At 64.7% G+C, this 225,011-nt stretch carries 222 protein-coding genes and 2 pseudogenes (1 of these 224 cut by a window edge); 93 read left to right on the plus strand and 131 right to left on the minus strand.

The window, feature by feature from the left end; all coding sequences use genetic code 11:
* The 6 genes in view from EN874_RS12975 to EN874_RS13000 are tightly spaced (at most 55 nt apart) and all read right to left on the minus strand, a layout consistent with a single transcriptional unit that may run on beyond the window.
* Positions 1-427, minus strand: partial view of an isochorismatase family cysteine hydrolase gene (locus EN874_RS12975; protein WP_127425093.1) — the 5' portion only. The gene continues 242 nt to the left of window position 1, outside the view; 427 of the gene's 669 nt are visible here — the first part of the coding sequence; its start codon is at positions 425-427; the stop codon falls past the left edge of the window.
* The gene (locus tag EN874_RS12980; RefSeq protein ID WP_127425094.1) at positions 427-1,959 is read right to left on the minus strand and encodes an ABC transporter ATP-binding protein; all 1,533 of its coding nucleotides are present in this window, start codon (positions 1,957-1,959) and stop codon (positions 427-429) included. The genes EN874_RS12975 and EN874_RS12980 overlap by 1 nt, the downstream gene beginning before the upstream one ends.
* 10 nt (positions 1,960-1,969) lie before the next feature.
* Entirely contained in the window at positions 1,970-2,671 is a 702-nt protein-coding gene (locus EN874_RS12985; protein WP_127425095.1) for an isochorismatase family cysteine hydrolase, read from the minus strand.
* Positions 2,672-2,711: 40 nt separating this feature from the next.
* Positions 2,712-3,638 (minus strand): ABC transporter permease, encoded by a 927-nt coding sequence (locus tag EN874_RS12990; protein WP_127425096.1) that lies wholly within the window; start codon positions 3,636-3,638, stop codon positions 2,712-2,714.
* On the minus strand, positions 3,638-4,753 hold the full coding sequence (locus EN874_RS12995) for an ABC transporter permease (RefSeq protein WP_245513566.1): 1,116 nt from the start codon (positions 4,751-4,753) through the stop codon (positions 3,638-3,640). Before EN874_RS12995 ends, EN874_RS12990 begins: the two co-directional genes overlap by 1 nt.
* 55 nt (positions 4,754-4,808) lie before the next feature.
* A complete protein-coding gene (locus tag EN874_RS13000) occupies positions 4,809-5,936 on the minus strand; it encodes a BMP family ABC transporter substrate-binding protein (RefSeq protein ID WP_127425098.1) in 1,128 nt (375 codons plus the stop codon).
* A gap of 337 nt (positions 5,937-6,273) precedes the next feature.
* On the opposite strand from EN874_RS13000, the gene EN874_RS13005 reads away from it, so the two are divergent.
* Positions 6,274-6,927: a GntR family transcriptional regulator gene (locus tag EN874_RS13005; protein ID WP_168247487.1), complete on the plus strand. Its 654-nt coding sequence runs from the start codon at positions 6,274-6,276 to the stop codon at positions 6,925-6,927.
* Here EN874_RS13005 and EN874_RS13010 read toward each other — a convergent pair.
* Complete coding sequence (locus EN874_RS13010; protein ID WP_127425099.1) at positions 6,905-7,714, minus strand: LuxR C-terminal-related transcriptional regulator; 810 nt, start codon at positions 7,712-7,714, stop codon at positions 6,905-6,907. The two genes, EN874_RS13005 and EN874_RS13010, sit on opposite strands and share 23 nt — an antisense overlap.
* A gap of 118 nt (positions 7,715-7,832) precedes the next feature.
* On the opposite strand from EN874_RS13010, the gene EN874_RS13015 reads away from it, so the two are divergent.
* The 8 genes and pseudogenes from EN874_RS13015 to EN874_RS13050 all read left to right on the plus strand — a co-directional run bounded on the left by EN874_RS13015 (position 7,833) and on the right by EN874_RS13050 (position 16,602).
* The gene (locus EN874_RS13015; protein WP_127425100.1) at positions 7,833-8,969 is read left to right on the plus strand and encodes an ABC transporter ATP-binding protein; all 1,137 of its coding nucleotides are present in this window, start codon (positions 7,833-7,835) and stop codon (positions 8,967-8,969) included.
* Positions 8,950-10,113, plus strand: a complete 1,164-nt coding sequence (locus EN874_RS13020) for a spermidine/putrescine ABC transporter substrate-binding protein (RefSeq protein ID WP_127425101.1) — start codon at positions 8,950-8,952, stop codon at positions 10,111-10,113. Before EN874_RS13015 ends, EN874_RS13020 begins: the two co-directional genes overlap by 20 nt.
* A gap of 77 nt (positions 10,114-10,190) precedes the next feature.
* The gene (locus tag EN874_RS13025; RefSeq protein ID WP_126087503.1) at positions 10,191-11,054 is read left to right on the plus strand and encodes an ABC transporter permease; all 864 of its coding nucleotides are present in this window, start codon (positions 10,191-10,193) and stop codon (positions 11,052-11,054) included.
* Positions 11,054-11,866, plus strand: coding sequence for an ABC transporter permease (locus tag EN874_RS13030; RefSeq protein ID WP_126087504.1), 813 nt, complete (start codon positions 11,054-11,056; stop codon positions 11,864-11,866). The genes EN874_RS13025 and EN874_RS13030 overlap by 1 nt, the downstream gene beginning before the upstream one ends.
* Positions 11,867-11,877: 11 nt before the next feature.
* The gene (locus EN874_RS13035) at positions 11,878-12,639 is read left to right on the plus strand and encodes a glucose 1-dehydrogenase (protein WP_127425102.1); all 762 of its coding nucleotides are present in this window, start codon (positions 11,878-11,880) and stop codon (positions 12,637-12,639) included.
* A gap of 387 nt (positions 12,640-13,026) precedes the next feature.
* Positions 13,027-14,396, plus strand: a pseudogene (locus tag EN874_RS13040) (glutamine synthetase family protein).
* Between the two features lie 2 nt (positions 14,397-14,398).
* The gene (locus EN874_RS13045; RefSeq protein WP_168247479.1) at positions 14,399-15,691 is read left to right on the plus strand and encodes an FAD-binding oxidoreductase; all 1,293 of its coding nucleotides are present in this window, start codon (positions 14,399-14,401) and stop codon (positions 15,689-15,691) included.
* A gap of 122 nt (positions 15,692-15,813) precedes the next feature.
* Positions 15,814-16,602: a DeoR/GlpR family DNA-binding transcription regulator gene (locus EN874_RS13050; protein WP_245513553.1), complete on the plus strand. Its 789-nt coding sequence runs from the start codon at positions 15,814-15,816 to the stop codon at positions 16,600-16,602.
* Positions 16,603-16,626: 24 nt separating this feature from the next.
* Here EN874_RS13050 and EN874_RS13055 read toward each other — a convergent pair whose 3' ends face one another.
* The 8 genes from EN874_RS13055 to EN874_RS13090 form a co-directional block, all read right to left on the minus strand.
* Positions 16,627-17,706 (minus strand): ABC transporter ATP-binding protein, encoded by a 1,080-nt coding sequence (locus tag EN874_RS13055; RefSeq protein WP_127425104.1) that lies wholly within the window; start codon positions 17,704-17,706, stop codon positions 16,627-16,629.
* Complete coding sequence (locus EN874_RS13060; RefSeq protein WP_127425105.1) at positions 17,703-18,503, minus strand: ABC transporter permease; 801 nt, start codon at positions 18,501-18,503, stop codon at positions 17,703-17,705. The genes EN874_RS13055 and EN874_RS13060 overlap by 4 nt, the downstream gene beginning before the upstream one ends.
* Before the next feature lies 1 nt (position 18,504).
* The gene (locus tag EN874_RS13065) at positions 18,505-19,365 is read right to left on the minus strand and encodes an ABC transporter permease (protein ID WP_127425106.1); all 861 of its coding nucleotides are present in this window, start codon (positions 19,363-19,365) and stop codon (positions 18,505-18,507) included.
* 58 nt (positions 19,366-19,423) lie between these two features.
* Positions 19,424-20,428 carry an ABC transporter substrate-binding protein gene (locus EN874_RS13070; protein ID WP_127425107.1) on the minus strand — a complete coding sequence of 335 codons (1,005 nt, stop codon included), beginning with the start codon at positions 20,426-20,428 and terminating at the stop codon, positions 19,424-19,426.
* Positions 20,429-20,494: 66 nt separating this feature from the next.
* Positions 20,495-21,970, minus strand: a complete 1,476-nt coding sequence (locus tag EN874_RS13075) for an aldehyde dehydrogenase (protein WP_127425108.1) — start codon at positions 21,968-21,970, stop codon at positions 20,495-20,497.
* Between the two features lie 10 nt (positions 21,971-21,980).
* The gene (locus tag EN874_RS13080) at positions 21,981-23,018 is read right to left on the minus strand and encodes an LLM class flavin-dependent oxidoreductase (protein WP_127425109.1); all 1,038 of its coding nucleotides are present in this window, start codon (positions 23,016-23,018) and stop codon (positions 21,981-21,983) included.
* Positions 23,015-24,820 (minus strand): alpha/beta fold hydrolase, encoded by a 1,806-nt coding sequence (locus tag EN874_RS13085; RefSeq protein WP_127425110.1) that lies wholly within the window; start codon positions 24,818-24,820, stop codon positions 23,015-23,017. The genes EN874_RS13080 and EN874_RS13085 overlap by 4 nt, the downstream gene beginning before the upstream one ends.
* The gene (locus EN874_RS13090) at positions 24,813-25,400 is read right to left on the minus strand and encodes an amino acid synthesis family protein (RefSeq protein ID WP_127425111.1); all 588 of its coding nucleotides are present in this window, start codon (positions 25,398-25,400) and stop codon (positions 24,813-24,815) included. Before EN874_RS13090 ends, EN874_RS13085 begins: the two co-directional genes overlap by 8 nt.
* Before the next feature lie 137 nt (positions 25,401-25,537).
* Between EN874_RS13090 and EN874_RS13095 the strand changes: the two genes are divergently transcribed.
* Positions 25,538-26,212: a GntR family transcriptional regulator gene (locus EN874_RS13095; protein ID WP_127425112.1), complete on the plus strand. Its 675-nt coding sequence runs from the start codon at positions 25,538-25,540 to the stop codon at positions 26,210-26,212.
* On the opposite strand, the gene EN874_RS13100 is transcribed toward EN874_RS13095, so the two are convergent.
* The 6 genes from EN874_RS13100 to EN874_RS13130 form a co-directional block, all read right to left on the minus strand.
* Positions 26,209-26,715: an L-2-amino-thiazoline-4-carboxylic acid hydrolase gene (locus EN874_RS13100; RefSeq protein WP_126087517.1), complete on the minus strand. Its 507-nt coding sequence runs from the start codon at positions 26,713-26,715 to the stop codon at positions 26,209-26,211. The two genes, EN874_RS13095 and EN874_RS13100, sit on opposite strands and share 4 nt — an antisense overlap.
* Positions 26,712-27,491 (minus strand): ATP-binding cassette domain-containing protein, encoded by a 780-nt coding sequence (locus EN874_RS13105; protein WP_127425113.1) that lies wholly within the window; start codon positions 27,489-27,491, stop codon positions 26,712-26,714. The genes EN874_RS13100 and EN874_RS13105 overlap by 4 nt, the downstream gene beginning before the upstream one ends.
* The gene (locus tag EN874_RS13110; RefSeq protein ID WP_127425114.1) at positions 27,488-28,336 is read right to left on the minus strand and encodes an ABC transporter ATP-binding protein; all 849 of its coding nucleotides are present in this window, start codon (positions 28,334-28,336) and stop codon (positions 27,488-27,490) included. Before EN874_RS13110 ends, EN874_RS13105 begins: the two co-directional genes overlap by 4 nt.
* The gene (locus EN874_RS13115; protein ID WP_127425115.1) at positions 28,333-29,163 is read right to left on the minus strand and encodes an ABC transporter permease; all 831 of its coding nucleotides are present in this window, start codon (positions 29,161-29,163) and stop codon (positions 28,333-28,335) included. The genes EN874_RS13110 and EN874_RS13115 overlap by 4 nt, the downstream gene beginning before the upstream one ends.
* Positions 29,160-30,146 (minus strand): ABC transporter permease, encoded by a 987-nt coding sequence (locus tag EN874_RS13120; protein WP_127425116.1) that lies wholly within the window; start codon positions 30,144-30,146, stop codon positions 29,160-29,162. The genes EN874_RS13115 and EN874_RS13120 overlap by 4 nt, the downstream gene beginning before the upstream one ends.
* 261 nt (positions 30,147-30,407) lie before the next feature.
* On the minus strand, positions 30,408-32,018 hold the full coding sequence (locus EN874_RS13130) for an ABC transporter substrate-binding protein (RefSeq protein WP_127425117.1): 1,611 nt from the start codon (positions 32,016-32,018) through the stop codon (positions 30,408-30,410).
* Positions 32,019-32,361: 343 nt separating this feature from the next.
* Here EN874_RS13130 and EN874_RS13135 point away from each other — a divergent pair, with 343 nt between their 5' ends.
* Positions 32,362-33,549 (plus strand): Xaa-Pro peptidase family protein, encoded by a 1,188-nt coding sequence (locus EN874_RS13135; protein ID WP_127425118.1) that lies wholly within the window; start codon positions 32,362-32,364, stop codon positions 33,547-33,549.
* 147 nt (positions 33,550-33,696) lie between these two features.
* Here the strand turns inward: EN874_RS13135 and EN874_RS13140 are convergent, their stop codons facing one another.
* From EN874_RS13140 to EN874_RS13150, 3 genes are read right to left on the minus strand one after another with little or no spacing between them, the layout of a single operon-like run.
* Positions 33,697-34,113 carry a cupin domain-containing protein gene (locus tag EN874_RS13140; protein WP_127425119.1) on the minus strand — a complete coding sequence of 139 codons (417 nt, stop codon included), beginning with the start codon at positions 34,111-34,113 and terminating at the stop codon, positions 33,697-33,699.
* A 34-nt stretch (positions 34,114-34,147) separates the two neighbouring features.
* Positions 34,148-34,984: a phosphoenolpyruvate hydrolase family protein gene (locus EN874_RS13145; RefSeq protein WP_127425120.1), complete on the minus strand. Its 837-nt coding sequence runs from the start codon at positions 34,982-34,984 to the stop codon at positions 34,148-34,150.
* Between the two features lie 12 nt (positions 34,985-34,996).
* Positions 34,997-36,193 carry a Tm-1-like ATP-binding domain-containing protein gene (locus EN874_RS13150; protein ID WP_127425121.1) on the minus strand — a complete coding sequence of 399 codons (1,197 nt, stop codon included), beginning with the start codon at positions 36,191-36,193 and terminating at the stop codon, positions 34,997-34,999.
* A gap of 126 nt (positions 36,194-36,319) precedes the next feature.
* Here EN874_RS13150 and EN874_RS13155 point away from each other — a divergent pair, with 126 nt between their 5' ends.
* The 7 genes from EN874_RS13155 to EN874_RS13185 all read left to right on the plus strand — a co-directional run bounded on the left by EN874_RS13155 (position 36,320) and on the right by EN874_RS13185 (position 43,037).
* On the plus strand, positions 36,320-37,015 hold the full coding sequence (locus EN874_RS13155; RefSeq protein WP_127425122.1) for a TetR/AcrR family transcriptional regulator: 696 nt from the start codon (positions 36,320-36,322) through the stop codon (positions 37,013-37,015).
* 354 nt (positions 37,016-37,369) lie between these two features.
* Complete coding sequence (locus tag EN874_RS13160) at positions 37,370-38,686, plus strand: extracellular solute-binding protein (protein ID WP_126087527.1); 1,317 nt, start codon at positions 37,370-37,372, stop codon at positions 38,684-38,686.
* A 66-nt stretch (positions 38,687-38,752) separates the two neighbouring features.
* Positions 38,753-39,658 carry a sugar ABC transporter permease gene (locus EN874_RS13165; RefSeq protein WP_127425123.1) on the plus strand — a complete coding sequence of 302 codons (906 nt, stop codon included), beginning with the start codon at positions 38,753-38,755 and terminating at the stop codon, positions 39,656-39,658.
* A gap of 1 nt (position 39,659) precedes the next feature.
* A complete protein-coding gene (locus EN874_RS13170; RefSeq protein ID WP_127425124.1) occupies positions 39,660-40,616 on the plus strand; it encodes a carbohydrate ABC transporter permease in 957 nt (318 codons plus the stop codon).
* On the plus strand, positions 40,613-40,834 hold the full coding sequence (locus EN874_RS13175; protein ID WP_127425125.1) for a hypothetical protein: 222 nt from the start codon (positions 40,613-40,615) through the stop codon (positions 40,832-40,834). Before EN874_RS13170 ends, EN874_RS13175 begins: the two co-directional genes overlap by 4 nt.
* Complete coding sequence (locus tag EN874_RS13180) at positions 40,831-41,934, plus strand: ABC transporter ATP-binding protein (RefSeq protein WP_127425126.1); 1,104 nt, start codon at positions 40,831-40,833, stop codon at positions 41,932-41,934. Before EN874_RS13175 ends, EN874_RS13180 begins: the two co-directional genes overlap by 4 nt.
* On the plus strand, positions 41,934-43,037 hold the full coding sequence (locus EN874_RS13185; RefSeq protein WP_127425127.1) for an ABC transporter ATP-binding protein: 1,104 nt from the start codon (positions 41,934-41,936) through the stop codon (positions 43,035-43,037). The genes EN874_RS13180 and EN874_RS13185 overlap by 1 nt, the downstream gene beginning before the upstream one ends.
* Positions 43,038-43,079: 42 nt before the next feature.
* Here EN874_RS13185 and EN874_RS13190 read toward each other — a convergent pair whose 3' ends face one another.
* Positions 43,080-43,511, minus strand: a complete 432-nt coding sequence (locus tag EN874_RS13190) for a DUF4437 domain-containing protein (RefSeq protein WP_127425128.1) — start codon at positions 43,509-43,511, stop codon at positions 43,080-43,082.
* Positions 43,512-43,610: 99 nt separating this feature from the next.
* Positions 43,611-44,576 carry an AraC family transcriptional regulator gene (locus EN874_RS13195; RefSeq protein ID WP_127425129.1) on the minus strand — a complete coding sequence of 322 codons (966 nt, stop codon included), beginning with the start codon at positions 44,574-44,576 and terminating at the stop codon, positions 43,611-43,613.
* Between the two features lie 90 nt (positions 44,577-44,666).
* Here EN874_RS13195 and EN874_RS13200 point away from each other — a divergent pair, with 90 nt between their 5' ends.
* The gene (locus tag EN874_RS13200; RefSeq protein ID WP_126087535.1) at positions 44,667-45,881 is read left to right on the plus strand and encodes an MFS transporter; all 1,215 of its coding nucleotides are present in this window, start codon (positions 44,667-44,669) and stop codon (positions 45,879-45,881) included.
* Between the two features lie 61 nt (positions 45,882-45,942).
* Here EN874_RS13200 and EN874_RS13205 read toward each other — a convergent pair whose 3' ends face one another.
* Positions 45,943-46,290 carry a GFA family protein gene (locus EN874_RS13205; RefSeq protein ID WP_127425130.1) on the minus strand — a complete coding sequence of 116 codons (348 nt, stop codon included), beginning with the start codon at positions 46,288-46,290 and terminating at the stop codon, positions 45,943-45,945.
* A 213-nt stretch (positions 46,291-46,503) separates the two neighbouring features.
* Between EN874_RS13205 and EN874_RS13210 the strand changes: the two genes are divergently transcribed.
* Entirely contained in the window at positions 46,504-47,799 is a 1,296-nt protein-coding gene (locus EN874_RS13210; RefSeq protein ID WP_127425131.1) for an amidase, read from the plus strand.
* Between the two features lie 19 nt (positions 47,800-47,818).
* On the opposite strand, the gene EN874_RS13215 is transcribed toward EN874_RS13210, so the two are convergent.
* The 5 genes from EN874_RS13215 to EN874_RS13235 all read right to left on the minus strand — a co-directional run bounded on the left by EN874_RS13215 (position 47,819) and on the right by EN874_RS13235 (position 52,229).
* Positions 47,819-48,205 carry a hypothetical protein gene (locus tag EN874_RS13215; protein ID WP_245513554.1) on the minus strand — a complete coding sequence of 129 codons (387 nt, stop codon included), beginning with the start codon at positions 48,203-48,205 and terminating at the stop codon, positions 47,819-47,821.
* A 51-nt stretch (positions 48,206-48,256) separates the two neighbouring features.
* Positions 48,257-49,234: a hydroxyacid dehydrogenase gene (locus EN874_RS13220; RefSeq protein ID WP_127425132.1), complete on the minus strand. Its 978-nt coding sequence runs from the start codon at positions 49,232-49,234 to the stop codon at positions 48,257-48,259.
* 162 nt (positions 49,235-49,396) lie between these two features.
* On the minus strand, positions 49,397-50,113 hold the full coding sequence (locus tag EN874_RS13225) for a FadR/GntR family transcriptional regulator (RefSeq protein WP_127425133.1): 717 nt from the start codon (positions 50,111-50,113) through the stop codon (positions 49,397-49,399).
* Positions 50,114-50,115: 2 nt separating this feature from the next.
* The gene (locus EN874_RS13230; protein ID WP_127425134.1) at positions 50,116-51,285 is read right to left on the minus strand and encodes a mandelate racemase/muconate lactonizing enzyme family protein; all 1,170 of its coding nucleotides are present in this window, start codon (positions 51,283-51,285) and stop codon (positions 50,116-50,118) included.
* A gap of 56 nt (positions 51,286-51,341) precedes the next feature.
* On the minus strand, positions 51,342-52,229 hold the full coding sequence (locus EN874_RS13235) for a sugar phosphate isomerase/epimerase (RefSeq protein ID WP_127425135.1): 888 nt from the start codon (positions 52,227-52,229) through the stop codon (positions 51,342-51,344).
* Positions 52,230-52,628: 399 nt separating this feature from the next.
* Here EN874_RS13235 and EN874_RS13240 point away from each other — a divergent pair, with 399 nt between their 5' ends.
* From EN874_RS13240 to EN874_RS13250, 3 genes are all read left to right on the plus strand, one after another.
* Entirely contained in the window at positions 52,629-53,684 is a 1,056-nt protein-coding gene (locus tag EN874_RS13240; protein ID WP_127425136.1) for a sugar phosphate isomerase/epimerase, read from the plus strand.
* Between the two features lie 152 nt (positions 53,685-53,836).
* Positions 53,837-55,024, plus strand: a complete 1,188-nt coding sequence (locus tag EN874_RS13245; RefSeq protein ID WP_127425137.1) for a Gfo/Idh/MocA family oxidoreductase — start codon at positions 53,837-53,839, stop codon at positions 55,022-55,024.
* 165 nt (positions 55,025-55,189) lie between these two features.
* Positions 55,190-56,041 carry a sugar phosphate isomerase/epimerase gene (locus EN874_RS13250; RefSeq protein ID WP_127425138.1) on the plus strand — a complete coding sequence of 284 codons (852 nt, stop codon included), beginning with the start codon at positions 55,190-55,192 and terminating at the stop codon, positions 56,039-56,041.
* A gap of 201 nt (positions 56,042-56,242) precedes the next feature.
* Here the strand turns inward: EN874_RS13250 and phnE (EN874_RS13255) are convergent, their stop codons facing one another.
* The 13 genes from phnE (EN874_RS13255) to phnG all read right to left on the minus strand — a co-directional run bounded on the left by phnE (EN874_RS13255) (position 56,243) and on the right by phnG (position 67,220).
* On the minus strand, positions 56,243-57,610 hold the full coding sequence (phnE, locus tag EN874_RS13255) for a phosphonate ABC transporter, permease protein PhnE (RefSeq protein WP_127425139.1): 1,368 nt from the start codon (positions 57,608-57,610) through the stop codon (positions 56,243-56,245).
* 1 nt (position 57,611) lies between these two features.
* A complete protein-coding gene (phnE, locus tag EN874_RS13260) occupies positions 57,612-58,568 on the minus strand; it encodes a phosphonate ABC transporter, permease protein PhnE (RefSeq protein ID WP_127425140.1) in 957 nt (318 codons plus the stop codon).
* A gap of 59 nt (positions 58,569-58,627) precedes the next feature.
* Complete coding sequence (gene phnD, locus EN874_RS13265; RefSeq protein WP_127425141.1) at positions 58,628-59,536, minus strand: phosphonate ABC transporter substrate-binding protein; 909 nt, start codon at positions 59,534-59,536, stop codon at positions 58,628-58,630.
* A gap of 141 nt (positions 59,537-59,677) precedes the next feature.
* Positions 59,678-60,535, minus strand: coding sequence for a phosphonate ABC transporter ATP-binding protein (gene phnC / locus EN874_RS13270; protein ID WP_127425142.1), 858 nt, complete (start codon positions 60,533-60,535; stop codon positions 59,678-59,680).
* Positions 60,536-60,707: 172 nt separating this feature from the next.
* Entirely contained in the window at positions 60,708-61,418 is a 711-nt protein-coding gene (locus EN874_RS13275; RefSeq protein ID WP_127425143.1) for a DUF1868 domain-containing protein, read from the minus strand.
* Between the two features lie 73 nt (positions 61,419-61,491).
* Entirely contained in the window at positions 61,492-62,004 is a 513-nt protein-coding gene (locus tag EN874_RS13280) for a hypothetical protein (protein WP_127425144.1), read from the minus strand.
* Positions 62,005-62,028: 24 nt separating this feature from the next.
* The gene (locus EN874_RS13285; RefSeq protein WP_127425145.1) at positions 62,029-62,646 is read right to left on the minus strand and encodes a DapH/DapD/GlmU-related protein; all 618 of its coding nucleotides are present in this window, start codon (positions 62,644-62,646) and stop codon (positions 62,029-62,031) included.
* On the minus strand, positions 62,643-63,350 hold the full coding sequence (phnL, locus tag EN874_RS13290; protein WP_127425146.1) for a phosphonate C-P lyase system protein PhnL: 708 nt from the start codon (positions 63,348-63,350) through the stop codon (positions 62,643-62,645). The genes EN874_RS13285 and phnL overlap by 4 nt, the downstream gene beginning before the upstream one ends.
* A 2-nt stretch (positions 63,351-63,352) precedes the next feature.
* Positions 63,353-64,129 carry a phosphonate C-P lyase system protein PhnK gene (gene phnK / locus EN874_RS13295; protein WP_127425147.1) on the minus strand — a complete coding sequence of 259 codons (777 nt, stop codon included), beginning with the start codon at positions 64,127-64,129 and terminating at the stop codon, positions 63,353-63,355.
* A complete protein-coding gene (locus EN874_RS13300; RefSeq protein WP_127425148.1) occupies positions 64,126-65,037 on the minus strand; it encodes an alpha-D-ribose 1-methylphosphonate 5-phosphate C-P-lyase PhnJ in 912 nt (303 codons plus the stop codon). Before EN874_RS13300 ends, phnK begins: the two co-directional genes overlap by 4 nt.
* Complete coding sequence (locus EN874_RS13305; protein WP_127425149.1) at positions 65,034-66,146, minus strand: carbon-phosphorus lyase complex subunit PhnI; 1,113 nt, start codon at positions 66,144-66,146, stop codon at positions 65,034-65,036. The genes EN874_RS13300 and EN874_RS13305 overlap by 4 nt, the downstream gene beginning before the upstream one ends.
* Before the next feature lies 1 nt (position 66,147).
* A complete protein-coding gene (gene phnH / locus EN874_RS13310; protein ID WP_127425150.1) occupies positions 66,148-66,759 on the minus strand; it encodes a phosphonate C-P lyase system protein PhnH in 612 nt (203 codons plus the stop codon).
* On the minus strand, positions 66,759-67,220 hold the full coding sequence (phnG, locus tag EN874_RS13315; protein ID WP_127425151.1) for a phosphonate C-P lyase system protein PhnG: 462 nt from the start codon (positions 67,218-67,220) through the stop codon (positions 66,759-66,761). Before phnG ends, phnH begins: the two co-directional genes overlap by 1 nt.
* A gap of 139 nt (positions 67,221-67,359) precedes the next feature.
* On the opposite strand from phnG, the gene phnF reads away from it, so the two are divergent.
* Positions 67,360-68,106, plus strand: a complete 747-nt coding sequence (gene phnF, locus EN874_RS13320) for a phosphonate metabolism transcriptional regulator PhnF (protein WP_127425152.1) — start codon at positions 67,360-67,362, stop codon at positions 68,104-68,106.
* 5 nt (positions 68,107-68,111) lie between these two features.
* On the opposite strand, the gene EN874_RS13325 is transcribed toward phnF, so the two are convergent.
* From EN874_RS13325 to EN874_RS13350, 6 genes are all read right to left on the minus strand, one after another.
* Positions 68,112-69,128, minus strand: coding sequence for a zinc-binding alcohol dehydrogenase family protein (locus tag EN874_RS13325; RefSeq protein ID WP_127425153.1), 1,017 nt, complete (start codon positions 69,126-69,128; stop codon positions 68,112-68,114).
* Between the two features lie 69 nt (positions 69,129-69,197).
* Entirely contained in the window at positions 69,198-70,163 is a 966-nt protein-coding gene (locus tag EN874_RS13330; protein ID WP_126087560.1) for an ABC transporter permease, read from the minus strand.
* Positions 70,160-71,713 carry a sugar ABC transporter ATP-binding protein gene (locus EN874_RS13335; protein WP_127425154.1) on the minus strand — a complete coding sequence of 518 codons (1,554 nt, stop codon included), beginning with the start codon at positions 71,711-71,713 and terminating at the stop codon, positions 70,160-70,162. The genes EN874_RS13330 and EN874_RS13335 overlap by 4 nt, the downstream gene beginning before the upstream one ends.
* A gap of 159 nt (positions 71,714-71,872) precedes the next feature.
* The gene (locus EN874_RS13340) at positions 71,873-72,868 is read right to left on the minus strand and encodes an ABC transporter substrate-binding protein (RefSeq protein ID WP_126087562.1); all 996 of its coding nucleotides are present in this window, start codon (positions 72,866-72,868) and stop codon (positions 71,873-71,875) included.
* A gap of 181 nt (positions 72,869-73,049) precedes the next feature.
* On the minus strand, positions 73,050-74,048 hold the full coding sequence (locus EN874_RS13345; protein ID WP_127425155.1) for an aldo/keto reductase: 999 nt from the start codon (positions 74,046-74,048) through the stop codon (positions 73,050-73,052).
* Positions 74,049-74,106: 58 nt separating this feature from the next.
* A complete protein-coding gene (locus tag EN874_RS13350; protein ID WP_127425156.1) occupies positions 74,107-75,612 on the minus strand; it encodes an altronate dehydratase family protein in 1,506 nt (501 codons plus the stop codon).
* 250 nt (positions 75,613-75,862) lie between these two features.
* On the opposite strand from EN874_RS13350, the gene EN874_RS13355 reads away from it, so the two are divergent.
* From EN874_RS13355 to gndA, 6 genes are all read left to right on the plus strand, one after another.
* Entirely contained in the window at positions 75,863-76,765 is a 903-nt protein-coding gene (locus tag EN874_RS13355; protein WP_126087565.1) for a GntR family transcriptional regulator, read from the plus strand.
* Between the two features lie 127 nt (positions 76,766-76,892).
* A complete protein-coding gene (locus EN874_RS13360) occupies positions 76,893-77,240 on the plus strand; it encodes a hypothetical protein (RefSeq protein WP_127425157.1) in 348 nt (115 codons plus the stop codon).
* 92 nt (positions 77,241-77,332) lie between these two features.
* Complete coding sequence (locus EN874_RS13365) at positions 77,333-77,863, plus strand: copper chaperone PCu(A)C (protein WP_127425158.1); 531 nt, start codon at positions 77,333-77,335, stop codon at positions 77,861-77,863.
* 37 nt (positions 77,864-77,900) lie between these two features.
* Entirely contained in the window at positions 77,901-78,419 is a 519-nt protein-coding gene (locus tag EN874_RS13370) for a YcnI family protein (RefSeq protein WP_127425159.1), read from the plus strand.
* Between the two features lie 136 nt (positions 78,420-78,555).
* Positions 78,556-80,112, plus strand: a complete 1,557-nt coding sequence (locus EN874_RS13375) for a CopD family protein (RefSeq protein WP_245513567.1) — start codon at positions 78,556-78,558, stop codon at positions 80,110-80,112.
* A 158-nt stretch (positions 80,113-80,270) separates the two neighbouring features.
* Positions 80,271-81,698, plus strand: coding sequence for an NADP-dependent phosphogluconate dehydrogenase (gndA, locus tag EN874_RS13380; RefSeq protein WP_127425161.1), 1,428 nt, complete (start codon positions 80,271-80,273; stop codon positions 81,696-81,698).
* A 26-nt stretch (positions 81,699-81,724) separates the two neighbouring features.
* Here the strand turns inward: gndA and EN874_RS13385 are convergent, their stop codons facing one another.
* Positions 81,725-82,417 carry a TetR/AcrR family transcriptional regulator gene (locus EN874_RS13385; RefSeq protein ID WP_245513555.1) on the minus strand — a complete coding sequence of 231 codons (693 nt, stop codon included), beginning with the start codon at positions 82,415-82,417 and terminating at the stop codon, positions 81,725-81,727.
* Positions 82,418-82,436: 19 nt separating this feature from the next.
* Here EN874_RS13385 and EN874_RS13390 point away from each other — a divergent pair, with 19 nt between their 5' ends.
* Positions 82,437-82,892 carry a DUF2269 family protein gene (locus EN874_RS13390; RefSeq protein WP_127425162.1) on the plus strand — a complete coding sequence of 152 codons (456 nt, stop codon included), beginning with the start codon at positions 82,437-82,439 and terminating at the stop codon, positions 82,890-82,892.
* 27 nt (positions 82,893-82,919) lie between these two features.
* Here EN874_RS13390 and EN874_RS13395 read toward each other — a convergent pair whose 3' ends face one another.
* Positions 82,920-83,975, minus strand: coding sequence for a LacI family transcriptional regulator (locus EN874_RS13395; RefSeq protein ID WP_127425163.1), 1,056 nt, complete (start codon positions 83,973-83,975; stop codon positions 82,920-82,922).
* Between the two features lie 384 nt (positions 83,976-84,359).
* On the opposite strand from EN874_RS13395, the gene EN874_RS13400 reads away from it, so the two are divergent.
* The 8 genes from EN874_RS13400 to EN874_RS13435 all read left to right on the plus strand — a co-directional run bounded on the left by EN874_RS13400 (position 84,360) and on the right by EN874_RS13435 (position 92,237).
* Positions 84,360-85,598 (plus strand): ABC transporter substrate-binding protein, encoded by a 1,239-nt coding sequence (locus tag EN874_RS13400; protein ID WP_127425164.1) that lies wholly within the window; start codon positions 84,360-84,362, stop codon positions 85,596-85,598.
* A gap of 81 nt (positions 85,599-85,679) precedes the next feature.
* A complete protein-coding gene (locus EN874_RS13405; RefSeq protein WP_127425165.1) occupies positions 85,680-86,573 on the plus strand; it encodes a sugar ABC transporter permease in 894 nt (297 codons plus the stop codon).
* Complete coding sequence (locus EN874_RS13410) at positions 86,566-87,498, plus strand: carbohydrate ABC transporter permease (RefSeq protein WP_127425166.1); 933 nt, start codon at positions 86,566-86,568, stop codon at positions 87,496-87,498. Before EN874_RS13405 ends, EN874_RS13410 begins: the two co-directional genes overlap by 8 nt.
* Positions 87,498-88,607, plus strand: coding sequence for an ABC transporter ATP-binding protein (locus tag EN874_RS13415; RefSeq protein WP_168247488.1), 1,110 nt, complete (start codon positions 87,498-87,500; stop codon positions 88,605-88,607). Before EN874_RS13410 ends, EN874_RS13415 begins: the two co-directional genes overlap by 1 nt.
* Before the next feature lie 37 nt (positions 88,608-88,644).
* Positions 88,645-89,391: a sugar phosphate isomerase/epimerase gene (locus EN874_RS13420; protein ID WP_127425167.1), complete on the plus strand. Its 747-nt coding sequence runs from the start codon at positions 88,645-88,647 to the stop codon at positions 89,389-89,391.
* An 11-nt stretch (positions 89,392-89,402) separates the two neighbouring features.
* On the plus strand, positions 89,403-90,545 hold the full coding sequence (locus EN874_RS13425) for a Gfo/Idh/MocA family oxidoreductase (RefSeq protein ID WP_127425168.1): 1,143 nt from the start codon (positions 89,403-89,405) through the stop codon (positions 90,543-90,545).
* Between the two features lie 113 nt (positions 90,546-90,658).
* A complete protein-coding gene (gene mgrA, locus EN874_RS13430; RefSeq protein ID WP_127425169.1) occupies positions 90,659-91,705 on the plus strand; it encodes an L-glyceraldehyde 3-phosphate reductase in 1,047 nt (348 codons plus the stop codon).
* A gap of 127 nt (positions 91,706-91,832) precedes the next feature.
* Positions 91,833-92,237 (plus strand): Fur family transcriptional regulator, encoded by a 405-nt coding sequence (locus EN874_RS13435; RefSeq protein WP_059184736.1) that lies wholly within the window; start codon positions 91,833-91,835, stop codon positions 92,235-92,237.
* 167 nt (positions 92,238-92,404) lie between these two features.
* Here EN874_RS13435 and EN874_RS13440 read toward each other — a convergent pair whose 3' ends face one another.
* Together EN874_RS13440 and polA are read right to left on the minus strand one after the other, a co-directional pair.
* Complete coding sequence (locus EN874_RS13440; RefSeq protein WP_127425170.1) at positions 92,405-93,025, minus strand: LysE family translocator; 621 nt, start codon at positions 93,023-93,025, stop codon at positions 92,405-92,407.
* Between the two features lie 6 nt (positions 93,026-93,031).
* Positions 93,032-95,998: a DNA polymerase I gene (gene polA, locus EN874_RS13445; RefSeq protein WP_168247481.1), complete on the minus strand. Its 2,967-nt coding sequence runs from the start codon at positions 95,996-95,998 to the stop codon at positions 93,032-93,034.
* A 422-nt stretch (positions 95,999-96,420) separates the two neighbouring features.
* Here polA and EN874_RS13450 point away from each other — a divergent pair, with 422 nt between their 5' ends.
* The 5 genes from EN874_RS13450 to EN874_RS13470 all read left to right on the plus strand — a co-directional run bounded on the left by EN874_RS13450 (position 96,421) and on the right by EN874_RS13470 (position 99,365).
* Positions 96,421-97,806 carry a M20/M25/M40 family metallo-hydrolase gene (locus EN874_RS13450; RefSeq protein WP_127425172.1) on the plus strand — a complete coding sequence of 462 codons (1,386 nt, stop codon included), beginning with the start codon at positions 96,421-96,423 and terminating at the stop codon, positions 97,804-97,806.
* 130 nt (positions 97,807-97,936) lie between these two features.
* Positions 97,937-98,557, plus strand: a complete 621-nt coding sequence (locus EN874_RS13455; protein ID WP_127425173.1) for a ribonuclease D — start codon at positions 97,937-97,939, stop codon at positions 98,555-98,557.
* Positions 98,558-98,623: 66 nt separating this feature from the next.
* A complete protein-coding gene (locus EN874_RS13460) occupies positions 98,624-98,830 on the plus strand; it encodes a hypothetical protein (RefSeq protein WP_127425174.1) in 207 nt (68 codons plus the stop codon).
* Between the two features lie 108 nt (positions 98,831-98,938).
* Positions 98,939-99,193, plus strand: coding sequence for a GlsB/YeaQ/YmgE family stress response membrane protein (locus EN874_RS13465; RefSeq protein WP_112096624.1), 255 nt, complete (start codon positions 98,939-98,941; stop codon positions 99,191-99,193).
* A 25-nt stretch (positions 99,194-99,218) separates the two neighbouring features.
* The gene (locus EN874_RS13470; protein WP_126087586.1) at positions 99,219-99,365 is read left to right on the plus strand and encodes a hypothetical protein; all 147 of its coding nucleotides are present in this window, start codon (positions 99,219-99,221) and stop codon (positions 99,363-99,365) included.
* A 98-nt stretch (positions 99,366-99,463) separates the two neighbouring features.
* Here the strand turns inward: EN874_RS13470 and EN874_RS34055 are convergent, their stop codons facing one another.
* Entirely contained in the window at positions 99,464-99,685 is a 222-nt protein-coding gene (locus EN874_RS34055) for a dihydrofolate reductase family protein (protein ID WP_210235991.1), read from the minus strand.
* A 1,209-nt stretch (positions 99,686-100,894) separates the two neighbouring features.
* On the opposite strand from EN874_RS34055, the gene EN874_RS13485 reads away from it, so the two are divergent.
* Positions 100,895-102,940 carry a flotillin family protein gene (locus EN874_RS13485; RefSeq protein WP_127425176.1) on the plus strand — a complete coding sequence of 682 codons (2,046 nt, stop codon included), beginning with the start codon at positions 100,895-100,897 and terminating at the stop codon, positions 102,938-102,940.
* Between the two features lie 53 nt (positions 102,941-102,993).
* Positions 102,994-103,422 (plus strand): VOC family protein, encoded by a 429-nt coding sequence (locus EN874_RS13490; RefSeq protein WP_127425452.1) that lies wholly within the window; start codon positions 102,994-102,996, stop codon positions 103,420-103,422.
* A gap of 177 nt (positions 103,423-103,599) precedes the next feature.
* Here EN874_RS13490 and EN874_RS13495 read toward each other — a convergent pair whose 3' ends face one another.
* The gene (locus EN874_RS13495) at positions 103,600-104,274 is read right to left on the minus strand and encodes a protein-L-isoaspartate(D-aspartate) O-methyltransferase (RefSeq protein ID WP_127425177.1); all 675 of its coding nucleotides are present in this window, start codon (positions 104,272-104,274) and stop codon (positions 103,600-103,602) included.
* Positions 104,275-104,829: 555 nt separating this feature from the next.
* Here EN874_RS13495 and EN874_RS13500 point away from each other — a divergent pair.
* Positions 104,830-107,085, plus strand: coding sequence for a transglycosylase domain-containing protein (locus EN874_RS13500; protein ID WP_127425178.1), 2,256 nt, complete (start codon positions 104,830-104,832; stop codon positions 107,083-107,085).
* Positions 107,086-107,183: 98 nt separating this feature from the next.
* Positions 107,184-107,933 carry an SDR family oxidoreductase gene (locus EN874_RS13505; RefSeq protein WP_126087592.1) on the plus strand — a complete coding sequence of 250 codons (750 nt, stop codon included), beginning with the start codon at positions 107,184-107,186 and terminating at the stop codon, positions 107,931-107,933.
* Positions 107,934-107,951: 18 nt separating this feature from the next.
* On the opposite strand, the gene EN874_RS13510 is transcribed toward EN874_RS13505, so the two are convergent.
* Positions 107,952-108,872, minus strand: a complete 921-nt coding sequence (locus EN874_RS13510) for a zinc-binding dehydrogenase (protein WP_127425179.1) — start codon at positions 108,870-108,872, stop codon at positions 107,952-107,954.
* Positions 108,873-108,996: 124 nt separating this feature from the next.
* Here EN874_RS13510 and EN874_RS13515 point away from each other — a divergent pair, with 124 nt between their 5' ends.
* Positions 108,997-109,803, plus strand: coding sequence for a helix-turn-helix transcriptional regulator (locus EN874_RS13515; RefSeq protein ID WP_127425180.1), 807 nt, complete (start codon positions 108,997-108,999; stop codon positions 109,801-109,803).
* A 45-nt stretch (positions 109,804-109,848) separates the two neighbouring features.
* Here the strand turns inward: EN874_RS13515 and ybaL are convergent, their stop codons facing one another.
* Together ybaL and EN874_RS13525 are read right to left on the minus strand one after the other, a co-directional pair.
* Positions 109,849-111,645, minus strand: a complete 1,797-nt coding sequence (gene ybaL, locus EN874_RS13520) for a YbaL family putative K(+) efflux transporter (RefSeq protein WP_168247482.1) — start codon at positions 111,643-111,645, stop codon at positions 109,849-109,851.
* Between the two features lie 218 nt (positions 111,646-111,863).
* Complete coding sequence (locus tag EN874_RS13525) at positions 111,864-112,301, minus strand: host attachment family protein (protein ID WP_127425181.1); 438 nt, start codon at positions 112,299-112,301, stop codon at positions 111,864-111,866.
* Positions 112,302-112,727: 426 nt separating this feature from the next.
* On the opposite strand from EN874_RS13525, the gene cysG reads away from it, so the two are divergent.
* The 7 genes and pseudogenes from cysG to EN874_RS13560 all read left to right on the plus strand — a co-directional run bounded on the left by cysG (position 112,728) and on the right by EN874_RS13560 (position 120,162).
* On the plus strand, positions 112,728-114,176 hold the full coding sequence (cysG, locus tag EN874_RS13530; protein WP_127425182.1) for a siroheme synthase CysG: 1,449 nt from the start codon (positions 112,728-112,730) through the stop codon (positions 114,174-114,176).
* Positions 114,173-114,478, plus strand: coding sequence for a DUF2849 domain-containing protein (locus tag EN874_RS13535; RefSeq protein ID WP_127425183.1), 306 nt, complete (start codon positions 114,173-114,175; stop codon positions 114,476-114,478). Before cysG ends, EN874_RS13535 begins: the two co-directional genes overlap by 4 nt.
* 42 nt (positions 114,479-114,520) lie before the next feature.
* Entirely contained in the window at positions 114,521-116,191 is a 1,671-nt protein-coding gene (locus EN874_RS13540) for a nitrite/sulfite reductase (protein ID WP_127425184.1), read from the plus strand.
* Entirely contained in the window at positions 116,166-116,930 is a 765-nt protein-coding gene (locus EN874_RS13545) for a phosphoadenylyl-sulfate reductase (RefSeq protein ID WP_127425185.1), read from the plus strand. Before EN874_RS13540 ends, EN874_RS13545 begins: the two co-directional genes overlap by 26 nt.
* A gap of 94 nt (positions 116,931-117,024) precedes the next feature.
* The gene (locus EN874_RS13550) at positions 117,025-117,558 is read left to right on the plus strand and encodes a DUF934 domain-containing protein (protein ID WP_127425186.1); all 534 of its coding nucleotides are present in this window, start codon (positions 117,025-117,027) and stop codon (positions 117,556-117,558) included.
* Between the two features lie 77 nt (positions 117,559-117,635).
* Positions 117,636-119,245, plus strand: a pseudogene (locus tag EN874_RS34830) (GMC family oxidoreductase N-terminal domain-containing protein).
* Between the two features lie 296 nt (positions 119,246-119,541).
* Positions 119,542-120,162, plus strand: coding sequence for a DJ-1/PfpI family protein (locus EN874_RS13560; protein WP_127425187.1), 621 nt, complete (start codon positions 119,542-119,544; stop codon positions 120,160-120,162).
* 50 nt (positions 120,163-120,212) lie between these two features.
* On the opposite strand, the gene EN874_RS13565 is transcribed toward EN874_RS13560, so the two are convergent.
* A complete protein-coding gene (locus EN874_RS13565) occupies positions 120,213-120,413 on the minus strand; it encodes a hypothetical protein (protein ID WP_126087602.1) in 201 nt (66 codons plus the stop codon).
* Positions 120,414-120,630: 217 nt separating this feature from the next.
* Here EN874_RS13565 and grpE point away from each other — a divergent pair, with 217 nt between their 5' ends.
* A complete protein-coding gene (grpE, locus tag EN874_RS13570) occupies positions 120,631-121,281 on the plus strand; it encodes a nucleotide exchange factor GrpE (protein ID WP_127425188.1) in 651 nt (216 codons plus the stop codon).
* Between the two features lie 107 nt (positions 121,282-121,388).
* Complete coding sequence (locus EN874_RS13575; RefSeq protein ID WP_127425189.1) at positions 121,389-122,021, plus strand: trimeric intracellular cation channel family protein; 633 nt, start codon at positions 121,389-121,391, stop codon at positions 122,019-122,021.
* Positions 122,022-122,113: 92 nt separating this feature from the next.
* Here the strand turns inward: EN874_RS13575 and EN874_RS13580 are convergent, their stop codons facing one another.
* The 7 genes from EN874_RS13580 to EN874_RS13610 all read right to left on the minus strand — a co-directional run bounded on the left by EN874_RS13580 (position 122,114) and on the right by EN874_RS13610 (position 129,679).
* Complete coding sequence (locus EN874_RS13580) at positions 122,114-122,998, minus strand: GNAT family N-acetyltransferase (RefSeq protein WP_126087605.1); 885 nt, start codon at positions 122,996-122,998, stop codon at positions 122,114-122,116.
* A 186-nt stretch (positions 122,999-123,184) separates the two neighbouring features.
* A complete protein-coding gene (locus tag EN874_RS13585) occupies positions 123,185-125,464 on the minus strand; it encodes a PAS domain-containing sensor histidine kinase (protein WP_127425190.1) in 2,280 nt (759 codons plus the stop codon).
* Between the two features lie 142 nt (positions 125,465-125,606).
* Positions 125,607-126,596, minus strand: coding sequence for an MDR family oxidoreductase (locus EN874_RS13590; RefSeq protein ID WP_127425191.1), 990 nt, complete (start codon positions 126,594-126,596; stop codon positions 125,607-125,609).
* A gap of 71 nt (positions 126,597-126,667) precedes the next feature.
* Positions 126,668-127,156: a signal peptidase II gene (lspA, locus tag EN874_RS13595; protein WP_127425192.1), complete on the minus strand. Its 489-nt coding sequence runs from the start codon at positions 127,154-127,156 to the stop codon at positions 126,668-126,670.
* 9 nt (positions 127,157-127,165) lie between these two features.
* Positions 127,166-128,026 (minus strand): RNA methyltransferase, encoded by an 861-nt coding sequence (locus EN874_RS13600; protein WP_127425193.1) that lies wholly within the window; start codon positions 128,024-128,026, stop codon positions 127,166-127,168.
* 1 nt (position 128,027) lies between these two features.
* Entirely contained in the window at positions 128,028-129,104 is a 1,077-nt protein-coding gene (locus EN874_RS13605; protein WP_127425194.1) for a class I SAM-dependent rRNA methyltransferase, read from the minus strand.
* Between the two features lie 89 nt (positions 129,105-129,193).
* Entirely contained in the window at positions 129,194-129,679 is a 486-nt protein-coding gene (locus EN874_RS13610; protein ID WP_127425195.1) for a DUF1772 domain-containing protein, read from the minus strand.
* A 96-nt stretch (positions 129,680-129,775) separates the two neighbouring features.
* Between EN874_RS13610 and EN874_RS13615 the strand changes: the two genes are divergently transcribed.
* The 3 genes from EN874_RS13615 (at position 129,776) to EN874_RS13625 (ending at position 131,370) form a co-directional block, all read left to right on the plus strand.
* On the plus strand, positions 129,776-130,486 hold the full coding sequence (locus EN874_RS13615) for a YafY family protein (RefSeq protein ID WP_127425196.1): 711 nt from the start codon (positions 129,776-129,778) through the stop codon (positions 130,484-130,486).
* A 69-nt stretch (positions 130,487-130,555) separates the two neighbouring features.
* Positions 130,556-130,936 (plus strand): VOC family protein, encoded by a 381-nt coding sequence (locus EN874_RS13620; protein WP_127425197.1) that lies wholly within the window; start codon positions 130,556-130,558, stop codon positions 130,934-130,936.
* Positions 130,933-131,370, plus strand: a complete 438-nt coding sequence (locus EN874_RS13625) for an EVE domain-containing protein (RefSeq protein ID WP_127425198.1) — start codon at positions 130,933-130,935, stop codon at positions 131,368-131,370. The genes EN874_RS13620 and EN874_RS13625 overlap by 4 nt, the downstream gene beginning before the upstream one ends.
* Here the strand turns inward: EN874_RS13625 and EN874_RS13630 are convergent.
* The 4 genes from EN874_RS13630 to sppA form a co-directional block, all read right to left on the minus strand.
* Positions 131,363-132,325 carry an ornithine cyclodeaminase family protein gene (locus tag EN874_RS13630; protein ID WP_127425199.1) on the minus strand — a complete coding sequence of 321 codons (963 nt, stop codon included), beginning with the start codon at positions 132,323-132,325 and terminating at the stop codon, positions 131,363-131,365. The genes EN874_RS13625 and EN874_RS13630 overlap by 8 nt on opposite strands.
* A 25-nt stretch (positions 132,326-132,350) precedes the next feature.
* On the minus strand, positions 132,351-132,677 hold the full coding sequence (locus EN874_RS13635; RefSeq protein WP_127425200.1) for a LapA family protein: 327 nt from the start codon (positions 132,675-132,677) through the stop codon (positions 132,351-132,353).
* Between the two features lie 168 nt (positions 132,678-132,845).
* Positions 132,846-133,130: an integration host factor subunit beta gene (locus EN874_RS13640; protein ID WP_027165368.1), complete on the minus strand. Its 285-nt coding sequence runs from the start codon at positions 133,128-133,130 to the stop codon at positions 132,846-132,848.
* A 78-nt stretch (positions 133,131-133,208) separates the two neighbouring features.
* Positions 133,209-134,162 carry a signal peptide peptidase SppA gene (gene sppA / locus EN874_RS13645; RefSeq protein ID WP_127425201.1) on the minus strand — a complete coding sequence of 318 codons (954 nt, stop codon included), beginning with the start codon at positions 134,160-134,162 and terminating at the stop codon, positions 133,209-133,211.
* Between the two features lie 302 nt (positions 134,163-134,464).
* On the opposite strand from sppA, the gene lptC reads away from it, so the two are divergent.
* The 6 genes from lptC to ptsN all read left to right on the plus strand — a co-directional run bounded on the left by lptC (position 134,465) and on the right by ptsN (position 139,729).
* Positions 134,465-135,178: an LPS export ABC transporter periplasmic protein LptC gene (gene lptC, locus EN874_RS13650; RefSeq protein WP_127425202.1), complete on the plus strand. Its 714-nt coding sequence runs from the start codon at positions 134,465-134,467 to the stop codon at positions 135,176-135,178.
* A complete protein-coding gene (locus tag EN874_RS13655; RefSeq protein ID WP_127425203.1) occupies positions 135,165-135,764 on the plus strand; it encodes an LptA/OstA family protein in 600 nt (199 codons plus the stop codon). The genes lptC and EN874_RS13655 overlap by 14 nt, the downstream gene beginning before the upstream one ends.
* Positions 135,764-136,582 carry an LPS export ABC transporter ATP-binding protein gene (lptB, locus tag EN874_RS13660; RefSeq protein ID WP_126087619.1) on the plus strand — a complete coding sequence of 273 codons (819 nt, stop codon included), beginning with the start codon at positions 135,764-135,766 and terminating at the stop codon, positions 136,580-136,582. The genes EN874_RS13655 and lptB overlap by 1 nt, the downstream gene beginning before the upstream one ends.
* Positions 136,583-136,771: 189 nt before the next feature.
* Positions 136,772-138,301: an RNA polymerase factor sigma-54 gene (gene rpoN / locus EN874_RS13665; protein ID WP_127425204.1), complete on the plus strand. Its 1,530-nt coding sequence runs from the start codon at positions 136,772-136,774 to the stop codon at positions 138,299-138,301.
* A gap of 315 nt (positions 138,302-138,616) precedes the next feature.
* Positions 138,617-139,204, plus strand: a complete 588-nt coding sequence (gene raiA, locus EN874_RS13670) for a ribosome-associated translation inhibitor RaiA (RefSeq protein WP_126087621.1) — start codon at positions 138,617-138,619, stop codon at positions 139,202-139,204.
* Positions 139,205-139,264: 60 nt separating this feature from the next.
* Entirely contained in the window at positions 139,265-139,729 is a 465-nt protein-coding gene (gene ptsN / locus EN874_RS13675; protein WP_042641064.1) for a PTS IIA-like nitrogen regulatory protein PtsN, read from the plus strand.
* A 185-nt stretch (positions 139,730-139,914) separates the two neighbouring features.
* Here ptsN and EN874_RS13680 read toward each other — a convergent pair whose 3' ends face one another.
* Both EN874_RS13680 and EN874_RS13685 read right to left on the minus strand, forming a co-directional pair.
* Positions 139,915-140,172 (minus strand): DUF1150 family protein, encoded by a 258-nt coding sequence (locus EN874_RS13680; protein ID WP_126087622.1) that lies wholly within the window; start codon positions 140,170-140,172, stop codon positions 139,915-139,917.
* Positions 140,173-140,237: 65 nt separating this feature from the next.
* Positions 140,238-140,663 (minus strand): Hsp20 family protein, encoded by a 426-nt coding sequence (locus tag EN874_RS13685; protein ID WP_126087623.1) that lies wholly within the window; start codon positions 140,661-140,663, stop codon positions 140,238-140,240.
* A gap of 142 nt (positions 140,664-140,805) precedes the next feature.
* Here EN874_RS13685 and EN874_RS13690 point away from each other — a divergent pair, with 142 nt between their 5' ends.
* Entirely contained in the window at positions 140,806-141,747 is a 942-nt protein-coding gene (locus EN874_RS13690; RefSeq protein WP_127425205.1) for a nucleoside hydrolase, read from the plus strand.
* Between the two features lie 166 nt (positions 141,748-141,913).
* Here EN874_RS13690 and EN874_RS13700 read toward each other — a convergent pair whose 3' ends face one another.
* From EN874_RS13700 to EN874_RS13740, 9 genes are all read right to left on the minus strand, one after another.
* Positions 141,914-142,528 carry a LysE family translocator gene (locus tag EN874_RS13700; RefSeq protein WP_127425207.1) on the minus strand — a complete coding sequence of 205 codons (615 nt, stop codon included), beginning with the start codon at positions 142,526-142,528 and terminating at the stop codon, positions 141,914-141,916.
* A gap of 93 nt (positions 142,529-142,621) precedes the next feature.
* Entirely contained in the window at positions 142,622-144,073 is a 1,452-nt protein-coding gene (locus EN874_RS13705; protein WP_127425208.1) for an amidase, read from the minus strand.
* A 5-nt stretch (positions 144,074-144,078) separates the two neighbouring features.
* A complete protein-coding gene (locus EN874_RS13710) occupies positions 144,079-144,981 on the minus strand; it encodes a ribokinase (protein WP_127425209.1) in 903 nt (300 codons plus the stop codon).
* 90 nt (positions 144,982-145,071) lie between these two features.
* Positions 145,072-145,554: a hypothetical protein gene (locus tag EN874_RS13715; RefSeq protein ID WP_126087629.1), complete on the minus strand. Its 483-nt coding sequence runs from the start codon at positions 145,552-145,554 to the stop codon at positions 145,072-145,074.
* A complete protein-coding gene (locus tag EN874_RS13720; RefSeq protein WP_127425210.1) occupies positions 145,529-146,059 on the minus strand; it encodes a hypothetical protein in 531 nt (176 codons plus the stop codon). The genes EN874_RS13715 and EN874_RS13720 overlap by 26 nt, the downstream gene beginning before the upstream one ends.
* Positions 146,026-146,409, minus strand: coding sequence for a hypothetical protein (locus EN874_RS13725; RefSeq protein WP_245513570.1), 384 nt, complete (start codon positions 146,407-146,409; stop codon positions 146,026-146,028). Before EN874_RS13725 ends, EN874_RS13720 begins: the two co-directional genes overlap by 34 nt.
* Before the next feature lie 32 nt (positions 146,410-146,441).
* Positions 146,442-146,912 (minus strand): hypothetical protein, encoded by a 471-nt coding sequence (locus EN874_RS13730; RefSeq protein ID WP_127425212.1) that lies wholly within the window; start codon positions 146,910-146,912, stop codon positions 146,442-146,444.
* Between the two features lie 237 nt (positions 146,913-147,149).
* Positions 147,150-148,055, minus strand: a complete 906-nt coding sequence (locus EN874_RS13735; RefSeq protein ID WP_168247483.1) for a bifunctional helix-turn-helix domain-containing protein/methylated-DNA--[protein]-cysteine S-methyltransferase — start codon at positions 148,053-148,055, stop codon at positions 147,150-147,152.
* 127 nt (positions 148,056-148,182) lie between these two features.
* The gene (locus EN874_RS13740; protein ID WP_127425213.1) at positions 148,183-148,677 is read right to left on the minus strand and encodes a DUF2244 domain-containing protein; all 495 of its coding nucleotides are present in this window, start codon (positions 148,675-148,677) and stop codon (positions 148,183-148,185) included.
* Positions 148,678-148,699: 22 nt separating this feature from the next.
* Here EN874_RS13740 and nth point away from each other — a divergent pair, with 22 nt between their 5' ends.
* On the plus strand, positions 148,700-149,506 hold the full coding sequence (gene nth, locus EN874_RS13745) for an endonuclease III (RefSeq protein ID WP_127425214.1): 807 nt from the start codon (positions 148,700-148,702) through the stop codon (positions 149,504-149,506).
* On the opposite strand, the gene EN874_RS13750 is transcribed toward nth, so the two are convergent.
* On the minus strand, positions 149,500-149,955 hold the full coding sequence (locus EN874_RS13750) for a DUF2214 family protein (RefSeq protein WP_127425215.1): 456 nt from the start codon (positions 149,953-149,955) through the stop codon (positions 149,500-149,502). The genes nth and EN874_RS13750 overlap by 7 nt on opposite strands.
* A 142-nt stretch (positions 149,956-150,097) precedes the next feature.
* Between EN874_RS13750 and EN874_RS13755 the strand changes: the two genes are divergently transcribed.
* Both EN874_RS13755 and EN874_RS13760 read left to right on the plus strand, forming a co-directional pair.
* Positions 150,098-150,328: a YdeI/OmpD-associated family protein gene (locus tag EN874_RS13755; RefSeq protein WP_127425216.1), complete on the plus strand. Its 231-nt coding sequence runs from the start codon at positions 150,098-150,100 to the stop codon at positions 150,326-150,328.
* A gap of 115 nt (positions 150,329-150,443) precedes the next feature.
* Positions 150,444-151,007 carry a GNAT family N-acetyltransferase gene (locus EN874_RS13760; protein ID WP_168247484.1) on the plus strand — a complete coding sequence of 188 codons (564 nt, stop codon included), beginning with the start codon at positions 150,444-150,446 and terminating at the stop codon, positions 151,005-151,007.
* Positions 151,008-151,037: 30 nt separating this feature from the next.
* Here the strand turns inward: EN874_RS13760 and EN874_RS13765 are convergent, their stop codons facing one another.
* The 9 genes from EN874_RS13765 to EN874_RS13805 form a co-directional block, all read right to left on the minus strand.
* Positions 151,038-153,524, minus strand: a complete 2,487-nt coding sequence (locus EN874_RS13765) for an EAL domain-containing protein (protein WP_127425218.1) — start codon at positions 153,522-153,524, stop codon at positions 151,038-151,040.
* 342 nt (positions 153,525-153,866) lie between these two features.
* A complete protein-coding gene (locus EN874_RS13770; protein ID WP_127425219.1) occupies positions 153,867-154,265 on the minus strand; it encodes a DUF1801 domain-containing protein in 399 nt (132 codons plus the stop codon).
* 78 nt (positions 154,266-154,343) lie between these two features.
* Positions 154,344-154,793 carry a DUF1801 domain-containing protein gene (locus tag EN874_RS13775; RefSeq protein ID WP_245513556.1) on the minus strand — a complete coding sequence of 150 codons (450 nt, stop codon included), beginning with the start codon at positions 154,791-154,793 and terminating at the stop codon, positions 154,344-154,346.
* On the minus strand, positions 154,793-155,020 hold the full coding sequence (locus EN874_RS13780) for a hypothetical protein (RefSeq protein WP_126087639.1): 228 nt from the start codon (positions 155,018-155,020) through the stop codon (positions 154,793-154,795). The genes EN874_RS13775 and EN874_RS13780 overlap by 1 nt, the downstream gene beginning before the upstream one ends.
* A 37-nt stretch (positions 155,021-155,057) precedes the next feature.
* On the minus strand, positions 155,058-155,450 hold the full coding sequence (locus EN874_RS13785) for a VOC family protein (protein ID WP_127425221.1): 393 nt from the start codon (positions 155,448-155,450) through the stop codon (positions 155,058-155,060).
* Positions 155,451-155,526: 76 nt separating this feature from the next.
* On the minus strand, positions 155,527-155,937 hold the full coding sequence (locus EN874_RS13790; protein ID WP_127425222.1) for an SRPBCC domain-containing protein: 411 nt from the start codon (positions 155,935-155,937) through the stop codon (positions 155,527-155,529).
* The gene (locus EN874_RS13795) at positions 155,934-156,257 is read right to left on the minus strand and encodes a metalloregulator ArsR/SmtB family transcription factor (RefSeq protein WP_127425223.1); all 324 of its coding nucleotides are present in this window, start codon (positions 156,255-156,257) and stop codon (positions 155,934-155,936) included. The genes EN874_RS13790 and EN874_RS13795 overlap by 4 nt, the downstream gene beginning before the upstream one ends.
* 130 nt (positions 156,258-156,387) lie before the next feature.
* Positions 156,388-156,858 carry a nucleoside deaminase gene (locus EN874_RS13800; protein ID WP_127425224.1) on the minus strand — a complete coding sequence of 157 codons (471 nt, stop codon included), beginning with the start codon at positions 156,856-156,858 and terminating at the stop codon, positions 156,388-156,390.
* A 111-nt stretch (positions 156,859-156,969) separates the two neighbouring features.
* The gene (locus EN874_RS13805; protein ID WP_127425225.1) at positions 156,970-157,722 is read right to left on the minus strand and encodes an IclR family transcriptional regulator; all 753 of its coding nucleotides are present in this window, start codon (positions 157,720-157,722) and stop codon (positions 156,970-156,972) included.
* Positions 157,723-157,925: 203 nt separating this feature from the next.
* Here EN874_RS13805 and EN874_RS13810 point away from each other — a divergent pair, with 203 nt between their 5' ends.
* The 5 genes from EN874_RS13810 to EN874_RS13830 all read left to right on the plus strand — a co-directional run bounded on the left by EN874_RS13810 (position 157,926) and on the right by EN874_RS13830 (position 163,122).
* Complete coding sequence (locus tag EN874_RS13810) at positions 157,926-158,903, plus strand: tripartite tricarboxylate transporter substrate-binding protein (RefSeq protein ID WP_127425226.1); 978 nt, start codon at positions 157,926-157,928, stop codon at positions 158,901-158,903.
* 127 nt (positions 158,904-159,030) lie between these two features.
* Positions 159,031-159,567, plus strand: coding sequence for a tripartite tricarboxylate transporter TctB family protein (locus EN874_RS13815; RefSeq protein ID WP_127425227.1), 537 nt, complete (start codon positions 159,031-159,033; stop codon positions 159,565-159,567).
* Between the two features lie 4 nt (positions 159,568-159,571).
* Positions 159,572-161,095: a tripartite tricarboxylate transporter permease gene (locus tag EN874_RS13820; protein ID WP_127425228.1), complete on the plus strand. Its 1,524-nt coding sequence runs from the start codon at positions 159,572-159,574 to the stop codon at positions 161,093-161,095.
* A 15-nt stretch (positions 161,096-161,110) separates the two neighbouring features.
* Positions 161,111-162,295, plus strand: a complete 1,185-nt coding sequence (locus EN874_RS13825) for a CoA transferase (RefSeq protein ID WP_127425229.1) — start codon at positions 161,111-161,113, stop codon at positions 162,293-162,295.
* Positions 162,292-163,122 carry a citryl-CoA lyase gene (locus EN874_RS13830; protein WP_127425230.1) on the plus strand — a complete coding sequence of 277 codons (831 nt, stop codon included), beginning with the start codon at positions 162,292-162,294 and terminating at the stop codon, positions 163,120-163,122. Before EN874_RS13825 ends, EN874_RS13830 begins: the two co-directional genes overlap by 4 nt.
* Before the next feature lie 10 nt (positions 163,123-163,132).
* Here EN874_RS13830 and EN874_RS13835 read toward each other — a convergent pair whose 3' ends face one another.
* From EN874_RS13835 to kdpF, 9 genes are all read right to left on the minus strand, one after another.
* On the minus strand, positions 163,133-163,600 hold the full coding sequence (locus tag EN874_RS13835) for an NUDIX hydrolase (RefSeq protein WP_127425231.1): 468 nt from the start codon (positions 163,598-163,600) through the stop codon (positions 163,133-163,135).
* Between the two features lie 143 nt (positions 163,601-163,743).
* On the minus strand, positions 163,744-164,049 hold the full coding sequence (locus EN874_RS13840) for a hypothetical protein (protein ID WP_127425232.1): 306 nt from the start codon (positions 164,047-164,049) through the stop codon (positions 163,744-163,746).
* Between the two features lie 121 nt (positions 164,050-164,170).
* Positions 164,171-164,863 carry a response regulator transcription factor gene (locus tag EN874_RS13845; protein ID WP_126087651.1) on the minus strand — a complete coding sequence of 231 codons (693 nt, stop codon included), beginning with the start codon at positions 164,861-164,863 and terminating at the stop codon, positions 164,171-164,173.
* A complete protein-coding gene (locus tag EN874_RS13850) occupies positions 164,860-167,583 on the minus strand; it encodes a sensor histidine kinase KdpD (RefSeq protein ID WP_127425233.1) in 2,724 nt (907 codons plus the stop codon). Before EN874_RS13850 ends, EN874_RS13845 begins: the two co-directional genes overlap by 4 nt.
* Before the next feature lie 56 nt (positions 167,584-167,639).
* Positions 167,640-168,203 (minus strand): potassium-transporting ATPase subunit KdpC, encoded by a 564-nt coding sequence (gene kdpC, locus EN874_RS13855; RefSeq protein ID WP_127425234.1) that lies wholly within the window; start codon positions 168,201-168,203, stop codon positions 167,640-167,642.
* 12 nt (positions 168,204-168,215) lie between these two features.
* Positions 168,216-170,312: a potassium-transporting ATPase subunit KdpB gene (kdpB, locus tag EN874_RS13860; protein ID WP_127425235.1), complete on the minus strand. Its 2,097-nt coding sequence runs from the start codon at positions 170,310-170,312 to the stop codon at positions 168,216-168,218.
* Complete coding sequence (locus EN874_RS13865; RefSeq protein WP_245513557.1) at positions 170,309-170,545, minus strand: hypothetical protein; 237 nt, start codon at positions 170,543-170,545, stop codon at positions 170,309-170,311. The genes kdpB and EN874_RS13865 overlap by 4 nt, the downstream gene beginning before the upstream one ends.
* A 1-nt stretch (position 170,546) precedes the next feature.
* Positions 170,547-172,250, minus strand: coding sequence for a potassium-transporting ATPase subunit KdpA (gene kdpA, locus EN874_RS13870; RefSeq protein ID WP_127425236.1), 1,704 nt, complete (start codon positions 172,248-172,250; stop codon positions 170,547-170,549).
* 19 nt (positions 172,251-172,269) lie between these two features.
* Complete coding sequence (gene kdpF / locus EN874_RS13875; protein ID WP_126087656.1) at positions 172,270-172,359, minus strand: K(+)-transporting ATPase subunit F; 90 nt, start codon at positions 172,357-172,359, stop codon at positions 172,270-172,272.
* Between the two features lie 619 nt (positions 172,360-172,978).
* Between kdpF and EN874_RS13885 the strand changes: the two genes are divergently transcribed.
* Positions 172,979-174,769 (plus strand): NAD(P)/FAD-dependent oxidoreductase, encoded by a 1,791-nt coding sequence (locus tag EN874_RS13885; RefSeq protein WP_127425238.1) that lies wholly within the window; start codon positions 172,979-172,981, stop codon positions 174,767-174,769.
* 205 nt (positions 174,770-174,974) lie between these two features.
* Here EN874_RS13885 and EN874_RS13890 read toward each other — a convergent pair whose 3' ends face one another.
* Both EN874_RS13890 and EN874_RS13895 read right to left on the minus strand, forming a co-directional pair.
* The gene (locus tag EN874_RS13890) at positions 174,975-176,213 is read right to left on the minus strand and encodes an amidohydrolase/deacetylase family metallohydrolase (RefSeq protein WP_127425239.1); all 1,239 of its coding nucleotides are present in this window, start codon (positions 176,211-176,213) and stop codon (positions 174,975-174,977) included.
* A gap of 27 nt (positions 176,214-176,240) precedes the next feature.
* Positions 176,241-176,606 (minus strand): RidA family protein, encoded by a 366-nt coding sequence (locus tag EN874_RS13895; RefSeq protein ID WP_126087659.1) that lies wholly within the window; start codon positions 176,604-176,606, stop codon positions 176,241-176,243.
* 185 nt (positions 176,607-176,791) lie between these two features.
* Between EN874_RS13895 and EN874_RS13900 the strand changes: the two genes are divergently transcribed.
* Complete coding sequence (locus EN874_RS13900; RefSeq protein ID WP_127425240.1) at positions 176,792-177,277, plus strand: hypothetical protein; 486 nt, start codon at positions 176,792-176,794, stop codon at positions 177,275-177,277.
* A 125-nt stretch (positions 177,278-177,402) separates the two neighbouring features.
* On the opposite strand, the gene EN874_RS13905 is transcribed toward EN874_RS13900, so the two are convergent.
* On the minus strand, positions 177,403-177,657 hold the full coding sequence (locus EN874_RS13905; protein WP_126087661.1) for a hypothetical protein: 255 nt from the start codon (positions 177,655-177,657) through the stop codon (positions 177,403-177,405).
* Between the two features lie 217 nt (positions 177,658-177,874).
* Between EN874_RS13905 and EN874_RS13910 the strand changes: the two genes are divergently transcribed.
* Complete coding sequence (locus tag EN874_RS13910) at positions 177,875-179,368, plus strand: ATP-binding protein (protein WP_127425241.1); 1,494 nt, start codon at positions 177,875-177,877, stop codon at positions 179,366-179,368.
* Positions 179,369-179,425: 57 nt separating this feature from the next.
* On the opposite strand, the gene EN874_RS13915 is transcribed toward EN874_RS13910, so the two are convergent.
* The 9 genes from EN874_RS13915 to EN874_RS13955 form a co-directional block, all read right to left on the minus strand.
* The gene (locus EN874_RS13915; RefSeq protein ID WP_245513558.1) at positions 179,426-180,148 is read right to left on the minus strand and encodes a Crp/Fnr family transcriptional regulator; all 723 of its coding nucleotides are present in this window, start codon (positions 180,146-180,148) and stop codon (positions 179,426-179,428) included.
* Between the two features lie 88 nt (positions 180,149-180,236).
* Positions 180,237-181,223, minus strand: coding sequence for an ABC transporter permease (locus EN874_RS13920; RefSeq protein WP_127425243.1), 987 nt, complete (start codon positions 181,221-181,223; stop codon positions 180,237-180,239).
* Positions 181,220-182,206 carry an ABC transporter permease gene (locus EN874_RS13925; RefSeq protein WP_127425244.1) on the minus strand — a complete coding sequence of 329 codons (987 nt, stop codon included), beginning with the start codon at positions 182,204-182,206 and terminating at the stop codon, positions 181,220-181,222. Before EN874_RS13925 ends, EN874_RS13920 begins: the two co-directional genes overlap by 4 nt.
* On the minus strand, positions 182,203-183,750 hold the full coding sequence (locus tag EN874_RS13930; protein ID WP_127425245.1) for a sugar ABC transporter ATP-binding protein: 1,548 nt from the start codon (positions 183,748-183,750) through the stop codon (positions 182,203-182,205). Before EN874_RS13930 ends, EN874_RS13925 begins: the two co-directional genes overlap by 4 nt.
* A 102-nt stretch (positions 183,751-183,852) precedes the next feature.
* Positions 183,853-184,902, minus strand: coding sequence for an ABC transporter substrate-binding protein (locus tag EN874_RS13935; RefSeq protein ID WP_127425246.1), 1,050 nt, complete (start codon positions 184,900-184,902; stop codon positions 183,853-183,855).
* A 75-nt stretch (positions 184,903-184,977) separates the two neighbouring features.
* Entirely contained in the window at positions 184,978-185,892 is a 915-nt protein-coding gene (locus EN874_RS13940) for a sugar phosphate isomerase/epimerase (RefSeq protein WP_127425247.1), read from the minus strand.
* Positions 185,893-185,911: 19 nt separating this feature from the next.
* Positions 185,912-187,441: a mannitol dehydrogenase family protein gene (locus EN874_RS13945; RefSeq protein ID WP_245513559.1), complete on the minus strand. Its 1,530-nt coding sequence runs from the start codon at positions 187,439-187,441 to the stop codon at positions 185,912-185,914.
* Positions 187,438-188,220, minus strand: a complete 783-nt coding sequence (locus EN874_RS13950; protein WP_127425249.1) for an SDR family oxidoreductase — start codon at positions 188,218-188,220, stop codon at positions 187,438-187,440. The genes EN874_RS13945 and EN874_RS13950 overlap by 4 nt, the downstream gene beginning before the upstream one ends.
* 71 nt (positions 188,221-188,291) lie before the next feature.
* Positions 188,292-189,182 (minus strand): MurR/RpiR family transcriptional regulator, encoded by an 891-nt coding sequence (locus EN874_RS13955; protein ID WP_127425250.1) that lies wholly within the window; start codon positions 189,180-189,182, stop codon positions 188,292-188,294.
* Between the two features lie 270 nt (positions 189,183-189,452).
* Here EN874_RS13955 and EN874_RS13960 point away from each other — a divergent pair, with 270 nt between their 5' ends.
* Positions 189,453-190,637, plus strand: coding sequence for a Gfo/Idh/MocA family oxidoreductase (locus EN874_RS13960; RefSeq protein ID WP_127425251.1), 1,185 nt, complete (start codon positions 189,453-189,455; stop codon positions 190,635-190,637).
* A 37-nt stretch (positions 190,638-190,674) separates the two neighbouring features.
* Here the strand turns inward: EN874_RS13960 and EN874_RS13965 are convergent, their stop codons facing one another.
* Positions 190,675-191,289: a TetR/AcrR family transcriptional regulator gene (locus EN874_RS13965; protein ID WP_127425252.1), complete on the minus strand. Its 615-nt coding sequence runs from the start codon at positions 191,287-191,289 to the stop codon at positions 190,675-190,677.
* Between the two features lie 252 nt (positions 191,290-191,541).
* Here EN874_RS13965 and EN874_RS13970 point away from each other — a divergent pair, with 252 nt between their 5' ends.
* Entirely contained in the window at positions 191,542-192,192 is a 651-nt protein-coding gene (locus EN874_RS13970; protein ID WP_189394118.1) for a methyltransferase domain-containing protein, read from the plus strand.
* Between the two features lie 26 nt (positions 192,193-192,218).
* On the opposite strand, the gene EN874_RS13975 is transcribed toward EN874_RS13970, so the two are convergent.
* Entirely contained in the window at positions 192,219-192,407 is a 189-nt protein-coding gene (locus EN874_RS13975) for a hypothetical protein (RefSeq protein WP_126087674.1), read from the minus strand.
* 315 nt (positions 192,408-192,722) lie between these two features.
* On the opposite strand from EN874_RS13975, the gene EN874_RS13980 reads away from it, so the two are divergent.
* Positions 192,723-193,157 (plus strand): hypothetical protein, encoded by a 435-nt coding sequence (locus tag EN874_RS13980; RefSeq protein WP_126087675.1) that lies wholly within the window; start codon positions 192,723-192,725, stop codon positions 193,155-193,157.
* A gap of 174 nt (positions 193,158-193,331) precedes the next feature.
* Here the strand turns inward: EN874_RS13980 and EN874_RS13985 are convergent, their stop codons facing one another.
* The 4 genes from EN874_RS13985 to EN874_RS14000 form a co-directional block, all read right to left on the minus strand.
* Positions 193,332-194,522, minus strand: coding sequence for an NADH-quinone oxidoreductase subunit D (locus EN874_RS13985; RefSeq protein ID WP_127425254.1), 1,191 nt, complete (start codon positions 194,520-194,522; stop codon positions 193,332-193,334).
* A 77-nt stretch (positions 194,523-194,599) separates the two neighbouring features.
* Complete coding sequence (locus tag EN874_RS13990; protein ID WP_245513560.1) at positions 194,600-194,980, minus strand: hypothetical protein; 381 nt, start codon at positions 194,978-194,980, stop codon at positions 194,600-194,602.
* Positions 194,981-195,110: 130 nt separating this feature from the next.
* Positions 195,111-196,718 (minus strand): FGGY-family carbohydrate kinase, encoded by a 1,608-nt coding sequence (locus EN874_RS13995; protein ID WP_127425256.1) that lies wholly within the window; start codon positions 196,716-196,718, stop codon positions 195,111-195,113.
* A 60-nt stretch (positions 196,719-196,778) separates the two neighbouring features.
* Positions 196,779-197,663, minus strand: a complete 885-nt coding sequence (locus EN874_RS14000; RefSeq protein ID WP_127425257.1) for an AraC family transcriptional regulator — start codon at positions 197,661-197,663, stop codon at positions 196,779-196,781.
* Positions 197,664-197,836: 173 nt separating this feature from the next.
* Here EN874_RS14000 and EN874_RS14005 point away from each other — a divergent pair, with 173 nt between their 5' ends.
* A complete protein-coding gene (locus EN874_RS14005; protein WP_127425258.1) occupies positions 197,837-198,025 on the plus strand; it encodes a hypothetical protein in 189 nt (62 codons plus the stop codon).
* A 69-nt stretch (positions 198,026-198,094) separates the two neighbouring features.
* Here the strand turns inward: EN874_RS14005 and EN874_RS14010 are convergent, their stop codons facing one another.
* Entirely contained in the window at positions 198,095-199,054 is a 960-nt protein-coding gene (locus EN874_RS14010) for a dihydrodipicolinate synthase family protein (protein WP_127425259.1), read from the minus strand.
* Positions 199,055-199,149: 95 nt separating this feature from the next.
* Between EN874_RS14010 and EN874_RS14015 the strand changes: the two genes are divergently transcribed.
* A complete protein-coding gene (locus tag EN874_RS14015) occupies positions 199,150-200,190 on the plus strand; it encodes a proline racemase family protein (RefSeq protein ID WP_127425260.1) in 1,041 nt (346 codons plus the stop codon).
* A gap of 161 nt (positions 200,191-200,351) precedes the next feature.
* Here the strand turns inward: EN874_RS14015 and EN874_RS14020 are convergent, their stop codons facing one another.
* From EN874_RS14020 to EN874_RS14045, 6 genes are all read right to left on the minus strand, one after another.
* Positions 200,352-201,086 (minus strand): ribonuclease activity regulator RraA, encoded by a 735-nt coding sequence (locus EN874_RS14020; RefSeq protein ID WP_127425261.1) that lies wholly within the window; start codon positions 201,084-201,086, stop codon positions 200,352-200,354.
* A 21-nt stretch (positions 201,087-201,107) separates the two neighbouring features.
* Positions 201,108-202,271, minus strand: a complete 1,164-nt coding sequence (locus tag EN874_RS14025; RefSeq protein ID WP_126087682.1) for a mandelate racemase/muconate lactonizing enzyme family protein — start codon at positions 202,269-202,271, stop codon at positions 201,108-201,110.
* A 22-nt stretch (positions 202,272-202,293) separates the two neighbouring features.
* Positions 202,294-203,391 (minus strand): ABC transporter ATP-binding protein, encoded by a 1,098-nt coding sequence (locus tag EN874_RS14030; protein ID WP_127425262.1) that lies wholly within the window; start codon positions 203,389-203,391, stop codon positions 202,294-202,296.
* Between the two features lie 128 nt (positions 203,392-203,519).
* Positions 203,520-204,410 carry a carbohydrate ABC transporter permease gene (locus EN874_RS14035; RefSeq protein WP_127425263.1) on the minus strand — a complete coding sequence of 297 codons (891 nt, stop codon included), beginning with the start codon at positions 204,408-204,410 and terminating at the stop codon, positions 203,520-203,522.
* Positions 204,407-205,366 carry a sugar ABC transporter permease gene (locus tag EN874_RS14040; protein ID WP_127425264.1) on the minus strand — a complete coding sequence of 320 codons (960 nt, stop codon included), beginning with the start codon at positions 205,364-205,366 and terminating at the stop codon, positions 204,407-204,409. Before EN874_RS14040 ends, EN874_RS14035 begins: the two co-directional genes overlap by 4 nt.
* 179 nt (positions 205,367-205,545) lie before the next feature.
* Positions 205,546-207,027 carry a sugar ABC transporter substrate-binding protein gene (locus EN874_RS14045; RefSeq protein WP_127425265.1) on the minus strand — a complete coding sequence of 494 codons (1,482 nt, stop codon included), beginning with the start codon at positions 207,025-207,027 and terminating at the stop codon, positions 205,546-205,548.
* 212 nt (positions 207,028-207,239) lie between these two features.
* Between EN874_RS14045 and EN874_RS14050 the strand changes: the two genes are divergently transcribed.
* The 5 genes from EN874_RS14050 (at position 207,240) to EN874_RS14070 (ending at position 212,231) form a co-directional block, all read left to right on the plus strand.
* On the plus strand, positions 207,240-207,950 hold the full coding sequence (locus EN874_RS14050; protein ID WP_127425266.1) for a GntR family transcriptional regulator: 711 nt from the start codon (positions 207,240-207,242) through the stop codon (positions 207,948-207,950).
* A 34-nt stretch (positions 207,951-207,984) separates the two neighbouring features.
* On the plus strand, positions 207,985-209,172 hold the full coding sequence (locus EN874_RS14055; protein ID WP_281061445.1) for a mandelate racemase/muconate lactonizing enzyme family protein: 1,188 nt from the start codon (positions 207,985-207,987) through the stop codon (positions 209,170-209,172).
* Positions 209,173-209,234: 62 nt separating this feature from the next.
* Positions 209,235-210,593: a mandelate racemase/muconate lactonizing enzyme family protein gene (locus tag EN874_RS14060; protein WP_127425268.1), complete on the plus strand. Its 1,359-nt coding sequence runs from the start codon at positions 209,235-209,237 to the stop codon at positions 210,591-210,593.
* 102 nt (positions 210,594-210,695) lie between these two features.
* Complete coding sequence (locus tag EN874_RS14065; RefSeq protein ID WP_127425269.1) at positions 210,696-211,022, plus strand: NIPSNAP family protein; 327 nt, start codon at positions 210,696-210,698, stop codon at positions 211,020-211,022.
* 9 nt (positions 211,023-211,031) lie between these two features.
* Positions 211,032-212,231, plus strand: a complete 1,200-nt coding sequence (locus EN874_RS14070; RefSeq protein WP_127425270.1) for a mandelate racemase/muconate lactonizing enzyme family protein — start codon at positions 211,032-211,034, stop codon at positions 212,229-212,231.
* Between the two features lie 68 nt (positions 212,232-212,299).
* On the opposite strand, the gene EN874_RS14075 is transcribed toward EN874_RS14070, so the two are convergent.
* The gene (locus EN874_RS14075; protein WP_127425271.1) at positions 212,300-212,578 is read right to left on the minus strand and encodes a hypothetical protein; all 279 of its coding nucleotides are present in this window, start codon (positions 212,576-212,578) and stop codon (positions 212,300-212,302) included.
* A gap of 510 nt (positions 212,579-213,088) precedes the next feature.
* Between EN874_RS14075 and EN874_RS14085 the strand changes: the two genes are divergently transcribed.
* Genes EN874_RS14085 through EN874_RS14100 form a run of 4 tightly spaced genes read left to right on the plus strand, consistent with a single transcriptional unit; the run spans position 213,089 to position 218,391 of the window.
* Complete coding sequence (locus EN874_RS14085) at positions 213,089-213,754, plus strand: hypothetical protein (RefSeq protein ID WP_127425272.1); 666 nt, start codon at positions 213,089-213,091, stop codon at positions 213,752-213,754.
* Positions 213,755-213,761: 7 nt separating this feature from the next.
* Positions 213,762-216,809, plus strand: coding sequence for an OmpA family protein (locus EN874_RS14090; RefSeq protein ID WP_127425273.1), 3,048 nt, complete (start codon positions 213,762-213,764; stop codon positions 216,807-216,809).
* 13 nt (positions 216,810-216,822) lie between these two features.
* A complete protein-coding gene (locus EN874_RS14095; protein WP_127425274.1) occupies positions 216,823-217,317 on the plus strand; it encodes a Rab family GTPase in 495 nt (164 codons plus the stop codon).
* Positions 217,318-217,320: 3 nt separating this feature from the next.
* Positions 217,321-218,391, plus strand: coding sequence for an adenylate/guanylate cyclase domain-containing protein (locus EN874_RS14100; protein WP_127425275.1), 1,071 nt, complete (start codon positions 217,321-217,323; stop codon positions 218,389-218,391).
* 75 nt (positions 218,392-218,466) lie between these two features.
* Here the strand turns inward: EN874_RS14100 and EN874_RS14105 are convergent, their stop codons facing one another.
* From EN874_RS14105 to EN874_RS14115, 3 genes are all read right to left on the minus strand, one after another.
* Positions 218,467-221,670, minus strand: coding sequence for a multidrug efflux RND transporter permease subunit (locus EN874_RS14105; RefSeq protein ID WP_127425276.1), 3,204 nt, complete (start codon positions 221,668-221,670; stop codon positions 218,467-218,469).
* A complete protein-coding gene (locus EN874_RS14110; RefSeq protein WP_168247490.1) occupies positions 221,667-222,773 on the minus strand; it encodes an efflux RND transporter periplasmic adaptor subunit in 1,107 nt (368 codons plus the stop codon). Before EN874_RS14110 ends, EN874_RS14105 begins: the two co-directional genes overlap by 4 nt.
* A gap of 496 nt (positions 222,774-223,269) precedes the next feature.
* Positions 223,270-224,988: an adenylate/guanylate cyclase domain-containing protein gene (locus tag EN874_RS14115; protein WP_127425278.1), complete on the minus strand. Its 1,719-nt coding sequence runs from the start codon at positions 224,986-224,988 to the stop codon at positions 223,270-223,272.
* Between the last annotated feature and the right edge of the window lie 23 nt (positions 224,989-225,011).

Genomic DNA, 225,011 nt, shown 5'->3' on the forward strand with positions numbered 1-225,011 from the left:
CGTCGCCGAGGCCGGTCGCGTAGAAGGCGCCCTTGCCGGGCTTTTCGATGACGATCTCGCCAGGCAAGGGCGCAACGTCCTCGAGGATCGCGGTGCCGGGTTCGCCGGCGATCAGCACGCGTCCCATCGGGCCGACATCGCCGATGCGGATCGAGGGATTGCCGCGGTCGCGCTTGGCGAGCGGCAGGTCCGAAAGGTCGGGCCGGTGGCACTCCATGGTATGGATCACCGGCAGGCCTGCAGCGCGAAAACCTTCGATCAGCCGCCTCACCGTCGGCACGATCGCCGTGACCCGGCTGACATCGTTGCCGAGGCTGGCGCCGAAGCCGCCGGGCTCGGCGAAATCGCGTTGCATGTCGATAACGATGAGCGCCGTCGTCTCGGGCCGGAAGGCAAAGGCGAAGGGCCGCGCTTCGATTTCGGCCATCAGTGATGCCCCGCCATGTGCTCGCCGATGGTCTGCACGCTCGCCTGCGCGATCTGCGTCTCGTAAACCAGCGCGCCGTCGGACATGACGAGGATGCGGTCGGAGAGCTCCAGGAGCTCGTCGAGGTCTTCGGACATCAGGAGCACCGCGGTCCCGGCATTGCGCGCCTTCATGATGCGGGCGCGGATCTCGGCGACGGCGGAGAAGTCGAGGCCGAAGCAGGGGTTCGACACGATGAGCAGGTCGACCTCGCCGGTGAGCTCGCGGGCGAGCACGGCGCGCTGCACGTTGCCGCCCGACAGCGAAGCGATCGGCGAGGAGAGCGATGCGGTCTTGACCTTGAACTGCTCGACCAGCCGGGCGCTGAAGGCCTTGATGGCGGCGGCGCTGATCCAGCTCACCGGCCTGCCGTTGCCGTCGATGTCGAAGGTGCGGAAGGCGATGTTCTCTGCGACCGTCATTCTCGGCGCGCAGGCATTCTTCAGCGGCTCCTCCGGGATCAGGCGGACATTGAGCGCGCGCGCCTCGGTGCGCGTTGCCGCATAGGCGGTGCCGCGAACCATTATTTCACCCCGGTCACGGGCGCGCTGGCCGGCCAGCACCTCCAGGAATTCCTTCTGGCCGTTGCCGGAGATGCCGGCGATGCCGACGATCTCGCCGGAGCGCACGCCGAGATCGGCGATGTCGATCGATTTGAGGCCCGTGCGGTCCGGCGCCTTGAGCGCCTTCACCTTGAGCACGATCTCGGCGTCCGGATTCGGCTCGGAGCGGCTGTCGAGTGCCGCGATCGGCTGGTCGCCGATCATCATCGCGGCCATGGCTTTGTGAGAGAGGTCCGAGACCTTCCCGGTTCCGGTGAGCCTGCCCTTGCGCAGCACAGTGATGTCGTCGGCGAATGCGGTGACCTCGTGGAACTTGTGCGAGATCATCAGCACAGTGAGGTCGCCGGCCTTCGTCATGCCGCGCACCAGGCCGAGCACTTCCTGCGCCTCGCCAGGGGTGAGCACGGATGTCGGCTCGTCCAGCACCAGGAAATTGCGGCCAAGATAAAGCTGCTTGATGATCTCCAGCTTCTGCTTCTCGCCGGCGGCGAGCTCGGCAACCTTGACGTCGAGCGGCACGTTGAACGGCATGCCGCTCATGAAGGCGGCCAGCGCGCTGCGCTCCTTGCGCCAGTCGATGACGCCGGGCACCTTCTCGCGCGAAATCACCAGGTTCTCCGCGCCGGTGAGCGAAGGCACGAGCGTGAAATGCTGATAGACCATGCCGAGGCCGAGCGCCGAGGCATCCCTGGGGCTGGCGATCGCGACCTCGCGTCCGTCGACCAGCATGTCGCCGGAGGTCGGGTGGTAGAATCCCATCATGCATTTGACCAGCGTCGACTTGCCGGCGCCGTTCTCGCCGAGCAGGGCATGAAACGAGCCTGCCGGCACCTTGATGGAAACGTCATCAAGCGCCGTGAAGGCGCCGAAGCGCATGGTCATGCCGATGGTCTCGACGCCGATCGCCCTGCCGTGGGGAGTTCCGCTCATCGCCGGTTCCTCACGGCAGCTGGGCGACGAGCGCGGCGGAGTTCGACACCGCGCCGAAAACGCCGCCCTGCATCTTGATCATCTTGATCGCCGCCAGATGGTTGCCGTAGTCGGTCGCACCGCAGCAGTCCTCCAGCATCACGCATTCGAAGCCGCGATCGTTGGCCTCGCGCATGGTGGTGTGCACGCAGACGTCGGTGGTGATGCCGGTGAGCACGATGTTTTCGACGCCGCGCCGGTTGAGGATCAGCTCGAGATCGGTGGCGCAGAACGAACCCTTGCCGGGCTTGTCGATGATCGGTTCGCCCTCGACCGGGTAGAGGTCAGGGATGATGTCCCAGCCGGGTTCACCTCGCACCAGGATCCGTCCGCACGGGCCTGGATCGCCGATGCCGGCATTGATGCGGCGTGAGCGCCAGCGCTTGTTGGCCGGCAGGTCGGCGAGGTCGGGCCGGTGGCCCTCGCGCGTGTGGATGATGGTGTAGCCCTTGGCTCGCATGGCCGACAGCACCGCCTTGATAGGCTCGATCGGTGCGCGGACCAGCGACAGGTCGTAGCCCATATGGTCGACATAGCCGCCCGGCCCGCAGAAATCGGTCTGCATGTCGATGATGATCAGCGCCGTGTTGTCCGGCCTCAGATCGCCATTGTAGGGCCAGGGATAGGGATCGGCTTCGATATAGCGCTGGGTGATCTCGGCTCTGGCGTTCATGGCAAAAACTCCGGTCTCGCGAGCGGTTCGTGGTGCGCGGTCATTTGGTAATCGACAGTTCGCCGGGCGCGCCGGCGAGCGTGCGGCTCGGCGACGAGGTGGCGATCATGATGACGAGGGTGAGGATGTAGGGCGCGGCGTAGAAGAGGTAGTAGCCTTGGGTGACGCCGACCGACTGCAACGCCGGGCCCAGGGCGCCGGCGCCGCCGAACAAAAGCGCTGCGGCAAAGCAGCCGAGCGGGTTCCAGCGCGCGAAGATGACCAGCGCCACCGCCATCAGCCCCTGGCCCGACGAGATGCGCTCGGTCCAGCTGCCTGGATAGTAGAGCGACAGGTAGGCACCGCCGATGCCGGCGAGCGCGCCGCCGACTCCGGTGGCGAGAAGCCGCACCGTGTTGGGATTGAGGCCCATGGCACGCGCGGCATCGGCACTGTCGCCGACGACGCGCACGATCAGGCCGATGCGCGTGTTGCGGAAGGCCCACCAGAGGAAGACGGCGAGCGCCGCGCCGATCAGGAACAGCACGTTGACGTTGAGCGCCGCTTGCACCTGCGGGATGTCGGACCAGGCGCCGAAAGAGATCGCCGGCAGGTCCGGCGCCGAGGGCTGGATGAAGGGCTTGCCGAAGAAGAAGGCGAGGCCGGTGCCGAACAGCATCAGGGCGATGCCGATGGCGATGTCGTTGACCTTCGGGAATTTGCAGATCCAGCCGTGGAAGAGGCCGAAGCAGAGGCCGGCGACCGCTGCGGCCAAAAGGCCGAGCCAGGGCGACCCGGTCATCACCGCCACCGCGTAGGCGCTCATGGCGCCGAACACCAGCGTGCCTTCGAGGCCGAGATTGATGCGGCCGGAACGCTCGGTGATGGCTTCGCCGAGCGACACGAAGATGAAGGGGGTCGAGACGCGGATGGCGCCGCCAAGCATGGCGAGCGGAACACCCCAGAGGCCGATGTCGGTCGTCTCCATCAGACATTTCCCTTCAAGAAATCGGGCCTCTGCCAGAGATCGGGGTTGAAGAGCTTGAAGCGGCCGTAGAAGGTCTCGCTGAACAGGATGACGATGAAGAGCATGCCCTGCAGCACCAGAACGGTTGCGTCCGGCAGGTCCATGCGGCGCTGGATCAGGCCGCCGGACGCGTCGATGCCGCCAAGCAGAATGGCGACGGGGATGATGGCGAGCGGATTGTGGCGGGCGAGGAAGGCGACGAGGATGCCGGTGTAGCCATAGCCCGCGGCAAGCGAGCCGTTGGCGCTGCCCTGCACGGCCGCGACTTCCAGCATGCCGGCAAGGCCGGCGAACCCGCCAGCAAGCGCGGTGAAGCCGACGATCAGCGGCCCGACGGCCAACCCCTGCACCTGCGCGGCCCTGACATTGCCGCCGGCGATGCGGGCAGCAAAACCCCAGCGGGTCTTTTCGATCAGCAGCCAGGAGAGAACGCAGGCGAGGGCGCCGACGACGAGGCCCCAATGCACCTCCATGCCCGGGATGTTGCCGACGCGGTAGATGTCGGCCAGCGGCTGGGTCGAGGGCTTGTTGAGCGAGGCGGGATCGCGCAGCGGCCCTTCCACCAGATGGTTCATCAGGGCGATGGCGATGTAGGCCATCAGCAGGCTGGAGATGGTTTCGTTGACGGCGCGGTAATGGCGGAGCGCGCCGACGGCACCAATCCAGATGCCGCCGGCGGCCACGCCCCCCACGCCCATGAGAAGGATGACGAGAAAAGACGGCGCGCCGTTCAGCGCCACGCCGATGGCGGCCGCGGCGACGCCGCCCAGCACGATGGCGCCTTCGCCGCCGATGACCACCAGGCCAAGGCGTGCCGGCAGCGCCACGCAGAGCGCCGCAAGCAAGAGCGGCGCGCTGCGCGACAACGAATTCTGGATCGAGAACCAGGAGCCGAAACCGCCCCGCCAAATCGTCTCGTAGAGCTGGACCGGCGATTTGCCGACAGCCAGGATGAACAGGCTGAACAGCACCATGCCGACGACCAGCGCCGCGAGCGGAATGACGAAGGCTTCCGCCCGCCTGGCGATCCATTCGAGCGTCGCCCGATATCCCCCGGCATCGAGGATGGTCCGCATGTCCGGGCCGCTCACGGTGTCCGCCATGTCCCGTCTCCCTCGGCTTGCGACTGACTCAAGCGGTCGAGCCGACGACGCCCTCGACGAGATAGTCCATGCTTTCGAGCTCGATGGCGGTCTCGACGAAGGCCTGGCCTTCGGTCGCGACGACGGCGCCCTTGTTGCTCTTCAGCGGTCCCTTGATGACCGAAAAGCCACCCTTCATCATTTCGGCCAGCGTGGCGTCGAACTGCTTGCGCGCGGGTTCGCCGACGGCGGGGCCGAGCGGGCTCATCTTGACGAAGCCGTCGGCCAGTCCGCCACGCGTGAAATTGGGCAGCGGCTTGCCGGCGATAAGGTCGTCGACGAACATCTTGTAGACCTTGGCCCAGTTCCACTCCGCGCCGGTCAGGTATTTTTCCGGGGCCAGCGGGCTCTGGTTGGCGTGGTAGCCGCAGACGAAGGCGCCGCGTCCGGCGGCTGTTTCGACCACCACCTTGGGGCTGTCGACATGGCAGGTGACGACGTCGGCGCCCTGGTCGACCAGCGCGTTGGTGGCCTCGGCCTCCTTGACCGCCAGCGACCATTCGCCGGTGAAGATCACCTGGCAGGTGATCGCCGGATCGAACGATCGCGCACCGAGCAGGAAGGAATTGATGTTGAGCAAAACCTGCGGGATCGGCTTGGCGGCGACGAAGCCGAGCTTCTTCGACTTGGTGGTGTGGCCGGCGACGACGCCGTTCAGATACTGGCCCATGCCGATATAGCCGAAATAGGAGCCGGCGTTCATCGGGTGCTTGTCCTTGTTCCACATGCCGCCGCAGTGGCGGAACTGCACGTCAGGGAACTTGGCGCACATGGCGAGCATATGCGGGTCGAAATAGCCGAAGGAGGTCGGGAAGATCAGCGAGGCGCCGTCGAGATTGATCATCGATTCCATCGTCTTCTGGACGTCGACCGTCTCGGGGACGTTCTCTTCCTCGACGATGGAAATGCCCTCGACGCCCTTCAGCGACGCAGCGCCTTCGGCATGCGCCTGGTTGTAGCCATAGTCGTCCTTCGGGCCGACATAGATGAAGCCGACGGTTGCGGCGGCGGCGCGCGCCGCGCGGATCGGAAACGCCGCCGAAGCCAGACCGAGCGCCGCCCCGGCGGCGGAGGACTTGAGCAGGTCGCGGCGGCTAAGCATGAATTTGTCGGTCATATCGAATGCTCCCCTTTCTTGGACCCTGACGGGGTCTGTTGTCGTGCTGTCGAGAAAGTGCATGCAATCGCTGTGCCAGTTCCTTGGCGCGATTTTCTGTAATAAAATCAATCGGTGACTTTGGAGAACCTGCATAAACCAGAGGCAAGTGCATGCACTTTTTGCCTGAAAAGAGACCAGTTTGACAATGAGGTCAAAATCTAGGCATACAGGGATGCGGCCTTGAGTCGAAACAGCCCGTGGGCCGTCCACCTTGCGGGCCGGCCGCAATAACTGGACGGGAGGAGACGTGTCGGGAAAGCGCAGCTTGGTCAGGTCGGGAACGACCGTGGATCAGATGGTGAGGGCGATCGCGGACCGCATCGTCACCGGCTATCTGCGTCCCGGCGAAAGGCTCGACGAGGTCTCGCTCGCCGCCCGCTTCGACGTTTCGCGCACGCCGGTCCGGGAGGCGCTCGGCCAGTTGAGCGCCATCGGCCTGGTCGAGAGGCGGCCCAACCGGGGCGCGATCGTTGCCGTGGTCACGCAGGAGCATCTCGCCTCGATGTTCGAGAGCATGGCCGAGCTGGAAGCGATCTGTGCCCGCTTTTCCGCCGAGCGCATGACCGGCGCCGAGCGCCGCGCGCTGGAGATGGAGCATCAGGCATCGGCGCGCCTCGTGCAACTCGGCGCCGAGGAGGACTACGAGTATTTCAACACCGAGTTCCACAGCAGGCTCTATCGAGGCGCCCATAACACGCATATCCATGATTTGACCGTGGCGACCCGCAGCCGGCTGGCGCCGTTCCGGCGCGCGCAGTTCATGCTGCCGGGCCGGCTGGCCAAATCCTGGCAGGAACACGACCTGATCGTCACCGCCATCATGCGCGGTAACGCGGCTGCGGCGGGCAAGGCGGCCCGGGATCATGTTTCGATCGTCAGCGAGGCGAGCGCGGTGTTTGCGGCCGTCGACCCGGTGGAGCCGGAGCTCAGCCGGTCCGCGCGTCGATAATCTCGACGAAACGCGCGAAGAGGCCGGCCTGCGACTTGATCTTGAGCTTGCGATAGATGTTGCGGCGATGGACCTTCACGGTTCCGGGCACGATCCTGAGCGCCCTGGCGATCGATTCCGTCGAGTGCCCCTGGAGCACGAGGTCGACCACCTGTTTCTCGCGCGAGGTCAGCGACAGGCTCTTCCAGATATGCGCGCGATCCAATTCGTTGGCCGTTGCGACGGCCTCGCCCGGGGGCGGGACCGCTACCTCTTCGGCCGGCAGAGCCCGCCAGCGCAGCCGGCAGAAGCCGACCACCGCCGGCGCCATGTCGCGCAGCAGCCTGGCATCGGCGGTTCCGAACGGCCCTGAAGCGCGCAGCCGCATCAGCGACAGCACCAGCGCATCCTTGCCGGCCAGCGGGACGAAGAAGCCGACCTCCTCGGCGAGCCGGGTCTGGCTGTAATAGGAGCGGTAGTATTCGCTGGCATAGAAGCGGTCGGGCGCAAGCTCGCGCATCCGCCAGAAACCCTCCTTGCGTTCGACCGCGGCGTGATGAAAGGGGTCGAGCAGGTAGGGGCCTTCCTGATAGAGCGCGACGAAGATGTGGCTCTCCGCCGGCGAGAAGGTCTCGAACAAGAGCGGCGGCCGCGCAGCGCCCCGATAGCCGAAGATCACGCAGTGGTCGAAGCGGACATGTGCGCGCAGCCAGCCGACGATTGCCCTGCCGAAATGATCGCCGCCGGTCTCGCGTGTCGCGGCGATTACGGCGGCCAAGGCATTGTAGTCGTCACTGCGGGAGGCCAATTCATACCCCTCTAAACGATAAAATCAGCTAAATATACCACCCGCGAGGTATATACTAGCTGCTATTGGCTCTGCTAGCGTCACGACATTGCCTCACGCTGTCACTGGAGCCCGTGGCTTGACCGCAGTGCCCGATATCGAGTTTCGCGCGGTCACCAAGCGCTACGGCGCCGTCACGGCGGTCAGCGGCATCGACCTTGCCATCCCGTCCTCCGCCTTCGTCGCGCTGCTCGGACCGTCCGGCTGCGGCAAGACGACGTGCCTGCGCATGATCGGCGGCTTCGAGCAGCCGAGCGAAGGCCAGGTGCTGATCCGCGGCCGCGACATGGCCGGCACGCCGCCCTACCGGCGCCCGGTCAACATGGTCTTCCAGCAATATGCGCTCTTTCCGCATCTCGATGTCGAGGAGAACATCTCCTACGGGCTGCGCCAGGCGAGGCCGCGCCTGTCGTCGCGCGAGATCGCCTCACGGGCCGGCGAGGCGCTGGCGATGGTGCAGCTCGCCGGCTACGGACGCCGCAAGATCCACGAGCTTTCGGGCGGCCAGCAGCAGCGCGTGGCGCTCGCCCGCGCGCTGGTCAACAAGCCGGCGGTGCTGCTTCTCGACGAGCCGCTGGCGGCGCTGGACAAGAAGCTGCGCACCGACATGCAGATCGAGTTGCAGAACCTGCAACGCGAGATCGGCATCACCTTCGTGCTGGTCACCCACGACCAGGAGGAAGCGCTGTCGATGAGCGACTTCGTCTGCGTCATGAATGGCGGCCGTGTCATCCAGCTCGGACAGCCGAGCGAAATCTATGACGAGCCGGCGGACCTGTTCGTCGCCGACTTCGTCGGCAAGACCAATCTCTTGAGCGGCGAGGTGGCGGGCTTGTCAGGTGACCTCGTCGAGGTCGCGCTTGCCGACGGCACTGTCATCGCTGCACGCAAGCGGGTACCACTCAGCAGGGGCGAGGCGGTATCCGTCAGCCTGCGACCGGAATCGCTCAGTCTCTCGGCGCCCGATGGCGGCAGCCTCAAGGGCATCGTGCGCAACCGGATTTTCCTCGGCTCGACGGCGGAATACGCGATCGAGGTCCAGGGCATCGGATCACTGCTCGCCAAGGCCGACCACCTGATCGGCCAGGGCAATCTTTTCAAGCCGGGCGAACCCGTCGCCATCGGCTTTGCCGCCGGAGCGCCGCTGGCGTTCCCGCACCCCAAGAACAACGGGACCAACCAGAGGGAAGACCAACATGCCGAAATCCTATCGTGACGGACTGCCGATAAGCCCCGAAAAATTCGTCGACCAGCTGATGCGCCTCAAGCGTGGCTCGATCAGCCGGCGCGACTTCCTCGGCATCACCGGCCTTGGTGTCGCCACTGCGGTCATGGCGCGCGAGCTCGGCATCATGCCGACGCCGGCGTTCGCCGCCGCGAGCCTCGGCGACCGCATGTCGATCGCCACCTGGCCGAACTACCACGACCCGCAGACCTTCGAGAATTTCAAGGCCGAGACGGGTGTGGCCGTCGAGGTCAACGTCTTCGGATCGAACGAGGAGATGCTTGCCAAGCTGCAGGCCGGCGGCTCGGGCTGGAGCCTGTTCGTGCCGACCAACTACACCATCTCGACCTACAAGAAGCTCGGCATCATCGAGGCGCTCGACATGGCCAAGCTCGGCAATTTCGACGGCTCGCAGGAAGATGCCCGTTTCACGGCGGAAGGCACGATCGACGGGACGATCTATGCCGTGCCGAAAAACTGGGGCACGACCGGTATTGCGATCAACACCAAGAAGCTCGCCAAGCCGATGACGAGCTGGAAGGAGTTCTGGGACACGGCCATGGCGGAAGGCGACGGCCGAACCATGGTGCATGACTATCAGCTGACCACGATCGGCAATGCGCTGAAATATTACGGCTATTCCTTCAACTCGCTGAAGCAGGACGAGCTCGCCAAGGCCGAGGAGCTGCTGCTCAAGGTCAAGCCGCATCTGTTCGCGGTGTCGAGCGACTACCAGCCGGGAATGCGCGCCGGCGATGCGTGGATGACGATGTGCTGGACCAATGACGGCGCGCAGCTCCACCGCGACATCCCGGAGATCGCCTATGTGCTGGGCAAGGAGGGCGGCGAGATCTGGACCGACTTCTACGCCATCCCGAAGGATGCGCCGAACAAGCCGGCCGGCTACGCGCTGCTCAACTACCTGATGAACCCGAAGGTCGCGGTGAAGGAGCATCTTGCCAATGGCGCGCCCTCGACCGACGCGCGCGTCAACGCGCTGCTGCCGAAGGAGGTGCTGGACAATCCGATCCTCTATCCGGCCGCCGATCTTCTGAAGCCGCTCGAGTTCGGCGCCGCCGCGACGCTGACCGATCCGGGCCGCGCCGAATTGATGGCGCGCTTCAAGTCGGCTTGAACGGCGCCGGCCACAAACCCGATCCAGGCAATGCGGCCGGCGGACGATTGTCCGCCGGCACTGAAGCGGCTTTCTCGATGCGCGGCAGTCTCGTTCACAAAAATCTCCTGACCGCGCTGCTGCTTGCCCCGGCGACGCTGTGGCTGGTCGTCTTCCTGGTTTTGCCCTTTGTCGCGATCGCCATCTTCAGCGTTGGCGAGCGGGCGCCCGAGGGCGGCTATCAGGCCGCGCTCACCTTCGCGCAATATGCCAACCTGCCGGCGCGCGCGACCGCCTTCTGGAACACCATGGTGCTGGCGCCGATCGGGGCGCTCGCCTGCCTGCTCGTCGCCTATCCGGTTGCCTACTACCTTGCTTTGCGCGCCCCGCAGCGCTGGCGGCTGATCCTGCTCGCACTGATCGTCATCCCGTTCTGGACCAGCCTTTTGATGCGCACCTATGCGTGGATGTATATCCTCGGCGGGCGCGGCATTCCGGCGCTGCTCGCCTATGTCGGTATCGAGGATCTCAGGCTGATCAACACGCCGGGCGCGGTGCTTCTCGGCATCGTCTACGGCTACCTGCCGCTGATGATCCTGCCGATCTATGTCAGCCTCGAGCGGCTCGACCGCCGGCTGCTGGAGGCGTCCGCCGATCTGGGTGCTGCGCCGCTGTCGACGTTCATCGGCGTGACGCTCAGGCTGTCGCTGCCCGGCGTGATGACCGGCTTCTCGCTGGTGATGATCCTGTTGCTCGGCGAATATCTGATCCCGACGCTGCTCGGCGGCGGCAAGGTGTTCTTCATCGGCAACGCGCTGGTCGACCTCTTTCTGCAGTCGCGGAACTGGCCGTTCGGATCGGCCATCGCCATCACGCTGGTGCTGGTCTCGGTGGTGGTGCTGATCGCGGCCAATCGCATCTCGACCCGGCTTTCCGGCGCACGCCGGGTGGACCTGATCTGATGCGCGCCTTCGTCGTTGCCGTCTTTGCCTTCCTTTATCTGCCGATCGCGCTGGTCGTGCTGTTCTCCTTCAATGCCGGCCACCATGCCAGCGAGTTCACCGGCTTTTCCGTGCAGTGGTACGGCAAGGCGCTGTCGAACCCGTTCCTGGTCGAGGCGCTCAAGAACAGCCTGTTCATCGCCACCACCAGCGCGCTGCTCGCGGCCTTCTGCGGCACGGCCGCGGCGCTCGGGCTGCAGCGCGTCGGCGTACGCACGCGGGCGCTCTTCGATGCGCTGCTGGGCGCCGCGATCGTGGTGCCTGGCGTGGTCATCGGCATCTCGACGCTGGTGGCGCTGGTGCAGCTTTTCGCCGTCGTCAATCCGTTCCTCGCCTCGCTGTGGCCGACCGACCAGCCGCCGCGGCTTGCGCTCGGCTATGGCTCGATCATCGCCGCGCACGGCCTGTTCTCTATGGCATTGGTGACGATGATCGTCGGCACGCGGCTCAGCAGCCTCGACCGCAATCTGGTCGAGGCCTCGAGCGATCTCTACGCCACGCCGCTGACGACGTTCCGCTCGATCGTGCTGCCGCAGATCATGCCGGCGGTGATCGCCGGCTTCCTGCTCGCCTTCACCTTCTCCTTCGACGATTTCATCATCGCCTTCTTCGTCGCCGGCGCGCAGACGACGCTGCCGATCTATGTCTTTGCCTCGATCCGGCGCGGCGTGACGCCGGAGATCAACGCCATCGCGACGATCGTGCTCGCCGCCTCGGTCCTGCTCGTCCTGCTCGCGCAATGGCAGCTCGGCCGACGAAAACCATCGCCTTGAAAGACAGATCCATGATTTTGAAAGATCGCATCGCCGTGGTGACGGGCGCCGGATCGGGCATCGGGCGCGCCGGGGCCATGATCATGGCGCGGGAAGGGGCGGTCGTGGTGATCGCCGACCGCGACCCGACGGCAGGCGAGGCCACCGCGTCCGGCATCCGCGACGCCGGCGGCCGCGCCGAAGCGGTCGCCACCGATGTCGGCGACGACACGGCTGTCGAGGGCTTGATCGCGGGAACGCTCGGCAGGCATGGCCGGATCGACATCCTGCATAGCCATGCCGGCATCCAGGTCGGCGGCACGCTGACCGAAGTCAGCACCGACGGCATGGACGCCTCGTGGCGGATCAATGTGCGGGCCCAATTCCTCGCGGCGAAGACCGTCATGCCTACGATGATCGCGCAGGGCGGCGGCGTCATCCTCAACACCGCATCCAATTCCGGCGTCTTCTACGACCGCGAGATGATCGCCTATGCCACGTCCAAGCACGCCGTGGTGGCGATGACCAGGCAGATGTCGCTCGACTACGCAAAGCACAATGTGCGCATCAACGCGCTCTGCCCGGGCTGGGTGGACACGCCGTTCAACGAGCCGTTCATCGCCCAGATGGGCGGACGCGACGCGATCGAGAACTATGTCCGCACCAAGATCCCGATGGGGCGCTGGGCGAGTGCGCAGGAGATCGCCGAGGCGATTCTGTTCCTCGTCTCCGACCGCTCATCCTTCATGACCGGCCAGGCGCTGGTGGTTGACGGCGGCGAGAGCATCGGCTGAGCTGTCTCAACGGTGCGGGCTTGCGCCGGCAGCCAGGATCGGTCAAACCATAGGCTCCACCTTGATGAGACCCGTCATGCAGGCTGCAAAACAGCGATACCGCGCGAGGCATTCGTTTGTTGCCGGCGGTACTTCGTTCGCGCGGGCAGGGCGCCGCTGATCATGCGCTGCTGCCGCCACGAGAACCTGCAGCGCGCGGAGGAGACGAAGGTCGGCTCGCATGTCGTTCGCGACGGCTGGACCGAGGGGGTATGCGGCGCGCTCGATCCGGCCTCTGGGCCGGCCATCAGGCGGGCGTCCGTCATTCAGACAATTTAGCTTATTCAACGCTCAAACCGAAACGGACTTGCCCGCCGAAGCGATCTCTCCTTCGTACGGACATGACCGATGCCTGACAAACAAGACACTTCCCTCTCCGGCAACGCAGACACGCAAAGCTGGCTCAAAACGCATGGAATAAACGAGGTCGAGTGCCTCGTGCCCGACGTCAACGGTGTGCTGCGCGGCAAGGCCCTGCCGGCGGCGAAATTCCTCAAGTCGCTCGAAGACCGCGCGCTTTACCTGCCGAGCAGCGCCTTCCTGGTCGCCATCGACGGCCGCTATTCCGGCTCCATCGATGAGGGGTTCGCCTACCAGGACCCTGACATGCGCATGGTGCCCGACCTTTCGACGCTCAGTCTCGCGCCCGCCGCCGGCAGGGCCTATGTCTTCGCCGACGCCTTTCACATGGACGACCGGCCGTGGATGGCCTCGCCGCGCCATATGCTGAGGGCCGTGCTCGACCTCTATCGCCGGCGCGGCTGGCGCGCGGTGATGGCGCCGGAGATCGAATTCTATCTCACCGCGCCCAATCCCGACCCGGACCGGCCCGTGACCGCGCCTGTCGGGCGCAACGGCCGGCCGGAAAGCGTGCAGCATCCTTACGACATGCAGGCGCTGGAGGAGTTCGAAGAGGTGACGCGACGCCTCTACGACCACGCCGCGGCCGCCAGCCTGCCGCTCGACACGCTGATCCATGAATCCGGCACCGCGCAGCTCGAGATCAACTTCCTGCATGGCGATCCGCTGGCGCTGGCCGACAAGGTGCTTTTGTTCAAGCGCCTGGCGCGGCAAGTGGCACAGGCGAGCGGCATGCACGCCACCTTCATGGCCAAGCCGATCGCGGCCCAGGCCGGCAGCTCGATGCATCTGCACATGTCGATCGTCGACGAGAGGGGCGACCCCCTGTTTGCCGGAAGCGACGGCGACGATACGCAGATGTTCAGCCAGTTCATCGGCGGCTGCAGAAATATATTCCGCAGGTGATGCCGCTGTTCGCGCCCAACGTGAATTCATATCGCCGCATCCGGCCGGGCCACAGTGCGCCGGCCAATGTCGAGTGGTCGCACGACAACCGCTCCTGCGGTCTGCGCGTGCCGATGGGCGGGCGCGCGGCCCGGCGGGTGGAGAACCGGCTGCCCGGCGCAGACGCCAATCCGTATCTCGCCATGGCCGGCTCGCTGATCGCCGGCTATCTCGGCATCGAGGAGAAGCTTGCCCGCTCCGCCGAAGCCTTCGGCAACGCCTATCGCAGCAAGAGCACGCTGCCGAAAACCATGGAGGAAGCGCTCGACCGCTTCGCCGCCTGCGAACCGGTGCGGGCGCTGCTCGGCGAGGATTTCTTTCAGACCTATCTGCGGGTGAAGAGCGTCGAGCTCGACCTGTTCCAGACCGTGGTGACGTCGTGGGAACGCGACCATCTGCTGCTCAAGGTGTGACCATGGCTTCCACGGGTTTCAATTCCGGTCTCGATATCGCCAAGTCCTACTATGTCGCCACCGCCAATCCGGCGCCGGACCATCCGGCGCTCATCGGCGATGTCGAGGCCGACCTTGTCGTCGTCGGCGGCGGCTGCACCGGCCTGTCGGCGGCGCTTCATGCCGCCGAGCGCGGACTGAAGGTGGTGCTGCTCGAAGGCGGCAGGATCGGCTGGGGCGCATCCGGGCGCAATGGGGGCCAGATGATCCCCGGCCTGCGCAAGGGCGCCAAGGGACTGGTCAAGGCGTTCGGTCCGGAACGGGCCAAGGCGCTGTTCGACCTCGCCTTCGAGGCGCGCGGGCTGGTGCTCGACATCATAGAGCGCCATGGCATTGATTGCGATCTGCGGCTGACCGGCCATCTGGTCGGCGCAGTCAACGGCTCGGACATCCGCGACTTCGAGGAAGAAGCAGAATGCCTCGCCAAGGTGATGAACTTTACGGATATCGAGATCCTCTCGGCGGCGCAGGCGCGGCAGAAGGTGGACACCCCCTATCAGGGGGCGGTCTTCGAGAGGCTCGGCGGCCATATGCATCCGCTGAACTACACGCTGGGGCTCGCGCGCGCCGCGTCCGCCGCCGGCGTCACCATTCACGAGAACTCGGTTGCGGTGCGTCTCGAACGCGAGCCGTCCATCCGCGTCTTCACCGACAAGGGCTCGGTCCGCGCCCGGCATGTCGTGCTGGCCGGCGATGCGCTGCTCACAGGGCTCGAGCCGCGCGTCAACAGCCGCATCATGCCGATCGGCAACTACATCGTCGCCACCGAGCCTTTGGGCGAGCGCAACGTCATCCCGTCCAATGTCGCGGTTTCGGACACGCTTTTCGTGGTCAACTATTACCGCATGTCGGCGGACGGCCGCCTGCTGTTCGGCGGCGGCGAACGCTACACGCCTTCGCCGCCGGCCGACATCGCCGGCTTCGTGCGGCCGCATGTGGAAAAGACCTTTCCGCAGCTCAGGGGCTGCCGCATCGATCTCGCCTGGGGCGGGCTGGTGTCGGTGACGACGTCGCGCCTGCCGCATGTCGCGCACTACGGCGAGGTCTATTTCGCGCATGGCTATTCCGGCAAGGGCGTCATCCTGTCGACGCTGTCGGGCAAACTGCTGGCGGAAGCGATCACGGGCGATGCCTCGCGGCTCGACCTGTTCTCGACGCTGACGCCCCTGCCGTTCCCCGGCGGCACGGCGCTGCGCGGGCCGCTCTATGTGCTCGGCATGCTATGGTACGCGATGCGCGATCGCTTGAGGCATTAGGTCTGTCGATATTCAGGTGAGGCCGGCCTGACCTGATTCTCAACAGACCCTGGGCTGGCTTTCCCGGCCTCGGCGTGGCTAATGTCCTCACGCCGGGGCCGCGATCCCGGTAAGGAAGAGCGATGAACATCGAGCCTGGACGGCTGACGAAGAAGGAGCGACATGAGCTGATCCTGTCGGAGGTCCGGCGCTCGGCATCGATCCGCATTTCGAAGCTTGCCCGGCGCATCGGCGTCGCCGGCGAGACCATCCGCCGCGATCTCATCGAGCTTGGTGAGGCGGGGTTGATCAACCGCACCTATGGCGGCGCGACGATTGCGCTGATGACGTCGGAACCCGTGATCGCCGAACGCGGCCTGATGTTGACCGAGGAGCGCGCCCGCATCGGACGCGGCGCGGCCGGCCTGATCGAGAACGGCCGCATCGTGATGATCGACGGCGGCTCGACGACCTACGAGGTTGCGCGCAACATCGCCCAATTGAGGCGGGACCTGACTGTCATCACCAACTCGGTCGGCATCGCCTCGGTCGCCGGCGCCAATCCGAGCTTCCGCGTCATCCTTTGCCCCGGCACCTATGACGGCCGCGAGGCCAGCGTGCTCGGCGAGGACACGGTCGAATTCGTGCGCCGCTACAATGCCGACGTCGCCATCATCGGCGCCTCGGCCGTCAATGCCGAGGGGCCGAGCGACATGGTCTCGGGCGCGGCGGCGGTGAAGCGCGCGATGATGGCGCGGTCGCTGTCGACGATGCTTGTCGTCACCAACGACAAGTTTGGTCGCAACAGCCTCGAACGCGTCTGCGCGCTGAGCGATATTTCCGATGTCGTCACCGATAGCGAACCGGCGGTCGAAATGCGCGCCGCGATCGACGAGGCGGCCGCGGAATTGCACGTCTTCGCCGGCGACTGACGGAACTGCCGCAGGCAGGTGGTGTCAGCCCGGAAACAGGAATGCCGAAGCGGGATCGAAGAAGATTTGCCGGCTCGACGCGGCGTTGGCACCGTCTGACTCCGCACTGTCCGATGTCGGCCTGACATCGATCTCGTCCCCTGACGCGGTACGCGCCACGACACGCCGCCGGTCGCCAAAGAAGGCGGCATCGACGATCTCGACGGCAAGGGATGCGTTGCCCGGCACGGGCGTCAGGCGCAATGCTTCCGGCCGCACCATCAGCCTGGCCTTCTGGCCGCGATCGAGCTTGTGTGTCGCCTTGACGCCCTTGACGATCGAGCCGTCGGCCAGCCGCACGCTGGCCGTGCCATTCTCGGTTTCGAGATGCTCGGCGGGCAGGAAATTGGAGTTGCCGATGAAGCCGGCGACAAACTCGCTCGCGGGCCGCAAATACAGATCCTCGCCGGTGCCGATCTGCTCGATACGGCCGTCCTTGAACAGGGCGATGCGGTCGGAAAGATGCAGCGCCTCTTCCTGGTCGTGCGTGACATAGAGGATAGTGACGCCTGTCTCGCGGTGGATTCGTCGGATCTCGGCCTGGATTTCCTGGCGCAATTTCTTGTCGAGCGCCGACAGCGGCTCGTCCATCAACAGGATCGGCGGATCGTAGGCGAGCGCGCGGGCAAGCGCCACCCGCTGCTGCTGGCCGCCGGACAGCGCGCCCGGATGGCGGTCGGCGAATTTTTCCAGGCGCACCAGCGCCAGCATGTCGGCGACCTTGCGCTTCACTTCGGCATCCGGCCGGCGACGCACCCGCAGCGGAAAGGCTACGTTCTCGGCGACGCTGAGATGCGGGAACAGCGTGTAGCGCTGGAAGACCATGCCGATGTTGCGCTTGTGCGACGGCACCGAGAGCAGCGACTTGTCTTCCAGGAGCACATCGCCCGATGTCGGGTCCTGGAAGCCGGCGATCGCGTAGAGCGTCGTCGACTTGCCGGATCCGGACGGCCCGAGAAAGGTCAGGAATTCGCCCTTGGGCACGTCGATGGTGACGTCATGGACGGCGACGAAGGCGCCAAACGCCTTCCTTACCGCGCGGATGGACAGGAATGGCCGGGTCATCTCGATAGTTTTCTGCGAAGGAGTGCGGTCACGATCATCAGGGCGAGCGTCAGGCCGACGAGCAGGCTGGAGGCGGCGGCGACGACAGGGCTCAAATCAGCGCGCAGGCTGCCCCAGATCTTCACCGGCAAGGTCTGCAGGATCGGGCTCGCCATGAAGATCGCCACCACCACCTCGTCCCACGAGGCGAGAAAGGAAAAGATCGCCGCCGAGAAGATGCCGATGCGGATCGAGGGCAGGGTGATCCTGAGCCTTGCCTGCAGCGGGCTTGCCCCGCAAACGATCGCCGCATCCTCGATGGATTTGTCGAAGCCTTCGAGCGCGGTGGCGATCGGAATGATGGCGAAGGGCAGCGCCAGGATGGTGTGGGCGATGACGAAGCCGATCGTGGTGCCGGCGAGCCCGATGCGCAGGAAGAGGGCGTAGATGGCGATGGCGAAAACCACCACCGGCAGCACCATCGGTGTGAGCAGGAGGCCGCGCAGCAAATGCCGTCCGCGAAATTCACCCCTGACCAGGCTGAAGGAGGCGAGCAAGCCGATCAGCACCGACAGGATGGCGGCCATCGCCGCGATGCGGGCGCTCGTCAATGCCGCTTCGATCCAGGCCGGATCGGCAAGCAATTCCCGATACCATTTCAACGTCCAGCCGGGTGGCGGAAAGGCCAGCCAACGCGACGAGCCGAACGACAAAAGGATTATGAAGACCACCGGCAGCAGGAGGAAAGCGGCGACCAGCGCGGTGAAGCCGGCAAGCCCCGCACGCAGCCAACCGAGCCGGTCGTAATCGAGAAGCATCTCAGAGCCCTCCGGCCGGACGCCTGGCGCCGACAATGCGAAGCTGGATCGCATAGAGCGCCATGGTGACGACAAGCAGCACGAAGGCGGCCGCGCTTCCGAGTCCCCAGTTGAGCAGCGACTGCACCGTCTGTGCGATCATTTCGGCCAGCATCATGTTCGACGTGCCGCCGAGCAGGGCAGGCGTGACGAAATAGCCGAGCGACATGACGAAGACCATCAGCCCGCCGGCGCCTATGCCGGGAAGCGACAGCGGCAGGAGAATGCGGCGGAACGCTTGAAACGGGCTCGCGCCGCACAGGGCGGCGGCGCGCAGCGTCATCGGGTCGATGGCGCGCAGCGTGCCAACCAGCGGCAGGATCATGAAGGGCAGCATGATGTAGACCATGCCGATGGTGACGCCGGTCAGGTTGTTGATGAGCGGCAGCGGCTCATGGATGACGCCGAGCCCCATCAGCGCCCTGTTGATGACCCCGGTGCGCTGCAGCAGCACCATCCACGCATAGGTGCGGGTGAGAAGGTTGGTCCACATCGACAGGATGATGATGCCGAAGACGATCGAGCCGAGCGCCGGCGGCATGATCGCCAGCATCCATGCGACCGGAAACGCAACGACGATGGTCACGACAGTGACGACGGCGGCGACCAGGAAGGTGTTGAGGAACACCCGCACATAGGTGCCGCTGCCAAAAAGGGCGGCGTAGTTCTGCAGACCCGGCTCGGGATCGGTGACGCTGCGCAGCAGCAAGGCGACGACCGGCACGATGAAGAACAGGCCGACCAGGGTGAGCGCTGGCAGGGCGCCGGCGCTGCCGGCCGGCAAGCCGGCACGAGACCGGCGTCTGAAAGCAGTTCCCGTCATGGAACGTCCCGTCCTTCAAACGGGGCGCAGTTAGCGCGCCCCGCTCCTGTCGTGGCGGCTATTTGGTCTGCCAGGCGTACCAGCGCGTGGCGATCTCGTCGCGATGCTCGGCCCAGTAGCTCATGTCGAGGTTGATCTGGCCGTCGACATGCGCGTCCGGCAGGCCCTTGACCACGTCCGCTGGCATCTCGGCCTTGGCCTTGGTGTTGATCGGCGCGTAGCCGCTTGCCTCGGCGAATTTCGCCTGGCCTGTCGGGCTGGTCGCGGCAGCGAGGAACTTCATCGCGCCGTCCTTGTTCTTGGCGCCCTTCGGCACGACGAGAACGTCGGCGGCGGTGAGGTTCTGGTTCCACGAGACGCCGACATCGGCGCCGTCCTTCTCCAGCGCGAAGACGCGGCCGTTCCAGAGCTGGCCGAAGGCGGCTTCGCCAGAGGCGATCAGCTGCTGCGATTCCGCGCCGCCGCCCCACCAGACGATGTCCGACTTGATCGTGTCGAGCTTCTTGAAGGCGCGCTCGAGGTCGAGCGGGTAGAGCTTGTCGGCCGGCACGCCGTCAGCCAACAGGGCGATCTCGATCACGCCCGGCGCCGACCATTTGTAGAAGGTTCGTTTGCCGGGAAACTTCTTCGTGTCGAACATGTCGGCCCAGCTTGTCGGTTCGCCCGAAACGGCGCCTTTGTTCCAGGCAAGCACGAAGGAATAGTAAAAGCTGCCGACCGCATGTTCGTTGCTGAAGCGCGGGTCGAGGGCGTCCTTGGGCACGACGGCGAAGTCGATCGGCTCGAGCAGCCCGTCCTTGGCCGCCTTGATGGCGAAGTCCATCTCCACGTCGACGACATCCCAGGTGACGTTCTTGGCGTCGACCATGGCCTTCAGCTTGCCGTAATCGGTCGGGCCGTCCTGCAGCACCTTGATGCCGGAGCTCGCCGTGAATGGCTCCGCCCAGGACTTGGTCTGCGCTTCCTGCGTGGTGCCGCCCCAGCTGGTGAACACCATTTCATCGGCCTTGGCGGCGGTCGCCGCCAGCAGCCCGGCGAGGACGCCGGCTAAGATCAGTTTCATGTCATTCTCCTCTGATTTCGCTGTTCCGTTTCTTGTTCTTGTCAGTGCACCCTCGTCATGGCGTTCTCAGCGCATGACGAAGGGATCGGGGATCGGCTCGTCCGAGGTCTTGATCCAAACGGATTTCGAGCGCGTGTAGTCTCTGATGGCGTCGAGCCCGCCCTCGCGGCCGAGGCCCGACAGGCCGTAGCCGCCGAAGGGAACGAGCGGCGACACGGCACGGTAGGTGTTGACCCAGACGACGCCGGCATGGATGTCGCGCGCCATGCGGTGCGCCTTGCCGAGATTTGAGGTGAAGACGCCGGAGGCGAGGCCAAAGGGCGTGTCGTTGGCAAGCGCCAGCGCCTCGGCCTCGGTGTCGAAGGAAAGCACGCTCAGCACCGGGCCAAACAGTTCCTCGCGCACGCAGGGCAGGTCGGTATTGCCGGCATCGATGATGGTCGGCGCGTAATAGAAGCCGCCGCCGCCGATGCCCGGCCGCGTCCCGCCGGTGACCAGCGTGCCGCCTGCAGCAAGGCTCTCGGCCACCACCTTCTCGATCCAGTCGCGCTGGCGCGGCGTGGCTAAAGGCCCCATTTCGGTGGCCGGGTCCTGCGGGTCGCCGATGCGGATCGCTTCGGCCTTGCCCTTCAGGCGGCCAAGAAAATCATCCTTCACCGAACGCTCGATCAGCAGCCGCGAACCGGCGACGCAGCTCTGTCCCGTCGCAGCGAAGATGCCGGCGACGACGGCATTGGCGGCGCTGTCGAGATCGGCATCGGCGAAGACAACGACGGGGCTCTTTCCGCCCAGTTCAAGGGTTGTGCAGGCGAGGTTCTCCGCCGTGTTCCTGACGATCGCGCGGGCCGTCGACGGGCCGCCGGTGAAGGCGACGCGCGAGACAAGCGGGTGGCTGGTCAGGCGCCGCCCGCAGTCCTGGCCGAAGCCGGTGAGGATGTTGACAGCGCCGGCTGGAAAGCCGGCTTCGTGAACGAGCTCGGCGAAGGCGAGCAGCGGCGCCGGACCGTCCTCGGAGGCCTTGAGCACCACCGTGCAGCCCGCCGCAAGCGCCGGGCCGAGCTTGACGGCCGATAGGAAGAGCTGCGAGTTCCATGGCACCACCGCGGCGACGACGCCGATCGGCTCGCGGCGGATGGTGACGTCGAGGTCTGCCTTGTCGATCGGCACATGCGCGCCTTCGTGCTTGTCGGCAAGCCCGCCATAGTAGCGGTAGTAGTCGCCGACATAGGCGATCTGGGCGCGGGTCTCGCGGATGATCTTGCCGGTGTCGCGCGTCTCCAGCTCGGCCAGGCGCGCTGCATTGGCGGCGACGAGGTCGCCGAGTTTCACCAGCAGCTTTCCGCGCGCGGTTGCCGTCATCGTCCGCCACGGACCCGAGCGCAGCGCGCGGTGCGCCGCCTCAACGGCGCGGTCGACATCGGCTTCGGACGCCGCCGGCATCTTCGCCCATGGCGCGCCGGTCGACGGGTCGATGCTGTCGAAGGTCGCGGACGGCTCGTCGAAACGGCCGTCGATGAAGTTCCTGAAGAGAGCGTCGGTCATGGGCTCGCGATCAGAGGAAGGCCGGCTTCACCCGGTCGATGAACAGTTGCAGCGATTTCTTCTTACGTTCGTGCGAAAGGCCGCTGTCGATCCAGATCGAATACTGGTCGTAGCCGAGCGCCTCATAGGCTTTCAGCCGCGCGATCACTTCGTCCGCTTCGCCGATCACCAGGTTCTGGCGCATCTTGTCCGCCGCATATTGCGGCATGGCGGCAATCTCGTCGGCGGTGAGCGGCTCCAACACGCCCTGGTGCACCGGCTTCTTGTTCTGGAACCAGGCGCCGAACTGACAGTAGAAGCTCGACAGATCCTGGCTGAGGCGATCGGATTCGGCTGCGTCCGCGGCGACGAATGTGTGCATCAAGAGCATGATCTCCGGGCGCGCGATGTCGGGATGGGCGGCGCAGGCCGTGTTGAAGCGCTGCATCAGGCTCGCGACCTCGTCGTCACCGGACGCCAGCGGCGTCACCTGCACCTTGCACCTGTTGGCGACCGCGAAGTCGTGCGAGTTCGGGTCGCGTGCCGCCACCCAGATCGGCGGATAGGGTTTCTGCAGGGGCTTGGGCGAGGAGGTGGTCGGCGGGAACTGCCAAAATTCGCCGGAGTGCTCGTAGTCGCCATCCCAAAGGCCACGGATCGCCGGTATCATTTCGCGCATGCGCTGGCCGGCGCCCCAGGCGTCGAGCCCTGGAAAGACGCGCTGGTATTCGTAGCTGTAGGCGCCGCGCGCGATGCCGACATCCAACCGGCCGCCGGTGATGATGTCGGTCATCGCCGCCTCGCCCGCAAGCTTGATCGGGTGCCAGAAGGGCGCGATGATTGTTCCGGTGCCGAGGCGGATGCGGGTCGTCTTTGCCGCCAGATAGGCGATATTGATGAATGGATTGGGCGAGATGGTGAACTCCATCCCGTGATGCTCGCCGATCCACGCCGTCTCGAAGCCTGCCTCCTCGGCGAGTAGCACCAGCTCTCCCAACTCGTCCAGAAGCTGCGAATGCGGCTTGTCGAGATCCGAGCGTTCCATGTGCACGAAAAGCGAGAACTTCATCCCTGGTCACCTGTACTGAGCGAAGCGGCATCGGATCGAGCGAGCGGCCGCACCTCGCCTTCGACCTCGTTGCCGACATAGACGCCGAACGCGTCCTCGGTGCATTCGCGCACGTAACGGGCGAGCATCGAGCGGATGGCCGGATCGGCGATCTTCAAGCCGTCGATCGTGTCGATGTCGATCAACCGGATGCCGCGATCACTGGAGGCCGGCACGTCGAACGTGCCGCGATAGTAGACATGCGTGCGCGATTGATTTCCAGCATCGTCCCAGACGGCGTAAAGGAAGCCGAGTTGCGCTTCGATGGCCTTTGCGGCCAGAAGCCCGTTGAGGCTCTTGCCGTCGCTTGCCGAGCCCAATCCCCGGCCGCGCGGCAGTTCGAGGAAGCCGTCCGGCGTTTCCAGGAACAGGATGCGCCCGCCGTTTTCGAGGATGGCGCCGACATCGGTGCCGGGTTGGGCGGCGGCCAGCGCCTCCTGGCTCAGGCCGGGCGTGACGTAGGCGCCGCGGCAATAGCCAAGGGGTTGCGCGGAGTTTTGCTGGAAGGCGCGAACGCGGCCGATGAGGATCGAATGGTCGCCTGCCTCGACCAGCCGCTCCAAGTCGCAGTCGAAGAAGGCGACGGAGCCGTCGAGAACCGGACTGCCGGTCTGCCCCGGTTGCCACACGACGGAAGCGAACTTATCCGCCGCCTTCGATGCGAAGATGCCGGAGGCTGCCTTCTGGTCTTCGCTGAGCACATTGATGGCGAAGCTTTTCGATGTCGCGAACACCGGGTGGCCGAGCGCCTTGTGGGCGACGCAGACGAGCACCAGCGGCGGGTCGAGCGATACCGAGGTGAAGGAATTGGCGGTGAAGCCGCGCGGCTCGCCTTCCGGACCGATGGTGGTGACGATGGTGACGCCGGTCAGGAAGGAGCCCAGCGCGCGGCGGAACTCGCCGCTGTCGAAGCTGCCGTCTGCTGCCGGTTCATCGCTTTGGCCTATGCTTTCACCTTCGCTGAGGAAGTCGACGATGTGGCGCGTGGTCAGATCGGGTGCTGCCACCGCCATCATGTGCCTTTGGCTGGAGAGCACGGTGCAGCGCCCTTGCGGCGCGAGTCTGGCCATGGCGGCCGACATTGCCGGCGAGGAGTTCCTGTCCTGCGAACCGGTCATGAACAAGGCGGGCACGGCCAGCGTGCGCAGGAGGTCGGCGTGGTCGCTGTCGGCGCGGGCGAACAGCCGGTAGGTGCGGGCATAGCCTTCGGGGTCGACCTCGCTCAAGGCGGCCGCCGTCTTCCCGGCCGCCACCATGAGCTCAGCCGGAACCGGATCGCCGAACCAGCGCGCGATGGTCTGCGCGGCACCTGCCGCGTCGCCGCGACCGGTGAGCGCCGCAGCGCGCTCGCGAACGGCTTCGGCGAGCTCGGGCGGGCGGCGAAACACGGCGTTGAGCGAGACGATGCGGCCGACGCGCTGCGGCGCAAGCAGCGCAAGCTCCTGCGCGACAAGCGCGCCCATCGAGTGACCGACGACCGACACGCTTTCGAGACCGAGATGATCGAGCAGCCGGACCGCCTGCCAGGCATAGTCGGCCAACTCCGGAGCCTGCGGCGGCAGCGGCGACCCGCCGTGGCCAAGCATATCGATGGCGATAACGTCGAAGCGGCCAACCATGCGCTCGAACTGCGGCTGCCAGATCGCCGCGTTCATGCCGACACCGTGAATGAAAAGCACCGGCGCGCCCGATCCGGCACGAAGGAAGCTGGTGCCGTCGGGCGCGGTGGCCCGGGTCCATTCAGGGGCGACGGTGTCAGCCATGCAGGTCCCCGAGCTCCTTGAGGTCCTGGTAGCGGTCGCCGATGCGGTGATGCGGGCGGCCGCCGATGGACGCGCCAAGCGCCACGACCAGCTCGTCCGGCGCGGGCGCATCGCCTATCTGGAAATGCACGGTCAGGTAATGCGAGCGCCGCCCCGCGTCGTTCTTGTCCATCAGCGGGATCATGATCGGCGTGTTTGGCCCGCCGCGCAGATTGGTGAAGGCAAGATAGGTCTTGGCGCCGACGGCGCGACGGTAGTGGTTGCCGAAATGCAGCGTGTGGATGAGGGCCGAGGCGTGCTCGATCTCGCCCGAGGTGCCGCAGATGGCGGCTTTGCCGTAACCTTCGATCGCCTCGCCCGAGCCGGCGGCTGCGATGATCTCGCGCGTCAGGGTCTCTCCGAGCACCGGCGCACAAGCGCGGATCTCGGGCGAAAGATCCTCGGTGAAACCCCGTCCCGCCCAAGGGTTCGCCAGCACGGCGGCGACACCGATCAGGCGCAGCGGCCGTGGCGCTGCCTTGCCGCCCTCGATTAGCGTGTTCTCGGTGTAGGTGACGATCTTGCGAATGGCCGGCTGCATGAAAAACCTCTGTCGGGCGGCGCCTCGCGAGAAGCGCCTTTCCTGCGTCGTCTTATGGTATACCATACTATGGAGCACCAAATACCTTGTCAATCGGCTATCGAATCTGTTTTCGTGGCGGCGCAGGGAGCAATGACATGCAGGACGATACGCTTCGCATCGATCGCAGCGCCAAGACCTTGAGAACATTGGCTCTCGAACGCATGCGCGAAGCCATCATGGATTTTCATTTCCAGCCCGGCGAAAGGCTGGTCGAGCGGCCGCTGTGCGATCAGCTCGGCGTCAGCCGCTCGGTTGTACGTGAGGTTTTGCGGCAGCTGGAGGCCGAGGGGCTCGTTCAGATGATCCCCGGTCACGGGCCGGCGGTGGCACGGCCGGATCCTGGCCGCACCGACGAGATCTATGAACTGAGAGCGCTGCTCGAAGGGATCGCGGCCCGCGCTTGCGCGCTATCGGCAACCAATGGGCAGCTGGCGATACTGGAGCGTGCGCTCGGCGAGCTCTTCGAAGCCTGGGCCTCGGGCAAGCCGCCGGCGGTGATGCGCGCCACGACGAAGTTCTACGAAGCGCTGTTCGAGGCCGCCGACAAGCGTGTCGCTTGGGAGATCGTCAGCGGGCTCAACGTGCGCATCAACCAGTTGCGTTCGATGACAATCGCCTCGGCGAACCGGCGTGAGCCGGCGATCGCCGAGATGAACGCAATCATGGATGCAATCCGGGCGCGCAAGCCCGAAGAGGCGGAAGCGGCGGCGCGGCGGCATGTCGAATCCGCCTGGAAGATCGCCCGCACAGCCCTGCAGCCGCATGGTTAGGTCGCGTCTCTGTTAGTCAGCGCGATGTGGCAGCAGCCGGAGCCGTGGCCGGGCGTCCAGGTGACATTGGCGAAGCGCACGCCGGTCGCCTCGAACAGGCCGCGATCGAAGGCGCCGGCAATGCGGCAGAGCGTGGCGAGCTTTTCGTCACCGACGCCGGCCTCGATCCAGGCATCCTTCAACGGGCAACGTTTCACCTTGAAAGCGATGCGGTCCGGTCCGCGCTCGACATGGGTCGGGTACATGCGGCCGTCGTCCGGGCTGACGGCGAGGAAGGCCTCGCCGATCGCCGGCGCATCATTGGGGCCGAAATCGGTGAAAGCTGCCGCCGCGACCTCCCGGCCGCGTTTTTCGATGGTGCGGATCATAACCGCTTCGGCCTTTTCGGCGCCCATCTCGGCGGTCAGCTCGTCGAGCAAGAGACGGTAGAGATCGGCCCGGTTGCGGAAGGCGGAGTCGAGCTCGCGCGACAGTTTTTCGGCTCGGGCTGTCGGATCGGTCATGGCGTTGTGTTCCTGGTCAATCTGGGCGTCGCTGCCACCAGCGCATTGCCGATCGCCGATTGCGGGTTGGCGATGACGGCGCGGGCATCGCCGCTTTCGGCGATCCGGCCGGCGTCGAGAATGACGATGCGGTGCGCGACGGCGCGGATGACGCCGAGATCATGCGAAATGAAAAGATAGGCGATCCGTTCCTGTCTTTGCAGGTCGAGCAGCAATTCCAGGATCTGCCCGCGCACCGAGACGTCGAGCGCCGAGACGGCTTCGTCGAGCACGATCAGCGAGGGTTTCGTGGCGATGGCGCGGGCGATTGCCACGCGCTGGCGCTGACCGCCGGAAATCTCGTGGATGGCGCGCCCGGCAATGCCGGCATCGAGGCCGACGCGCTCCAGCAGCGCCGCGATACGCCGTGGTCGCTCGGTGCGCGAGGCAAGCCCATGGATGCGCAACGGATCGTCCAGGATGCGAGCCACGGTGGCGCGCGGATTGAAGGCGGCGAGCGGATCCTGGAACACCATCTGGAGGCGGGCGCGGCGCGCGCGCAGCGCGGCGCCCGACAGCGCGAGGAAATCCGCGCCTTCGAATTCGATGCGGCCGGCGTCGGGCGCGATCAGCCGCAGCACCAGCCGCGCGATCGTCGACTTGCCGCTGCCCGATGGGCCGGCCAACGCCAGCGTCTCGGCCGGCCCGATCTCGAATGAGACATCATCGACAGCGGGAAAAGGCTTGCCGCCGCGGCGGTAGCGCTTGGCCAGGCTGGAGACCGCGAGCAGGCTCATGCCGGGGCGCCTTGCTTGTCGAGCAGCGGTTCAGCATCGAGGCCGAGATGGGCATCGAGGAGGGCGCGCGTATAGGCGTGGCGCGGCTCGTTGATGGTTTCTTCTGTCTCGCCAAGTTCGACCAGCTCGCCATGGCGCAGCACGGCGATGCGCTCGGCAAGCGTGGCGGCGAGCGCGATGTCGTGGCTGATGAACAGCAGCGTCATGCCGTCCTCGGCAACCAACCGGCGGATCAGGGCGACGATCTCGGCCTGCACGATGGTGTCGAGCGCGCTGGTCGCTTCGTCGGCGATCAACAGCCTCGGCCCGGCGGCGATTGCCGCGGCGATCGCGACGCGTTGCTTCTGACCGCCGGAAAGCTGGTGCGGGTAGGCATGCAGGGCGGCCTCCGGCAGGCGGACGCGGTCGAGCAGGGTCTTGGTCCCGGCGTAGGCTTGCGGCCAGGTCAAGCCGAGATGCGTGCGGGCGACCTCGGCGATCTGCTTGCCGACCGGCATGACCGGGTCAAGGCTGGAGGAGGGGTCCTGGAAGACGAAGCCGATGTCGCGGCCAAGGAGGGGAGTATAGCTTGCTCTAATGGCAGATGGTCGGCGTTCTACGGCGAAGGAGCGAGACGTTTGTAGTTGGCTTGCTGACCACTCAATCGAACCGCCAATCCCGGCACCTCCCGCCAACAGCCCCGCCACCGCCAGCGCCAGCGTGCTCTTGCCGGAGCCGCTTTCGCCGATGATCGCGAGACGCTCGCCCGCCTCGACGTCCAGGCTGATGCCTTTCAGCGCCGCCACCTCCACGCCGTCGCGGCGATATCGCACCGAAAGATCGCGGATCGAGAGCAGCGTCGTCACGACAGGCTCCGGCGCACCGCCGTGCTTTCCACCAAGCCTTCGCCGGCGAGGTAGACGCCGAGCACGGTCAGCACCAGCGCGATGCCGGGAAAAATCGACAGATATGGCGCGGTGCGCAGCACGGCGCGGCCTTCGGCGATCATGCCGCCCCAGGTGACACGGTTGGGGTCGCCGAGGCCAAGGAAGGAAAGTGCCGCCTCGGTGAGGATCGCCGCCGCGATGATCACCGAGGACAGCGCCAGCACCGGCGGCAGAGCGTTTGGCAGCACCTCTCGGAAGGCAATTTCCAGCGGATGCATGCCGATGACGCGGGCGCCGGCGACATAATCGCGCTCGCGGATTGACAGCACTTCCGCGCGAGCAACGCGCCCAGGACCGGTCCATGCGCCCAGCGCTATTGCTCCGACGACGACGCCGAGCGAGGGGCCGACGATGCTGACGAAGGCCAGCGCCAGAAGGAAACTCGGCACGGTCTGGAAGGCATCGGTGATGCGCATCAGCACCTCGTCGATCAGGCCTCCCGCGAAGCCGGCCAGCGTGCCGACAACCGCGCCGATCAGAAGCGCCGCGGCCGCCACCGCCAGACCGACGGCCAGCGAGGTGCGGGCGCCATGGAAGAGCTCGGCCAGCACGTCGCGGCCGAGCCGGTCGGTGCCGAGCGGCAGCGACCATTCCTGGAATGGCGGCAGCAGCGCCGGGCCGGCAATCGACTGCGGATCGCCCGGAAAAAGCAACGGCGCCGCCAGCGCCATGGCGATGAGCAAGGCGAGGATGAGCGCGCCGGCGATCGCCTCCGGCGTGCGGAAGAAACGAAGCAGTCGGTTCATGCGCCTGCCTCGCCTGCGCCGAGGCGCGGATCGAGGAAGGCGTAGGTGAGGTCGACCACGAGATTGATGACGATGACCAGAACCGCGCTCACCAGGATGATGCCGAGCAGCAGCGGCGTGTCGCGTCCGGCGACGGCTTCCTGCGCCAAGCGGCCGAGGCCTGGCACGGCAAAGACGCTTTCGATGACGACGCTGCCGCCCAGCATCTGCGCAGATTGCAGGCCGAGCATGGTGACCAGAGGCAGGAGCGCGTTGCGGGCAACATGCGCAAGCACGATGCGGCGGCGCGGGAGACCCCTGGCGCGGGCGGCAAGGATAAAATCCTGTCGCCAGGCCTCGGCCATGCCGGCGCGCATCATGCGCAGATAGAGCGCGAGATAGATGAAGCCGAGCGCCGACACCGGCAGCACGAGATGGGTGGCGATGTCGGCGGCCCGCGCCAGCCCGGTTTTGCCGGAAGCGATGGTCTCGATGCCGCCGATCGGCAGCCAGCGCAGGTCGACGGCGAAGACGACGATGAGCACCAGGCCGAGCCAGAAGCCGGGCACCGCGTAGAGCGCCAGCGAACCGATCGACAGGAAGCGGTCGCGGAAGCTGCCGGGCGCAGCACCTGCATAGATGCCGAGCGCCGAGCCGAGACCGAAGGACAGCGCTGTGGCGCTCCCCATCAGGATGAGCGTGGTCGGCAGGCGCTCCAGGATGACGTCGCGGATCGGCCGCGAGAAGGTGACGGACCGGCCGAGATCGAGATGCAACAGCGCCCAAAGGTAGTTGGCGAGCCGCGTCAGTTCGGATTGGTCGAGGCCCCAGCGGTGGCGCAGCAGTTCGATCATGCCGGCATCGCCGCCGGTCGAGACGATGTAGGCGTCGACCGCGTCGCCGGGAGCGGCTTCAAGCAGCAGGAAGCTGCCGATGACGACGATGAGGAGGACGAAGACACTGCCGACGAGACGGCGGCGGAGGAGGGTGAGGGCACGGGTCATGGCGAAGCCATATGAGGGCCAAGCCTTGGACGTCGAGCTCTACGGCGCCCCCCTCTGGCCTGCCGGCCATCTCCCCCACTTGGGGGGAGATCAGCTGTCATCGCGGGTTTCGCTAATCTCCACCGTTGCGGGAAGAGCGTCGGGGGCGAAACTGCCAATCTCCCCCCTTGTGGGGGAGATGTCCGGCAGGACAGAGGGGGGCGCGAAGGAACTCTCATTCTCAAAGCTGAGCACCCGAACCGTCAATCGGCAAGCGCGAGATCAGCCCGCCAAAAAAGTGTCCGCCCAGTTGGACACAGCCCAGCGCGGATTGTTGGCGATGTTGCCGACGGTGTCGCGGGCGACGGAAATGAAGCTCCATTCGGCGACGTTGATCAGCGGCAGATCCGCCGCCACCTTCTTCTGGAATTCCTTGTAAAGCTCGGTGCGGGCTGATGTGTCGAGCGTCTCCGATGCCTTGACGATCAGCGCGTCGAGGTCGGCATTCTTGTAGCCGCCCTGGTTGGAGAAGGGCACGCCGTCGGGAATGCCGCTCTGCACCAGGATGGTGGTCGAGATCGCGGGGTCGCCGCGGAACACCGGCGGGCCGACGGCGAGGTCGAAGGCATGGTCGGTGTAGACGGCCTTGATATGGGCGGCGGAATCGTTGTTGACGATCTCGGCGTCGATGCCGATAGCGGCCAGCGCCTGGCGAAGATAATCGCCGAACTGTTTCGTCTCGTTGAAATAGGGCGCCGGCAACAGTTTCAGCGCAAACCGCTTGCCGTCGTCGGCCCGCCTGTAGCCGGCCTCGTCGAGCAGGTCGTTGGCCTTGGCGACGTCGAACGGATAGATCGGGACATCGGCGGTGTAGAATTGCGGATCGTTCTTCGGCACCGGGCCGGTCGCGGTCGCGGCGTAGCCGAGGAAGATCGTCTTGACGACGAAGTCCTTGTCGACGGCATGCGCGATCGCCTGGCGCACTTTCAGGTCGGCCAGTTCCTTGCGGCGGTGGTTGATCTCGACGACGAGCTGATAGGTCAGCCCCTCATAGCCCTTGGTGACGACCTTCAGGCCAGGCACCTTTGAGATGCGATCGAGGTCGGCGAGCGGCACGGCGGAGAGGGCGGCAAGCTGGATTTCTTCCGCTTCGAGCGCGGCCGCCGCCGAGGTGCGATCGGGGAGCACCTGGTAGACGATCTCGTCGAGATAGGGTTCGTCCTTGCCCCAATAGTCTGCGTTCTTCGCGAGCCGGTAGTACTGGCCGGCCTTGTATTCGGCGAATTTGAACGGACCGGTGCCGACCGGCGCATTGTTGGCCGGGTTGTCCTCGATCTTGCCGCTCTCATAAACATGTTTCGGCACGACGCTCGACAGCGCGGGCAGCGCGTTGCGGATCAGCTGGAACGGCGTCGGCTTGGCGAATTTGAAGACGGCGGTCAAATCGTCGGGCGTGTCGACGGCGGCAAGATCCTTGAACACGGTGCGACCGAGATTCTGCAGCGGCTTCCAGACCTCAAGCGCCGAAAAGGCGACGTCGGCGGAGGTGAAGGGCTTGCCGTCATGCCACTTCACGCCGTCGCGCAGCTTGAAGGTCACCGACAATCCGTCGGCGGCACCTTGCCAGGAAAGCGCGAGGCGCGGCTGAAGCCCATCCCTGCCGTCGAAGGAGGCTTCGGCCAGCGTCTCGACAACCTTGCTGGAAATGAAGAAGACGCCGTTGGAGGCGACGATTGCCGGGTTGAGATTGCGAGGTTCGGAGTCGGCGGCGACGATCAATCGCCCGCCCTTCTTCGGCGCCTGCGCCCGGCCGATGGTTGGCAACGCCGTCGATGCCAAGAGCAACGCCGAGCCGGCCAGCAGGCCGCGGCGTGAAATCGTCAGTTCGGACATCGCTCAAACTCCCCTCTTCACCTGTGCCGGGCGCGGGCGGCCTCGAATGGGCGGGATTATGGCCCTTGGCAAAGGTTTCGCCAGAGACGGTTTTGGCGCAGGATGGCTTGGCTTTGAAATTTTCGTCTGCTGGACCAGTTATGTTCGGGCTAACGTTACCACAATCTGGTAGGACCAGATAGGGAGCTTAAGGCCGCCAAGAGCCGCTATGTAGGCCGCCATCAGGCGGACGCTCCGGATACTGGCTGGACCAGAGCAGACAAAATGGTGCAGATTTGGCCGACAGCCAAAAAGTTCAAGAAGATCGGCCGCTCGAGCGGCCGGGAAAATCAGGGAGAGTTCGATGAACGTCGCTCCGGGCAAAACCGAGATCAGCAGCATTCCGTTCGACCAGACGCGGGTGGACCGGCTGATGGAGGAGGCCGGGATCGACGTGCTCTTCGCCACCTCCAAGCACAACACGCAATACCTGCTCGGCGGCTACAAGTTCATCTTCTTTTCCGCGATGGATGCGATCGGCCACAGCCGCTACCTGCCGATCGTGCTTTATGAGAAGGGCGGGCCGGAGCACGCGGCCTATATCGGCAACAAGATGGAAGGCGGCGAGCATCAGAACCATCCGTTCTGGACGCCGACCTTGCATGCCGCCTGCTGGGGCACGCTCGACGCCGCCAATCTTGCGGTCGAGCATCTGCAGAAGATCGGCAAGGGCGCGGCCCGTATCGGCATCGAGCCGAGCTTCCTGCCGTCGGATGCCTATACGCTGATCCGCAAGGCGCTGCCGGACGCCAAGCTGGTCGACGCGACCGGCATGCTGGAGACCATGCGCGCGATCAAGACCGAGGCCGAGCTCGAACAGTTGCGCATCGCCTCCGAGCTCATCACCGATTCCATGCTGGCGACGATCGCCTGGGCGCGCGAGGGCACGACCAAGGCGGACATCATCGAGCAGCTGCGGCGCGAGGAGACCAATCGCGGCGCGCATTTCGAATATTGCCTGCTGACGCTGGGATCGAGCCACAACCGCGCCGCTTCGAGCCAGGCGTGGAAGAAGGGCGAGGTGCTGTCGATCGATTCCGGCGGCAACTATCACGGCTATATCGGCGACCTCTGCCGCATGGGTGTGCTCGGCGAGCCGGATGCCGAGCTGGAGGATCTTTTGGCCGAAGTGGAAACGGTGCAGCAGGCGGCCTTTTCCAAAGTCAGGGCAGGCACGCTCGGCGGCGATGTGATCGCGCATGCCGGGAGCGTGCTGAAAGCCTCGAAGGTAGCGCCCTATACGGATTTCTTCGCCCACGGCATGGGGCTGATCACGCATGAGGCGCCGTTCCTGATGACCAACCATCCGGTCACCTATGAAGGCACCTATGCATCCAAGCCGCTGGAAAAGAACATGGTGCTTTCGGTCGAGACGACCATGCTCCACCCGACGCGCGGTTTCATCAAGCTGGAAGATACGATCGCGGTGACCGACACGGGCTACGTCATGTTCGGCGATCGCGGGCGGGGGTGGAACAGAGGCGGCGCGTAAGCCCCGATGTCTCGGCGCCTAGTGCGTTTCACCGTTTCACGGAAACGGCGAAACGCCCTATCTCCTTGTTTTTACGCAATTCCGGACGGAAAACCGCTCACACTTTTCCTGGAATTGCTTTAGCGCCGAGCCAGTACTTCGACAACCTCACTTGCCCGCCGGCAGCAGCCTGAAATCCGGCAGGTCGCGCAGCGCCAGTTCCGGTCCCGCCGGCGAATAGACGACGAAGAGCTGCATCGGCTGGTCGCCGGTGTTGAGCGTCGAATGGAAGCGGCTCTCGGGAACATAGATGGTGCAGCCGGGGCCGACCTTCGCGACGACTGGATTGCCCTTCTCGTCCTCGACCATCTGTTCGCCGTTGCCCGAGATGACGAAGATGATCTCCTCCGCGCCCGGGTGATTGTGGCGGGTGTGGCCCTTGCCGGGCGGCAGGTCGACGACGCCGCCGGAAAAGCGCTCCGCGCCGTTCACTTCGGGCGCGACGGTGAGGGCCAGCTTGCCCCAGTCGAAGCCGAATGCGCTGACGTCCTTCGGGTAGACGAACACTTTCTCTCTGTCGGCCATTGCCTCATCCCTCCCTGATGTTCGCGACGGCCACTCAGCCGCCAATCTTGACCGCCTTGAACTCCGCCGTCTGCCTCGCGATCGCCGCTTCCGCCGGCAGCCGCTCCATCGAGCTTGCGCCGTAGAAGCCGTGCAGACCCTCGCAGCGCTCCAGGATGTAGCGCGCATCGTCGGGCATCGATATCGGTCCGCCATGGCAGAGCAGGATGACGTCCTTGCGCACCGAGCGCGCGGCGTCGGCGATGGCGTCGATCTCGTTGACGCAGGCATCGAGCGACTTCGCCGACGTGGCGCCGATCGAGCCGCCGGTCGTCACGCCCATATGGGCGACAACGATGTCGGCGTCGGCTCGTGCCATGGCGCGCGCCTCGTCGGGGTTGAAGACGTAAGGCGTGGTCAGCAGGTCGAGCTTGTGCGCCTCCGCGATCATATCGACCTCGAGGCCGAAACCCATGCCGGTCTCTTCAAAACTCTGGCGCATGGTGCCGTCGAACAGGCCGACGGTCGGAAAATTCTGCACGCCGGAAAAACCCATCGTCTTCAGCTCGGCGAGCAGCAGCGGCATGATGACGAAGGGGTCGGTGCCGTTGACGCCGGCCAGCACAGGCGTCTTCTTCACCACCGGCAGCACCTCACTAGCCATTTCCTTGACGATCTCGTTGGCGTTGCCATAGGCGAGCAGGCCGGCGGCCGAGCCGCGCCCGGCCATGCGGTAGCGGCCGGAGTTGTAGATGATGATGAGGTCGATGCCGCCGGCTTCCTCTGCCTTGGCCGACAGGCCGGTGCCGGCGCCGCCGCCGACGATCGGCACGCCGTCGGCGATCATCTTGCGGAATTTTTCCAGTATCGTTTTGCGCGGGATGGCGGCCATGCTTGTCAGGTCTCACTTCTTGGCAATGTCGAGGAAAGCCTCGGCTGCGGCCTTGGCGAATGTGGGATCGTTGATGTGCAGCGGCAGGCGCGTCACGGCGCGGTGCTTCGTCGGCTTGATCGTGCGCTCGATGGCCTCGAACAGGACAGCACCGGCTTCCGAGTCGAAGAAAGCGCCGCCCTCGATGTCGAGCGCCGAGACGCCCTTTTCCGGGATGAGGAAGCGGATCGGGCCTTCGCACGCGGCGAGGCGTGTGCCGATCCATTCGCCGATCCTGCGGCATTCATCGGCCGTTGTGCGCATCAGCGTGACGTTCGGATTGTGCTCGTAGAACAGGCGTCCCCGGTATTTTTCGGGAATGGTCGGCGGCGCCCAGAAGTTGACCATGTCGAGCGCGCCGACCGAGCCGACATAGGGCAGCTTCGTGCGCGCAATGGCGCCGAAGCGATCCTCGGTCGCCGGCAGCACGCCGCCGAACAAAAGATCGCAGACTTCCGTTGTGGTGATGTCGAGGACGCCGGCGAGCAGGCCTGAATCGGCGAGCTTCTCCATCGATCGGCCGCCTGTGCCGGTGGCATGGAAGACCATGCAGTCATAGTCGGCGCGCAGCCGTTCGACGATGGCCGTGACGCATGGCGTGGTGACGCCGAACATGGTCAAGCCCAGCGCCGGCTTGCCTGCGGCGGAGGGCGCCGGCTTCGCCGCCATGCCGGCGACCGCCTGGGCGGCATTGTGCAGCACGACGCGCGACAGGCGGTTGAGTCCGGCCATGTCGGTCACCGACGGCATCATGATGATGTCGGAGACGTCGACATAGGGCGCGGTGTCGCCGGAAGCGAGCGTCGAGACCATGATCTTCGGCGGGCCGAGCGGCAGCGCACGCATGCCGGCGGTGACGATCGAGGTGCCGCCGCCGCCGCCGATGCCGATCACGCCGGCGACGTCGTCGCGAGCCTGGATGAAGCGGGCAAACGCGACGCCCATGCCGGCGACGGCCGTGCCGCGATCGTCGATGCCGAGCACCGCGCCGGCTCCGTCCGGATGATGCGCGGCGACCTCGCCTGCCTCGATGTCGACCGGAACGGTCGCGCCGCGCGTACCGATATCGACGCGGACGGCCATGCCGCCGGCGGCGGCCACGGCATCGGCCAGGAAGGCGAGCTCTTCGCCCTTGGTGTCGGCGGTGCCGACCACATAGATGCGCTTCATCAGCGTTTCCCCGTCGTCTCTATCGTTGTCTTGCGCGCCTGGCGTTGCCGCTTGTCGCTTCTTGCCTGGCCCGGTCGCCAAGGCGTGGGCCATTGCATTTTTTTGAGACGCGCGTATCGTATTGATATGGATGTCTCACGTCAACAAGCTGCCGCCAACGACGACGCCGAGCAGACGCCGGCAGTCGAGAAGGGGCCGCGCGCCCGCACGAGGCGGCTGATGCTGGAGACGGCGACGCGGCTGATGCAGTCCGGCGTGACGCCTTCGGTCAGCGAAGTCGCGGAGGCTGCGGAGGTGTCGCGCGCGACCGCCTATCGCTATTTCCCGAGCCAGGCGGCGCTGGTGCAGGCGGTCGTCGATGAGGGGCTTGGCCCGATCCTGACGTGGAAATCCGCCTCGAACGATCCGCAGCGACGGGTGGCCGACCTGTTCGCCAGCGCCATGCCGCGCATCGAGGCTTTCGAGGCGACGTTCAAGGCGGCGCTCAAGCTTTCGCTCGACCAATGGGCGCGGCGGCAGGCGGGCACGCTGGGGACAGAGCCGGCTTTCACGCGCGGCCACCGCGTCGATCTCCTGAAAGATGCGATCGCGCCGCTCAAGGGTCAGCTCAGGCCGCGTCAATTCAAGCGTCTTGCCCAGGCGCTGTCGCTGATGTTCGGCGTCGAAGTGCTGATCGTGCTGAAGGATATATGGGGCCTGGACAGCCGTGACATGATGTCGGTCGCCGAGTGGGCGGCGGCGGCGCTGGTGCGCGCGGCGATGGCGGAATCGGAGGCGAAAGCGAGTAGGGTTTCGGCATCGCCCGGAATAGGGATGTCCTAGAATCTGGTTCGACCAGATTGAGGGGCCAGCTACCAGTAATAATTGTGATACATCGCCGGAAACAAGGCCACCATGTATCAAGGAGTAGGAAAAATAAGGGAAAACAGACAGATACCATCCCAATCCGCTTGCGGGGTGGCTTTTGAGCGTCCAAGAAAGAGCTTGACGGCCCTCTTGAATTGGTAATACCAGATCAGTACGCATAAAGCGGATCGAACGTGAGGGCTGCGATCCATCTTTCCGGCAGGGCGAGGAGGCTCGAAACCGGAACGTGCCATCACCGGAGGAACTACCAGGGCCGACCAAGCTGGCGGCTCGCATGACAAGGTAGAATGCGCACAAGGGAGGAAAACTATGCGCAAGATAGTGACCAGCGTGGTCGCTGGTATCGGCTTGGCGCTTGCCTGCGGAACATCCGTCCGCGCGCAAGACAAGGAACTCACCATCTTCTGGGCGGAATGGGATCCGGCGAACTATCTGCAGGAACTCGTCAACGACTACACGGCCGAGACCGGCGTGAAGGTCACGGTGCAGACCACGCCGTGGCCTGACTTCCAGACCAAGGCCTTCACCGAGTTCAACGCGCATGGAGACGCCTACGACATGGTGGTCGGCGACTCGCAATGGCTGGGCGCCGGTTCGACGCAGGGCCACTATGTCGACCTGACCGACTTCTTCAACCAGCACAAGCTCGGCGACGTGATGGCGCCCGCGACCATCAAGTACTACGCCGAATACCCCGGCGGCTCCGGCAAATACTGGGCGATTCCGCTGGAAGGCGACGCGATCGGCTGGTCCTACCGCAAGGACTGGTTCGAGGACCCGAAGGAGAAGGAAGCCTTCAAGGCGAAGTACGGCTACGACCTCGCCGTACCGACGACCTATGCGCAGCTGCGCGACATCGCCGAATTCTTCCACCGTCCGGACCAGAAGCGCTACGGCGTCGCCATCTACACCGATAATTCCTATGACGCGATGGCGATGGGCGTCGAAAGCGCCATCTTCAGCTACGGCGGCGACCTCGGCGACTATGCGACCTACAAGGTCGACGGCATCACCAATTCGAAAGAGGCCGCAGCCGGCCTCGACATGTACAAGGAGCTCTACAAGTTCACGCCTCCCGGCTGGGGCAAGACCTTCTTCGTGGAGGACAACCAGGCGATCACCGGCGGCCTCGCCGCGATGAGCATGAACTTCTTCGCCTTCTTCCCGCCGCTGGTGAACAAGGCCACCAACCCCTATGCCGACGCCACCGGCTTCTTCGCCAATCCGGCCGGCCCGGACGGCAAGCGCTTCGCCGCTCTCGGCGGCCAGGGAATTTCGATTGTCTCGTATTCGAAGAACAAGGACGAGGCGATGAAGTTCCTGGAGTGGTTCATCAAGGACGAGACCCAGAAGAAGTGGGCCGACCTCGGCGGCTACACCTGCAGCCAGGCCGTGCTGAAGTCGGAAGCCTTCCAGAACGCCACGCCCTACAACAAGGCGTTCTACGACACGATGTTCATGGTCAAGGATTTCTGGGCGACGCCTGAATATGCCGAGGTGCTCGATCAGCTGAACCAGAACATCTATCCGTTCGTGGTCGGCGGCAAGGGCACCGCCCAGGAAGCGCTCGACAAGACCGCCGCCGACTGGAAGGCGACGTTCACCAAGTACAATCGCTACAAGTAAGCATCACAGTCAGAATGCCGGAGGAGGGTTTCCCCTCCGGCATTCCTGTTTTCAGGGAGACATTCGTTGGCTTCGGTAGCCCTTGCCCATCTCGATCCTGCCTCAAGGGCCGCCGCGCGCGGCTGGTCGGATCTGACCATCCGCAACATGTTCATCATCCCGACGCTGGTTTTCCTGATCGTCTTCAACATTTTCCCGCTGATCTATTCGCTGGGCTATTCCTTCACCAATTTCGCCGCGAACCGCAGCGAGCCCTGGCAGTTCGTCGGCTTGCAGAACTATCGCGAGCTGCTCAGCGACGACCACATCTGGTCGAATTTCATCATCACGGCGAAATACGTCATCGTATCGGTGGCCGGACAGATGATAGTCGGCTTCGGCCTCGCCCTGTTGCTCAACCGCAGCTTCCCGATGAAGGGCCTGATTACCACGCTGCTCCTGTTGCCGATGATGATGTCGGCGGCGGTGGTCGGCCTGTTCTGGCAGTTGCTCTACAGCCCGTCCTGGGGGCCGATCAACTACGTCTTCGGCCTGGGCGACTTCGCCTGGCTCTCCAATCCCGACAGCGCGCTCTACGCCGTCGCGATCACCGACGTCTGGATGTGGTCGCCATTCGTAATGCTGCTGTCGCTCGCCGGCCTGTCGGCCGTGCCGCAGCACCTCTACGAGGCCGCCGCGATCGACCGTGCCAGCTGGTGGTACACCTTCACCCGCATCACCCTGCCGCTGGTCTCGCCGATCCTTCTGATCGCGCTGATCTTCCGCACCATGGAAGCCTTCAAGACCTTCGACATCGCCTACACGATGACGACCCAGCCGACCGCCGAACTGATTGCGATCCGGCTCTACAAGCAGGCCTTCCAGCAGTGGGATACCGGCAAATCCTGCGCGCTGGCCTACATCGTGCTGATCATGGTGCTGGCCATCACCAACCTCTACGTGAAGTACCTCAACAAGGTGAAGGAGCGCTGAGATGGCCGCCGTCCGCACTTCTTCCGAGGTCGCCCTCAACCGCGTCGCAATCGCCGCGGTGCTGATCGCGACGCTGGTGTTCCTGGCGCCGATCTACTGGATCGCCTCCACCGCGTTCAAGCCGAAGGAGCTGGCGGTCAGCGTTCCCCCTACTGTTCTCTTCGAGCCGGAGGTTACGCCATTCGTCCGCCTCTTCACCAAACGCGTGCAGATGCAGAAGACCGTCGACCCGCAAGTCTACGAGGCCGCGCCCTGGTGGGAAAAGCGCATCTATGACGGCGGCGAGCGGGTGCTGAAGGTCGGCAAGGACGTGCAGCTGTCGCAATATCCCGACCGCTTCATGAACAGCCTTATCGTGGCGGTCATCAGCACGGTGCTTGCGGTGGGCATGGGGACCTTCACCGCCTACGGCTTCTCGCGCTTCAAGATCGCGGGCGAGGCGGACCTTCTCTTCTTCATCCTGTCGACGCGCATGCTGCCGCCGGTGGTGGTCGCGATCCCGATGTTCCTGATGTACCGGGCGGTCGGCCTCAACGATTCGCATATCGGGCTGATCATCCTCTACGTCGCCTTCAACCTGTCCTTCTCGGTCTGGCTGATGAAGGGCTTCATGGACGAGATACCGAAGGAATATGAGGAGGCGGCGCTGGTCGACGGCTACACGCGCATGCAGGCCTTCTTCAAGATCGTGCTGCCGGAAGCGGCGACCGGCATCGCCGCCACCGCGGTATTCTGCTTCATCACCGCCTGGAACGAGTACGCCTTCGCGCTGATCATGACGAACCGGCGCGCCCAGACGGCGCCGCCCTTCATTCCGTCGCAGATCGGTTCCGGCCTGCCGGACTGGACCACGATCGCGGCGGGCACCTTCCTGTTTCTGCTGCCGGTCGCGATCTTCACCTTCCTGCTGCGCAACCACCTGCTTCGCGGCGTGACCTTCGGAGCGATCCGCAAATGAGTTTCCGAGCCGTCAACGAGAAGTACCTTTTGCCGGCCTCGCAGATCCTGATGGTGCTCGGCATCGTCGCGCTCTGCCAGCCATGGAGCCTCAGCCTGCATTCCTATGGCGTGACGATCATCCTGGTCGGGCTGATCGGCTTCAACATCACCTCCAAGATTGCGCCGGAGCGCAGCGAGGAAACCGGCGTCGCGACGCATGAGGGGGCCCGGCAGTGACGCAGATCGAACTTCGCGGCATCGAAAAATTCTTCGGTGCCGTCCAGGTCATCCACAATCTCAACCTCGCCATCGCCGACAACGAGTTCATCGTGCTGCTTGGCCAGTCGGGCTGCGGCAAGACGACGACGCTGCGCGCGATTGCGGGGCTGGAGACGATCGATCAGGGCGACATCCTGATCGACGGCAAGGCCGTGCAGCACCTCAAGGCCGCCGACCGCGATATCGCCATGGTGTTCCAGTCCTTCTCGCTCTACCCGCACATGACGGTGTTCGAGAACATCGCCTTTCCGCTGCGCGCAACGCGCATGAGCAGCGGCGAGGTCGACAAGGCCGTGCGCGAGATCGCCCGGATCCTGCGCATAACCGACCTGCTCGACAAGAGGCCGTCGGCGCTCTCGGGCGGCGACATGCAGCGCGTGGCGATCGGCCGGGCGCTGGTGCGTCGCCCGAAGGCGATGCTGATGGACGAGCCGATCGGCGCGCTGGACGCCAAGCTGCGCGAGGAGATGCGGGCCGAGATCAAGCGCCTGCACGTCAAGCAGGGGTCGACCACGATCTACGTCACCCACGACCAGATCGAGGCGATGAGTCTCGCCGACCGCATCGTCATCATGCATGAGGGCTTCATCCAGCAGGTCGGCACGCCGGACGACGTCTATTCGCATCCGGCCAATCTTTTCGTTGCCCAGTTCGTCGGCAGCCCGGTGATGAACATCGCGGAGGCCGGCGTCTCCGAGGAGGCCAGCGCCGCGCGCGTCACGATTGGCGAGGCGCAGACCGGTTTCGAGTTCCCGCGCGAGCTGCTGTCCAAGCTCAACGGGCATTCCAACGGCGGCTTGACGCTCGGCATCCGTCCGGAGGGTGTGCTGGTCCGGCACGATGCCTCGCCCGGTTACATACCGGTGGAGGCGCAGATCATCGAGCCGCTCGGTTCCTTCGATATCGTCGATCTCAAGGTCGGCTCAAAGATGCTGCGCGCCCGCACCAAGGCCGGATATGTTTCGGGGCCGGGCGAGAAGGTCCATGCCCGCATCGATCCCGAGCAGGCGCATTTCTTCGACACGGCAAGCGGCAAGTCGCTAGGAGTAAGGCTGTAATGGCCCACATCGAACTCAAGAACATCACCAAGAAGTTCGGTGGCCACACCGCGCTGACGGGCCTCAACCTGGACATCGCCGACGGCGAATTCTTCGTGCTGCTCGGCGAGACCGGCGCCGGCAAGACGACGACACTGCGGCTGATCGCCGGGCTCGAGAAGCCGACCGAGGGCCAAGTCTTCATCGACGGCGTCGACGTTGCCCGATGGGGCGCCGCCGAGCGCGACGTGGCGCTGGTGCTGCAGCAATACTCGCTCTACCCGCGCTACACCGTGCGGCAGAATCTGGAGTTTCCGCTGAAGCCGAAAATCCGTCGCCTGCCCGATGCCGAGATCAAGGACCGCGTAGCGCGTGCCGCCCGCACGCTGCGCATTGAGCATCTGCTCGACCGCAAGACGGACCGGCTTTCGGGCGGCGAAATGCAGCGCGTCTCGATCGGCCGGGCGATCGTGCGCAAGCCGCGCGTGTTCCTGATGGACGAGCCGCTGTCGGCGCTCGACGCGAAGCTGCGCGAGGCGTTGCGGACGGAGCTGAAGAACCTGCAGATGCAGCTCGGCGCCACCTTCCTGTTCGTCACCCACGACCAGATCGAGGCGATGTCGATGGGCGACAAGGTCGGCGTGCTCAACCATGGTCGCATCGTCCAGACCGGCACGCCGCAGGATATCTACAACAATCCGCGCGACACCTATGTCGCAAGCTTCGTCGGTTCGCCGCCGATGAACCTCATCGACGGCAAATTGGTGGAAAACCGCGCAGTGATGGCGCCGATGAATTTCGAATTGCCGCTCTCAGGGGGAGCCAGGACTTTTCTGGGGGAGAAGGCGGGCGGTGCGGCCGACGGTCGCCCGCTCGTCTTCGGCATCCGTCCGGAGGATGTCTATCTGGAGAGCGGCGCGCCGGTCGAGGCACGCGTCCACGACGTCGAGAACCACGGCGTCGAGAAGATCGTGACGCTGAGGGTCGGCGACGCGATGCTGAGGGCCACAGTGCCGGCAAGGACCGCCGTCGAGATCGAGCAGCCCGTCCGCTTTGCCTGGAATCCGGACAAGGTGGTGATGTTCGACAAGGGCAGCGGGGTGAGCCTGCGGCACGCCGGCTGACGAGCCTGCCGTTCGCCCGGCGGGACTTTGGCCGGCGCTGTGCTATTGCGGCAGATAGGTCTCGTAGGGCGTGTCGTTGATCAGCAGGATCACGCATTCGGTGTCGGACAGGCAGGCATCGTCATGCATCTCGTCGGCCTTTTGGGTCCAGTAGGAGCCCGGCGGCAATTCGACCTTGGTCGCTTCGCCGCCTTGCATCTGCCAATGCGCCCACAGTCCCTTTATGACCACGGCGCGATAGTCGGCGGTGTGGGCATGGACCGGCGCGCGCCAGTTGCCGGGAACCTTGAGCAGCGTGCCGGCCGGACCCTTGGCCCTCGAGCCCCATAGCGGGCCGAGGCGCTGCGGCTGGTCCGGCGCTTCGACGACATAAGGGATCTTGTCGGCGGGCAGGTAGCTGTCTTCGAGCGCCGATGCCCGTCCCGGAAGGACGGCCAGCGCGGCAAGCGCAAGCGGTGCAAGGTGTTTGGCCATGGCGGTTTCCTCCTCCGGTCAGCTTACGCCGCCGCTATGGGAGAGGAATAGCGCTCCGTCCAAAAGACCTCGCAATTCCTCCAGCTTGACCGCCGGGTGTCAGGGTTGCTCGCCTGGGCCATTGCGCAGATGGCTCGGCGCGATGCCCATGACCCGCTTGAAGGCGCGGCTGAAGGACGCTTCCGAATCGTAGCCGAGCTTCGCGGCCGCCACCGACACCCGCATGCCGTCGCGGGCGAGCCATTGCCGTGCCTGGTGCATGCGCACGCGCAGCACATATTTGGCCGGCGTCTCGCCGACCACGGAGGCGAAGCGCTGCGCGAAGGCGGAGCGTGACGCTCCCATCATTCGCGCCAGGGATTCGACCGTCCAGTCGCGATCGGGCTGCAGATGAATGGCGGCGAGCACCTTGCCGACGTCCGGGTTGCGGACTGCGGCGATCCATCCGGTGGCGTCGCCGCAACCATTCTCCACCCAGGAGCGAATGATGGTGGCGGCGAGCACGTCAGCCAGACGCGCCAGAATGCCGCCGGAGCCGACCCGGTCCATCGTCACCTCGCCGGCCATGGCGTCGAGCAGATGCTGGATGCCCGGCGCGTTCGCCATCAGCTTATGCGCCTGCATCAGGTCGGGCATCATGTCGAGCAGCGGATGCGAGCCGTCGAGATTGAAATGCATGCTGCCGCAAAACAGCAGGGTCTTGCAGCCGTCGCAGCCGTTGGAGACGTCGAAGACGTTCTCGCAGACCGGCTCGATGGTGTAGCGGCCGATCGGCACCGGCGGCACGCCCGGCGCGCTCGCCAGCACATGCTCGTCGCCGCGCGGGATCAGAAGCGCGTCGCCCACCGACAGCTCGATCCATTCCCTGGCCGGCGAGAACAGCCAGCAGCCCTGCTGTCCGATGAAATGGAAGCGCGCCGCCTTCTGCGCGGGGAAGGAAACGGCCCACGGCTCGCCCAGCACGCAGCGGCCATAGTCGACGCCGTCGAGACGCAGGCCGCGCAGCATGTCGGTCAGCGGGTCGCCGGATGCCAGCAGTGTCGTTTTGGACGAATTGTAATTCATTTCGGCGTTTCTAGCATGGAAACTCCAGCCAGTCACTCCCTATGTTGCGCTGCAGCCAAATGTTGCGCCGCAACTTTCCGGAGATTTGCCATGACCGAACCCGCCACGGGCGTCATCGACGCCGCCGTTCTCGACAGGACCGAACCCGAGGAACGAACCGAGCCCGTATGGGGCGCGGTGGTGTCGCTAGCGCTCGGCGTGTTCGGCCTGGTGACCGCCGAATTCCTGCCCGCCAGCCTGCTGACGCGACTGGCGCAGGACCTCGGCGTCAGCGAAGGTTCCGCCGGCCAGGCGGTCACGGCGACAGCCGTCGTCGGCGCGATCGCAGCACCCACGATGGCCATCGTCACCAAGCGGCTCGACCGCAGGCTGGTGATGTGGATGCTCACCGTGCTTCTGATCGTCTCCAATCTGCTTGCCGCCTTCGCCTCCTCGCTCACGATGCTGCTTCTGGCTCGCGTTGTCCTTGGTGTCGCGCTCGGCGGCTTCTGGTCGATGTCGGCCGCCATGGCGATGCGTCTCGTGCCGATGCGATTGATGCCGCGCGCCATGTCGATCATCCTGACCGGCGTCTCGGTCGCCACTGTCACCGCGGCGCCCGTCGGCGCCTATGTCGGCGACATCTGGGGCTGGCGCACGGCCTTCATGATCGCAGCCGTCGTCGGTGCGCTGACCCTGCTGGTGCAGCTTGCCACCATTCCCAGCCTGCCGCCGACGGCCGTGGCAAGCTTCCGCACCCTGATCGAGGTGCTGAAAAGGCCGACGATCCGCGCGGCTCTCATGGTGGTGCTGCTCGTCGCCTCGGGACAGTTTGCCGGCTTCACTTATGTGCGGCCATTCCTGGAGACGGTGCCGGTGATGCCGATCGAGACCATCTCGCTGGTGCTGCTCGCCTATGGCGTCGGCGGCTTCTTCGGCAACTTCGCCGGCGCCTTCCTTGCCGAGCGCAACCTGAAGCTCGCGGTCGGGCTGGCGCCGCTGCTGATCGCGCTGTCGGCTCTGGCGCTGCTTACGCTTGGCGCCTCGCCAGTAACGGCAGCCGTCGCCGTCACGAGCTGGGGTTTTGCCTTCGGCGCCGTGCCGGTCGGGCTGCAGACCTGGCTGGTGCGTGCCGCGCCCGACCAGGCCGAGAGCGCCGGCGGGCTAATGGTCGCAACGTTCCAGGTGGCGATCGCGCTGGGCGCGGTCTTCGGCGGCCTGCTGGTCGACCATGCCGGCGTGGCGAGCGCCTTCGCCTACGGCGCCGTGGCGACGCTGCTCGCGGCGCTGGTGACTTTCGCCATCGGCCCCAAACAGGCCGAATAGTCCCGGATGCCGACAAGCCGGCCGACATGGCCGGCTTGTCGGCAGGGCGATGCGGTCCGGTCTAGGCAGAGCGGCCGTCGAATTCGAAGACCTGCACTGCGGTGAGGTCGACGTCCTCGAGGCAGTTGATGTTGATGTAGGCGCTGCGTTCGCTGCCTTGGCTGGCGTCCTCGGCGAAGGGATGGATGCCGCAGGTCCGGCAGAAGCGATGCGCAATGGCGCTCCTGCCAAAAGTGTATTTGCCGAGGTCGTCGCCCCAGGCGACCAGCCGCATGCTGCCATGCGGCACGGCCCAAAGCAGCGCGCCCTTGCGCGCGCAGATCGAGCAATTGCAGCGCACCGCGCCGCCGATCTCGCCTTCGACCTCGAAAGCCACCTTGCCGCAATGACAGCTGCCTTTGTACAGCATCAGTCTCTTCCTATCGCTGGCAGGGTGCAAAGGCACGCTTGCCGGGTTATCCCTTTCGCCGGCCTTCCCAGCCGGCATTATTGCGGTTCAGCTTTCACAGAATCGCTGATCCGCTCTAAGCATTTGTTTTTGCGCAATTCCGGACGGAAAACCGCGACGCACGTGCTGGAATTGCTTTAAAGTCGTTGCATCCTTGCGGAGTCCGACGCCGACATGCAATCCGTCCGCGACCGTCTCGAAATCATCCTGTCACGTCTTGCCAGTCGCGCCTCCGGGGAGAAGGTCTACACCAAGCTCTACGTCGAAGCGGCGCGGGCAGCCGCCGATGTATCCGACGCCCGCCGGAAGGCCGGCGTGAGCCTCGGGCCGCTCGACGGCGCGATCGTCTCGATCAAGGATCTGTTCGACGTCGCCGGCGAGCCGACCCGGGCGGGCTCGCTTATGCTCGCCAGCGCCCAGTCTGCCGCGCAGGACGCGGCGATCGTGCGCCGGCTGCGCCAGGCGGGCGCGCTTATCCTCGGCAAGACCAACATGACCGAATTCGCCTTCACCGCGATCGGCGACAATCCGCATTACGGCACGCCGGGCAATGCGGCCGATGCGAGCCTTATTCCGGGCGGCTCCTCATCCGGCGCCGGCGTCGCGGTGGGCGAGGGTACGAGCACGATCTCGATCGGCTCGGATACCGGCGGCTCGGTGCGCATCCCGGCCTCGCTCAACGGTGCCGTCGGTTTCAAACCGACGGCAAGGCGCGTGCCTCTGGCCGGCGCCTTTCCCTTGTCGGCGACGCTGGATTCGATCGGGCCGCTCGCCCGCAGCGTTGCCGACTGCGCGGCGACCGACGCGATCATGGCCGGCGAGGAGCCAGTTGCGCTTCAGCCCGTCTCGCTAGCCGGGTTGCGCATCGGCATCCCCCGCGGCGTGCTCTTTGGCGAGACGCAGCCTGAGGTTCTCGATGCTTTCGACCGAAGTCTTCAGCGGATGGAGCAGGCGGGCGCGCGCATTGCCGACTTTCCGATCGACGACCTCATTGCCGAGATGCGCGCAGCGACCAAGCGCGCCTCGATCGCATCGATGGAAGGTGCGGAAGTGCACGCCGACTGGCTGGCAGCCGGCGCGTCGGTGCCGGTCGATCCGCATGTCAGCGGGCCGTTGTCGCGCGCGCTGACGGTTCCCGCTTCCGTCTATATCAGGACGATCCGCCGCCGTGGGGAATTGGTCGCGGCCATGGAGGAGCGGCTGCAAGGGGTTGACGTGCTCGCGCTGCCGACCGTGCCGATAGTCGCGCCGTCGATCGCCGCCATGGCCGGCGATGAGGCGCTACGCGACCGGACGGAAGGCCTGCTGCTGCGCAACACCCAGGTCGCCAACCAGTTCGACCTCTGCGCGGTCTCGCTGCCGATGCCCGGCACGAGGCTGCCGGCCGGGCTGATGCTGGCGGGGAGACATGGGCATGACCGGCATCTGCTTGCCGTTGCGGCGGCAGTGGAGGTTTTGCTGAAAGATTGAAGGCCGGAATTTGGGCGGCTTAGCGGGATGAGCAGTGGCCGCGTTCGCTGTCCTTTGCCACGCGCTCGATTCCGGTGGCGACCAGCGTCGGCAGGCTGTAACGCTTGCCGTTGAAAATATGCGGCCGGTTCTCGATCGTGCCGGCGACGACGAGCTTGCCGGCATAGAGCTTGTCGGCGAGGTCGAGCGCCTTGTCCTGTTGCGGCAGGCCGTCGATGTCGACCAAGATGCCCTTGACGATCTTGCCGGAGGCAAGGTCGAGCGCGCTGTTCGAAGGGCAGGGCGCCATCACGCAGCGCAGGCCGTTGTCGCAGGGTACGTAGCTGCCCTGCCCGGCGGCGCGAACCTCGGCCGCGGACAGGCAGAAACCGGCGATCAGAAGGGCACGCGCGACACTTTTGGTCATCGCAGGAAGGTCGTCGTCAAATCCGGGAAAATTGAGGCGGGCGGGGAAGCGTCAGTCCGCCGGAAAGCGCCGCCGGTAATGCTCGATGACGTCCGCATTGCGCAGATTGACCGGCAGCTTGCCGGCGAGCACCAGCAGCGCCTCGCCGGCAGCGCCGGTGCCCATGCGCATCATCGATTCCTCGGTGATGCCGGCCATATGCGGGGTGACGATGACGTTGTCGAAGCCGAAATAGGGATGGTTCGGCGGCAGCGGCTGGGTCGCGAAGACGTCGAGCGCCGCACCCCCGATGCGGCCCTTTCGCAGGGCTTCGATCAGCGCCTCGTCGTCGACCACAGGCCCACGCGAGACATTGATCAAAAGCGCATGGGGCTTCATGCGGGCGACGCGCTCGCGGCTGATCAGGCCGCGCGTCTCCTCGGTCAGCGGGCAGCAGAGCACGATGATGTCGCTCTGCTCGACCAGCGCGTCGATCGACAGGAAGCCGACACGCTCGGGCGCCGGGCGCAGGCTGCGCGTGGTCGCAACGACGTTGAGATCAAAACCATGCGCCGCGATGTGGCCGACCGCCTGGCCGACCGCGCCGAGGCCGACGATGCCGATGGTCTTGCCGGCCAGCTCGCTGCTCGAATTGGCGTGCTCGCGCCCGGCAAGCCAGCCCTTGGCCCGCAAGTCCCGGTCGACCACGCGAAATCGCCGAAGCAGGGCGAGCGTCACGAACATCACATGCTCGGCGACCGAGCGGGCGTTGACCGCCGGCACATTCGCCACCAGCACGCCGGCGGCGGTCGCCGCTTCGAGCGGGATCATGTCCAGCCCCGCGCCGTGGCGGATCGCGGCGCGCAGACTCTTGGCGCCGGCAAAGAGCTCCGGCGGCAGCGGCGCGCGCACGATGACGATGTCGGCATCACTGGCTTCGGCGATCAGCGTCCCGGCGTCGAGGGCGGGGGCGATCGCAAGCCTGCCGGCGCCCGCCAGCATGGCCGTGGCGCGTGGGTGCAGCGGGTGCGTCGACAGGATCTTGCGCATCGGGGTCCTGGTTGTTTCAGCCGCATTTGCGCGAAGCCAAGCAATAACGCAGCAAAATGCTCCAAAGCGGGTCGCGCTGAAAAGGGCTCAAGCGGCCGGGTTTGGTTCTTTTTTGTGCATGTCGCTTTCCCAAGACCGCTGCGCGCTTTTGGGCGACTTGCGCTAGGCCTTTTCGAGCGCCGCGCTTTTCGGTTCCGCCCCTCGGCCTTCGATCAGGCCCTTCCAGTAGCTCTCGGCGCCCTGCAGGTGGGCGCTCATCAGCGCCTGCGCCAGATTGCCGTCGCGGCGCAGCAGCGCCTCGTAGATCTGGATGTGCTCGGCATGCGAACGCAGATTGCGCTCGGGATCGTTGAAATAGATGGGCAGGCGTTGCTCGCCCATCAGGTAGTAGACGCTGCAGATGTTGTGGAAGACGCCGTTCTTGGTCGCCCGCACGATCTCGAGGTGGAACTCGCGGTCCTCCTTGGCGAGGCCTTCGCCGGCGGCGATGCGTTCCTCGGAGGCTTTGAGGATCTCGCGCAGCCGCTCGAAATTCTCCTCGGTGGCGCGCGAGCAGGCAAGCTCGGCCGCCTTGATCTCATGGATCTTGCGCAGCTCGACCGTCTCGTAGATCTGCACCGGATCGAGCGGCAGGCCGGCGCGGGCGAAAAGCGCCAGCGCTTCCACGCTCGCCTGCTTGGTGTCGATATAGATGCCGGATTTGGCGCGGCGCTCGACGATGCGCATGGCTTCGAGGATCGCCAGCGCCTCGCGGATCTGGCCGCGGCTGACGCCGAAATGCTCCGCCAGCTCGCGCTCCGACGGCGTGCGGCCCGACTCCTTGTCCGAGTTGGAGAACAGATAGGCGGCGAGTTCCGCGAGAAGGTTCTTTTCTTTCATCGTCAAATGCGTTGCGCGTGCGCCTCCAGGAATCGCTCCGAAACGGTGAATCCCAACCCAGGCTTTTCAGGGATCGCTATCATACCGTCCTTTGCTTCGACAGTCTCCTCGACGAGGTCGTGGATCATCGGATTGGCGCCCAGCGAGTATTCGACGGTGAAGCTCGCGGGCGAGGCCGCGCAGACATGCAAGCCGGCGAAGAAGCAGGGCGCGCCGGCCCACAGATGCGGCGCGAAGCGCAGGTTGAAGGCGCTGGCGATGGTGCCGATCTTCATCGCCTCGCTGATGCCGCCGCAGAAGGCGGGATCGGGCTGGAAGATGTCGGCCGATTTCAACACCGCGAGATCGCGGAAGGCATAGCGCGTCGCCTCGCTCTCGCCGGTGGCGATCGGTGTTGAGCCCGAGGCGCGCACCTCGGCCATGCCTGGCTTGTCGTCGGCGATCACCGGTTCCTCGAACCAGGCGAGGTCGAGATCGGCAGTGAGGCCGATGAAGCGCTTGGCTTCGGCCACGGTGTAGGTGCCGTGCGCGTCGACCATCAGATCGATGCCGGGGCCGATCGCTTCCCTGGCGGCGCGCACGCGCGCGGCCGAGATATGCGGTGCGCCGTCCATCGCGCCGACGCGCATCTTCAGCGCCTTGAAGCCGCCTTTGTCGATGTAGGATTTGAGCTGCTCGCCGATGGCATCGGCCGAAGCCCAGCCGCCGGAGGCATAGGCCTGCATGCGCTCGACCTTGCGGCCGCCGAGCAGCCGCCAGACCGGCTGCCCCAGCGACTTGCCGAGGATGTCCCAGAGCGCGATGTCGACGGCGCTGATCGCCGCCACGCTCATGCCGCGCCGCGCCAGTTGCGGCATGGCATGCCCGGCATGGGCTGCCGTGTTGTGGCGCACGCCGTTGTAGAGCATCTCCCAGATGATGCCGATATCGGCCGGGTCGCGGCCGATGAGCTGCGGCGCAATCTCGTGATTCAGCATGTGGACAAGCGCGCCGTAGCTGCCGGCGCTGCCGGCGGCATTCTTGCCCTCGCCCCAGCCGACCAGGCCGTCATCGGTTTCGATGCGCAAAATCGCGGCGTCGAACGTCGTCACCTGACCGAAGTCGCTGCGATGCTGCTTCGCGACTTCGATCGGTATGCGGACCCACCAGGCCTGGACGCTTTTGATACGCATCTTCATCCCCGGCCCCGCCGCCCCGGCGAGGGCGGAAGGGCTAAGCTTCGATCGAACTACTTGATCAGCGGCAGCAGCGTTTCGGCGGTGATGCGCATCTGATCTGTATAGAACTTCTCGGTGAGCAGGCTGGAGCCGTGATCCTGGATGAATTTGAGCTGCTCGGGCGAGATGTCGACCGGGTTGCGCTCCACCATCTCCGGATAGGGCGCGGCCGGCGTGCGGTCGACGGGCGCGACGAACTCGTTGGTCAGCGCGCCGTCATAGCCGATCTCCTTCAGCGTGCCGACGATCTTCGGCCAGTCGATCTGGCCGAGGCCGGCGGCGAAGCGGTTGTTGTCGGCGACATGGAAGTCGAAAAGACGTTTTCCCACCTGACGGATGGCGTCGTAGACGTTAAATTCCTCCATGTGGATGTGGTAGGCGTCGAGGCAGACGCCGCATTCCGGGCTCACCGCATCGGCAAGCGCGAGCGCCTGGGCGCCGCGGTTGAACAGATAGGTCTCGAAGCGGTTGAGCGGCTCGACGGCTATCTTGACGCCGACCTTCTTGGCATGGGCGAAGCATTCGCGCGTGGCGTCCACCACCCAGCCCCACTCTTCCGCTTCGGTGCCGTCGGGCACCACCTTGCCGACGGTGGCCGGAACGAGCGTGATGATCTCTCCGTCGAGCTCGCTCACCATGGTGAGCACGTCCTTGACGTATTGCACCGAGCGCTCGCGCTGGCCCTGGTTCTTGGCGGCAAGGTTGCGTTCGCCCAGCATCAGCGTCACCGAGCCCCAGCAGCGGATGCCGTGTTCCTTCAAGAGCGCGCGCGTCTCCTTGGTCTTGTACTGCTCGGGCTCGCCGGAAATCTCGATCGACTCATAGCCAAGTTTCTTGATGCGCTTGAGCGTCACCTCCAGCGGCTCCGCCCGCATCCAGTTGTGCGTCGAAAGATGCATGGTCTATCCTTCCCAGAATTCGCCTGTCTTTTTTTGGCGGCGTTCTCCAACGAGCCCGCCGCATGTTCTCCTCCCCACGGCGTTCCAGCGGTTTTTCTCGAAACTGGTTCGACCAATTGGGCCTGACAAGACCTCTACAGCAAATTCACATGAACGGCAAGGAGACCGGGAGACGGGCTCGGAGTGTCAAGTAATTTATTGATTTTTATCGACTAAATTCTACAGGCGCGACCCTGCCCGGCGCTTTTGGCGCGTTTCCGACCGCTTGACCAAACGGCCATATTTGGTAATACCAGAATGGCGCCGCGCTCTGGCGTCGATATCAAATGACCGAACGGGCTGGCCCTCACTTCAATCGGCGCTATGCTTGGTCGCGAAAATCAGAGAGGGAGGATGCCGATGCCGACGACGATGAAGGGTCCCGGCCTGTTTCTGGCGCAGTTCGCGGGCGACGCCGCTCCATTCAATTCGCTGGCCTCGATCACCAAATGGGCGGCCGGACTCGGCTACATAGGCGTGCAGATCCCGACCTGGGACGGCCGCCTGTTCGACCTTAAGAAGGCGGCCTCGTCGAAAGCCTATTGCGACGAGGTGAAGGGGATATGCGCCGACGCGGGCGTCGAGATCACCGAGCTATCGACTCACCTGCAGGGTCAGCTGGTCGCAGTGCATCCGGCCTATGACGCGCAGTTCGACGGTTTCGCGCCGGCGGCGGTGCACAACAATCCGAAAGCCAGGCAGAAATGGGCCGTCGAGCAGATGGAGTTCGGCGCCAAGGCGTCGAAGAATCTCGGCCTCAAGGCGTCGGTTTCCTTCAGCGGCGCGCTCGCCTTCCCGTACCTGTATCCGTGGCCGCAGCGGCCGCCGGGGCTGATCGAGGAGGCATTCGCCGAGCTCGGCAAGCGGTGGAAGCCGATCCTCGACGTCTATGACGAGAACGGCGTCGATGTCGGCTACGAGATCCATCCGGGCGAGGACGTGTTCGACGGCGCGACGTTCGAGATGTTCCTCGACGCGGTCGGCGGGCACAAGCGCTGCAACATCAACTACGATCCGTCGCACTTCCTGTTGCAGCAGCTCGACTATCTCGACTTCATCGACATCTACCACGAGCGGATCAAGGCCTTCCACGTCAAGGATGCCGAGTTCAACCCGACGGGGCGTCAGGGCGTCTATTCGGGTTATCAGGGCTGGGTCAACCGCGCGGGACGCTTCCGCTCGCTCGGCGACGGCCAGGTGGATTTCAGCGGCATCTTCTCAAAGCTCACCCAGTACAATTACGATTCCTGGGCGGTGCTGGAATGGGAATGCTGCCTGAAGCATCCGGAAGACGGCGCTGCCGAAGGCGCCCCCTTCATCCAGCACCACATCATCCGGGTCACGGAGAGGGCTTTCGACGATTTCGCCGGCGGCACCAGCGACAAGAAGCTTTTGCGCGCGATGATGGGGATCTAGCACCGCTTTCCCTCCCCCTTCAGGGGAGGGTCGATCCGCAAAGTGGATCGGGTGGGGTCGCGGGGCGTGGAGCCCGGCATGAACCGACCCTTCCCGGCCTTTCGGGCCACCCTCTCCTCGATGGGAGGGTATTTCAGACAAGGGAGACAAAAATGGTCGGCGCATCGAAGTCGGAAACGGGAGGCGGCCCGATCCGCTACGGCATGGTCGGCGGCGGGCAGGGCGCCTTCATCGGCGCGGTGCACCGGATCGCGGCGCGCATGGACAACGACTTCGTGCTGGTGGCCGGAGCGCTGTCGTCTGACCCGGAACGGGCAAAGGCTTCGGCCGAAGAACTCGGGCTCGATCCGGCGCGCAGCTACGGCTCCTATGCCGAGATGGCCAAGGCCGAGGCGAAGCGTCCGGACGGCATCGAGGCGGTGGCGATCGTCACGCCCAACAATGTCCATGTGCCGGCGGCCAAGGCCTTTCTCGAGGCCGGCATCCATGTCATCTGCGACAAACCGCTGGCGACCACGCTGGCCGAGGCGAAGAAGCTTGCAGCCTTGGTCGAGAAGACCGGCAAGGTGTTCGTGCTCACGCACAACTACACCGCCTATCCGATGATCCGCCAGGCGCGCGAGATGGTGGCCAAGGGCATGCTCGGCGACATCCGCATCGTGCAGTCGGAATATCCGCAGGACTGGCTGACCGAGGACCTCGCCGCCACCGGGCAGAAGCAGGCGTCGTGGCGCTCCGATCCCAAGCAGGCCGGCGCCGGCGGCGCGCTCGGCGACATCGGCACGCATGCCTACAACCTTGCCCGCTTCGTCTCCGGGCTCGAGCTCGATACGCTCTCGGCCGATCTCGACGCCTTCGTGCCGGGCCGTCAGCTCGACGACAACGTCAACGTCATGCTGCGCTTCAAGCCGCTCGGCCAAGCGCATCCGGCCAAGGGTATGATCTGGGCGAGCCAGGTGGCGCCCGGCCACGAGAACGGGCTGAAGCTGCGCATCTACGGCTCGAAGGGCGGGCTCGAATGGGTGCAGGCCGACCCGAACTATCTCTGGTATACGCCGTTCGGCCAGCCGAAGCAGTTGCTCACCCGCGCCGGCGCGGGCGCGATGCCGGTGGCTGGGCGCGTGACACGCGTGCCGTCCGGCCATCCGGAAGGCTATCTCGAAGGTTTCGCCAACATCTACCAGGAGGCGGCCCGCGCCATCCGCGCGGCGCGCAAGAAGGGCGGCAAGCTTGCCAAGGATGTCGTCTTCCCCACGATCGCGGACGGCGTCGAGGGCATGGCCTTCATCGAGGCCTGCGTGAAGTCGTCGAAGAAGAATGGGGCGTGGACGAAGCTCTAGGGGTGTCGATATTCAGGTGAGGCTGGTCTGCGAACGGCGGCTTCCTGCGCTTCCGGTGCTCACGTACTTAAGTACGCTCCGCTCCGGTTCTCGTAAGCCACCGTTCTCGACTCGGCCTGACCTGAATCTCATCCCCCCTTGATCGAAGGTGATGGGGAGGGGTCGATGAAAATCGGCATGTGCATGTTCTTGTGGACGACGAGCGTCTCGAAGAAGCACGAGGCGCTGCTCAAAGACATCAAGGCGACAGGCTTCGACGGCGTCGAGATCCCGGTCTTCGCGGGGCAACCGGACGACTACAGGAAGCTCGGCGAGATGCTCGACCGTATCGGCCTGGAGCGCACGGCAGTCTCGGCCATGGGCGATCCGGCGATGAATCTGATCGCGCCGGATGCCGCGACGCGCAGGGCCGGCATCGACTACATGAAATGGGCGATCGACTGCAGCGCGGCGCTCGGCGCGAACAGGCTGAGCGGGCCGCTGCACTCGACGCTCGGCGCCTTCTCCGGCAGCGGACCGACGGCGGCGGAGAAGAAGCGTTCGGTCGCCTCGCAGCGCGCCATCGGCGACCATGCCGGCAAGAAGGGCGTCACCATCGGGCTCGAAGCGCTCAACCGCTTCGAATGCTATCTGCTGAACACAATGGACGATCTGTGCGAGCATATCGATGCGATCGACCGGCCGCACATCAAGGCGATGTATGACACCTTCCATGCCAATATCGAGGAGGCCGACCCGATCGGCGCCTATACGCGCAACCGCAAGAATGTCGTCCATATCCATATTTCGGAGAACGACCGCGGCGTGCCGGGGCGCGGCAACATCCCGTGGAGGGAGACGTTTTCCGCCATCCGCAAGAGCGGCTATGACGACTGGCTGACCATCGAGTCCTTCGGCCGCTCGCTCAAGGACCTGGCGGCGGCGACCAAGGTTTGGCGCGATTTTGCCGAGAGCCCGGAGGCGGTCTATCGCGAGGGGTATAGGCATATCAGGGATGGATGGAGGAAGGCGGCTTAGGTCCTCCCTTCGTCATCCTCGGGCGGAGCGGGAGCGAAGCGGACGCGGAGACCCGAGGATCCATTCCGTGACGTCGACGCGCCGCAGCGATGCAGAATTCTGCACCGCTGCATTCTACGGCTCAGGTAACGGAATGGATCCTCGGGTCTGCGCCGCGTCGCTTCGCTCCTTGCTCCGCCCGTGGATGACGAAGGCGCGAAATTACCCCCGCTCGCCCTGCAATCTGTTGTAATCATGCAGCGTGCGGCTCAGCCTTCGGCGCAGGAAGTTCGAGATGTTGTCGAAGACGAAGACGACGAACAGCGTCAAAAGCACCATGTAGAAGACGTTGGCCCAGTTCGAGTTGGTGCGCATGGCTTCCCATAGCTTCAGGCCGATGCCGCCGGCGCCGACAGCGCCGATGATGGTCGCGCCGCGGGTGTTCGATTCCCACTGGTAGAGCGTCTGGCTGATGAAGATCGGCACCACTTCCGGCAGCACGCCGTAGCGTTGCACAAGCAGGCCGTTGGCGCCGGTCGACAGCACGCCTTCGCGCGGCTTGTCGTCGATGTTTTCCAATGCCTCGGAATAGGTTTTGCCGAGCGTGCCGATCTCGGTGAAGAAGATCGCGGCACTTCCGGCCAGCGGGCCGGGGCCGAAGGCGCGCGTGAAGAACAGCGCCCAGATCAGCATGTCGACCGAGCGCATGAAGTCGAAGAAGCGCTTCAGCACCTGGCTGAGCAGACCGCTCGGCGTGATGTTGCGGGCGGCGAAGAAGGCCAGCGGGAAGGCGACGATGCCGCCGAGCAGCGTGCCCAGGAAGGCCATGACGATGGTCTGCAAGAGCTTCGTCCAGACGTCGCCATGCTGCCACTGCGCGTTGTTCCAGATGTTGTCGGCGGCCAAAGCAAGGTTCGACGTGCCCGGCTTGAGATCGGGTCCGGAAACGATCAGCGATAACACCTCGCCTGCCGATTTGCCGAAGAAGGGCGAGCGGGTGTCGAAGACAAAGTTCGCCCAGCCAAGAAAGCGCTTGCGCACCTTGACGCGGTCGACGGTTACGCGCACCTCGCCGACGAAGCCCATCTTGGCGACGACCTCGTCGTCATGCACTGTCACCCAGTCCGGCACCGGGCCTTCCACCAGCGGTTTGCCGCCGGTGAGCGACACCGGCACCGTCTGGCCGTTGGCGACGATCGTCGCCCTTGTCTTGTCGAAGGTGACGGACTTTGCCTCGCCGTCGATCCGCACGGTGAAGCTGCCGTCCGGATTCCTGATCACCCAGTCCGGATTGGGGTTTTCGCCGAGCGCGGAGAAGCGCGGATATTTCGGCGTGATCTGAGGCTGGTCGAGGCGGAATTCCGGCTGCAGGTCGTAGCTGATCCATTGCGACAGGAAGAGCGGCAGGCGCTCCCAATGCGACTCCTTAAGCACCTGCGGCAGGCTGAAGAACCACAGGGCATAGGCGAGATAGAGCAGCGTGCCCGCGATCAGGAAAAGCGGCCAGAAGCGCTTGTAGGCGGGCCGGTGGAATATCTGCGGGTGCCGTTCCTCGATCGCACTGATTTCGTTGACAGTAAGGGCTGCCATATCAAGCGCTCATCAGAAATGCCTGCTCGCCGACGAGCTTGCGGCGCAGCCAGGCGGAGAACTGGTCGACGAGGAAGATGGTGACGAAGAGAAGCAGCACCAGCGCCAGCGTCTTGGCGCCGAAACCGCGCGAAATTGCAAGCTTCAGCTCCTCGCCGATGCCGCCGCCGCCGACCGCGCCCATGATGGTCGAGATGCGCACGTTGATCTCGATTCTGAGCAGCGTGTAGGACATGAAGTTCGGCAGCACCTGCGGCAGGTCGGCGAAGCGCACGCGCTCGATCCAGTTGGCGCCGACCGCGCGCAGGCCCTCCTCGGGGCGCATGTCGATGTTTTCGTTGATCTCGTAGAACAGTTTGCCCAGCGCGCCGATCGAATGCAGGCCGATCGCAATGATGGCCGCGACCGGGCCGATCGAGACGATGGCGGCGAACAGACCGGCAATGACGATCTCGGGGAAGGCGCGCAGCAGTTCCATGAAACGCTTGACGATGAGCCGCAGGATCGGGCTAGGCGTCAGGTTGCGTGCGGCGATGAAGGAGAAAGGCACGGCAAAGACGAAGCCGATGAAGGTCGAGACCAGCGCCACGTTGACGGTGGTCAGCATCAGCTCGAAATATTCGGGGATGTAGAAGCCGTCCCAGACATGGACGCGGCCGAGCGGGAAATTGAATTCCTGCGTGCCCTTGTCGTGCGGCGAGGCGATGTCGAACAGCGCCCGCCAGACGTCGTTCCAGTCCTTCGGGATCAGCCAGCTCAGGAAATCGAGAATATGCGGCAGGCGGTCGAAGAAGTGGCCGGCATTGGCCTCGTCGGCGAACCACATGGTCGCAAGCATGGCAACCAGCAGCAGACCGACCCCGAACGCCGTGTAGAAGCGGCGCAGCGATGTCTGACGCCGCCAGGCGTCGGCCTGTTGCCTTGTCGCATCGGAATGGATTGTCGCTGAGGCTGTCATGATCGGAGCATGCAAAAAGGGCGGCGCTTTGGAGTCGCCGCCCCTTTTTCCTGATGCCGTCAGCCGCCGATCGCGGCTTTGCGGGCTTCGACGATGACGCTGTAGAAGTCCGGCTTCACCGGCACGTAGCCGGTGAAATCGCCGCCCTCGACGCCCTCGAAGCAGGCCTTGTCCTTGACCGGCAGGGCGGTGAAGAAATCGGTGAGCTTGGCGGTCATCTCAGCGCCGAGCGCGGTGCGCACGACCAGCGGACCGTTCGGGATCAGGCCCGAGCGCCACACTTCGACGAAGTCGTTCGGGTCGACGGCGTCCTTGGCGACTTCCTTATGGAAGGTGCCGGAGGTGTAGCCGTTCTTGAAGTCGCCGATGCCGGAGGAATCGTCCACCGCCACGTCGACCTTGCCGTCGCGGACGGCAAGCACGTTGTTCTCATGGCCGCCGTTGAACTGCGTCGAGGCGAAGTAGGTCTCGTTGGAGGCGCCGGTGTCCTTCGGAATCTGGGTCAGCGGGATCAGGTAGCCCGAGGTCGAATCCGGGTCGGCATAGCCGAGCTTCTTGCCCTTGGCCGACTTGATGTCGGTGATGCCGGAGGTCTTCAGCGCCAGGCCGATCGAATAGTAGCCGGTCGAGCCGTCGGTCTGCTTGGTGGTGAGGATCGGGGTGACGGCCTTCGGGTCCTTGAGGTAGACGCTGGCGTAGCCGGACGCGCCGAGCTCGGCGAAGTCGAGCGTGCCACCGAGCAGGCCCTGGATGACGCCGTCATAGTCGGCGGCCGGGAACAGCGACACCTTCTCGAAGCCGAATTCGGCCTTCAGTTGGTCGGCAAGGCACTGGTAGTTGCGCAGGCGGTCGGTTTCGTTCTCGCCGCCGAGGATGCCGACGCGGAACTCCTTGACGTCTGCGGCGTGGGCAGCGCTTGCCGCCATGGCCAGTATCGATACGGCACTGAAAACCATTTTCCTGAACATTTTGACCTCTCTCCTGTTTTGCCGGCTTCGCGCCGGCAGCGTCCGAATTCTTGAATTCAGCCTTTGACGCGGGCGGGCGATCCGGGTTGCTCTTGTCGAAATCCACGATTTGCCCGGAACCATTTCGGCCCCGGGGTGGACTCAGTAGCCAGGGAAGGCCGGTTCGAGCGGTCCGGCGGATGCGGTGATCTTCGGCTTGATGCTCACGCTGGTCGACGTGATGGCCTCGGAGATATCGAAGCCGTTGGCGTCGGCGCCATAGACCGTGCGTACGGCGTCGCGGTCGAGATCCTCGGGCGCGCCGTCGAACACGACCTTGCCGGCGGCCATGCCGATGATGCGGTTGCAATAGGCGCGGGCGGTGTCCAGCGTGTGCAGGTTGGTGACGACGGTGATGCCTTCGCGCAGATTGATGTCGCGCAGCGAGTCCATCACCACCTTGGCGTTGAGCGGGTCGAGCGAGGCGATCGGCTCGTCGGCCAGCAGTACCTTCGGCTGCTGCATCATGGCGCGCGCGATCGCCACGCGCTGCTGCTGGCCGCCGGACAGCGTGCCGGCCGGCTGCAGCGCGGTGCGGGCGATGTCGAGGCGCTCGAGCGCGGCCACCGCCTCGGCGCATTCGGCGCGCGAGAACATGCCGAGCAGATTGGAAAGCGTGGAGCGATGATTGAGGCGGCCAAGCAGGACGTTGGTCAGCACGTCGAGGCGCGGCACAAGGTTGAACTGTTGGAAGATCATGGCGCAGTCGCGCTGCCAGCGGCGCAGCGGCGAGCCTTGCAGTCTGGAAACCTCGGCGCCGTCAAAAAAAATCGACCCCTGGCTGGGATCGATAAGACGGTTGATCATACGCAGCAACGTCGACTTACCGGCGCCGGAGCGGCCGATGATGCCGACCATCTGCCCCTGCGGGATCGAGATGTTGATGTCGCTGACAGCGGTGTTCTTGCCAAATCGTCGGGTTACGCCGCGGATTTCCAGCGTGGCCGATAGTGCTGACATGGCAGGGCTCCGGTACGTCGCGGTTTTGAAGGTCCGTTAACCTTCGCTAGCGCAGCCCGATGAAGCTGGGGTGTCGGATTGATGTCAGTTTTGTTACGTCCCACAGGCCATTCTTGTTTATGCATGTCGTCGTCCCAAAACCGCTGCGCAGTTTTGGGCGAAGTCCATGGGGTCAGCCGAGGACCAGCAATTCCTCGAAATGCTTCATATCCTTGAAGCTGCAAAAGGCCGGCGGCCTGAACTCGATCACCGGAGCCTCGCGTTCGAGAAACGACAGGCAATCGTCGAACAGATCCTGCCAGGCGGACGCCCGCTCGTCGGCGAGGCGGCGGATCTGGTAGGCAAAAGTGATGTGGAAAACATAGGTGTCGTGGTCGGGGTGACGATAGCCGAACGGGACGGTCAGCGCGTCGCGCCACAGACGCAGGGTGCGTTCGTCCTCGTCGGAAGCACCGGCGACCGTGAGGCCGTTCGGCGTGACGCCGATGGTCTTGACGCGGAAAGGCGGGCAAGGCTGAAAGCCCTGCAGCCGCTCTAGATAGAGACGCGTCATATCGTCGATGCTGGTGTCGAGCGGTATGTCGGCCGGCCAGTAAGGAAGGCGGCGCCGGTATTCGATGATGCCCTGGAACAGGGTCATGTGCAGGCTGGAGACCGGCGTGAAGGCCAGGCGATCGGCGTCGGGCATGGCGCGCATGCGCTCGCGCACCTCGATGATTGCGGCTTCGGAAGGAGAGTCCTGGACGAGGTGGCTGACGACCGTGTTGCCGGGCTCGAGGAGGAAGTTGCCCGATGTGTCGTAGCGCGTGCCGAGATGCGCCGGCGCCGCCGGATTGCTGCCTTCGAAGAAGGCGGCGAGCGAAGGTCCGACTGTTGCGAGCATGGCAATCTCCTTGGGGAGATGGCCTCGTGTCCGAGTCCTGTGTCAGGGGTGTGAAAACTGTAGCGGACAGGCGTCAAAGGCAGGGGTTCGCCAAAGGTTCGCGATCGACTTCAAGGAGCTTATCCATCTCGGCAATGATCTGCCTGCGATCGAGCGACCTTATTGAATTGTAGAGCTGCATGCCGTCGCCCCCCGGCTGGCACGAGGCGCTGCGGCGCTTTGCGGCTATCTCGCGGACTTGACGCTGCTGGTCTTCCAGAGCCGACGGCGTGGTGTCCGAGTTCCGCACGATGAACGCTTTAATGCGGTCGATCTGGGACTGAACAAAGACAAGGAAGTCACGGTCCTGCTCGGGAGAGCAGGTCTCTCCGACGGCTTCGATCTCGGTATAAATCATCCAGGCGCAAAGGACAGCACCGCGAGGGTCGCTCTTTGGCTGCTCGGCAAGAGCGTGCCGAGGCAAAAAAGTCACCGACCCAAGCAGGCAAAGGCTAATCCATCGTTTCAGCATTCCGGCCTCCACAGCTTTCAAGGCGGCAAGAATAGTAGGCAAAATGCGGAGGCGGCGCCATTGCTGTTCGGCCACGCAGATGGGAGCCGGCGCCAATCATTAACCGCTGTGTTTCTCCAGGAAAGCCTCAGCCGAGAGTTCGCGAAAATCGTCGAGTGCTGCCCGCAGCCGGGCATGGTCCCAGTCCCACCAGGCGAGCGCCTGGTAGCGCTCGGCGGTGCGGCGGTCGAAGCGCTCGCGGATCGGTTTTGCCGGCACGCCGGCGACGATGGTGTAGGGCGCAACATCCTTGGATACTACTGCGCCCGCGCCGACCGCCGCGCCGTCGCCGACGGTCACGCCCGGCAGGATGGTCGAGCCATGGCCGAGCCAGGTGTCGTGGCCGATGGTGACGCGTTTGGCGCGACGCTGGGCGAAGAACTCGCTCTCATGCTCGGCGTCGTCCCAATAGTCGGAGGCGCGGTAGGTGAAGTGGTGCAGCGTCGGCCGCCAGGTCGGATGATTGGTGGCGTTGATGCGCACGCTTGCCGCGATGTTGGAGAATTTTCGAATGGTCGCGCACCAGACGGCGCAGTCCTGCATCATGTAGGAATAGTCGCCAAGCTCGCTTTCCGAGACGCGGCTGCGCTCGGCAATCTCGGTCCAGCGGCCGAGCTTGGAGTTTTCGACCTCGGCCGTTTCGTGCACCAGCGGCGCCTCGGAAAGCTTCCTCGTCATGCGGCGATCCTGCCTGCAGCGAAGGCGGTGACGTCGATGACGCGGTCGGCCACCCCGTCTCGCACATCCTGGTCGTGGAAGATGCCGAGGAGCGCAACGCCTGCCGCCTTCTTGGCGGCGATAAGCTCGACCACGACATCGCGGTTCCTGGCGTCGAGCGAAGCGGTGGGCTCGTCGAGCAAAAGGATCGGATGTTCGGTGATGAAGCCGCGGGCGATGTTGACGCGCTGCTGCTCGCCGCCGGAGAAGGTCGCGGGCGGCAGGGTCCAGAGCTTTTCCGGCAGGTTGAGCTTAGCCAATAGCGAACGCGCCTTCGCCCGCGCCGCCTCTCTGTCCTCGCCGCGCTCGACAAGTGGCTCGGCGACCACGTCGAGCGCGGAGACGCGCGGCACGGTGCGCAGGAACTGGCTAACATAACCGATGGTATGGCGGCGCACGGAGAGCACGGTGCGCGGGCTGGCGGAGGCGAGGTCGATCAACCCGCCACCATGCTGGACGATGATCTGCCCCGCGTCGACGGCGTAATTGCCGTAGAGCATTTTGAGGATCGAGCTTTTTCCCGCGCCGGACGGGCCGCCGAGCACCGCGCATTCGCCGGAGCGGATCGAGAAGGAGACGCCCGTCACCACCGGCAGCGTGACACCGTCGCGCAGATGCATGGTGAAGCTTTTCGCGACCTCGGAAACGACAAGCGGAGTAGCCATGATCACACCTGCAGGATGGAAGAAACAAGCAACTGAGTGTAAGGCGCCCGCGGGTCGTCGAGGACGCGGTCGGTGAGGCCGCTTTCGACGACGCGGCCGTCCTTCATCACCATCATGCGCTGCGAGAGCAGCCGCGCCACGGCCAGGTCATGGGTAACCACGATCGCGGCAAGGCCAAGATCGGTGACCAGGCCGCGCAGCAGGTCGAGCAGGCGCGCCTGCACGGAGACGTCGAGGCCGCCGGTCGGCTCGTCCATGAACACCAGGCGCGGCCCTGTCACCAGGTTGCGGGCGATCTGCAGGCGCTGGCGCATGCCGCCGGAAAAGGCGCGCGGCTCGTCGTCGATGCGGTCCTCGTCGATCTCGACGCGCGACAGCCAGTCGACCGCGGTGGCGCGGATCCTGCCGTAGTGGCGGTCGCCCACCGCCATCAGCCTCTCGCCGACATTGGCGCCGGCCGACACCGTCATGCGCAGCCCGTCGGCCGGGTTCTGATGGACAAAGCCCCAGTCGGTGCGCATCAGGAAGCGGCGCTCCGCCTCGCTCATCCGGTAGAGCTCGCGCCACTGGCCGTCGCGCATGCGGTAGCTCGCAGTGCCGGAGGAGGGCAGCAGCCGCGTCGACAGGCAGTTGAGCAGCGTCGTCTTGCCCGAGCCGGACTCACCGACCACCGCCAGGACCTCGCCCGGCCAGAGATCGAAGGAGATGCCCTCGCAGCCGACGCGCGAGCCGTAGAATTTGGAGAGCGCGGAGACGCGCAGCAGCGGTTCGTCGGTCATTCGGCCGGCTCCGTTTTTTCGAGAGCAAGTTGGGCGTCAGGCGCAAGGTGGCCGCGATGGCCATCGGCGCGGCGCTTCTCGCAGTGGTCGGTGTCCGAGCAGACGAACATGTGGCCGCCATGGTCGTCGAGGATGACCTCGTCGAGATAGACATTCTCGGCAGCGCAGAGCGCGCATGGCTGGTCGAAGGTCTGCACCTCGAAGGGATGGTCCTCGAAATCGAGGCTAACGACGTCGGTGAAGGGCGGCAGCGCATAGATGCGCTTCTCGCGTCCGGCGCCGAACAGCTGCAAGGCCGGCGAACGATGCATCTTCGGATTGTCGAATTTCGGCGTCGGCGAGGGATCCATCACATAGCGGCCCTCGACCTTGACCGGATAGGCATAGGTGGTGGCGATGCGGCCGTGCCTGGCGATGTCCTCATAGAGCTTCACATGCATGAGGCCGTATTCCTCCAGCGCATGCATCTTGCGCGTCTCGGTCTCGCGCGGCTCGAGGAAACGCAGCGGCTCGGGGATCGGCACCTGGAAGACCAGAATTTGGCCCGCGGTGAGCGGATGCTCGGGGATGCGGTGGCGGGTCTGGATGATCGTTGCCGCCGCCGTCTCGGTGGTGACGGCGACCTTGGCGACCTTCTTGAAGAAGGCGCGGATCGAGACGGCGTTGGTGGTGTCGTCGGCGCCTTGGTCGATGACCTTCAGCACGTCGTACGGGCCGATGATCGAGGCGGTAACCTGGACGCCGCCGGTACCCCAGCCATAGGGCATCGGCATCTCGCGCGAGGCGAAGGGCACCTGGTAGCCGGGGATGGCGATGCCCTTCAGGATGGCGCGGCGGATCATCCGCTTGGTCTGCTCGTCGAGATAGGCGAAGTTGTAGGTCGCGATGTCGGTCGATTGCGCGTTCATTCCGCGGCCTCCCTCTTCTCTTCGGCCTTGTCCTGGTTTTCCCGCGCCTCGTATTCGGCGCGCATGCGGCGGACCAGGTCGAGCTCGGCCTGGAAGTCGACATAATGCGGCAGCTTCAGATGCTCGACGAAGCCGGTCGCCTGGACGTTGTCGGAATGCGAGATGACGAACTCCTCGTCCTGCGCAGCGGCGACCACATCCTCGCCGAGCTCGCTCGCGCGCAGCGCCCGGTCGCATAGCGCCATGGCCATCGCCTTGCGCTCGCTCTGGCCGAAGACCAGGCCGTAGCCGCGGGTGAATTGCGGCGGCGCGTTGGCCGAACCCTTGAACTGGTTGACCATCTGGCATTCGGTGACGCGGATGGATCCCAAAGGCACGGCGAAGGGTAGCTCCGGCACATCCAGCTCCAGCTCGACCTCGCCGATGCGCACCTCGCCGACGAAAGGATGGTTGCGGGCATAGCCGCGCTGCGTCGAATAGCCGAGCGCCAGCAGAAAACCCTCGTCGCCGCGCGACAGCGCCTGCAAGCGGACGTCACGCGCCATCGGGAACTGCAGCGGCTCGCGGGTGATGTCGCCGGGAACATGCTCGCCGGGCATGTTGCCATCTGCCTCGATCAGGCCCTCGCGGGCGAGGATCGCCGAGACGCGCGGCATGGGCTCGGCCTCGGCCGGGCGCTGGGCCGGCGTTTCGACCTCGGCGTCGGCGGCGAGCTCGGGATCGAGCAAACGGTGTGTGTAGTCGAAGGTCGGGCCGAGCACCTGGCCGCCGGGCAGGTCCTTGTAGGTGGCCGACACCCGCCGCTCGACCTGCATGGCGCCGGTATCGAGCGGGTTGGTGTAGCCAAAGCGCGGCAGCGTGGTGCGGTAGGCGCGCACCAGGAAGATCGCCTCGATCATGTCTCCGCGCGCCTGGACGACGGCCAAAGCCGCGAGCTCGCGATCGTAGAGCGAGCCTTCGCTCATCACCCGGTCGACGCCGAGCGCCAGCTGCTCGACGATCTGGTCGAGGCGCAGCGCCGGAACCGACCGGTCGCCGCGCCGCCGGTCGGCCAGCAGGCGGTGCGCATTGGCGATTGCGGCCTCGCCGCCTTTCACCGCGACATACATGTCAGGCCTCCATCGTCTTGATGCGGGTGGTGCGCGGCAGGCAGGCGAGGCCGCTGGGCGCCGCCAGGATGATGTCGACGCCGCGCGGGAAACGCTGGTTGTTCTGCTTCCACTGCTCGACGAAATGGCGCGGCATGCCTGTCGGCGCGATCATCGCGGTCGTCTCGATGCCGGGGCCTTCGAGCAGCAGCGACTGACCGGAGGCGAGATCGTCGACCAAAAGGATCAGCGTCGTCGAGCGATCCGGGTATTCCTGCGTGCCTTGCGAAAAGCCGTCGAGCGCCGCCATCTCCGCAGGGTTGGCGATCAAAGCGAAATGCGCATCGGCCGGCGTGTTGGCCAAAGGCGCACCAGTGTGGAAGCCGAGCCACGCTTTTACGGCGGCTTCTGCCTGCAGCCGCAGGTCGAGCCAGATCGGCGTGTCGTTGTCGCAGAGGGCCAGCGCCACGGCGCCTGCGGTCGCCGACAGCGGCGCCGGCGGATGGGCGAGCGGCGACAGAGCCTGAACGCTGCCGGGGCGCGCCATCGCGTCCATGACGGCGCGGAACACGGTTTGCGCGTTGAAGACCGGATCGGCGAAGCCGCCTTCGACCGATTGCGTGGCGATACCCATCAGTCCTCTCCGCGCACCATGGTGAAGAAATCGACTTTCGTGGCCGCCGTTTCGACGCGGCGTTTGTCGCGCGATGCATCGAGCGCTGCGCGCAGCGGCGCGACGAGCTTGGTCTCGACCGCTTCGCGATGGGCCGGGTCCTGCCAGAGCGCGTCGGCGATCGCCGCGAGCTTTGCCTTGGCCTTGTCGCGGCCGAGCGCATAGGAATGGCCGACCTGTCCCGAGGGCAGCCGGACAGTGGCGCGGGTGACGGTCGCCTCGCCGACATTGAACGGCGCGCCGCCGCCGCCGATCCGTCCGCGCACCGTCACCAGTCCGGTTTCGGGGCCGCGCAGCAGTTCGGCTTCCGAGGGCAGGCCGGAGCCGTTCCAAAGGCGCGCGATCTCATGGGGCGCCGCGTGCGCGAGCGTCGCCATCACGGCCTTCCGCTCGGTCTGCTCGCGCGCTTCCTGTCCTCGCATCGCTTTCACTCCTCGTATGGGATAATTTGTCTATTGATATAGACAACTATACAAATTATATTCATCTCCTAGCGGGAGTCCATGACGGGTGGATGACAAGAGGCGCAAAAGTTAGGGCGAAGACGTTGGGGGCGGGAAAATGACGGGGCTGGCAAGCAGCATCGAAAGGCGCAGCGGCGTCTCGCTGTGGCGGCAGATCGCCGACAAGATATTGCAGGGCATCGCGAGCGGCGATTTCGTCGAGAATGCGGCGCTGCCGCCCGAGGTCGTCCTGGCCGAGCGCTACGGTGTCAACCGTCACACGGTGCGCAGCGCCATTGCCGCGCTGGTGCAGGAAGGTGTGCTGAGGGCCGAGCAGGGGCGCGGCACCTTCGTCCTGTCGCGCAAGCGGCTGTCCTATCCGATCGGCGCCCGCACGCGCTTCTCGACCGGGCTGCAGGGGCAGACGAGCGAGCGCCACATCGCGTTGCTGTCGTCATCGACCGAGCCGGCCGACCGGCGCATCGCCGAGGCGCTCGGCATCGCCAGGGGGGTAGCGGTTATCCGTTTGGAAACGCGCGGAGAGGCCGACGGGCATCCGGTGTCGCGGGCAACGACGTGGTTCGATGCACAACGTTTCGCCGGCATCGAGGCGGCGATGGCGGAGACGGGATCGATCACTGCTTCGCTCAAGCGCTTCGGCATCAATGATTACCTGCGGCAATCAACCGTGCTCTCGGCGCGCCACGCCGACGCCGACGACCTCGCCGATCTCGACCTGCAGCCGGGCGCCATCGTGCTGGTTACGGTCGCCGTCAACGTCACGCTGGACGGCCAGCCGATCCAGTTCGCCGAATCGCGGTTTCCGGCGGAGCGGGTGGAACTGAGGCTTTCGGCCAACGATTAGTTGGTCTACCCGACCTCGATGACGGCCTTGATCAGCCCTGATTTCTCATGCGCCCAGCGTGCGAGATCGCGCGGCGTGCCGGCAAGCGTCGTGCGGTGGGTGACGAGTTTGGCCAGCGGCACGGCGCCGTCGCGGATCGAGGCGGCGACATGGTCGAAATCGGCTTTGAGCGCATTGCGGCTGCCGACCAGCGTCATCTCGCGCTTGTGGAACTCGGGGTCGGAGAAGGTGATATCGTCCTTGACGACGCTGACCAGCACCAGCGTGCCGCCATGCGCGACATGGGCGAAGGCCGACTGCACCGACTGGGTGTTGCCGGTGGCGTCGAACACCAGGTCGAAGCCTTCGCCGCCGGTCGACTGCCGCACCAGTTCGGCCGCCGGGGCTTTCGAGGCGTCGAGCGCCGCAAAGCCGAGCGCGCTTTCGGCGAAGCCGAGCCGTTCGGTGCTCATGTCGAGCAGGCTGACGTCGAGCCCGGCGATGCGTGCAAACAGGGCCGTGCCGAGGCCGATCGGGCCGGCGCCGATGACCAGCGTGCGCTGGCCGGGCGCGCCAAGCGAGCGCCGCACCGCGTGCGCGCCGATCGCCAGGAATTCGACCGCGGCCGCATCGGCCAGCGACAGGCCGTTTGCCGGGTAAAGGTTTTGCGCCGGCACGAGGACCTCGTCGCACATGGCGCCGTCGCGATGCACGCCGAGCACCTCGATCCGGACGCAGCAGTTCGGCTTGCCGTGCCGGCAGGCGATGCACTTGCCGCATGCGAGATAGGGGTTGATGATCACCGGTTCGCCGATGGCAAGGTCGACGCCGTCACTCCTCTCCACGACCGTACCCGAGACCTCGTGGCCCATGATGCGCGGGTAGGCGAGGAACGGGTGCTTGCCTTCGAAGATATGATAGTCGGTGCCGCAGATGCCGACATGGCTGACCGCGACCCGCGCCCAACCGGGGGGCGGCGCGGCGGGCTCAGGGCGGTCTTCGAGGACAAGTTCGCCGGGCGAGCGGCAGACGACGGCTTTCATGCGCTGATCCAGTATTTGCGAGAACGCCGGCCTCGGTCGGTCGAGGTCGGCGTTCTGGTTCAGGAACGACTATTTGCCGCGACGGCGCAGGCCGTCGAAGTAGACGATGACGATGATAAGGACGCCGGTGATGACGCGCTGCCAGAAGGTGTTGACGTTGAGCAGGTTGGCGCCGTTGTTGATCGTCGAAAGGATGAAGGAGCCGATCAGCGGTCCATGCACCGAGCCGATGGCGCCGAACAGCGAGGTGCCGCCGATCACCGAGGAGGCGATAGCCTGCAGCTCGTAGGTGTCGCCCTGCGTCGGGTTGCCGATGCCGATGCGCGATGCCAGCAGCACGCCGACGAAAGCGGCGAGCAGGCCGGACAGGATATAGGCCATGAAGATGGTGCGCGGCACGTTCACGCCCGACAGGCGAGCGGCCTCCGCGTTGGAGCCGACCGAGAACAGATAGCGGCCCCAGCGCGTGTGATGCAGGAAGACATAGGACGGTATCGCGACCAGGATCACCATCCAGAACAGATAGGGGATGCCGAGCAAGGAGCCGCGCGAGAAAGCCTGGAACGGATCGCTGTTGATCGAGATCGAGTTGCCGTTGGTCATCAGCAAGCCGATGCCGCGCAGCGAGGTCATGGTGGCCAGCGTGATGATGAAGGGCGGCAGGCCCATCTTGACGATGCCGAAGCCATGGAACAGGCCGATGGCGACGCCGGTCAGCAAGGTGATCAGCACCGCCGCCCAGATCGGCCAGCCGGCATTGATCAGAAGCGCGACGATGACGGTGGTGAAGCCGACGACGGCGCCGACCGAAAGGTCGATGCCGCCGGTGATGATGACGAAGGTCTGGCCGACCGCCAGGATGGCGATCAGCGAGCCCTGGCGCAAAAGGTTGGTGATGTTGAGCGCCGTGGCGAAGGATGGCGTGGCGAGGGCCAGCACGATCCACATCAGGAGCAGCAGGCCAAGCAGCGTCAGCCCGAACAGGGCATTGAAATTGCGCTTGGATTTTTCGGCGGGGATCGCCTCGGTGCTCATTTTTGTCCTCCCGACTTTTCTTGTTTCTCGGCCAGTGCCTGACCCAAAATGTCCTCGTGGCTGGCGGTGCGGAAACCATGCGTGGCGACCAGCTTGCCGCGCCGGAACACGTGCAGCGTGTCGGCGAGCTCGTAGACTTCCGGCAGATAGGACGAGATCAGGATGATGCCGGCGCCCTTCGACAGCAGCGTCGAGAACAGGCGGTAGATCTCGGCCTTGGTGCCGACATCGACGCCGACCGTCGGCTCGTCGAAGATGAACAGCTTGGCGCCATGCGCCAGCCATTTGCCGATGACGATCTTCTGCTGGTTGCCGCCCGACAGGCTGGAGGCAAGCGCGTGGCGTGTCGGCGTCTTGATCCTGAGATCCGCGATTTGGCGGTCGGCCTCGGCCTTCTCGCGCGAGCCGGAGATCAGAAGGTTGTTCGAGATGCGCTTGTAGATCGGCAGGTTGAGGTTCATGCCGACCGGCAGGTTGAGGCAAAGGCCCTGGTCGCGGCGGCTTTCCGGCGCCAGCGCCATTCCGAGCCTTATCGCGTCATGCTCGGAATTGACCTGCACCTCCTTGCCTTGCCAAAACACCTGGCCGGCCGACTTCCTGTGACGACCGTAGAGCGTGGTGACGAACTCGCTGCGGCCGGCGCCGATCAGGCCGTAGAGGCCGACGATCTCGCCGGCGCGGACGGTCACCGAGACGTTCTCGAAACCCTTGCCGGAAAGGTTCCGGGTCTCGGCGATAGCAGCGCCCGGCGTGAAATGCTCCTTGTGGTAGATCTGCTCGATCGAGCGGTTGATCATCAGCTTGACCAACTCCGGCTCGCTGGTCTCGGCGATGTCGCGGGTGCCGACGAGGGTGCCGTCGCGCAGCACCGAGACGCGGTCGGCGAGCTCGAACACTTCCTCCATGCGATGGCTGATATAGATGATGGTGACGCCTTCGCCCTTCAGCCGGCGGATCAGCTTGAAAAGCTGGTCGGCTTCCTTGCGGGTGAGATAGGCGGTCGGCTCGTCGAAGATCAGGAATTTTGTGCCGCGCACGGTGGCGCGAGCGGCGGCGATCAGCTGCTGCTGGCCGATGGTGAGGTCGCCGAGAACGACATGCGCCGGCAGATCGAAGCCGAGGCCGTCGATGATCTTCTGCGCTTCCTTGACCATGGCGCGCTGCTGCAACAGGCCGAAGCGGGAATTCTCCTCGCCGAGGAACATGTTGGCGGCGACGGTCAGGTGGCGGCACAGCACCACCTCCTGGTGGACGGCATTGATGCCGAGCGCCATCGCCTCATGCGGCGTGGCGAGCGCCTCGGGCTTGCCTTCCCAGATGACCTCGCCGGAGGTGCGCGGCATGACGCCGGTGAGCAACTTGATGAGCGTCGATTTGCCGGCGCCGTTCTCGCCGACGATGGCGTGGATCTCGGCCGCCTTGAAGGCAAGGTTCACGGGCTTCAGCGCATGCGTGCCGGGGTAGCGCTTTTCGAGCCCCCGCAGTTCGAGGATCGTCCTGCCGGGCTCCAGCGTGGGTGCGGGGTGCAGTTCCTGCGCCGTCGACGTCATGACAATCCTCCCAGATTGATCCTAACTGTAGGATACGCAGCGATGCGTCTAGCGCGCATCCAGAATGCGCAGCGTAAACCAAGCGGGCAAATTGCCAAGCCGCCGCTAACGGATGTTTCCGGGGCGCCGAGGCCCCGGAAACGACTTGTCGCGAAGATCTCAGTTCAGCTTCGGGTTGAGCAGCGCGTCGATCTTCGGTTCCTTCATGTTGTCCTTGGTGACGAGGTTGGCGCCGGTGTCGACATTGGCCTCGACCTTCTCGCCCTTCGAGGCGGCTAAAGCGGTCTTGATGCCGTCGTAACCCATCCGGTATGGATCCTGGACGACGAGGCCGGAGATGACGCCGTCGTTCAAGAACTTGATCAGCTTCTCGTCGCTGTCGAAGCCGATCAGCGCCACCTTGCCGGCAAGGTTGTTCTCGGCGATCGCCTGGCCGACGCCCTGCGCCATGATCAGGTTCGAGGCGAAGATGCCCTTGAGGTCCGGATTGGCGGTGATCAGGTCGGTCGCGATGTTGAGGCCGGTCGTGGCCTGGCCGTCGGCGTACTTGTCGGCGACGAGCTCGAGGCCGGGATATTTCGCCTTGAGCTGCTCCTTGAAGCCTTGCGCGCGCTGCTCGAGGGAGCCAGCGCCGGGGAGAGCGGTGATCAGCGCCACCTTGCCTTCGACCTTGCCGCCATTGGCCGCGCCGATCGCTGCCGCCAGACCGTCAGCCGCGACGCGACCGCCCTGGACGTTGTCGGTGGTCAGGAAGGAGGTGAAGGCCTTGGATTCGGCGCTGGAGTCGATGCCGATGACCTTGACCTTGGAAGCTGCCTCATCGATCGGCTTGCCGAGCGCCTTGGCCTCGGTCGGCGCGATCACGACCGCGGCGGGATTGCCGGCGACGGCGTTCTCGAGGATCGAGATCTGGCCGTTGACGTCGGTCTCGGCCTGGGCGCCGAGCTCCGGCACGTTGACGCCGAGATCCTTGCCGGCCTTGCGGGCGCCGGCCAGCACGATCTGCCAGTAGAAGGAAGTGGTGTCCTTGACGATGATCGGAATGGTTACGTCTGCGGCCGAAGCCGGCGCTGAATGCAGCGCGCCTGCGAGCATCGAGGCGGCAGCAAGCGCCACGAAAGCGCGGCGGTTGAGAAGGCTGGTCACGAATTTCATTTAGGATCCTCCCTAGGTCGCCTGGTTAGGGTTGCAGATGTTCCGTCTGGATAGGCGCGGCCCAAACAGAACTTTATCAATAAAAAACATTTGCTATATTTTGATAGTGCAAAGGTCGGGCGGATGCAAGCGCTGTTTGGTGCCGTTTGCGTGATGGCGGGCGGGAGCGCGGCACCGGATCTCAGCCGAGCTGCTGCACGATCGTATAGGGATCGTATTTGGCGAACTCCGTCGGCGGCACCTCGACGTCAAGCAGTTCGAGGTTGCGCGTCAGATTGGCGGGCTTGGCCGTGCCGGTGAGCACCGAGGCGACGACCGGCTCGTGCAGCGGGAACTGGAACGCGGCGGCGGCCAGCGGGTATCCGCCTTCTCCCGCGATCCTTTCCATAGCGCCGACCCGGTCGAGTACATCCTTGCTCGCCGGCAGGTAATCGAAATGCGCGCCGTGCACCGGGCCCGTCGCCAATATGCCCGAGTTGAAGACACCGCCGATGATCAGCGAGGTCTTGCGCTCGCGGCAGAGCGGCAGCAGCTCGGCTTCGGCGCTGCGGTCGAGCAGCGAATAGCGGCTGGCAAGCAGGATGCAGTCGAGCGGCGCGCGCCGAAGCACGTCGAGGCAGATCCGGACCTCGTTGACGCCGAGGCCGTAGGCCGAGATCGTGCCGGACGATTTCAGCTCCTCCAGCGCCTTCAGCCCGCCTTCCATCAACTGGCGGAAATGGATTTTCGTCGCCTCGACGCCATGCGTGTAGGTGCCGATGTCGTGGACGAACAGGATGTCTATTCTGTTGAGGCCGAGCCGCGCGTAGGAAAAATCCACCGAGCGCATGATGCCGTCGTAGGAATAGTCGTAGTCGAGCGCGAACGGCAGCGGATCGACATAGGAGTGATCGGGAACCTGATCCTGCGGCACCGGCCGGAACAGGCGCCCGACCTTGGTCGAAAGCACGTAGGAGGAGCGCGGCTTCTCACGCAGGAAATCGCCGGTCCGGCGCTCCGACAGGCCGAAGCCGTAGAAGGGCGCGGTGTCGAAGTAGCGCAGGCCGCCATCCCAGGCCGTCTGCAGCGTTTCCATGGCGGGCTCGCGCGGACAGGCGCGATAGAGCCCGCCGATGGCAGCGCCGCCGAAGCTGATCTCGGTAACTTCGAGCGCGGTCTCGCCGATCCGGCGTTTGTTCATCAAAGCCTCCCATTTGCCGACTGCGTTCCTCAGCCAGCGATCTTTTGCTGCAGGCGATCTAGAGCGTCGCGCCGAGATGCCAGGGCACGAACTCGTTGTCGCCGTAGCCGAACGCTTCGCTCTTGGTCTTGCGGCCGGATGCCGTCTCGATGATCAGTTCGAAGATCTCGCGGCCCATGCCGGCGATGGTCTTCTCGCCCGAGGCGATGGCGCCGCAATTGACGTCCATGTCCTCTTCCATCTGGTGGTACATGGTCGAGTTGGTGGCGACCTTGATCGACGGCGTCGGCCGGCAGCCGAAGCAGGAGCCGCGGCCGGTGGTGAAGACGATGACGTTGGCGCCGCCGGCGACCTGACCGGTGGCCGAGACCGGGTCGTAGCCGGGCGTGTCCATGAACACCAGCCCGTTGCCGCTGACCTTCTCGGCATAGCCGAAGACGCCGTTGAGCGGCGTCTGGCCGCCCTTGGCGACGGCGCCCAGCGACTTCTCGAGGATGGTGGTCAGGCCGCCGCGCTTGTTGCCGGGCGAGGGGTTGTTGTCGATCGAAGCGCCGTGCTTGGCGGTATGGTCCTCCCACCACTTGACAAAGCTGTCGAGCTTGGCGGCGATCTCGGGCGAGGCGGCGCGATAGGCAAGCAGATGCTCGGCGCCGTAGATCTCGGTGGTCTCCGACAGGATGCCGATGCCGCCGCAGCCGGCGAGGATATCGACCGCCGCGCCCAGCGCCGGGTTGGCGGTGATGCCGGACATGCCGTCGGAGCCGCCGCATTGCAGGCCGACGACGATCTCCGAGACCGGGATCGGTTCGCGCCGCAGCTGGCCGACCTCCTCGGCGATCTCGGCCAGCACGCCCATCGCCCGCTCGACGGATTTGCGCGAGCCGCCGGCTTCCTGGATGTTGAAGTGGCGTTTTCCGGCCGCGACGCCCTTCTGGCCGTAGAGGGTGAGCTGATTGACCTCGCAGCCTAATCCCACCATCAGCACGCCGCCGAAATTCGGATGGCGCGCATAGCCGGCCAGCGTGCGGTGCAGGACCATCATGCCATCGCCGGTGGCGCTCATGCCGCAACCCTGGCCATGGACGATCGGCACGAAGCCGTCGATGCCGGGATATTTCGGCAAAAGCGTCCGGTTCGCCTCGTCGGCGATCGCATGGCAGACGGTGGACGAGCAGTTGACGCTGGCGATGATGCCGATGAAGTTGCGCGTTCCGGCGCGACCGTCGGCGCGTCGGTAACCCATGAAGGTGCGCTTGCGGTCGGCCTCGGTGGCATGCTCGGCCTCGCTTGGCGGCACCACCGGCAGGCGCCCGCTCTCGAAGACCAGATTGTGCGAGTGGACGTGCTCGCCCGGCGCGATGTCTTGAGTAGCGCGGCCGATGGCCTGCGCATATTTCACCACTGCCTCGCCAGCCGCGATCGGCTTGACGGCTACCTTGTGCCCGGGGTCGATCGCGGCAATCGCGACCGCGCCGCCGGGCAATGCAGCGCCGATCTCGATGCGGCCATTGGCGACCGCGACATTGTCGGCGGGGGAAAGCAGGATGGTGTTTGCGGCGTTCACGAGCAGCTGTCCTGGGTAAACCTGGGAGTGGGCGGATTGACATGCGCCCGTTTGGGGATAATGTCTTTTATCGTGAAAAAACATTTTTGCGTCAATTGTTTTTTCATCGTGCACGCCGCGCGCCCTGGGCGCAGGGCTGCCCGTTGGCGAGCCGGCGAAATTCGATTTACGCGTTTCGCAGCCTTGCGCTAGGAACACCGATCATATCGCGCTTCCGGCCGGCCGCCGCAAGCGTTGGGGGATACGGGGCATGTCGAAGAGCAACAACGTCTACAAGGACGCCTTCAACCGCGGACTGCGGCTGCTCGACGAGACCAAGAGCCTGCCGTCGGAGCCCGAGCTCGGCACGCTGCTCGGCGTCAGCCGCACCACGGTGCGCAGCATCCTTTCGCGCATGGAGGAGACCGGGCTGATCGCCTGGAACAAACGCAACAAGACGGTGCTGAGGTCGCCGCGGCCGGAAGATTTCTTCCCCGAGGAAGAGACCGATTCGCTGGCCGAGATCATCGAGCGCTCGTTCATGCGCCGGCTGCTTGCCGAGGGCGCCGAGGCGGGCATGCAGATCAACGAGCTCGAGCTGGCGCGCGAGATAGGCGTCGGCACCACCAGCGTGCGCGAATTCCTGATCCGCTTTTCGCGCTTCGGGCTGATCGAGAAGCGGCGCAACAGCCATTGGGTGCTGAAAGGCTTCACACGGGCCTTCGCGCTGGAGCTTACCGAAATCCGGGAGATGTTCGAGTTGCGATCGGCCGCCGCCTTCGTTGCGCTGCCGGAGGATAGCGCGGTCTGGGCCGATCTCGACCGGCTGGAGGTCGAACATCGTCGACTGGCCAGCGAGATCGCCACGCGCTTCAACGAATTCTCCGAGCTCGACGAGCGCTTCCACCGGCTGATCCACCGCGCGTCGCACAACCGCTTCATCGTCGATTTCTACGATGTGATCGCGATGATCTTCCACTATCACTATCAGTGGAACAAGGCGCAGGAGCGCGAGCGCAACGAGGTCGCGGTGCAGGAGCATCTGGCCTATATCGCGGCGTTGAAATCGCGCGATCCGGGCAAGGTGGATGCCGCGTGCCGAAAACATCTGAAGTCGGCGCGCCAGACGCTGCTCAGCTCGATTCCCGAAGGGCGGCAGCTGCAGCCCGCCTGACGAGGCGCATCGCGCCGCGTTGCCGCAGCCCGGTTTTGCCGATTTTCCGGCCGCCGGCCCCATGCTAGGGTCGGCCAAGTTGCTGGAGAGAGGCAGTCCGTTGAATATCCGGCTGAGACGATGGAGCATGCCGGCCGCGTTCGTCGCGGCGCTGCTGCTGTTGTTCCAGTCGGCGCTCGGCGCCTTCGCCTTCGGCGCGCCTTCACAGCTCGATGCCTTCGGCAACGTCATCTGCACGCATGACGGCGCGGCCAAGCTTCCGGGCGGCGGCCCGCACCAGCAGCACATGCCGGCCTGCTGCTCGCTTGGCTGCAGCATGGTTTGGACCGCGCATCTGCCGCCGCCGGACAGCGGCGCGCTTGCCAGAACCTCGGCGTTCGAAGCGGTTGCCTTCCCATCCCTGGCTTTCCGGCATCTCGATTTCGCCCGCGACCGCTCTCCCGCCAATCCGCGGGCGCCACCGGCAACGGTCTGACGAACACCCGCAAAACCTTCGCGGGCGCATTCATCCAAGATCAGACTGCTCGCGACCGGATGACGGCGCGATCTCATACCCATGGAGCAACCATGTCCAATCTTCTTCCTGCAGCGCGCGCGCAAGCTCGTCCGCGCGGTTTCGAACAGCTCAGCCTTGCCGTGTTCGTCCTCCTTCTCCTGTTGGCCTGCGTTTCCGGCGCCCCGGCGCATGAATTCAAGGCCGGTGACCTCGAAATCGGACACCCGTGGTCGCGCGCCACGCCGCCCGGCGCCAAGGTGGCCGGCGGCTATTTCACAGTCACCAACAAAGGCAGCTCGCCCGACCGGCTGCTGTCGATTTCCTCCGAGATCTCCGACAAGGCCGAACTGCATGAGATGGGCGTCAAGGACGGCGTCATGACTATGCGGCCGGTGAGCGGCGGGCTCGAAATTCCGGCCGGCGGCAAGGTCGAGCTGAAGCCCGGCGCCTATCACCTGATGTTCGTCGGCCTCAAGCGGCAGCCCAAGCAGGGCGAGAAATTCGCGGCCACGCTCACCTTCGAGAAGGCCGGCAGCGTCAGCGTCGAGTTCGCCGTCGAAGGCATGGGCGAGATGGGCGGCATTGACGATCACGCCGAGTGATCCGTCATCCGCCAATTCGAAATCAGAGGGACAATCCATGAAGACATATCTTTTGGCGGCGGGCGCGCTTTTCGTGCTCGGGACCAATGCCGCGCTTGCGCACATCACGCTCGAAACCCAGGAAGCGGCCGTCGGCTCGACCTACAAGGCTGTCCTGCGCATGCCGCATGGCTGCGAGGGCAAGGTGACGACCGCGCTTCGCGTGCAGATCCCGGAAGGCGTCATTTCGGTCAAGCCGATGCCGAAGCCCGGCTGGACGCTGCAGACCAAGAAAGGCCGATACGAGAAGTCGTATCAGCTCTATGGCGAGACGCTCACCACCGGCGTCAAGGAAATCGACTGGAGCGGCGGCAATTTGCCCGACGACTTCTATGACGAGTTCGTCTTCCGCGCTTCGCTGGCGGCCGATCTGCCGGCGGGGCAGATGCTCTATTTCCCGGTGGTGCAGGAATGCGGCGACGCCGCGGATCGCTGGATCGAGATTCCAGCGGCAGGACAGGACGAGGATGCGCTGGAAAATCCGGCGCCCGGCATCAAATTGCTGCCGAAGAAATGATCTCTTGATGGCGCGTCCGGTTCGGGCGCGCCGTCGCTTCTTGAAAGACCGCATGAACGCAGCAACTTTCCCAATCCGCCCGGGCGGCATCCGCATCGGGCCAGCCACCAGCCGCCTGGTTGCGGTTCTGGTGTTGATGGCGCTGCTGGCGGTGCTGCTGCCCGGCCGCGCCTTTGCGCATGCGGCGCTGGTCGCGGCCGATCCGGCCGACGGCACGGTGCTGGTGCAGAGTCCGGCGCATTTCTCGCTGACCTTCAGCGAGCCGGTCTCGCCGCTGGTCCTCACTTTGGTGCGGCCGGACGGCACGCGGCTTGCGCTGACGTCCTTTCGCCTGAACGACCGGACCATCGAGATCGACAATCCCGAGACGCTCAAATCCGGCACGCATGTGCTGAGCTGGCGGGTGATCTCGGAAGACGGCCATCCTGTCGGCGGCTCGGCGCTGTTTTCCGTCGGCGCGCCAAGTGCGGCGCCAGCGGCGGGCGAAGCCGTCGACCGGTCGGTGCGCGCGGCGATCTGGGCGGCCAAGCTCCTCCTCTATGCCGGCCTCTTTCTTGGTGTCGGCGGCGCCTTCTCGCTTGCCTGGCTCGCCGAACACCAACGGTGCGGCCGGCGTTTCGTCATCGGCGCGCTGCTCTGCGGAATGGCCGCCGCGCCGGTTTCGCTGGGCTTGCAGGGGCTGGACGCGCTTGCCGCGCCGCTCCCCCGGTTCGCGGCGCCGGCGGTCTGGCGGACAGCGCTCGAGACGAGTTTCGGCTGGACGGTGCTTGTCGCCCTGATCGCGCTTGGACTTGCGCTGCTCTCCCTCGCCGGACCGCGCGCTCCTCGCAAGCTGCTTGCGCTTGCCGGACTCATCGGCGTCGGCGCAGCGCTTGCGGCAAGCGGCCACGCCAGCGCCGCCGGGCCGCAATGGCTGACGCGGCCCCTGGTGTTCCTGCACGGTGCGGCCATCGCCTTTTGGACGGGCGCGCTGGCGCCGCTCGGCCTTGCCTTGAGGTTCCAGCCGGCGGAGGCGAAGGTTTTCCTGCGGCGGTTCTCGCGCGCCATCCTGCCCGTCGTTGCCGTGCTCGCCGCAAGCGGCATCGTGCTGGCGATCATCCAGGTGCAGACGCCAGCTGCATTGATCAACACCGCCTATGGCCGCCTGCTGCTGTTGAAACTGGCCTTCCTGCTGTTCCTGTTCACGCTCGCTTCGGTCAACCGCTGGACGCTGACCGCGCCGGCCGAGGCGGGCGACACGGAGGTGCAGCGGCGGCTGGTGCGCTCGATCGGCATCGAGACGCTGATCGTGCTCGCCATCTTCGGCGTCGCCGCCGGCTGGCGCTTCACGCCGCCGCCGCGCGCGCTGGCGATCGCCGCCGCGCAGCCGGTGTCGATCCACATCCACACGCTGCAGGCGATGGCCGACCTCAGCATCACGCCCGGTCATGCGGGGCAGGTGGCGGCTTCGATGGTCGTCATGACCGGCGATTTCGGTCCGCTCGACGCCAAGGCGGTGACGCTGGTGCTGTCCAAGCCCGATTCCGGCATCGAAGCGATCAAGCGTTCGGCGACAAAGCCCGGCGACGGCACCTGGCGGGTCGACAATCTCGTCATCCCGGTTCCAGGCCGCTGGACGGCGCGCCTCGACATCCTCGTCTCGGACTTCGAGATGGTGAAGATCGAGGCGCCGATCGACATCCGCGGTGAGTGATATTCAGGTGAGGCCGGCCTGACCCGGATCTCACCCACCGCGGTCCCGCGCAATTCGGCGAGGCGGTTGACGCGGCCGCCAAGGCCCGTCATTCATCTGGGAAAGGCGTTCTCCAGGACGCAGCCTCCAACAAGCATTCGGAAAGCAGGGAAGAAACGATGGAAAAAGCCGAAATCGGCCTCATCGGCCTTGGCACGATGGGCTCCAACCTGGCGCTCAACATTGCCGAGCATGGGCACCGCATCGCCGTCTTCAACCGCACGGCCGCGCGCACCGACGCCTTCGTCGAGAGCGCCGGGCCGCTGAAGGACAGGGTCGTGCCCTGCTACAGCCTGGAGGAGCTCGCCGCCGCGATCCGGCCGCCGCGGCCGATCATCATCATGGTGCTCGCCGGCAAGCCGGTGGACGAGCAGATCGCGGCGCTTCGCGGCGTGCTGTCCGACAACGACATCGTCATCGATGCCGGCAACGCCAATTTCCGCGACACGATGCGGCGCTTCTCCGAGCTCTCCGGCTCCGGTCTCACCTTCATCGGCATGGGCGTATCCGGCGGCGAGGAGGGCGCGCGCCATGGGCCGTCGATCATGGTCGGCGGCACGGAGGAGTCCTGGAAGCGCGTCGAAAAGGTGCTGACGGCGATTTCGGCCAAGTTCAAGGACGAGCCGTGCGCCGCCTGGCTCGGCACCGATGGCGCCGGCCATTTCGTCAAGACCATCCACAACGGCATCGAATATGCCGACATGCAGATGATCGCCGAGATCTACGGCATCCTGCGCGACGGCCTCGGCATGGAACCGAATGAGATCGGCCGGGTCTTCGCCGAGTGGAACAAGGGCCGGCTCAACTCCTATTTGATCGAGATCACCGCCAAGGTGCTGGCCGCGGACGATCCGAAGACCGGCAAGCCGGTGGTCGACGTCATCCTCGACCGCGCCGGCCAGAAGGGCACCGGCAAATGGTCGGTCATCGAGGCGCAGCAGCTCGGCATTCCGGCGACGGCCATCGAGGCGGCGGTCGCGGCGCGCGTGCTGTCCTCGATCAAGGACGAGCGACAGGCGGCGGAAAAGGCCTATGGCACTATCGGCGTCGAAAAGATTTCCGGCGACAAGGCAGCCCTTTTGAAGGATCTCGAACTGGCGCTGTTCGCCGGCAAGATCGCTGCCTATGCGCAAGGCTTTGCGGTGATGAGCGGCGCCTCGAAGGAATTCAACTGGAACCTGCCGATGCCGACCATCGCCAAGATCTGGCGCGCCGGCTGTATCATCCGCTCGCAGATGCTGGACACGATGGCCGAGGCCTTCGGCTCGGGCGGCGCGTCAACCAACCTGCTGATGGCGCCGGCCTTCATCGCCATGATGAAGGAGGCCCATCCTTCGCTCAGGCGCATCGTGGCCAAGGCCTCCGAGGCAGGCTCGCCGGTGCCGGCGCTGTCGTCGGCGCTCGCCTATTTCGACAGCTACCGCCAGGGCCGCGGCACCTCGAACCTGATCCAGGCGCAGCGCGATTTCTTCGGCGCGCATGGCTTCGAGCGCATCGGCGAGCAGGGGGCGTTTCACGGACCGTGGGGCAGCGGGGCGAGCGGGTAAGACGAGGCGCCGCTCTCGCGGAGCGTCTATTTCAGATACCCGACCACGAGCCGAGTGGCCTCGTCGATGAGCGTTTCGGCCGCTTCATTCGATAGCTTCTCGGAGCTGTGCAACACCGCGGTATGGGCGAGCGCTTCGATCGAAGTCACGCACACAAAGGCGGCAAGTCCAAGATCGGCCACGCGTAGCTCGTCGCTGTGGCTTTCGAGATAGCTCTTGAAGAGAGAGTGGGCTTCGCGATTGAAGGCTTCCACGTTTTCGAGGCGTCCCGTGCGCGGAATCTGCTCGGCAAGGACACGATGCAGCTTGGGGTCGATGCGATGCGCCTCGATCGCGACGGCAACAAGCCGGCGCGCTGCTCTCTCGACCGGCTGCGAGGCGACCTCCGCAAAAACCCTCCGCACGACCTGCATGATGTCCTGGTTGTGACGATCGATGACGGCGGCAACGAGCGCTTCCTTGCCCGGGTAATACTGGTAAAGCGAGCCGATGCTCACACCGGCCTCTTCGGCGATCCGGTTGGTGCTGGCCTTGTCGAAACCGTCCCTGACCAAAATGCGAGCGGTCGCCTCGATAAGCGCGTCCACCGTCGCGCGCGACCTGTCCTGGGAGGCGTTCTTCCTTGGATTCGTGAGCAGCTTAGGTGCCATATTCCTGCCGGTCCCAATGCGAGTAGACAATTGTGAGCTATCGCTCGCATTATGTCCACCGATGCTCAAGCGATGCGGATGGTGACAGATGCTCTATAAAATTGTTTTGGGAATCCATGCGTACGCCATGTGCGCCGCTTTGCTGTTGTTCGTGGCGAACGAACTTCTGCTAATTCCTGCCCGAAGAGGGCAGCCAGGGCCGGCCAGAATGGCCTTCTTCGCCAGCCGCTTTGCAGGGCTTCTGGTGGGCGCCGGTGTGCTTGCCGGCATCGCCCTTGTCTTTCTTGGCGGCTGGTCCCTGCTGGCGCCTTGGCTGATGGTGTCGCTAGCGCTTGTCGCCGCCTTGATGGCGGTCGAGAACAAGCTCGTGCGCCCGTGGGCAACGCAGGCTCAAGCAGCACTTCGCGGTGCCGTCTCAGCCGTCGAGGTCAAAGCCTTTGCTGGCAACAAACGCGCCCTGGTTGGACGCCTGACCATGATCACGCTCTTTGCACTCATTGTCGCGCTGATGGCCACGAAGCCCGAGCTGAACCCCTTTGCATGATGATCGCCGTCGCGAAAGGCGCAGAGGTCACTGATCTTGCGAATGCCGATAGGGCAGAACCTCGCCCGGCGTGCTGAGCGACTGCAGTGAGCCGGGTTCCTTGCCGCCGATCCAGCCGAGCACCGCGCGGGCGAGCTCGGAGCCGGCGAGCCGGAAATTCTCGTTGACCACCAGCAGTTCGCGCCGGAACAGATGCAGCAGTTCCGACGACTGTTTCGACACCACGTCGACATCGCGGCCGAGCTTCAGGCCGGCATCCTCGATGCCGGCGACGATGGCGAGCGTCGCCGCGGCGGCGCTGCTGACGAAGCCGTCCGGCCGATCCTCGCGCCGCATCAGCTGCGCGGTCCGCATCCTGATCTGCTCGATCGAATGGTCGATCGTGACGGTGTTGAACGGCACTTCGCTGGCGCCGACCTCGCTCAACGCATCGGTGAAACCGTCCACAGTGTGGCCGCGATAGGTCAGGCCGATGGGTGGCGTCAGCAAAGCGAGGCGGCGCCGGCCCATGCCGGCCAGATGCCGCACCGCCTCGCCGGCGAAGGCGTAGTTGTCGAAGTCGTGATAGGGATGCACCAGCCCCATGTCGGTGCGGCCATGCGTGGCGAAGGGAATGCCGCGCTCCAGCATGAAGCGGGCCCTGGGGTCGTTGGGCTGCGTGCGTGAAATGATGACGCCGTCGGCGGAGCCCGTCTCCACCAGATAGCGCACCGGGTCCAGTGGATCCTGCGAGCGTGAATAGGGCGTGACGATCAGGTGATAGGGCGTGTCGGCGATGACTTCCGAGACGCCGTAGATGATGTCCGAGACAAAGCTCATGATCTCGCGCTCGGTGTTGAGCACCAGGCTGATGACGTTGGTCTTGCCGGTCCTCAGCCTCACGCCGGCGCGGTTCGGCCGGTAGCCGATCTGCTTGGCGACGAGCTGGACGCGGCGCCTGGTCTCGGCGCCGATCTCGGGCGCGTCCTTCAGCGCGCGTGACACCGTCGTGACGCCGAGCCCGGTCATGAAGGCGAGCGTCTTCAGCGTCGGCCGTTCCTTGGCCGACGTCTCGTCGTCCTTCTCGGTAGCTCGTCTATCCATTCGTCCCGCCCATCAGGCGCATAGCAGCCGTGAAGCCGGCCGGCAACCGTGTGCATCGACATTTGCGCGGCTTTTGGCCCGTGACACGGGTCAATATACTGAAACGTTACAGATTGCCAACGCCTGAGACCTACGAGCGGGTCGCGATCGTTGCGGCCGGTTATGAGGGAGCGGGCTGAAAGCCACTGGAATCGCATAGAAATCTCAATTTCTCACGGCTTTCGGCATCAATTGGTTGGGCTGGGCGCTGTCGGGTTGCCTTTGGAGATGGATTTTGTTCGCGTCCCGAAAAAATCTCATGCCGTTTCGATTCGAGGGGTTGCCTATGCCAGTCATTTGCCGTATCGAAAATCTGTAACGTTTCAGATTCTGGGAGGAACCGAAATGCGATATAAATTCCTGACTGCCGCGTTCGCCGCGACGGTCGCGCTGAACTTCGCCGGAGCGGCGGGCGCGACCGACCTCGAAGTCACCCATTGGTGGACTTCGGGCGGCGAGGCGGCGGCGGTGGCTGAACTTGCCAAGGCCTTCGACGCGACAGGCAACCATTGGGTCGACGGCGCTATTGCCGGCTCCGGTCCCACGGCGCGGCCGATCATGATCAGCCGCATCACCGGTGGCGATCCGATGGGCGCCACCCAGTTCAACCACGGCCGCCAGGCGGAAGAGCTCGTCCAGGCCGGGCTGATGCGCGACCTGACCGACATCGCCACCAAAGGCAAGTGGACGGAAATCGTGCGGCCAAAGAGCCTGCTCGATAGTTGCACCATCGACGGCAAGATCTATTGCGTGCCGGTCAACATCCACTCCTGGCAGTGGCTGTGGCTGTCGAACGAAGCCTTCCAGAAGGCCGGCCTGCCGCTGCCGAAAGACTGGAATGAGTTCGTGGCGGACGCGCCGGCGCTGGAAAAGGCCGGCATCATCCCGCTCGCGGTCGGCGGGCAGGCCTGGCAGGCATCGGGCGCCTTCGACGTGCTGCTCGCCGCTGTCGGCGGCACTGACGCCTTCCTCAAGGTCTACAAGGAAAAGGATGCCAAGTTCGCCGGCGGCCCCGAGATCGCCAAGGTGTTCAAGGCGGCCGACGACGCCCGCAAGATGGCCAAGAACACCAATGTGCAGGACTGGAACCAGGCGACCAACCTGGTCATCACCGGCAAGGCCGGCGGCCAGATCATGGGCGACTGGGCGCAGGGCGAATTCCAGGTCGCCGGCAAGACCGCCGGCAAGGACTATGCCTGCCTGCCCGGCCTCGGCCTGAACGAGGTTATCGCCACCGGCGGCGACGCCTTCTACTTCCCGCTGCTGAAGGACGCCGACAAGGCCAAGGCGCAGGAGGTCCTGGCGGAAACGCTGCTCGACCCGAAGACCCAGGTCGCCTTCAACCTGAAGAAGGGCTCGCTGCCGGTGCGCGGCGACGTCGACCTTGAGACGGCGAACGACTGCATGAAGAAGGGTCTCGCCATCCTGGCCAAGGGCGCCGTCATGCCATGGACCGACCAGCTGCTCTCGCAGGACAGCCAGAAGCAGAAGGAAGACCTGTTCTCCGAGTTCTTCGCCAAGCCCGACATGAGCGTCGTAGAGGCGCAGAAGCGCTTCGCCGAGATTATCGGCTCGGCGGACTGACAACCGGCGCCCCCGCCGGCTCCCGGCCCCGACCTATCGGGGGTCGGGAGCATGACGCCCTCATTGTCCCCGGCTGCCGAGATGAGCAACAGCGAACGCCCTAACCAGCTTTTCCGCAATCTGAACGCCAAGGTCGCATCGATCCCGATGGTGCTCACCGCGCTGGTGGTGTTCGTCGGCGGCACGGCCTGGACGGTGCTCTATTCCTTCACCAATTCGAAGCTGTTGCCGCGGCTCACCTTCGTCGGGCTCGACCAGTATCACCGGCTCTGGTCGACATCGCGCTGGCTGGTGTCGATCGAGAACCTTCTGATCTACGGCGTGATCTCCCTGGTGTTCTCGCTTGTCATCGGTTTCCTGCTTGCCGCCCTTCTCGACCAGAAGATCCGCTTCGAGGACACCTTCCGCACCATCTTCCTCTATCCCTTCGCGCTGTCCTTCATCGTCACCGGCCTGGTCTGGCAGTGGCTGCTCAACCCGGATTTCGGCGTCCAGCGCGTGGTGCGCGACCTCGGCTGGACGAGCTTCAGCTTCGATCCGCTCTACAATTCCAGCATCGTCATCTACGGCATTTCGATCGCCGCGCTCTGGCAAGGCACGGGGCTGATCATGTGCCTGATGCTCGCCGGCCTGCGCGGCATCGACGAGGACATCTGGAAGGCCGCTAGGGTCGATGGCATACCGATGTGGAAGACCTATCTCTTCATCGTCATCCCGATGATGCGGCCGGTCTTCATCACCACGCTGGTCATCATCGCCGCCGGCATCGTCAAGGTCTACGACCTCGTCGTCGCCCAGACCAGCGGCGGCCCGGGCATCGCCTCCGAAGTGCCGGCAAAATATGTCTACGACTACATGTTCTTCGCCCAGAACCTCGGCCAAGGCTTTGCCGCCTCGACCATGATGCTGCTCTCGGTGGTGATCGTCATCGTGCCATGGGCCTATCTCGAATTCGGAGGCAAGAAGCATGGGTGAGATTGCTGCCTCCGTTCCCCATGCAGGTGCCCTTCAACGCGATGCAGCGGGTCCGAGCGGAACAAAGCCGCGGCATGTGCTCTCGCGCCGCAACATCTTTCTCTACGGCACGCTGATCGTCGTGGCGCTCTATTATCTGCTGCCGCTTTACGTGATGGTCGTCACGTCGCTGAAGGGCATGCCAGAAATCCGCCTCGGCAACATCTTCTCGCCGCCGCTGGAGATCACCTTCGAGCCTTGGGTGAAGGCGTGGGCGACCGCCTGCACCGGCCTCAATTGCGACGGGCTCTCGCGCGGCTTCTGGAATTCCGTGCGCATCACCGTGCCGTCGGTGCTCTTGTCGATCGCGATCGCTTCGGTGAACGGCTACGCCTTGGCCAACTGGCGCTTCAAGGGCGCCGACAGCTTCTTCATCATCCTGATCGTCGGCGCCTTCATCCCCTATCAGGTGATGATCTATCCGATCGTCATCATCCTGCGCGAGATCGGCATCTACGGCACGCTGACCGGCCTGGTGATCGTGCACTCGATCTTCGGCATGCCGATCCTGACGCTTCTGTTTCGCAACTATTTCACGTCGATGCCGGAGGAGCTGTTCAGGGCGGCGCGCGTCGACGGCGCCGGCTTCTGGGGCATCTATCTGCGCATCATGCTGCCGATGTCGCTGCCGATCTTCGTCGTCGCCGTCATCCTGCAGGTGACCGGCATCTGGAACGACTTCCTGTTCGGCGTCGTCTACACCCGCCCCGACACCTATCCGATGACGGTCCAGCTCAACAACATCGTCAACTCGGTGCAGGGCGTGAAGGAGTACAACGTCAACATGGCCGCAACCATCCTGACCGGCCTCGTGCCGCTCATCGTCTACTTCGTTTCCGGCAAGCTCTTCGTGCGCGGCATCGCGGCCGGCGCGGTGAAAGGATGATGATGGCAGCAGCGATCGCCAATCCCAGCGTCTCGATCCAGGACCTGTCGCTCAATTTCGGCGTCATGTCGGTGCTGAAGACCCTCAATCTCGACGTCGCCGAGGGCGAGTTCATCGTGCTGCTCGGACCCTCCGGCTGCGGCAAGTCGACCCTGCTCAACTGCATCGCCGGCCTGCTCGACATTTCCGAAGGCCGCATCTTCATCAAGGGCAAGAACGTCACCTGGGAGGAGCCGAAGGACCGCGGCATCGGCATGGTGTTCCAGTCCTACGCGCTCTACCCGCAGATGACCGTGGAGAAGAACCTGTCCTTCGGCCTGCGCGTCGCCGGCGTGCCGAAGGACGAGATCGCCAAACGCATCGCGCGCGCGGCCGAAATCCTGCAGATCGAGCCGCTGTTGCAGCGCAAGCCCTCGGCGCTTTCCGGCGGCCAGCGCCAGCGCGTGGCGATCGGGCGCGCGCTGGTGCGCGACGTCGACGTCTTCTTGTTCGACGAGCCGCTCTCCAACCTCGACGCCAAGCTGCGCTCGGAACTGCGCGTCGAGATCAAGCTCCTGCACCGCAGGCTGCAGAACACGATGATCTACGTCACCCACGACCAGATCGAGGCTATGACGCTGGCCGACCGCATCGCGGTGATGAAGGGCGGCGTGATCCAGCAGCTCGACGCGCCGCAGACGATCTACAACCGCCCGGTCAACCGCTTCGTCGCCGGCTTCCTCGGCTCGCCGGCGATGAATTTCCTCAAAGGGGAGTTGGAAGCGGGCGACGCTCCCGTGTTCAAGGCCGACGGTATCTCGGTGCCGCTTGGCCGTTACGCATTCGATGGCGACAACGGCCGCGCCGCGAGGCCTTGCATCTTCGGCATCAGGCCCGAGCACATTGCCTTGGGTGACGCCGCCAAGGCAATGCCCTTCACCGCCGAGTCGACCGTCGAGATCGTCGATCCGATGGGCTCCGACACGCTGGTGTGGACGAAGCTCGGGGGCCAGATCGTCTCCTTCCGCGTCGAGGCGGACAAGACGCTGAGCAACGGCGATGCGATCCGCATCGGCTTCGATCCGGCGCGCGCCTCGCTGTTCGACGCTCAAACCGACAGCCGCCTCTAATTCTGAAAAATCCCCCCAAGCAGAACGGACAGGACAGATGAACTGGTCATTCCAACTCTACAGCGCTCGAAATTTCCAACCGTGGGGCGGCGTGCTGAAAATGCTCGGCGAGCTGGGCTACAAGGAAGTTGAAGGCTTCGGCGGCGTCTATGACGACCCCAAGGCTTTTCGCGCCGAGCTCGACAAGAACGGGCTTGCCATGCCGACCGGCCATTTCTCGATCGATGCGCTGGAGAAAGATTTCGACGGCGTGCGCAAAATCGCCGATGCGCTCGGCGTCACGCTGCTGATCTGCCCCTACCTGATGCCCGATGCGCGGCCGGGCGATGCCGGCGGCTGGCGTAGCTTCGGCGAGCGGTTGGCCAAGGTTGGCGAGACAGCGAAGAAGGCCGGCTACGGCTTTGCCTGGCACAACCACGATTTCGAGTTCAAGGCGCTTGGCGACGGTTCGGTGCCGCAGGACCATATCCTGTCCTCAGCACCCGATATCGGCTGGGAGATGGACCTGGCCTGGGTGGTGCGCGGCGGCGCCGATCCGCTGCCCTGGATCGAAAAGCACGGCAAGCGCATCGTCGCCGTCCACGTCAAGGACATGGCGAAAGCGGGCGAGGGGCTCGATGAGGACGGTTGGTCGGATGTCGGCCACGGCACCATCGACTGGCCTGGTCTGATCAAGACGTTGCGGACCAAGAGCGCCGCCAAGTATTTCGTCATGGAACAGGACAATCCCAACGACATCGAGCGTTTCGCCCGGCGCTCGATCGCAGCAGCCAAGAGCTGGTAGGAGCATTCACAATGGCAAACAAACTTGGCGTAGGCGTCATCGGCTGCGGCAACATCTCGAAGGCGTATTTCTCGCTGGCGCCGCTGTTCCGCGGCATCAAGATGCGCGCCTGCGCGGACATCAACATGGATGCGGCGAAGATGCGGGCGAAGGAGTTCAAGCTCCGCGCCGAGACGGTCAACGACCTGCTGAAGGACGACGAGATCGACATCATCGTCAACCTCACCATCCCGGCCGTGCACTACGAAGTCTCGAAGGCGGTGCTCGACGCCGACAAGCACGTCTATTCGGAAAAACCCTTCGTGCTGTCGATCAAGGAAGGGCTCGACCTGAAAAGCCGGGCCGAAAAAAAGGGGCTGCGCATCGGCTCGGCGCCGGACACGTTCTTCGGCGGCGCGCATCAGCTGGCGCGCGAGCTGATCGACAGCGGCAAGCTCGGCAGGATCACCAGCGGCACCTGCCATGTCATGGGCCACGGCATGGAGCACTGGCACCCCAATCCCGACTTCTTCTTCCAACCGGGCGCCGGGCCGGTGCTCGACATCGGCCCATACTACGTCACCAACCTGATCCAGCTGATCGGGCCGGTGAAGCAGGTGGCGGCTTTCGCGGCGACGCCGGCCAAGGAGCGCACCATCAGCTCCAAGCCGCGCGCGGGCGAAAAGATCCCCGTCAACACGCCGACCACCATCCATGCGCTGCTCGAATTCGAGAACGGCGCCGTGGTGACGCTCAACACCTCGTGGGACGTCTGGAGCCACGGCCACGCGCCGATGGAGCTTTATGGCGAGGCGGGCACCGTCTTCGTGCCGGACCCGAATTTCTTCGGCGGCGAGCTGCGCTTCACCGACGCCACCAAGCCGGTGAAGAAGCTGCCGAAATGGGATCATCCGTTCGGCGTGCCCAACGAGATGCACAGCCAAGGCATGATGGCGAACTACCGCACCGCCGGCCTTGCCGACATGGCGATCGCGATCTCGGAAGGGCGGCCGCACCGCTGCTCGATGGAGCTGGCGCTGCACGCCGTCGACGTCATGACCGGCATCCTGCGTTCCGGCGATAGCGGCAAGTTCGTCGCCATGCAGACGACCTGCGAGCGGCCGGCAGCACTCGGCATCAAGGAAGCGAAGGCGCTGCTGGCGAAGAAAAAGTAGGTGGCAACTACCCTCTCCCCGTTTTGGCGGGGAGAGGGTATGGATGGGGGACAAGCATCGATTCAAATCCGTCGCGGCGCTCGCCGCGCCGCTTCGATCCCGAGGATTACCCCATGCCCTATATCGCCGCCGAGAACCGCTACGAGAAGATGATCTACAATCGCTGCGGACGCTCCGGCCTCAAGCTGCCAGCGATCTCGCTCGGCCTGTGGCACAATTTCGGCAACGACACGCCACACCGGACCAAGCAGGCGATCGTGCGCAAGGCCTTCGACCTCGGCATCACGCATTTCGACCTCGCCAACAATTACGGCCCGCCGCCCGGCTCGGCCGAGACCGCCTTCGGCGGGATCCTGCGCGCCGACTTCGCCGCCTATCGCGACGAGCTGATCATCTCGACCAAGGCAGGCTATGAGATGTGGGCCGGTCCCTATGGTGAATGGGGCAGCCGCAAATATGTGCTGGCGAGCCTCGACCAGAGCCTCAAGCGCATGGGGCTCGACTATGTCGACATCTTCTATTCGCATCGCTTCGATCCGGAGACGCCGCTGGAAGAAACCATGGGCGCGCTCGACCACGCGGTGCGCTCGGGCAAGGCGCTCTATGCCGGCATCTCCTCCTACAATTCGCAGCGCACGCGCGAGGCGGCCGACATATTGAAGCGGCTCGGCACGCCTTGCCTGATCCACCAGCCGAGCTATTCGATGCTCAATCGCTGGGTCGAGGAGGACGGGCTGCTGGACACGCTGGAGGGGCTCGGCATCGGCTCGATCGTGTTCTCGCCGCTGGCGCAAGGCATGCTGACCGACAAATATCTCGGCGGCATACCGGAAGGCAGCCGCGCATCCCAAGGCAAGTCGCTGCGCCCGGCCTTCATCAACGACAGGTCGATCGCCAACATCAAGGCGCTCAACGCCATCGCCGGCCGGCGCGGCCAAACGCTGGCGCAGATGGCGTTGGCCTGGGTGCTGCGCAAGGGGCGCGTGACCACGGCGCTGATCGGCGCCAGCCGGCCGGAACAGGTCGAGGATTGCGTCGGCGCGCTCAAGGTGCTCGAGTTCAGCGATGCCGAGCTGGCCGAGATCGATACCCACGCACGCGAGGCCGACATCAACCTTTGGGCGGCATCCGCCGAGCGCAAGGGACCGCCGCGCAAGTAGCGGCCGCCCCGGTCGGCCAACCGCGGAAACAGTGGCAAAACTACGCGTTCGTCGCTATCTCATGGACCAGAGATTGTTTGCGTGCACAATCGACACGCGAAACGACGCGACGAGCGGACGGAAAAAGATGACGGCAAGGGATGCGCTGACCAAGAACCAGCTGTGCGTGCTCGAGAAGCTCGAAGCCGCCAGCGGGCCGCTCAGCGCCTATATGCTGCTCGACCAGCTGCGCGAGCGCGGCTTCCGGGCGCCGCTGCAGGTCTATCGGGCTTTAGACACGCTGGTGAAATCGGGCTTCGTGCATAGGCTCGAAAGCCTCAATTCTTTCGTCGCCTGCGCCGAGCCGCACGACCACAGCCATTCGATGACCGCCTTCGCGATCTGTGACAGTTGCGGCCAGGTGACCGAGATGTCCGACCACGATGTCGACCACCGGCTGGACGAATGGGTGCGCTCGACCGGCTTCGCCGCGAAGAAGGCGGTGATCGAATTTCGGGGCGTGTGCGCCAAGTGCAGGGCCGAGGCCGCCTGACTATCTGCGGAACGCCACGGCGAAGTCGCCGAGCCTGACCGCTACGCCCACCGGAATTGCTTTGGCTAGAGCGGTTCAGCTCTTCACAGAATCGCCGATCCGCTCCAAGCGTTTGTTTTTGCGCAATTCCGGGCGGAAAACCGCTACGCACTTTTCCTGGAATTGCTCTAACGCGCCGTCGACCAGGCGAACCATATCGCCACCAGCGCCAGCATGGCGGAAAGCACCCTGCGAGCGACGCGCTCGCGTTGGGAATCGTTGAGGAACGGCTCCAGCGTTCCCGCCAGCACGACGATCGTTGCATGGATGGCCGTCGCGATGGCCACATAGACTGTGGTGAGCAGCACAGTCTGGGCCAGCGCCGGCCGATCGGCCTCGACGAAGGTGGGCAACACGGCGATGTAGAAGACCGCCGCCTTCGGATTGAGCAGGTTGGTGACGAGTCCGCGAGCGAAATACTTGCCATCCGGCGCCTTGGTCGCTGAAACCACGTCCGTGCCAGCCGTCCAGCCCTCCCAGGCCAGATAGAGGAGAAACAGCGTGCCCGCCCAGCGAAGCCCCTCGTAGAGCAGCGTGGACGCCTGGATCAATTCGGCGACGCCGAAGGCAGCGATGCCGCCGATGACGGCGAGGCCCAGCGCAATGCCGGCGACTGTGGCAATGCCGGCGCGACGGCCGTCATTGGCCGAGACCAGCGCCAGATAGGTCATGTTCGGCCCCGGCGTCAGCTCGATCAGCAGGGCAGCGAGCGCAAAGGAGAGCAGCGTGGCCGTCGAGAGCGGCAGCATTTCACCTCAATGCGCCTCGTCCCAGTTGTCGGCGGCGCGCGCGTCGACATGCAGCGGTACCGACATCGAGACCGCCGGCATCGGCGCGTTCTCCATGACGCGGCGCACGACCGGAATGGTCGCCTCGACTTCCGCTTCCACCGTCTCGAAGATCAGCTCGTCATGCACCTGTAAGAGCATGCGGGCCGAGAGCTTCGCCTTGTCCAGCGCCTCTTCCATATGCACCATGGCGCGGCGGATGATGTCGGCGGCGGTGCCCTGGAGCCTGGCGTTGATCGAGGCGCGCTCGTTGAAGGCGCGGACCGACGGGTTGGACGACCTTATCTCCGGATAATGGATGCGGCGGCCGAAGATGGTCTCGACGAAGCCGTTCTCCCGCGCGTAGGCCTTGGTTTCCTCGATATAGTCGCGGATGCCCGGGAAGCGCTCGAAGTAGCGCTTGATGTAGGCGCTCGCCTCCTCGCGCGGGATCGACAGCTGGTTGGCGAGGCCGAAGGCCGAGATGCCGTAGATGATGCCGAAATTGATCGCCTTGGCGCGACGGCGCACTTCCGAAGGCATGCCTTCGACCGGCACGTTGAACATTTCGGACGCCGTGATGGCATGGATGTCGGCGCCGTCGGCGAAGGCCTGCGTGAGCTGAGGGATCTCGGCGACATGGGCAAGCACGCGCAACTCGATCTGGCTGTAGTCAGCCGAAACCAGCTTGTGGCCTTTTTCGGCGATGAAGGCGGTCCTGATCTTGCGGCCTTCCGCGGTGCGCACCGGAATGTTCTGCAGGTTGGGATCGGAAGACGACAGGCGGCCAGTCGTGGTCGCGGCAAGCGCGTAGGAGGTGTGGACGCGATTGGTGCCGGGATTGATGAAGCCGGGCAGCGCGTCGGTGTAGGTCGATTTCAGCTTGGTGAGCTGGCGCCAGTCGACGATCTTGCGCGGCAGCTCGTGGCCTTCGGCGGCAAGGTCTTCCAGAAGCTGCGCCGAGGTCGACCACTGGCCGGTCTTGGTCTTGGAGCCGCCCGGCAGGCCCATCCGGCCGAACAAGATGTCGCCGAGCTGCTTCGGCGAGCCGATGTTGATGCGCTCGCCGACGATGCCGTAGATCTCTTCTTCGACACGGGCGGCGCCTTGCGCCAGCTCGCCCGACAGCCTGGACAGGATCTGGCGGTCGACCGAGATGCCGCGCTGCTCCATGCGGGCAAGCACAGGTACCAGCGGCCGCTCCAGCCGTTCGTAGACGGAAACCAGGCCCTTGGCGGCGAGCCTTGGCTTCAGCACCTGCCAGAGTGTCAGCGTCAGATCGGCCTGCTCGCTGGCATAGGCGGTCGCCCGCTCGATATCGACCTGATCGAAGCCCACGGCGTTCTTTCCGGATCCCGCAAGCTCCTTCTTCGAGGCCGGCGCGTGGCCGAGCCACTTCTCCGACAGCGAGGCGAGGTCGTGGCCGCCCGACGTGCCGGCGTCGAGCACGTAGGAGACCAGCATCGTGTCGTCGAAGGGCCCGACCTCGACGCCGTGCCGACTCATGACGACGATATCGTATTTCATGTCCTGGACGATCTTGAGAACCGACCTGTCCTCGAGGAGCGGCTTGAGCAGCGCCAGCGCCTCGCGGACCGGGATCTGGTCCGCCAGCTGGCCGCCGCCAAGCAGGTCACCGTTGCCGCTGGTATGGGCGAGCGGCACGTAGACGGCCCGGCCTGGCGCGATTGCCATGGAAAGGCCGATCAAGTCGGCCTGCATCGGGTCGGACGAGGTGGTCTCGGCGTCGAAGGCAAGGATGCCGGCTTCCTTGGCCTTGGCGATCCAGGCTTTCAGCGTGGCCGCGTCGCGAATGGCGGCATAGGCCGAAGGGTCGATCTTGCGCGCCGTCGCCTGTTCCAGCCGCAACGCTGAGAGCAGGGAAGGGGTATCGCCCTGCGGCGGAGCATCCTCGCCCCTGACGGCGGCGGCGGCCGGCTTCGCGGCGCCGTTCGGCGTAGCAGCCGGTCGTGCGGCCGGCGGCGCGCCGGCGCCGACATCGGGACCATGCGCTGTGTCGGCGCGCTCGATGGTAACGGCGGAAGCCTGGACGTCGCCGATCTCGGTCGCGGTCGCCTCGGCGACGCGGCGCGTCAGCGTTGTGAACTCCATCGTCTTCAGGAAGCCGATCAGCTTCGGCCCGTCCGGCGCATGCAGAACCAGGTCGTCCAGCCCCTCCTTCAGGGGCACGTCGTTCTTCAACGTCACCAGCTCACGCGAGATGCGCGCCTTGTCGGCATTGGCGATGATGGTTTCGCGTCGCTTGTCCTGTTTGATCTCCGTGGCGCGCGCGAGCAGGCCGTCGAGGTCGCCGAACTGCTCCAGAAGCTGCGCCGCGGTCTTCGGCCCGATGCCGGGCACGCCGGGCACGTTGTCGACGGAGTCGCCGGTCAGCGCCTGCAGGTCGATCATCTTTTCCGGCGGCACGCCCCATTTCTCGATCACTTCCGGGATGCCGATCTGGCGGTCCTTCATCGGGTCGTACATGCCGACCGTCGGGCCGACCAATTGCATCAGGTCCTTGTCGGAGGAGACGATGGTGGTATCGGCGCCGACCTCGCAGGCCAGCCGGCTATAGGTGGCGATGATGTCGTCGGCCTCAAAACCTTCCATCTCGATGCAGGGCAGGTTGAACGCCACCGTCGCCTGGCGGATCAGGCCGAATTGCGGGATCAGGTCTTCCGGCGGCGCCGAGCGGTTGGCTTTGTATTCGGGATAGAGATCGCTGCGAAAGGTCTTTGACGAATAGTCGAAGATGACGGCGAAATGCGTCGGCACGATGCCCACGCTGGTGTTGCGGGCGTCCTGCATCAGCTTCCAGACCATGTTGCAGAAGCCGAGCACGGCGCTGGTCGGCAGGCCGTCGGATTTGCGGTTGAGCGGCGGCAGCGCGTGGTAGGCGCGGAAAATGTAGCCGGAGCCGTCGACAAGAAAGAGATGATCGCCTTTTTTCATGCCGGCAGGGATAGCGCGGCCAGGCTTCGCGGTCCATGCCAAAGGCTGCGCAAACCAACGGTTCCGGCAACACCCCTGACAGACACTGTCTCGGCCGAATCGAACCGCTCACGGGCATGTTACAAAAGTGTAATCTTCGTGCCCTTGAATCGCCATGTTCACAGACCCAAATAGCTGTCATCGGCAATTTTCGCCGAAGTCCGGAGCAAGGCCCGTCCCCCGCCTATCCCGGGCAAACTGCGGCAGCCTATCCCCCCTCTCCGGGCTGCCGCAACGTTTCGAGTAAGACCGCCGTGGTTCCCCCTCCACCACGGCGGTTCTTTTTTGCCCTTCGACATGCCGCTCATCCGTGGTCCAACGGTCGCGGCTTTGCGTTTTCGGTCCGGCCCTTTAGGGTCTGCCGAAACTCGAAAGGCAAAAGCATGTCCAGAATTTCCCCCGTCCTCGACCGTCTCGACCAAAATCTCGACCAGAGCCTGGAGCGGCTTTTCGGCCTGCTCGGCATCAAGTCGATCTCTACCGATCCCGCCTACGCCGCCGACTGCCGCGAGAGCGCCGAATGGCTGGTAGCCGAGCTCAAGCTGATCGGCTTCGACGCCAGCCTGCGCGACACGCCCGGTCACCCGATGGTTGTGGCGCATCACGAAGGGCCGGCCGGCGCGCCGCATGTGCTGTTCTACGGCCATTACGACGTGCAGCCGGTCGATCCGATCGAGCTGTGGGAAACCGATCCTTTCGCGCCGTCGATCAAGGAGATCGAGCCCGGCCACAAGGTGATCACCGGGCGCGGCGCGGCCGACGACAAGGGTCAGCTGATGACCTTCGTCGAAGCCTGCCGCGCCTGGAAGCAGGTGCACGGCAATCTGCCGTGCCGCGTCACCATCCTGTTCGAGGGCGAGGAAGAATCCGGCTCGCCGTCGCTGAAGCCGTTCCTCGAGGCGAACGCCGCCGAGCTGAAGGCGGATTTCGCTTTGGTCTGCGACACCAGCATGTGGGACCGCGAGACGCCGTCGATCTGCGTGTCGCTGCGCGGCATGGTCGGCGAGGAAGTCACCGTCAAGGCGGCCAGCCGCGACCTGCATTCGGGCCTCTATGGCGGTCCGGCCGCCAATCCGATCCGCATCCTGGCCAGGATCCTCGCCGACGTCCATGACAAGGACGGCCATGTCACCATTCCGGGTTTCTATGACGGCGTCGAGGAGATGCCGTCGCAGGTGCTGAAGTCCTGGGAGGGGCTGGGCGAGACCGCCGAGACCTTCCTCGGCCCGGTCGGCCTCTCCATCCCCGCCGGCGAAAAGGGCCGTTCGGTGCTCGAACTCACCTGGGCGCGGCCGACGGCCGAATTCAACGGCATCACCGGCGGCTACACAGGCAAGGGCTTCAAGACGGTGATCGCGGCGGAAGCCTCGGCGAAAGTGTCGTTCCGGCTCGTCCACAAGCAGGACCCGAAGAAGATCCGCGCCGCCTTCCGGGCCTTCGTGCGCGAACGCATCCCCGCCGACTGCTCGGTCGAGTTCCACCCGCATGGCGGCTCGCCAGCGATCCAGCTTTCCTACGACTCGCCGTTCCTGGCCAAGGCCAAGGATGCGCTCTCCGACGAATGGGAGAAGCAGGCCGTCACCACCGGCGGCGGCGGCTCCATTCCCGTGGTCGGCGACTTCCAGACCTATCTCGGCATGGAATCGCTGCTCGTCGGCTTCGGCCTCGACGACGACCGCATCCATTCGCCCAACGAGAAATACGAGCTCACCTCCTTCCACAAGGGGCAGCGTTCGTGGGCTCGCATTCTCGACGCGCTGACGCGCTGAAATCGGTGAAAGTCAAGTTTCTATTGATTTTTCGGCGGATCGCGGCGAGGACGAATTATCCAGTGCAAAGGGCTGCAGCGTCCTTTGCGCAAAAGATGCGCGGCGCTGCAGGCCCGATCCGGAGAAGAGAATGACCGACATCCGTTTCCACAAGAACGATCTGCCGGACCTGTCCCGCTACAATGTCGCGGCGGTGGCCATCGACACGGAAACGCTGGGGCTCAATCCGCATCGCGACCGGCTCTGCGTGGTGCAGATTTCGCCGGGCGACGGCAGCGCCGACGTTATTCAGATTGCGCCTGGCCAGAAGGAGGCGCCCAACCTCGTCAGCCTGCTCAGGAACGACGCGGTGGTGAAGTTGTTTCACTACGGCCGTTTCGACATTGCCGTCCTTTATCACGCGTTCGGCGTGATGGCCGAGCCGGTCTTCTGCACCAAGATCGCCTCGCGGCTCGTCCGCACCTACACCGACCGCCACGGGCTGAAGGATCTCTGCAACGAGCTGCTCGGCATCGGTCTCTCCAAGGCGCAGCAGTCTTCCGACTGGGCGGCGGAAACGCTGTCGCCCGAGCAGATCGAATATGCAGCCTCCGACGTGCTCTACCTGCACCGGTTGCGCGAGGTTCTGGCCGCGCGGCTGGCGCGCGAGGATCGCACCAAGGAGGCTGAAGCCTGTTTCCGTTTCCTGCCGACCCGCGCCAAGCTCGACCTGATGGGCTGGGCGGAAGAGGATATCTTCGCGCACAGCTGACGGAACCCGGCGCGTCGAGCGGCGTTCCTGCCGGTCCATTGTCGGAATGTGATGGGGAGGGAGAAGATGGCAGAGCGCAAACCGATAGAAGGCGCGCCGAAGGACGGCTCCAAGGTCACCATCCTGTGGAAGGACAATGACGGCGTCGTCAACGAATCCGTCGGCCAATATCGCGATGGCGCCTGGTGGGTCTACACCGACAGCAACACCCAAAAGAAGGTCGACCCGACGAGCTGGCGGCCTGCATCGGGCGATGACGACGAGGACCGGTAGCGCCGGCGCTGGCGAAGCCAACGACTTTCGCATAGCCTGAAGCCGTTGATATCGAAGGCTGATTCGGGGCCTGGCTCCGCAATCGCCGCTTGCCTGGAGGAACCCTGCATGGGTATCGAAAGTCTTCTCGTCTTCATCATCATCGGCGCCATCGCCGGCTGGCTTGCCGGTCTTATCGTATCGGGCTTCGGCTTCGGCCTGATCGGCAACATCGTCGTCGGCATCATCGGCGCCTTCATCGCCGGCTGGCTCTTCCCGAGGCTGGGCTTCGCTATCGGCGGCGGCATCCTGGCGTCGATCATCCATGCCACGATCGGCGCGATCATCCTGCTGCTCGTGGTCAAGGTCTTGAAACGAGCGTGAGGCTCGATCGCTGGAAAGGGGGGCGATGAGGCAGAACCTGCTCTATCTCATCATCGGCGCGCTGGTCGTCGTGGTCATCGCGCTCGGCATCTACATCTATCGCGAGCAGACCAGGCCGAAAGGCGTGGAGCTCAAGATCGACGACAAGGGTATTTCGATCCAGCAGAATTGAGCTGCCACGATGCGACCGCGAAATCGGCCGCATCGTGCGATCGGCAAGCATTTGATTTTCAATTGCTTCGAACGCGACTTCGTTCGCGTCGACAGCCGCTAGTCACGGGCGAATTCGTAGGCGTAGAAGCCGAGCCCATCACCGACCTTTTGGGTTTCGATCAGGTGCATCGGCTTCGTGTCGCTGGTTCCGTCGAAGAACCGCAGGCCAGTGCCGAGAACAACCGGGAAGACAACCAGCCGCAGTTCGTCGGCCAGGTTCTGCTCTATCAATGTGCGGACGAGCCGATAGCTGCCGTGGACGAGAATTTCCCCGTCCACTTTTCGCTTGAGCTCCGAAATCTCCGTACCGCATCACCGTTGATGACCGTGGTGCCGCTCCACGGAAACGGCGAAACGCCCGGGTTTCCGGGGGTAGAACCACCGGCCCGCTTCGTCGCGCCGTGTGAAAGTTGAAGGCGCGACGCCACCGTCTCAATAATTCCCGCGGATTAGCCCCAGGGCAAAACGTCTACAGGTAGCTATCTCGATCTTTGGCCTTCTCGGCTTGGCAATCAAGCTTACTCAGAGCAGCCTTGCGGTAAGCGCCCTCGAACACGCGGATAGCTCTCTCGAATTTAGCCGGATTAGGCGCCAAGTGCCTATCCAGCCCGTGGTACAAAAGGATGGAGACAGCCATCATGGCTTTTCCACTTTCGCTTGGTCTCAGCCCCGGGCACTTTTTCAACACACCATAGATGTTACCTGAAATTGCCGCAGCCCGATGTAATTTGCCATCTGCCATCCGTGCCAAGTAACTGATGTTTTGCTGTTCTCCCTGCCCGGCTGAAGCCGTCGATATTGTAAGCAGATACCCGCGACGACCGTTGCTAAAATGCGGCTCAACATTTCCCCCTTTTTTGCAGTCAACTCGCCCCTACTATTCACCCGTTATCATAGCTTAGCTTGAATTTCAAAAAGTTCGCTAACCAGCGCTATAGGTCATCAGCAAAGATCAGCTTTGGCTCGTCCCCGGGCCGGCGGGGATTTTCCGGGCTCGCGTCTGCGCCTCCGGCATCATCGAACGGAAGGGAAGCTAAGCCGAAGAAGTGTTCCCGTTCCGAGCCCGCTCCCTTGCAACCCGGCCCAGCCGGTCGGATCGGGGGCCGACGGTTCTAACCCGTCAAGAGCGCCATTTCACGCTCCTGCCAATTTGCAAAAGCCAATCACCGTGCTTTCGAAACAGCGAAAGCGTTGGAAATACTTATTAGATTTCCGCGCGGAATATCTTTAAACCTGTAGGTGCGATTCCTACTTCATTTGTCGTTATGTCTATCAAGGCAACACCGATGTGAGATTTCTCACGGCCACGCCTCTCCTCACGGGGGACTCGGGAGGCGCGGTCATTTTCCCATACGATGAGCAGCCCAAACGTTCGACACGCCCTTAGTGCGTCGAACGAGTCGGTGCGCAATCTCCCCGCTTCATTAGTCAACACCAGCCGGGTGACGGTCGGGTGAACGAGCCCGCGCGCCCTATAGGAGAGAAGAGATGGAAGCCCTTCAATATCTCGGCCCGATGAAATGGATGGCGATCGAGGTAGCCGTGCTGGTCATCGTGCTGGCAATCCTGTTCTGGTGGAGCGGCGTGGTCCGCTACGTCCCAAACGACAGGCTCGGCATCTTAGAAAAACTATGGAGTTTTCGCGGCTCAGTCAGCAGTGGCTTCATTGCGCTCAACCGTGAGGCAGGCTACCAGCCGGAAGTCGTGCGCGGTGGCCTGCATTTCTTCATGCCGTTCCAATATTCGATGCACCGCGCCAATCTTGTCACCATCCCGCAAGGCCAGATCGGCTATGTCTTTGCCCGTGATGGCAAGCCGTTGCCTCCAACGCAGACACTTGCTTCCAACACCGACGCTGATGATTTCCAGGATGTGCGCGCCTTTCTCGAAAAAGGCGGACAGAAAGGACCGCAACGCAAGATCTTGCGTGAAGGCACCTATGCGATAAATCTCGCACAATTCATCGTGCTGACTGCCCAGTCGATCTATGCCGTTAATCTGGGTTCGTCGGAACAAAGCCTTTTTTCCAACATGTCCAGCATGATCTCGGAGCGGGGCGGATTTGAGCCAGTCGTCATCCATAATGCCGATGACATGATCGGTATCGTCACCATCCATGACGGTCCGGCCCTACCAGACGGCGAGATCATCGCGCCGACCGTCGCCAACGATCCGAACGACCCGAACTTCCACAACAATTTTCAGGCCCCGGAGAAGTTTCTCAACGCCGGCGGCTACCGTGGCCGGCAGCTTCAGGTGCTGGCCGACGGCAGCTACTTCCTCAATCGCATTTTCGCGACCGTCGAACTGGTCCAGAAGACCATTATCGACGTTGGCACGGTGGGTGTCGTCGTCTCCTATAACGGCCGTCATGGCACGGATCTGTCCGGGCAGGCATACCGTCACGGCGAGCTGGTCGAAATCGGCGCACGCGGTGTCTGGTCAACGCCGCTGCTGCCAGGCAAGTATGCGTTCAATACCTATGCCGGCAATATCGTCACCGTGCCGACCACCAACTTCGTGCTCAAATGGACAAAGGAGCAGTTTGGCGAACACAGGCTGGACGAGAACCTGTCTGAAGTCTCGTTGATCACCAAGGATGCGTTCGAGCCTGTGCTGCCGCTCTCCGTCGTCGTGCATATCGACTATATGAAGGCGCCGCTCGTGGTGCAGCGTTTCGGTGACATCAAGCGGCTGGTCGAGCAAACGCTCGATCCGATGGTTTCTGCTTACTTCAAGAATATCGCCCAGACAAAGACGCTGATCCAGCTTCTGCAGGAGCGCAGCGATATCCAGCGCAAATCGGGCGAGGAGATGCGCGAAAAATTCAATTCCTACAGTCTCGAGCTGCAGGAAGTGTTGATTGGCACGCCGCGCGCCGCCAATGGCCAAAACAGCATAGAGCAGATTCTGATCCAGCTGCGCGAGCGTCAGATCGCAGTCGAAAAGGTCGAGACTTATAAGTTGCAGGAGAGGGCGGCCATCCAGGAACGCACGTTGCGTGAGAAGCAAGCGCTCGCCGAACAGCAAGCCAAGATCACGACGTCGGCACTTACCATCGAGATCAGTGAGAACGAGGGAAAGGCGCAACTCGCCCGCACCCGCCAGGAGGCGGAAACCATTCAGGTCACTGCCAAGGCAGAGGCCGAGAAGGTGCGCCTCGGCGGCCAGGGCGAGGCCGACATGATCAAGGCTGTCGCGCTTGCCGATGCCGAACGCATCAAGGCGACCGGTTTTGCGGAGGCCGAGAAGGTGCGCGCCCTCGGTCTGGCGGAGGCCGAGGCCACCGAGAAGAAGGTCGCGGCCTTCGGCGGTCCGGACTATCAGCTCAACTCGCAGGTTCTCATGCGCTTCGCCGAGGCGATCGAGAATGGCAGGCTGCCCCTCGTGCCGCAGATTCAGATCGGCGCTGCCGGCGGCGAGAAGGGGGCCGCCAATGGCCTTGTCGAGATGATGCTTTCGATGCTCGTTGCCGACCGGGTTGGACGGCAAAACCTACCGGATGCTATCCCGGCACCCGTTGAGGAGGAATGATTGAAAATGGGCCGGTCGTACCGGCCCATTTTGCGCTTCAAGCCTGCTACTATATGCGGCGTCAGGCTTGTCCATGCTCATGTGGGGTTGGTCAGTTGCTTCTGGGAATCCATCATATTGCAATCATCTGCAGTGACTACGAGCTGTCGAAGCAGTTCTACGAGAATAAACTCGATTTCGTCATCGTCGACGAGAATTGGCGCGCCGAAAAGCAATCTTGGAAGTGCGACTTGCGCCATGGTCCTGTCCAGATCGAATTGTTCAGTTTTCCAATGGCACCCAGCCGGCCGACCAGGCCTGAGGCATGCGGACTACGACACGTAGCATTCTCGGTGGACTCAGTAGAGGCGACAGCCCGGTTGCTTCGGGCACGGGGCGTCGAAGTTGAGCCTATCCGCATAGACCCTCACACGGGGCGTTCGTTTACTTTCGTGGCTGACCCCGACGGTCTCCCCATTGAGTTCTACGAGGATCGAGTTTGACAGTCGAAGGATTGCCACGAGAAGGGTGTGAAGCTGCCGGCATCTAGAGCAATTCCAGGAAAGTGTGAGAATTGCGGAAAAACAAGGAGATAGGGCGTTTTCGCCGTTTCCGTGAAACAGTGAAACGCACTAGCTGACGGTGGGAAAAGCGAAGTCGCGCCGGTCGTTCGCACCCCGTTAGATGGTTTCAAGCCGACTGAACCGAACCGGGATGAGTTTCCGCGTCTCGAGTTGCCCAACAGCATCCTTGTCGATGATTGTCAGAAACTGTACTTCTTCAGACGCCAAAGGCAGAACAAGGCGTCCCCCCGGCTTGAGCTGATTCAGCAAAGCCGGCGGCGTCCGCTCAGCCGCCACGCTAACGAGGATCTTGTCGTATGGGGCGTGCTCGGGCCAGCCGCGAGACCCGTCTCCGACACGAATGGCGACATTCGAGAAGCCAAGGCCCTGCAGCAGAGCTTCGGCAAGGCTGGCAAATTCCTCGATGATTTCGACGCTCCAAACCTCTCCTGCGAGTTCCGCCAGGATTGCGGATTGATAGCCCAGGCCAGTCCCGATCTCGAGCACTGCCTCGTGCGGTTGGGGAGCAAGGAGATCGGTCATCAGAGCGACGATGAAGGGCTGCGAGACGGTCTTATCGAAGCCGATCGGCAGCGGCATGTCCTGATAGGCATAAGGCGCGAGCGCAGCTGGCACGAAGAGATGTCGCGGGATCCGCTGCATCGATGCCATCACCCGCTCATCGAGCGTTGCCTTACCGAGTTCTTCGCTTGCAAGGTCGGCATGGATCGCAATCATCTCGACCATTTGCCTGCGCAGAACCGCAAGGTGTTCTTCGTTCATCGGTTTCATGACGGCAAGCCTTCCTCGACCCGCTGCTGCCAGATGGCTTTATATCCTGTTCGTCTTGTCACAGTAACCGACAAGGCCGATGCTGGGCATTGCCCATTTTGATGCGTACAGACTGGTTTCGCCAGACCTACATCAAAGCTGCTACCCCACGCGATTTTCGCTGACGCACCGGCGCAACCTGAAGGCCAAGCATCCTCGATGCCAGCGCTGAAAGCTGCGAGGCCTGTCGGCGACCTTGCGGGCTCGCGATCTGCGTGCGTCTGGTATCACGGAAGGCACGGCGTCGGGGCGCCAGTCTGGACGATACCAGCACCGGGACCAAGACGACAGAGAACTATGATCGCGCCATATTGGAAGCCGCCGATCGCTTCGCCGAGGCTCGGCTCAAGCGCCGCGAACAGAGCGGCAGCGGCAGCGGTAACGCGCGGTAACGGATTAAGAAATTGGCAAGGAATTTCAAAAGGCTGGCCGGCCATCAATTTAACGCGCCTTTAAACCGCCGCATCTACTCTGCAACCCGAGCGCCATCGGCACCGGGACAGACAAGCACAGCGCATGGCGAACCGCAGAGACAGTCGCATCGAACCGAGCTTCGAGGGCTCGCCGCGGGCGAAATCCTCCGACGGCTTTTCGGTCAGCGAGGAGGATCGCGTCGTGCCGGCAAATCGCAAATCCGCAGCGAAACGGAAGTCCGCCAAGGCGAAATCGCGCAACCGCGGCCGCGATCACAACCGGCGCGGGCTGTTTTCGGTCTTCGGCCGCCTGCTCTACTGGTGCTTCGTGCTCTGCATCTGGGGCGGCATCGCGGCGGCCGGCATCGTCGTCTATTACGGCGCCAAGATGCCGGCGGCGACCACGTGGTCGATCCCCGACCGGGCGCCCAACATCAAGATCGTCTCTGTCGACGGACAGCTCATCGCCAACAGAGGCATGTCGGGCGGCGAGGCCGTCGGCCTCAATGAAATGTCGCCCTATATCCCCGAAGCCGTCGTCGCCATCGAGGACCGCCGCTTCTATTCGCATTTCGGCATCGACCCGATCGGGCTATCGCGCGCCATGGTCACCAACGTCCTCGGCGGCCATTTCTCGCAGGGCGGCTCGACGCTGACGCAGCAGCTGGCCAAGAACCTGTTCCTGACGCCGGACCGCACGCTCGAGCGCAAGGTGCAGGAGGTGCTCCTGGCGCTCTGGCTGGAGCACAAGCACAGCAAGGATCAGATCCTCGAAATGTACCTCAACCGGGTCTATTTCGGTTCCGGCGCCTACGGCGTGGAAGCCGCCTCGCGGCGTTATTTCGGCAAGAGCGCGCGCGATGTATCGCTGTCGGAGGCAGCCCTTCTCGCCGGCCTGTTGAAGGCGCCGTCCAGGCTCTCGCCGGCGCGCGATCCGAAAGCGGCGGAAGAGCGAGCGCAGCTCGTGCTCGCCGCCATGCGCGAGGAAGGCAAGATCGGCGACAAGCAATACAAGATGGCGCTGAGCGCGCCGGCGACGCGCGCGCCCTCCTACTGGACCGGCTCGGAGAACTATGTCGCCGACACCGTGATGGAAGAACTGCCCGACCTGATCGGCGACGTGCGCGGCGACATCGTCATCGACACCACAGTCGACCTCACGTTGCAGAAGCTCGCCGAGCAGTCGATCCGCCGGCTGGTCGACGAGAGCGGCAAGAAGCTCAACGTCACGCAAGGGGCGCTGGTGTCGATCGACGATTCCGGCGCCGTGCGCGCCATGGTCGGCGGCTACGACTATTCGACCAGCCAGTTCGACCGCGCCTCGGAAGCGCGGCGCCAGCCGGGCTCGGCCTTCAAGCCTTTCGTCTACATGGCGGCGCTGGAAGCCGGCCGCACGCCGGACAGCGTGCGCAACGACGCGCCGATCAAGATTGGCAAATGGACACCCGACAATTACGGCGGCAAATATTATGGCAAGGTGACGCTGGCGACCGCGCTGGCCAAGTCGCTCAATTCGGTGGCGGCGCAGCTCACCATGGAAGTCGGCCCCGACGCGGTGGTCGAAGCGGCGCACCGCATGGGCATCCAGTCCGACCTGCAGTCGAACACCTCGATCGCGCTCGGCACGTCGGAAGTGACGCCGCTGGAGCTGACCGCCGCCTATGTGCCTTTCGCCAATGGCGGCTATAAGCCCGACATCCATTTCATCCAGCGCATCACCACGGCCGGCGGCAAGGTGCTCTACGAGAACAATGGCGGCGGCGCGCCGCGCGTCCTCAAGGCCGACATCGTCGGCATGATGAATTCGATGATGACCGGCACGGTCGAGGTCGGCACCGCCAAGAAGGCGGCCTTCAACTGGCCATCGGCCGGCAAGACCGGCACCAGCCAGAATTCGCGCGACGCCTGGTTCGTCGGCTACACCGCCAACCTCACCACCGGCGTGTGGTTCGGCAATGACGACGGCAGCCCGATGAAGAGGGTCACCGGCGGCGCCTTGCCGGCGCAGGCCTGGCACGAATTCATGGTCGCGGCGCATGAAGGCGTGCCTGTGCGGCCGCTGCCCGGCACGTGGAAGTCGACGCCGTCCGATACGATCGTGCCGGACGAGATACCGTCTGCGGATAACGCGCAGCCGGCGCCGGTGCCGCCAGCAGCCGTTGGCCAGTCTTCCACGCCCGTCGCCCGGGCGCCCGCCCGCCAGGCGCGCCCCGCCCAGACGGTCGATGCCGACGGCTTCGACATGCCGAGCGACGGCGGCACCACCGCGTCGGTCGGGCATCCGGTGCCGCCCGGCGACGTCGGCGGCCCGAAGAAGCGGCGGCAGACCTCGATCCTCGACATCCTTGGCGGTGGCTGAAGCCTGATCCCGCTTTTTCGGGATCAGGGTCCAGCCGGCAACTCGCCTCTCGCAATGGCAAGCGCCTTCGGCTACATGTCCGGCCGGAGACCAAGCTCATGGCCGAGACCGACACCAGAAAAACCATTGTGCTGACCGGCGCCAGCCGCGGCATCGGCCATGCGACGGTGAAGCGCTTTTCACGCGAGGGCTGGCGCGTCATCACCTGCTCGCGACAGGCCTTCGCCGAGGATTGTCCGTGGCCGGCCGGGCCTGAGGACCACATCAAGGTCGATCTCGCCGACCAGGAGGATGTCGGCATCGCCGTCTCGGAAATCCGCCACCGGCTGGAGGCGCATGGCGGGCAGCTCAATGCGCTGGTCAACAATGCCGGCATCTCGCCGAAGCTCAAGGACGGCGGCCGGATGAACTCGATCGAGACGCCGATGCATGTCTGGCGCGACGTGTTCCAGGTCAATTTCTTCGCGCCGATCATGCTGGCGCGCGGCCTGTTCAAGGAGCTGGCCGCGGCCAAGGGCTCGATCGTCAACGTCACCTCGATCGCCGGCACCAGGGTGCATCCGTTCGCCGGCACGGCCTATGCGACATCGAAAGCGGCGCTGGGCTCGCTGACGCGCGAGATGGCGCATGACTTCGGCCCGCACGGCATCCGCGTCAACGCCATCGCGCCGGGCGAGATCGACACGGCGATCCTGTCGCCAGGCACCGACAAGATCGTCGAGACGATCCCGCTCAGGCGCCTCGGCGCCACCTCGGAAGTCGCCGACATCATCTTCTTCCTGTGCACGGGCCAGGCGTCCTACGTGACCGGCTCGGAAATCCACATCAACGGCGGCCAGCACGTCTAATTCCAAGCCGAGGACCGCTCATCCGGTCATGGTGAGAACGGCCTTGCCGCTGAGGCTGCGCTGTCGCAATGCGTCGAGTGCCTGGCCGATCTCTGTCCACGGTGTAGTCAAAGCCACGCGGGTTTCCAGCCGGCCGGCCGCGACTAACCCAAGCAGCCAAGCGATGTCGGCGCCGATGGCTGAGCCGGACGTATAGTAGGCAAAAGTCTGAAGCCGCGCCCCCTCGTGGCCCGGAACGAACTGGCGGAACCCGACCGGCGTCAGCTCGCCGCTGCTCGAACCGAACATGACGATGGTGCCGCCAGGCGCGACGCGTTCGATCGCGTCTGCGAGGCTTTGCCCGCCGACCGACTCGGTGATCAACGAAAACGGCCCCTCGGCCAGTTCGATCGACTCGACGACATGCTTGGCTCCCAGCGCATGGAGATCCTCGCCGTGCCGGGAGGCGGCGACCGCGGTCACCGACGCGCGCTGCTCGCGGGCGACCTGGATCTGGAAACGACCGACCGCGCCGCTTGCACCGGTGATCAGGAGCCGCTGGCCGGCCAGGTCGCCGCCATGGCGCAACGTCCTCAGCGCCGTCGTGCCCGCGACCGGAAGCGTGGCTGCGGGCGCGAAGCTGACCTCATCCGGCAGGATGGCGAGACGATCGGTCGGAACGGCGGCACGTTCGGCCCAGCCGGCCTGGTCGACCAAAGCCGCGACGCGCGTGCCCGCGGCCGGGCCTGAGCCGTCGGCGGCTGCCCGCTCGACAATCCCGACGATGTCCTGGCCGGGGATCCAGCCATCCGGGCGGATGCCGAGCAGGCGCAACTCGCCACGATTCAACGATGTTGCATGAACTGCCACCAATGCTTCATCCGGACAAAGCTGTGGCTCGTCAATCCGGGTGAGCTTCAGCCTGTTGGGACTGTCGGAGGAAATAGCGAGCGCGAGCATGGGCCACCTTTGAGATTGGCGGTTGGGGTCGCGATCGAATCGCGACGATGACGGCTCGAGCCTATCGACTTTCGTGGTTGAGTAATTTAGATATAAGGTCAAATAATCGCTAAAAGAAGTCAGTATGAGACAGCCTCTTCGTTGGCCCTGGCTGGATTTCGACGTCGACGATGTGCTCGCCCCCGCGATCGCCGTGCGCGTCGACGTGACCGAGACCAAGGCGGAGGTGCCCGACCACTGGCACCGCAAGGGACAGCTCGTCTTCGCGCTCGGCGGAGGCGTCACCTGCCGCGTTCCGGATGGCCTATGGATGGTGCCGCCGCATTGCGGCGTGTGGATTCCCGGCAGCATGGAGCACAGCAATATCGCGACCGCCAATGCGCGGATATTCTTCGTCTATATCGAGCCCGGCGCGGCCGAGCTGCCGGAACGGTGCTGCACGCTTTCGATCTCGCCGCTGCTGCGCGAGCTCATCATCGAATTGTCGGACTGCGCGCCGGACGATGCGAGATGCGGCTTCCTGGGAAAGTTCCTGCTCGCCGAGCTGCCGCGCATGCCTGTGCAGCAATTGCATCTGCCGGTCTCGGCCGAGCCGCGCCTGCGGCGGATCGCCGAAGCGTTGGCCGAGGATCCGGCCGATCGCAGCACGCTCTCGGAATGGGCGAACCGCGTGGCGCTCAGCGAGAGCAGCCTGGCGCGCCTTGTCGTGAAGGAGACCGGGCTGACTTTCGGGCGATGGCGCCAGCAGCTGCATCTGATCGTAGCACTTCGGGAACTATCCTCCGGCGCCAGCGTGCAGCGGGTCTCGGGCGATCTCGGCTATGAATCCGTCACGGCCTTCATCACCATGTTCAAGAAGGCTCTGGGCAAGCCGCCGGCAAAATATCTCAGCGATATCGCGCAACACGGCGGTTCCGCATTTATCGCTTGATCACGCATTTATCCCTTGATTACGCAGCGCGCGCAGGCGGGCATATCAGGCAGGCCGCGGCTTGATCTCGACAGCGGCCTCGCTCAACCGAGCGGGCGCCATGCCGGTAACCACCTCGACGATGCCGCGCGCTATTTCGCGCTCGCCCATGATCACCGTATCGGCGCCGAGCCCCTTGAGGTGCTCGACTTCGGCATCGGAATGGGCGCGCGCAATGACGCTGATGCCGGGATTGGCTGCGCGGGCCCTGAGCACGACCTGCCCGGCTTCGAAGGCGCTGGGGATGGCGAGAATCAGGCGTTTGGCGCCTTCTGGATTGGCGGCTGAAAAGACGTCCGCATTGGCGGCATTGCCGGCCACCGTTTCGACGCCATCCTCCTTGAGCTTGGCCAGCGTCTTGTCGGCGTCCTCGATGACCAGGAAGGGCAGGGCGGCCTCCTTCAGCGCTGCCCCGACGAGGCTGCCGACACGGCCGTAGCCGATCAGGATAGAATGGCCGGTCTGCGACGTGCGCGGCGGCGGATCGTCCTCTTTCGCCGGCGCCGCCGCCACCGAAGCCGCCTGGCCAGGCTCGGTCGCCGGACCGATCGGCTTTGCCTCTTCGGGGGCCCTGCCTGCGCGCCTTTCCAGCCATGGTTTCATCCGGTCCACGGCGAGGAACATCAGCGGGTTGAGCAGGATCGACAGGATGGCGCCGGCCAGGATCAGGTCGCGGCCCTGCTCCGGCAACAGCTTCAGCCCGACGCCGAGCTCGGCCAGGATGAAGGAGAATTCGCCGATCTGGGCGAGGCTGGCCGAGATCATCAGCGCTGTCGCGACCGGATAGCGGAAGGCAATGACGATGACGAAGGCGGCGAGCGACTTGCCGATGACGATGATGGCCAAAGTGGCCAGGATCGGCAGGCCGTTGCTGACCAGACTGAACGGGTCGAACAGCATGCCGACCGAGACGAAGAACAGGACGGAGAAGGCGTCGCGCAGCGGCAGCGATTCCTCGGCCGCCCGGTGGCTGAGCTCGGACTCGCTCATGATCATGCCGGCGAAGAAGGCGCCGAGCGCCAGCGAGACGCCGAACAGCTTTGCCGCGCCAAACGCGACGCCGAGAGCGATGGCCAGCACCGAGAGCCGGAAGAGCTCGCGCGAGCCGGTGTGGGCGACATAGTGCAGGACCCAGGGGATGACCCGGCGGCCGACGACCAGCATGACGATGACGAAGGCGACGACCTTGGCGAGCGTCACGCCGACCACGCCCCATATGCCGTAGCTGGCGGGCAGCGATAGCAGGCTCGTATGGTCGTCGGCCTGCGGCTGGCCGCCCAGCACGCCGGCAAGCGCGGGCAGCAGCACCAAAGCCAGCACCATGGCCAGGTCCTCGACGATCAGCCAGCCGACGGCGATGCGGCCGCGCTCGGTCTCGATCAGCCGCCGTTCCTGCATGGCGCGCAGCAGCACGACGGTCGAGGCGACGGAGAGCGCCAGGCCGAAGACCAGGCCCGCGCCCAGCGACCAGCCGAGCAGCCAGGCCAGCCCAGCGCCGAGCAACGTGGCGAAGCCGATCTGCACGACGGCGCCGGGCACGGCAATCGCGCGGACCGACAACAGGTCTTTCAGCGAAAAATGCAGGCCGACGCCGAACATCAGCAAGATGACGCCGATCTCGGCCAGCTCGTTGGCAAGCCCGGCATCGGCGACGAAACCCGGTGTGTTCGGCCCGACCAGCACACCGGCTACGAGATAGCCGACCAGCGGGGGAATGCGGAAACGGTTGGCCAATGCGCCGAAGACGAAGGCAAGCCCCAAACCGGCGACGATTGTGGCGATAAGGGGCGTGTCATGCGGCATTGTCTCTTGCGCGCCTTTCAGAAACTGCGATGTCGGATGAGCGCCCGCCGAGGCTGTCGCCTTTCGCAGTATGGTGGAGGGCTTGGCGATGATGCAACCGCTGTGACGCAGAAATCGGCGCCGGGAATACTACGGAGGCCGAAAATCGCAGCCGGCCTCCGCGCGGGCGGTCGCGCGGCGCCAATCCCATGGCGTTCGATAGCCTCTCGCTGCCTGGCTCAGGCCGCTTGAAGGAGTTTCTCGATCTCGAAGATGGTGTGGTTGGTCAACGTCTTCGGTATCTGCGCCTTCACCTTCTCGCAGACCTCCTTGTGCAGCTTCTGCCGCATCTCGCCGAGCACCTGCGGCGGCGCGATCAGCACGACCTCGTCGAAGTCGCCCCGATGCGCAAGCTTGTAAAGCCGCTCGGCGATATCGTCGGCAAAACGTTCCTTGCCGAGGCGATGCCAGTCGGTCTCCTCGATGGCGCTGCGGGGCCCTTCAGCGTAGCGGCCTGGCTTGTCGGTGCCTTGCTCCCGGGTGGCCGGGTTTTCCTGTTCCATTTCCTGCACGACCTGCAGGTTCGGATATCTCGTATCGCCCTGGTTGCGGAGGAAAAGCGCCTTTTCGCCGTCGGCCACGATGACCCAAAGATCGTGTTTCAGCCTGATGCTCATAACGCTCCTCCTTTTCAGCTTCCGGCCTGTCGACGGAGCTTCAAAATGCGATCTGTCGGCAGGGATGTGATTGCTAGCAAACGTGCCGCCGAGCGTGATTGTTCCCGTCGGCGACGACCGCTCGATCATCTTTTGCGGGGCATCACCCGCCGCCTCGCGAGAGCACGGCTTTAATCTACTAACTTAGTAGAAATTAGAAAAAACTGTTTTGCCGCGCTGCGTGGGCGACGCTAAAAATTACGCTGCATCAATGGGTGCCGGCGAGGTGTCTGGCCACCTCAGGCCACGGCGTAGAATTTTTTTCTCCTGCCTTTCGCGGTTGCGAAAAAGCGATTGCCTGCCATCGAGGGATGCGCGAGTGCTTGCCTTCTGGTTTTTGCCGCGCCCGCATAAAACTGCCAGACTGTTCTCGTATCGCTTATCGCCATGTCGCAAGCCAACGCCAAGCTCAACGCCTTTCCCGTCTTCATGCGGGTCGACGGCGAAGCCGTGGCCATCGTCGGCAACGGCGAGGTGGCGCTGGCCAAGGCCAGGCTGCTTGCGCAGTCGAGCGCGGCGCTGCGCGTCATCGCCGAGGACGCCGATCCCGAACTTCTGAGTTTCATCGCCGCCGCCGGCGCCGTCCATGTCGATGCCGCCTATGATGCCGCACAGATCGAAGGCGCAGCCATGGTGTTTGCCGCCAGCGGCGACGAGGCGCTCGACCGCCGCGTCGCCGAGGACGCGCGCAGGCTGGGCATCCCGGTCAACGCCGTGGACCGGCCGGAACTCTGCGATTTCTTTACGCCGGCGCTGGTCAACCGCGCGCCGGTCGCCATCGCCATCGGCACGGAGGGCGCCGGCCCGGTGCTCGCGCAACTGCTGCGCGCCCGCATCGATCGCTTGCTGTCGCCTTCGCTCGGCCGGCTGGCTGCCCTGGCGGCGTCGTTCCGCACTGCTGCCGAGCAACTGCCGAAGGGCAATCGCCGCCGCCGCTTCTGGAGCGATTTCTTCGCCGGCGCTCCGGCCAAGGCGGTTGAAACCGGGGAATTCGACAAAGCGCATGAGGCCGCGCTCGACCTTCTGGCTTCGGATGCGCCGGCGGCGGGCCATATCGCGCTGGTCGGCGCCGGTCCGGGCGCGGAAGACCTGTTGACGCTGCGCGCCCACCGCCTGCTGATGGAGGCGGACGCGATCGTCTACGACGCGCTGGTGCCGGAGGCGATCGTTGCCATGGGCCGCCGCGACGCCGAGCGGCTGCCCGTCGGCAAGCGCAAGGGCTGCCATTCGAAGAGCCAGGAAGAGATCAACGCGCTGCTCATCGAGCTTGGCCGCGCCGGCAAGCGCGTGGTGCGGCTGAAGTCGGGCGATCCGCTGGTGTTCGGCCGGGCCGGCGAGGAGATGGCCGCGCTGCGCGAAGCCGGCGTCGCCTATGAGGTGGTTCCGGGCGTCACCGCGGCCTTCGCCGCCGCCGCCGATTTCGAATTGCCGCTGACGCTGCGCGGGGTCTCGTCGTCGATGGTGTTCACCACCGGCCACGACCTCAAGGGCAACTCGCTGCCCGACTGGGCAAAGCTCGCCATCTCGGGCGCCACCGTTGCCGTCTATATGGGCCGCTCGGTCGCTGCCGAAGTCGCCGGCCGCCTGATCGAGGCCGGGCTGTCGCCCGACACCGCCGTCGCCGTCGTCGAGAATGCAAGCCTCGGCAATCGCCGCCGCTTCCACGGCACGCTGGCCGACCTGCCGTCGCTGGAGGAGCGCGCCGATCTCACCGGCCCGGTCATGACCATTATCGGCGACGCGGTGGCCGGCGCCAATTTCGAACGTTCCGAGCCGCTCGCGGCACACAGGCTAGAAGAAACGGCCAGGATCACGGCCGAAGGAGTCCAGCAATGAAGGTTCTGACCGCGAACAGGCTCTCCGACGGCATTGCCGTCTGGTATGCCGATGGCGGCTGGGCGGAGACCGTCGGTCATGCCGACATCGCCCATGACAAGGCGGCGGAGGACCGGCTCGAAGCGATCGGCGCCGAGGCCGCCGCCAACAATGAGGTGGTCGACGTCAATTTGATCGACGTGACCGTGATCGACGGCCTCGTCGAGCCGGTGCGGCTGCGCGAAAAAATCCGCGCCGCGGGTCCCACCATCCGCACCGACATCGGCAAGCAGGCGAGCCCGGCAGCGGCCCGGGCGGCATAAGTCTCAAGGAAAAGCGGGCGGACGCGCCCTGAAAGACGAAGTATGTACCGTTACGACGAGTTCGACCACGATTTCGTAGAGGCCCGTGTCGCGGAGTTCAGCGACCAGGTGCAGCGCCGGCTTGCCGGCGAGATCACCGAGGATCAGTTCCGGCCGCTCCGGCTGATGAACGGCGTCTATCTGCAATTGCACGCCTATATGCTGCGCATCGCCGTGCCCTACGGCACGCTGAACAGCCGGCAATTGCGCATGCTCGGCCATATCGCCCGCAAATACGACAAGGGCTACGGCCATTTCACGACGCGCCAGAACATCCAGTTCAACTGGCCGGCGCTGTCCGATATTCCGGCGATCCTCGCCGATCTGGCGAGCGTCGAGATGCACGCCATCCAGACCAGTGGCAACTGCATCCGCAACGTCACCGCGGACCATTTTGCCGGGGCCGCCGCCGACGAGGTCGCCGATCCGCGTCCCTATGCGGAAATCCTGCGCCAATGGTCGTCGGTGCATCCGGAATTCTCGTTCCTGCCGCGCAAGTTCAAGATCGCGGTGACCGGCGCCGAGCGCGACCGCGCCGCCATTCAGACGCACGACATCGGCCTGCATCTGAAGAAGAACGCGGCCGGCGAGCTCGGCTTTGCCGTCTATGTCGGCGGCGGCCAGGGCCGCACGCCGATGGTGGCGAAGAAGATCCGCGACTTCCTCCCGAAAGCCGATCTTCTCTCCTACTGCACGGCGATCCTGCGCGTTTACAACCTCTACGGCCGTCGCGACAACAAGTACAAAGCACGCATCAAGATCCTCGTCCACGAGACCGGCGAGGAGGAGATCACGCGCCAGATCGAGGCCGAATGGCAGGAGCTGAAGGACGCCGAGCTCAAGCTTCCTGAGGCCGACATTGAGGCCATCAACGCCTATTTCGCGCCGCCGGCGCTGACGGACCGGCCGCAAGGCGATGCTCAGGTGAAGCAGGCGCGGCTCGATTCCAAGAGCTTCTCGGAATGGCTCGACCAGAACGTCGTGACGCACCGCCATCCCGACTATGCGGCGGTGACCATCTCGCTCAAGGGCATCGGCGAGGTGCCCGGCGATGCCACCGACAGCCAGATGGAAGCGGTCGCCGACATCGCCGAGAAATACGCTTTCGACGAATTGCGTGTCAGCCACGAGCAGAACCTTATCCTGCCGCATGTGGCGCGCGCCGACCTCAAGGCGGTCTATGACGCGCTGGTCGAGATCGGCCTGGCGACAGCCAACTCCAATCTGATCAGCGACATCATCTCCTGCCCGGGCCTCGACTACTGCGCGCTGGCGACTGCGCGTTCCATCCCCGTGGCGCAGGAAATCTCGCGCCGCTTCGCCTCGCTGGAGCGGCAGCGCGAGATCGGCGAGCTGAAGCTGAAGATTTCCGGCTGCATCAATGCCTGCGGCCACCACCATGTCGGCCATATCGGCATTCTGGGCGTCGAGAAGAAGGGCACCGAGCTCTACCAGGTGACGCTCGGCGGCTCGGCCGACGAAAACACCTCCGTCGGAGAGATTATCGGCCGCGGCTTCTCCTCGGAAGAGATCACCGATGCCATCGAGCAGATCGTCGATACCTATCTCGGCCTTCGGCTCAGTCCCAATGAACGTTTTATCGACGCCTACCGCCGTGTCGGTCCCGCGCCGTTCAAGGAGGCGCTCTATGCTGGCGAAACCAAGGCCGCTTGACCGTATCGTCGATGTCGAGGCCGGCGTTGCCGCGGAAGCGGCGGGGCTCGACGCGCTGCTCGGGCATCTGAAGCCGATCGAGATCATCGAGCGCTCGGCGCGGGAATCCTTCCGCGGCGAGGTTGCCGCCGTCTCGTCCTTCGGCGCGGATTCGGCGGTGCTCCTGCACATGATTTCGGAGATCGACCGCACCTTGCCGGTGATCTTCCTCGATACCGGCAAGCATTTCGAGGAGACGCTCGGCTACCGTGACGCGCTGGTGGCCGATTTCGGCCTGACCGATGTCAGGGTGATCAAGCCGGAGGAGGCCGCGCTCGGGCGCGTCGATCCGACCGGCCGGCTGCACGAGACCGACACCGACGCCTGCTGCAACGTGCGCAAGGTCGAGCCGCTGGCGCGCGGCGTCGAGCCGTTCCGCGCCTGGTTCACCGGGCGCAAGCGCTTCCAGGCTTCGACGCGCGCGGCGCTTCCGGTCTTCGAGGCGGTCGGTTCGCGCATCCGCATCAATCCGCTGGCGCATTGGACGACGTCGGACCAGGCCGACTATATGCGCGCGCATGCGCTGCGCGAAAACCCGCTGGTCGCCTATGGCTACCTCTCGATCGGCTGCTTCCCCTGTACGCAACCGGTACAGCCGGGCGAGGACGCGCGCAGCGGCCGCTGGGCAGGGCACGCCAAGACCGAGTGCGGCATCCATCTCTCCGGACTGGAGAAGTCGCTGACCGACGCTTCACTTTAGGGTATATCGCTATTCGCGTGATGTCGGCCCCCAAAGTCACGGCTGCTGGCCGTCCGCCGGCTCGCTTGGGACTCTTTGGACTTTAGGATTTTTGATGACTGAATCGACGACACCCGGGACCCGCCTCTGGACCCCGAAGGGTTTTCGCGAGGACGAATGGACCCATGCCGAAAGCGCCGAGGCGCTTGCGGGCAATGGCCGCTTCATCCTGCCGCTGCAGGTCGTCCTCGGGCTCGATGACGAGACCCGCAAGTCGGCCAAGGAGCGCATCGGCGTGCTCCTGCTGCCTGGCGACGAGCTCGACAAGATCGTCGGCCTGCTCGACCAGCTGTCGCTGGTGGCGCTCGCCTTTCCGGCGTTCAATGACGGCCGCTCCTTCTCCAAGGGCGAGCTGCTGCGCGCGCGGCATCACTTCAAGGGCGCGGTCCGCGCCACGGGTCAGGTGCTGGTCGACCAGCTGCCGCATATGCTGCGGCTCGGCTTCGACGAATTCGAGGTCTCCAATCCGGTGCTGTTGAAGCGGCTGGAGGAAGGACGCACCGGCGGCCTGCCGGTCTATTACCAGCCGGCCGCGGAGCCGGAAGCCAAGGGCCCGAAATATTCCTGGCGGCGCAAGCGCCCCGGCTGACGCTGCGGCATCTTTACAAGACTCACCACGAGGTCTTCTCTCACAGGACGGACGGAAACATCCGCCGGGAGGAGAGGATGCGCTACGACTATGTGATCGCCGGCGGCGGATCCGCCGGCTCGACGCTTGCCGCCAGGCTTTCCGAAGACCCGTCGAAGACGGTCTGCCTGCTCGAAGCGGGAGGCGACGGCAAGGACCTCCTGATCCGCGCGCCGGCGGGCATCATCGCGCTGCTGCCCGGACGGCCGAAGCTCAACAACTGGGCCTTCCAGACCGTGCCGCAGGAAGGTCTCAACGGCCGCAGGGGCTACCAGCCGCGCGGCAAGGCATTGGGCGGCTGCAGCGCCATCAACGCCATGCTCTATACGCGGGGCAACCGTCGCGACTATGACGAATGGGCCGACCTCGGCTGCGACGGCTGGTCCTGGGAAGAGGTATTGCCCTATTTCCGGCGCGCCGAAGGCAATCAGCGCGGCGCCGGTGCGCTGCATGGCGGCGAAGGGCCGCTGAGGGTCGCCGAGCAGCAGGAGCCGCGCCCCATCTCGAAAGCCTTTGTCGAGGCCTGCGGCGAAAACCAGGTCAGGCGCAACGACGATTTCAACGGGCCGGAGCAGGAAGGCGCTGGGCTCTACCCCAGGTCACGCAGTTCTGGGGCGAGCGCCGCAACGGCGAGCGCTACTCGGCCGCCGCCGCCTACCTGCACCCGGCGATGAGCCGGCCCAATCTCACCGTCGTCACCGGTGCGCATGCGACGGGCGTCGTGCTCGACGGCAAGCGGGCCAAGGGCGTGCGGTATCGCATCGGCAAAGGCGAGGCGGTGGCGGAAGCCAGGCGCGAGGTCATCCTGTGCGGCGGAGCGTTCGGCTCGCCGCAACTGCTTCTCTTGTCCGGCATCGGTCCGGCGGTCGAGCTCGCGGCTCACGGCATTCCGCTCGTCCACGAGTTGCCCGGCGTCGGCAGGAACCTGCAGGACCATCTCGATTTCATCCTGGCCTGGAAGTCGCGGGAGACGGATCTGATGGGCATCGGCCTCACCGGCATGCCGGGGCTGGTCAGGCATATGCTGCGTTGGCGCAAGGATGGCACCGGCATGATCGCCACGCCTTATGCCGAAGCCGGCGCCTTCCTAAAATCCGATCCGGCGATCGAGCGTCCCGATCTGCAATTGCATTTCTGCATAGCCATCGTCGACGACCATGGCCGCAAGCTGCATATGGGCTACGGCTTTTCCTGTCATGTCTGCGTGCTGAGACCCTATTCGCGCGGCGAGGTGGGATTATCCGGCAGGGACCCGCTGGCGCCGCCGCGCATCGACCCGCGCTTTCTCGAGGACGAGCGCGACGCCGACCTTCTGCTCAAGGGCGTCAGGATGACGCGTGCGATATTGGAGGCGCCGGCGCTGGCGAAGTATCGCCGGCAGGAGATCTATACGGCCGGCGCTTCGAGCGATGCCGAACTGATGGCGCATATCAGGGCGCGCGCCGACACCATCTATCACCCCGCCGGCACTTGCAAGATGGGTATCGACGACATGGCCGTGGTCGACCCGAACCTCAAGGTTCGCGGGCTGGAAGGGCTGCGCGTGGTCGATGCCTCGGTGATGCCGACCCTGATCGGCGGCAACGCCAACGCGCCGACGATCATGATCGCCGAGAAGGCTGCCGACATGATGCGGACGGCTGCTTGACCTCCGCCTGCTTGGTCGGACCAGCTCCGTGGAGTTTGTCGCGGGGCTAGTGTGTTTCACCGTTTCACGGAAACGGTGAAACGCCCTATCTCCTTGTTTTTACGCAATTCCGGACGGAAAACCGCTCACACTTTTCCTGGAATTGCTCTGGCCGGCTTTCTCGCCTTGCCCGAGAGATCGAATCGATCTGGTCTGACCAATTGATCGATTTGCACTTCCTCTTCCGCCGTCGAGCCCTTAGGATAGGGCCATAATTTCACACCTCGAAATAAATAGCTGTCAAGGGAGGACCCGACATGGCAGGCAAGAAGATATTGATGCTCGTTGGCGAGTTCAGCGAGGAATACGAGATTTTCGTCTTTGAGCAGGCCATGCACGCGGTCGGGCATACCGTCCATGTCGTGTGCCCCGACAAGAAGGCCGGCGACGTGCTCAAGACCTCACTGCACGATTTCGAGGGCCACCAGACCTATACCGAAAAGCTCGGCCACGACTATATACTCAACAAGACCTTCGCCGAGGTGGACCCCGCGGACTATGACGCGGTCTACGCGGCCGGCGGGCGCGGGCCGGAATATATCCGCATCGACAAGCGCGTGCAGGCGCTGGTCAGGCACTTCCATGAAACCGGCAAGCCGATCTTCACCATCTGCCACGGCGTGCAGATCCTGATCGCGGTCGACGGCGTGGTGCGCGGCAGGGAAGTGGCGGCGCTGCACTATTGCGAGCCCGAGGTGACGCTCGCCGGCGGCACCTATATCGACGTCGCGCCGACCGGCGCGCATGTCGACGGCAATCTGGTGTCGGCAAAGGGATGGCCCGGTCTTGCCGCCTTCATGCGGGAATGCCTGAAGGTGCTCGGCACCGAGGTCCGTCACGGCGAAGCGCTGATGCGCGACCAGCGCAAGGCAGCCTGACCTCTATCTGCGCCTCGCGCCGCGCGTTTCAAGCTGTTGGGGGCGGCAGTCTACAGACGTCGTTCGCCGCCCATTTTGTCTGCCTCGGCACCCTCCAGGCGGTCGAGCAGGTCCGTGAGCCGCTTGGGCATCTCTTTCTCCAGGCGGAAAGCCGGCAGCGTGCGCAGGAAGCGCTTCGTCGCTTCCGCGCCGACCTGGCGCCGGATATCGTGGGCGAGTCTGGCGCGCCTTTCTGCATTGTTGCCGGTCATGGTCCCAAAATCCTGTGTCGGCTTCGAAACTCTCGCAGCCGGCAATGGTTCCCGTATCAGTCCCCAGAGGCAAGCAAAGCCGTCCGGTACGGTAAAATTTGAATTAATTTGGAACGATCGGGGGAAGGCCGCCAACGGTGCTTGCCCCTTGATTTTTGGCCCTCAAACCTCGATATCGGGCGCAAATCCAAACCAGTCCGAATAACGGGAAACGGCGATGAGCGACCAGGCAAAAGACGAACGCGCGCCCGAGGAAATCGAAGCCAACCAGGCTTCCGGCGCCAAGGCTCCCGGCGAACGTGCGGAAGGCGGCGTCGACGGCGACTACGAGGCGCTCGTGCGGCTGCTGAAGGAAAACGAGGAACTGAAGGACCGGGCGCTTCGCGTGGCGGCCGAAATGGAGAACCTGCGGCGCCGCACGGCGCGCGACGTGCATGACGCGCGCACCTACGCGGTGGCCAATTTCGCGCGCGACATGCTGTCGGTGTCGGACAATCTGCGCCGCGCGCTCGACGCCATTCCGGCCGAGGCCAAGGCCTCCGGCGATGCCGGCTTCAAGGCGCTGATCGAGGGCGTCGACCTCACCGAGCGCGCCATGCTGTCGGCGCTGGAGCGACACGGCGTGAAGAAGCTTGCGCCGGAAGGCGAGAAGTTCGACCCGAACTTCCACCAGGCGATGTTCGAGGTGCCCAACCCGGACGTTCCGGCCGGCACCGTCGTCCAGGTCGTGCAGCCGGGCTATTCGATCGGCGAGCGCGTGCTGCGGCCGGCGATGGTCGGCGTCTCCAAGGGCGGCCCGAAGGCTGCCGCGGCCGAGGCGCCGGTCGAGCCGGGTCCGGTGAACGAGCAGGCTGAGAAGGATGCTTGATAGCGAATAGGAAGTAGTGAGTAGCGAATAGCGAAGCTGGCTACCAACCGCACAGCTTCGTGGTATTCACTACTACTCGCTATTCGCTATTCACTACTCGCTCACCCATGAATCCCATCGAGCTGCTCGACTATGCCGGCGTCGCGGTCTTCGCGGCGACGGGCGCGCTTGCCGCGTCGCGCAAGGAGCTCGACATCATCGGCTTCCTGTTCCTGGCCAGCGTCACCGGCATCGGCGGCGGGACGCTTCGCGACGTCATCCTCAACCTGCCGGTGTTCTGGGTCGCCAATAGCCGCTATGTGCTGATCTGCGCCGTTGTCGCCGTGCTTGTCTTCTTCAGCGCCCATCGCGTTGAATCCCGCTACAAGCTGCTGCTCTGGCTCGACGCGATCGGGCTTGCCGCCTTCGCGGTGATGGGGGCGGCAAAGGGCCTGGCGATCACCGGCTCGCCGGTCGTGTCGGTCATCACCGGAGTGCTCACCGCGACCTCCGGCGGCATATTGCGCGACCTGCTCGCCGGCGAACCTTCCGTGCTTTTGAGACCCGAAATCTATGTCACGGCCGCGCTCGCGGGCGCCGCGCTCTTCACGCTTTGCGATCTTGCCGGCATGCCGGCGCTCCCATCCAGCCTGCTCGGCTTCGCGGCGGCTTTCCTGGTGCGCGGTGGGGCGCTCAAGTTCGGCTGGTCGTTCCCGGCCTATAAGAGCCGGCCCGGGCGAAGGCCGGAGGATATTCCGTGAGCGAGCGAATAGTGAATAGGGAGTAGCGAATAGGGATTGAACGGACAGGTCCCGCCACTTTCTGCTATTCGCTATTCGCTATTCGCTATTCGCTATGCAGCGAAGCGCTGCCCTTCACCGCCATAGTAGTTGACGTAGCGGGCGCCGATTTCCTTGACCGGCATGACGACGAAGACGTCGACCGTGGAAAATTCGTGGTCGATGACGCAGCCGTCGCCGATGCGCGCGCCGACGCGCAGATAGCCCTTGACCAGCGGCGGCATGGCGGCGATCGCGGCCTTGGCATTGACCGCCTCGATCGGCATCAGGTCCATCGAGCAGTAGCGGCCCGCCACCGCCCGGACGTCCCAGGCCTGGTCGGTGCGGCAATGATGCGCGAGATAGGTCAGCGCCTCCGCATGCGCGGCGGGCACGATGCCGTGGAAGGAGGCGCAACCGGTCATCACGCCGATGCCATAGTGGTTGATATAGGCCCAGATGCCTTGCCAGAGCGCCTCGATGGTCCGCTTGGAGCGGTACTCCGGCAGCACGCAGGAGCGGCCGAGCTCGAGGAAGCGCTGGCCGGGATGGCGCGCGACCAGCTTGGTCAGCTCGAACTCGCCTTCGGAGTAGAAACCGCCCGCCGCCGTGGCGATCTCCTGCCGCAGCAGGCGATAGGTGCCGACGATGCGGCGGTGCTCGGGGCCCGGAAGCGAGGTGTCGAAAACCAAGAGATGGTCGCAGAGCGGGTCGAAGCGGTCTGCATCGCGCCGGTCCTGCGCCTGGAACAGATCCTTCCTCGCGCCAAGCTCGTCATAGAATACCCGGTAGCGCACTTCCTGGGCGGCCGCGATCTCGGCCTCGTTGCGGGCGAGCCGCACTTCAAGATTGCCGATGCGGCCCAGCGGTGCGCCGTTTGCGACGGAGTCGGCGGTGCGAGCGCCGAGCAGGGCGCTGGCGTTCGGCCGAGCATCGCATTCAGGCATGACTGTATGCACGAGTGATTCTCCTTCGAGCCATCCCTCTTGGCACGGGGATACGGTGTAGGTGCAACAGGATTGTGACAGTACCGTGATACGGCGGGCCCGGCAATACTTCGTCGGCTGGGCAATACCCTCAACCGGCTATCTTACGGCTGTGAAAGCCAAGCAATCCAAGGCGTTCGGGAAAGTCTAAAAAATTCGTTACGCCGCAGCCTGGCTCTCGACGGCCTGGACGAGCGCATCGGGGTCGAGAGGCTTGGTGACGAAGCCGCTGGCACCATGGGCCAGCACGGTGTGGCGCGTCTTTTCCTGGCTGTCGGCCGAAAGCACCATGATCGGGACCGGCGGCACGGCAAGCGCTTCCTCATGGCGGCGGATGGCAGCGATCGCGTCCAGCCCGTCCATCACCGGCATGTGCAGGTCCATCAGGACGACGTCGAAACGATGCTTGAGGCCGGCATCGGTGACGGCCTCGACCGCAGCCTTGCCGTTGCCAACAATCTTGACGCGATGTCCGGCCTTGAGAAGCGTGGCGCGGGCAAGCATTGCGTTGATGTCGTTGTCCTCGGCGATCAGCACGGACAGCCCCTGGTCGCGGCGGCGGGCGGACGTGGCGCCACGCGGCTGCGGCTGCGGCTCGGCGGGTGCCGGCACATGGCTGGTCAACAGCACGCGCAGCAGCGTTTCGCCGCGCACCGGCCGGGCGAGGAACGTCGCGTAGCCGTTGGCGCGGAATTCGCCGAGCATGCCGCGATCGGCGGGTGCGATCAGGGTGACGGCCTCGCAGTCGACAAAACCGCTCTGACGCAGCCGCTTGAGCAGGCGGCCGTCGCTGTTTTCGAGCGCGGCGTCGACCAGAAGCACGTTGCAGCCGGCGGCGAAGGCAGCGGCCTGGTCCGGCGTGGCCGCAATCTCGACGCCGCCGCCATGCGCGCGGATGGTGCGGGCGATGGCGTCGGCCTCGACGGCGTTCCTGGATACGATCACCGCGCGCCGATCGGAGAGGATGCTCCGGCGATATTGCGGCGGTTCGGTTGCCGCGGTCGCCGGGATGTCGAAGACGAATTCGGACCCTTCGCCGAGCCGGCTCGAAACCGAGATCGTGCCGCCCATGGCGATCACCAGCCGCTTGGAGATGGCAAGGCCGAGACCCGCGCCGCCATGCACCCTGGTCGAAGTGCCGTCGGATTGCTCGAATTCCTCGAAGATCCGCTCCATATCCTCCTCGCGCAGCCCCGGACCGGTGTCGGCGATGGTGAAGCAGATGCGGTCCGCGCTCTCGCTGCGGGCGCGCGAGACGGTGAGCAGCACGCCGCCCGCGTCGGTGAACTTGACGGCGTTGCCGATGAGGTTGAGCAGCACCTGGCGCACGCGGCCGGGGTCGGCGGTGATCATCTGCGGCACGTCGGGCTCGACATGGCAGCCGAGGCCGATGTTCTTGGAGAAGGCTTTCGCCGCCAGCAGCTCGATGATGTTGTCGGCGATCTCGCGCAGCGACGTCGGCTGTGGCTCGGGATCGAAGCGGCCGGCCTCGATCTTGGAATAGTCGAGCAGGTCCTCGATCAGCGCAAGCAGCGAGCTTGCGGATGTCGAGACGGCGCCGACATAGGTGCGCTGCTCGGGCGACAGGTCGGTATCGGCAAGCAGCTTCGCCATGCCCATGATGCCGTTCATCGGCGTGCGGATCTCGTGGCTGACTGTGGCAAGGAAGCGCGACTTGGCCTGGCTGGCGTATTCGGCCCGCTCGCGGGCGGTGATCAGCGAGGATTCAGCGCGCTTGCGGGCGGTGATGTCGCGGGCGATCGCCCGATGCGAGACAGCGCCGGTATCCCTGTCGCGCACCGAGAGCTCGATCCAGGAGAACCAGCGCGGCCCGTTCGGCGTGCGGATGGCGACGTCGGTGGAGCTCAGGCATTCATGGTCCGAGAAGGCGGCGTCGGGCACGACGCCCACGTCTATGCCGAGCTCGGAAAGCGTCTTGCCGGCGAGATCGCGCTGATCCGTGTCGACGAGCGAGGCGAACACCTTGTTGGCGTAGACGATGTGCCCGTCGCGGTCGCGATGCACGACGAGATCGCCGAGCGCATCGATCAGGCCGCGAAAACGCTCCTCGCTCTCCTGCATCTCCCACATGCGGTCGGCGAGCGTCTCGATCTCGGCGCGGCTGCGGGCGGCCGTCTCGTCGAGAAGTAGAGCGGCGCGGCGCTCGGTGCGCTGGTTGCGCAGATGCATCATCAGGCCGCCCAGGCCAGTCGCCAGCAGGCCGATGGTGATGAAGATCGGCGCTCCGGTGAGGTGCGCCAGCCCGGCCAGCACGATGATCGCGACGACCGTCAGGAACGACAGGCCTTCGCGGCTGGCCGGCGGCAATTCGGGAGCCAGCGGCGGCGCGATAAGCACCTGCCGCTTCGGCGTGTCCGGACCCAGCCCGTCATCGCCTGCGGTCTTGCTGTCCTGTCTGAAGTCGGAGTCCGCGAACATGCGGGAAACCTTGCCAGACAGAGATTATGGAAGACTGGGGCGGATCGTTCGAATTTTAGTCGTCTGAGCCAATTCGGGCGGTTTCTGCGCGTTTTGGCGCAATTCCGCACGGAAAACCGCCGAACGCTTCTCCTGGAAGGCACTACATATCGACGACCACGCGGCCCCTGATCTTGCCGTCGACGATGTCGCGCGCGGCGCCGACGATGCCGTCGAAGCCGATCGAGCGCGACAGCGTCGACAGCTTCCTGAGGTCGAGGTCGGCGCCGATGCGGCGCCATGCCTCGAGGCGGACCGGTTTCGGCGCCATGACGGAATCGATGCCGAGCAGCGAGACGCCGCGCAGGATGAAAGGCGCGACGCTTGTCGGGAGGTCCATGCCGCCGGCCAGGCCGCAAGCGGCGACCGCGCCGCCATAGGACGTCATCGAAAGCACGTTGGCGAGCGTATGGGTGCCGACAGAGTCGATGCCGCCGGCCCAGCGTTCCTTGGCGAGCGGCTTTGCCGGCTGGCTGAGCTCGTCGCGCGAGATCACCTCGGCCGCGCCGAGATCGATCAGATAAGGGCTTTCGGCATTGCGTCCGGTCGAGGCGATCACACGGTAGCCGAGAGTGGAGAGGATCGAGATGGCGACCGAGCCGACGCCGCCGGCGGCCCCCGTCACCACCACCGGCCCGCGATCCGGCACGATGCCGTGCCGCTCCAGCGCCATCACGGCGAGCATCGCGGTATAGCCGGCGGTGCCGACGGCCATCGCGTCATGCGGGATCATGCCGTCGGGCAGCGGCACCAGCCAGTCGCCGTTGACGCGGGCGCGCCCGGCATAGGCGCCGTAATGCGTCTCGCCGACGCCCCAGCCGTTGAGGATCACGCGATCGCCCTTGCGCCAGTCGGCATGGGAGGAGGAAATGACGGTGCCGGCGAAATCGATGCCGGGCACCAGCGGCCAGCGGCGCACGACCGGAGCCTTGCCGGTGATGGCGAGCCCGTCCTTGTAATTCACGGTCGTCGCCTCGACGGCGACGGTGACGTCGCCTTCCATCAGGTCGGCGTCGGAGAGGTCGACGATTTCGACCGACTGCTTCTTTTCGGCGTCGCGCGAAATGAGGATGGCTTTGAAGGTGTCGGACATTTTTGTCTCCTCGATTCCGGCGGTTTGTTATTGCGCAGTTGCCTCGACTTTGAGGCGGTGGTCGCGCGAGGTCAATTGCCTCGGTCCTGGGGTTTGGTCTCCCGCCGCCAGCCGATCAATTCGTCGAAGACGACGAGCGCGGCGCCAACCGAAATGAAGGCGTCGGCGAGATTGAACACCGCGAAGGACCAGACCGGCGTGTGAAACAGGATGTAATCGATGACGTGGCCGTAGACCGCGCGGTCGATCAGATTGCCGAGCGCGCCGCCGACGATCAGCGCAAAGCCGATGCGGGCAAGGACATGGCCGGCGGGCGTGCGCGCCGCCAGATAGAGCACGAAGGCCACGACGAGCACGGCGATGACCACCAGGCCGGTGTCGCCGAAGGAGGAGAACATCGAGAAGGCGATGCCGGTGTTGTAGGTGCGAAACAGCGCCAGGAAGGTCAGGAGATCGACCTTTTCCTGGAAGGCGAGGCCGTTCTCGACCAGCTGCTTGATCCACTGGTCGAGCGCGATGGCAACGACGATCAGAAGGACGTAAGGGGACCAGGATTTCACTTAGCAGCCCTATCGCGTGTCGGTGGCGGGGTCGAGCTTCAAGGCGCCGCGCCTGATCTCGAACAGCATCACGCCGGTGGCGACCGCCAGATTGAGCGAATCGGCGCGGCCGGCCTGCGGGATCCTGAGCAGCCGATCGCAGCTCTCGGCGAGGTTGTCGGGCAGGCCCTGCTGCTCGTTGCCCATCAGAAGCAGGACCGGGCCTCTGGAGAAGTCGACCGAGCGGTAGTCGACGGCGCCCTTCAGATGCGTGCCGGCGACCAGGCCCGGGAAATCGCGGCGCCAGGCGAGGAAGGCCTGCTCCGTCGCCCTGGCGACCGGCACGGCGAAGATCGAGCCCATGGTGGCGCGCACCGTTTCCAGCGAAAACGGATCGGTAGTGTCGCCGACCAGGATGATGCCTTTGGCGCCGACGGCATCGACGGTGCGGATGACGGTGCCGAGATTGCCAGGGTCGCGCACGCGGTCGAGCGCAACCCAGACATCGCCGTCCGTGGCGCGGATATCTTTTAGCGGCAGCGTCTGCTGCGCGAAGACGCCGACGACCATTTGCGGATTCTCGCGGCGGGTGATTGCCGCCAGCACCTTCTCCGAGACTTCGAGCACGGTGCCGCCTGCGGCGACCGTGCGTGCCGCGACCTTTTCTATCGCCGCGTTGCCGCGCCCGGCCTTGGCAAAGACCAGGGTGCGGATTTGCCAGCCGAGGTCGAGCGCGTCGATGACCAGCTTCAGGCCTTCGGCCATGAAGGCGTTCTGCTGGTCGCGGAATTTTTTCAGCGCCAGCGCCTTGATGTCCTTGACCAGCGGATTGGCGAGGCTGGTGACTTCCTTGACCTGCCCGACCGGGCGATGTCCGTCATATGCGACCATTTCAAGCCACCCAGCGCGAGAACAGCGAGGTCGACAGCGCGCGGCCGGCGGATTTCTCGCGGATGATCAACTCGCCGGATTCGACCGTTCCGCCCATGCCGGCGAAGGTATCGCGCATCAGGGCATGGATGGCGAAGAAGGAGGCGCGGATCGAATAGGCGGTCAGAACCACGGCCAGCGGCTTCGGCGTCAGGATCGAGCGGCAGAGGTCGGTGAGCCTTGGCAGATCCTCGAACAATTGCCAGACTTCGCCCTTCGGGCCGCGGCCATAGGCGGGCGGGTCGAAGAGCACGATGTCGTAGCGGCTGCCGCGGCGCTCCTCGCGCTCGGCGAACTTCACCGCATCCTCGACGATCCAGCGGATCGGCTTGTCGGACAGGCCGGCCATCTCCTGGTTCTCGCGCGCCCAGCCGATCGCTTTCTTGGAGGCATCGACGTGGGTGACCTCGGCGCCGGCGCGTGCGGCGACCAATGAGGCAAGCCCGGTATAGCCGAAAAGATTCAGCACCTTGACCGGACGCCTGGCCGCCGCGATCAGCCCGGCCATATGGTCCCAGTGCGAGGCCTGTTCGGGAAAGACGCCGACATGGCGGAACGAGGTGAAGCGGCCGAGATAGTCGATGCCGTCATGCTTCATCGGCCAGGTCTCGCCGAGCGGCGCTTTCGGGAAACGCCAGCGGCCGATGCCTTCCTCGTCGGTATCGCCGGTGAAGATGGCGTCGGCGCGCTCCCATTCCTTGGCGGCAAGCGCCCGCTGCCAGATCGCCTGGCCTTCGGGGCGAACGATGCGGTAGGGGCCGTACTGCTCCAGTTTTTCGCCGGCGCCGCTGTCCAACAGCGCATAATCGGCATTGGGCGCGACCTCGAGGATCAGCGGCAGCCGCTCGGCGGGCAAGGGACCCTCGCGGCGCTGGAGCACCCGCGGCGCAGGGTTGGCGTCCTGCCGATGCGGGGATTTCGTTTCCGGGCGCTCGCCGGTCTTTGGCCTTGCCGGGGCAAACGTGTCGTGTGGGCGCACCGGCTCTGTTCTTGCAGAGTGCGGACGGCTGTCGCGGCGTTTGTCGCGAAAGGATTTCAAGAAGAGGCATCTCCGGCGGTTCGGCCCGCTTCTGCCACAGCTATGCCCACCGGCGCAACAAAGGCGCGTGCAGCGCGGCCATCCGGAGCTTAGACCTGGCGGATCGACAGCATGCCGAAAGCAAGCGAAATGAAACCGATGGCCTTGGCGGCCGTAACCGCCATATGGCCGGTCTCCCAGCGCAACCGGATGGCGGCGAAATTCTCGGGGATCGGTCCGGGTGTCCACGTCGCGAGGACGTCGTTGGCCGGTTTGACGAGCCCGAACCAGAGTGCCAGCGAGACGGCATAAAGCAATGTAGCGACTAGGACGAACCAGAAGGCAGTGGCTTGGGCGCGCAGCATCCACGCAAGCAGTGCCGGACAGAGGATCGCGGCGAGATCGAGCGGCGCTCCTACTAGCAGAAACAGCTGGAACTGTGCGTTGAAAACGGTCGCCTCGCGCCAAAGCGCGGGCGACCACCTCGTCAACCTGGAAAGCGATTCCAGGGCATGGGCAAAGGACGGTCCTAGGCTGAGCGCCGCTATCGTTATGGTCAGGACCGACCAGAAGAACAGATATCCGCGCATCTCCATCGAGGGACAACGGCATCGGAGCGCAGGCGTTCCGACGCTGCCTTGCAGCGGCGCGCGCTGGGGACCTATGGTCGGGCTGCAGCAAACAGCAAATCGATGTCCCGCTCCGAACGCCTGCTCGACCTGATCCAGATCCTGCGCCGCCACCGGCGGCCGGTGAGCGGCCGCATGCTTGCCGGCGAGATGGGCGTGTCGATCCGCACGCTTTATCGCGACATCGCAACGCTGCAGGGACAGGGTGCGCCGATCGAGGGCGAGGCGGGGCTGGGCTATGTGCTGAAGCCCGGCTTCATGCTGCCGCCGCTGATGTTCACCGACGAGGAGATCGAGGCGATCGTGCTCGGTTCGCGCTGGGTGGCGAAACAGCCGGACAAGCGGCTGGCCGCGGCCGCGACGGATGCGCTATCGAAGATCGCTGCGGTGCTGCCGGACGACCTGCGCGAGGATCTCGATGCCACGACGCTGCTGGTCGGGCCGCATTCTGGAACCGTCGAGGCGATCGACCTCGGCGTGGTGCGGCAGGCGATCCGCAACGAGCGCAAGCTCGGCTTCCTCTACCGCGATGCCGGCGGCGCCACGTCGGAGCGCTTGGTCTGGCCGTTCGCTCTCGGCTTCTTCGACAAGGTGCGGGTGATGGTGGCATGGTGCGAGATGCGCCGGGATTTTCGCCACTTCCGCGCCGATCGCATGTCCCACCTCACCGCCACCGATATCCGCTATCCGCGCCGCCGCCAGGTAATGCTGAAGGAATGGCGGGCGACGCACGACAAGCCGGGCCAGAACGCGGCGTCAGACCCCGCTGGTTGATGCTACTGCCAGAATCTGACAGTGGTGCAGGCTAAACCACCTGCGTTCAAACAAACTTGGAGATCTGACATGGTCACGCCCAATTTCGCCATCCTCTACGTCGACAGCCCGGAACGGAGCGGCGCCTTCTATGCTTCACTGCTTGGACGCGAGCCGGTCGAGACCTCGCCCACATTCGCCATGTTCGTGCTCGACAAGGGCTTCAGGCTCGGGCTCTGGTCGCGCCACACCGTTGAGCCGGCGGCCGCCGCGGCGGGCGGAGGCGGCGAGCTGGTGCTTGCGGTCGAGAACGCGACCGCCGTCGACGCCACCCATTCCGACTGGGCCAAGCGCGGCCTGAAAATCCTCCAGGCCCCGACCGACATGGATTTCGGCCGCACGTTCGTCGCGCTCGACCCCGACAATCACCGCTTGCGCGTCTACTGGCCTTTCGAGGGAGCGCAGGGATGAGTGCCTACTGGGTCGCTGTCGCATCGGCCGGGCATGTCAGGATCGGCCGCCAGGCCGGCTTCATGCAGGTCAATCACGGCAAGGCCTCACCGCTGCGCCGTATCAAGCCGGGCGACGGCATCGTCTATTACTCGCCGAGCACCGTGCTCGGCGAGAAGGACGGGCTGCAGTCCTTTACGGCAACAGGCACGGTGCGCGAAGGCGAGATCTACCAGGGCGAGATGGGCGGCGGCTTCACGCCGGCGCGGCGCGACGTCGATTGGTCAGACGCCAGGGAAGCGCCGATCAAGCCGCTGCTCGACCGCCTTGATTTCACCGCCGGCAAGCCGAATTGGGGCTATCAGCTTCGTTTCGGCCTGTTCGAGATCAGCGAGCACGACTTCCGACTGATCGGCGGGGCGATGGGCGCAAAGCCGGCGGTGTGGGCTATTTGAGCGCCTTGTAGACGGCGATGCCAGCGGCGAGGTCTTCGAGCGCGGCGCCGACCGACTTGAACAGCGTGATCTCGTCGTCGCTTCGCCGGCCCTGTTTCTCGCCGCGCGCCAGCTCATGCAGGTCGGCGACGATCGCTTCCGGTTTCAGCACGCCGGAAGCGAGTGGCTGGACGATGTCGCCGGCCTCCTTGGTGGCGCCGGCGCGGGTGTCGACAAAGACGCGGGCGCGGGAAATCGCCTCATCGTCGCTCTCGCGCATCGCCGGCGTGAAGCCGCCGACCAGGTCGACATGGGTGCCGGGCGTCAAAAGCCCACCCTTGATCAGCGGCGTGGTCGAAATGGTCGCCGAGGCGATGATGTCGGCCTCGCCAAGCTCGGCTTCGAGATCGCCGGCAGCGCTGGCCGGGTGACCTTCGGCACGCAGTGCGCTTGCCACTTTCTCGGCATTGGCCGGCGTGCGGTTCCAGATATGGATGGACTTGATCGGCCGCACCGCCGAATGCGCCTTGGCAAGGAAGGACGACAGCGCGCCGGCACCGATCACCAGCAGCCGCGAAGCGTCCTCGCGGGCAAGATAGGAGGCGGCGAGCGCCGAGGCGCAAGCTGTGCGCCATTGCGTCAGCCGCTGGCCGTCGATCAGCGCCTGCGGCTCTCCGGTCACGCCGTCGAGCAGCAGATAGAGGCCCATCACCGCCGGCTTGCCGATGGCGTTGTTGTCCGGCGAGACGGTGACGATCTTGACGCCGATATGGCCGCCGGCCGAGCTACCCGCGGCGTTGAAGTCCGTCCAGGCCGGCATCAACAGCAGCGTCGACGCGGCGCCGTCCGGCCGTTCGACGGCGTGGTGATGGCGCACCGGCTGCACGGCGCCGTCACGGAAGGCGATGCGCAGCGTCTCGACCAGCCCTGGAAAGGTCAGTGCGCGATCGACCTCGGCGGCCGAGATGGTCAGCATGGCACGCTCCGTAACGGTATGCCGTTCAGTTCGTCGGCAACGCCGGCCCTTTCGGCGCAGCGGGCGCGCGGCTCACTGCCTGGCGCAGGTTCTCGGCCTCCAGGCCGCGCTGGCGCGCGAGCTTGCGATAGCGGCCCTGCTTCACCCAGGTCGCCATGCCGCCGACGATCATGCCGACGGCCAAAGCCAGGAACAGGAAGATGAAGAGCGGCAAATTCAGCGTCAGCGCCGGATTGCCCGGATGGAACGGGTCGAGCGTGAAGGCGACCGGTCCGCGGTTGGCGACGGCAAGCGCGATCAGGATGACGGCCAGCGGCACGAAGACCACGACGAGCACGAAGCGATTGAACATCAGATCTCCATGGAGAGGCGACTTAAAAGCGCGCTGCGATCCTTCAGGTTTGCCCTGTGCGCCTTCAGGTTTTGATACTACGCACGTCTTTGTCCCGAAACCGGGTTCCCACTTTCGCGAGACATGCTTTCAGCGCCGAGAGGTCGTTTCGACCTGCCGCCGCGGCCCCTATTTGCCGCCGTTCAGCCTTTCGCGCAACTCCTTGCCGGTCTTGAAGAACGGCACCCACTTCTCCTCGACCTCGACGGATTCGCCGGTGCGCGGGTTGCGACCGGTGCGGGCAGGACGGTTTTTGACCGAAAAAGCGCCGAAACCGCGCAGCTCGACCCTGTTGCCTTCGGCGAGCGCGTCGGTGATCTCGTCAAAGATCGCGCCGACGATGTTTTCAACGTCGCGCAAAAAGAGATGCGGGTTGCGCGCGGCAATGATCTGCACAAGTTCGGATTTGATCATGAGAACGTTCCCCGTAAACCACTGCGGTCAAATTATCAGGATGATTTTATTGCTTTATTTGGCTCGTCCCAACAATTGTCAAGGGTGCCAGACCGAAACGAGACCGTCAAGGAACAAGCGGTCGGCGCCAAGTTCATGAATGATGTCGCCGCCGGCGTCCGGCAGGCCGAGCGCGCCGGCGACGGCTTTGGTCATGCTCTTCGAAAACAGCAAACCGCGCCGGTCCGTGTCCTTCCACTCGACGACCTTGAGCTTGCTGTCGACGCCCTTGGTCGCCAGCCAGTCGATCGCCTCGGCCTCGCCGCCGACCGCGTCGACCAGGTGGTTGCCGAGCGCCTGGCGCCCGGTGAAGATCGACCCGTCGGCCAGCGCCAGCGCCTGTTCATGGCTCATCTTGCGCCGCTCTGCGACGATGCCGACGAACCAGTCATAGCTGTCGAGGATGAGCTTGCGCACCATGGCGCGCTCGTCGTCATTGGTCGGCTTGAAGGGCGAGGGCGAGGCCTTGAGGGGCGAGGACTTCACCTCTTCCAGCTTGATGCCGAGCTTGTCCATCAGGCTGCTGACGTCGGGATACTGGATCAGCACGCCGATCGAGCCGACGATCGAGGTCTTGCGGGCAACGATATGGTCAGCCGCGCTTGCGATCATGTAACCGGCGGACGCCGCCAGCGTGCCGACCTCGGCCGCCACCGGCTTGTCGCCGGCAAGCTTGCGCACCTCCTCGTAGATCGACTCGCCGCCGACCGTGGTGCCTCCGGGCGAATCGATCGACAGGATGACGCCCTTCACGGTCGGCGATTTGCGGATCGTCTCCAGCCTTTTGATCAGCTCCTCGTCCTCGGTGATGGTGCCCTCGATCTTGACCTTGGCGATGTGATCGACCGCCCGGCCGGTGAAATCGTCATTGTAGACCCATGCCGAAAAGGCGATCAGCGCCGCCGCCAGAACCACAAACGCGGCCACGCGCCAGAAGGTCAGCTTGCGGCGCAAGCGGCGGCGGTCGATCAGGTCGTCGGCTCTCATTGCCATCGTCAGCCTCACAATCGGTGGGGAAAGCACGCTTTTAAAGCAACCACCCGCGCGCGGCTACCGTTTCCTGAAGGCCCCGACCGGTCTCGGCGCAACTTGGCAATCACGACAACCTCACGAAAAATTAACGCAGCCGGCCCCTATCTGCTATGAAAGGCTGGCAGTTCAGCCGAATTCGTCCTAGTCGTGCGGTAGTAGCCGTCACATTTTTGCAGTTTTCCTCCGCTTGTGCTTGCTTGCGGGGACCGGCATACCACCTATAGGCGGTGTTTGGCGGGGCAAGGGCTCATTAGAAAACAGTCATGTTGGCGCGATCTGACGAAACGAGCGATGCCGAAACGGTGTCGGCTGCCGCTGGCGAAAGCGGCACGCGCGGTGACGCGTTCGACCGCGCGCAGCGGCATTCGCGCCGCGTGCGGGTGCTGAAATTCGCCGTGCCGCTGCTGGCGGCGGCAATCGCGATCGCCTTTCCGGTCTATTCCTATCTCGCCGCGCCGGTGTCGATCTCGGTGCAGGCCGACGGCACCGCCTTTTCGAACGGCAAGCTGGTGATGGCCAATCCCAAGCTCAACGGCTTCACCAAGCAGAAACTGCCTTATTCGCTGACGGCGACCAGGGCGACGCAGGATGTCGGCAAGCAGGGCATCATCGACCTCGAAGGCATCAACGCCAAACTGCCGGTCGCCAGCGACAATGTGGTGTCGGTCAACGCCGCGCACGGCATCTACGACCGCGACGCCAACACGATGGACCTCACAAGCGATGTCCTGGTGACGACGAGCGACGGCATGCAGGCCAAGTTCAAATCGGTCTTCCTAGACATGGGCAAAGGCTCTATGAAGACGGACAATCCGGTCGATGTCAGCCGCAACGGGTCGCGTATCACCGCCGATTCGATGTCGGTGGAAGAGAACGGCAAGGTGGTGGTCTTCGAGAACCGGGTGCGCGTCGACATCGATGCGGCAAGTCTGAAGGCGGCAGAGGCAAAGAGCGGAGAGCAGAATGCGTCGCAGTAGTTCGGCACGGCTTGCAGCGGCGGCCTCTCTCTTCATGCTGGCGGCGCCCGCGCTTGCCCAGACCGGCGGCACCAGCCAGATGTCCGGCCTGAAACTGTCGGGCGACCAGCCGATCCAGATCGAAAGCGACAAGCTCGAGGTCCGTCAGGCCGACAGCGCGGCGATCTTCAGCGGCAACGTCACCGTCAATCAGGGGCCGACGCTGCTCAAGGCCGGCAAGATGACGGTCTACTACGTCAAGGATGCCAACGCCCCCAAGGGTGCGGCTGCCGGCGCCTCGGCGATGACAGGTGCAGCCAACATTGACCACCTGGTGGTCGAGAACAAGGTCTACATCAAATCGAACGACCAGATCGCCACCGGCGACAAGGGCACGTTCGACATGAAGACCCAGGTGCTTGTCCTTTCCGGCAGCGAAGTGGTGCTCTCGCAGGGCGACAATGTGCTCAAGGGCTGCAAGCTCACTGTGCAAATGAAAAGCGGTCTTGCCAATGTCGACGGTTGCGGCACCGGCGGCCGAGTCATCATGTCGATCACGCCGCAGAAGCAGGGCGCGCAGCAGCAGCAGGGAGCGCAGCAGCAGTAATGGCTGGCGTATCGTCGCTGCTGGCCCGCCTTCCAGGGCGGGCGGCCGCAAAACCGGCTGCCCCGGCAACGGTCAGTGTCGACAAGGCGAAGTTCAAGGGCACCCTGATCGCCAAGGGCCTGACCAAGAGCTACAAGGGCCGCAAGGTCGTCAGCGGGGTGACGCTCGGCGTGCGCGCCGGCGAGGCCGTCGGGCTGCTCGGCCCCAACGGCGCCGGCAAGACCACCTGTTTCTACATGGTCACCGGTCTCGTGCCGGTGGACGAAGGCACGATCGAGATCGACGGCTTCGACGTCACCTCGATGCCGATGTACCGCCGCGCCCGTCTCGGCATCGGCTATCTGCCGCAGGAGGCCTCGATCTTTCGCGGGCTTAACGTCGAGCAGAACATCCGCGCCGTTCTGGAGGTGGTGGAAAAGAGCCGCAAGGAGCGCGAGCGCACGCTCGACGAGCTGCTCGAGGAATTCCACATCAGCCATCTTCGCAAGGCGCCGTCGATGTCGCTGTCGGGCGGTGAAAGACGCCGTCTCGAGATCGCGCGGGCGCTGGCGACGCGGCCGGCCTACATGCTGCTCGACGAGCCCTTCGCCGGCATCGATCCGATCGCGGTCGCCGACATCCAGCAGCTTGTTCGGCATCTGACCGCGCGCGGCATCGGCGTGCTGATCACCGACCACAATGTGCGCGAGACGCTCGGCCTGATAGACCGCGCCTATATCATCCATGCCGGCCAGGTGCTGACGCATGGCCGGGCCGACGAGATCGTCGCCAACGCCGATGTGCGGCGGCTCTATCTCGGCGAGGGTTTTACCCTCTAACGGTGGAAAGCCGGCTTTCCGCCGATATTTCGCGCCGTTTCGCCGGTTTTATCGGCAATCCGTCCTCGGATAACGCTCCGGTAAGCCGTCGCTGCTAGCGTTTGGCTTGACAAGCAAAAGGCGGGCCAGTTTCTATGCCCGACCGAAAAACCATTTTTCGATGCGTAGACGAGGCGTTTGAATCCCACCATGGCGCTGGCAGCCAAACTGCAGCTCAGACAGTCCCAGTCGCTGGTGATGACGCCCCAGCTGATGCAGTCGATCCGGCTGCTGCAGCTCACCCATGTCGAGCTTGAGCGCTTCATCGACGAGGAGATCGAGCGCAACCCGCTGCTGGAGCGGGCGGAGCCGCAGGACGATGCAAGCGGCGACCAGCCGCAGAAGAGCGAGGCCGCGCCGGAACCGGCCAGCGGGGATGACTGGTTCGAGGCCGAGACGGAATGGAGCGCCGAGGCGATCTCGGACAAGCTCGACTCTTCGCTGGAGAATCTTTTCCCCGACGATCCCGGAACGAGCGAGAGGCTGGGACCGGATCTTACTGCGCAATGGAAGTCGGCGTCCGGGAGCAGCGCCGGCGGCGCGCCGTCGGAGGGCTTCGATGTCGGGGAGATGGCCGCGACCGTCGTGACGCTGCGCGAGCATGTCGGCGAGCAGATCGCGCTTGCTTTCCCTGCTCCTGCTGAACGCCTGATCGCCGGCGAGCTTGCCGACAGCCTCGACGAGGCGGGCTATCTGCGTGCCGACCTGGAAGAAATCGCCGCGCGGCTGGGCGCGGACGACGGAGCGGTGGCGCGCGTTCTCAGCGTCTGCCAGACCTTCGAGCCGGCCGGCCTGTTTGCCCGCGATCTCGCCGAATGCCTGTCGCTGCAGCTTGCCGTCCGCGACCGGCTCGATCCGGCGATGAAGGCCCTGCTCGCCAATCTCGAACTTCTGGCGCGGCGGGATTTCCATGCGCTGAAACGCATCTGCGGCGTCGACGAGGAGGATCTTCTCGACATGCTGGCCGAGATCCGGGCGCTCGATCCGCGGCCCGGCACTGCGTTTTCGGGCGGCGCCAGCGACGCGATCGTCGCCGATGTCGAGGTGCGGGCGGCGGCCGACGGCAGCTGGGCGGTGGAGCTCAACGCCGACACGCTGCCGCGCGTTCTGGTCGACAATGTCTATTTTGCCCGCGTCTCATGCCATGCCAGGGACCAGGCGGAAAAGGAGTTTCTCGCCGAGTGCCTGCAGAATGCCAACTGGCTGACGCGCAGCCTCGACCAGCGGGCGAAGACGATCCTGAAGGTGGCCTCGGAAATCGTGCGCCAGCAGGATGCGTTCCTCGTCCATGGCGTGCGGCATCTCAAACCACTCAACCTGCGCACGGTGGCCGACGCGATCGGGATGCATGAATCGACGGTCAGCCGCGTCACCGCCAACAAATACATGCTGACGCCGCGTGGCGTCTTCGAGTTGCGCTATTTCTTCACCGCTTCGATCGCCTCGGCGGAAGGCGGCGAAGCCCATTCCTCCGAAGCCGTGCGCGACCGCATCAAGCAGCTGATCGACGAGGAGAAACCCGCCGACGTGCTTTCCGACGACGCCATCGTCGATATGCTGCGGCAAAGCGGCGTCGACATCGCGCGCCGCACCGTCGCCAAGTACCGCGAAGGCATGAACATCCCTTCATCGGTGCAGCGCCGCCGCGAAAAGCGGGCATTGGCCAACGCCGGACGCTGAGGGCGGTTGACAATCAGCCGGCCTGGCCTGGTCGATGCGGACTCCGGGGAACCGCGGATTCCCACAGTTTTCGTGCTTCATTGACAAGCCGCAATGAAGTGTCTAGAAGCCCGCCCGCATGAGCCGGGCCGCGATGCCCGCTCGCGAATGGGTCCGTCAAAGCGAAGGCCTCGGACGGCCAAGAAGGCGACTTGTGATCAACCGCAAAGTTCGGGTCTAAAATCGGCGCGCGTGCCGCCGCAAAGCTTGTGCGCGCGCACCACGGGTATAAACTCGGGACAGTTTGAAGCCTGAGCAAGGAAGGTCAGTTTTCAGATGAATCTGCGCATTTCGGGAAAACACATGGACATCGGCGATGCGTTCCGTACGCGCATCAACGATCGTGTCAACGAAGCGATCGAAAAGTATTTCGATCGGGGTTTTTCAGGACATGTCACGGTCATCAAGGCGGGGTCGCGCTTCTCGGCCGATTGCATGATCCGGCTCGATTCCGGCGCCTCGCTGCAGGCGACCGGCGACGCCCAGGACCCCACGCTTGCCTTCGAGGCGGCCGCCGATCGCCTCGAAACGCGGCTCAGGCGCTACAAGCGCCGGCTGAAGTCGCGCAATGTCGGCAACGGCAATGGCGAGGAGCCGACCGACATCGCCTATACGGTGATGGCGCCGCTCGCCGACGATGAAGAAGACATTCCGGAGGACTTCGCTCCGGTCATCGTCGCCGAATCGACCATGACGCTCCGCACCATGTCGGTGGCATCTGCCGTCATCGAGCTCGATACCAAGGACAGCCCGGTTTTCGTCTTCCGCAACGCCGGAAACGACCATCTCAACATCGTCTACCGCCGGCCGGATGGGAACATCGGCTGGATCGATCCGTCGACTACCAAAGTCGCGCAGGGATAAGAAGCCGGCCGCGCGAGGGGGACGACCGGCGCGGGCAGGCGAGCAAGGGATTTTTCAAGCATGGATCTTAGCGATCTTATCAGCGTTCCGGCTATCATGCCGGCGTTGAAGGCGAATTCCAAAAAGCAGCTTCTGCAATTGCTGTCGGAGAGGGCCGCGGCGATTTCGGGGATTCCGGAGCGGGAAGTGTTCGACACCATCCTGCAGCGCGAGCGTCTGGGCTCGACCGGCGTCGGCAACGGCATCGCCATTCCGCACGGCAAGCTCGCGGGGGTCAAGCGGATCGCGGGCGTCTTCGCCCGGCTGGAGACGCCGGTGGATTTCGAGGCGCTCGACGACCAGCCGGTCGACCTGGTGTTCCTGCTGCTTGCGCCCGAAGGCGCCGGCGCCGACCATCTCAAGGCGCTGTCGCGCATCGCGCGCGTGCTGCGCGACGCCGATACGGTGGCCAAGATCAGGGGAACGCGCGACGCCGTGGCCATCCACGCGTTGTTGTCGGACACGCAGGCTTCGCACGCGGCTTGAATTTTCGGGGGTAAAACCTTCAAAGGGCCGCCGCGAGCGGCCCTTTCCGTTTCAAACGCAACCACACGCCGCCTGGGACGGCGGGAATCGATCCTTAGAGCAATTCCAGGAAAAGTGTGTAACGGTTTTCCGTCCGGCATTGATACTTAGGGCGGTTCGGCGATTCTATGAATCGCTGAAACGCTCTAGTGGATCGCGACCGTGGTTAGATCGTTCTCCAGCGCACCCGCCAGCGCCCGGTCGCGGGCATCGGAAAGCAGGATCGGCTGGCCGTTGGCGGCAAACAGCGCCCACAGTTCCAGGCCGGGCGCGATTTCGGTGAGGCCGGGGAAGCGGCCGCGCAGATCGTCGCTCGATACTTTCCTCAGGTAAGCGACCGAACCTTCGCCCAAATGGGCGAGTTCGCCGCTGGTCATGGTCAGGGTTTCGTCAGTTCTGGGCATTTTCAAGCCTCCTTGGCGCGAGGACGCCACTTCCGGCCGTCCCGCATTAGAGCCATCGGCAAAGATCAGTCTTTCACCGATATGTTTATTTTCCGTACTAGGCGCTCGGCTTCCGGCCGATCGAGATCGATCGACAAAAGGCCGTTCTTCAGGTCCGCGCCGATCACCCGCATGCCGTCGGCCAGCACGAAGCAGCGCTGGAACTGGCGCGCGGCGATGCCGCGGTGGAGGAATTCGCGCTCGGTGTCGTCGGTTTGACGGCCGCGCACGATCAGCTGGTTTTCCTCCGTGGTGACATCGAGGTCGTTCTCGGCGAAACCCGCCACGGCAAGCGTGATGCGCAGCCTCTCGGCCTTGCCGTCCGAGGCGCCCAGGCGCTCGATGTTATAGGGAGGATAGCTGTCGCCCGACTTCGCCAGACGTTCGAGCGTCTTTTCCATGGCGTCGAAACCCAAGAGAAGCGGGCTGGAGAAGGGCGTCATTCGACTCATTGTTACATTGTCCTCTCAAGAGCGACACAAACCGGAAAAACCCAGATGGCATTTTTCCCGATGGTCTTGATATGGTCCGCCGCGCAACCAAGTTCAAGCCATCAAAACCCCGCCCAAAAAGACTCCCCAAAAAGGAATTGAAATGCCCCAGTCACGAAAGATCATCATCGACACCGACCCCGGCCAGGACGATGCCGTCGCCATATTGCTGGCGCTCGGCAGCCCCGAGCTGGAGATCGTCGGCATCACCGCCGTCGCCGGCAACGTGCCGCTGAAGCTCACCGAGAAGAATGCCCGCAAGATCTGCGAGCTCGCCGGCCGCCCCGACGTCAAGGTCTATGCCGGCGCCGTCCGCCCGCTGGCGCGCGAGCTCGTCACCGCCGAGGAAGTGCACGGCAAGACCGGCCTCAACGGGCCGCAGCTGCCCGAACCGACCATGCCGCTGCAGGCAGAGTATGCGGTCGATTTCATCGTCGAGACGCTGATGCGCGAGGAGAGCGGCACGATCACGCTCTGCCCGCTGGGGCCGCTCACCAACATCGCGCTGGCGCTGATCCGCGAGCCGCGGATCGCGCCGCGCATCAAGGAGATCGTGCTGATGGGCGGCGGCTTCTTCGAGGGCGGCAACGTCACGCCCGCCGCCGAGTTCAACATCTATGTCGACCCGCAGGCCGCCGATGTGGTGCTCAAGTCCGGCATTCCGATCGTGATGATGCCGCTCGACGTCACCCACAAGGCGCTGACCACGGCCAAGCGCACTCAGGCCTTCCGGCAGCTGGGCACCAGGGTCGGCACCGCGACCGCCGAGATGCTGGAATTCTTCGAACGCTTCGACGAGGAGAAATACGGCACCGACGGCGGGCCGCTGCACGATCCGTGCGTGATCGCCTATCTGATCAAGCCGGAACTGTTCAAGGGCCGCCGCTGCAACGTCAGCGTCGAGACGACCTCCGAGCTCACCATGGGCATGACGGTGATCGACTGGTGGGGCGTCACCAAGCGCGACAAGAACGCCATGGTGATGCGCGACATCGACCATGATGCCTTCTTCGCGTTGCTGATCGAGAGGCTGGGGCGGCTGTAGGGCCTCTTCCTTCCCCCCTTGTGGGGGAAGGTGGATCGGCGCGAAGCGCCGAGACGGATGAGGGGTGTTGGAAGAAACTCAACGCCTCACTCCGTCCAACAGCCCTCATCCGACCGAGCTTCGCTCGGCCACCTTCTCCCACAAGGGGGGAAGGTGGGAGAGGCGCTTACTTCGCCTTCGAGAACGCCAGCCACAGCCCGCCGCCGACCAGGAAGCTGCCGCTGACCCTGGACATGAGCTTCACGCGGCTCGCCGACAGAATGCGGCCGGCGCGGCCGGCGGCAAGCGCGTAGGTCGAATCCGACATGGCGGCGAAGACCATCGCGGTCAGGCCCATGACCACGATCTGCAGCGTGTAATTGCCCTGCGGCGCGATGAACTGCGGGAGGAAGGCGCCGAAGAAAACAAGCGTCTTCGGATTGGAGATCGCCACGAGGAAACCTTGCAGGAAGAAGCCGCCGCGCGGCTTCCTGGCCGATCCATCGGGGTTCAGCGTGCCCTTCGAACGAAACATCTGCACGCCCATCCAGATCAGGTAGGCGGCGCCGATCAGCCGCACCCATTCGAACCAGTGGCCCATGCCGGCGATCAGCGTGTTGAGGCCGATGCCGACGATGGCGATCATGATGGCGAGGCCGGCCTGGGTGCCGGCGACATTGGCAAGCCCGGCGCGCGAGCCGTGGCGCATGCTGTTGGCGATGATCAGCGTGACCGTCGGGCCCGGCACCAGGATGATGACGACGCAGGCAACGACATAGGTGGCGTAAAGTTCCAGCGACATGGTTTCCCTCGAACAGGATGGCACCGACTTGGGCGAAGCGCGATCAATGCACGGAGTTGGCGCCGGTGCAAGCTGGCCGAGCCGCGCGGTCTGTCAGCCGGCCCCCGCCGGCCATGGCAGCGTCGCCTCATAGGCGGCGCCGGCCTTGAGCACGGCGAGATCGCCTCGCGGACGGCCGATCAGCTGCATGCCCATCGGCCGGCTCTTGTCGTCGAAGCCGACCGGGACGTTGAGCGCCGGGCAGCCGCCCAGCGTGGCAAAGGCGGAGACCTGCATCCAGCGGTGATAGCTGTCCATGGCCCGCCCCGCGACCTCGCGCGGCCAGTGGGTGGCGACCTCGAAAGCGAAGACCTGCGCGGTCGGCAGGACGATGAGGTCGAAGCGCTCGAACAGCGACAGCAGCGTCCTGTGCCATGAGGAGCGCCGGACTGTGGCGGCGTGGACCTGAGGCGCGCTGAGGCGCATCGCCTGCTCGACTTCCCAAACCGCTTCCGGCTTCAGCAGCCTGCGTTTTTCCGGATCGTCATAATGCGCCTTCAGTCCGCAGCCGCTGCTTGCCTGGCGCAGCGTCACGAAAGCCTGCCACAACGCCTCGAAGTCGAAATCCGGCACCAGCGCCTCGGCATGGAAGGATGCCTCGGCGAAGCGGGCAAGGGCGGCTTCGCAGAGATCGAGGATGCCTTGCTCCATCGGCAGGTGGCCGCCGAGATCGCCGAGCCAGGCGATGCGGCCGCCGGCGGCTTTTGTGCCCAAACCTTCGAGGAAGGAACCCTGCTTGTGATGCGACAGCGGCGCGCGCGGATGATAGCCGGCCTGCTCGTCGAGCAGCAGCGCGATGTCGGCGATGTTCCGGCCCATCGGCCCTTCGACGCCCATCTGGGCGTGGAAGACGTCGATGTCGGGGCCGGCGGGCACCAGCCCCTGAGACGGGCGGAAGCCATAGACGTTGTTGTAGGCGGCCGGATTGCGCAGCGAACCGCCGAAGTCGCTGCCGTCGGCGACGGGCAGCATGTCGAGCGCCAGCGCCACCGCCGCGCCGCCGCTCGAGCCGCCGGCGGTGAGCGCCGGATCGAAGGCGTTGAGCGTCGGGCCGAAGACCGGATTGTAGGTGTTGGAGCCCAGGCCGAACTCCGGGACATTGGTTTTGCCGATGATGATGGCGCCGGCCTTGCGCAGGCGCTCGACGAAGAAATCGTCCTCCTGCGGGACAAAATCGGCGAAGATCGGCGAGCCGAAACTGGTCCTCAGGCCCTTGGTCAGGGCCAGGTCCTTGATGGCGATGGGCAGCCCGAACAGCGATCCGGTCGCGCCGCCCTCAGCCAGATGGGCATCGGCCCTTTCGGCTTCCGCCAGGATGCCGGCGCGCTCGCGCAGCGACACGATGGCGTTGACCAGCGGGTTCACGGCCTCGATGCGGTCGAGAAAGGCATTGACGACTTCGCGCACCGACAGGCGCCGCTGCCGGATGGCCTGGGCAAGATCGATCGCGGACAGGCGGCAGATGTCGCCGGCAGGCGGCACGGCATGTTTCGTCGACGGACGCATCGCCGTCACCGCGCGGCCAGGGCGGCGTCGACGTCCTTTGCCAACGGGATCGCCGGCTGCGCGCCAGGCTTCAGGCAGGCGAGCGAGCCGGCGGCCGCGGCGCGCATGAGCGCCTCTTCGAGCGCAAGGCCGGACGCCAGGCCGGCGCCGAAATAGCCGCAAAAAGTGTCGCCGGCGCCGACCGTGTCGACCGGGGTGATCTTGAGCGCCGGGACGGTGAGGAAATGGTCGGGCGTGGCGGCCAGCACGCCGTCGCCGCCGAGCGTGACGACGATCACGCGGCCGGTCTTCTGGGCATAGTCGCGCATCCGGGCCTGCCGGTCGCGCCCGGAGAGCGCCAGCGCCTCGCCATAGAGGTCGAACTCGGTCTCGTTGGCGACGGCGTAGTCGGCCCTGCCGAGGAAACCGGAGGCCTCGGCGCGGAAAGGCGCGGTGTTGAGCACGCTGACGGCGCCTGCCGCGCGCCCGGCGTCGAGCGCCGCTTCCACAGTCTGCAGCGGGATCTCATGCTGCAAGAGCACGACATCGCCTTTCTTCAGATAGGCCTTGGCAATGTCGCCGGGCAGAACCGAATCGTTGGCGCCCGGCACGACGGCGATGACGTTCTCGCCGTCGGCGCCGACCAGGATCAGCGCCGTGCCGGTCGAGGCGAAGCTCTCGCCGACGCCGGAGAGATCGACATTGCCGGCTTTCAGCAACGCCAGCGCCTCTGCGGCGAAGCTGTCCTTGCCGACGGCGCCCACCATGCGCACCTTGGCGCCGGCGCGGGCGGCGGCCAGAGCCTGATTGGCGCCCTTGCCGCCTGGCGCGGTGGCGAAACCGGAGCCGCGGACCGTCTCGCCGGGCTCCGGCAAGCGGTCGACATTGGCGATGAGATCGAGGTTGATCGAGCCGACAACGATAATCAAGAAGTGCCTCCTGCTGACTGCGCGGGAAGCTAGCCCGTAAGAGTGCCGGTTGCCAGCCCATTGAAGGGTTTCGCGTAAGCCGCCACGCTTTCATTCGCAGCGCACGGTGACCATGCCCTGATAGTTACCGGCCGGAAAGATACCCGGCGACTTGGTGGCGGTGAGGTCGACCTGGATGGTGTGGGTGCCGTTGATCACCCGCTGCGGCGAGCTGCCCGGGATGTCCGTGCCCGAGCCGTCGAGCCGGAAGACGGTGTCAAAGGTGACGTTCGTGTCGCCGCCGCTCGGCGCCGAGCTGAATGCGATCGGTGGCGGAGCCGACACAGAATAGCAGTCGAGCAGGTTGAGGATCGTGCACAGAAGCGAGCTTGCGGTGATGGTGGCGCCGGCGCTCGACCCGCCCGCCTGCCTGGAGCCGAAGATGTTGATCGCCGGGTTCGCTTTCATCGTTCCCGAGGCGCCGATCACAATGGTGCAGCTGCCGACGATCGCCGCCTGGGCCGGCAGGCAGAGGCCAGCAAGCACTGCCGCCGCGATCAGCGCGCGGCTATTTCTTCTTCTTTTTCCTGTCATTGCCGGTTGTGCCTCTGATGCTCCAGCCTTCGTTGGCCCATCCAGTTGATGCGGCGGTGGTGGCGGCCGCGGGGGCGGGGGCAGCCACGCTCCCCGTCTGGCCGTCGGCGCCGAGGCCCATCTTGAGGAGCTTCAACTCGAGCTGCAGACGCTCGACCTCGAGTTCGTAAAGGCGACTGCAATCGACGCGCTTCGGTGTCCGCCCGATCGGGACCACCACGCGGCCGTAAGTGGCGACGTCGCTGTTCGACTGGCTGTTGCTGTTGCCGCGGATGACGCCAACATCCAGATAGGCGCCGCTGCCGGAAACGGCCGAGCGGCAGGTCGTGCCATCGGAAGCATGAACCTCGTCCTGGCCCTGGGGCAGGGTGACGCCGGGCAAGGTGAAACCCGTCTGGTTCTGGTTCAGGTTCAGGATATCCTCGGCAAACCCCTGACTGGCGACCGCCAAGGCGGGCAGCAGGGCAAGCGTCAGAACCTGCGATGCCCGAAGAACTTTCCGCATATCTGTGCCCTTATCTGCGTCTGCTCGCTTGGAAAGGGGATACTCTCGGTACAGATACGCACTTTACGCTCGTTGGCGCCGTCGAACGGGACGACCACCAGAACCGGACGCGACGCCTGGCCGGCCAGGAGGAAGGCGCTCGGCGTGATCCTGGCGTCGATCGGCTGGAAATCCTGGTCATAGACATGAATCTCGACGCGTATGCGCCGGTCGTAGGGGTTGCCGGGGAAGACCCGCACCGCGAAGGCGTCGGTGAAGGACCTCACCTCGCCCCGCATCGGCGTCATCGACTGGCCCGTCGCAGCGATGGGCGACAGCACGGCGATCAGCCCCGCCGCCAGGATTCCAATCGTTCTCAAGGACGGCTCCTTTCGCGAGAGGGCTATTCGCAGCGCAGCGTCACGGTTGCCTGGTAGTTGCCGGCGGAGAAGCGGTTCGTGCCGCTCTTGGTGCCGGCAAGATTGACCGCCACCGTCGATGTGCCCGGTACCGTCAGCGCCGTCGCGGTGCCGGTCTCTGCAATGGTCTGCGCGCCGGAGGTGGCGAAGGTCGGGGTCCATGTCGTGGCCGTGGTGTCCGCGGCAGGCACCGTGGTGGTGGTGACCGGATCGACGCTGAGCGTGACGCCGCCGGTGGTATCGACCTGGGCGCTGCCGGCCGAACCGCCGGCATTGTGGGAGCTCAGCGACTGGAGATTGCTGCTGACGGTCATCGTGCCGTTGGAGTTGATCGTGATCGTGCAGGTGGCGGTGATAGTGCCATTGAACAGCACGTTCCCGGTGGCTGCCGACGCAGCCTGGCCGGTGCAGGCGGCCAGCAGGCTCGCGGCCACCACGGCGCGAAAGAACTTCATTGGGGGACCCCTCTTTCGAGCCGGAGAGTGCGGCTCAATATAGAGGCATCATCCCTTTGGCATGGTTAATTTAGCGTTAAGTGGAATAACAACGGCAAGCAACTTGCAATATAACCGGCGAAACCAGAGGTTGTCTCCGGTTGCATTCCGCAGACATACCGGACGGTTTGTTTCGATTATACTTGCTTATATTCCGATCCACGGTTTTTCGCAATGGTGGGCGGAAAAATCGAGGTTTCAGGACGCCGCCTGTCCCGCTTCCCAGCCGAGGATGGCGCGCTTGCGCGTCAGGCCCCAGTGGTAGCCCGTCAGGGCGCCGGACTTGCCGAGCGCGCGATGGCAAGGAACGACGAAGGACATCGGATTGGCGCCGACGGCCGCGCCGACGGCCCGGCTGGCGCTGGGATGGCCGATGCTTGCCGCGATCGAGGAATAGGTGGAGGCCTTGCCCATCGGGATGCGCAGCAGCGCCTCCCAGACGCGCAGCTGGAAATCGGTGCCGATCATCACCACGCGCAGCGGCTGGTCGGCACGCCAGAGCGTCGGATCGAAGACGCGCGCGGCGTAGGGCTGGGTGGCCGACATATCCTCAACGTAGCTGGCGTTCGGCCAGCGGCCGGACATGTCGGCGAAGGCGGCCCGCTCGCCGCCGGCATCGCAGAAGGCGAGGCCGGCGAGCCCACGGTCGGTCACCATGATGAGCGCGATGCCGAAGGGCGAGATGTGGTAGCCATAGCTGATGGTGAGGCCGGCGCCGCGGGTCTTGTAGTCGCCGGGCGACATCGCCTCATGGGTGACGAAGAGGTCGTGCAGCCGGCCGGGGCCGGACATGCCGAGCTCGAACGAGGTTTCCAGCAGCGGCATGCCGGAATCGAGCAACCTGCGGGCATGGTCAAGCGTCACGGCCTGCAGGAAAGCCTTGGGCGAAAGGCCGGCCCAGCGCGTGAACAGTTTCTGCAGGCCGGTCGGGGTCTCGCCGACGGCTTCGGCCAGGGTCTCGAGCGAGGGCTGGTCGCGATAGTCGAGGCTGATCTTCTCGATGGCGCGGCGCACGACTTCGTAGTCGCTGCCTTCGGGCGTGATGTCTTTCTGCAGGATCGCTGACGGTTTCATCCGGGTATTCACGGTCATCTGAGCGTTCATGGCAATATCTCCCATGGCAATATCTCGTTGACCGCGAATATCGGTCTTCCGGCGCTTCGCAACCACCCGAAACTTGCCTCGCGCAAGGTCGGCAGGCTGTTGCGTTGTCGGTTCTGAAACGCCGGGTTCAGCGCGCCTTGGCGGTCGCCAGCGCGCGCGAAAAGGCAGTCGCGAAACTTTCGCGGGAGCCGGGGTCGAGGAAAGACCCGATCGAGACGCTCCTGCCTTGCGCTTCGACCGCCATCCGGGTGATGCCGATCTCGGCGTGGCGGGCGATCGAAAACCGGGTCCAGAACGGGTTGAAGCGATGATCCTCGAAACGGCCCGACGGCGCCGTCTTGCGGATGTCGAGACGCGTGCGCGAAACCGATATTTCCTCGCGGGCGCGTGCAGCGCGATAGTTGATGCGGAAGGCGACATAGACGCCAATCACATCCAATCCGAAGAAGCCGAAGACCGGCCATGCGCCATGAGCCAGGAAGATCGCGCCGGTGACTGCCCAACCGAATATGAGGGCTCCCATCAGGATCAAAAAACCGGTCCGGCCAAGGGAACGATGCGGCGTCAGCAAAGCCTCGAAAATCGGCTTGTCGGCTTCGAACGAGGCGTTTGTGTCGCTCATGAGGGAATATTATAGGGAGGGAATGACGCTTCCCAAGTCCAAAAATTCCCCATCCGTCAAAAAGCCGTCAGCCTCCGCCTCAGGCGGCGGCGCGAAAGCAAAGGCGCCGTCGCGGAAGCGCGGGCCGCGCTCGCTCTATACTGCCGCCGAGGTGCATGAGATTTTCCGGCGCTTTTCCGTGCAGCGGCCGGAGCCGAAGGGCGAGCTCGACTACGTCAATCCCTTCACGCTGCTGATCGCGGTGGTGTTGTCGGCGCAGGCGACCGATGCCGGCGTCAACAAGGCGACGAAGCCGCTGTTTGCGGCGGCCGATACGCCGCAGAAGATGCTGGCGCTCGGCGAGGCCAAGGTCGGCGACTATATCCGCACCATCGGGCTTTGGCGCAACAAGGCCAAGAACGTGATCGCGCTCTCAAAGGCGCTGATCGACGACCATGCCGGCAAGGTGCCGGAGGACCGCGACGAGCTGGTCAAGCTGCCGGGCGTCGGGCGCAAGACTGCCAATGTCGTGCTCAACGTCGCCTTCGGCCAGCATACGATGGCGGTCGACACGCATATCTTCCGCATCGGCAATCGGATCGGGCTGGCGCCCGGCAAGACGCCGGAACAGGTCGAGCAGGGTCTCCTGAAGGTCATCCCGGACGAATATATGCGCCACGCGCATCACTGGCTGATCCTGCATGGACGCTATGTCTGCAAGGCGCGCAAGCCGGACTGCCCGGCCTGCGTGATCGCCGACATCTGCAAATCCAGGGAAAAGACCACCGACGTGCCGGCGCCGCTGGTGCCGATCGCCCCGCTGCAGGAGACGCTTGCGGAGGTTCAATAGCCGTAGCAGCGCGCCATGGCCGCGGCAAAGACAGGAATGAGCAGGAAGATGAAGCCCTCGGCGCGGACATAGTTCCTCACCGAGGCGAGTTCGGACGCCGGCACCGAGAAAGAGGGATTGCCGCTCGCCTGCCTGCTCCATGAGATGAAGCGCATCGTGGGAACAATCGACAGCAGGCCCACGATGATGAAGGCCGCCATCTTTGCCCAGAACACCCAGTTGTAGACGTAGAACTCCCAGCCTTTCAGACCGAAGAACACCCTGCAGATGCCAACGATGACGATCAGCGCCGCGATGATGCCGTAGTGGCGGTCGATGCCGGCAAGGCGCTTGAGCGTCGCCGCTCCCAGGTCGCCGCGCACCAGCACGAACTCGGCGCCGATGATGCCGGCCAGCGAGAACACCAGAAGGTGATGGGCGATCGCCAGCAGAAGGTCGGTGGTTTCCATGGTTCTTCCTTTGGTCGAAGAGCGCGAGTGCTGAATCAGTCTTCAGCAATTGCAAAGTAGCATCGCGAGGCAGAATCCCATACGCGCAAGCTGACCATAAGCGTCGTTGACGCCATCTGCCGGCAGTCTATTGCTTTGAACCATGAGCCGACTGAAGCGCGCCCTCAATCCGATGCCTGAAGACGTTCGGGCCGTACTCGGGGAACGGGGACTTACGGCCGCCTATGATGCGCGGCCGGATTATCAGCGGAACGACTATCTCGGCTGGATCGCCCACGCCAAACGCCCTGATACGAGGCAGAAGCGGCTTGACCAGATGCTCGACGAGCTGGCGCTCGGCAGCGTTTACATGAACATGGCCTGGCGCGGCTGAAGCCGGTCCTCCGGCGTTTTGCCAGCCTTGCTCGCCTCTGGAAGATGGCTCCAGCCATCCTGGCCCTTGTTCGAACATGCTGGTTTGCTAAGCGCTTCCGCCTCAACAGAGGTGAATGGGCATGAGCATTAGAAGGGAAGCCGGCGTGCCGATCCTGGAGACGGCGCGGACCATCCTGCGGGCGCACCGGCTCGACGATTTCGAGACCTATGTCGCCATGTGGGCTGACCCCGGGGTCACCCGCTTCATCGGCGGCAAGCCGCGCACCCGCGAGGAAAGCTGGTTGCGCTTCCTGCGTCATGCCGGCCTCTGGTCGCTGCTTGGCTATGGGTTCTGGGCGATAGAGGACAAGGCGACAGGCCACTTCATCGGCGAGGCCGGGTTCCATGATCTGAAGCGCGAGATCGAGCCCTCGATCGAAGGTGTGCCGGAAGCCGGCTGGGCACTGGCGTCGACCGCACATGGCCAGGGACTGGCAAGCGAAGTCGTCGGCCGCATCGTCGCCTGGGGAGACGTGATGTTCGGGCGAGCCAGGACGGTCTGCATCATCGATCCCGACAACGGCGCTTCGCTCAAGGTGGCAGAGAAGAACGGCTATCGCGAAATCCTGCGGACCAGCTATCACGACAAGCCGACGATCCTGCTGGAGCGGTGGGCCGGAGGCGAGCCTGGAGCGTAGGTGCCAGGCGGGAGGGAACCGCGGGCCGCGTCAGCCGGCCTTGCGGCGCAACGTCTGCGCCAGATCCTCCCAGGCGTCCGCCTCCGCACCGCGATCGATCCGCCTACCGCGCAGGAACGTGGTCGCATCGAACGGCTGGGGTCTCGCGACTGCATAGCCCTGTGCGTGGTCCACACCGATCGTCCGCAAGGCCTCGATGATGCCCTGGCTTTCGACGAATTCGGCGATCGTGCGTTTTCCCGTCACCTTGCCGATGTGGTGGATCATCTCGACCATGGCGCGGTCGATCCGGTCGTCCAGCATGTCCTTGACGAAGCTGCCGTCGATCTTGAGGTAGTCAACCGGCAGGTGCTTCAGATAGGCGAAGGACGACATGCCGGAGCCGAAATCGTCGAGCGCGAAGCGGCAGCCGAGGCCGCGCAGGTCGGCGATGAAGCGCATCGCCTCGGTCAGGTTGGCAATGGCGCTGGTCTCGGTGATCTCCAGGCAGATCGTCCCGGGCGCGATGCCGTAGGCCGCGAACTGCTCGCGCATGAAGCCGAGGAAATTCTCGTCGCCGAAACTTGCGCCGGAGAGATTGATGGCGCAGGTGGATATCGGCGTGGCGCGCGGGTCGGCAATTCTGGCCGCCAGCGTTCTGAACGTGTTGCGCACGACCCAGCGGTCGATCGACGGCATCAGCCCGTAACGTTCCGCCGCCGGAATGAAGCTTTGCGGCGTGACGTAGTTGCCGTCCTCGCCGGTCAGCCTGAGAAGGATCTCGATATGAGCGCCCGCCTCGTCGATATTCTCGTTCAGTGGGCCAATTTCCTGCGCATGCAGCCTGAATTGGTCCTCCTCGAGGGCGGCATGCAGGCGCTGGACCCAGGCCATCTCGCCGAAGCGCTGGCGCAGCGCGCTGTCGCTGTCGCTGTGGCGCTGGACGCGGTTGCGTCCCTTTTCCTTGGCCATGTAGCAGGCGACATCGGCGGCGCGCAGCACCTCCTCCAGCGACATTCCGCTATCGGCGATCTCGACCATGCCGACGCTGACGCTGATGTTGAAGGGCCTGCCTTCCCAGGAAAAATGCAGATCCTGGACGGTGGCGCGCAGCCGCTCCGCCGTGGCGATGGCGGAACAGCTGTCGCAATCGAACAGCAGCACGCCGAACTCGTCGCCGCCGAGCCTGGCCAGAATGTCGCCGGTGGGCAATTCGCTCAGGAGCAATACGGAAATCTGGCGCAGCAGTTGATCGCCCGCTGCGTGGCCGCAGGTGTCGTTGACCAGCTTGAACTGGTCAAGGTCGAGATACATCAGCGCATGGACGCGCGGTTTTTCCGGCGGCTGGGAAATCGCGCCTGCAAGCCGGCTCTCGAAGTCGCGGCGATTGGTGAGACCGGTGAGCGCATCGTGCGACGCCTGCCATGACAGACGCTCGATGAAGTCCTGCTCGCGGGTCATGTCGTGCAGGGCGAGAACCGCGCCGACGATCTTGCCGGAGACGCTGAGCGGCGCGCCGTTGAGCGCGACAGGCACGACAGAGCGATCGGGGCGTTCCAGGAGTTGCGGCCGCACGTTGGAGCGGCGCGGCTCGCCGGCCAGGAGGCGCGGAATCAGGTCCGTTTCCTCCACCCCGCTATCCTTGTCGATCAACCTGAACAGCGAGGCGGCAGGCTTGCCCTTAGCGGCGCCGAGGGGGCAGGCGAGCAGGCGTTCGGCGACGGCATTCATGTAATCGAGCCGCCCCGCCGCATCGGTGCTGATGACCGCCTGGCCGATCGAGGCCAGCGTGACCTGGGCGCGTTCGCGCTCGGCGTTCAAGGCGCTGCGGAATGCCTGGCGCTGCGCCATCAGCTTGCGAGTGCGCCATACCGCCAGCAGGATAAGCAGAGCCGCGGTGACGAGGTTGGCTGCCGTGAGCGCCATCTTGATGAAGCGCGAGCCTTCGCCAAGGCTTTCGGAAAAGGCCTTGGACAGGGGGCCGATCCGGTGGTCGAGCTGGTGGATGTCGGCTTTCCAGGCGCTGATCTGCGCCTGCGAGGCTGCCCCCTGTTCGAGGCTTGCGTGCATGTCATCGCCGAGCCTGTCGATGGCGAGGATCATCTCGTCGGCCTCCGTCCAGCGGCGGATGGCGGCGTCGAGATAGCTCACGCCGCGGAAATTCTGGAACAGCCAGATCATGCCCGCAATGTCGTCGGCATGGTTGTTGCCGCCGAGGAAGCCCAATCGCGCGGCGCTCGTGTCGGGGTCGGTCCTTTCAAGCGCGAGCCTGGCCGAGCGATCGGCGAGCGGCACGGCAATGGCCTGGCGGTATTCGCGGAAATACTCCGGCTTGCCGGTGTCGGCATAGAGGCTGAGGAAATAGATGGCTTGCTTCTGGCCTTTCGACCATTGGCTCTCGCCGCCGACATAGGCGCGAACGGCCGACAGCGTGTAGAGGCTGAGACTGGCCACCAGTGCCTGGATAAGGACGACCACAATGAAAGGCCAGACCAGCCCGATGAGGCGCGGGCTGGCATCCGTCGATGAGAGCTTCATCGCATTCCCATGGAGCTTGCCGTAACCCCGTCGGCGTCTGTCCGGCCGGTTCATCCGTCGGTTGAGACGATGGTGTTCCCCTCATGTCTGCCGGCAATTGGCGACAGCAATCCAGATAGCGTGCCTGGCTTAACGGCCGATGAATTCGCGCAGTATTTATTTTCGAAATTCTTCGACAAGCAAGTTGCGGCTTACGCCGCGTCGTACGGATGTTTAAACGCTGAAATCGTCCGCGCGGCGGTATTCCGCGTCGAATATCCGGAGACTGCGATTTTCGCGAGCCCGCGAGCCATGCTCGCCAAAACGAACGACGATGGACGGACGCCCGGCAGGTTCCGTCGGTCAGCGTTTGGCCTTGGATCTGTTCAGGGCCGCCGCTGCACGCACGAGAGCCTTCAACGCTTCCTCGTCGATCTCCTCGCCTTCGCGAAAATCGATGGCGCGCCTTGTGTTGCCTTCGAGGCTGGAGTTGAAGAGGCGTAAGGGATCCGGCAGCGCCGCGCCCTTGGCGAAAGTCAGCTTGACGACCGCCTTGTAGGTCTCGCCGGTGCAGATCATGCCGGCGTCCTCCCAGACCGGCACGCCGCGCCATTTCCACTCTTCGCTGACATCAGGATCGGCCTGCTTGATCAAGGCGCGCAGCCGGCCAAGCATCTGGCCCCGCCAATCGCCCAATTCCGCGATACGGCCATCGATGAGTTCGGAAGGAGACTTGCTTCCCGGCGATCCGCTTTTCTCCATATCTGTTCTCCTCCCATGCTGGATAAATGGATCGCAATGGTGCCTCTTCAGGCGAAGCGCGCTTGATCGATAATTCGCCTACATTCGTTCGCCAGGCAATTGGCTTGCCTGTTTCACCCAGGAGACGAATTGCGCTTCGTCGAGCTGGTCGTCCTCATGGATATGAAAATAGCGCGTGTCCTTGCTCTTGGACTCTCCGGGCGGCACCGGCTTGAGCGACATGCCGCGAAGGAAGGCCACCTTGATGTATCTGGTGAAACAGTGAATGCCGAGAAACCAGCCTTCGCCTTCCATCCCGTAAAACGGCGAGTTCCATTTGACGGCCTTCTGGACGCCGGGAACGGCCTGCATGATGAGTTGGTCGAGCCGGCGTCCGACTTCGCTCTTCCAGCCCGGCATCGCCGCGATATAGGCTTGCACGGGAGCGTCGCCATAGCCCTTGGCGATCTGCGGGTTGCCGCCTGAAAGCAGCACGGGCTTCGCGCTCGAGCCGCCGGCGGCAACCTTCGGCGATTTCGCCTTCGCCATCAGGCCGATTCCACCCGCTCGCGCGCGCCGCGCCATCTTGCGGCATAGGGCAGCACGAACATGTAAAGGCCGCTGAACAGCAGCAGGAAAAGCGGCAGGAGCGGCGAATAGACCACCCAGGCGGGAGGCTCGCCCAATGCCATGGCGACGAAGTTGGCGATCACGGTCACGGTAAAGACGATCGACAGCCAGCGATGCAGCTGCCTGATCCACTTGCTCCAGTCCAATGCTGCCTCCTTTGAGAGAACCAATGAAACGTCTGCCTTACCAGCGCGCCAGCTGCGTGATCTGGATGAGATTGCCGCAGGTGTCGTTGAGCTGCGCGATGGTCGAGCCGGTCACCTCGGTCGGCGCCATGGCGAAGCTGCCGCCATTTGCCGTGATGCGCTCGTGGTCGCCCTTGATGTCGTCGGTGAACAGCATGAGCGCCGGCTGGCCCTGCTTGAAAATGGCCTGCTGGTAGATCCTTGCCGCCGGATTGTCGTTCAGCGCCAGCTGCAGCTCGGTGCCGTCCGGGTCTTCCGGCGAGGCGACCGTCAGCCAGCGAAACGGCCCGTTGGTGAAATCGGATTTCTTGGCGAAGCCCAGCACGTCGGTGTAGAAGCCAAGGGCCTTCTCCTGGTCGTCGACATAGATGCTTGTCAGCTTGATCTTCATGGCATGTCTCCATTGCTCGCGCCCGCAGGTTGCCACCCGCCAACAGTTTCCGCGTTTCTGAACCTTCGACGCGACCTCAGTCGATCCGCGCCAGCACCTCTTCCAGCGCCGCAAAGAACCTCGGCCAGCCAACGGTGGCACCCCGGAAATACGGCTCCTGATCTGTCCGGAAGCCTGTCTGCTCCATGCGCAGGTGGGTGCCGGTGCCTGTCGGGGTGAGCGTCCAGGTGACGACGCTCTCCAGATCCTTGGTGTCCCAGGTGTAGGACAGCGTCTTGTTGGGCTCGACGGTCTGGACTTGGCACTCGACGCCGCCCCAGTCGGCGCTCAGCTCGAAACGATGGTCCACGACCGGCTTGAAGTTGTTCTTCATCAGCCACTCCTCGATGAGATGCGGTTGGGTCAGCGCCCGCCAGATCTTTTCCGGCGGATAGGGAATCTCGCGCTCGACGACGACGCAGCGCGTTCCGGCCGGCATATCGTTCATTGATCCATCCTCTTCAGCAGATCCTCGAGATCATCGAACCGGCTTTCCCAAAACCCCGCCATCTCGCGCGTCCAATCCATCAGCGGCGCAAGCGCTGCAAGCTGCGCGCTGTAGTGGGTCTGCCGGCCCTCATGGCGGTCGCGCACCAGCCCGGCTTCCTTGAGCAGGCCGAGATGCTTCGACACCGCCGGCTGCGAGACACCGGCCTCGGCCGTCAGCGCCCCGACCGTCTGCTCGCCTTGACGGCACAGACGCTCAAAAATGGCGCGCCTCGTCGGATCGGCAAGCGTCCGGAAGAGCATATCGTGCGTGGCCGGCATCGGGATCGATAACTCGTTGGCTATTGATTGATCTATAACCATTGAGATATGTGTGAGTCAAGCGGAAGGGTGGAGCGGCATCCTCCTCACGGCTTTGTTGCGGACGCCGTCCCGTGCCGCAGCGTCTGGCTCATCGCTTCCAGAAATCGCGGTGCGGTGCGAGCAGCTCGTCCGCGATTTCCGGAAAGGGGCCGAAGACCTCGATCTTTTTCTGGCCGGAGCCGAGCACGGTGCGGGAAGCGAGGCTCATCGTCGGATTTTCCGCGTGGTCCCCGGTCAGCGCGAGAAGGTCGGTCTCCTCGAAGCCGTAGACCAGCCGGCCGATATTCGCCCAGTAGAGCGTTCCGGTGCACATCGCGCAGGGCTCGCCGGTCGAGACCAGCGTGCAGGTCCATAGAAACGCCGGCGAATAGGCAGCCGCCGCGCGTCGCGCGAGTTCGGTCTCGGCGTGATGCACGGTGTCGATATTGCCTTGGCGCATCAGGATCGCGTCGTCGGGGCCGACCAGAACCGCACCGAACGGATGATGCCCGTGAGTCGCCGCCTCGCGCGCGACGGCGTCGGCGGATCGGAGGTGGGCGAGCATCTGATCGCGGGTCATGGCAAAAACCTACCGCGCCGACGAGCGGCTTTCGAGCCGAGATTGCTGCCAGGGGACGCGATTGGCAAGAGCAACGGATAGAAAACCGCTTCGCGCTTTTGCTGGATTTGTTCAGTCGGCGGCGTCCGTGTCGAGGCTTGCCGCATCGAGCATCGACGCGTCCTCGCCGAAGGCGCGGGTGGCGCGGGCGGCCGCCTCGAGCAGCGGGCGCTTCATGCGCGTGAGGAAGGCGGCGTCGACCCGCGTGTTCGGCCCGGCGAGCGTCAGCGCGCCGAGCAGCGTCCGCCCGGGTCCGAAAATCGGAGCGGAGATGCCGGCCGTCTGCGGATCGCGGTCACCGATCGAAATGTAGCTGTAGGTTTTCCTAATCGTCTCGTAAGGCTCGCCCTCTTCACCCGAGAAGGCTGCAAGCACCCGGCCGCCGGAGCCCACCAGCAAAGGCAGCACGTCGCCTTCCCGGATCGTGTAGCGGATCGGATGCTTGGACTCGACCCGGTAGAGACAGGTGCGCACGTCGCCCGAGCGGACGTAGAAGGCGACGCTTTCCCAGCTCCGCTCGGAGAGATCGCGCATGATCGGCAGCAGGATATCCATCGCCACGACCGAGCGCTGGTAGAGCGCGCCGAGCCTGAAGGTGGCCGGCCCGATGCGGTAGCGCCCGTCTTCGAGCCGCTCCAGCAATTGCCCCCGCATCAGAGAGTTGGCAAGCCGCAGGATCGTGCTCTTGTAGAGGCCGGTGCGGGCCGCGATCTCGGCGAGGCCGAGCGACCGGTCTGCAATGGTGAAGGCGTCGAGGATGGCGATCGCGCGGTCGAGCGCGGCAACGCCATCGGCCGATTGCGGGCTGGTACGAGTGTCTGTCATCTCGGTGCAGATTTCATTGTGGCCGCCCTATCCGGGAGCGACATCGGACATGCGGATTTAGTCCGGTTCGTTGCGTTCTGTCCAGCAGAATGGCATTCCCGTTGACAGAACGCGGTAACAAATGCTTGAACTCGAATGCGGGTCTAAATTCAGGCCACGTCTTGGCAGGCACCGGAGGAGGTGTCGTGATTTGGAGGAATCCCATGCTGAACAGACGCAGATTCTTGATGACCACCGCCGCGGCCGGTGCTGCCGGTTTCGCCGCTTTGCACCTCACGCCAGCCTTTGCGCAGGACGCCCCGCAGATCCAGATCTTCGTGCCGGCGGCGCCCGGCGGCGGCTGGGACCAGACCGCGCGCACGATCGACCAGGTGCTGCGCTCCGAAAAACTGATCTCCGGCTCGCAGATCACCAATGTCGGCGGCGCCGGCGGCACGGTCGGCCTGCCGCAGTTCGTCAACCAGTGGAAGGGCAAGGGCAATTCGCTGATGGTCGCCGGCATGGTAATGGTCGGCGCCATCATCGCCAACAAGTCGGCCAACAACCTTACCGAAGTGACGCCTATCGCCCGCCTCACCGGCGAGTTCGAGGCGCTGGTGGTGCCGGCAGCCTCGCCGTTCAAGACGGCTAACGATTTCGTCGCGGCGCTCAAGGAGGATCCGACGAAGGTCCCGGTTGCCGGCGGTTCTGCCGGCGGTTCCGACCACATCCTGTTCGGCCTGATCGCCAAGACGGCCGGCGTGCCTGCCGCCAACCTGTCCTATGTGCCGTTCGCCGGCGGCGGCGAGGCGCTGTCGGCGCTGCTCGGCAACCAGGTCTCAGCCGGCATTTCCGGCTATGGCGAATTCTCCGAGCAGGTCAAGGCCGGCGCGCTCAGGCTGCTGGCGATCTCGTCGGACAAGCGCCAGGAAGGCATCGACGCACCGACGCTGAAAGAAGCCGGCATCGATGTCGAATTGTTCAACTGGCGCGGCGTCTTCGCCCCGCCCGGCGTTTCCGACGACGACAAGGCGGCGATGATCAAGCTGGTCGAGACCATGGCCAAGAGCGAAGCCTGGGCGACCGAGTGCAAGAACCGCAACTGGACGCCGATCCTTTTGACCGGCGACGACTATGCCAAGTTCGTCGCCGAGGATACCGCCCGCATCGGCGCCATCCTCAAGGATCTCGGTCTCGCCTGAGCCGGTTTCCGCCTGATCTCGAGGGAGGCCGCATCGCCTCCTTCGAGACGGCGTGGACATGCGGCGGTTCAGGAATGAAACTGCGGCGATGCCGGTCGTGGAAGGCCGGCCATACGGGGAGGAGATCATGAGCACCAGCGACCAGCCGGCGTCACCGCCGCGCCCTGCCATACCCGAATTGCTGATCGGCATCGGGCTCCTCGCCTGCGCCGGCGCCGTTGCCTGGCAGACCCTGGCGATCCCGGCGTCGCCGCTCTATTCCAAGGTCGGCCCGAGGGTCTTTCCCTATATCACCATGGCCGGGATGATCGTGCTTTCCCTGCTGCTCATCCTTGCCGGCCTGCGCGGCGGCTGGCAGCCGGAGGAAGAAAAGGAAACGCCGACCGACTGGAAGGCGATGGGCCTGGTGGTTGCCGGCCTCGTCGCCAATCTCCTGCTCATCCAGCCGCTCGGCTTCACCGTCGCCTCGGTGATCATGTTCGTGCTGGTCTGCTTCGGCTTCGGCAGCCGGCATCCGCTGCGCGATGCGTTGCTCGGCCTGGTGCTTGCGCTGGCGGCCTATTTCGGCTTCGCCAGGGCGCTCGGCGTCAACATCGGCGCCGGCCTGATCGAGAACCAGCTCAATGCGCTGATCAACGCCGTCCTCGGTGTCGGGAAAGGCTGAGACGATGGACACGCTCGGTTATCTCGCGCACGGATTCGCGGTCGCCTTCACGCCGACCAATCTGTTGTGGTGCCTGCTCGGCACGACGCTCGGAACCGCGATCGGCGTGCTGCCCGGCCTCGGGCCGGCGTTGACCATCGCGCTGCTTTTGCCGATCACCTACCAGGTGGCGCCGGAAGCTTCCTTCATCCTGTTTGCCGGCATCTATTACGGCGCCATGTATGGCGGCTCGACGACGTCGATCCTGCTCAACACGCCAGGCGAAAGCGCCACCATCGTCACCGCGCTCGAGGGCAACCGGATGGCGCGCTCGGGCCGTGGCGGCGCGGCGCTCGCGACCTCCGCGATCGGCTCGTTCGTGGCCGGCACCATCGGCACGCTGGGCGTCGCCTTCCTGGCGCCGATCGTGGTCAAATTCGCGCTGGCCTTCGGGCCGGCGGAGTACTTCTCGCTGATGGTGCTCGCCTTCATCACCGTTTCGGCGGTGCTCGGCTCGTCTTCAGTGCGGGGACTCACCAGCCTCTTCGTCGGCTTCGTCATCGGCATGATCGGCGTCGACCTGCAGACCGGGCAGCCGCGCTTCACCTTCGGCATGGGCGAGCTGCTCGACGGCGTCGACGTCATCGTCGTCGCGGTCGGCCTCTTCGCGGTCGGCGAGACGCTCTACATGGCCTCGCGGCGCTATGCCGGCAAGGACGAGATCGTGCCGCTGAAGGGCTCGCTCTACATGACGGCTTCCGAATGGGCGCGCTCGTGGAAGCCGTGGCTCAGGGGCGCGGCGATCGGCTTCCCGATCGGCGCGATGCCGGCCGGCGGCGCCGAGATCCCGACGTTTCTCTCCTATGCCATCGAGAAGAAACTCTCCAGACACAAGGAAGAATTCGGCACGGTCGGCGCCATCGAAGGCGTCGCCGGGCCGGAGGCCGCCAACAATGCGTCCGCCGCCGGGGTTCTGGTGCCGATGCTCACGCTCGGCCTGCCGACCTCGGCGACGGCGGCGATAATGCTGTCGGCCTTCCAGAGCTACGGCATCAATCCCGGACCGCTGCTGTTGACGACGCAGGCCAATCTCGTCTGGGGCCTGATCGCCAGCCTGTTCATCGCCAATGTCATCCTGGTCATCCTCAACCTGCCGCTGATCGGGCTGTGGGTGCGTCTGCTGAAAATCCCGGCGCCGCAGCTTTATGCAGGCATCCTGGTGTTCGCCACCGTCGGCACCTACGGCATCTCGCAGTCGCCGATCGACCTCGTCATCCTCTACCTGCTGGGCGCGGCGGGCTTCCTGATGCGGCGCTTCGATTTCCCGACTGCGCCCGTCATCATCGGCATGATTCTCGGGCCGCTCGCCGAGACGCAGTTCCGCCGGGCAATGACGATCGCCAATGGCGACTGGACGGTGTTCTACCGGCACCCGCTGTCGCTGACGCTCTTGACGCTGGCTTTCATCGGTCTCGTCGGCCCGCATATCTGGGCCTGGATCGAACACCGGCGCACGCGCGGGCCGGAGCATGTGCCGGGCGATGCCTGACCGATTTGGAGCCTCATGACAGACCTGCTTTCCGGCATCCGCGTCCTCGACCTCACCAACGTGCTGGCGGGTCCTTACTGCGCCTACCAGCTGGCGCTGCTCGGCGCCGACGTCATCAAGGTCGAGGCGCCGCCGGGCGGCGATCTGGCACGCCAACTCGGCGCCTCGCCGACACTCAACCAGGCCGGCATGGGGGCGTCCTTTCTGGCGCAGAACGCCGGCAAACGATCGGTCGTCCTCGACCTGAAGAAGGAAGCCGACCGCGACCGCTTCCTCGATCTTGTCGCCACGTCGGACGCTCTGGTCGAGAACTTCCGGCCGGGCGTGATGGATCGGCTCGGCCTCGGCCATGAGAGGCTGAAAGAAGTCCGGCCGAGCCTCGTCTATTGCGCGATATCGGGTTTCGGCCAGACCGGGCCGATGCGCGGGAACCCGGCCTATGACCAGATCATCCAGGGACTGTCCGGGATCATGAGCATCACCGGTACGCCGGAGACCGCGCCGCTGCGCGTGGGCTATCCGGTCGCCGACACGCTTGGCGGGCTGGTCGGCGCCTTCGCGATCGCCGCAGCGCTTGTCCGGCAGAAGACGAGCGGCGAGGGCGCCTTCCTCGATGTGTCGATGCTTGAATGCACGCTGTCGGCGCTCGGCTGGCCGGTGTCGAATTATCTGACGGCGGGCGTCGAGCCGCGGCCGATGGGCAACGAGAACATGACGGCCGCCCCCTCCGGCGCTTTCCGCACCGGCGAGGGCCTGCTCAACATCGCCGCCAACAAGCAGGAACAGTTCGTGACCCTTTGCGGATTGATCGGCCGGCCGGACCTCGCGTCGGATCCGCGTTTCGCCGAGCGCGAGACGCGCAAAGAGAACCGGGCCGCATTGAAGACGCTGATCGAGGACGCGCTGGCCGGCGCTCCGGCCGCTGCCTGGGAAGAAAAGCTCAACCGGGCCGGCGTGCCGGCGGGGCGCGTGCTGACGATCCCGCAAGTGCTGGAGGAACGTCAGGTGACGGAGCGCGGCATGGCGACCCGCTTCCAGCATGTGGAGGGCATGGACCGGCCGCTGACCGTGGTGCGCGGCGGCTTCATGGTCGACGGCGCGGCGCCTGCGCCCGCCGGGCCGCCGCCGCGGCTCGGCGAGCATGTGGACGAGGTGTTCGCCACCTTGCCGGCGCGCGGCAAAACGAGGGCGCGGGCATGAGCGACGAGAAGGAGACCGGCCGCGAGCGTGGCGAGGAGTGGTGGCAGACCGGGATCATCGAGATGCGTCCCGGCGTGATCCGGCTGCGCGGCTACGAGATCCAGGACCTGATCGGCCGCGTCAGCTTCCCGGCGATGATCTGGCTGATGCTGCGCGGCGAATTGCCGAGCGAGGACCAGGCGACGCTGCTCGGCGTCGCGCTCGGCGCCGCCGTCGACCATGGCCCGCAGGCGCCGTCGATCGCGATCGCGCGCATGGCGGCCACCTGCGGCGTCGGCATCAACAACGCCATGGCCTCGGCCATCAACGTGCTGGGCGACGTGCATGGCGGGGCCGGCGAGCAGGCGCTTTGCTTCTACGGCGACATCGCCGCGGCGATGGATGGCGGCGCCAGCCTTGCGGAAGCGGCGGCGGCGCGGCTCGACCGGTTCTTCGCCGAGGACAAAGGCTATGTTCCCGGCCTTGGCCATCGTTTCCACCCGATCGATCCGCGGGCGCCGCGCCTCGTCGAACTGACGCGCGAATTTGCCATGCGCGGCGTCATCAGCGGGCGCTTCGCCGACATTGCCGAGGCGGTCGAGGCGGAGGTCGCAACGCGCAAAGGCAAGACGATCCCGCTCAACATCGACGGCGCCACCGCCGTCATCTATGGCGAGCTTGGCTTCCCGCCGCCGCTGACGCGCGGCCTCTTCGTGCTGTCGCGCTCGGTCGGCATCCTGGCGCATGCCTGGGAACAGTCGCAGGAGAGCGACCGCAACAAGGGGCCGCTGCCCAAGGAGTGGCTGTGGGCTTATACGGGGACGCCTGCACGGCCATTTCCCGAGTAGGGAGGTCCTGTCAGGCTGGAGCGGTCGCGGGGATCGTCAAATCCCTAAGCAGCGTCGAAAGCTCCGGCTCGTCGATGAGCAGCGCGGCATCGGCCGCCGGCAGCCAGGCCCGCTGCCGGTTGGCCGCCTCCCGCCAGTCTGCCATCTCTTCGGTGACCTCCAGCAGATAGACGGCAACGTCGACGCGAATGAAACCGTTGGTCATGCGTTTCCAGTAGGAATAGGTGCCGGCAGGCTGCTTCAGCGCCTTGCCCAGCACGCCCGCTTCTTCCTGGGCCTCGATCGTTGCCGCCTTGCGCCCGCTCTTGCCCTTCATCGGCCAGCCCTTGGGCACAATGAAGCGTCTGGTGGTGCGCGAGGTGACCAGCAACACCTCGAGATGGCCGTCTTCGCGCAAACGAAAGGGAATGGCCGCCACCTGGCGGATCCGCTCCCCTTTCCTTGCCCTGCGTGCTGCTTTCTTCTTGGCTGTTGCCATCCCAAAATCCGGTGAGAGCGGGGTTCCTGCTGTATGGTATCCACACGGCAAAAATCCCGCTTCTGCAATCCCAAAACCGCCGCCCCATGCAATCCGATTTCGCCGACGCTAAGTCGGCTAAATAAACCGAAAAAAGAAGGATGTCAGCGGCAAACCCGCGAAATCGTGGTGCCAATCACCTGAGACTGGCAATTCTGCTTGACGACCGGCACTTCAGGACGAGGCTTCGGCAGGATCTGCCGGTCCTGCTCGCGGTACAGCTGCTGCTGTTGCTGGAACTGCTGCCGCTGCAGCTGGTTCCGGAGCGTCTGCAGCTCGTTCTGCTGGATCAGGGCGTTGCGGTTCGTCGGGATGACGACCTGGGCCGAAGCATATGAAGCCGCGCCCAAAAGGGCCGCGGTCGACAGAGCCGCCGAAATCAGAACCGCCGATAAGCGAGGATTCGACATCGCTTCCTTCCCGCATGAAAACAGAACCTGCCCGTAATGTAGGGCATTTGTCCGGATGTACCATGGTTCAAGGGACTGATCTCGCGGCATCGACGCCTGCCGCCGGTCGCTCGTTTCCCCTTCAATCCACCTCGCGCAAACGGTAGCCGACACCGGTCTCGGTGATGATGTAGCGCGGCTGGTCCGGCGTCTTCTCGATCTTCTGCCGCAACTGGCGGACATAGACCCTGAGATACTGCACGTCGGTGGAGTCGTTCCAGATCTGCTTCATCAGGAACTGGTGGGTCAGCACCTTGCCGGCATACTGCACGAGCATGCGCAGTATGTCGTATTCTTTCGGCGACAGTTTCACTTCCTTGCCCTCGACCTTGACGATGCGTTTGACGAGGTCGACGCGGAGATCGCCGGTCTGGAACACCGGCTTTTCGCCCTGCTGCTGGAATTTGTGGCGCAGCGCCACGCGGATGCGGGCGACGAGCTCGTTCATGCCGAAGGGTTTCGTCACGTAGTCGTCCGCGCCGAGCTCGAGCGCCTGGACGATGCCGGCCTCGTCGGTGCGGCTCGACAGGATGACGACCGGAATATCGAGGCCGTCGCCGCGCCATTTGCCGAGCAGCTCGAGGCCGGTCATGCCGGGCAGGCCAAGGTCGAGGAGGATCAGGTCGGGCCGTTGCGCCTCGATCAGCTCGATCGCCGCCTTGGCATTCGGCGCTTCGGATACCGCATAGCCCTGGCTGCCGAGTCCGACGCGAAGCAGCTTGCGGATCGGCGGCTCGTCGTCGACGACAAGGATGCCGACGTTCTGACTGGTCATGCCGTACGGTCCATTCTGGCGTCGCTCATGTCGGGCAAATCCGCCGGCACCGGCATGCGGATGGTGAAGATCGCGCCTGGACGGTCGGTCCGGTTCGCCGCCGAGATGGTGCCGCCCATGGCCTCGACGAAGCCGCGGCTGATCGACAGGCCGAGACCCGTGCCGGCGCGGACCTGGTCGCGCTTGCGCACCCGGTAGAAGGTGTCGAAGATCCGCTCGAGGTCGTTGGGCGGGATGCCCGGTCCCTCGTCCATGACCTGCAGGATGACGGACCCGTTGTCGACCCAGCCCTGCAGGCGGATGGTCGAGCCGGGCGGCGCATATTTCGCGGCATTGTCGAGGAGGTTGAACAGCGCCTGCTCGAACAGGACAGGGTCGAGGCGCAGCATCGGCAAGTCCGGCGGAATGTCGGTGTCGATCCGGTGCTCGCCGGTGATCTTGCTGGCCCGATCGAGCGCCGAGCCGACGATGTCGCCGACATAGTGGAAGGCGAAGTTCGGCTCCATGGCGCCCGACTCGATCTTGGTCATGTCGAGCAGGTTGGCGATGAAGCGGTTCAGCCGCTCCGATTCATCGACGACGGTCGAGAGAAGTTCCGCGCGGTCCTTCTCGGGAAGGGCGGGCGCGTATTCCCGCAGCGTGCCGGCGGCGCCCATGATGGCGGCAAGCGGCGTCTTCAGGTCATGCGAGATCGATGTGAGCAGCGCCGTGCGCAACCGGTCCGCTTCCGCCGCCAGCCTGGCGCGATCGACATCGGCGACGAGCTGGATGCGCTCGATGGCGACTGCCGCCTGGTCGGCGAGCGCGTCGAGAAGGCGCTGCTGCTCGGGCGTCAGCAGCGGTCCCTGCTTGTCGTTGTCGAGGCCGACGACGCCGACCGCCGTGCGCCCCGTACGCAGGGGCAGGTAGAGGCGCTTCGCGCCGGGCAGCGTGTCGGCGCCGCGGCCGGCCGGGCGGTCGTGCTCCCAGGCCCAGCGGGCGGCCGCGATATCGGCTTCGGCCAGCGTGTCGTCCGGCGGATAGCCGGCCTTGACGGTGATTGAGCCGTCTTCCGGCAAAAGCAGCACCACGCGCACTTTCAGCATCGAGGCGATCTGGAAGGCGGTGGCCCACAGCACGTCGTCGAGCGTGCCGGCGCCGGCGAGCTTCTTCGAGAAGGAATAGATGTCCTCGGTGGCGCGTGCGCGCGAACGGGCGGCGACGGCCTGGCGTTGGACGCGGGCGGTCAGGTTGCTGGCGATGACGGCGACGACAAGGAAGACGGCGAAGGCCACGATGCTCTCCGGGTCCCTGATCGTCAGCGTGTAGCGCGGCTCGAGGAAGAAGTAGTTGAAGCCGAGCGCGCTGAGGAAGCAGGCATAGAGCGCCGGCCAGAGCCCGCAGGTCACCGCCGACGTCAGCACCGACAACAGCAGGACAATTGCCAGATTGCGCACGTCGAGGAACTGATCGAGAATCGAGCTGACGGCCAGCGCGCCCGCGACATAAGCCGTGGCGAGCAGATAGGGCCAGACCTGGAAAGGCTTCTTCTCGGTGGCCGCCTTCACCCTTTGCGAAGGCGTCAATGCCTCGCGCTCGGTTCCCGAAATGACGTGGACGCTGATGTCGCCGGCATTGCGGATCAGATCATAGGTGAGCGAGCCCTCGATCAGTTCCCGCCAGCGCGAGCGAGTCGGCCTGCCGACGACGATATGGGTGAAGTTGTTGGCCGTGGCGTGGCGCACGATGTCCTGGGCGACGTTCTGGCCGGGGATGGTAGCCACCTCGGCGCCCAGCTGCTCGGCAAGCCGCAGGTTCGTCGCCAGCCGGTCCTTGTCCTCTTCCGACATGCCGGCCAGCCGGGGGGTGTCGACATGCAGCGCCGTCCATGGCGCGCGCAGCCGGTCGGCGAGCCGGCGCGCGTAGCGGATGCGGGCGGCGCCGCCGGGGCGGGAGTCGACGCAGACGAGCACCCGTTCGCCGGCGGCCCACGGCCCGGGAATGGCGTGGGACTGCATGTGGTTGAGCAACTGCTCGTCGACACGCTGGGCGGTGCGCCTCAGCGCCAGCTCGCGCAGTGCCGTCAAATTGCCCGGCGAGAAATAGTTCTCGATGGCGCGCTGGGCGGTTTGAGGGAAGTAGACCTTGCCTTCATGCAGCCGCTGGATCAGGTCGTTGGGGGTGAGGTCGATGACCTCGATATCGTCGGCCTCGTCGATGATGGAATCGGGAACGGTCTCGCGCACCCGGACGCGGGTGATCTGCGCCACGACATCGTTCAGGCTTTCGACATGCTGGATGTTGAGCGTGGTATAGACGTCGATGCCATGCGTCAGGATTTCCTGCACATCGAGGTAGCGCTTCGGGTGTCTGCTGCCGGGCGCGTTGGTGTGGGCGAGCTCGTCGACCAGGACCAGCGCCGGGCGCCGCTTCTGGATGGCGTCGATATCCATCTCGTCGAGGGTGCGCCCCCGGTACTCGACCTCGCGCCGCGGGATCACCTCATAGCCATCGACCAGCGCCTGGGTTTCCTTGCGGCCGTGTGTCTCGACGACGCCGATCACCACGTCGATGCCGTCGGCGCGCCGGGCGCGGCCCGCCATCAGCATCTCATAGGTCTTGCCGACGCCGGGCGCAGCACCCAGGAAGATGCGCAGACGGCCGCGGCCTTCCCGCTCGGCATGCTCGAGCAGCGCGTCGGGAGATGGTCTATTCTCGGAGTTGGTCCTGTCGTCCGGCATCAAGTCCAATCATGAATTGTGCCGGGGATCGTGTCGATCCCCGGCACGGGTGCTGACTACTTCAGGTCGTCCAGCGCGAGGTTCAGCGCCAGCACGTTGACCACCGGCTCACCCATGAAGCCCAGTTCGCGCGGCTCGACATGGCTGTCGACAAGCGACCTCACCTTCGCTTCATCGATGCCCCGGGCCTTGGCGACGCGCGGCACCTGGAAATAGGCATCCTCGGGGCTGATGTCAGGGTCGAGGCCGCTGCCCGAGGCGGTGACAAGGGCCATCGGCACCGGCGCGGCCGGGTTCTCCGCCTTCAGCTTCTCGGCAAGGCCCTTGATGCGCTCGATCAGCTTCGGATTGGTCGGTCCGAGATTCGAGCCGCTCGAGGCAGCGGCATTATAGCCGTCGCCGGCGGCCGATGGCCTGCCATGAAAGTAACGATCGCGGGCGAAGGCCTGGCCGATCAGGCTCGAGCCGATGACCTTGCCGTCCTTCTCGGTCAGGCTGCCATTGGCCTGGTCGGGGAACAGCGCCTGGGCGATGCCGGTCATGCCGATCGGATAGATCAGGCCGGTGAGAACCGTGAAGAAGACGATCACGACAAAGGCGGGTCTGAGTTGCTTGAACATCGGAACAGATCCTTATGCGAGGCCAAGGGCCGTGACGATCAGGTCGATCGCCTTGATGCCGACGAACGGCACGACGATGCCGCCGAGGCCGTAGACGAGCAGGTTGCGGGTGAGCAGCGCGCCTGCGCCGATGGCGCGGTATTTCACGCCCTTCAGCGACAACGGGATCAGCGCGATGATGATCAGCGCGTTGAAGATGATGGCCGACAGGATGGCGCTTTGCGGCGTCGCCAGATGCATGACGTTGAGCGCCTGCAGCGGTCCGGCCGCCTGTCCCGGCGCGGCGTAGAAGACCGCGAACATCGCCGGGATGATGGCGAAGTACTTGGCCACGTCGTTGGCGATCGAGAAGGTGGTCAACGACCCGCGGGTCATAAGAAGCGCCTTGCCGATCTCGACGATCTCGATCAGCTTGGTCGGGTCGCTGTCGAGGTCGACCATGTTGCCGGCCTCGCGCGCGGCGACGGTACCGGTGTTCATGGCGACGCCGACATCGGCCTGGGCAAGCGCCGGTGCGTCGTTGGTGCCGTCGCCGCACATGGCGACCAGCTTGCCCTTGGCCTGCTCCTCGCGGATCAGCGACAGCTTGTTCTCCGGCGTCGCCTGGGCGAGGAAGTCGTCGACGCCGGCCTCGGCGGCGATGGCCGCCGCCGTCAGCGGATTGTCGCCGGTGATCATCACCGTGCGGATGCCCATCTTGCGCAGCTCCGCGAAGCGCTCGCTGATGCCGCCCTTGACGATGTCCTTGAGGTGGACGACGCCGAGCAGTCGCCCGTCGCGCTCGACCGCCAGCGGCGTGCCGCCGGCCTTGGCGATCTCGTCGGCGATGGCCTGCAGGTCGCGGATCGTGTCGCTGGTCGGACGCGCGCCATGGGCGGCGGCCGTCGCCCGGTTGAGATGGGCCAGCACCGCGTCGACCGCGCCCTTGCGCACCGACGAGCCGTCGATGTCGACGCCGCTCATGCGGGTCTGTGCGGTGAAGGGCACGAAAGCCGCATGCAATGATGCCATGTCGCGGGCACGGAAGCCGTATTTCTCCTTGGCCAGCACGACGATGGAGCGGCCTTCCGGCGTCTCGTCGGCCAGCGAGGCGAGCTGGGCGGCATCGGCGAGCTCCTGCTCGGTGACGCCCTTGACCGGGCGGAACTCGGTCGCCTGGCGGTTGCCGAGCGTGATGGTGCCGGTCTTGTCGAGGAGGAGCGTGTCGACGTCGCCGGCGGCCTCGACGGCGCGGCCGGACATTGCCAGCACGTTGAAGCGCACCAGGCGGTCCATGCCGGCGATGCCGATGGCCGAAAGCAGCGCGCCGATCGTGGTCGGGATCAGCGTCACGAACAGCGCGACGAGGATAGTCACTGGAATGTAGCCGCCCGAATAGGAGGCGAAGCTCGGGATGGTCGCGGTGGCCAGCACGAAGATCAGCGTCATGCCGACCAAGAGGATGTTGAGCGCGATCTCGTTCGGCGTCTTCTGGCGCTCGGCACCTTCGACCAGCGAGATCATGCGGTCGAGGAAGGTGTGGCCAGAGGCGGCGCTGATACGCACGCGGATCCAGTCGGACAGCACCTGCGTGCCGCCGGTGACAGCCGAGCGGTCGCCGCCGGACTCGCGGATGACCGGGGCGGATTCGCCGGTGATCGCGGCCTCGTTGACGGAGGCCACGCCTTCGATCACCTCGCCGTCGGAGGGGATGATGTCGCCGGTTTCGACCAGCACGACGTCGCCGACCTTCAGGCTGGTGCCGGGCACGAGCTTGAACTTCGAGCGATCCTCGCCGTTGACGAGCAGCTTGGCCTGGGTCTCGGTGCGCGCCTTGCGCAGCGAGTCGGCCTGCGCCTTGCCGCGGCCTTCGGCAACCGCCTCGGCGAAGTTGGCGAACAGCACGGTGAACCAGAGCCAGACGATGATCTGCAGGGTGAAGCCGAGATCGCCGCCGCCGGCCACCAGGTCGCGGACGAACAGCACGGTGGTGAGCAGCGAGACGACCGCGACGACGAACATCACCGGATTGCGGATCAGCGTGCGCGGATCGAGCTTGCGGAAGGCGGCGCCGATGGCGGGCACCAGGATGTGGGCATCCAGGATGCTCGCGGATTTGGATGGGCTCATTTCGAGGCTCCGGTATCGGTTATGTTGGATGGCGCCGGGTGCTCGGTCTTCGGCAACAGGTGCGGAAGAGCGGACGCCAGCAGCCACAGCACGAACAGCACGGCCGCCATGCCGAGGAAGGTGGAGAGCGTCGGGAAGGGACGAGGCTTCTCGTCCCGTCCGTCGTCGGGCTGTCCGCCACCGGGTTGGTGACGATCGTGCCGACGTATGTTGTTGAACCAGGGCATGGTCATCTCAGAAGGTCTGTCCGTGGATCATCGCCAGGTGCTCGACGATCGGACCGACGGCGAGCGAGGGGAAGAAGGTGAGGCCGCCGACGATGATGATGACACCGACCAGCAGCCCGACGAACAGCATGCCGTCGGTCGGGAAGGTGCCGGCGGAAGCAGGCACGATCTTCTTCGCGGCCAGCGAGCCGGCGATGGCCAAAGCCGGGATGATGACCAGGAAGCGGCCCATCAGCATGCCGATGGCCATGGTGATGTTGTACCAGGGCGTGTTGCCGGTGAGGCCACCGAAGGCCGAGCCGTTGTTCGCGGCCGCCGAGGTGTAGGCGTAGAGCACCTCGGTGAAGCCGTGCGGGCCGCCATTGGCCATCGAGGCCACGGCGCTCGGCAAGACCACGGCGATGGCGGTGAAGATCAGCATCGCCAGCGGCAGGCAGAGGATGGCCAGCATCGCCATCTTGACTTCCTTGGCCTCGATCTTCTTGCCGAGATATTCCGGTGTGCGGCCGACCATCAGGCCGGCGACGAAGACGGCGACGACGACGAACATCAGGATGCCGTAGAAGCCGGCGCCGACGCCGCCGACGATGACCTCGCCGAGTTGCATGTTGATGAGCGGGATCATGCCGCCGAGCGCGGTGAAACTGTCATGCATGGCGTTGACGGCGCCGCAGGAGGCCGCCGTGGTGATGACGGCGAACAGTGCCGACAAGGCGATGCCGAAGCGTGTCTCCTTGCCTTCCATGTTGCCGCCGTCGATGCCGAGCGCATGCACCAGCGGGTTGCCGGCGGCTTCGGCCCAGTAGCAGACGATGACGCCGGCGAGGAACAGCACGCCCATCGAGGCGAGGATCGCCCAGCCCTGGCGCTGGTTGCCGACCATGCGGCCGAAGACGTTGGTGAGGCCGGCGCCGAGGGCGAAGATCGACAGCATCTGGATAAGGTTGGAGATCGCATCCGGGTTCTCGAACGGATGCGCGGCATTGGCGTTGAAGAAGCCGCCGCCATTGGTGCCGAGCATCTTGATGGCGACCTGCGAGGCGACCGGCCCGAGCGCGATGGTCTGCTTGGCGCCTTCCAGCGTGGTCGCATCGACGTACGGGCCGAGGGTCTGCGGCATGCCCAGCCAGACATAGACGAGCGTCAGCACGACGCAGAGCGGCAAGAGGACGTAAAGCGTGCAGCGGGTCAGATCGACCCAGAAATTGCCGATCGACCGGCCGGAAGCGCGGCCAAAGCCGCGGATCAAGGCGATCGCGATGGCAATGCCGGTGGCGGCCGAGACGAAGTTCTGGACGGTGAGGCCGGCCATCTGCACGAGGTAGGACATCGTGCTTTCGCCGCCGTAGTTCTGCCAGTTGGTGTTGGTGATGAAGCTCGCCGCGGTGTTGAAGGCAAGCTGCGGATCGACCGCGGTCATTCCCGCGGGATTGTAGGGCAGCACGCCCTGCAGCCGCTGCAGCGCGTAGAGAACCAGCAGGCCGGCGAGATTGAAGACCAGCATGCCGGTTGCGTAGACGGCCCAGTGCTGTTCTTCCTTCTCGCCCGTTCCGGCGAGACGGTAGAGACCGCGCTCGATCGGAACCAGCACTGGCGACAGCAAGGTCCGGTCGCCGTTGAAGACCCGGAACATGTAGCCGCCGAGCGGCTTCACGAGCAAAAGCAGGATCCCGCAATAGACGAGGATCTGTATCCAGCCATTGAGTGTCATGATGAGCTCCGCGTGCCGGTCAGAAGCGCTCTGGGCGGATGAGCGCGTAGGTGAGATAGGCAAGCAGGAACAAGGTCGCCGCGCCGCCGAGTATGTAGTCTAGAAGCATGATCCGGTCCTTCCGCTCAGATTCTGTCGCAGGCTTTGACGTAGGCTAAGGACAGGGCGAAGAACAAAATCCCGATCCCGAGAACTATGAGGTCCATGGTTGCATTCCTTGCTTTCGCTCGTGTTTTCCCGCCTGGCGCAGGCAGGACCAAAACTGCATGCGGGCGCACGTCATCTTGGTGACTACGGCGGTCAAAACTTCTTTTCGGAACGGAATATGGACCCGGCCGCCATAAAGGTTCGAGACGGGGCGGGGAGAAAAGATATAGGATTTTTATAGGCGTTTTGACGGTTCTTGGGTTGGCGTAGCCGACGATCCTCGTCGACAATGCTTCCACGCCGGCTGTTCCAGCATTCGAGCGGCAAGCAAAGCCGCCTCGAGGTCATGACGGTCAAACGAGCTGCAGCAGCGCAGTCCGCAAATCAATCTGTGGCTATCTTACTTGCTATGCTACTTTCCTAGACGGCGGCTGGGGCGGGTCGCAATCGATGGCGTGCAAGCACGTGACTTGGACGCACGAAGGCGAAGCCGGCCAGCGGGCGGCAGGGAAGGACTGGCCGATGACCGAAGCCGACAGTCATGCGGCTATGATCTGCGTAATCCAGGGAAACGAAGAAGAATGCTCGACATCGCACCATCGCAACAGGCGGCAACCTGGCTCGGCACCTTCGGCCGTGCGCTCGAGGCCGGCGACATCGAGGCGGCGACCAACCTTTTCATCGAGGATTGCTACTGGCGCGATTTGCTTGCCTTCACCTGGAACATAAAAACCATGGAAGGGCCGGCGGCGATCCGCGAGATGCTGGGGGCGACGCTGTCGATGGCGCAGCCCTTGCATTGGCGCCTGTCCGGTGAAGCAAGCGTCGATGACGGCGTCATCGAGGCCTGGTTCACTTTCGAGACGGTGGTGGCGCGAGGCGAGGGCATCCTGCGGCTCAGGGACGGCCGCTGCCGCACGCTGTTCACGGCGATGAGCGAGCTCAAGGGCTTCGAGGAGCAAAAGGGACCGGCCCGTCCGCTCGGCATCCGCCACAAGGCCGATCCCGAGCGTGAGACCTGGGCGGAGAAAAGGGCGCGCGAGGCGCGCGAGCTTGGCGTGCACGAGCAGCCCTATTGCCTGGTGATCGGCGGCGGCCAGGGCGGCATCATGCTCGGCGCCCGGCTGCGACAGCTCGGCGTTCCGACGCTTATCGTCGAGAAGAATGCGCGCGCGGGCGATTCCTGGCGCAACCGCTACCGTTCGCTCGTGCTGCACGATCCGGTCTGGTACGACCATCTGCCCTACATTCCGTTCCCGGAGAACTGGCCGGTCTTCACGCCCAAGGACAAGATGGGCGACTGGCTTGAAATGTATGCCCGCGTCATGGAGCTGAACTACTGGGTCGCCACCAAATGCGTAAGCGCCGCCTATGACGAGGCCGAAAAGGTCTGGACGGTGGTGGTCGACCGCGTCGGCCAGCGCATCACGCTGAAGCCGAAGCATATCGTCTTCGCCACCGGCGCCTACGGGCCGCCGCGTCAGATCGATCTCCCCGGCGCGGACAGCTTCACGGGCGAGCTCCTCCATTCCAGCCAGTATTCCACCGGCGAGCCGTTCCGCGGCAAGCGCGTCGCGGTGATCGGCGCGGCAAGTTCGGGCCATGATGTCAGCGTCGATCTCTGGGAGGCAGGCGCCAAGATTACCATGGTGCAGCGCTCGCCGACGACGGTGGTGAAGTCCGACACGCTGATGGAAGTCGGCTTCGAGATCTTTTCGGAGAAGGCGCTGGCGCGCGGCATCACCACCGACAAGGCCGACATGATCGTCGCCTCGACGCCGTTCGCGCTGGTGCCGAAAGGTCAGCGCGCACTCTACGATATCATCCGTGAGCGCGACGCGGAATTCTACGAGCGCCTCAGCGCCAGCGGCTTCGCCATCGACTTCGGCGAGGACGAGACCGGGCTTTTGATGAAGGCCTATCGCACCGGTTCAGGTTTCTACATCGACGTCGGCGCCTGCGAGCTGATCCTGAACGGCGAGATCGCGGTGAAGAGCGGCGTCGGCATCAAGTCGCTGACGCCGAGCGGCATCCTGTTCGAGGACGGCAGCGAACTTGCCGTCGACGCGATCATCTCCTGCACCGGCTACCAGTCGATGAACGAGACGGTGGCGGGGATCGTCTCGCGCGAGGTTGCCGACAAGGTCGGCCCGTGCTGGGGCCTTGGCTCCGGCGTCAAGGGCGACCCCGGCCCGTGGCAGGGCGAGTTGCGCAACATGTGGAAGCCGACGGCGCAGGAGGCGCTGTGGTTCCACGGCGGCAACCTGGCGCTGTCGCGCTTCTATTCGAAGTTCGTGGCGATGCAGCTCAAGGCGCGCATGGAAGGGATTGCGACGCCGGTTTACGGCGAGCCGAGCAATTCGCGAACCTAGCGTTCGTCATTCTAGGGCGGAGCAAGGAGCGAAGCGACGCGCGAAGACCCTAGAATCCATGCCATGACATTTGTGGCGTACGCAAGCGGACCAGAACGGGCTTCTTTCACGGGATCGTCTCGAGCCCATTCTGCACCGCCGCATTCTTAGGCAACAGTCACGGCATGGATTCTAGGGTCTGCGTTCCGCTTCGCGTCGCTCCGCCCTAGAATGACGAAGATGAAGGGCCAAAATGCCTGGCCGCGACATCGACATGCGTATGATGCGCGTGCGCTTCGAAGCGCTCGGTCTCGTTGTGGTCGGGCGCTTCGTTCGGCCACCATTTGCCGCCGATGACGATGCCGTTGGAGACCAGCCGCTGGTCCGCGCCCAGCGAGGCGCCGACCGCGTCGACGAAGGTGAAGCGACCCGGCTGCAATTTGAGCACCGCGACTTCGCCGATGCCGCCAACCTTCAGCGTGCCGAGCTCTGGCCTCGCGATTGCCTCCGCCGGGCGCTGCGTTGCCGCGCGCAGCACCTCGACCAGCGGCATGCCGAGCGCCATGAGCTTAGACATGCAGACGAGGATGTCGAAGGCCGGGCCGTCGACGCAGTACAGATGCACATCGCTCGAGATGACGTCGGGCGCCAGGCCTTCGGCAAGCATCGCCTTCGCGACCTCGAAGTCGAAGGAGCCCATGCCGTGGCCGATGTCGAAGATGACGCCGCGCTCGCGGGCAAGGCGCATGTCCGGCCGCACCGCGCCCGAAGCGAAGACCGGCGCGTTGGGAAACGGTCGGAAGCAGTGGGTGAGGATATCGCCGCGGCGCAGCCTGGGCAGCACTTCCGAGCGGCCGGGCGGCGGCTCGTCGATATGTGCCATCAGCGGTAGGCCGACCTTGTCGGCGGCCTCGAGCGCGAGGTCGACCGGCGCGATGCCGCTGGTGCCGCCGGCATGCTTGCCGGAACGCACCTTGACGCCGACGACGACGTCGGCGTGCTCGCGCACCGCCGCCACCGTCTCGCGCGGCTCGCAGAGCCTGAGATCGGAACATTCGCCGACGGACACGGTCTTGGCGAAGCCGAAGATGCCGGCGAAGGAGATGTTGACATAGGCGAGGATGCGGACCTTCGAACGCTCGATGACATGGCGGCGAAAGCCCAGGAAATTGCCGGCTCCGGCGCTGCCGGCGTCGATGAAGGTGGTGGTGCCGCTCTTGGCGGCGAGCCCGTCGGCATCGACGCCAAGCGACGTGCCGCCCCAGTAGACATGGCTGTGCAGGTCGACGAGCCCGGGCGTGACGATGCAGTCCCTGGCGTCGACGACCTCACCGGCGGCCTCGGCATCGATCGCCGCGTCGATGGCGGCGACGCGGCCATCGGCGATGGCGACGTCGCGTGATGCGTCGAGGCCTGACGCCGGATCAATCACACGACCGCCCTTGATCAGCAGATCGAACTGCATTGGCGCCTCCTCGCTATCGTTCCGTGATCAGGCCGGCCGGTAAGCTACAGCTTCGACCTCGATCTTGATGTCGATCATTAGGCGCGACTCGACGGTGGTGCGCGCCGGCGGGTCGTTCGGGAAATGCCTGGCATAGACCGTGTTGAAGGCGCCGAAATCGCGGGCGTCCTCGAGCCAGACGGTGGTCTTGACCACATCGTCCATGGTGCAGCCGGCAAGCGCCAGCGCGGCCTTGACGTTCTGCAGCACCTGCTCGGCCTGCTCTGTAATCCCACCCTTGACCACGAGGCCGTCGCTTCCCACCGGCACCTGGCCGGAGACATAGACGAAATCGCCGGCGCGCACGGCTGGCGAGAGCGGGACATGCGACTTTCCAAAGCATTGCTTGGACAAATGAGCCTCCTGTTGTCGACCGGATGGGTCGCCCTTGTAGCCGTCTACGCTTATCGGCGTGCCCCCCGTAGAGCAATGTCGGAAAGCAACATTTTTTCGAAAAATCCATGTTGCTTTATTACAAAAGCCTGAGCATCCTGCGCCCTCCAAGCCGGCCAATCACGCATGAGAGAGGGGGTGATCCGATGACCTTCGACAAGAATCCGTTTCCGGAAGGCGATGCCGACCGCCATGCGTTGTGGGAAATGCTGGTGCGGCGCGACATCGATGCCTTCCTCGGCCAGGACTGGTCGATGGTCGAGGACGATTTCATTGCCGAAAGCTTCTTCGGCATGCATGCGCATTTCCTTGCCAATGCCGACGCTTGGCGGCTGCAGTTCCCCAGGCTGGAAATCTACCGCGACGAATGGCTGCGGCAGGCCAAGGAAACGGCCGCGACGAAATTCGCCGAGCCGCTGCGCGAAGCGCTGTTCCGCGTCACCAACATGCGCGACATCGACGTCGACGGCGACCGGGCGGTGCTGCACAAGAAGTTCGACGGTTCGGTCGCCAGGGCCGACGGCAGCGTCGACCGCCTCAAATGGCAGACGCTCTACTTCTGCCGCAAGGTCGGCGGCCGCTGGAAGATCGCCGGCTTCGTCGGCTATATGCCGCATCCGCTGGGAGGCTAAAGCATGTCTCCCGAAAGTGGGAACCGGTTCCGGGATAAAGACATGCGTAGAATCAAAACCCAAAGTGCATGAAGCGGATCTGAAAAGATCGCAACGCGCTTCAGGGGCCGTTCTTCGGGGTTCTTCTAGGACAGGCGCGCCAGCCGCTCATCGGGCGAGCGATGATCGAAGACGATGCCCATGGTCTTACCAACGGCGGCCATGACGATCAGTTCGACCAGGTGGTCGTCGCTGTCCTCGCAGGCGGGGTCCGACTGGCGGATGACGTCGAGCATCGCGCGGGTCGAGATTGTGTCGCCGGCGCGAAATTTCGAAAGGGCAAACGAAACAAGATCTTGCACCGTCGGATCCATGACGGGGACTTCCGAAGCGACGTTCATTGGCCTCCTCCTGCCATGAACCCTCCATGACAGGATGATACGCCAATGGTGGGATTGCGCCAGCGAAATGGTGGTAGGACCAGAGCGGCTGGCGACAGCCTGCCGCCATTTGCCCGTTAGATGTGGAACACTGCGCCGACGGCCATGGCCCGTGCTCGACGCATCGCGTTCCGGTTGCTAAGCCCCTTGCGCGCAGGGAGACTTTTCGAGTCGAGAGATGACGGTTGCAATCGAGATGGGGCAGACGACGGCGGGCGCGCCGGCGGCCCTCGACCTTGAGGAACTGCTGGCAACCCGCCTGCTGGTGCAGGGCAATTCGGGCTCCGGCAAGTCGCACCTGCTGCGCCGTCTGCTGGAGCAGAGCGCGCCCTGGGTGCAGCAGACCATCGTCGACCCCGAAGGCGACTTCGTCTCGCTCGGCGAGCGCTACGGCCATCTGGTGATCGATGCCGAAGAGCATACCGAGCGCGGCCTGCAGGCGGCCGGCGAGCGGGCGCGCATCCATCGCGTCTCGACGGTGCTCAACCTCGAAGGGCTCGATGCCGAGAACCAGATGCGGCGCGCCGCTGCCTTCCTCGGCGGCCTGTTCGAAGTCGCGCGCGACCATTGGTACCCGATGCTGGTGGTGGTCGACGAAGCCCAGCTCTTCGCGCCGGCCGCCGCCGGCGAGGTTTCCGACGAGGCGCGCAAGCTTTCGCTCAGCGCCATGACCAATCTGATGTGCCGCGGCCGCAAGCGCGGGCTTGCCGGCATCATCGCAACGCAGCGGCTGGCAAAGCTCGCCAAGAACGTCGCGGCGGAAGCCTCCAACTTCCTGATGGGCCGGACCTTCCTCGACATCGACATGGCGCGCGCGGCCGACCTGCTCGGCATGGAGCGGCGGCAGGCGGAGGCGTTTCGCGACCTGGAACGCGGCCATTTCATGGCGCTCGGGCCCGCATTGTCGCGCCGCCCGCTGAGCCTGCGGATCGGCTCGACGGAGACGAGCCCGCGCAACGGCACGCCGCGGCTGATGCCGCTGCCGGAAGCAACGCTCGAGGATGCGCGCTCGGTCATCCTGGCGGCGCCGCCGCCGGAGACGGTACGGCCGCAGCGCCGGCCCTCGCCGGACCTGCTCGACCAGCTGATGGCGGCCAAGGCCGCGCCGCTGGACATCCGTCCGGAACCGGCCGAGCCGCAGCCGAGCGCCGAAGACCTCGCCGAGCGGCGCGAGCGGATGGACCGAATCCTGCGCGCCATCCTGGCCGAGCCCGACGCCGGTTTCCGCGTCATCGGCGTGCTTTTCCAGGAGTTCGTGGTTCGCTGCCGCATCGAGGGCCTCGCGTCGGTCGTGCCCGACCTTTCGGAGTTCCGCCGCATGCTGACGCGCGCCCGCGCCGGCGTCGGCTCCGACATGGCCGAGGACGATGCCTGGCGGGACGTCTCGGTGCGGGCGTCGCTGCTGCCCGAGGACATGCAGGGCGTGTTCATGATGATCGCCCGCGCGGCAAAGGAAGGCTGGCCCTGCCCGAGCGACGCGGCGATCGCGCGGGCCTATGGATCTCACTCCTTGCGCCGTGCGCGGCGGCTGCTCGATTACATCGAGGAACAGGGCCTCATCGTCTGCCAGATCGACGGCGCCGGCCGGCGCACGGTGACGCTGGTTGAGCTCGCCTGGGCGACGGCGCCGGGCGATCCGAATGCAGAAGAGCAGGACAGCTCGGCGGCGTGAGAGCCGGGCCGAAGCACGAATCCGGCGGATCGTCGCCATCGGGGGCAGCGCCAGGGATCAGTTGCCGGCGTGTGCCGCGAGACGCTGGATGTCGTCGACCATGACGTGACGGTTGTTCTCGACGCGGATCACATTCTCGCCGCGCAAGCGGGTGATCTGCCGGCTCACCGTCTCCACGGTCAGCCCCAGGAAATCCGCGATTTCCGCGCGTGTCAGCGGCAGGTCGAAAGACGCGCCGCGGCGCTCGGGACCCGCGGCGGGATCGATGTTGCGCGCGATCATCAGGAGGAAGCTGGCGATCTTCTCGGCGGCGGTCTTGCGGCCGAGCGCCACCATCCAGTCGCGCGCCAGGTCGAGCTCGCGCAGCTTTTGTTCGAGCAGGCGATGCTCGAGGTCCGGCTGCTCCTTCATCATGCGCTCCAGCGCCTGGCGCGGGAACGAGCACAGCTCGACGTCGGTCGCGGCCTCGGCGGTCAGCGTGCTCTCGGCCTGGAAGGGTCTGCCGAGGAAGTCGGGGGCGAACTGGAGGCCGACGATCTGCTGGCGGCCATCGGAAAGCGTCTTGGTCAGCTTCACGACACCCGAAAGCACGTTGGAGAAGCGATCAACGCTTCCGACATCGCTGACCAGTTCCCTGCCGGCTTCGGCCTTGTGCCGCCTCGTCGACTTGGAAAGCGTCACCAATTGATCGGGGCTGAGCGCGCCGCATATGCCGCGATGCCGCGCTTCGCATGAAACGCACAGGACCGGGATGCCCTTCGTATGGATGTCTTCGCGCACGGTGGAACAGCTATAGTGTTCCCGCTGCCCGCCAGCAACGCGTGGCGGGGGGCGATGGCGTCGCAGCCGGCACCGGCCTCCTGGTTTCCTACCGGTCCTCGATGATCCTCAGATAGGCCGCGGTCACGAACAGGACGATGAAGCCGAAGAGGATGCGGCGGCCGCCTTCGGGCATGTGCAGGATGGTGAGCAGCGTCGTGAGCACGGTCAGGATCAGCGCGCCGACGATGGTGCCCATATAGCCGCCGCGACCGCCGAAGATCGAGGTGCCGCCGATCACGGCCGCCGCCACGGAGGGCAGCACCAGCGGCTCGGCGAGCGAGAGCGACGGCGCCTTGATCAGGCCGATATAGAGCAGGCCGGTGATGCCGGCGAGCAGGCTGGAGATCACGTAGAGCGCGGTGATCACCTGCCAGTAGCGGACACCGGAAAGCCTCGCCGCGCGCTCGTTGTCGCCGACGGCATAGAGCAGGCGGCCGAAGCCGGTGCGATTGAGCATGAAGACGATCAGCGCCGCCACCGGCACGAACAGGAAGAGCGCGTTGGGGAAGCCATAGGTGAGGCCGGTGCCCAGCCAGTTGAGGAAGTCCGGAATCCTGGCGCCGGAGGCGATCACGGTGCGCTGGTAGACCTGCAGGAAGCCGGTGCCTATCAGGCTGGTGCCAAGCGTCATGATCAGCGGATGGACGCGGAAGACGCCGACGCCGATGCCGTTGACGAGGCCGATCAGCACCGCCGGCAGCATGGCGAGGACAAACGCCACCGCTGGATCCTGGTTGACGATCTGGGTGGCCATGATGAAGGCGCTCATCGTCGCCACCGTGCCGACGGAAAGGTCGATGCCGCCGGTCAGCATGGTCATGGTCTGGCAGCCGGCCAGGATCGCCAGCGGAATGGCGAACTTCGCGGTGTTGGCGATCCAACGCTCGTTGACGATGCCTGGACGCAGGAGCTGCAGGATCAAGACAAGGATGACGAGCAGTATGACCAGCGGAATGAGCGGGCGGTCCGCCATGAAGCGCTTCAGTCGGCGGCCGAACGATACCGGTTGGGGCATGGTCGCGCTTGAGCTCATGGCGTTGCTCCTGCCGGGCGGCCGCGGATGGTGATGAAGGCGCCGAACATCACCACGGCCACCATGATGGCGCCCTCGATGATGGCGGTGACATTGGGGTCGATGGCTAAAAGCGTGAGGTCGGTGCGCACCAGCCTGAGCACGAAGACGGCGATGATCGGTCCGAGCAGCCCGCCCTTGCCGCCGCCGAGCGCGACGCCGCCCAGAACCACTGCGGCGACGCTGGCGAGCAGGTAAGGGCCGGGGATCGGCGCGCCGATGCCGGTGCTGATGGTGAGCGACAGCCCGCCAAGCGCCGCGAACAGGCCGGAGAGCGCATAGGCGACGATCCTGGTGCGCGCCACCGGCACGCCGCTGCGGAAGGCGGCGAGCTCGTCGCTGCCGATGGCGTAGATGGAAAGGCCGAGGCGCGAGCGCCTGAGCGGGATCCAGATGACGAAAAGGCAGACGAGCAGCAGCACCAGCGCCTTCGGCACCCAGGCATCAATATTGTCAGGCACGTTCGGTATCGGCATGGTGCCGACGACGGTTGCCTTGAGCCACTCGGCAGCGGCGCCGCCGGGCGCGTCGAGCACCAGCAGCGCCGCCCCCTGCAGCACGAACAGCGTGGCCAAGGTGACGACGATATCCGGCACGCGGGTGACGACGATGAGCAAGCCGTTCATCGCGCCGAGCACCAGCCCCATGGCCAACACGAAGGGCACGACGAAGAAGGCATATTCCTCGCTGGCGCCGCTCATCATCGAGGCGGCGGTGACGCTGGTCAGCGCCATCATGGCGGCGACGGAGAGGTCGATGCCGCCGGCGATCACGACGACGGTCTGCGCGGCAACTGCAAAGGCGTAGGGCAGAACTGCCCGCGCCAGCGAGCCGAAGTCGCCGCTGCCGTAGCCCGGCTGGATCAGCCTGGTGATGACGAACAGGAAGATGAGCAAGGCGAGCAGGCCGGCGACCCAGCCCTGGCGGCGCAGGAAGCGCATCATGGCGCGGCCTCCGTATCGGAAGCGGGCCTGACATCGGCAAGGATGCCGACATCCTCCCTGGCGCCGCGCGGCAGGCCGTAGGCCGCGCGCATCAGCGCCGGCTCGTCGGCCAGCTCGACTGGGAAAGTGTCGACGACGCGACCGCCGAAGATGACGATGACGCGGTCGCAGACCCGCTGCACCTCCTCCAGCTCGGATGTGTAGAAGAGGACCGACTTGCCGAGGCCGGCAAGCTCGCGCAGCAATTTGTAGATCTCCTGCTTGGTGCCGACATCGATGCCGCGCGTCGGGTCGAAGCAGAGGATGGTGCGGGCATCCGCCGCGATCCAGCGGGCGATGGTCACCTTCTGCTGGTTGCCGCCCGAAAGCCGCTGCACCTCGCCCTGCGCGCGGGTGTCGATCTGCAGCCGGCCGATGGCGCTGGAAACCACCATGCGTTCCCGCTGCACCCGGATCGGCCCCCATTTGCGGAGCGCCGCGCTGAAGGGCAGCGCGATGTTCTCGCGCACCGAGCGCTGCATGGCTAAAGCCTCGGTGCGGTCGCCCGGGACATAGGCGATGCCGGCTTGGATAGCGTCGCTCGGATGCGAAAACTTCACCGGCGCGCCGTCGACCTCGATCGTGCCGTCGGCGGGCCGGATCGAGCCGGCAAGCGCGGCGAAGAGCTCGTCCTGGCCCTGGCCCTCGAGCGCGACGACGCCCGCCACCTCACCATTGGCGAGATCGAAGGAGACGTCGTTGAGCTTGGTGCCGAGCCGAAGGTTGCGCACGACAAGCCGAGGATGGCTGTGCTGCACGGATGACGCCTCGCTTGCCATCCTGGCGGCGGCGACGCTGGTCTTTTCGATGCGGGCGCCGAGCATCATCTCGACGATCTTTTCCTCGATGCCCGGCTCGATATCGACGACACCGACGGTGGCGCCGTCGCGCAGCACCGTGGCGCGGTCGCAGAGCGCCGATATCTCGACGAATCGGTGCGAGATGAAGATGACCGAGCGGCCGCTGTCGCCCTGGCGGCGCACGACGTCCAGCACCTTTTCGGCGAGGTTGGCGGGAAGCGCCGCCGTCATCTCGTCGAGCAGCAGCACGTCGGGTTCGACGGCGAGCGCGCGCGCCAGATCGAGCACGCGCAGCACGGCCAGCGGAATGTCACGCGCGGTCTCGCGAATATCGAGATTGGGGATGCCGAGCTCGCGCACCCAGGCGCGGAACGGATCGACCGGCGTGCCGGTCAGCCGCAGGTTGGAAAGCACATCGAGGTCGGGGATCAGCGCCGGCTCCTGGTAGACCGGCAGCAGCCCGGCACGGCGGGCGGCGGCGGGCGAGCGCACGTCGCGGACCTCGCCGCGGATCAGGATGCGGCCGGCGTCCGAGCGGATGGCGCCGGTCAGGATCTTCACCAGCGTCGACTTGCCGGCCCCGTTGGCGCCCATCAATGCGTGAACTTCGCCCGGCAGCACCGACAGCGACGCATTGCGCAGCGCGGCCACCGCGCCATAATTTTTCGCGACGCCGGTGGCGTCGAGGAGAGGGTTGACGGTCAAAACGTTCTCGGTCCAACGGCTCAAATTATGCGTGCCAAATCAAATAGCAACGACGCCAGACCTTAGTCCGGCGCCCTCGCGCTTCCGTTTCAGATCAGGCGTTTATTCGCCCGGGCCCTTGCAGGCGACGATCTGGTCCTTGGTGTAGGAGGTCCAATCAGGGATCGAGATGGAGACCGGCCACTCGGAGCTGAGCGACGGATCGGCGGCGGCCTTCAGCTTGGCCTTGCCCTCGTCGGTGGCGTTCTCCCAGAGCTGCGGCTCGACCAACACGGTCTGCTGCGCCGGCTTCTTGCCGTCGAGGATCTGCAGCGCCAGCGTGATGCCGGCGCCGCCGATCGAGCCGGGGTTGGTGACGGCCGCGCCGACCAGGTCCTTGACCGAGTTCAGCTGGCCGACAAAGCCGGCGTTGTCGGCGCCGACAACCGGCACCATCGGCGCCTGCTGCTCGACCAGCGCGTCGACGATGACGTTGTCGATGCCGGAGGTCCAGATGCCGTTGATCGGCGCTCCCGTGGCGAGGAAGGACAGGATCTGCTGCTTGCCTTGATCCTGCTGCCAGCCGGTGAACACCTCCTGCGCGACCTTGACATCCGGGAATTCGGCCAGCGCCTTCTTGAAGCCCTTGTCGCGGTCGCTGTCGGCCGAGGCGCCGGCGGCGCCGCGCATGTAAAGCACCTCGCCCTTGCCGCCCATCTGCTGGAACAGCCACTTGGCGCCGAGATAGGCATATTGCTCCTGGTTGTTGGAGATGATGTAGGCGGACGGCTCGGTCACCGCCTGGTCGACGGCGACGACGACGATGCCGGCCTTGGTGGCTTCCTCCAGGCCGGCCTTGATGCCCGCCGGGTCGGCCGGGTTGACGACGATGGCGTTGACCTTGGCGCTGATCAGGTTGCGGATGTCCTCGAGCTGACCGGCGGCGTCGGTGTTGCGGTGGGCGATGTTGAGCTTCGCCACCTCGCCAGAGGCAAGCGCCTGCGCCTTCATGGCGCAGATCATCTCCTCGCGCCAGCCATTGCCCTGCACGGTGTTGGAAATGCCGATCGTGTACTTGCCTTCGGCGGACGAGACGCCCACCGAGGCAAGCAAGGCAGCACCTGCAAGTAGTGGAATCATGGGTAGCGGGCCCATGGTCAGGTATTTCTTCATATCAGTACTCCTCCACAGTGACTGTCAGTTGCAGTTCAACGGCTCCAACACGATCGGAGCCAAGCCGTCATTCCTTCATTTGACGAAGGGACGCAGCACGTCGCGGGCCAGCAGAAAACCGCGCTTCACCTTGTCGTCGCTCCCCTCGAATCGGCGGTCCTCGTGCTCGATGATCACCGGCCCGTCATATCCAGCCCTATAGAGACCCGAAAAGATGGTGCTCCAGTTGATATCGCCCAGCCCCGGCATGCGCGGCACCTGCCAGCCTATGCCGGCCGAAAGGATTCCGCGCTCGTACAAACCATCATGATCAATCATCAGGTCCTTGGCGTGGACATGCAGCATGTGCGGGCCGAACTCGCGGATGAAGCGCTCCTTGTCGATCATCTGCCAGACGAGATGCGAGGGGTCGAAATTCATGCCGACATCGCCGCCCCAGGCCTCCAGGATACGGCGCCAGACATAGGGCGAGTAGGCGATGTTGTGCCCGCCCGGCCATTCGTCATAGCTGAAGATCATCGGGCAGTTCTCGAAGGCGAGCTTGACGCCATGCTCGCGCGCGTGAGCGATGATTTCAGGCCAGACCTTTTGCGCCTCTTCCCAATTGGCGTCGACGGTCTTCGAGGCATCGCCGCCGCAGAAGGTGTTGACGAGGGAGACACCCATGCGGCTCGCCAGCACGATCACTTTCTTCAGATGATCGATGACGGCCTCGCGATGCGCCTGATCGGGATGGAGGGGATTGGGATAGAAGCCGAGGCCGGAGATCGTCAGGCCCTTGCCGGCAAGCTCGGCGGCGATGTCCTTGGCTTCCGACGCGGAGGTGCCGACGGCGTCGATATGGCTGGTGCCGGCATAGCGGCGGCTGCTGCCGGAAGCCTTCGGCCAGCAGGCGATCTCAAGCGCCTCGAAGCCGGCCGATCGCGCCCAGTCGACGACTTCGCCAAGCGGGGCGTCCGGGAATGGCGCGGTGAGCAGTCCGAGCTTCATGTTCCCTCCCAATTCCTAACTATGCAGATCGCGCCGGCTGCTTCAACCGCACATCGGTTGGCCCAGCACAGACTTGTCCGACAAAGCCAATCGGATCGTCCGAGAGCAGGCCGTCGAGACCGGCGACGACATGCGCACGGAACCTGGCGTCGGCGGCAAGCGCCGGATCGAAAATGGCGTCGATGGCGAGGATTGCATCGGCAAGAGCCTTGCTGTCCGAACCGATGTTGCCGGCAATTGCCGTGATCTTCTCGGCAAAGGGATCGGACACCCGCCAGGCGCGGCCGAAGCGCGCGGAAGCCTTGACCAGGTAGGCCATCCAGCCGGCGACAGGCACCGAGAGAAGGGCGATGCTCTCGCCCTTGGCCAGGCGGTCGCGGATCGGGTTGAGCAGGCGCTGCACGACCTTCTGCGAGCCGTCGGTGGCGATCTGGTGGTTGCGGTGGCGGATCGCCGTGTTGGTAAGGCGGGCAAGGCTTTGCTCGACATAGGCCGGCGGCGAGATGCCGGGGACCGGCATCAGCGTCGGCAGCGTCTCTTCGCTCAGCATGCGGCGGACGAAAGCGGCAAGAACCGGATCGGCCATGGCGTCCGACGTATGCTCGAAGCCGCCGAGCACGCCGAGATGGGCAAGCGTCGTCTGGGCGCCGTTCAGCACCCGCATCTTGAGATGCTCGAACGGGGTGACGTCGTCGACGAAGATGGCGCCGACACGGTCCCAGCGCGGCGCGCGGCCGGCGAAGCGGTTCTCGATCACCCATTGGCGGAACCGCTCGCCGACGACGACGGCGCTGTCGCGATAGCCGAAACGCTCTTCGACCGTGTCGATATCGGCCCCGGTCGTGGCGGGCGCGATACGGTCGACCATGGCCGAGGGAAAGGCGACGTTGGCTTCGATCCAGTCCGTCAACCCGTTGCCGCGCCGCTCGGCGATTGCACGTACGACATTGCGGAGGATGATGCCGTTGGCCGGGATGTTGTCGCAGGACAGCAGCGTCACCGGCCGGCCATGCGAGGCCATGCGCAGCTCAAGAGCCCGTGCCAGGATGCCGGGCACGCTGCGCGGCGCTTGCGGGATGGCAAGATCGTGGACGATGTCGGGGTGGCCGAGGTCGAGCGCGCCGCTCGACGGGATGTGGCAATAGCCCTTCTCGGTCACCGTCATGGTGACCATTTCGATCGCGGGCGAGGAAAGCACCTCGAGCGCCGGCGCCGCACTTTCCTGGCTGTCGACGACACGCACGATGCCGCCGATGACGCGCGCCTCGACCTCGTCGTTCTGGCGGATCAGCCGCGTGTAGAGACCGCCTTGCCGGCCAAGCGTCTGGCCAAGCAAAGGCGGGCGGATGTTGATGCCGACAAGTCCCCAGCGGTCGAAATCCTTCGCCAGAAGATCGTCGGTGTATTCGGCCTGATGGCAGCGATGGAATGCGCCGACGCCGATATGCGCGATGCCTGGACGCAGCGCCGAGCGATCGTAAGCCGGCTTTCTTACCTCCGACGGCAAGCGGCCGAGCAGGGCTGGTCCAAGGCTCTCGGCAGCGCTCACCGGTTCGCTCCGATCACCCATTGCTCCTGGTCGATCAGCGCGCCTGTCATCGGGCCGGCGGCATCGGAGAGCAGGAAGACGGCGAGGCTGGCGATGTCGTTGACCGAGAACAGCCTGCCGAAGGGTTGCGTCGCGTTGGCGGCATCGAGCCAGCCCGGTCCCAGGCCCAGCGTCTCGGCCTGCATGTCGCGTTCGGCCGGGGTGTCGGTCCAGCCGACATTGATGCCGTTGACGCGGATGCGGTCGAAGCGATGCGCGTTGGCGGCGTTCTTGGTCAGCGTCGCCAGCGCGCCCTTGGTGGCTGAATAGACGGCAAGCTCCGGCGCGCCGCAATGCGCGTTGATCGACAGGATGTTGACGATGGCGCCGCCTTCACCGCGCTTCTTCATGTCGGCGATCGCAGCCTGCATCAGGAAGAAGGGCGCGCGGGCGTTGACGGCGAATAGCGCCTCCCAGTCTTCGAGCTTGGCATCGACAAAGGAGGCGCGGTCGGTGAGGCCGGCTGCGTTGACCAGCCCGTCGATACGACCGAAGTGGGAAACGCAAAAATCCACCAGCTGCGCCGGCGCAGATTGGTCGGAGAGATCGGCCGGAACGATCACCGTGGGAGCGCCCGCCTTCGAAATCGCCGCCGCGGCCTCGGTGCCGCGCAGTTTGTTGCGCCCGGTAATCACGAGACCTTCCGCGCCCGAACGCGCGGCAATCTCGGCGATCGCGCGGCCAATGCCTTGCGTCGCGCCGGTGACCAGCACCACCTTGCCGTCGAGCCGAACCTCCATTCCTCCTCCCGGAATAAAGTTTCTATTTTTTCAAATATGGAACGATAGTTCCCGGTAGTCAATCGCGCCAGTCAGCCTGTCCGGCGGGTGACGACGCAGTGGACCAAGGCCATTCCGACGGCGAGCGTCGCGGCCAGCGAACGGAAGCCGGCGAAATCCTGTTCCACCACTTCCAGCCAGGTGTCGGAGAGCTTCACCAACGGCGAGAAAGTGCTGTCGGTGATGGTGACGATGCGCGCCTTGCGCTCATGCGCGACGGCGACCAGGTCCGGCGTGATCGAATTGTAGGGGCTGAAAGAGACGGCGAGCACCGCGTCGCGGGGACCGATGCAGCCGACCTGGTCGAGCGCGGTCGAGCCGACATTGTCGACCAGCACGTTGCGCACGCCCTGCTGCGACAGCGTCAGCGACAGATAGGTGGTGACGGGGAAGGCGCGCTTGCTGCCGATGACATAGATCAGCTCGGCTCTTGCAAGCAGGTCGGCCATTTTCTCGAAGCTGTCGATGTCGAAGCCGCTGCCGATGCGGCCGAGCGAGGTTTGCGAGGCGCCGACCATGCCGTTGAGGAAATGCAGGTCGGCATTGGGTTCTGCCGGGCGTTCGGCGTCCGTGCGTTCCGGCCAGGAACCTTTCATATGATCCTTGAACAGGCCCTGTAAATCGGAAAAGCCGGCATAGCCGAAGATCTGTGCGAAGCGCACCAGGGTCGAGGGCTGCACGCCGGCCTGGTCGGCCACCTGGGCGATGGTGCCAAGCGCCACGTCGCTCGGATGCTGCCACAGGAATATTGCGACCTGGCGCAGCCGCTTCGGGAAATGCACGGTTCCGGAAGAGAGCACGGCGCGCAGCTCTTCATAGGTCTGCGGTTTGGCGTAGCCAAGCGCCGCGAGCGAGCGGCCCTGTTTGCGGGGAGCGCTGTCGCCGGCACTGGCCCGGCCAGATGAAATGCGCGCGCCGCTCATGGGATGGGCCGGGTTTGAGCCATGGCGTATGAAGGCAACCCAATTTGTGGCGGAGACCACCTTCCGTTGAAGCTGACGCCCGGAAAAAGGGGCGAGTTCAAAATCTGAAACGGTTGTCCTGCTTCCATTGCCCAAACCCTCGGTTTTCGCGCGAGGCTAGTGCGGCACGATCGTTTTACAAAACAAAATTTGGAAAATCTGTTCGAAACCGGCGAGGAGCCTCCTATAGTCCTGCGCTGCCAATCACAGCCATCCGGGAGGAATCGAAACATGGTCTATGCAACGGCTGACGGATCGACGCGCAAACGCCTGACGGTCGGCATGGTCGGCGGCGGCCGCAACGCGTTCATCGGCGCGGTGCATCGCCTCGCCATGCGGCTCGACGACCAGATCGCGCTGGTGGCCGGAGCGCTTTCCTCGGATCCGGAAAACGCCGCGACATCCGCCGCCGAGATCGGCATCGCGACGGAGCGCAGCTATGCCGACTACCGCGTCATGGCAAAGGCGGAAGCGGCTCGCCCCGACGGCATCGAGGCGGTGGTCATCGTCACGCCCAACCACCTGCACGCGCCGATCGCAACCGCCTTCCTCGAAGCCGGCATCGACGTCATCTGCGACAAGCCGTTGTCGACGACGCTTGCCGAGGCCGAGGCGCTGGTGGCGCTGACAGAAGCCAAGAAGCGCCGCTTCGTCGTCACGCTCAACAACACCGGCTACGCCATGGTGCGGCAGGCGCGCGAGATGGTGGCGGCGGGCGAACTCGGCCGCGTCGTTTCGGTGCATGGCGCCTATATCCAGGACTGGCTGACGCAGCCGATCGACGCGCAAGGACAGAAGCAGGCCGAATGGCGCACCGATCCGGCGCGCGCCGGGCAATCGGCGGTGCTGGCCGATATCGGCGTCCATGCCTTCAACTTGGCGAGCTTCATTTCCGGCTCAGAGGCCGAGGCGGTTTCGGCCGACCTTTTCACCGCCGTGCCAGGACGGCGGCTCGACGACAACGCGCATGTCCTGGTGCGCTGGACGGGCGGCGCGCGCGGCACCATCCTCGCCAGCCAGACCTCGCCCGGCCACTATAACGACCTTTCGGTGCGGATCTATGGCGACAAGGCCGGGCTCGAGTGGTCGGGCGCGCGGCCGGAGGAACTGCGCTTCTCGCCCTATGGCGAGGAGACGCGCATACTGGTGCGCGGCGGCCACGGCTCGACAGCGGAAGCCCGGCGCGTGTCGCGCATGCCGGCCGCGCATCCGGAAGGCTATATCGAGGCCTTCGCCAATTTCTACCGCGACGCTGCAGACATCATCCGCGCGCATCGCTCGGGCGGAACGGTCGATGCCGCGCGCGCGGCGCAGGTGCCCGACGTGGTCGCCGGCGCGCGCGGCGTGAAGTTCGTGGCGGCGGCGGTGGAATCGAACGCGGCAGGCGGCGCTTGGACGGCTGCGCGGTTTGCGTGAGCGCAGTCGGGGCGGAGTTTCTTGAGGTCGATCAATCTCAATCGCGACTTGCAGCGGGGCGATCCGCTGGCACGCGCTTGCCACCGATCGAGGGTGAAAGCCCGTCGAGCACCAGGCTCCGGAACATGGCGTCGACCTGGGACGGCGACAGTTTCGGCTTGCGCTCGAACCACCAGTTCAGCGCCGTAAGAAAGGCGCCGACGATGAATTGCACGACGAAGTCGCGCGGGACGTCGCCGTGAAGGGCAGCGGGCAGTTCCTGCCGCACCATTTCCGACAGGATCAGGCGGATCTCGTTCTCCGTCACCGCACCGCCTCGTCCGCCGATCATCGTCCGGTAGTGGTCGGCATACCGGGCCGCATGGTCGAACATGGCCGTGCTGAAGCCAAGCGGATCGTCGCCTGATGCCTCGGCTCCCGCGCGTGCCGCGGACGCCTCGATGAGCTCCTGTCGAAGCATCTGGAAACCACTGCGCAGGAGATCCTCCTTGCCGGCATAATGCGCATAGAAGGTGGAGCGACCGACATCGGCTTCATCGATGATGTCCTGCACGGAGAGGGCCTCGTAGCCCTTGCGCAGCATGAGCGCCAGCAGCGCCTGGTGAAGGGCTCTGCGGGTACGGGCGGCTCGCCGATCGATCTCCCGAGGCATGGATCACTCCTTCTTCGCTTCACACTGTTGGAGCGCTACTTCCGGCGCGCCTTTTCCAGAACGGCAGGCATGGATTGTCCACTAACGGACATTTTGCCTGCATCGTCTGTCGAAATTCCGGACAGCCTGTCCATTATAATACTGACTGTTTCGAACCTTCACCAGCCGACAGCCACAGTGCCGATGCTCGCGGGCTCTGGCGTCGTTGGAGATTGGCGCTGTTGAAGAAAGGATGTGACGAACATGCACCATATGCGAAGCGAAGCGCGTAGTGCCGGGGCGCCGATCGGCCCGGATGCCAACAAGGGCATCGGCTTTCCGCGTCTCTACGACCTGCTGGTCCTCATGCTGACCCGCGGGCGCGACCGGGCTTACCGCGAGGCTGTGCTCGATCTGGCCGGCCTGGCGCCGGGCTTCCACCTGCTGGACGTCGGATGCGGCACCGGCACGCAGGCGATTTCCGCCTGGCATCGCGTGCAGCCCGGCGGATCGGTGGTTGGCGTCGACGTCTCAGAAAAGATGCTTGCCGCCGCTCGCCGCAAGGCTGGCCGGGCGGGCCTCGACATCGCGTTTCACCATGCCGATGCGGCCGAACTGCCGTTCGCGGACGGGCGCTTCGACGTTGCCACTTTCACGACGGTTTTGCACATGGTGCCGGAGGCGCGGCGCAGCCTTTGCCTGCGCGAGGCCGCGCGCGTTCTGCCCCCCGGCGGACGGCTGTTGCTGATCGACTATGCCGGCCCTGTGAGCGAGCGCGGGCACATGTCGGCAAAGCACGGCATGCATGGCCAGTTCGATCTGCATCGCCTCCGCGAACCGCTGGCGGCCGCCGGTTTCGAGCGCATCGAAGGCGGTCCGCTCGACTGGCTCGGCCTGCATTACCTCAGTGCCGTCAGACTATGAAGATCGCGATCACGTCGCCATGCGGTCTATGGCGCTGCGCGAAGCGGACCTGCCCTCGAGTGCATCGGCGGCACGTCGTTCTCATCCGGATTGGGGACGGGTTCCTCGTCCGGCAGCCTCTCCGGATCGGGTTCGCGCATCGGCTTCGGATCGGGAAACGGCGGCGGCGTGGGGACCGGCGTTGGCGTCGGATCAGGATTGGGGAGAATGGCCATGAAGTGATTTCTCTCCTTGCGCTGGCGGGCCGTCGGCGTGACGCGGTTCCGGCAACCGGATATCTGCCGACCAGAACATGATGGATTGGCTGCCGCATCTGGCGCTTCATCGAAACCTGATTGGCCGGCGGCTGACGCTTGGCAGAACGGTCGCGACCGGGGATGGTTCCACATCGATCTCGCCGCGTTTCGGCGGCGCCGGGCATGAATGCCGATCAAATGATTTCCCGCCGCCCATTTCGCCCTTGCCGGCGCCATGCAGCGCCTTAGTTCCGTTGCGGGGCGGGTGATCATCTGCCGACATAGGAGGCGGCCTTGAAGCACCAAACTGTTGACCAACTCAATGCCGTTGCCGACGTTCATGCTGAAGCAGCGGTTCTCATCGCCAGTCGAGGCCAGCGCCTCGAACGCTGGGCGCAACTTCTCGAGCAAGATCCCGGCCGGCGCCTCATGGCGCTTGCGGGCACCGAATACGCCACTCCAGAAGTACGTCAAAGAATGCGTTCCGCCGGATCGCCAATCACTGTCGCCTTCGAGGACCCGATCTTTCGGGCACAAGGTTTAAAGGACGACACTTACGGCGAAGCGAAACGCTTCTTCGAGCTCAGCGACTGGCAGCTGCACGAGGTCGTCTGCCATTGCCATGTCGGCGCCAATCTGCCGGCACGCTGGGCGGCGTCCCGCGTCCGCGCGGCGATCTCGCCGGGCTCAGGCATTCTTGCCTGGCTGAGATCGGTGTTCATGCACTGAGCAGATCCGCGCGGTTCGCGAACCGCGCGGAAGTCTTCAATATCGGACTTGCCGGAGGCGGAGGGGAGCTGCCCGCTCTCTCCCGTCGGCCGGCAGGGTAAAGCTTCGCAGCCTGGCGCCGCCAGGGCCGTTCAGCGTTTGGCATTTGTTTTGCGCAATTCCGAACGGCTTCAATCAGCGATCGATCTCGCCGAACACGATATCCAGCGATCCTATGATGGCCGCGACGTCGGCGATCATGTGTCCGCGCGACAGGTGATCCATCGCCTGGAGGTGGGCGAAAGACGGCGCGCGTATCTTGCAGCGGTAGGGAACATTGCTGCCGTCCGAGACCAGATAGACGCCGAACTCCCCTTTCGGCGCTTCCACCGCGGCATAGACCTCGCCGGGCGGCACGCGGTGCCCTTCGGTGTAGAGCTTGAAATGCTGGATCGTGGCCTCCATCGAGCGCTTCATCGTGGCGCGAGGCGGCGGCGTGATCTTCCGGTTCGACACCGCGACCGGTCCCGCGCCGTCGGCCGAGCGCAGTTTTTCCAGGCACTGCCGCATGATCCGCACCGACTGGCGCATCTCTTCCATGCGCACGAGATAGCGGTCGTAGCAGTCGCCGTTCTTGCCGACGGGAATGTCGAAATCCATCTCGGGGTAGCATTCATAAGGCTGCGCCTTGCGCAGATCCCAGGCGGCACCCGAGCCGCGCACCATCGGGCCGGAGAACCCCCACGCCCACGCGTCGTCCAGTCCGATTACGCCGACATCGACATTGCGCTGTTTGAAGATGCGGTTTTCTGTCAAGAGTTCATCGAGATTGCTCAACGCCTTGAGGAACGGGTCGCAGAAGTCCCAGATGTCGTCGAGCAACTTTCCCGGCAGGTCCTGATGCACGCCGCCGACCCTGAAGTAGTTGGCATGCATGCGGGCGCCGGATGCGCGCTCATAGAACACCATCAGCTTCTCGCGCTCGGCGAAGCCCCAGAGCGGCGGCGTCAGCGCGCCGATATCCATGGCCTGCGTGGTGACGTTGAGCAGATGCGACAGCAGCCGGCCGATTTCGCAGAACAGGACGCGGATGAGCTGCCCACGCCGGGGAACCGATATTTCGAGCAGCTTCTCGGCGGCGAGGCAGAAGGCATGCTCCTGGTTCATCGGCGCCACATAGTCGAGCCGGTCGAAATAGGGCAGGGCCTGCAGGTAGTTCTTGTATTCGATCAACTTCTCGGTGCCGCGGTGCAGCAGGCCGATATGCGGATCGGCGCGATCGACGATCTCGCCGTCCAGCTCGAGCACCAGCCGGAGCACACCGTGCGCCGACGGGTGCTGCGGTCCGAAGTTGAGCGTGAAGTTGCGGACGGCGGTTTGGGCCATGGCGGCGCCTCCGCGAAATCTGGTTGCTTTAGCGGGTACCGCCCGGCTTCGCGGTCAGCCCTGCGCTACGGCGCCAATCATGTCGTCGTCTGGATGATCAGCGTGAGGGTACCGTCGCCATCGATGTTGGCAGCGACGACTTGCGATGAATTCAAGCCGTTCGCGCGCAGGACCGATACCGCCTCGGGCGAGTCGTCGACCGACTTCTGCAGCTTCGCCAGGTCCTTCGCGGTCGTCCTGGTGACGACGGCTTCCGCCTGTGTCTTCACTTCAGCGGGCAGATCCTCCATCGCCACCACCACAACGTTGGTGAAGCGCTGACCGGGATTTTCCGGATCGGGTTGCGCCTGGCGGGGCGCGGGCTCCTGCGCCGGAGGCAAGGCCTGCGGCGGCTGCGGATCCGCGCGTTGGGCGCAAACCGGCTGCGCAAGTGCCAGGGCCGAAAGCGTGAGGACCATCGTCAATGTCCGCATCGTCTTTCCTTCCATGTCTCGAAGTCTGACGACACAACCCCTGCGCGGGGCGATGGTTCCCGGTGGCGGCCGCAAGTTGGCAGCGAAGGCCGGCCGTTCCCCCGCCAAGCGGAGATCACACGGCCAGCACCGACAGCGCCGCAGCCTGCAGGCGCTCGAACGCCGCGAAGCGCCTGTCGTGCCAGGCGGCAGGCGAGGCGTTGGGCGAATAGACCTCGCCCACCTCCGACATCGCCGCCATGGCCGCGGGAAGGTTGGGGTGGCGGCCGGCGGCGACGGCGCCGAGCATCGCCGAACCGAGAAGCACCGGCTCGGGAGAGGTCGGCGCGTAGACCATCTTCCCGGTGGTGTCCGCGATGAGCTGCCGCACCAGCGGGCTCTGTCCCGCGCCGCCGCTGATGGCGATCGTGTCGATCCCGATGCCGCAGGCGCGCATGGCCTCCAGGATCTGGCGCGCGCCGTAGCCCAGGCCGCAGAGGCCGGCGAGATAGAGCGCGACAAGGCTGTCGGCGCCGGTCGCCATGTCCAAGCCGGCGATCAGCGCGCGCGCGTCGGGATTGGCCAAGGGCGCTCGATTGCCGAGAAATTCGGGAACAACGTGCAGACCGCCGATGAGCCTGTCCGCCTTGGCCGCGCCGCCATGCCGCTCGGCCTCCTGCGCCAGCCATTGGCTGAGGCTCTTGCCGCTTCGCGCCGCGATGCCGGCAAGCTCGACGGCGGCAGGATGCATGCCGACCAGGCGGTCGATGGCGGCGCCCGCGGCCGACTGGCCGCCTTCGTTGAGCCACAAACCCGGCACCATCGCGGAGAAGTAAGGACCCCACACGCCCGGCACGAAGGCCGCCTGCCGGGTGGTCGTCATGGTGCAGGCGGAGGTGCCGAAGACATAGGCCATGCGCGTCGTCACGTCGCCGGCGCCGCCGCGCGCGCCGACCGAGCCGATGCCGCCGGCATGGGCATCGATCATGCCGGCCGCCACAGGCGTTCCAGGCAGAAGGCCAAGCTCGGCCGCAGCCCCCTCCGTCAAGCCGGTGGAGAGCGCGCTGCCGGGTGCGACGATCTCGGTGCCGATGCGCGCGAAGCTCTCATCCGCAAGCGCGCCCAGGCCGATCTTGCGGAAGTAGGCGTCATCCCAGCGCGCCTCATGCGCGAGAAAGGTCCATTTGCAGGTCACCGTGCAGGTCGAGCGGGCCAGGCTGCCGGTCGCCCGCCAGGTGAGAAAATCGGCGAGGTCCATGAACTGCCATGCCGTGGCGAAAGTCCGCGGCATGGTCTCGGCGAGCCACAGGAGTTTCGGCGTCTCCATCTCGGGCGAGATCGTGCCGCCGACATAGCGCAGCACGTCCTCGCCGGTGTCGTTGATCCTGCGCGCCTGCTCGGTGGCGCGATGATCCATCCAGACGATGATGTTGCGCTCCGGGTCGCCCGACGGGCTGACCGTGATCGGCTTGCCCTCCGGCCCCAGAACGACAAGCGAGCAGGTCGCGTCGAAGCCGATGCCGTGCACCGATTGCGCCGAGATGCCGGCGAGCGCCACGGCCTCGCGGACGGTGGCCGCGACGGCGCGCCAGATGTCGTTGCTCGATTGCTCGACGATGTGGCCCTCGGCGTGCCAGACAGCGATGTCGGCCTTGGCGGACGCAAGCATGGAGCCGGCTTCGTCAAAGACGCCCGCGCGGGCGCTCCCCGTTCCGATGTCGATGCCGATGAAATGGCTGCTCATCACTCAAATCCGCGGCTGGTTGCGCCGGTTTCCATCGTTTCGATGCCGCTGTCTGTCGTGCTAGGCCGCTTTCGCCAGGCTGATGTTGTGCAGTGTCAACCGCCGGAAGTGCGAGGGCGTCATGCCCTTTTCGGCGAGGAACTGCCGGTTGAAGTTTGAAAGGGTGTTGTAGCCGACCTCGAAGCAGATGTTGGTGATCGAGGCCTGCTCGTCGCTCATCAGCATCTGGCAGGCCAGGTTGATGCGCAGCCGCTTCACATACTGCACCAGCGTCATGCCGGTGTGCTGGCGGAAGGAGCGGGAAAAGACGCTGGGCGACTGGCCGGCGATGGCGGCCAGATCCGTCTCGCTGAAGGGCTGGGTCAGGTTCTCGCGCAGATAGGCGAGCGCCTTGTTGATGCCGGCCGACATGTAGCCCGACGGGTCCGGCAGGTAGCTCGCGCTGGCCAGCATCCGCGCGTCTTCGGCGCGGCTGAGCAGGCCCATCATCATCATGAACAGCTCGATGCGGCGCACGCCCTGCGAATTCATGATCTCTTCCATCAGCGGCGCGAGATGACGGCTGGTCTGCCGGCTGAACAGCACGCCGCGGCGCGAGGCTTCGAGCACCGGCGTCAGCGCCGCGAGTTCCGGGAAGGTGTTGATGGCGCCGTCGATGAAGCCCTCGTTGAACTGGATGATGCGGCAGCGCAGCGGCACCGTCGCATCCTTCGGCACATCGCTCACCCAGTTGTGCGGCAGGTTGGGGCCCGTCAGAACCAGATTGCCCGGCTCGAACTCGCCGATGAAATCGCCGACGAAATAGCGGCCGCGGGTGGCGACGATGAGATGCAGCTCGTATTCCGGATGGAAATGCCAGCGCACGGTGCGGAACGGATAGCCGTGCGACCAGGCGGTGAACGACTCGCCCGGCCTGATCTGCACAACCTCGAGATCAGGTTTCATCGCTGTTCCTCCACTATGAAGGCCTCGTGCGCGCTCGCCCCGTCGACGCGCCTTCTCCCATCGGCCTCATGCCAGCCAAACTATTGAACCGACAAAATCGGCGCCACCCTGTTCCCGTCGCATCATTGGTACTTTTTTGACTATTCTGAGCCTCCGCGAAACAAGCTCGGTGAATGCCTGGATCAGGACATCGGGCGAAGCCGGCCGTGGTCGATTTCGAGCGGGCGCTGGCCGATCCCGCCAACCCGGTTAGGCTGCTCTCCGCCTTCGATTGCGGCGACGGCCTGCATCCGTCCGACGACGGCTACGCCGAGATGGCCAAGGTGTTCGAGAGCGCGTTCGAGCGCTTGCTCGCAGCCTAGCAAGGCAAGCCAGTTTCAGATTGATGCCCGGGAGCGTTATGGTTCAGGTTCCGCCTCCGTGTCGGCCGATCAGGCCGCGTATCTCGCCATGACGGGTTGCCTCGACCACTGGGCATACCAGGCGTCGAACAGCTTGAGCTGCTGCTCGGCATAGCCGCGCTGGCTGTCGCTCAGCGCGTCCGTCTCGTTGAAGTGCAGCCGGTATTCGGGGTTACCCTTGAGCACCATCATGTGCTTGAAATAGAGCACCAGGTCCGGACCCTCGTCGAAGGAAGAGAGCACGGCGAGCGCGGCGTCCAGCTCCAGCGCCAGCCGGCGCGCTTCGGCATCGCCCTTGGCCGCCGCCTGGCTGAGACCCACCAGATGCAACACTTCCTTGGGCAGCACGTTGCCGATGCCGGTGATGGCGCCCGAAGCGCCGCAATTGACGAAACCGTGGAAGACAGCGGTGTCGACGCCGACCATCAGGGCAACTTCATCGTCGCGGCTGGTGATGTTTTCCGCCGCATAGCGCAGATCCGCCGGACCGCCGAACTCCTTGAAGCCGACCAGGTTCGGGTGTTCGGCGCGCAGCGCGAAGAACAGATCGGCGCGCGTGGCAAAACCATAATAGGGGCTGTTGTAGATGACCGCGGGCAGGTCGGGGGCGGCGGCAAGGATCGCCTTGAAGTGGTGGCGCTGCGCCGTCACCGACGGTCCGCGCGACAGGACGCGCGGGATGACCATCAGGCCGCGGGCGCCGACCTTCTGGGCGTGCGCGGCATGCGCCACGGCGCTGGCGGTGTTGACCGCGCCGGTGCCGACGATCACCGGCACGCCGGCCTTCACCAGGCGCTCGACGCCTTCCATCCTCTGCGCGTCGCTCAGCAGCGGCCAGTCGCCCATCGAGCCGCAATAGACGACCGCCGACATGCCGGCGGCGATCAGCTCGCGTCCCTTGCGCACCAGCGCGTCGAAGTCGGGAAGGCGGTCGTTGGTGCAAGGCGTCATCAGCGCCGGCATGCAGCCGGAAAAGACATTGGCGTTCATTCGGATTCTCCTTGAGGCTGGCACGCGGATTGGTCAGTTTGTCCCGGAGTGATAGCGCTTGCCAAGCGGATAGTCGTGGACGACAGGGAGAAACAATGCGTACCAGATCCAGCATTCGCGTCGTCGGCTGCCATGCCGAAGGCGAGATCGGCGACGTCATCGTCGGCGGCGTGCTGCCGCCGGCGGGCCGCACGATGATGGAAAAGATGATCACGATGGAGCGCGATCACGACCATATAAGGCGCATGCTGATCTGCGAGCCGCGCGGCAGCGTTGCCCGGCACGTCAATCTCCTGGTCCCCTCGACGCGCGAGGATTGCGTCGCAGGCGCCATCATCATGGAGCCGACGGAATACCCGCCGATGTCCGGCTCCAACACGATCTGCGTCGCCACCGTGCTGCTCGAGACCGGGATGGTGCCGATGAACGAGCCCGAGGCGCGCTTCAAGCTCGACATGCCTGGCGGCGTCATCGAGGTGCGCGCCGAATGCCGCGACGGCAAATGCCTGTCGATAACCTTCCGCAACGCGCCCGCCTTCGCCGAACGCCTCGATGCCAGTATCGAGGTGGAAGGGGTCGGCACGCTGAAGGTCGATATCGCCTATGGCGGGATGTTCTACGCGATTGTCGATGCGGCCGCGCTCGGCTTCTCGGTCACGCCCGACGAGGCGCGCGAACTGGCCGTCATCGGCGAGAAGGTGCGACGCGCAGCGCGAGAGCAGCTCGATGTCGCGCATCCGGCATTCGACAATGTGCGCGGCGTGTCCATCGTGCAGTTCGCCATGCCGTTCCAGGGGCCGGGCAACGTCACGCGCAACACCTGCATCGTGTCGCCCGGACGCTCCGACCGCAGCCCGACTGGAACCGGCACATCGGCCCGCATGGCCGTGCTGCAGGCGAGGGGCCTGATGAAGGCCGGCGATGTACTGATCCATGAATCGATCATCGGCTCCCGCTTCACCGGCAGAATCCTCGAACTGACCGAAATCGCCGGGCGCAAGGCGATCGTGCCGCAGATCACCGGCCGCGCCTGGATCACGGGCGAGCACAACTACTACCTCGATCCGACGGATCCTTACCCGCAGGGCTATGTGCTGTCGGACACGTGGGGCACGTCGACCTCGGTGACGCAGTAGCGACCGGCGATGCCGCCAGACCGGCCGGACGGACCGGCCGAGCGCGACGTCGGCGGAGGTCGCAGCACGCCCGATGGCGAGTTTCGTCTTTTCGCGATCCCCGCCAGAAGCGCTGCCATCCGCTAGAGCGGTTTAGCGTTTCACGGAATCGCTGAACCGCTCTAGCGCCTTGTCTTGCGCCACTCCTCGTATTCCCCGCGGGCATCGTCATGCAGCGGATAGTAGCGTTGCAGCGGCGCGCCCTGCATGAGCTTCTCGCGCGAGAACTCTTCCCAATCGTGATGCTTCTTCGCTTCCTCGATGACCTTCGGTGCCATGGCGACCGGAACCACCACCGCCCCGTCGTCGTCGGCGACGATGATGTCGCCTGGGATCACCGTGACGCCGCCGCAGGCGATCGGAACGTTGACGGCGTTGGGATAGATGCCGGTCTGGACATGATAGTTGGGCGTCCAGCCGCGCAGCCACAGGGGCAGATCGAGCTTCTCGACATTGGGCCGGTCGCGCATGCAGCCGTCGATGACGATGCCCGCGCCGCCCCTGCCCTTGAAATAGGTCGACATCATATCGCCGAAGACGCCCGAGCTCATGTCGCCGCGCGCGTCGACCACGACCACATCGCCCTCCTGCGCGTGATAGAGCACGTGCCGGTGCAGCTGCGTCTCCGGGTCGGCATATTCTCCCTCGTTGAAGAGGTCCGGCCGCTGCGGCAGGAATTGCAGCGTCAGCGCCGGCCCGACGATCGACTTGCCATGGTTCTGCGCCACCGGGCCGACCATGTGCGGGCTGCGGAAACCCATGTGGCCAAGCGTGCCGGCAACGGTCGCGGCGCCGATCTCCCTTAGCCCGTCGATCAGGTCTTTGGGCGGCCGCGTGATGTCGGGAGTATGCGTCATTGTGGACTCCGTTGAATGGAACTACCAGTTGGTGACAGAGCCGTCGCGCCGCTTGAGGTGAGGCGCTTCCCAGAAACGGAAACTCTGCGCCTGGATCGCCGCCTCGTTGACCTCGACACCCAGCCCCGGCAGGTCGCCGACCGGATAATCGGTACCGTCGAGCCGTGGTTGCACGGGGAAGAACTCCGAATTGTCGAAGCCCAGCTTCCTTTCGGGCGCCCTGGTCTCGAGCCACGCGAAGTTGGGCACCGCGGCGGCGAGATGCACAGTCGCGGCCGTGCACACCGGACCGAGCGGATTGTGCGGCATCAGGTCCACATAATGCGCCTCGCTCCAGCCGGCGACCTTCATCGCCTCGGTGAGCCCGCCGACATTGCAGACGTCGAGCCGGTTGAACTGATGGATGCCGCGCTCGATGTAGGGCAGGAACTGCCACTTGCTGGCGAATTCCTCGCCGATGGCGAACGGGATGTCGGTCATCCTGCGCAGGGATTCGTAGGCCTCCGGCGCCTCGTCCCGAATGGGCTCCTCGAGGAAATCGAGCACGCCGCGACCGAGCTTGCTGCAGAAGCTCGCCGCCTCTGCCACCGACAGCCGATGATGATAGTCGATGCCAAGGACGACGCCGTCGCCCAGCGCCTCGCGCGCCTTGTTCAGCATGCCGGCGGTCGCGCCTATCGACTCGCGCGGCTCGAAGATGTCCCTGCTGCTTTGCCCGACGGGAAAGAAGCGGATCGCCTGCCATCCCTGCGCGTGCAGCTCGCCGGCTCGTTCGATGGCTGCATCGCCCTCGGCCTCGTCTCCGGTCGAGGCAAAGGTGGGGACGCGGTCGCGCTGCTTGCCGCCGAGCAGCTCGTAGACCGGCACCCCGAGCGCCTTGCCCTTGATGTCGTGAAGGGCGATGTCGATGGCGGAAATCGCCGCCTGCAGAACGCGCCCGCCTTCGAAGTACTGGCTGCGATAAACCTCCTGCCAGATCCGCCCGATCTGCATCGGGTCGCGGCCGATGAGAAACTCGCGATAGTGCTCGATCGCGCCTGCGACGGCCTTCTCGCGGCCGCTCAAGCCGCTCTCGCCCCAGCCGGAGATGCCCTGGTCGGTCTCGACCTTGACGAGCATCTGATTGCGGGTTCCCACCCACACTGGATAGGGCCTTATCGCAGTGATCTTAAGCTTCGTTGTCATCCACGCCCACGTTCCGCCTGCGTCAGTTGGTCCTGAGCGCCATCTCAGTTTCGCCGTCGAACAGGTGCATGCGCTCCTGGTCGAACTCGAGCCAGATCTGCTCGTCAGGTGCGACGGCGATGTTGGGAGACACGCTGATGTTGACGATGGCGCCGGAGAGGAACGCCTGCACGAAGGTGATGTCTCCAGTTGGTTCTACCGTATAGGCCTTGGCGGGAATGGCGCCGGGCACCGCGCTCTTGTGCAGCTTGATCGTCGAATGTCGCGCCCCGAGGACGACCTTCCTGGTGGTCGCCCCCTGGACCTTGCGCGCGTTGGGTTGCGACAGCGCGAGGCTCCAGCCTTCCGCGCTTGTCAGAACGGTGTCGCCGTTTGCCGTCGATGCCTCCAGCGGGATAAGGCTCATCGCCGGGCTGCCGACGAAGCTCGCGACGAACATGTTTACCGGATGGGCGAAAACCTGCGCCGGTGAATCATATTGCTGCAGGTAGCCGCCGTTCATCACCGCCATCCTGTCCGCCATGGTCACGGCCTCGAGCTGGTCATGGGTCACATAGATGATCGTTGCCTTCAAATCCTGGTGGAAACGCTTGATCTCCGACCGCATCTGCACGCGCAGCTTTGCGTCGAGATTGGACAGCGGTTCGTCCATTAGGAAAACCGCCGGATCTCGAACGAGGGCGCGGCCCAGGGCCACGCGCTGCTGCTGACCGCCCGAAAGCTCGCGCGGCTTGCGCTCGAGCAACTGCGTCATGTCGAGCACCCGCGCCGCTTCCCTGACCTTCCTGTCGATCTCGTCCCTGGGCAGCTTGCGCATCTGCAGCGGGAAGGCGAGGTTCATATAGACCGACTTTTGCGGATAGAGCGCGTAGTTCTGGAACACCATCGCGATGTCCCGGTCCTTGGGGTCGAGGTCGTTGACCACCCGTTCGCCTATGAATATGTCGCCCGACGTGGCCGTGATCAGGCCGGCGACCAGATTGAGCGTGGTTGTCTTGCCGCAGCCCGAGGGACCGACTAGCGCGACGAACTCGCCGTCATTGACCGTCAGCGAAACCTCGTTGACGGCTTTGAAGCTGCCGTAGGACTTGACGAGATCTTTGAGGACCACGTGGGCCATCGGCAAAAAACTCCCTAGAGCATGATGCCGAAAAGTGTGAAGCGGTTTTCGGACGACATCATGCTCTATCTCATTGATTTAGAGCCGGATTCAGATTTCAGGTCGGTTCGACCTGAAATCATCCGGCTCTAGTGCTTGACCGCGCCTTCCGTGAGGGCGCGTACGAAGTATCGTTGCAGAACGAGGAACAGCACCACGACGGGCACGCTCATCATGAAGCTGGCCGCCATCAGGCCCGGAAAATCCGTCGTATTTTCCGAGAAGAAGCGCTGGATGCCGACCGGCAACGTCAGCTGCTCGTTCTTGGAGAGGAAGGTGTAGGCGTAGATGTACTCGTTCCACGCGCCGATGAAGGAATAGATCGCGGTGGCGATGATCCCCGGCGCCGAGAGCGGCATGACGATCAGGACGAAGGCCTGGAACCGCGTCGCTCCGTCGATGCGCGCCGCCTGCTCGAGCTGGACCGGGATGTTGTCGTAGAAGCCCTTGAGCAGCCAGATCGCCAGCGGCAGTCCGAAAGTCAGGTAGGTGAGCACAAGCGACCCATGCGTGTTCACCAGCCCGATCGCGCGCATCAGGATGAAGAGCGGCACGAGAAAGATCACCGCCGGGAACATGTTGCGCAGCAGCACGGCGAAGAACAGGAAGTTCCGGCCGGGGAACCTGAAGCGCGAAAACGCGTAGGCCGCGGGCACCGCCACGATCACCGAAAGGATCGTCGTAGCGGTCGAAACGACGAGGCTGTTCCAGAAGAAGCGCAGGAAGTCCTGGCCGACGCTGTTCTGCGGATCGAGCAGCTTCTGGTAACTTGCAAGGGTAGGCTGGTCGGGCCACCATTGCGGCGGCAACTGCATCGCCGCGAAGCCGGACTTGATCGAGGTGAGCAGCATCCAGACCATCGGCAACGCTGTGTAGAGCAGCATGAAGACCAGGAACACCCGCCCGCCCCACCGCCATCCGTCGACGCGCATGCGGCGACTGGTCCGGCCCCGAGTGACTGTCTCGGCAATGGTGCTCATGCGTTCCCATCCTTCCGCTCGTTGCCGCTCAGCGCACGGACGTAGAAGTAGCCGAGCGTCATCAGGATGAGGAACAGAAGCACCGAATAGGCCGATGCCACCCCCCAGCGCTGACGGCCGAACGCAAGCTCGTAAATGTGGGTGATCCAGATATGCGATGCGTTCGACGGGCCGCCGCCGGTCATGATCCAGGGGATGATGAAGGAATTGAAGTTGGCCACCGCCAGCAGCAGGATCGTCACCGTCGAGACGTTTCTCAAATGCGGGAAAGTGACGTGCCAGAAGCGCTGCCAGGCATTGGCTCCGTCGACCTTTGCGGCGCGCAGCAACTGGTCGGGGACCGTCTGCAGGCCGGCCATCATCATGATCATGGCGAAGGGAAACTCACGCCAGATATTGACGACGATCAGGGACGGCAGCACCGTGCCGACGCTGTCGATGAAGTTCGGCGGCCGGTCGGCCAGTCCGAGCTCGACCAGCACCGCGCCAACGATGCCGAAATCCGAATGGTAGATCCACTTCCAGATATAGGAGGCGGCGACCGCGCTGATGACCCAGGGAATGATCAGGACGGCGCGCAGGACGCCGCGGCCGATAAACTCGCGATGCAGCGCCAGCGCGGTGGCAAAGCCCAGGACAAAGGAGACGAAGGTGGAGCCAAATGTCCAGACGAGCGTGTTCCAGGTGACCTTCCAGAACACCTCGCTGGTGAGGATGGCCTTGTAGTTATCGAGGCCGACGAAGATCTTGTCCCGGAGCTGCAGGCCAGGCGGCGTGGTGAAGAACGACAGCTCGATCGTGTAGTAGATCGGATAGGCGATGACGATGAGCATCACCACGATCGCCGGCAGGACATACGCGTAGTCGGCGCGATGCTCCCAGATATTGCGCAGCGCGCCGGACCTGTCGGGTTGCAATGTTCGGCGAGCCTCGGTCTGGCCGGTCACGATCGTCACTTTGGCGTGCCCTTGTTCTTCGGAGCAAACCGGCCGCACTCTCGGCGCAGCCGGTCGGATCGCAGGTCAGGCTTCGGCTAGAGCGGTTCACCGTTTCACGGAAACGTCGAACCGCTCTATCTCTTTGTTTTTACGCAATTCCGGACGGAAAACCGTTACACACTTTTCCTGGAATTGCTCTAGAGTCCGCCGCCCATCAGGTCTTTCACCTTCTTGGCCGCGTCGTCCGCTGCCTGGTCGACGGTCATCGCTCCGGTCAGGGCATTCTGCAGCATGTCCGGGACGATGATGTTCATGATCTCGGGCGACTGCGGCAGCGCCGGGAACGGGATGCCGTATGGCAGCATCGAGGTCGTGACATCGAGGAACTTGATGTTGTCCAGGCGTTCCTTCATCCACTTGGTCTTGAAGCCGTTGAGGTTGCCCGGGTTCGAGCCGGCGTAGGCCATCTTCAGCGACCATTCGGGGCTCGTCCACATGCAGATGATGGCCTTTGCCGCCGGCTCGTCCACCTTGCCGCCCTCGACATATTCAGGCTTCAGGATGTGAATGTTCGAGCCGCCGAACACGACGGCGCGCTTGCCGTCCGGACCGGTCGGAATGAGGCCGTAGCGCATGTTGTCGATGACCGTCTGCGCCTTGTCCTTGTCGGTGCCCGTCGCCTTCTTCTGCAGGTCGAGCATGACGTTGTAGTCGGACGGGTGCGAGATCATCATGCCGAGCTGGCCGGCCAGGAACAGGGGCTGGTTGTCGGCCTGCTGGTTGGTGAGCGCCGAAACCGGAACCGACTTGTCCCGGACATACATGTCGTAGGAGGCCTGCAGCGCCGCCTTGCTCTGCGGACTGTTGAGCTCGATCTCCTTATAGGTCGGGTTCGTCTTGGCTTCGTCGAAGACGCCGCCGCCATAGGCCCACAGCTGCGGCATGAAGCGGTAGGGCGTGTTGCCGGCGTTCTTGCGCGCCACGAGGCCATAGCCGGCAATGCCGAGCTTGTCGTGGATCTGCTTGGAATACTTGACGACGTCGTCCCAGGTTGCCGGAGGCTTGTTCGGATCGAGGCCCGCGCGCTTGAAGATGTCGGCGTTCCAGATGAACGCCATCGTCTCGTTGTTGGTCGGGATACCGTAGGTCACGCCGTCCCAGGTGACGGCCTTCAGGGCGCCGGGCCAGAAATCCTCGGTCGAATAACCCACATCCTCGGGCTTGAGCGGCTGCAGATAGCCCTTCGAGGCGAACTCGGTGCCACCCAGGATCTGCAGGCGGACCGCCATCGGCGCCGCGTTGCCCAAGAGCGCCGTACGGAACTTGTCGAGCAGGTCGTTGTAGGTGAGGGCCTGCTCCTCGAGCTGGATGTTCGGATAGGTCTTGCGGAAGGTCGCGAAGAAATCCTTGTAGTACTGGCGCAGGAGGTCGGGGTCGCCCTCGAACACGCCCTGGTACCAGAAAGTCAGTCGCCCCTTGTAGTCGAGCGGGGTGACCTTGGCGCAATCGCCCGCCGTGTCAAAATCCTGCGTGCCCGCAATCGAGCGCACATACTCCGGCGACCATTTGCTCAAGTCGACCGGCGGCGCGGCCAGCGCCGGCGCCGACATCAACGATGCCATTAAAGCAGTCGAAACAGTGCCGCGCAGGACGGCACCGCCGAGTGTAATCCTCGTCATAGGTATCCTCCAGGTTCTCTCCCACGCCGCTTCGCTTCGGGGCAAGCGGTCCTCGCTCGTTCGACCGCGGGCATCTGCTTCGTGTATCCCATCGGCCATCTTGTACGTTTTCAGATCGTGAATTGTCTGTCAACGCACCAGATCGTACATTGTTTATCGAAACTTTGCGTGATAATCGGATAATGTGTGTATTAATCTAGGAGGAACCGGCCTTGGCCGAAGCAAGCGATTTCAAAGCCAAGCCACCTGCGGGGATCGATCCCATAGGGGCCTCCAGCGAGGGCGCCTCGCTTTATGAACTGATCAGGGAAGACATCATCGAGGGACGGCTCGCCGCCAACGAACGGCTTGTGGTCACCGATCTCGCCCGGCGTCACGGCACTTCGACCAATCCCGTGCGCGAGGCCCTTCAACTGCTGCGCGGCGAGGGCTTTGTCATCTTTGCCCCCAACCGGGGCGCGCGCGTGCGACCCATCGATCAGGAATTTGTCCGCGATATTTACGAGATCGGCGTTCTCATCGAGCCGGCCCTGACCAGGTGGTTCGTGAACATGGCCACCGGCGAGGACATCGCCGAACTCGAACGCATCCAGGGCCTGATCGAAGAGAACAACTTTGCCGATACATTGAGGCACAGCGAGCTCGATACCGCCTTCCACACCGTGATGTACCAGCGGCACTACAACCGCCATGCCGCCGAGCTTTGGTGGAAGCATCGAGAAGTGCTGCGAGCCGTGAGCCGGCGTTTCGATTTCACCCTCGCGCGACGCGCCGCGATCATTCGCGAGCACCGCGAGCTCATCGCGCTCGTAAAGGCGGGAGAAGGCGACAAGGCGGCCGAGCTCGTTGCCCGCCATGTCGAGGGTTCCGGCCGGCACATCCTCGAACATATGCGAGCCCGCAACGCCGCACGGGCCGGATAGGACACACCCGGTCTGGAACGTCGTCAGCCAGACCATTCAGACAAAGGTAGCTGACATGAAAATCACGAGCATACGGCCGTGGCTGATCAAGTCCGGCGGTTCTTACTGGGGAGAGTACCTGTTCGTCGAAGTGACGACCGACGAGGGCGTGAGCGGATGGGGGGAAATCACCACCACGACAAAGCTGGCCAATCGCGCTCTCTGCACGATCCTGCGGCAGATCGGCGCCGCCATGGCAGGTGAGGATCCCGCGCGCATCGAATATCTCTGGCACAAGATATTCCGCAGCTTCACCTACATGGGCAGCCGCGGCGCCGCCGTCGAATGCGTCAGCGCCATCGACATAGCCCTCTGGGATATCCGCGGCAAAGTCCTCGGCAAGCCGATCTACGAGCTGCTGGGCGGACCGGTGCGCGATGAGATCGCCCTCTACACCCACCCCAACCAGGCCAAATTCACCAGCAAGGAGGCCGTGGTCCGCGAAATTCGGGATATCGTCGAGTCCGGACACTCCGGGCTCAAGTTCGACCCTTTCCCCCACCAGGGGCCCAGCGTCGATGGCCTGCCCCGCGAAAGGCGGGACGGCTACCTCGACGGCGGCATGACCCGCAAGGACGAGCGCGAAGCGGCCGAGCTTACGGCCCTGATCCGCGAAACAGCGGGGCCCGATGTCGACATCCTCATCGATGCGCATGGCCGCTTCGACGTTCCCACCGCCATCCGCCTCTGTCGCAGCCTCGAGGAGGCCGGCCAGATCGACTGGTTCGAGGAGCCGTGTCCGCCCGAAAGCCTCAACGCGCTCAAGCAGGTGCGCGAGAAGGTCAGCGCCGCCATCTCGTGGGGCGAGCGCGGCCACACGAAGTGGGATTTCGTGCCGGTGCTCGAGAACAAGCTCGCCGACTACATCATGCCCGACGTCACCTGGACCGGCGGCATTACCGAGCTCAAGAAGATTTCCGCCCTGTGCGAAGCCTATTACGTCCCGGTCTCGCCGCACGATGCTGCGGGGCCGATCAACGTGGTCGCGGGAGCGCAGGTGATGATGACCGTTCCCAACTTCTACAAGCTGGAGACGTCGGAGTGGAATCTCGGCAAATACGATCATCTCATCGACAGGCCGCTCGACGTTTCGAACGGCAGCCTCAAGCTGACGTCGAAGCCCGGTCTCGGTGTCGAGATGAACCGCGACTATCTGCAGGCCCACGAAATCGAGCTGGCCTAGCGACCTTCCATGCCGGCCAGCATGTGGGCAACAAGCCCCGCCAAACAGAACGAGGATAGGACATGCCAAAAACCGATGGAGCCGACGAGGCCCTCAATCGGGTCAACACGAATTCCAGGCCGTCCGACCTTCGCATCACCGACATGCGGGTGGCTGAGATCGTCGGCGCGCCGTTCACCTCGGCGCTGCTCAAGATCTACACCAACCAGGGCATCGTCGGGCTTGGCGAGGTGCGCGACGGCGCCAGCGCCACCTTCGCGCTGATGCTGAAGAGCCGGCTGCTTGGCGAGAACCCTTGCGACATCGACCGCCTGTTCCGCCGCATCAAGCAATTCGGCGGGCACGGCCGGCAAGGCGGCGGCGTCTCGGCGGTCGAAATCGCGTTGTGGGATCTCGCCGGCAAGGCCTATGGCGTCCCGATCTACCAGATGCTGGGCGGCAAGTTTCGCGATCAGGTGCGCGTCTACTGCGACACCGACGCCGAGAAACCCAGCGGCACCGAAACCGGCAAGCGCCTCAAGGCGCGCATGGACCGTGGGTTCACCTTCCTCAAGATGGATCTGGGCTTGATGCAGATCGCCCATATACCGGGCGCTGTCGTCGCGCCCGCCGGCGCGCTCGAAGGGTTTCACGGCAATCCGCGCGGCCGCGGCGGCACGCTCGAGGAGCGCAAGGCCCGCAATCTCGCCTACGATGCGCAGAACGTGCAGCACCCATTCACGGGCCTGCATTTCACCGAAAAGGGGATCGACCTGCTCGAGCAGTACATCCACGAGGTTCGCGAGGTCATCGGATACGAGATCCCTCTCGCCATCGATCATGTCGGCCACATCTCGCTGCAGGACGGCATACGCCTGTCGCGCCGTATCGAGAAATACGTGCCGGCCTGGCTCGAGGACGTGATTCCCTGGCAATACACCGAGCAATACCGGCGGTTGCAGGAGGCCACCACGGTGCCGATCTGCACGGGCGAGGACATCTACCTCAAGGAGGGCTTCGAGCCTCTGCTGAAGAGCGGCGGCCTCTCGGTCATCCACCCGGACCTGCTGACCAGCGGAGGCATCCTCGAGACCAAGAAGATCGGCGACATGGCGCAGGACCATGGCGTCGCCATGGCCATCCACATGGCCGAAAGTCCGATCGCCGCGATGGCCGCGGCACATGTCGCGATCGCGACCGAGAACTTCTTGGCGCTCGAATACCACTCCGCCGATGTCGACTGGTGGGACGATATCGTCACCGGCCTGCCCAAGCCGCTCGTCAAGGACGGCTTCATTACCGTCCCGGACAAGCCGGGCCTGGGGATCGACGACGTGGTCGACGAGGTAATCTCGCTGCATCTGCAAGCGGGTGTCACGGGGATGTGGCAATCCACCGAGCATTGGGACAATGAATATAGCTGGGACCGGACCTGGAGTTAGCCCAGACCCCTTCCTTCATTCCCCCAGACTCACAGGGCCAACGACCGACCATTCGTGTCGACCTCTCCCAAAGGAGAGGCGAAGAAAGAAACGGACGAAACCATGATCTACGAACTGCGAATCTATGACTGCCTGCCGGGCAGGCTGCCGGCTTTGCTCAAGCGCTTTTACGACCAAACGCTGGCAATCTGGGAGAGACATGGCATCCGCCAAGCCGGGTTTTTCACCACGGCGATCGGCGAAAACAGCAATCGCCTCACCTATTTCCTTGCCTGGGAATCGCTGGCCGAGCGTGAGGCGAAATGGGCGGCTTTCGTCACCGATCCGGCATGGCACAGGGCCCGGGACGAGTCTGAGCGCGACGGGCAGATCGTTGCCAATATCAGCAGCCAGCTGCTCACGCCGACAGCTTTCTCGTCTGTGAAATAGGACTGCGCCATGAAGATCACCGACCTGCGCTGCGCCGTCATCGGGCGGCACCCGATCGTCCGCGTCGTCACCGATGAGGGGCTCTATGGCCTGGGCGAAGTCGAATACACAAAGACCTATCTCAAGCCCTTCGTGCTGCATTTCCGCGAGGCGCTGATCGGCGAGGACCCGACCGACGTCGAGCGCGTGATGCTGAAGGTCCGCCAACGTGGCTCTTTCAAGCCCTACGGCGCGGCGGTGAGCGCCATCGAACATGCGCTGTGGGACATAGCCGGCAAGGCCGCGGGCGTGCCGGCCTACAAGCTGCTCGGCGGCAAGGTGCGCGACAAGGTGCGGGTCTACAACGGCTCGATCCGCCGCAAGCGCGCGGGCGACCGGCCGCAGGATTACGCCGCCGACGTCAAATGGATGATGGAGCAGCCGCAGAACTTCTTCATGATCAAGCAGGGCATCTCGTTCCACTCCAACATGAAGGACACGATAGAAGGCTTCCACTACGGCGTGACGCAGAAGAAAGCCGGCTATCACGGCGCCATGGACCAGGGCGTGATCAGCGAGCGCGGCTTCAATCACATGCTCGACTGCGTCGTCGCGATGAAGGAAGTGCTGGGCGACAAGGTCAGCCTGGCGCTCGACTGCGGCCCGGGCTGGATGCTGCCCGACGCGATCAGGTTCGCCCGCGCCGTCGAGAAGTACAATCTGATGTGGCTCGAGGACATGCTGACCGGCGACTATGTGCCGTGGGTCAATCCGCAGGCCTATCGGGAACTTACCGCCTCCACCTCGACGCCGATCCACACCGGCGAGCAGATCTACCTGCGGCACAATTTCAAGGAGCTGATCGAGACGCAGGCGGTGCGCGTGATCGGCCCCGATCCTGCCGATATCGGCGGCATTGCCGAGCTCAAATGGGTCGCCGAGCACGCCTATATGCACTCGATCCTGATGGCGCCGCACGGCACCGCCAACGGCCTGCTTGGCCTCGGCGCGCTGATCAATGTCTGTGCCACCTTGCCCGCCAATTACGTCGCCTTCGAATATCCGAGCGCCTCCGATCCCTGGTGGGAGGACCTCGTCATCGGCCTGCCGCCGCAGATCGTGAAGGACAGCATGGTGGACCTGCTGCAAGCGCCGGGGCTGGGCCTCGATATCGACGCCGAAGCGGCCGGGAAGTATCTCAGGGAAGAGGATGCGGGCTTCTTCGACTAGATGAATTCCAGCAAAGTGCGTGGCGGTTTCCCGTCCGGAATTGCGCAAAAACAAATGCTTGGAGCGGATCAGCGATTCTGTGAAAGCTGAACCCGCTCCAGGCCACGCTTCCTTCGTTGTGGCCAGCCAGCTTCGTACCCAGCCGCGGGCGGCGCTCTGCCGTACGGGTACGCGAGCTCCATCGCCTCCTGGAACAGCGGCCATACGTCCAGGCGATCCGACGCCTGTCCCAGCGGGCCGGCAATCGCCAGCTCGACATCGCCACTCTTCAGCGCGTCGATGACGGCAGCCGGCGAGCCACGGTTGATCTTGAGGTGCGCGCCAGGATAGGCGCGGAACAGCTCCATTGATACTGTTGGAAATGGTGACGTTGAGCGGCGCGACGTCGCTGCTTTGCACCGCCTTCGCCAGCGATTTGGCGGAAGTGGCGGCGTCGTAGCACTGTTGCAGCAGCGGCAGCATGCGATGCCCAAGCTCGGTCAGGTGAGAATGCTGGCGCTCGCGCCGGAGGAGCTCTCCCCCCAGTTCCTCCTCGAGCGTCTTGATGGCACGGGTCAGCGTCGGCTGCGTGACATTGCATTCCTCGGCCGCCCTGGTGAAGTTCAGCGTGTTGGACAGGGCCAGGAAATAGCGGAACCTGCTGCATCTCCATGGAATTTCGCCGCCTCAGCGAAAATGGTCCATCAGCGACCCCGCATGTTGGCAGGCTAACGCAATCGAGCGATTTCGGCAAAGCATGGCCAGTCCGAAATGTGCCGTGCCGCAGCCAGCCACCCGGAATCCGGCTTGCAGGCCGGGTATTTGTCTGACATGATTTAACACTTCCTAATGTTGCACTTGGCGATTGGGGCATAGTGATGGCTAAGGAATCTTCGAGTGCCGCTGCTTCAGCAAGCAAAGCGGACGCAAATCTGATAGGTAATCCAGAGGGAAACGGACTGAACTTCATGGCCGCCCAGGCGCGCGAGGGCGGGGCAGGCAGTGACGCTCCAGGTGTCGACAAGATACGCGATCTTTTGTTCGGCAACCAGATGCAGGACTATGATCGCCGCTTCTCCAAGCTTGAGGAGCGGTTCCTGCAGCGCTTCAAGGATGTCGAATCCGAAGCCAAGCGCAATCTTGAAACCTACGAGTCGAATGCGAAGAAGCAGGTTGACTCGCTGGCGACGCAGTTGCGCAACGAAAAAGATGCGCGAGCCGAGGCTGACAAGGAGATCGACCGCAATCTTCGCGATCAGAATCAGGCGCTCGAAAAGCAGGTGCGCGCGTTGTCTGATCAATTGAGCGAGCTCGAGCGCGAAATAGCGGATCGCATGAACAGAAGCGACCATTTGCTGCGCGAGGAAATCAAGCAGAAGAACGAAAGCGCTCAATTGCTGATGGAGAAGATTTTTTCCGATCTCAGCAACGTCAAGACCGACCGGAATCTTTTGGCCGGCCTGTTTGTCGAGGTCGCGAAGTGTCTCAATCAGGATCCCGTCGGCAGCAAGGGCAATTCGGAGCGTGGCTGGAAAGTGAGTTGATCGGAACTTGACGTCGAGCGTCGAACCAATCAGCCTGCCTCAAAGACGAGCTTCGAACGATACCGAGATTGATCGCGAGGCTTTGGCCCGCCTTTTGGTGGAAATTGCCCGGAACGTCGATCCGGACAACCATGCGCTTTACGAAGGAATTCCAGCCGCAGATCATCAACTGGAAACGCTTCGCCAGTTGCTCGTCGGCGGCGAGATCTCGGAACTTTCACGGGTTACGCACCTGCTCGACGAACCCGAGCAGCTTGCGGCCGCGGTGGGGAACGTTCTCCCCGACGCTACCGCGCGCGCGTCTCATGAGCAACTCGGCGAGGCCCTTGCGCCGGCTGTCGAGAGGGCCGCGCAGCGGTCCATCCAGAAGAATCCGCACACGCTGACGGATATATTGTATCCGGTGTTTCTGCCGGCCATTCGCAAGTCGATCGGCGAAAAGATCGACCAGACCTTCCAGTCGCTGAATGAATCTTTAAGGCATATATTCACCTGGCACGGACTGAAGTGGAGATTTGAGGCCTGGCGCACCGGCACAAGCTTCTCCGAGGTCGTTCTCAATCATTCTCTCGTCTACCGTGTTGAACACGTCTTTCTCATCAGCCGCAGTTCCGGGCTTCTGATCGCGCATGTAACGGCCGAAAACGCCACCAGTGAAGACCCTCAGCTCATTTCCTCGATGCTCAGCGCAATCCAGGATTTTGTGAGGGACTCGTTCAACGAGAAGGAACAGAGCGGCCTCGACACCATCCGGTTCGGGGAGCTTCGCCTCTGGTCGGAAGTCGGACCGTTCGCGACCTTGGTAGCGGTGATCCGGGGAAATCCGCCGGAGGAACTGCATGAAGTAATCCGCGATGCATTGCTTCGCATCCACGATGAATCCTCGCAGGCTTTGGAGCGGTTCGACGGCGACACGTCGCAGTTGCCCGGCGTGGAGACGCAGTTGCAGACCTGCGTCGAACTGCAGCATACGGATTCGAAGGAAGGATTTCCCTGGCTGGTGGTGACGGCGGCCCTGCTGATTTTGATAGCGGCAGGCGGCTGGTTCTTTCTCTCCTGGCAATCCGGACAGCGCTGGCAGGCCTATGTGTCGCGCCTGGCGGCCCAGCCTGGCATCGTCGTTGCCGAACAAAAGATGCGCGGTGGCGAATTCTATATTGCCGGCCTGAGGGACCCGCTTGCCGCCGACCCGCAGTCGCTGTTGTCCGGAACTGAGGTCGATCCCGCGCGCGTTCACGCAAGCTGGCAATTCTACCAGAGCCTCGAGCCGGAGTTCGTGCTGAAGCGGCTGACGGCGTCACTGGCCCCGCCGGATTCGGTGCGGCTTTCGGTCGTCAATGGCCGCATCGTCGCCGCGGGCGAGGCAACCACCGCGTGGATCAACCGGGCGCGGGCCGCCGCCCAGCAGCTTTCGGCAGGCGGACCGGTATTCGATATCGCCGGGGTCCGCGATGTGAGCCCCGAGGAGCGCTGGCAGGCCTATGTGTCGCGGCTGCAGACTCAGCCCGGCATCATCGTTGCCGAACAGAATGTACGCGACGGCCAGTTCTACATTGCCGGCCTGAGGGACCCGCTCGCCGCCGACCCGCAGTCGCTGTTGTCCGGAACGCAGGTCGATCCCGCGCGCGTTCATTCAACCTGGCAGTTCTACCAGAGCCTTGAGCCGCAGTTCGTGCTGAAGCGGCTGACGGCGTCGCTGGCGCCGCCGGATTCTGTGCGGCTTTCAGTCCTCAATGGTCGCATCGTTGCCGCGGGTGAGGCCACCACCGCGTGGATCAACCGGGCGCGGGCCGCCGCCCAGCAGCTTTCAGCCGGCGGACCGGTCTTCGACATCTCCGGGGTCCGTGACGTGAGCCCCGAGGAGCGCTGGCAGGGCTATGTGGCGCGTCTGCAGACTCAGCCCGGCATCATCGTCGCCCAGCAGAACGTGCGCGATGGCCAATTCTATATTGCCGGCCTGAGAGACCCGCTTGCCGCCGACCCGCAGTCGCTGCTGTCGGGAACCGAGGTCGATCCCGCTCGCGTTCATGCAAGCTGGCAATTCTATCAGAGCCTTGAGCCGATGTTCGTGTTGAAGCGGCTGACGGCGTCGCTGTATCCGCCGGATACAGTACGACTTTCGATCGTCAAGGACCGCATCGTCGCCGAGGGTGAGGCTCCCGACACCTGGATAGATCGAGCGCGTGCAGCGGCTCGACAGCTTTCAGCCGGCGGACCGGAGTTCGACATCTCCAAGGTTCGTGATGTTAGCCCCGATGCACGCGCGGCGGAGCATTGGCAGTATTATGTGTCGCGACTTGAGGCCCAGCCGGGAATCATCGTCGCTCAACAAACGGCGAGGGGCGGACATTTCTACATTTCCGGTCTGAGAGACCCTCTTGCCGTCGACCCGCAAGCTCTGCTGTCCGGAACGCAGGTTGATCCTGCCCGCGTTCATTCACAGTGGCAATTCTATCAGAGTCTTGATCCGAAGTTCGTGGTGAAGCGGCTGACGGCGTCGCTGTCCCCGCCGAAATCGGTTCGGCTATCGATCATCCAGGACCGCATCGTTGTCGTGGGCGAGGCTCCTGCCGGCTGGATCGGCCGGGCGCAGGCCGCCGCCGAACAACTTTCGGCGGACGGAGTGGTTCTTGATGTCTCGCAGCTGCGCGAGCTGAACCTTGCAGAACTTAATCATTTGAGAGAGGCCATCCAGACGACCGATATTTTCTTCTCTTCCGGTAGAGTTGTCCCGGGACCGGAGCAGACGCCGGCGCTCGACAGATTGGCTGATCAATTGAAGGAATTCGCCGAAAATGCCCGCAAGGCAGGCGTGACAGCGCGGTTTATGTTGACCGGCCATTCGGACACGACGGGCCGTGAGACGGCCAACGCGTCGATCAGCGCCGCCCGCGCCGAGACGGTTCGCGCGCTTCTCAACAAGCGCGGCGTCGCTCCGGAACTGCTGCTGGTTCGAGGCGCTGGCACCTTTGAGCCAGCGGTGCCCGAAAATGAAAATAGTCGAACTGGGAACTCCACCAATCGCCGGGTTTCGGTTACGGTGAACCTGGAGTAGCGCGGGGCCCAGGATGCTGCAAAAAAAGATCTGCATGTTGGGCGGGTTTGCTGTCGGCAAGACGAGCCTGGTGCGCAGGTTCGTCCAAAGCATCTTTTCAGATACCTACTTGACCACGGTGGGCGTGAAAATCGACAAGAAAAGCGTCGCGTTTCCGGACAAGACAGTGGACCTGATTTTGTGGGATCTGGCCGGCGAAGACGATATCGGCTCATTCCGCGTCAGCTATGTGCGCGGTGCGGCCGGGCTCGTGCTTGTCGTCGATGGAACCCGGCCCGCCACTCTCGCCGTGGCGCTCACGCTGCGCGAGCGGGCCGAGGCCGAATTCGGCACCATGCCGTTCGTATTGCTATTCAACAAATCCGATCTGGCCGATCGGTGGGCGATATCGGATGGTGAGATCGACGAACTGAAGCAACGTGGCTGGCAGATCTATCTGACAAGCGCGCTTTCGGGCGACCATGTCGACGATGCGTTTCGTCAGCTTGCTTCGATGGTCGCCAAGTAGACCATGGCCAGCGTGCCGAAAGAAGTCAGAAGCTGGATATACGATTTCTTCTATAATGAGCGTTCTGCCGCATATCTGAAAATTGACGCCCGGCAATGCATAGCCGCGAAGGGCGGCAACATTGAACATTACGGACTCTCGTCGCTTCGCGTCGGCAAGCCCGTTTCCGACCAGCTTGAGTTCATGGAAGGGCTGCTGCCTTGCCCGGAACTTCCATTTCACATGCCTATGATGGAACTGCCCGGCGGGCGTGTCGCGGACCTCCATCTCTTTGGCGACGGCGGCTCGGTGTGGCTGCTCTTTCTCGACGCCACTCCCGAACGCGACCACCAGCAGCGTCTTCAACAGAAGGCTTATGAAATGACGCTCCTGCAAGAGAGGGAGCGTCAACTCAATGCGAAACTGCAATCGACGAACGAGGCGTTGAGGGAGAGCCAGGAGGGTTTGTCGCGCGAATACAGGCGCGCCGAATCCCTTCTCCTCAACATTCTTCCGGCGTCGATCGCGGAGCGGTTGAAAGCGGACGAGCAGATTGCGGACAGCCACGCAGAGGTGAGCGTGCTTTTTGCCGACATCGTCGGTTTTACGGAAAGGGCGCGCAACGTCGGAGCCGCGACGACGCTCGCTATCTTGAACTACTTCTTCAGGGCGGCGGATCTGCTCTCGGAACAATATGGCTGCGAAAAGATCAAGACCATCGGCGATTGTGTCATGGCGGTCGCCGGCCTGCCCGTCGCGCGATCCGATCATGCGGAAGCCCTTGCGCACTATGCGCTTGAGCTGCGGGAGACGGCGAGGCGCGAGCGCTTCGCAGGCGAACCGCTAAGCCTCAGGATTGGAATCCACTCCGGACCGATCGTGGCGGGCGTGATAGGCAAAAGGCGGTTTGTCTATGACCTGTGGGGCGACACCGTCAATCTCGCCGCGCGGATTCAAAAGGCCGCGGAGCCCGATGAAATCCGCATTTCGGATGCGACCCACGAATTGCTCGGCGCGGATTTTGCTTGCGACCCACTCGGGGAGACCGAATTGCGTGGAACAGGCCGCGTGCGAATGTGGCGGCTCTTGGCCTGACTTGGCGCCTGAAGCGCGTCGCGATCTTCAGATTCGCTGCATGCAAGCCGCGCCCGACGCGGCGAATTCGCAACCCTACTCGGCGGCCGTCTCCGATGGCGCCTCTGCCGGCCCCGAAGGCTCGGCCTCGGGACCCGGCTTGCGCCGTGAAAACAGCGACCTGAGCGTGACGTAGAACACCGGCGTCAGGAACAGGCCGACGAAGGTGACGCCGAGCATGCCGGAGAACACCGCGGTGCCGAGCGACTGGCGCATTTCTGCGCCCGGGCCCGTCGCGATCAGCAGCGGCACGACGCCGAGGATGAACGAGAAGGCGGTCATCAGAATCGGCCGCAGCCTGAGCCGGCAGGCTTCGACGGCAGCCTCGGCGGCCGACAGGCCTCGTTCCTGCGCCTGCCGCGCGAATTCGACGATCAGGATCGCGTTCTTGGCAGCAAGCCCGATCAGCACGATGAGGCCGATCTGCACGAGGATGTTGTTGTCCAGCCCCCGGAAAGACACGCCGAGCAACGCCGCGAGCACGCCGAGCGGCACCACAAGCACAATGGCGAACGGCAGCACCAAGCTCTCATATTGCGCCGCCAGCGCCAGGAACACGAACAGCACCGACAGTCCGAAGATATAGACAGCGGCATTGCCGGTGTTGCGCTCCTGATAGGCGAGCTCGGTCCATTCATAGGAGGTACCGTCCGGCAGCGTCTTTGCCGTGATCCCTTCCATCAATGCCAGCGCGTCGCCCGTGGAAACGCCGGGCGCGGCGTTGCCCTGCAGCGGCACCGAGACGTACATGTTGTAGCGCTGGACCAGTGCCGGGCCGGTGACGTCGCGGATCTCGATCAACGTGCCGAGCGGAACCAGCGCGCCGGCCGCCGAGCGCACCTTCAGTTTCAAGATATCGGCGCGATCGAGGCGGAACACCTGGTCGGCCTGCGCCCGCACCTGGTAGACGCGCCCGAAAGCGTTGAAGTCGTTGACGTAGGCGGTGCCCAAATTGATCGACAGCGTCTCGAAGATGTTGGGGATCGGTACATTCAGGATGCGCGCCTTGTCGCGATCGATCGCCAGGAAGAATTGCGGGCTCGACGCCGAGAACGTGGTGAACACGCCCGTCAGCCCCGGCGTCTTGTTGGCCTTGCCGGCGATTTCGTTGGCAAGCGCCAGGATCTGCCGCATGTCGGCGCTGTTGCGCTCCTGGATCTGCAGCTTGAAGCCGCCGGCATTGCCGACGCCGCGGATCGGAGGCGGCGGCAGTGCGATAATGAAGGCTTCCTTGATGCTTTGCAGGCTGCCGAACAGGTTGCCGATGACCTGGGTCGCCGACTGGCCGGCTTTCAGTCGCTCGTCAAACGGCTTGAACCTGGCGAAGATCACGCCCGCGTTGCTGGCGTTGGTGAAGGTCGCGCCGGAGAAGCCGGCGAAGGCGACTGCGTAGTCGACGCCCGGCGTTTTCTGGATGATCTGCGACGCCTGCTGGATGACCGCATCGGTCCTCGACAGCGAGGCGCCGTCCGGCAACTGGACGACGACGATCGCATAGCCCTGGTCGAGCGACGGAATGAAACCGCGCGGCACCGCCTGCACCATGTAGACCGTGGCGTAGATGAGGGCCGCGAAAACGGCCAGCATGGCGGCGATCGTTATCCACGAGCCGACCAGCACGCGGACGATGCTCGAATACCAATGGGCGACCCTGTCGAAGCCGCGATTGAAGCCGTCGGCGAGCCCCCGTCCGAGCCGCGCCAGGAAAAAGCGCGGCGGCGCCGCCGCGGCGTGGTGCGGCTTGAACAGCAGTGCGGCCAGCGCCGGCGAAAGCGTCAGCGAATTGAATGCCGAGATCGCCGTCGACACCGCGATGGTGATCGCAAACTGCAGGTAGAACTGCCCAGAAATGCCGGGGATGAAGGCCGTCGGTACGAACACGGCTATCAGCACCAGCGAGATCGCGATGACCGCCGTTCCGACTTCGTCCATGGTCAGATGCGACGCCGGATTGGGCGCCAGCCCTGTGGCAATATTGCGCTCGACGTTCTCGACCACGACGATAGCATCGTCGACGACGATGCCGATCGCCAGAACGAGGCCGAACAGCGTCAGCATGTTGAGCGAGAAGCCGGCGGCGTAAAGCACCGCCAGCGTGCCAATCAGCGACACGGGGATGGCCACGATCGGCACGATCGCCATGCGCCACGATTGCAGGAAGACGATGATGACGATGATGACAAGCAGCATCGCCTCGAGGATCGTCTTGTAGACCTCCTGGATCGACTCGGCGACGAACTCGGTCGGGTTGTAGACGATGTCGTAGCTCAACCCCTTCGGGAAGTCGAGGGAAAGCTCCTTCATCTTGTCCTGGATTTCCGCGGCTGCGGCGAGCGCATTGGTGCCCGGCCGCTGGAAGATGGCGAGCGCCACCGCCGGTTTGCCGTTGAGATAGGAGTTGGTGACGTAATCCTTGGCGCCGAGCTCGATGCGCGCCACGTCCTGCAGCGAGATCAGGCGGCCGTCGTCGGTCGATTTGACGATCACGTATCGGAAGTCGCGTGCGTCGTTGAAGCGGCCTTGCGTGGTGACCGTGTACTGGAACGCAGTGCCGGTGTTGGTCGGCGGCGCGCCGATCGAGCCACCCGACACTTGCACGTTCTGGTCGCGCAGCGCCTGCACCACATCGCCCGAGGTCATCCCCAGGGCGGACAGTTTTTCCGGATCGAGCCAGATGCGCAGCGAATATTCGCGTTCGCCGAAGATGATGAGGTCGCCGACGCCGTCTAACCTGAGCAGTATGTCGCGCACCCGCGAGCGGGCGTAGTTCGAGACGTAGAGCTGGTCGTAGGTATTGTCGGGCGACAGCATGTGCACGACCATCATCAGGTCGGGCGAGCTCTTGATGGTGGTGATGCCGAGGCGACGGACTTCCTCGGGCAGGCGCGGCTCGGCGACTGACACGCGGTTCTGCACCAGCACCTGCGCCTGATCGAGATCGGTGCCCAGCTTGAAGGTGATGGTCAGCGCCATCGCCCCGTCGCCCGACGAATAGGACGACATGTAGAGCATGCCCTCGACGCCGTTGATCTCCTGCTCGATCGGCGTTGCCACCGTCGCTGCGACCGTCTCGGCGTCGGCGCCCGGATACTGCGCGCGAACGACGATGGTCGGCGGGGCGATCTCGGGATATTGCGCGACCGGCAGCTGGGTATAAGCTATCCCGCCGAGGATCAGCAGGACGACCGAAACGACCGATGCGAAGATCGGACGGTCGACGAAGAAATGTGCGAACCTCATTGCTGCAACTCGGCGGTCTCGGCCCTGGGCGGCAACGCCACCATCTCGACCTTCACCTTGGTGCCGGGCCTGGCGTGCATCAGCCCGTTGACGATGATCGTCTCGTCCCCGGTCAGGCCCTCGCGGATCACCCTGTAGCCGTCGAGACGCGGGCCGGTGCGCACGGGCTTCGCCGATACCGTCCCGGCCTCGTCCACCAGGAACACGATGCGGCGATCCTGATCGGCGCCGATCGCCTCGTCGGGCACCAGCACGCCGCTATACGGCAGTGACCCCGGCACGTTGATGCGCCCGAACATGCCTGGCTGGAGAATGCCGTCGGCGTTGGGAAACCTCGCACGCACCCGCATGGTGCCGGTCGCGTTGTCGATCCGGTTCTCGGCAAAATCGAGCTTGCCTTTGAATACCGCCTGCGCGCGGTCGGCGACGTGAACCACCACGTCGAGCCCGCCGGCGCCTTCCTGCATGCTGCCGCCACGCGCCTTCGCGTCGCGGGCGTAGCTGAAATACAGGCGCTCATCGACGTCGAAATAGAAGTCGATCGGATCGCGCGTGACGATGGTCGTCAGCAAGGTGGAATCCGGCTGCACGAGGTTGCCGACCGACACCAGCCGGCGGTCGATGCGGCCGGACAAGGGCGCCTTGATCTCGGTGAATTCCATGTTCAGGCTGGCCGTCGTCAGCGCAGCCGTCGCGCCCTGCATCTGCGCCTGCGCCGAAAGGTATTCCCGCCGGCGGTCGTCGACGGTCGCGGTTGAGATATTGCCGGTCTTGGCGAGTTCGTCGGCGCGATCCAACTGCATCTTGGAGAATTCGAGCAGACTCTTGGCGACGTCCACTTGCGATTTGGCGGCATCATAAGCCGCCTGGTACGGACGCTGGTCGATGGTGAAGAGCAGGTCGCCCTTGTTGACCAATGCGCCGTCCTGGAAGCTGACCTTGTCCAGATAGCCGCTGACGCGCGAACGGATGGCGACCTGGTCGACGGCTTCGAAGCGCCCGACGAACTCGTCATCTTCGACGATTTCACGGACCACCGGCTTGGCCGCCGTCACCACGGGTGGCTGCTGGTCCTGCGCAAACGCAATGCTTAAGAAAGCCATGCCGAGCAGGAATGCCGCCGACACAGCGGCGCGGGCAAGCCAGCCGGCCGATCGACGGGGTCGCCCGCCCGCGTCGCGATGCAATTGCCCATTGTCTCGGGTGTCCATTTGCATCCTCGCTCGCCGGACTCGGAGGTCTGATGATAGGCTTCTAGGCTCAGGCTTTTCTTTTCGCGATCAGAGCCCTGCAGTGCGCATGGCGACATTGATCATTTTCCAAGTGGGCTGAAATGTCCATCCTGTGGCTGCCCCGCCATCGGGCTAGGTCAGCCGCGGCGAAAGGCCCGGCTTTGGCGAGGGTGGCGCCGCTGAGCGCGTTCGGCTGTCTGTTCACGCCCGGCTGCGCGGTCCTTCTCCTGACCGGCCTGAGGTTCCGGAGCGCCCGGCTGCCCTCAACGGACATTGATCGATGGGACCCACGGGCATTGCCCTCATAGTCAAAAGACGAGCCTATATCCTGACGAGAGCAAGCCGGCGATCCAAAGCAATGCGCTCTTTAGTCGGGAAGGCCAGCCTTGCGGTAGCCTTCGACGAAGCGCTGGAGCACTTCCTCGTCGTCGAATGGCTGCGATGTTGCCCAATGCCTGATGCTGAAATGGGGATTGCTCATCATGAAGAACTCCGCTTCCTGACGGGCTTCATCCAGGCGCCCGACCTGCGCGAGGGCTGCCGCCAGCATGCGCCGCGACGTGGTGCGGTAGGTTTCCGGTTTGCGTAAAGCCTCGACCGCGGATTGATAGTCGCCGAGCGCATAATAGGCTTGGCCTGCCATCCAATAGTACCACCCCGGTGGGTGCGGATTGAGCCGCAAAGCCCGCTTCACGAATTCGACGCCCTTGACCGCGTCGCCCCTCAAGGTGATGAGATCCGAGCGCATTGCCCAGGCATCGGCATGGTTGGGATCGAGCTTGAAGGTCGTCTCGAATTCGGCATCCGATTCCGCGTATCGCCGTTCGTGACCAAGTATGATGCCCAGCACCCAGCGGTTCCCGGCATCGTTAGGATCGAGCGCCACAGCCCGCTGCGCTTCCGCCAGCGCGCGAGGCTGGTTGGTTTCCTTCGGCTCGTTCCAGAACAGCCAGCCGAGCCAAAGATTGAGGGCCAGCAAGCTATGTGCTTCGGCATAGTCGGGATCGAGTCCGATCGCCTTTTCCAGGAGCATACGCGCTTCCCGCGCGCCTAACCCGGTCTGAAAACTGACGCCGCGGGCCCGCACGCAGAGGTCATAGGCTTCGAGACTTGACGGCCGTTTGCGCGCCGGCTGTCCGGCCAATCGGCCGACAAGGGCTTCGACGATCTTGGCCGTGACCTCGTCCTGCACAGCAAAGATATCCTCGAGGCTGCTGTCGTAGCGCTCGGCCCAGATATGATCGCCGCCGATCGCGTCGATCAACTGCGCATTGATGCGCACGCGCGCCGCAGCGCGCCGGGCGCTGCCTTCAACCACATAGCGCACCCCAAGATCACGCGCGGCCAAACGCACATCGACCGACCGCCCCTTGTAAGCAAAGGTCGAGTTGCGCGCGATGACGAAGAGGCCGGCTGAGCGAGACAGGTCGGTGATCAGGTCTTCGGTCAGGCCGTCGACAAAGGTTTCCTGCTCCGGATCGTTGCTCATGTTGGTGAAAGGCAAAACCGCGATTGAGGGCTTGTCGGGCAATTCCAGCGATGCCAATCGCCCGACCGGAGCCGCTCTCGGAAGCTGCAGGTTCACGCGATAGCAGTATATCGGCTCGGCTATGTTCTTCACCCGCTGCTCGCCCATGGGCTCGAACGCAAACGCTAGCTTCTGCCTGACCTCCTTGGACACCTTCTCCGAAACGCAGATGCCACCGGGCTCGGCGAGTTGTTGGAGGCGCGACGCCACATTCACGCCCTCGCCATAGCGATCGTCCCCTTCGACGATCACTTCCCCAAGGTTGATTCCGATCCGGACTTCGAAGCGCTGGTCTTCGGCGACGCTCGCGTTACGTTCCGCCATGCCGCGCTGAAGCGTGACCGCGCATTCGACCGCATCTACCACGCTGCCGAACTCCGCCAGCAGGCCGTCTCCCATCAGCTTGAAGATTCGCCCGTGTCGCGTCTCGATTTCCGGCTCGAACAGCTCTTTGCGGCCACGTTTCAGCCGATCGAAGGTGCCCGCTTCGTCCGCCTCCATAAGCGCCGAGTACCCTACGACATCGATGGCAAGGATGGCAGCGAGCTTCCGCTCCATGTCGAGCCCCAGTCAAGATTCGC

The sequence above is a fragment of the Mesorhizobium sp. M1D.F.Ca.ET.231.01.1.1 genome (assembly GCF_003999155.2).
Classification (GTDB): domain Bacteria; phylum Pseudomonadota; class Alphaproteobacteria; order Rhizobiales; family Rhizobiaceae; genus Mesorhizobium.

Bases quoted from the DNA above. Each gene is read 5' to 3' on its own strand.
- EN874_RS12980 (WP_127425094.1), bottom strand. From the start codon at position 1,959: ATGAGCGGAACTCCCCACGGCAGGGCGATCGGCGTCGAGACCATCGGC.
- EN874_RS12985 (WP_127425095.1), bottom strand. From the start codon at position 2,671: ATGAACGCCAGAGCCGAGATCACCCAGCGCTATATCGAAGCCGATCCC.
- EN874_RS12990 (WP_127425096.1), bottom strand. From the start codon at position 3,638: ATGGAGACGACCGACATCGGCCTCTGGGGTGTTCCGCTCGCCATGCTT.
- EN874_RS12995 (WP_245513566.1), bottom strand. From the start codon at position 4,753: ATGCGGACCATCCTCGATGCCGGGGGATATCGGGCGACGCTCGAATGG.
- EN874_RS13000 (WP_127425098.1), bottom strand. From the start codon at position 5,936: ATGACCGACAAATTCATGCTTAGCCGCCGCGACCTGCTCAAGTCCTCC.
- EN874_RS13005 (WP_168247487.1), top strand. From the start codon at position 6,274: ATGGTGAGGGCGATCGCGGACCGCATCGTCACCGGCTATCTGCGTCCC.
- EN874_RS13020 (WP_127425101.1), top strand. From the start codon at position 8,950: ATGCCGAAATCCTATCGTGACGGACTGCCGATAAGCCCCGAAAAATTC.
- EN874_RS13025 (WP_126087503.1), top strand. From the start codon at position 10,191: ATGCGCGGCAGTCTCGTTCACAAAAATCTCCTGACCGCGCTGCTGCTT.
- EN874_RS13030 (WP_126087504.1), top strand. From the start codon at position 11,054: ATGCGCGCCTTCGTCGTTGCCGTCTTTGCCTTCCTTTATCTGCCGATC.
- EN874_RS13035 (WP_127425102.1), top strand. From the start codon at position 11,878: ATGATTTTGAAAGATCGCATCGCCGTGGTGACGGGCGCCGGATCGGGC.
- EN874_RS13045 (WP_168247479.1), top strand. From the start codon at position 14,399: ATGGCTTCCACGGGTTTCAATTCCGGTCTCGATATCGCCAAGTCCTAC.
- EN874_RS13050 (WP_245513553.1), top strand. From the start codon at position 15,814: ATGAACATCGAGCCTGGACGGCTGACGAAGAAGGAGCGACATGAGCTG.
- EN874_RS13055 (WP_127425104.1), bottom strand. From the start codon at position 17,706: ATGACCCGGCCATTCCTGTCCATCCGCGCGGTAAGGAAGGCGTTTGGC.
- EN874_RS13060 (WP_127425105.1), bottom strand. From the start codon at position 18,503: ATGCTTCTCGATTACGACCGGCTCGGTTGGCTGCGTGCGGGGCTTGCC.
- EN874_RS13065 (WP_127425106.1), bottom strand. From the start codon at position 19,365: ATGACGGGAACTGCTTTCAGACGCCGGTCTCGTGCCGGCTTGCCGGCC.
- EN874_RS13070 (WP_127425107.1), bottom strand. From the start codon at position 20,428: ATGAAACTGATCTTAGCCGGCGTCCTCGCCGGGCTGCTGGCGGCGACC.
- EN874_RS13075 (WP_127425108.1), bottom strand. From the start codon at position 21,970: ATGACCGACGCTCTCTTCAGGAACTTCATCGACGGCCGTTTCGACGAG.
- EN874_RS13080 (WP_127425109.1), bottom strand. From the start codon at position 23,018: ATGAAGTTCTCGCTTTTCGTGCACATGGAACGCTCGGATCTCGACAAG.
- EN874_RS13085 (WP_127425110.1), bottom strand. From the start codon at position 24,820: ATGGCTGACACCGTCGCCCCTGAATGGACCCGGGCCACCGCGCCCGAC.
- EN874_RS13090 (WP_127425111.1), bottom strand. From the start codon at position 25,400: ATGCAGCCGGCCATTCGCAAGATCGTCACCTACACCGAGAACACGCTA.
- EN874_RS13095 (WP_127425112.1), top strand. From the start codon at position 25,538: ATGCAGGACGATACGCTTCGCATCGATCGCAGCGCCAAGACCTTGAGA.
- EN874_RS13100 (WP_126087517.1), bottom strand. From the start codon at position 26,715: ATGACCGATCCGACAGCCCGAGCCGAAAAACTGTCGCGCGAGCTCGAC.
- EN874_RS13105 (WP_127425113.1), bottom strand. From the start codon at position 27,491: ATGAGCCTGCTCGCGGTCTCCAGCCTGGCCAAGCGCTACCGCCGCGGC.
- EN874_RS13115 (WP_127425115.1), bottom strand. From the start codon at position 29,163: ATGAACCGACTGCTTCGTTTCTTCCGCACGCCGGAGGCGATCGCCGGC.
- EN874_RS13120 (WP_127425116.1), bottom strand. From the start codon at position 30,146: ATGACCCGTGCCCTCACCCTCCTCCGCCGCCGTCTCGTCGGCAGTGTC.
- EN874_RS13130 (WP_127425117.1), bottom strand. From the start codon at position 32,018: ATGTCCGAACTGACGATTTCACGCCGCGGCCTGCTGGCCGGCTCGGCG.
- EN874_RS13135 (WP_127425118.1), top strand. From the start codon at position 32,362: ATGAACGTCGCTCCGGGCAAAACCGAGATCAGCAGCATTCCGTTCGAC.
- EN874_RS13140 (WP_127425119.1), bottom strand. From the start codon at position 34,113: ATGGCCGACAGAGAGAAAGTGTTCGTCTACCCGAAGGACGTCAGCGCA.
- EN874_RS13145 (WP_127425120.1), bottom strand. From the start codon at position 34,984: ATGGCCGCCATCCCGCGCAAAACGATACTGGAAAAATTCCGCAAGATG.
- EN874_RS13150 (WP_127425121.1), bottom strand. From the start codon at position 36,193: ATGAAGCGCATCTATGTGGTCGGCACCGCCGACACCAAGGGCGAAGAG.
- EN874_RS13155 (WP_127425122.1), top strand. From the start codon at position 36,320: ATGGATGTCTCACGTCAACAAGCTGCCGCCAACGACGACGCCGAGCAG.
- EN874_RS13160 (WP_126087527.1), top strand. From the start codon at position 37,370: ATGCGCAAGATAGTGACCAGCGTGGTCGCTGGTATCGGCTTGGCGCTT.
- EN874_RS13170 (WP_127425124.1), top strand. From the start codon at position 39,660: ATGGCCGCCGTCCGCACTTCTTCCGAGGTCGCCCTCAACCGCGTCGCA.
- EN874_RS13175 (WP_127425125.1), top strand. From the start codon at position 40,613: ATGAGTTTCCGAGCCGTCAACGAGAAGTACCTTTTGCCGGCCTCGCAG.
- EN874_RS13185 (WP_127425127.1), top strand. From the start codon at position 41,934: ATGGCCCACATCGAACTCAAGAACATCACCAAGAAGTTCGGTGGCCAC.
- EN874_RS13190 (WP_127425128.1), bottom strand. From the start codon at position 43,511: ATGGCCAAACACCTTGCACCGCTTGCGCTTGCCGCGCTGGCCGTCCTT.
- EN874_RS13195 (WP_127425129.1), bottom strand. From the start codon at position 44,576: ATGAATTACAATTCGTCCAAAACGACACTGCTGGCATCCGGCGACCCG.
- EN874_RS13200 (WP_126087535.1), top strand. From the start codon at position 44,667: ATGACCGAACCCGCCACGGGCGTCATCGACGCCGCCGTTCTCGACAGG.
- EN874_RS13205 (WP_127425130.1), bottom strand. From the start codon at position 46,290: ATGCTGTACAAAGGCAGCTGTCATTGCGGCAAGGTGGCTTTCGAGGTC.
- EN874_RS13210 (WP_127425131.1), top strand. From the start codon at position 46,504: ATGCAATCCGTCCGCGACCGTCTCGAAATCATCCTGTCACGTCTTGCC.
- EN874_RS13215 (WP_245513554.1), bottom strand. From the start codon at position 48,205: ATGACCAAAAGTGTCGCGCGTGCCCTTCTGATCGCCGGTTTCTGCCTG.
- EN874_RS13220 (WP_127425132.1), bottom strand. From the start codon at position 49,234: ATGCGCAAGATCCTGTCGACGCACCCGCTGCACCCACGCGCCACGGCC.
- EN874_RS13225 (WP_127425133.1), bottom strand. From the start codon at position 50,113: ATGAAAGAAAAGAACCTTCTCGCGGAACTCGCCGCCTATCTGTTCTCC.
- EN874_RS13230 (WP_127425134.1), bottom strand. From the start codon at position 51,285: ATGCGTATCAAAAGCGTCCAGGCCTGGTGGGTCCGCATACCGATCGAA.
- EN874_RS13235 (WP_127425135.1), bottom strand. From the start codon at position 52,229: ATGCATCTTTCGACGCACAACTGGATGCGGGCGGAGCCGCTGGAGGTG.
- EN874_RS13240 (WP_127425136.1), top strand. From the start codon at position 52,629: ATGCCGACGACGATGAAGGGTCCCGGCCTGTTTCTGGCGCAGTTCGCG.
- EN874_RS13245 (WP_127425137.1), top strand. From the start codon at position 53,837: ATGGTCGGCGCATCGAAGTCGGAAACGGGAGGCGGCCCGATCCGCTAC.
- EN874_RS13250 (WP_127425138.1), top strand. From the start codon at position 55,190: ATGAAAATCGGCATGTGCATGTTCTTGTGGACGACGAGCGTCTCGAAG.
- phnE (WP_127425139.1), bottom strand. From the start codon at position 57,610: ATGGCAGCCCTTACTGTCAACGAAATCAGTGCGATCGAGGAACGGCAC.
- phnE (WP_127425140.1), bottom strand. From the start codon at position 58,568: ATGACAGCCTCAGCGACAATCCATTCCGATGCGACAAGGCAACAGGCC.
- phnD (WP_127425141.1), bottom strand. From the start codon at position 59,536: ATGTTCAGGAAAATGGTTTTCAGTGCCGTATCGATACTGGCCATGGCG.
- phnC (WP_127425142.1), bottom strand. From the start codon at position 60,535: ATGTCAGCACTATCGGCCACGCTGGAAATCCGCGGCGTAACCCGACGA.
- EN874_RS13275 (WP_127425143.1), bottom strand. From the start codon at position 61,418: ATGCTCGCAACAGTCGGACCTTCGCTCGCCGCCTTCTTCGAAGGCAGC.
- EN874_RS13285 (WP_127425145.1), bottom strand. From the start codon at position 62,646: ATGACGAGGAAGCTTTCCGAGGCGCCGCTGGTGCACGAAACGGCCGAG.
- phnL (WP_127425146.1), bottom strand. From the start codon at position 63,350: ATGGCTACTCCGCTTGTCGTTTCCGAGGTCGCGAAAAGCTTCACCATG.
- phnK (WP_127425147.1), bottom strand. From the start codon at position 64,129: ATGACCGACGAACCGCTGCTGCGCGTCTCCGCGCTCTCCAAATTCTAC.
- EN874_RS13300 (WP_127425148.1), bottom strand. From the start codon at position 65,037: ATGAACGCGCAATCGACCGACATCGCGACCTACAACTTCGCCTATCTC.
- EN874_RS13305 (WP_127425149.1), bottom strand. From the start codon at position 66,146: ATGTATGTCGCGGTGAAAGGCGGCGAGGCCGCAATCGCCAATGCGCAC.
- phnH (WP_127425150.1), bottom strand. From the start codon at position 66,759: ATGGGTATCGCCACGCAATCGGTCGAAGGCGGCTTCGCCGATCCGGTC.
- phnG (WP_127425151.1), bottom strand. From the start codon at position 67,220: ATGCGAGGACAGGAAGCGCGCGAGCAGACCGAGCGGAAGGCCGTGATG.
- phnF (WP_127425152.1), top strand. From the start codon at position 67,360: ATGACGGGGCTGGCAAGCAGCATCGAAAGGCGCAGCGGCGTCTCGCTG.
- EN874_RS13325 (WP_127425153.1), bottom strand. From the start codon at position 69,128: ATGAAAGCCGTCGTCTGCCGCTCGCCCGGCGAACTTGTCCTCGAAGAC.
- EN874_RS13330 (WP_126087560.1), bottom strand. From the start codon at position 70,163: ATGAGCACCGAGGCGATCCCCGCCGAAAAATCCAAGCGCAATTTCAAT.
- EN874_RS13335 (WP_127425154.1), bottom strand. From the start codon at position 71,713: ATGACGTCGACGGCGCAGGAACTGCACCCCGCACCCACGCTGGAGCCC.
- EN874_RS13340 (WP_126087562.1), bottom strand. From the start codon at position 72,868: ATGAAATTCGTGACCAGCCTTCTCAACCGCCGCGCTTTCGTGGCGCTT.
- EN874_RS13345 (WP_127425155.1), bottom strand. From the start codon at position 74,048: ATGAACAAACGCCGGATCGGCGAGACCGCGCTCGAAGTTACCGAGATC.
- EN874_RS13355 (WP_126087565.1), top strand. From the start codon at position 75,863: ATGTCGAAGAGCAACAACGTCTACAAGGACGCCTTCAACCGCGGACTG.
- EN874_RS13360 (WP_127425157.1), top strand. From the start codon at position 76,893: ATGCCGGCCGCGTTCGTCGCGGCGCTGCTGCTGTTGTTCCAGTCGGCG.
- EN874_RS13365 (WP_127425158.1), top strand. From the start codon at position 77,333: ATGTCCAATCTTCTTCCTGCAGCGCGCGCGCAAGCTCGTCCGCGCGGT.
- EN874_RS13370 (WP_127425159.1), top strand. From the start codon at position 77,901: ATGAAGACATATCTTTTGGCGGCGGGCGCGCTTTTCGTGCTCGGGACC.
- EN874_RS13375 (WP_245513567.1), top strand. From the start codon at position 78,556: ATGGCGCTGCTGGCGGTGCTGCTGCCCGGCCGCGCCTTTGCGCATGCG.
- gndA (WP_127425161.1), top strand. From the start codon at position 80,271: ATGGAAAAAGCCGAAATCGGCCTCATCGGCCTTGGCACGATGGGCTCC.
- EN874_RS13390 (WP_127425162.1), top strand. From the start codon at position 82,437: ATGCTCTATAAAATTGTTTTGGGAATCCATGCGTACGCCATGTGCGCC.
- EN874_RS13395 (WP_127425163.1), bottom strand. From the start codon at position 83,975: ATGGATAGACGAGCTACCGAGAAGGACGACGAGACGTCGGCCAAGGAA.
- EN874_RS13400 (WP_127425164.1), top strand. From the start codon at position 84,360: ATGCGATATAAATTCCTGACTGCCGCGTTCGCCGCGACGGTCGCGCTG.
- EN874_RS13405 (WP_127425165.1), top strand. From the start codon at position 85,680: ATGAGCAACAGCGAACGCCCTAACCAGCTTTTCCGCAATCTGAACGCC.
- EN874_RS13410 (WP_127425166.1), top strand. From the start codon at position 86,566: ATGGGTGAGATTGCTGCCTCCGTTCCCCATGCAGGTGCCCTTCAACGC.
- EN874_RS13415 (WP_168247488.1), top strand. From the start codon at position 87,498: ATGATGGCAGCAGCGATCGCCAATCCCAGCGTCTCGATCCAGGACCTG.
- EN874_RS13420 (WP_127425167.1), top strand. From the start codon at position 88,645: ATGAACTGGTCATTCCAACTCTACAGCGCTCGAAATTTCCAACCGTGG.
- EN874_RS13425 (WP_127425168.1), top strand. From the start codon at position 89,403: ATGGCAAACAAACTTGGCGTAGGCGTCATCGGCTGCGGCAACATCTCG.
- mgrA (WP_127425169.1), top strand. From the start codon at position 90,659: ATGCCCTATATCGCCGCCGAGAACCGCTACGAGAAGATGATCTACAAT.
- EN874_RS13435 (WP_059184736.1), top strand. From the start codon at position 91,833: ATGACGGCAAGGGATGCGCTGACCAAGAACCAGCTGTGCGTGCTCGAG.
- EN874_RS13440 (WP_127425170.1), bottom strand. From the start codon at position 93,025: ATGCTGCCGCTCTCGACGGCCACGCTGCTCTCCTTTGCGCTCGCTGCC.
- polA (WP_168247481.1), bottom strand. From the start codon at position 95,998: ATGAAAAAAGGCGATCATCTCTTTCTTGTCGACGGCTCCGGCTACATT.
- EN874_RS13450 (WP_127425172.1), top strand. From the start codon at position 96,421: ATGTCCAGAATTTCCCCCGTCCTCGACCGTCTCGACCAAAATCTCGAC.
- EN874_RS13455 (WP_127425173.1), top strand. From the start codon at position 97,937: ATGACCGACATCCGTTTCCACAAGAACGATCTGCCGGACCTGTCCCGC.
- EN874_RS13460 (WP_127425174.1), top strand. From the start codon at position 98,624: ATGGCAGAGCGCAAACCGATAGAAGGCGCGCCGAAGGACGGCTCCAAG.
- EN874_RS13465 (WP_112096624.1), top strand. From the start codon at position 98,939: ATGGGTATCGAAAGTCTTCTCGTCTTCATCATCATCGGCGCCATCGCC.
- EN874_RS13470 (WP_126087586.1), top strand. From the start codon at position 99,219: ATGAGGCAGAACCTGCTCTATCTCATCATCGGCGCGCTGGTCGTCGTG.
- EN874_RS13485 (WP_127425176.1), top strand. From the start codon at position 100,895: ATGGAAGCCCTTCAATATCTCGGCCCGATGAAATGGATGGCGATCGAG.
- EN874_RS13490 (WP_127425452.1), top strand. From the start codon at position 102,994: ATGCGGCGTCAGGCTTGTCCATGCTCATGTGGGGTTGGTCAGTTGCTT.
- EN874_RS13495 (WP_127425177.1), bottom strand. From the start codon at position 104,274: ATGAAACCGATGAACGAAGAACACCTTGCGGTTCTGCGCAGGCAAATG.
- EN874_RS13500 (WP_127425178.1), top strand. From the start codon at position 104,830: ATGGCGAACCGCAGAGACAGTCGCATCGAACCGAGCTTCGAGGGCTCG.
- EN874_RS13505 (WP_126087592.1), top strand. From the start codon at position 107,184: ATGGCCGAGACCGACACCAGAAAAACCATTGTGCTGACCGGCGCCAGC.
- EN874_RS13510 (WP_127425179.1), bottom strand. From the start codon at position 108,872: ATGCTCGCGCTCGCTATTTCCTCCGACAGTCCCAACAGGCTGAAGCTC.
- EN874_RS13515 (WP_127425180.1), top strand. From the start codon at position 108,997: ATGAGACAGCCTCTTCGTTGGCCCTGGCTGGATTTCGACGTCGACGAT.
- ybaL (WP_168247482.1), bottom strand. From the start codon at position 111,645: ATGCCGCATGACACGCCCCTTATCGCCACAATCGTCGCCGGTTTGGGG.
- EN874_RS13525 (WP_127425181.1), bottom strand. From the start codon at position 112,301: ATGAGCATCAGGCTGAAACACGATCTTTGGGTCATCGTGGCCGACGGC.
- cysG (WP_127425182.1), top strand. From the start codon at position 112,728: ATGTCGCAAGCCAACGCCAAGCTCAACGCCTTTCCCGTCTTCATGCGG.
- EN874_RS13535 (WP_127425183.1), top strand. From the start codon at position 114,173: ATGAAGGTTCTGACCGCGAACAGGCTCTCCGACGGCATTGCCGTCTGG.
- EN874_RS13540 (WP_127425184.1), top strand. From the start codon at position 114,521: ATGTACCGTTACGACGAGTTCGACCACGATTTCGTAGAGGCCCGTGTC.
- EN874_RS13545 (WP_127425185.1), top strand. From the start codon at position 116,166: ATGCTGGCGAAACCAAGGCCGCTTGACCGTATCGTCGATGTCGAGGCC.
- EN874_RS13550 (WP_127425186.1), top strand. From the start codon at position 117,025: ATGACTGAATCGACGACACCCGGGACCCGCCTCTGGACCCCGAAGGGT.
- EN874_RS13560 (WP_127425187.1), top strand. From the start codon at position 119,542: ATGGCAGGCAAGAAGATATTGATGCTCGTTGGCGAGTTCAGCGAGGAA.
- EN874_RS13565 (WP_126087602.1), bottom strand. From the start codon at position 120,413: ATGACCGGCAACAATGCAGAAAGGCGCGCCAGACTCGCCCACGATATC.
- grpE (WP_127425188.1), top strand. From the start codon at position 120,631: ATGAGCGACCAGGCAAAAGACGAACGCGCGCCCGAGGAAATCGAAGCC.
- EN874_RS13575 (WP_127425189.1), top strand. From the start codon at position 121,389: ATGAATCCCATCGAGCTGCTCGACTATGCCGGCGTCGCGGTCTTCGCG.
- EN874_RS13585 (WP_127425190.1), bottom strand. From the start codon at position 125,464: ATGTTCGCGGACTCCGACTTCAGACAGGACAGCAAGACCGCAGGCGAT.
- EN874_RS13590 (WP_127425191.1), bottom strand. From the start codon at position 126,596: ATGTCCGACACCTTCAAAGCCATCCTCATTTCGCGCGACGCCGAAAAG.
- EN874_RS13600 (WP_127425193.1), bottom strand. From the start codon at position 128,026: ATGGTCGCATATGACGGACATCGCCCGGTCGGGCAGGTCAAGGAAGTC.
- EN874_RS13610 (WP_127425195.1), bottom strand. From the start codon at position 129,679: ATGGAGATGCGCGGATATCTGTTCTTCTGGTCGGTCCTGACCATAACG.
- EN874_RS13615 (WP_127425196.1), top strand. From the start codon at position 129,776: ATGTCCCGCTCCGAACGCCTGCTCGACCTGATCCAGATCCTGCGCCGC.
- EN874_RS13620 (WP_127425197.1), top strand. From the start codon at position 130,556: ATGGTCACGCCCAATTTCGCCATCCTCTACGTCGACAGCCCGGAACGG.
- EN874_RS13625 (WP_127425198.1), top strand. From the start codon at position 130,933: ATGAGTGCCTACTGGGTCGCTGTCGCATCGGCCGGGCATGTCAGGATC.
- EN874_RS13630 (WP_127425199.1), bottom strand. From the start codon at position 132,325: ATGCTGACCATCTCGGCCGCCGAGGTCGATCGCGCACTGACCTTTCCA.
- EN874_RS13635 (WP_127425200.1), bottom strand. From the start codon at position 132,677: ATGTTCAATCGCTTCGTGCTCGTCGTGGTCTTCGTGCCGCTGGCCGTC.
- EN874_RS13640 (WP_027165368.1), bottom strand. From the start codon at position 133,130: ATGATCAAATCCGAACTTGTGCAGATCATTGCCGCGCGCAACCCGCAT.
- sppA (WP_127425201.1), bottom strand. From the start codon at position 134,162: ATGGCAATGAGAGCCGACGACCTGATCGACCGCCGCCGCTTGCGCCGC.
- lptC (WP_127425202.1), top strand. From the start codon at position 134,465: ATGTTGGCGCGATCTGACGAAACGAGCGATGCCGAAACGGTGTCGGCT.
- EN874_RS13655 (WP_127425203.1), top strand. From the start codon at position 135,165: ATGCGTCGCAGTAGTTCGGCACGGCTTGCAGCGGCGGCCTCTCTCTTC.
- lptB (WP_126087619.1), top strand. From the start codon at position 135,764: ATGGCTGGCGTATCGTCGCTGCTGGCCCGCCTTCCAGGGCGGGCGGCC.
- rpoN (WP_127425204.1), top strand. From the start codon at position 136,772: ATGGCGCTGGCAGCCAAACTGCAGCTCAGACAGTCCCAGTCGCTGGTG.
- raiA (WP_126087621.1), top strand. From the start codon at position 138,617: ATGAATCTGCGCATTTCGGGAAAACACATGGACATCGGCGATGCGTTC.
- ptsN (WP_042641064.1), top strand. From the start codon at position 139,265: ATGGATCTTAGCGATCTTATCAGCGTTCCGGCTATCATGCCGGCGTTG.
- EN874_RS13680 (WP_126087622.1), bottom strand. From the start codon at position 140,172: ATGCCCAGAACTGACGAAACCCTGACCATGACCAGCGGCGAACTCGCC.
- EN874_RS13685 (WP_126087623.1), bottom strand. From the start codon at position 140,663: ATGAGTCGAATGACGCCCTTCTCCAGCCCGCTTCTCTTGGGTTTCGAC.
- EN874_RS13690 (WP_127425205.1), top strand. From the start codon at position 140,806: ATGCCCCAGTCACGAAAGATCATCATCGACACCGACCCCGGCCAGGAC.
- EN874_RS13700 (WP_127425207.1), bottom strand. From the start codon at position 142,528: ATGTCGCTGGAACTTTACGCCACCTATGTCGTTGCCTGCGTCGTCATC.
- EN874_RS13705 (WP_127425208.1), bottom strand. From the start codon at position 144,073: ATGCGTCCGTCGACGAAACATGCCGTGCCGCCTGCCGGCGACATCTGC.
- EN874_RS13715 (WP_126087629.1), bottom strand. From the start codon at position 145,554: ATGACAGGAAAAAGAAGAAGAAATAGCCGCGCGCTGATCGCGGCGGCA.
- EN874_RS13720 (WP_127425210.1), bottom strand. From the start codon at position 146,059: ATGCGGAAAGTTCTTCGGGCATCGCAGGTTCTGACGCTTGCCCTGCTG.
- EN874_RS13730 (WP_127425212.1), bottom strand. From the start codon at position 146,912: ATGAAGTTCTTTCGCGCCGTGGTGGCCGCGAGCCTGCTGGCCGCCTGC.
- EN874_RS13735 (WP_168247483.1), bottom strand. From the start codon at position 148,055: ATGAACGCTCAGATGACCGTGAATACCCGGATGAAACCGTCAGCGATC.
- EN874_RS13740 (WP_127425213.1), bottom strand. From the start codon at position 148,677: ATGAGCGACACAAACGCCTCGTTCGAAGCCGACAAGCCGATTTTCGAG.
- nth (WP_127425214.1), top strand. From the start codon at position 148,700: ATGACGCTTCCCAAGTCCAAAAATTCCCCATCCGTCAAAAAGCCGTCA.
- EN874_RS13750 (WP_127425215.1), bottom strand. From the start codon at position 149,955: ATGGAAACCACCGACCTTCTGCTGGCGATCGCCCATCACCTTCTGGTG.
- EN874_RS13755 (WP_127425216.1), top strand. From the start codon at position 150,098: ATGAGCCGACTGAAGCGCGCCCTCAATCCGATGCCTGAAGACGTTCGG.
- EN874_RS13760 (WP_168247484.1), top strand. From the start codon at position 150,444: ATGGGCATGAGCATTAGAAGGGAAGCCGGCGTGCCGATCCTGGAGACG.
- EN874_RS13765 (WP_127425218.1), bottom strand. From the start codon at position 153,524: ATGAAGCTCTCATCGACGGATGCCAGCCCGCGCCTCATCGGGCTGGTC.
- EN874_RS13770 (WP_127425219.1), bottom strand. From the start codon at position 154,265: ATGGAGAAAAGCGGATCGCCGGGAAGCAAGTCTCCTTCCGAACTCATC.
- EN874_RS13775 (WP_245513556.1), bottom strand. From the start codon at position 154,793: ATGGCGAAGGCGAAATCGCCGAAGGTTGCCGCCGGCGGCTCGAGCGCG.
- EN874_RS13785 (WP_127425221.1), bottom strand. From the start codon at position 155,450: ATGAAGATCAAGCTGACAAGCATCTATGTCGACGACCAGGAGAAGGCC.
- EN874_RS13790 (WP_127425222.1), bottom strand. From the start codon at position 155,937: ATGAACGATATGCCGGCCGGAACGCGCTGCGTCGTCGTCGAGCGCGAG.
- EN874_RS13795 (WP_127425223.1), bottom strand. From the start codon at position 156,257: ATGCCGGCCACGCACGATATGCTCTTCCGGACGCTTGCCGATCCGACG.
- EN874_RS13800 (WP_127425224.1), bottom strand. From the start codon at position 156,858: ATGACCCGCGATCAGATGCTCGCCCACCTCCGATCCGCCGACGCCGTC.
- EN874_RS13805 (WP_127425225.1), bottom strand. From the start codon at position 157,722: ATGACAGACACTCGTACCAGCCCGCAATCGGCCGATGGCGTTGCCGCG.
- EN874_RS13810 (WP_127425226.1), top strand. From the start codon at position 157,926: ATGCTGAACAGACGCAGATTCTTGATGACCACCGCCGCGGCCGGTGCT.
- EN874_RS13815 (WP_127425227.1), top strand. From the start codon at position 159,031: ATGAGCACCAGCGACCAGCCGGCGTCACCGCCGCGCCCTGCCATACCC.
- EN874_RS13820 (WP_127425228.1), top strand. From the start codon at position 159,572: ATGGACACGCTCGGTTATCTCGCGCACGGATTCGCGGTCGCCTTCACG.
- EN874_RS13825 (WP_127425229.1), top strand. From the start codon at position 161,111: ATGACAGACCTGCTTTCCGGCATCCGCGTCCTCGACCTCACCAACGTG.
- EN874_RS13830 (WP_127425230.1), top strand. From the start codon at position 162,292: ATGAGCGACGAGAAGGAGACCGGCCGCGAGCGTGGCGAGGAGTGGTGG.
- EN874_RS13835 (WP_127425231.1), bottom strand. From the start codon at position 163,600: ATGGCAACAGCCAAGAAGAAAGCAGCACGCAGGGCAAGGAAAGGGGAG.
- EN874_RS13840 (WP_127425232.1), bottom strand. From the start codon at position 164,049: ATGTCGAATCCTCGCTTATCGGCGGTTCTGATTTCGGCGGCTCTGTCG.
- EN874_RS13845 (WP_126087651.1), bottom strand. From the start codon at position 164,863: ATGACCAGTCAGAACGTCGGCATCCTTGTCGTCGACGACGAGCCGCCG.
- EN874_RS13850 (WP_127425233.1), bottom strand. From the start codon at position 167,583: ATGCCGGACGACAGGACCAACTCCGAGAATAGACCATCTCCCGACGCG.
- kdpC (WP_127425234.1), bottom strand. From the start codon at position 168,203: ATGTTCAAGCAACTCAGACCCGCCTTTGTCGTGATCGTCTTCTTCACG.
- kdpB (WP_127425235.1), bottom strand. From the start codon at position 170,312: ATGAGCCCATCCAAATCCGCGAGCATCCTGGATGCCCACATCCTGGTG.
- EN874_RS13865 (WP_245513557.1), bottom strand. From the start codon at position 170,545: ATGACCATGCCCTGGTTCAACAACATACGTCGGCACGATCGTCACCAA.
- kdpA (WP_127425236.1), bottom strand. From the start codon at position 172,250: ATGACACTCAATGGCTGGATACAGATCCTCGTCTATTGCGGGATCCTG.
- kdpF (WP_126087656.1), bottom strand. From the start codon at position 172,359: ATGCTTCTAGACTACATACTCGGCGGCGCGGCGACCTTGTTCCTGCTT.
- EN874_RS13885 (WP_127425238.1), top strand. From the start codon at position 172,979: ATGCTCGACATCGCACCATCGCAACAGGCGGCAACCTGGCTCGGCACC.
- EN874_RS13890 (WP_127425239.1), bottom strand. From the start codon at position 176,213: ATGCAGTTCGATCTGCTGATCAAGGGCGGTCGTGTGATTGATCCGGCG.
- EN874_RS13900 (WP_127425240.1), top strand. From the start codon at position 176,792: ATGACCTTCGACAAGAATCCGTTTCCGGAAGGCGATGCCGACCGCCAT.
- EN874_RS13905 (WP_126087661.1), bottom strand. From the start codon at position 177,657: ATGAACGTCGCTTCGGAAGTCCCCGTCATGGATCCGACGGTGCAAGAT.
- EN874_RS13910 (WP_127425241.1), top strand. From the start codon at position 177,875: ATGACGGTTGCAATCGAGATGGGGCAGACGACGGCGGGCGCGCCGGCG.
- EN874_RS13920 (WP_127425243.1), bottom strand. From the start codon at position 181,223: ATGAGCTCAAGCGCGACCATGCCCCAACCGGTATCGTTCGGCCGCCGA.
- EN874_RS13925 (WP_127425244.1), bottom strand. From the start codon at position 182,206: ATGATGCGCTTCCTGCGCCGCCAGGGCTGGGTCGCCGGCCTGCTCGCC.
- EN874_RS13935 (WP_127425246.1), bottom strand. From the start codon at position 184,902: ATGAAGAAATACCTGACCATGGGCCCGCTACCCATGATTCCACTACTT.
- EN874_RS13940 (WP_127425247.1), bottom strand. From the start codon at position 185,892: ATGAAGCTCGGACTGCTCACCGCGCCATTCCCGGACGCCCCGCTTGGC.
- EN874_RS13950 (WP_127425249.1), bottom strand. From the start codon at position 188,220: ATGGAGGTTCGGCTCGACGGCAAGGTGGTGCTGGTCACCGGCGCGACG.
- EN874_RS13955 (WP_127425250.1), bottom strand. From the start codon at position 189,182: ATGAGCGGCGCGCGCATTTCATCTGGCCGGGCCAGTGCCGGCGACAGC.
- EN874_RS13960 (WP_127425251.1), top strand. From the start codon at position 189,453: ATGGTCTATGCAACGGCTGACGGATCGACGCGCAAACGCCTGACGGTC.
- EN874_RS13965 (WP_127425252.1), bottom strand. From the start codon at position 191,289: ATGCCTCGGGAGATCGATCGGCGAGCCGCCCGTACCCGCAGAGCCCTT.
- EN874_RS13970 (WP_189394118.1), top strand. From the start codon at position 191,542: ATGCGAAGCGAAGCGCGTAGTGCCGGGGCGCCGATCGGCCCGGATGCC.
- EN874_RS13975 (WP_126087674.1), bottom strand. From the start codon at position 192,407: ATGGCCATTCTCCCCAATCCTGATCCGACGCCAACGCCGGTCCCCACG.
- EN874_RS13985 (WP_127425254.1), bottom strand. From the start codon at position 194,522: ATGGCCCAAACCGCCGTCCGCAACTTCACGCTCAACTTCGGACCGCAG.
- EN874_RS13990 (WP_245513560.1), bottom strand. From the start codon at position 194,980: ATGGTCCTCACGCTTTCGGCCCTGGCACTTGCGCAGCCGGTTTGCGCC.
- EN874_RS13995 (WP_127425256.1), bottom strand. From the start codon at position 196,718: ATGAGCAGCCATTTCATCGGCATCGACATCGGAACGGGGAGCGCCCGC.
- EN874_RS14000 (WP_127425257.1), bottom strand. From the start codon at position 197,663: ATGAAACCTGATCTCGAGGTTGTGCAGATCAGGCCGGGCGAGTCGTTC.
- EN874_RS14005 (WP_127425258.1), top strand. From the start codon at position 197,837: ATGCCTGGATCAGGACATCGGGCGAAGCCGGCCGTGGTCGATTTCGAG.
- EN874_RS14010 (WP_127425259.1), bottom strand. From the start codon at position 199,054: ATGAACGCCAATGTCTTTTCCGGCTGCATGCCGGCGCTGATGACGCCT.
- EN874_RS14015 (WP_127425260.1), top strand. From the start codon at position 199,150: ATGCGTACCAGATCCAGCATTCGCGTCGTCGGCTGCCATGCCGAAGGC.
- EN874_RS14020 (WP_127425261.1), bottom strand. From the start codon at position 201,086: ATGACGCATACTCCCGACATCACGCGGCCGCCCAAAGACCTGATCGAC.
- EN874_RS14025 (WP_126087682.1), bottom strand. From the start codon at position 202,271: ATGACAACGAAGCTTAAGATCACTGCGATAAGGCCCTATCCAGTGTGG.
- EN874_RS14030 (WP_127425262.1), bottom strand. From the start codon at position 203,391: ATGGCCCACGTGGTCCTCAAAGATCTCGTCAAGTCCTACGGCAGCTTC.
- EN874_RS14035 (WP_127425263.1), bottom strand. From the start codon at position 204,410: ATGAGCACCATTGCCGAGACAGTCACTCGGGGCCGGACCAGTCGCCGC.
- EN874_RS14045 (WP_127425265.1), bottom strand. From the start codon at position 207,027: ATGACGAGGATTACACTCGGCGGTGCCGTCCTGCGCGGCACTGTTTCG.
- EN874_RS14060 (WP_127425268.1), top strand. From the start codon at position 209,235: ATGCCAAAAACCGATGGAGCCGACGAGGCCCTCAATCGGGTCAACACG.
- EN874_RS14065 (WP_127425269.1), top strand. From the start codon at position 210,696: ATGATCTACGAACTGCGAATCTATGACTGCCTGCCGGGCAGGCTGCCG.
- EN874_RS14070 (WP_127425270.1), top strand. From the start codon at position 211,032: ATGAAGATCACCGACCTGCGCTGCGCCGTCATCGGGCGGCACCCGATC.
- EN874_RS14075 (WP_127425271.1), bottom strand. From the start codon at position 212,578: ATGGAGCTGTTCCGCGCCTATCCTGGCGCGCACCTCAAGATCAACCGT.
- EN874_RS14085 (WP_127425272.1), top strand. From the start codon at position 213,089: ATGGCTAAGGAATCTTCGAGTGCCGCTGCTTCAGCAAGCAAAGCGGAC.
- EN874_RS14095 (WP_127425274.1), top strand. From the start codon at position 216,823: ATGCTGCAAAAAAAGATCTGCATGTTGGGCGGGTTTGCTGTCGGCAAG.
- EN874_RS14100 (WP_127425275.1), top strand. From the start codon at position 217,321: ATGGCCAGCGTGCCGAAAGAAGTCAGAAGCTGGATATACGATTTCTTC.
- EN874_RS14105 (WP_127425276.1), bottom strand. From the start codon at position 221,670: ATGAGGTTCGCACATTTCTTCGTCGACCGTCCGATCTTCGCATCGGTC.
- EN874_RS14110 (WP_168247490.1), bottom strand. From the start codon at position 222,773: ATGGCTTTCTTAAGCATTGCGTTTGCGCAGGACCAGCAGCCACCCGTG.
- EN874_RS14115 (WP_127425278.1), bottom strand. From the start codon at position 224,988: ATGGAGCGGAAGCTCGCTGCCATCCTTGCCATCGATGTCGTAGGGTAC.